The sequence below is a fragment of the Oscillibacter sp. PEA192 genome, from assembly GCF_003574015.1.
In the GTDB taxonomy this organism is placed as follows: Bacteria; Bacillota; Clostridia; order Oscillospirales; family Oscillospiraceae; genus Oscillibacter; species Oscillibacter welbionis.
The window spans coordinates 1925991-2156676 of the sequence record NZ_AP018532.1 but is presented as its reverse complement, the minus strand read 5'-3'; the positions used below and the strand labels follow the sequence as shown (position 1 = coordinate 2156676).

The window sequence follows — 230686 nt, the reverse complement described above, 5'->3', positions numbered from 1 at the left end:
TGGCGGATTATATCGAGCCCTCCCGGAATTTTCCGGGGGTAGACAAACTCCGCGCTGTGTGTTATAAAGACCTGGACGAGGGCCTGCTGATGGGCCTGGAGATGACCATCGAAGAGATGACCGAAATGGGAAACCCTGTGCACCACGCCACCATTGAGGCGCGGGACGCATTGAAAGGATAGAGAGACAGTGGATAGAGAAAACGGAAAGCATCCGGCGGGCGGGACGCCGAAAAAGAGCAGACCCAAGAAGCCGAAGAAACCGAGCCGCCTGACGCGGCAGCAGAAGCTGCTGATCGCGGTAGCCGTGGTACTGGCCATCGTGCTGATCGCGGTGGTGGCCTGCCAGAGCCTGTTCGTTCGCCCGGATCTGCCGGACAAGAACGCGGATGCGGACAGCGGGACCCAGGAAGAGGAGATCGACTGGGGCGAAGGGACCCGCCCCCGCAGCGACGGGGAACGGAAGAGTCAGGACTATTACACGGTCCTGATCCTGGGCCGGGACACGGGGGGCGGCGGCAACACGGACACGATGCTGCTGGCCAGCTACGACGTGACCAACCAGAAGGCCACGGTGATGTCTATTCCCCGGGATACCATGGTGAATGTCTCCTGGGATATCAAGCGCATCAACTCCGTGTATAACTACTATGGCGGCGGAGACCGGGGGATCCAGTATCTCTACAAGGAAATCGCCCAGCTGGTGGGCTTTGAGCCGGACTATCAGGTGGTTGTGGAGTGGGACGCCGTGGGCCAGATCGTGGACGCCATGGGCGGCGTCTGGTTCGACGTGCCACGGAACATGAACTACGACGATCCTTATCAGGACCTTCACATCCACCAGGAGAAGGGCTACCGCCTGCTCACGGGGGACGACGCCATGCAGGTGCTCCGCTACCGCCACGACAACGACATGCGCTACGGCTATCCGGACGGCGATCTGGGCCGCATCAAGACCCAGCAGGCGTTTCTGACCGCCATGGTGGACCAGCTGCTGCAGATCAAGAACGTCACAAAGATCAACCAGTTCATCCAGGTGTTCCAGAACAATGTGGAGACAGACCTGAGCTTCCAGAATATCCTATGGTTTGCCCAGCAGGCGATTCTGGGTGGGCTGAGCATGGAGAACGTGGAGTTTGTCACCATGCCCAACCGGACCGCATCCTGCTGGAGCCGCACCTATCACAACTATCAATCCTACGTGGTGCCCAGCGCGGATGAGCTGCTGGAGCTGGTGAACACCAAGCTGAGTCCTTATACGGAGGTATTCACCCTCAGCGACTTGGACATTATGTCCGTCAACTCTGACGGCAGCATCAGCTCGTCCACCGGCCATGTGGAAGACAGCCGGGCGGCCCGGCCGCCGGTGAAGCCCACCACGCCCAGCAAGCCGGAGGAGGAGACGCCCACGGTGGATGAGAACGGCAATCCCATCGATCCGGACACCGGCCTGCCGGTGACGCCGGATGGCGGAACCACGGACCCGGGGACGGGCGGGACCACAGACCCGGGCTCTGGCACGACGGATCCCGGAACAGGGACAACGCCCGACGGCGGGACAGATCCCGGCACCGGCGGCGGGACCACAGGACCTGACACCGGAGAAGGAACCACCGGCACCGGCACCGACGGGACCACCGATCCGGGTACGGGCACAAGCGGGACTCCGGACGGCGGCACGCCTGACGCAGGCGGAGGAACGACCGATTCGGGCACTGGAGACAGCCAGACCTCCGGCACCGGAGATGGAGGCGGCGATGCTGCCGCAGAAGAGGCTCCGGATGACGGCTTTATCATCGTGAGCTGAACGACGGAAAAGGGGTGGCACCATGGCGGACCAGATGGATGGAAAAGGACGTCCCCCAAAGAGACGGTCCGGACTGACCAGGGGGCAGAAGGGGCTGATCGCCGCAGCCGCAGTTCTGGCTGTGGCCCTGGCGGGGGTCCTGGCCTGGCAGAGCCTGTTCGTCCGGCCGGACCTCAACACCGGCAAGACAGAGCCCCAGGAGACGGAAGAACCCACCGATCCGGTGGGGGAGATCGACTGGGGCGAGGGGACCCGCCCCCGCAGCGACGGAGAGCGGAAGAGTCAGGACTACTACACGGTCCTGATCCTGGGCCGGGACACGGGGGGCGGCGGCAACACAGACACGATGCTGCTGGCCAGCTACGACGTGACCAACCAGAAGGCCACGGTGATGTCCATTCCCCGGGACACTATGGTGAATGTCTCCTGGGATATCAAGAAGATCAACTCTGTTTACAACTGGTACGGCGGCGGAGACCGGGGCATCCAGTATCTCTACAAGGAGATCGCCCAACTGGTGGGCTTTGAGCCGGACTATCAGGTGATTGTGGAGTGGGAGGCCGTGGGTGAAATCGTGGACGCCATGGGCGGCGTCTGGTTCGATGTGCCCCGGAATATGAACTATGATGATCCTCTTCAAAACCTCCATATCCATCAGGAGAAAGGCTATCGCCTGCTCACGGGCGAGGACGCCATGGAAGTCCTCCGTTACCGCCATGACAACCGCAAGAACGGCGTGACGCTGGGATACCCGGAGGGAGACGTGGGCCGCATCAAGACCCAGCAGGCGTTTTTGAAGGCGATGGTCGAGCAACTGCTGAAAGTGGAAAATGTGCCGAAAGTCCGGCAGTTCATTCAGGTATTTCAGGACAATGTGGAGACAAACCTGACGTTTCAAAACATCCTCTGGTTTGCGCAGGCCGCATTTTTAGGTGGCCTGAAGGCGGAGAACGTGGAATTCGTCACCATGCCGGGTAACAGCAGTGCTTATGCTTACAGCGCGTCTATCAGCAAGGCGAACGGCGAATACTCGGAGGCCTCTTATGTGACCCCCTATCCCAATGAACTGCTGGAGCTGGTGAACACCAAATTGAGCCCCTACGCCGAGGTATTTACCCGCAGCGATCTGGATATGATGACCGTGAACAGCGACGGCTCCGTCAGCTCCTCCACCGGTCATGTGGAAGACAGCAACGCCACCCATCCCCGGTCCTACTGGCAGGCCCAGTGGACGCCCCAGGAGCCGGAGGAGGAGACGCCCCCGGAGGGGGAGACCGGCACAGGGACCGGCCCTGATGCCGGAGCGCCGGAGACCGGCGGGGCGGCCGGGACGCCCGGCGACGGAGAGACCACGGATCCCGGCGGAGCCACGGAGCCCGGTACGGGGAGCATCGATCCGGACACGGGAGACCTGATCGACCCGGAGACCGGCGGCATCATCGATCCCGGCACCGGGCAGATCCTGGACCCCGGTACAGGACAGGTGATCGGCCAGCTCCCGGGCGGCAGCGGAGACCCGGCGGCAGGTGAGAGCGGCGGAACCGCCCCGGAGTCGCCGGATTCCCAGCCGTCTGATGGTGAGACGGCGCCTCCTGTAGACCCCGGTACGTCCGACGGCGGAACCGCGGCCCCGGATGACGGGTTTATTATTGTAACCTGAGCGGCAGGTGTGCCGCAGATTCAAACGATCAGAAAGGATGAGTCCATGACACCCAAAGAGATGGCCCTGACTGCGGCCAAAGCCCTGGACGAGAAAAAGGGCGGCGACATCGCCGCCATCGAGATCACGGAGCAGACCACCCTGGCGGACTATTTCGTCATTGCCACCGGCAATTCCAACACCCAGATCAACGCCCTGTGCGGCGCAGTGGAGAAGGCCATGAAGGAGCAGGCGGGGGAGGATCCTCTCCGCCGGGAGGGCTACCGGGACGGCACCTGGGTCCTGCTGGACTACGGCTGTGTGGTGGTCCACGTGTTCTCCGCCGAGGCCCGGGAGTTCTATTCGCTGGAGCGGCTTTGGCACGACGGCAAGCCGGTGGATCTCTCCGGTGTGCTGACGGAGAATTGATCGCCCTTCGCGCCAAGTGGCGTGTCCAAGCGTTTTGCCGCAGGCAAAAATATGAAATGGGCAGGCTCTGCCTGCCCATTTGAGTCCAATGTGGTGCCACGCAAAACGAAGATTTTGTGGGGCGCCGTGTCCGGTGAAAAGGGGAAACATCAGCTCCGACGGCGCTGACCGCCGGAGCTTTTTTCTGCTTATCAACCCAGAGTTGCGCGATAGCTGGTGGACGCAACCGCCCGCCCCGGGTATGCTGAGACCACCAAAACAAAAGGAGGCAACTGCAATGGCATTCAGTTCCATTATCATGCTCCCGCTGCTGCTCCTGTTTCTGGCCATCTGGGCAGGGCTCATTTATCTGCTGATCCTGCTGATCCGGGCCCTGCGGAAGTACCTGCGGGGCGGGGAGGCCCGCAGGGAAAAAGCGGAGACCCGCCGCACCTTGGGAGAGGTCCTCAAGGCCCACCGGATGCGCTGCCAGATGACCCAGGAGTTCGTGGCGGAGGCCCTGGGGGTCAGCCGGCAGGCGGTCAGCAAATGGGAGACCGGCACGGCGGACCCCAGCACCTCCAACCTGCTGGCCCTGGCGAAGCTCTTCGGTGTGCCAGCGGAGGAGCTGCTGCATCAGGCGACCGGCGGGGGAGTATGAAACAATCGGAATCAAGGGGCAGCGATATAAGTCAGGGGGCGAAAAGCCTTCCCTGCGAAGTGTGAGGGCGCATTGGGCGCGCCTGTATGAAAATGGGCCTGCTTCCTGTGAGGCAGGTCCATGCACCAAGCACTTCGGTTTTAACAAGTCCGGCTGCCTCGGCGCCCAACTTTTCTCCAATATCCATCTGTTCACACGTTCGGTTCTATAAAATGGGCAGCAGATTGGTCCCAATATTTTTTGTAAACCCGATCTGTATTCCCATCAAGATTCAGTTGGTACATCCGAAATGTAACCAGAAAATTCTTGGGCTGCCACTGTTCTTCGTAAGAATATTGGTACTTCATTCCAACGTTCCGCATAACGCCGCCGCTTCTTGGGTTGTTTCGGTCATGCGTTGCTGTGATATAAGGCAGGCCGTCCTTTTTCACTTGGGCGATCACCGCTTTGCCCGCTTCTGTGACAAGTCCCTGATGCCAGAATTCCCTGCGAAGCCCATATCCGAAATCGTGATGTTCCTCCATATCCACTTTTATGTAGCCGATGGGATGATCGTCCGTTTTCAAGCAGATCGCGTAAGCGTATGCCTGCGGCTGGACATATTTTGAAGCGTATCTTTCTTCATAGAATTTCTTGGCTTCTTCTATGCTGTCTATCGGATACCAGGGCAGGAATTGATTGACTTCCTTGTCATGGAGAATCAGAAACAGCCATTCCAGATCGCGCTCTGTGAATTTCCTCAAGATCAAACGCCCGGTTTCCAATGTGGGCGTGTTTATCAGGGTGCCCTTCACGGTTTCGCCTCCCCCCAAAATTGCCAGAGTTTTTTCTGCTGCCATACGTTGGATTTTCCCCATTATACAGAGCAGGACGGGCAAAAACAAGATGTCGACTGGATTGTAAAGCGCTTTTCCCGCTTACCTCTTGACAAAACGCGCAAAGCCACATAAAATAGACCCGTTAACGACATTGATGGGAAGAAAGGCGAAATGTCCCGCCTTCAGAGAGCCGGCGGTTGCTGCGAGCCGGTGGGGGACCTTCGCGGATGACTGTTCCCGGAGTCTCCCGCCTGAACGGACATAGTAGGGTGGGACGGCAGGCCCCGTTACTGGCCGAGGCCCTCCGGGCCGTTGAGCGCCATCCGGCAACGGCTGGCGAAACCAGGGTGGTACCGCGTAGCTTTTACGCCCCTGACCGTAAGGTCGGGGGCGCTTTTACAGCTTAAAGAGGGGATTGACATCTCCTTGCCCGCAGGGGGCACACCGCATCCGTCAGGCGGCAGAGCCGCCAACGGCTGCGCAGCAGAGTGCCTTCACCAGCGGCATCAGTCACTGGCGACACAACCCAAGGCGGTTGGGTCAAAGTATTTTTGCCACGTACAGAAGGTGAATTGCCCCGTAGAAGCAAGAGAGGCCGCCCGGGGGCGCGCCGCGGCAAAAATAAATCGAACAGAGAAATCCATTCACAGGAATGAGGAGAAGGATATGAAATACGATTTTGCCAGCATTGAGAAAAAGTGGCAGCAGAAGTGGCTGGAGGAGAAGCCCTTCACCGCCGTCACGGGGGACAAGACTCGGGAGAAGTTCTTCGGCCTGATCGAGTTCCCCTATCCCTCCGGCCAGGGGCTCCACGTGGGCCACGCACGGCCCTTCACCGCCATGGACATCATCTGCCGGAAGAAGCGGATGCAGGGCTACAACGTCCTGTTCCCCATCGGCTATGACGCCTTCGGCCTGCCCACAGAGAACTACGCCGTTCAGCACCACATCCACCCCGCCAAGGTGACCCACGACAACATCGAGAACTTCCGCAAGCAGCTCCACATGCTGGGCTACTCCTTCGACTGGGACCGGGAGGTGAACACCACCGACCCCAGCTACTACAAGTGGACCCAGTGGATCTTCCTGCAGATGTTCAAGAAGGGGCTGGCCTACAAGGCCTCCATGCCCGTCAACTGGTGCACCAGCTGCAAGATCGTCCTGGCCAATGAGGAGGTCGTGGACGGTGTGTGCGAACGCTGCGGCGGCCAGGTCATCCGCAAGGAGAAGAGCCAGTGGATGCTGGCCATCACCAAGTACGCCGACCGGCTCATCGACGACCTGGACGACCTGGACTTCATCGAGCGGGTGAAGATCCAGCAGAAGAATTGGATCGGCCGGTCCGAGGGCACGGAGGTGGACTTCACCGCCACCAACGGCGACAAGCTGACGGTCTACACTACCCGGTGCGACACGCTGTTCGGCGTGACCTATATGGTCATCTCCCCGGAGCATCCCTATCTCCAGCAGTGGAAGGACCAGATCCAGAACTGGGATGCTGTGGCCGCCTATATCGAGGAGGCCGCCCGCAAGTCCGACTTTGAGCGGGGCGAGCTGAACAAGGAGAAGACCGGCGTCCGGCTGGAGGGCATCGAGGCCGTCAACCCCGCCAGCGGCAAGCACGTGCCCCTGTTCGTCTCCGACTACGTGCTGATGGGCTACGGCACCGGCATCGTCATGGGCGTGCCGGGCCACGACCAGCGTGACTGGGAGTTCGCCACCAAGTTCGGCCTGCCCATCGTGGAGGTGGTCCAGGGCGGAGACATCACCAAGGAGGCCTTCACCCTGAAGGACGACACCGGCATCATGGTGAACTCCGGCTTCCTGGACGGCCTCACCGTGAAAGAGGCAATTCCCACCATGAAGAAGTGGGTGACGGAGCAGGGCATCGGCCGTCCCAAGACCAACTTCAAGCTCCGGGACTGGGTGTTCAGCCGCCAGCGTTATTGGGGCGAGCCCATCCCCCTGGTGAACTGCCCCAAGTGCGGCTGGGTCCCCCTGCCGGAGGAGCAGCTGCCCCTGCTGCTGCCGGAGGTGGACTCCTATGAGGTCACCGACACCGGCGAGAGCCCCCTCAGCAAGATGACTGACTGGGTGAACACCACCTGCCCCAAGTGCGGCGGCCCCGCCCAGCGGGAGACCGACACCATGCCCCAGTGGGCTGGCTCCAGCTGGTACTTCCTGCGGTATATGGATCCCCACAACGACAAGGCATTCGCCTCCAAGGAGGCCTTGGACTACTGGTCTCCCGTGGACTGGTACAACGGCGGCATGGAGCACACCACCCTGCATCTGCTGTACTCCCGGTTCTGGCACAAGTTCCTGTATGACATCGGCGCCGTGCCCACCAAGGAGCCCTATGCCAAGCGCACAAGCCACGGCATGATCCTGGGCGAGGGCGGCGAGAAGATGTCCAAGTCCCGGGGCAACGTGGTGAACCCCAACGACATCGTGGACCAGTACGGCGCCGACACCATGCGCCTCTATATCATGTTCATCGGCGACTTTGAGAAGGCCGCAACCTGGTCCAACGACGCGGTGAAGGGCTCCAAGCGGTTCCTGGACCGGGTGTGGAATCTGGCGGAGAGCGCCTCCGACAGCTATGATGTGACCCCCGCCAACGAGGCCGTCATCCACAAGACCATCAAGAAGGTCACAGAGGATGTGGACAGTCTGAAGATGAACACCGCCATCGCCGCCATGATGACCATGGTGAACGAGCTGAACGCCAACGGCTGCACCCGGGGCGACCTGAAGTATCTGCTCCTGCTGCTGAACCCCTTCGCCCCCCACATCACCGAGGAGCTGTGGGAGAACCTGGGCTTCGCCGCCCAGACGGGCAAGATGTGCTGCCAGGCGGAGTGGCCCGTGGCGGATGAGAGCAAGACCGTGGCCTCCACAGTGGAGCTGGCCGTCCAGGTAAACGGCAAGCTGAAGGGCACCATCTCCATGCCAACCGACAGTGAGGAGAAGGCCGTGGTGGATGCCGCCCTGGCGGTGGAGAAGGTCCGGAAGGCCACCGAAGGGATGCAGATCATCAAGACCATCCTGGTGAAGAACCGGCTGGTGAACCTGATCGTCAAGCCCGCGAAATAAGACTGCGCCCAGCGGTGCGTACAAGCGTTTTTGCCGGAGGCAACAACCTTGGGGCGGACGGCCTGTGCCTGTCCGGCTGCATTCCGATGCGGGAGCCCCGCTGGACCGGGAACCGGCCGATGCATCTGGTGGGAGCATCCCAGTTCATCCCAATCACACCAAAAGGCCGGACGGGAAATCCCGTCCGGCCTGCGCTTCAGGCCCTGCCTGAGAAAGGAGAACCTATGAGCCGTCTGGATGAATTCCTGCGCCTGCTGTGCGGCAGGTTTGACAATACCCGGCAGCTGGAGGAGCTGCGGCGGAGCGGCAGCCCCGCCCTGCCGCTGGCAGAGCATGTCAACACCGTGTGCAACGACAAGATTGACGGCCTCCCCGCGGATTTTGCGGGAGCATTTGTGCTGGAGGAGAGCTACTACACCACGGAGGGAAAGACCCACGCCTCACCCCATCTGTTCCTCTTTACGGAGGAGGGGGAGGCGGTGAAGCTGACATCCTATCAGCTGCCCAAGGCGGCGGACGGCGGCGCGGCCACCTATGAGACGCTGCCGCCCCTGAAATGGGAGGATCTGGAGATCTCCGAGAAATTCACGCCTGCCCTCTATACGCTGCACGACGGCGTGTGGGAGGGGGGCAGCGTCAGCATGTTCTCCCCGGTGCTGAAGTTCACCCTGTATGAGCGATTCTCTCAGGAGTCCCTGGAGGTGGCGGAGACCATGGAGGTGAACGGAAAGCGGACGTTCGGGTACGATGTGCCCATCGTGTACCGGAGAGCGGCGGACTGATCTCCCGGGAGAAATGCTGATTTTCCGGAAAATCTCTTGACAACGGCCCGGAAGGTTTGTATAATACTTATGTTAAAGCCATAGATTATGGCCCTTAAAGTATCCTGGATTAAGCCGGATACCTCGGAGGGAGGGAAATATAGATGTCTGAGATCCATGTGAAGGACGGCGAGTCCATCGACAGCGCGCTGAAGCGTTTCAAGCGCAGCTGCGCCAAGGCCGGCGTCATCGCGGAAGTGCGGAAGAGAGAGCATTATGAGAGCCCCAGCGTCAAGCGCCGCAAGAAGTCTGAGGCCGCTCGCAAGAACAAGAAGCGCTATTATTGATCTGTCAAGGAAAAGTGCTGTGCCGAAAGGTACAGCACTTTTTATGTCCTCCGCCCGGGAAACAGCTTGGGCAGCAGATCCTGCACCTCCGGATACATCAGGAAGGCGGCGGCGAAGCCCATGTTCCCGCCGGTCCGCAGCTTCTGGGAAAGGGTGTCCGCGTCGTCGAAGAGGACGAAATGCGTCTCGCCGTCCCGGGCATAGGTGAAATACCGGGCGCACAGGTCCTGGGAGAAGAAAACGGAGGGGGACTCCCGGTCCAGCAGGTCCTGGAGTTCCCGGCCGCTGAGAGGGCGGCCTTCGCCGCTTTGAGCCGGGAGGGTGAAGTCCATCCGCAGCCGCTGGACATCCAGGGCCAGACCGCCTGCCCTGTCCCGTCCGGCAGCGGCCTCCTGCAGGCGCTGGACAAAGTTCCCGCCGGAGATGGCGGTGCAGATCAGGGGAATGGCGCCTGACGCCGCGGCGTAGGACTCCGGCACATAAACGGGGCGGGGCGACAGGCGCCGGGCCAGCGTCTCCGCAAAGGCCAGCCGGTCCGGCGCAGGAGGCTGCTCGAAATCCAGCAGTACGCCGCCGTAGCTCCGCCGCCCGCACTCCCGCAGCGCGGCGGCCGACAGCCGCTCCGGGCTGGCGATAAAGGGCGCGCCCCGGTCTGTGACGGACAATAGCCCGCCCCGGGTCTGGAGCAGCAGGTTCTGCCGCAGGAGCGTGGAGTCCGGCCCGATACAGTAGGCCACATGGGCCAGGGAACAGCGGAAGCGGGAGGCCTCCTGGGCCTCGGCCGGCGTCACGGCCAGATAGATCTGCAAAATGAACTCCCCCTTGTGGAATCCCGTTGGGACTGGTATACTAAAAGGAGACTATGCAGAGAAGGAGCCGCTTATGCCGTTTTCCCTGACGCCCCGCTGGGTGTTCCAGCATTACAGCGAGATCACGCCGGACTGGCTGCGGCAGCAGGGGATCACCCTGCTGCTCAGCGACCTGGACTTCACCCTGGCCGCCAAGAAGACCCGTCGGCCGGATCAGTCCCTGCGGGACTGGATCGCCGCCCTCCGCAATGCGGGGATCGGTTTCATGATCGTCTCCAACAACCGCTCCGGCAGCCGGGTGACGGAGTTCTGCGCGGACCTGGGGGTGCCTTATCAGGGCCGTGCAGGAAAGCCCAGTCCCAGGGGCCTGGAGGCCGCCATGGCACGGGCTGGGGCGGACCGGGTCTGCACCGCCATGCTGGGGGACAAGCTGCTGACGGATATGCTGGCCGCCAACCGGGCCGGAGTCCTGCCTCTGATGGTGGAGCCGGTGGGCGGCGCCGTGACGGCATGGCAGAAGGTGCTCCACGCTCTCCAGGCCCCGTTTAAGGCTATCTGCCGCCGCAAAATGGAAAAAAAGTCCTGAAAAATACTTGCATTACCGGACAACATAGGATAAAATAGCAGAGGAATTTTTGTAGAGATAGAGAGGCGGCCGGCTGGTCAGCTTTTCTTGAGATTTCAGAGGAGGATCATTTATGCCAACGATTACTGCCGGCGATTTCCGCAATGGTGTCACTTTTGAGAAGGACGGGAGCGTTTGCACCGTGGTGGAGTTCCAGCACGTGAAGCCCGGCAAGGGCGCGGCTTTCGTGCGCACCAAGTACAAGAACGTGATGACCGGCGCCATCCGCGAGGAGTCCTTCAACCCCACCGCCAAGTTCGAGCAGGCCACTGTGGAGCGCAAGGATGCCGAGTATAGCTACAACGACGGCGACCTGTACTACTTTATGGATCCCGAGACCTACGACATGGTCCCGCTGAACCGGGACGTGCTGGGCGACGCCTTCCGCTTCGTGAAGGAGAACACCGTCTGCAAGCTGGTGAGCTACAAGGGCAGCGTGTTCACCGTGGAAGTGCCCAACTTCATGGACCTGGAGGTCACGGAGACCGAGCCCGGCCTGCGGGGCGACACCGCCACCAACGTGACCAAGCCCGCGACGCTGGAGACCGGTGCTGAGGTGAAGGTGCCTCTGTTCATCAACACGGGCGACAAGATCCAGATCGACACCCGCACCGGCGAGTATATCGGCCGCAGCAAGGAGTAAGTGAGGCAAAGGGGGGGAAGCGTATTCCCCCCTTTTGTTCCTGAGAATGACTGCAACGCTGTTTGTAAAGGAAAGGAGCTGCTGTTATGGAGATTACGGAGAAGGTCGCGTATCTGAAGGGCCTGGCTGAAGGCATGGAACTGGACACCGAGAAGAAGGAGGGCAAGCTGCTTGCCGCCATCATCGACGTGCTGGACGACATCGCCCTGGAGATCGCGGATATGAAGGCGGACCAGGAGGAGCTGTACGACGGCCTGGACGCTGTCAGCGATGACCTGGAGGATGTGGAGGACGCCGTCTTCGGCGAGGATGACGAGGACGAAGAGGATGTATACGAGTATGAGGAGCCGGAGGAGGACGAGGACTGCTACGCCACCACCTGCCCCACCTGCGAGGAGACCATCTACTTCGACGAGTCCGTCTTGGAGGACGGCGAGGTCATCTGCCCCAACTGCGGCGAGAAGCTGGAGTTCGATCTGAACGGCCTGGAGGACGAGGACAAGCCCCAGGACGAGGAATAATCCCTATATGTGAGCGCAGGAGCCCGGTGCACAGCACCGGGCTCCTGTTTGCATTTTCCGCTGCTACTCCACTGTAACGGCGAACCGGCAGCAGGTCCCGCCGCCCAGCACCGTCTCCACGGTCCGGACCGTGATGTGTCTTTCGGGCAGCAGCTGTTCCAGAATATACAGCACACTCTGCCGGGAACATTCGCAGTGGGCGGCGTCGGCCGTCTCTCCCCCCAGCACCTCAGGGCAGACGCATTTGGGATAACCCACCTCATAGAGGCGCCCGGGCTGGAGAACCTTGGCAAAAAAGCTCTCCGTGTCCCCGTATTTTCGGTACTGGGCGTCCAGGTCGCAGCCGCACGCCCGGAACTGCGCCGCCTGGACAGGCAGGACGGTCTCCCGCACACACCGGACGGCTTTTTCTCTGTAATCCATGTCTCTTTCTCCCAATCTTTCAATCATTCTCTCCGGCGGTTTCCTCCGGAACACCGATCCAGCAGGCAAAGTCCGTGGCCAGGAAGGCCTCCTGGGCCTGCCGCACCCCGGCGTCCAAGCGAGAGACGCGGCCAAGGCCTGCCACCAGCGGATCAATGTACCGCAGCTTGGCGGGAATCCGGAACCAGAGTCCGTTCTCCGGCCTTTCCGCGCTCCGCTCCACCCGGCAGAAGCGCCGGAACCGGCGCCACCGGCGGGCGCTGGCCGGATCTGCCTCCAGCTTTTGGATGACAAAAGACTCCGTCCGATACAGGTCATCCTCTGTCAAGACCTGCCGGTTCACGGCATCGCGCAGCAGGTCCGCCAGGGCCTGCATGGCGAAGCGGTCCTCGTCCGCCACATAGACCTGGGCGGTCTGGAGCGATGCCTCTGTGAAGGCGCAGGCGGTCTCCCGCGTGCGGAAGGCCAGCTCCGGCCGGCCGGACTCGTCCCGCCAGACGGTGAGATCTTCGTAGAATACACGGAGGGCGTCCGCCCCGGCGAAGCCGTAGCACCGCAGGTCCCCCAGCGTGTACTCCAGACGGTCGGCGGAGAGCTGAGGGGAGTCATTGTCCGCGATGGGATAGCGGTGGTAATCCGCCACGTCTTCCGTGGTGAGGCCGTATTCTTTCAGCAGCGCCTGAAGCTCCGGCGAGGTCTCGATGAGTTCCGCCGTCCGTGCCTCGGTGGACTCCTGATGCAGGTGGTCCCCGTGGAGAAAATCCACCACATGGGCAAAGGCGGGTGTGGCCGCATCGTGGAGCAGTCCCGCCGCGCTTTGGCGGAGATCGCCGGTGAAGTGCCACACGATCAGCCCCACGCCCACGCTGTGGTCAAACCGGGAGTAGGGGGCCCACCCGGCAAAGTGGGGGAAGGACGTGTACTCGCACCCGCAGTTCATGCCCACCTGCCGCAGCCGGGCCATGGGCGGCGTCTCTGCCAGACGGCGGAGAAATTCCGGGATCTCCGGATGATACAGGGACCAATTTTCCGTCATGGCACAATCAGGCCTCCGGCTTTTTCTGCAGGCTGTACAGTCCCGCGCCGATGGCGGTGGCAAACGTGGCGTTTTCGGGAATGATATAGTGGATGCCGTACAGCTTTTCAAACAGCTGGAAATTCGTGACCGCCTGGGGCAGGGTGGTCATGGACCCGGTCAGCACCACAGTCTTGGAGTCACAGCACTGGCAGGCCAGCACCGTCATGGTGCCGATGGCCTGGAGCACCAGATTGACCACGCCGGCCGCCAGGTCCGCAGGAGTGGCGTCCTCCGCCAGATCGCCGAAGTTGGCGGCAGTCATATCCGGGTCCAGAGTGGGAGCGGAGTGGACCGTGATGTCCTTCATGGTCAGGTCTACATGGTCCAGATTGCCGCTCTCCGCCAGCTTTTTGATCTGGCCGAAGCGCTCCATTCCCACCAGCTTGTGGCAGAGCCCGCCCAGAGTGCCGCCGCCGATGCCGCTGCCGCACAGGTGGCGGATGCCGTCGGGGGACGCCCAGAGGAAAGCGGTGCCGGTGCCCATGCTGACCACCACGGCGGAGGACTGGCCCGACAGGGCCAGGGCTCCGGTGCCGCTGGCGGAGAACTCGCCCACTTTACAGGTGGGCAGACCGTAGATGTCGCCCTCCACATAAGAGGCGCCCACGCCGGTGAGCACTACCCGCCGCACATCCCGCAGGGAGAGCCGGTTGCTGGTGAGATAGTTGCCAAGGGCGCCATACAGGCTGGTCACCTGATCCTCCGCCCGGACCCGCAGCATGGAGATCACACTGCCGTCCGTCCGCAGACCCACGATTTTGGTGGTGGAGCCGCCGATGTCAATGCCTAAGATCACATCCATTGTGATGACTTCCTTTCAGCGGCAGACGGCCGCTTGGTTTTCGGTGGGGGCGCTTACTGGATGGCGCCTCCGCTGAGGTCAAACGACTTGGTGATATCCCGCCCCTGGCTGTCATAAAAGACAATCTCCTCTATGCTGATAGGACCTGTGGAGACGGTATCATCCACTGAGGTGCTCACCAGAAAGACGGGAGAGGCCGGAATGTCCAGCGCATAAGGCCCACCGCCCTCCAGTGAAAAGACCGCCCGGGCGATGCGGCCGTCGCCGTTCCGCCCCTCGAAGAGCAGCATCTGCTCCCCGTCGGACTCCACCACTCCGTTGCGGAAGGAGCCGGTCCCGCGACCGGAGTGGTCGAATTTATACCGCCCGGTGAATCCTCTCGAGAGACACAGGTATCCCAACCGTCCATCCAGAACCAGAGGATAATAGGTGAGACGCCCCACGGTCACAGGCTGGTACAGCTCCAACTGGTCCGCCTCGCAGGGAACGGACCTGCCCCGGTTGAACCATTGGAGCGCAGCCGGTTCCAGCCCATTGAGGTCCGCGTCCAGAGGAAATGAGCGGTGGTATGCAGTGAGGCCGGTCAGGATGCACAGAACGGCCGCCGCGGAGAAGAAGAGAGCAAACTTTTTCACGAGAAAACCCTCCAGTCCGCTGTGTACCGGAAAATGTGCGGTTCAATCTTTCCCCATCATAGGGGAGGGCGGAGTTGTTGTCAAGACGATTGATAAAAGATTGACAACAAATTCGGAAAAAGCATTGCTTTTCCTGGGGGAACCGCTTATAATTCAAGGGAATAACAACCCCGGACAGACCGCCTCCAGCGGTGTGGGGGCCTGAAACTTCATGGAAGGATCTGTGCCGGCGGCACAGGGGAAACGGTTATGAAAACGGAAGAGAAACTCAATCTGACGATGCTCTGCGATTTTTATGAGCTGACTATGGGCAACGGCTATTTCCGGGCAGGGCTCCAGGATCGGATCACCTATTTCGATGTGTTTTTCCGCAACGTGCCGGACAACGGCGGGTTCGCGGTCTGCGCGGGTCTGGAACAGTTGGTCCAGTATATTCAGAACCTGCACTTCGACGAGGAGGACATCGCCTTCCTGCGGGACAAGCACCTGTTCTCCGAGGATTTCTTGAGCTACCTGCGGGACTTCCGTTTCACAGGCGACATCTGGGCGGTGCCGGAGGGGACGCCTATCTTCCCCCGGGAGCCGGTGGTGACGGTCCGGGCGCCGGCCATCCAGGCCCAGCTGATCGAGACCTTCACCCTGCTGACCATCAACCACCAGAGCCTGATCGCCACCAAGGCCAACCGGATCGTCCGGGCGGCCCAGGGGCGAACGGTGCTGGAGTTCGGCTCCCGCCGGGCCCAGGGCACGGACGGCGCCATCTCCGGAGCCCGGGCGGCTTATATCGGCGGCTGCGCAGGCACCGCCTGCACGATCTCCGACCAGCTGTACGGCGTACCTGCCGGCGGCACCATGGCCCATTCCTGGGTCCAGATGTTCGACAGCCAGTATGAGGCATTCAAGACCTACTGCCAGATCTATCCCCACAATGCCACGCTGTTGGTGGATACCTACAATGTGCTCAAGTCCGGTGTGCCGGATGCCATCCGGGCCTTTGATGAGGTGCTGAAGCCCCTGGGCATCCGCAAGTGCGGCATCCGTCTGGACTCCGGCGACATGGCCTATCTGACCCAGGAGGCCCGCCGCAAGCTGGACGCCGCCGGCTGGACCGAGTGCCAGATCTCCGCCTCCAACTCCCTGGACGAGTATATTATTCAGGACCTGCTGCTGCAGGGCGCCAAGATCGATGTGTTCGGTGTGGGTGAGCGGATGATCACTGCCCGCAGCGAGCCGGTGTTCGGCGGTGTGTACAAGCTGGCGGCTGTGGAAGATGGAGACGGGAAGATCATCCCCAAGATCAAGGTCAGCGAAAACCTGGACAAGATCACCATTCCCCACTTCAAGAAGACCTATCGGATCTTTGACAACGCCACCGGCAAGGCGGAGGCGGACTACATCACCGTCTGGGACGAGACGGTGGACGAGAGCGCCCCACTGGAGCTCTTCGATCCCAGGGCCACCTGGAAGCGCAAGACCTATACGAACTTTACCGCAAAGCCCCTTCAGGTCCCGGTCTTTCAGGGAGGAGAGCTGGTCTATCAGCTGCCCGCCCTGCCGGAGATCCAGGCCTACTGCCGTGCCCAGGTGGATACCCTGTGGGACACGGTGAAGCGGTTCGAGAACCCTCACACCTACTATGTGGATCTGAGTCAGAAGCTGTTCGACATCAAGCAGGATCTGCTCTGCCGGAGCAGATGACCCAACAGCCCCGCCCTCCGGCGGGGCTGTTTGTTCACAGAATATTGGTTGCGGAGTGCTGGGTATTTCGGTATAATAATAAGATAAGCGGTCGAAGCTGAGAGAGAAGGAGGTGGACCGCACCATGCGAAAAAGAAGTCTGCCCCAGCCGGAAGAGCGGACGGAACGGCGGATCTCCGCCGCCACCAGCCTGTCCATCTGCGCACTGACGGTGATTGCCCAGATCGTGCTGACGCTGGCGCTGACCCAGTTGCTGGCGGAAAAGATCAGCTACGTCTATTTCATTCTGGAGCTGGCTGGCGCCGTGGTGGCGATCTGGGTGTATCTGCGCCCCGGCAGCCCCTCCTATAAGCTGGTGTGGATGTGCCTGCTGCTGGCCCTGCCGGTGGCCGGTATGATTCTTTTCCTTCTGTGGGGCGGGAGCCATCAGGCCAAAAGCCTGAGTCTGCGGAAGGTCGCCCCTCCGGTGGAGCGGGAGAGCGCCCGCCAGGCCAGCGCCGCCAATGTGGCCCACCTGAGCCGCCGCTCCCCGGCCTGGGGACGGCTGGCCTCCTATTTGCAGTCGCGGGACTTCCTGCTGTACGGCGGCTCACAGGCCCGGTATTTCGCGGAGGGAGCCGATTTCTTCGATGACCTGGTGCTCCACCTCCAGAGAGCGGAGATCTACATCTTCCTGGAGTATTACATCCTGGCGGAGGGCCAGATCTGGGACCGGATCTTCCATGTGCTGCGGGAGCGGGCCGCCGCCGGTGTGGAGGTGCGGATCATCTTCGACGACTTCGGCAACCTCACCCGCTTTTCCGACGCCTCCCTCCAGGCCCTGCAGGACGCCGGCGTGGAGGTGGAGGTGTTCAATCCAGTCCACCGCTACGTGAATCGGATTTACTTCAACTACCGGGACCACCGGAAGATCGCCGTCATTGACGGGGTGCACGCCTACACCGGAGGCATCAATATTGCCGATGAATACGCCAACCTCTTTGTCCGGTTCGGCCACTGGAAGGATACCGGTGTCCGGATCGACGGTGCCGGGGCCTGGGGCTTTGCCTCCCAGTTCATTCAGATGTGGAAGATGATCGGCCGCTCCCTGCCCAATGAGGACGACTACTACCGTCCCCGGGTGGAGATCGAGGGCACCGGCTGGTGCCAGCCCTTCACGGACGGTCCGCTGAACAATCCGGACAATCCCATCGAGGACACCTACCTCCAGCTGATCGCCTCCGCCCAGAAGATGCTGTATATCACCACGCCCTATTACGCGGTGGAGGAGTCCATGCAGAAGGCCCTGTGCATCGCAGCCGACGCAGGGGTGGACGTGCGGCTGGTGGTACCCGCCATCCCGGACAAGAAATATGTCTACATGGTGGCGGAGACCTACTGGGGTGAGCTGCTGGCCCACGGCGTCAAGATTTACCGCTATACCCCCGGCTTCGTCCACGCCAAGAGCGTCATGGTAGACCGGGAGGTGGCCCTGGTGGGCAGCACCAACATGGACTACCGGACGTTCCAGCTGCACTACGAATGCGCCGTGCTCCTCTATCACATGCCCGCGGTGGAAGACCTGCTGGAGGATATGGACCGGATGGTGGCCCAGAGCGCGCCCTATACGCTGGCGGAGTGGAATCAGCGGTCTTGGCTGCGCAAAATGTGCGCCTCTCTGCTGCGGCTGGTGGCTATCTGGTTCTGACGCGGCCGCTCTCATTTTGCTTTAGGAGGTCCCCATGTCCCGCGAATTGACACCACAGGAGGCTGCGGAGCGCAGCCTCATCAAAAAATACCGCAAGGAGCTCTGGAACCCCTTCATTGCCGCCGTCAAGCGGTATGAGCTGATCGCTCCCGGAGACCGGATCGCCGTCTGTATCTCCGGGGGAAAGGACTCCATGGTGCTGGCCAAGCTGATGCAGGAGCTCCAGCGCCACACAGAACAGCCCTTTGAGCTGGTTTTTCTGGTGATGGATCCGGGCTACGCCCCGGCCAACCGGGCGCTGATCGAGGAGAACGCTGCCCGCCTGGGCATCCCCATCACCGTGTTCCGGAGCGATATTTTCGACGTTGCCTATCAGGTGGAGAAGAACCCCTGCTACTTATGCGCCCGGATGCGCCGGGGCTTTCTGTACAGCAAGGCTCAGGAGCTGGGCTGCAACAAGATCGCCCTGGGGCACCATCTCTCCGACGTGCTGGAGACCACGCTGCTGGGCCTGTTTTACGGTGCCCAGCTCCAGACCATGCCCCCCAAGCTCCGCAGCAGAAATTTCCCAGGCATGGAATTGATCCGTCCGCTGTATTGTGTCCATGAGGACGCCATCATTGCCTGGAAGAACTACAATGGGTTGCGGTTTCTCCAGTGCGCCTGCCGCTTCACAGAGGAGCGGGACGGTGCGGCCGACGGTGTGGGCGAGAGCAAGCGGCAGGAGATGAAGCTCCTGCTGCGGGAGCTGAAAAAGACCAATCCCAATATTGAGAAGAGCATGTTCCGGGCCATTCACGGCGTCCAGCTGGACACGTTCCCGGGCTTCAAATTCCGGGGCAGGGCGTTCGCGTTTCCGGAGGCCTACAACCTGCGGGGCGCCTCCTCTGCGGAGGATGAAGCGGCGCTTTGATACAGAGGAGGTGCGCAGATGAATTACTATCGCTGTGAGAACCCGGACTGCGGGTTTCTGGCAGAGGAGGAACCGGATGTCTGCCCCCAGTGCGGGGGCACCTTTTTCCTCTCTGTGGACGAAGAGGAGCTGACGGGGCCCGACTGGGTGCAGCTGGGCAACCGGGCCGTGGATGAGGAGCGGCCGACGGACGCGCTGGCCTGCTACCAACAGGCGGCGGCCCTGGATGATATGCTGGGTGTGACGAACCTGGGGTGGTGCCTGGAGGCGGGGATCGGCGTGCCTGCAGACCCCCGGCAGGCGGTGGTGCTGTACGCCCAGGCCGCCGCCCGGGACTATATGCCCGCCCTGACGAACCTGGGATACTGCTATGCCCATGGCATCGGTGTGGCGCGGGATGATTCCAAAGCGGTGGAGTGCTTCCGAAAGGGGGCGGAAAACGGCTTTCCCAGGGCCCAGTTCCTGCTGGGGGAGGCATATTCCCGCGGCCTGGGAGTGGAGCAGAGCGACGAGGAGGCCGCCCGCTGGTATCAGTCCGCCGCGTGGCTGGGTTATCCCGCGGCGCAGACAGAACTGGGGCGTTGCCTGGAGTTCGGCACCGGCCTGCCCCAGAGTATCGAGCAGGCGGTGAAATGGTACCGCGCTGCGGCGGAGAACGGCAACGCGCCGGGCCAATGCTGCCTGGGGTTCTTGTATGAGAGCGGCCAGGGCGTGGAGCAGAACTGGGAGGAGGCGGTGCGGTGGTACCGCGCTGCTGCGGAGCAGGACTATCCCCGGGCCTTGTGCAACCTGGCTTGGTGCTATGAGCATAGCAAGGGCGTGGAGCAGGACTACCCGGAGGCGGCCCGGCTGTATCTCCGCGCTGCGGAGCAGGACTATCCCCGGGGACAGCTGTGTATGGGCTTCTGCTGTGAGCGGGGCCGGGGTGTCCCGCTGGATCCGTCGGCTGCCGCGGATTGGTACCGGAAGGCGGCCGAGCAGGAGGACGAGGACGCCCAGTGCTGCCTGGGGTTTCTGTACGAGAGCGGCCAGGGGGTGGAGCAGAGCTGGGAGGAGGCGGTGCGGTGGTACCGTGCCGCCGCGGAACAGGGCCTGCCCCGTGCCCAGTGCAATCTGGCATGGTGCTATGAATACGGCAAGGGCGTCCCCCAGGATTTGGGAGAGAGCTACCGTCTGTACCGGAAAGCGGCCGAGCAGGGGGATGCCAGAGGACTTTTCTGCGTGGCCCGCTGCTTTGACTATGGCCGCGGTGTGACGCAGAACAGCACGGAGGCAGTGGCCTGGTATCAAAAAGCGGCGGACGCGGGCTCCGCGGCGGCCATGTGCGACCTGGGCGTGTGCTATGAACGCGGTGAGGGCGTGGAGCGGGACCTGAGCAGGGCTGTGAGCCTGTATCGCCAGGCAGCCGAGGCGGGCAATGCCGCCGGGCAGTGCAATCTGGGATTCCTGTATGAGAGCGGCGAGGGCGTGGAGCAGAGCTGGGAGGAGGCGGTGCGGTGGTACCGCGCTGCTGCGGAGCAGGGGATGCCCCGTGCCCAGTGCAACCTGGCCTGGTGCTATGAGTACGGCAAGGGCGTGGAGCAGAACTGGAAGCGGGCTGTCCACTGGTACCGACAGGCGGCGGACCAGGAGGACCCCCGGGGGATGTTCTGCATGGGCATCTGCTGCAAATACGGCCGCGGCGTGGAACAGAACTGGGAAGAGGCGGTCCACTGGTATCGCAGGGCGGTGGATGCCGGTTCCGCGGCGGCCATGTGCAACCTGGGCGTGTGCTACGAGCGGGGCGAAGGCGTGGAGCGGGATGCCGCGGAGGCAGCCCGGCTGTACCGACAGGCGGCGGAGCGGGAGGACGCGGCCGCCCAGTGCAACCTGGGATATCTGTATGAGACCGGAGAGGGTGTAGAACAGAACTGGCAAGAGGCTGTCCGCTGGTATCAGGCGGCGGCGGAGCAGGGCTACCCCCGTGCCCAGTGCAACCTGGGCGTCTGCTGGGAGTTCGGCCACGGCGTGGCGAAGGACCCGGCCAAGGCAGCCGATTTGTACCGGCAGGCTGCAGAGGGCGGCGACCGGGTGGCCGCCTGCAACCTGGGATATCTGTACGAGACCGGTGTCGGCGTGGCCCAGAGCTGGGCAGATGCGGTGAAGTGGTACCGCCAGGCAGTGGAGGAGTCCGAGCCCCGTGCCCAGTATAATCTGGCCTGGTGCTATGAGCACGGCAAAGGCGTGCCCCGGGATCTGAGGCAGGCGAGAGAACTCTATCAGGCCGCAGCGAAGCAAGGGTATGCGGGCGCCCAGGAGGCAGCGGACCGTATGGAGAAAGATGGGAGCAGGCGACGGGGCGGCGGATTCCTCCGGGGCTTTCTGGACGGCCTGCGGGGCCAGTGAACGGTCTTACATAGTGGCGGGCGCGGGATCGGGATTCCGCGCCCGCTTGAAAAAACATGTGGAAAAAAATAAAAAAGGGGGTTGACAAAATCACGCTTTTCTGTATAATAATATCTGTTCGCTGCGGAGTGAACACAACTTCATAGCGGGTTTGTGTAAGGGTAGCACAGCAGACTCTGACTCTGTATGTGAGGGTTCGAATCCTTCACCCGCTGCCAGATGAGAAAACCTCGGAACTGCAATGGTTCCGAGGTTTTCTTTGCTCTCTCAGCGTGTTTGCTGAATTTTAAGACATCTGTTTTGGGCGCCTATGAATGCTTTTCGCGCTGTGCGCAATGAAAGAACAAGGAAACTGTACCCACGCTGCCGCACATAAAGCCGCTCCTGCGGAAGGTCAGCCTTACTCCGCTGTGTTTTCAGCATCCGGAGATACCGAACCAGGTGTTTCGTCCGATTTTATGCTGCATATCGGCCTGTTGAGGCTGGTATGCGGCATTTCCTTTTATCAGGTCGATTAGCCTACGCTCCCGGAAGGAATGTCATGGAACGGGCTCCCGACATATAGAATGCCGAGGGGACGTTCCTCCAGAAGAAGATCGTCCTACAAAGGTGGCCAATATGGATCACATCGGCTGCGGCGGTTCCCTGAAGATTACGCTGGCCCTGACAGCCGCTCGGCAGCATGGTGGGGGCGATGTGCAACCAGCGCAATTTCAGGGCCCGCTTTATTACCCACAATATTGACACTGATTAGCGATGCTGTGAGTTCGCTGTGACGCCCTGAGCTCTCTGACCGCCGCTCACCTGGGCGGCAGTGCATAGCCGCAACCTGAAGCGGATCGCCCCAGGCGGCTGATACTGCGATGAATATGACGGCACAAGGCTTTCAACCGCGGAGGACTGAATTACAGCCCTTTTACAGGTAAAGATCTGGAAGTTATTGTACCACAGGCTTTTTGGTTTTCCGCTTCGTTGCCGCTGCCTCGGGCACCCGGGAAGAGAGATGTGGTATTTTCCGCCACGGCTGGCTACAGATAGTTCTGGTTTATACAGGAAACGTTTATGGAAAATATTGTAAAATACTAATGAGTGAATAAAGAAAAATGTACTTTTTACACAATAGGGCTTCCCAAGAATATGTTTTTTTGCTACAATCAAACTGGAAAGATCGCATGGGGCGGAACGGCCATCGAAAGATGCCGTCCGCCGGATACAGCGAAAGCGAGATTGCTGCGGAGGCCGGCAGAGGGCCGGCGGAGAGGGGGAGAAAAAAACGCAGCGGAACGTGAACGGCTGTTAGAGGTGGTATGAGGACAGACGCGGGAGCGGAGAGGTATTTCCGTTCCTGTCTGGTGATATGAACGGGCCTGTGTGCCCACGGCTTTCAAAATTTTGATTGGAGGAAAAAGCCATGAACGCATATCTCACCAGCGTGATCGAGAACGTGAAGAAGAAGCACAGCAACGAGCCGGAATTCGTGCAGACGGTGGAGGAGGTGTTCTCCTCTCTGGAGCCGGTGATTGAGAAGCACCCGGAGTATGAGAAGGTGGACCTGCTGAACCGGATGGTGGAGCCGGAGCGGATGTTCACCTTCCGGGTGTCCTGGGAGGATGACCGGGGCCAGTGGCACACGAACATCGGCTACCGGTGCCAGTTCAACGGCGCGCTGGGGCCCTACAAGGGCGGCCTGCGGTTCCAGGCCAACGTGTATCCCGGCATCATCAAATTCCTGGGCTTTGAGCAGATCTTCAAGAACTCCCTGACGGGCCTGCCCATCGGCGGCGGCAAGGGCGGCGCGGACTTCGACCCGGCGGGGAAGTCGGACGCGGAGATCATGCGGTTCTGCCAGGCGTACATGCAGGCGCTGTACCGGTACATCGGGCCGGATGTGGACGTGCCCGCCGGGGACATGGGCGTGGGCGGCCGGGAGATCGGGTATCTCTTCGGCGAGTACCGGCGGCTGAAGGGGGCCTGGGAGAACGGTGTGCTGACGGGCAAGGGGTTCTCTTACGGCGGCAGCCTGATCCGGCCGGAGGCCACGGGCTACGGCGCGGTATACTATCTCCAGAACGTGCTGGAGCACGAGGGAGAGCGGATCGCGGGCAAGACCATCGCCTGCGCGGGCTTCGGCAACGTGACCTGGGGCATCTGTAAGAAGGCCACGCAGCTGGGGGCCAAGGTGGTGACATTGTCCGGCCCGGACGGATATATCTATGATCCGGACGGCGTAGCCACGGAGGAGAAGATCGCGTATCTGGTGGAGATGCGCTCCAGCGGCCGCAACCGGGTACAGGACTATGCGGAGAAGTTCGGCGTGGAATTCTTCCCCGGTGAGAAGCCCTGGGGCGTGAAGGCGGATGTGGTGATGCCCTCGGCCATGCAGAACGACGTGCACATGGAGCAGGCGAAGCAGATCGCGGCCAACGGCGTGAAGTACTACATTGAGGTGGCGAACATGCCCACCACCAACGACGCGCTGCGGTTCTTGATGGAGCAGCCCGGGATGATCGTGGCGCCCAGCAAGGCGGTGAACGCAGGCGGCGTGGCCACCAGCGCACTGGAGATGGCGCAGAACAGTGAGCGGCTGGTGTGGACGGCGGAAGAGGTGGACGCGCAGCTGCACCGGATCATGAACACCATCTACCAGATGAGCGTGGACGCGGCCGCGGAGTACGGCTTGGGCTACAACCTGGTGGCAGGCGCCAACATCGCCGGCTTCAAGCGGGTGGCTGAGGCCATGATGGAGCAGGGCGTATTCTGATACAGACGCATAAGCACATATCGGAAACAGAGCACACAAGCGCGGGATCCGCCGGCAAGTGCGGATCCCGCGTGTTTTTTATCATCCGAATCAATGAGGGGAGAATTTATGGAGCAGAATCTGGACCGGGCGGAGGCGATCATCGACGCCTACGGCTGCGATCAGTCGAACCTGATCGCGATCATGCAGGAGATCCAAGGGGAGTATAAGTACCTGAGCGAGGGAGCGCTGACCCTGATCGCGGAAAAGCTGGGCATCAGCACGGCAAAGGTGTACAGCGTGGCCACTTTCTATGAGAATTTCTCGTTGGAGGCCAAGGGCCGGCACATCATCAAGGTATGCACCGGCACGGCCTGCCACGTGCGCAAATCCGGACCCATTTATGACAGCCTGCGGGACGCTTTGGGTCTGACCGGAAAGCGGAAGACCTCCGCGGACGGCCTGTTTACCCTGGAGACCGTGGCCTGCTTGGGCGCTTGCGGACTGGCACCGGTCATGACCATTGACGGAGAGGTCCACGCCAAGATGACGCCGGAAGATGCGCTGGCGCTGGTGGAGGATATCCGCAGAAAGGAGGCGGCCACCGCATGAGACAGGTAAAGATGACGCGGGACAGCTTCCACGTGTTCCAGGCTAACGCCCGCAACGCCCTGAAGCAGAGCGAGCAGGTGCCCTCTATCCTGATCTGCGCCGGCACCGGCTGCATCGCCGGCGGCGCCATGAAGATCTATGACAATTTGAAGACGGAGTGTGAAAAACGGGGTCTGCCGGTCTACGTGGGCCTCAAACACGACACGGACGCGGAGAAGAGCCTCCATGTAAAGATGAGCGGCTGCCACGGCTTCTGCGAGATGGGGCCTCTGGTCCACATCGAGCCTATGGGCGTCATGTACATCCATGTGAAGCCGGAGGACTGCCATGAGATTCTGGAGAAGACCGTGCTGGGCGGCGAGATCATCGACCGGCTGGTGTATCACCTGGACGGCGTAGCCTACCCCCGGCAGGAGGACATCCCCTTCTACAAGAAGCAGCATCGGGTGGTGCTGGAGAACTGCGGCAGCAGCGATGCCGAGGACATTGAGGAGTACATCGCCAAGGGCGGTTACGCCGGTTTTGAAAAGGCCCTCTTTGAGATGACGGATGAGGAGATCTGCCGGTCCATCATCGACTCCGGCCTCCGGGGCCGCGGAGGTGGAGGCTTCCCCGCGGGCCAGAAGTGGGACGGTGCCCGGAAACAGAAGTCAGAGAAAAAATACATCGTCTGCAACGGCGACGAGGGCGATCCCGGTGCGTTCATGGACCGCTCCATTATGGAGGGTAACCCCCACAGCGTGCTGGAGGGCATGATGATCGCCGGCCGCGCCGTGGGCAGCGACGAGGGGTATATTTATGTCCGGGCGGAGTATCCGCTGGCCGTGAGCCGGCTGAAAGCGGCCATCGCCAAGGCGGAGGAGTACGGTCTTCTGGGCGATCACGTCATGGGCACAGACTTCTCCTTCCGGATCCATGTAAACATGGGCGCCGGCGCCTTCGTCTGCGGCGAGGGCAGTGCCCTGACAGCTTCCATCGAGGGCAACCGGGGCATGCCTCGGGTCAAGCCGCCCCGGACCATCGAGCACGGTCTCTGGGCCGAGCCCACGGTGCTGAACAATGTGGAGACTTTTGCCAACGTGCCCCTCATCATCCGCAAGGGCGTGGACTGGTACCGCTCCATCGGCACCAAGACCAGCCCCGGCACCAAGGCCTTCGCGCTGACAGGCAACGTGGTGAATACCGGCCTCATTGAGGTACCCATGGGAACCACTATCCGGGAGGTGGTGTTTGACATCGGCGGCGGCATCCGGGGCGGCAAGAAGTTCAAGGCCGTTCAGATCGGCGGCCCCTCCGGCGGCGCCACCACCGCCAGCCGCGAGCACCTGGACCTGCCCCTGGACTTCGACAGTCTGAAGAGCATCGGCGCCATGATCGGCTCCGGCGGCTTGGTGGTCATGGACGAGGACACCTGCATGGTGGAGACGGCCCGGTTCTTCATGGAGTTTACACAGAAGGAGTCCTGCGGCAAGTGCGTCCCCTGCCGGGAGGGCACCAAGCGGATGCTGGAGATCCTGGACCGGATCATCGACAACAAGGGCACACTGGAGGATCTGGACCTGCTGGAGGAGCTGGCGGACACCATCAGTAAGACAGCCCTGTGCGGCCTGGGGCAGAGCGCCTGCAAGCCCGTCCAGAGCACGCTGAAGTATTTCCGGGATGAATATCTGGCCCATGTAGTGGACCACCACTGTCCCATCTGCAACAAGGAAAAACCCCACCCCACCATCGACCCGGAGAAATGCAAGGGCTGCGGCAAGTGCCGGAAGAACTGCCCCATGGAGGCCATCACCGGCGCGGCCAAGCAGGTCCACGTCATCGATCCGGAGAAGTGCATCAACTGCGGCGCCTGTGTGACCAATTGTCCCTTCGGCGCCATCGCGGCCAGTAAGTGAGGAGGGGAGTACCATGGCAAAGGGAATTATGTACATTGACGGCCAGCGGGTGCCCTTCGACGGGGAGAAAAACGTCCTGGCTGTGATCCGGAAGGCCGGCATCGATATGCCCACCTTCTGCTATTATTCGGAACTGTCTGTTTACGGCGCCTGCCGGATGTGCGTGGTGGAGGACGAGCGGGGCAAGATCGACGCCTCCTGCTCCATGGAGCCCCGGGATGGCATGGTGATCCGCACCAATACCGCCCGGCTCTTAAAGCACCGGCGGATGATCCTGGAGCTGATGCTGTCCTCTCACTGCCGGGACTGCACCACCTGCGAAAAGAATGGCAGCTGCCGCCTGCAGGAGCTGGCCCTGCGCTTCGGCGTGCGGCACGTCCGCTTCAAGGACACCCGGCCCCACTATGAGATCGACACCTCCTCTCCGGCCATCGTCCGGGATCCCAACAAGTGCATCCTCTGCGGCGACTGCATCCGGGTGTGCGAGGAGATGCAGGGCATGGGTATCCTGAACTTCGCCCACCGGGGCAGCGACCTGGTGGTGTGCCCGGCCTTTGACCGCAAGCTCGGAGAGACCAACTGCATCAGCTGCGGCCAGTGCGCAGCCGCCTGCCCCACCGGCGCCATCACCATCTTTAACGAGATCGGCCGGGGGTGGCGGGCCCTCCACGACCCGAAGAAGCGGGTGGTGTTCCAGATCGCCCCGGCGGTCCGGGTGGCGGTGGGCGAGGCCTTCGGCCTGGAGCCCGGCGTCAATGCCATCAACAAGCTGGTGTCCGCCCTGAAGATGATGGGCGCCGACGAGGTGTACGACACCACCTTTGGCGCAGACCTGACCGTCATGGAGGAGGCGGACGAGTTCCTGGAGCGGCTGAAAAAAGGCGGCCCCTTCCCCATGTTCACCAGCTGCTGCCCGGCATGGGTGAAGTATGTGGAGGAGGAGCGGCCCCACTTCCTGAAGAACATCTCCACCTGCAAGTCTCCCATGGAGATGTTCGCGGCGGTGCTGAAGGATCAGTACGCCAGGAAGGACGAAGAGGACGGCCGCACCACCTACCACATCGCCATCATGCCCTGTACCGCCAAGAAAATGGAGGCCAAGCGGCCGGAGTTCCAGCATGACGGAAAACCGGATGTGGATCTGGTGCTGACTACGCAGGAGATCATCATGATGATCAAGGAGTCCGGCATCCGTTTCGCAGAGCTGGAGGGGGAGTCCCCGGACCTGCCCTTCGGCATGGGCACCGGGGCGGCTACCATCTTCGGCACCACCGGCGGCGTGGCGGAGGCCGTGGCCCGGCGGGTAGTGGAGGACAAGTCCAAGAACACCCTGCAGGCCATCCAGTTCTCCGGCATCCGGGGCAGCGAGACCATCCGGGCGGTGACGCTGCCGGTGGGGGACCGGGCGCTGCGGATCGCGGTGGTCCACGGCCTGGTGAACGCACAGAAGCTGCTGGACGATATCGAGAGCGGTCAGGAGTACTTCGACCTGGTGGAAGTCATGACCTGCAAGACCGGCTGCGTAGGCGGCGCTGGCCAGCCCTACGGGCTGATCCCGGTGAAGCAGCAGCGGGCAGAGGGCCTCTATGAGGCGGACCGCACCGCCCTCATCAAGCGGTCTGAGCGGAACCCCATCGTTACAAAGCTCCTGGAGGGAGCGATGAAGGGCCGCACCCATCAGCTGCTCCATGTGGAGTACAAGCGTCCGGACAAGGCGTAAGGATATCTTCCAAAGGGAAGCCCCTCCCAGGCGGGAGGGGCTTCCGCCCGGTACGGCGGCTTCCCCCGGCGGAAGCCGAAAAATTTTCCTTGCGTTTCGAGCGGAATTTGGGTATCGTAGAGAAAGAGCGCGAAGGGAGGATGCAGCATGATCCTGATGGCCTGTGTGGACGGCCGGAACGGCATGGCCTTCAACTGCCGCCGGCAGAGCCGGGACCGGGCGGTGCGGGCGGACCTGCTGGCAGAGGTCGGGGAGGCCTGCCTCTGGGTGAGTGGGGCCACGGCTCGCCAGTTCCCGGCGGAGGAGCAGAGCCGCCTTTGTGTGGACGAGTCGTTTTTGGAAAAGGCGGGGCCAGGGGAGCCCTGCTTTGTGGAGGACCGCTCTGTGGCGCCCTTTGCCGGGCGTGTGGAGCGGGTGGTGCTGTACCGCTGGGACCGGGCCTATCCGGCGGACCTTTACTGGGACCTGTCCCTGGAGGGCTGGACTCTGGCCCGGCGGGAGGAGTTCCCCGGCTTCTCCCACGAGATCATTACAAAGGAAGTCTATATCCCATGAATCGAACCCGCATTTCCCTGACGGCGGCGCTGCTGTCCTTGTGCCTGCTCCTCTCCGGCTGCATGATGCCCCCGGCGGAGGGCACCGTCACCTCCTTTTCTCTGGAGGATATTCCCGCCTGGTCCGGGGAGCCCTACGTGGCCGTCGATGGCAACCAGCCGGATTTTCCGGAGGAGGACATGACCTCTGTGTCCTTTGAGACGTACAGTGAGTTGGACACTCTGGGCCGCTGCGGCGTAGCCTATGCCAACGTGGGACAGGATCTGATGCCCACAGAGGACCGGGAGAGCATCAGTTCCGTCACACCCTCCGGCTGGATCAACCGGGAGTACGACGGGGAGTACCTGTACAACCGCTGTCACCTGATCGGCTTTCAGCTCACCGGAGAGAACGCCAACGAGGAAAATCTCATCACCGGCACCCGCTATATGAATGTGGACGGGATGCTGCCCTTTGAAAATCTGGTGGCGGACTATGTAAAGGAGACGGACAACCACGTCCTCTACCGGGTGACCCCGGTGTTCGAGGGTCAGAACCTGGTAGCCAGCGGTGTCCAGATGGAGGCTTGGTCTGTGGAGGACGAGGGGGAAGGCGTCTGCTTCAATGTCTATGTGTACAACGTCCAGCCCGGCATCACCATCGACTACGCCACCGGCGAGAGCTGGCAGGAGGGAGCGGAGCCGCAAAGCGGCGAGACCACGTACATCCTCAATACCAACAGCCACAAATTTCACGACCCGGACTGTTCCAGCGTGTCCGGCATGAGCACCGCCAACCGGCAGGAGTATACCGGCAGCCGGGAGGATCTGATCGCCCAGGGCTATACGCCCTGCGGCCAATGCAACCCATAAGCCGAAGCCGCCCGGGGATTCGCCCCCGGGCGGCTTTTTCAAATGTTCAACAGCAGCAGTTCACCGGCCGGACACAGTCGGCGGTGATCTGGGGCGGACAGCTCCGGGTCATGGCGCCGCTGAACTCGATGCAGACCTGCTGGCCCACCCGGAAGCAGCAGGCGTTGTCTGTATGGACCAGGACCTGCTGGCAGTTCTCGTGGTCGCAGACGCACAGTTCGCAGGGGCAGACCCGCAGGACGGTGGCGCACATGGTGACTGCGCTGGAAGTGCTTTCCATTTCAATTGCCTCCTCGACTCGTGATACACTTCATTCTATTCCCGGCGGAGGAAAGGGTGCCGGGGCAGGGAGCCGCCGGGGTTGTGCTTTCCTGCCGGACGTGGTAGAATAGCCGCAGAGCGGCGATTTCGCATTTCACCTGCGCCGGGTTCCCCACACCTGTGAGAGACCTGCAAAGCAAACGGACCCGGACCGCGACCCCAGCCTGAAAAGGAGCTGTGTCATGTACGACGAACTGACGGAAGTGGACATCAAAAAGATGCAGGAGGAGATCAACTACCGGACCCGGGTCCTGCGTCCTCAGCTGATCGAGGAGGTGCAGACGGCCCGGGCCTTCGGCGACCTCAGCGAGAACTACGAGTACAAGTGCGCCAAGCAGGCCAAGAACCGCAACGACAGCCGCATCCGCTACCTGGAGCGGATGATCCGCACTGCCAAGGTCATCGAGGTGAAGGACCAGGGTGACCGAGCGGGATTGTTCGACAAGGTCACGATCTACAACGAGCTGGCGAAGCAGGAGATGACGCTGCAGATCGTCACCACCTTGCGGCAGGATGCCTTAAAGGGCCTCATCAGCAAGGAGTCCCCTGTGGGAAAGGCTCTGCTGGGCCGTCAGGTGGGAGACCGGATCCAGGTGGAGGTGAGTCCGGAGGTGAAATACTGGGTGGAGATCCGGGCCATCGAGAAGGGCCGGGACGACGAGAGCCTGGAGATCAGCAGCTACTGAGCAGACAGATCAAAAGAAGGAGAGAGCATCATGTTGTTTTTGTGGTACCCCAAGTGCACCACCTGCCAGAAGGCGAAAGCCTTTCTGGACGAGCGGGGCGTCTCTTACGAGGCCCGGGATATTAAGCTGGAAAATCCTACGGCGGAGGAGCTGCGGGGCTGGTGGGAGAAGAGCGGAATGCCCCTGAAGAAGTTCTTCAACACCAGCGGCCTCCAGTACAAGGCTCTGGGCCTGAAGGACAAGCTGCCGGAGATGAGCGAGGAGGAGCAGCTGGCCCTGCTGGCCACCGACGGGATGCTGGTAAAGCGGCCCATTCTGGTGGGGGAGGACTTCGTCCGCACCGGCTTCCGCCAGGCGGAGTGGGAGACGGCACTGGGATGATCCAGCGGTACGACTTCGCCCCGCTGGATGGTATCACCAAGGTGGTGTTCCGGCAGGTGTACCACCGGATGTTCGGCGGGGCGGACCGGTATTTCATCCCGTTTTTCTCCCCTACGGATCAGCATATCCTGACCAAGCGGGATCAACGGGAGCTGGACCCGGCGGCCAACGCAGGGCTTCCTGTGGTGCCCCAGGTGATGACCTGCCGGGCACCGGACTTTCTGTGGGCGGCGGAGATCGTGGCAGACATGGGCTATACGGAGGTGAATCTGAACCTGGGCTGTCCCTCTGGCACCGTCACCGCCAAGGGCAAGGGTGCGGGCTTTCTGGCAAAGCCGGAGGAGCTGGAGCGGTTCTTTGACGAGGTATTCGCCGCCGTGAAGCTGCCGGTGTCCGTCAAGACCCGGCTGGGGGTGAAGGAGCCGGAGGAGTTCGAGCGGCTGCTGGACATTTACAACCGTTATCCCATCGCCTGCCTCACCATCCACCCCCGGGTGCAGAAGCAGTTCTACAAGGGGACCGTGCACCGGGACTGGTTCGCCTGGGCGGCGGAGCGCAGCCGGAATCCCCTGTGCTACAACGGGGATCTGGTGACCGTGGAGGACTGCACAGTCTTTGCGGTGGACTTTCCTGCCATCGACGCGGTGATGATCGGCCGAGGGGCCATCGCGGACCCGGCCCTGCTGCGGAAGCTCCGGGGCGGCGTCCCCACCACCCGGCAGGAGCTCCAGACCTTCACCCGGACGCTGTATCAGTCCTACCAGGACTTCTATGGCCAGGTGGGCCCGGCGGCCCAGCGGATGAAGGAGGTCTGGTTCTTCCTGATCCACCTGTTCGAGGGCGGCGAACGCCATGACAAGAAAATGCGCCGCCTTCGGACGCCGGGGGAGTACGAGGCGGTGGAGGCATCCATTTTCCAGGAGCTGCCTCTGCGGGACCACGCGGCAGGGGCCTTCGGGTGAGGACAGCGTCCCCCAAAAGCGGAAAAGAGGCTGAGGAATACTCCTCAGCCTCTTTTCCGCGGATTTCAGAAGGAGATCAGATTCAGTCCCACCTCGTCGCTGAATACCCGGTTCGTCTCTCCGGGCAGGCAGGTGACCACTAGCTCGCAGGTGGCGCTGATGACGGCCTCGTTCAGATGCCCGCCGAAAGCGTGGCCCTCCTGGTCGGCGGCGCACATGTGGAGATGGCAGTAAAACGCGTCGTTCATCGTGTTGATGGTCCCCACCAGAGAGACGATCTCATAGACCCCCTGGAAGCGGTTGGACTTGTAAGCCTTGGCGCTGGAGTCGAACACTCCTACGGTGAAGTCCTTCACAGCCCCCAGGCCGGTGACAGAGGCCAGTTTGACCTGTTCCTTTTCTGCGAAGATCTTCAGCTGGGCCAGGATCTCCTCGTCCCGGTCCAGGCGGACGATGTAGGCGTCCCCAAATTTCCGGTATTCCATGACAGTTCCTCCTGTTTTTGATCTCGGATATCCTAACGATACCATATCCCGCGGTCCGCCGCAAGCCCTTGCAGGGCGCGCAACACTTTGTTGCGTGACAAAGCGCCGGGACTGTGGTACGCTGGCAGCAGGAGGCGAGGTTGTGAACGCGGTGGGAAAAAATCTGAAGCAGCTGCGCCAGCGGGAGAAGCTGACCCAGGACGCCCTGGCGGAGCGGCTCCATGTGACCCGGCAGGCGGTGTCCTCCTGGGAGACCGGAAAGACCCAGCCGGATATCGAGACCCTGACCACCTTGGCGGAGGCGCTGAACGCCGACGTCCGGGAGCTGATCTACGGCCCGGGGCGAGAGGAAAGTTATCGACGCGGTCAACGGAAGTATGCAGCTTTGGCAGCCATCTGTGTAGCGGTGTTATTCATATTCTGCGTGCTGGAAACAGTATTAAGGCCCTTTGTGCAGCAGATTTGCTGGGAAACATATGACCTTATGCCGTGGGTATGGTACGCTTTGACTGTGCCGTCAGCTGCTGCTCTGGCGGCTGGAGGCCTTTTGATGTCCGGTACGGCATTGGTTGTCGACCTCCGCCTGCCATCCAAGCGGCTTCGGATGATGGCTTTGATATTTGGCGCTGTTGCCATTGGGTATTATCTAATATTTGTGATTTATTGTTTTGGGCATAGATTCATTTTTTTAGCAAATATTCCTGGGTTTGTTGATTGGATCAAAAATATGAACTACTATACACTTATGCGATACAGCCCGTGGTTCTTGACTGGCTGTCTCGTGTTCCTTGGCCTGAACAAATAAAATTACCCGGACCGCATCGCGGTCCGGGCATTTTACCTACTGCGGCAGGGTCAGATCCCCCGGCTTGATCCAGCCGATCTTCCGGAAGAACAGCCCGAAGGCCCAGGTGAGGACAGCGGGGAGGACGAAGGAGATCAGGATCAGTCCCACCCAGTCAAAGGCGGTGGGGGCCATGGCGGCGGCCCCATTGGCCAGAGCCGCGTCACTGGGATTGACCCAGCCGGTCCAGACCCCCAGCTGGCCGCACAGGCCGCAGGTGCCCATGCCGGAGTTGATGGGGTCTCCGTTCATCTCCAGCTTGAAAAAGCAGGTGGCCAGGGGTCCGGTGACAGCGGAGGTGAGGATGGCAGGGAGCCAGATGCGGGGGTTCTTCACGATGTTGGGCATCTGCAGCATGGAGGTGCCGATGCCCTGGCTCACCAGTCCGCCCCAGCGGTTTTCCCGGAAGGAGAGGACGGCGAACCCCACCATGTTGGCGCAGCAGCCCGCTACGGCGGCGCCGCCTGCCAGTCCGGTCAGTCCCAGCACGGAGCAGATGGCGGCGGAGGAGATGGGCAGCGTCAGGGCGATGCCCACCAGCACGGACACCAGAACGCCCATGAAGAAGGGCTGCAGCTCCGTGGTCCGCATAATCAGCTGGCCAAAGGCGCTGGCTGCTCCGCCGATGGGGGGCGCAATGATCCAGGCCGCTCCCACGCCCACAAGGATGGTGACGATGGGCGTCACCAGGATGTCCACCTTCGTCTCCTTGCTGATGGCCTTGCCCACCTCAGCGGCGATGATAGCCACGAACAGCACGGCCAGCGGTCCGCCCGCCCCGCCCAGGGCGTTGCAGGCATAGCCCACCGTCACCAGGGAGAACAGCACCATAGGCGGCGCCTGGAGAGCGTAGCCGATGGCCACCGCCATAGCGGACCCGCTCATGAACGACGCCAGTCCACCGATGGTATACCCCACGCCATTGATGGTGATGACCTGGGCGGTGAGAAAGCCAATGTGGAACTGGGTGCCGATGGTGTTGAGGATCGTGCCGATCAGCAGGGAACAGAAGAGTCCCTGAGCCATGGCGCCCAGGGCGTCAATGCCGTACCGCTTGGCGGAGATCACAATGTTTTTGCGCTTCAGAAAGCCTTTGACCTGTTCCATGGGAGACACCTGCTTTATGTAGAATCAAAAAATACGGTTTACAGGTGTCTTGACACCTGTAAACCGTATCATACACAAAATCCCGGTTCCTGTCAACTGCTTTTTTACATGTTCAACCTTCCAGCAAGACGCCCAGCCGCCGCAGCTCCCGGCACACCCGGCCGAATGCCGCCTCATCCGGACAGGAGAGAGTGTGGAGATGGATCCCCTCCGTCAGTTCCGACAGCGGGCGGGCGTCGGACTGCGCACAGCGGGAGAGGAACTGCCCCACATCATAGCGGTTGGAGAGCTGCAGAGGGCCGGTCAGCTGCCCGTAAATGGGGTGGTCCACAATGACATCCAGTACCGTGCAGCCCTGGTCCACCATAGCGTTTAGCTCCTCTCCCATACCAGCGGCATCGTGCTGGACGGCCACCTGCCGCACCAGACCTCCCGTCTCTCGCAGGATCACGTAGCCCCGGGGCGTAGCGGAGATGTCTGCTCCAGCCGCCCGCAGCAGGGCAATATCCCCCACGATGATCTGTCGGCTGACGGAGAATTGAGCCGCCAGGGCCGTTGCGCTGACAGGCTGCTTTGCCCGCTGCAGAAGCTCCCGAATGGCCTGCCGCCGTTCTTCCGCGCGCATGGGATCCCTCCTTTCCGTCATGACAGCAGTATACCACATGCCCGGCAGATTGCAAAGAAAAAAGGAGAGCACACGCTCTCCTTTTTCTGAGACTTCAGCCGCCCAGATAGGCTTTTTTGATTTCCGGGGAGGCCAACAGCTCCGTTCCGGTGCCGGAGGTGACGATTTTTCCGGTCTCCAGCACATAGCCACGGTCGGCGATACTCAGGGCTGCCTGGGCATTCTGCTCCACCAGCAGAATGGTGGTGCCCGCCTCATGGAGGGTTTGGATGATCTTGAAGATCTGCTCAACCAGAATGGGTGCCAGGCCCATGGAGGGCTCATCCAGCATCAGCAGCTTGGGACGGCTCATCAGCGCCCGGCCCATGGCCAGCATCTGCTGTTCGCCGCCGGAGAGGGTGCCAGCGATCTGCCGCCGCCGCTCCATCAGCCGGGGGAAATAGGCGTAGACCTTTTCCAGATCCGCGTCGATGTCGCCGCCGGACCGGGTATAGGCGCCCATTTCCAGATTCTCCTCTACGGTCATCTGCAGGAAGACCCGCCGCCCCTCCGGCACCTGGGCGAGTCCCTTGGCCACGACCTTGTGGGCTGGGACGCCCATCAGGTTCTCCCCCAGAAATTCGATGGAGCCGGTGCGGGAGTGGAGCAGGCCGGAGACAGTCTGCAGCGTGGTGGATTTGCCGGCGCCGTTGGCGCCGATCAGGGTGACGACCTCTCCGGGATTTACCTCGAAAGAGACGCCCTTGATGGCGTGTATGGCGCCGTAGTAGACGTTGATGTCGCTGACTTTCAGAATCGGTTCCATGGTCACGCCTCCTTCTGTTTACCGAGATATGCCTCAATGACGGCGGGGTTGGATTGAATCTCTTCGGCGGTGCCCTTGGCGATGACCTGCCCGAAGTTCAGGACGCAGATGCCCTCGCAGATGCTCATGACCAACTTCATGTCGTGCTCGATCAGCATGACGGCGATCTGGAACGTGTCCCGGATCTTGACGATATTCTCCATCAGCTCCGCCGTCTCAGAGGGATTCATGCCCGCGGCGGGCTCATCCAGCAATAGAAGAGAGGGATTGGTGGCCAGGGCCCGGACAATCTCCAGCCGGCGCTGGGCGCCGTAGGGAAGGGAACCGGCCTGATGGTCCGCCAAGTCCGCCATCCCGAAGAGGGACAGCAGTTCCAGTGCCCGCTCATGAGCGGCCTTTTCCCGGCTCCAGTACCAGGGCAGGCGCAGAACGCCGGTGATGGCGGAGTAGCGCTCCTGATTGTGGAGACCGATCTTCACATTGTCCTCCACGGAGAGGTTGTTGAACAGGCGGATGTTCTGGAAGGTCCGGGCAATGCCCATGCGGTTGATCTGAGCTGTGGTCTTGCCGGAGGTATCCAGTCCATCCAGCAGGATGGTGCCCCGGGTGGGCTGATAGACCTTGGTCAGCAGGTTGAAGATGGTGGTTTTGCCGGCGCCGTTGGGGCCGATGAGGCCGGCGATCTCCGTCCGGCCGATGGTGAGGTTGAAGTCATTCACCGCCCGCAGGCCGCCGAAGTCGATGCCCAGGTGGCTGCACTCCAGAATGGGGGATTTGTCGATGTCCCGCTCCGGAATGATGGCATGGCTGGGAACAGGGACCATCTTGCCCTTTTCAAATTTCTTACTCATCGAGGGCTGCCCCCTTTCTTCTGGGAATGATCCGGCTAATCAGCGTCCGCACCTGCGGGTTGTTGGTGGCCAGCATCACCAGAATCAGCACAATGGCGTACACCAGCATCCGATAGTCAGAGAACTGCCGCAGGGCCTCCGGCAGCACATACAGGACAACTGTTGCCACGATGGAGCCCCAGATGTTGCCCAGACCGCCCAGCACCACATACACCAGCACCAGAATGGAGGTGTTGAAGTCGAACTGTACGGCAGTGACATTGGAGTAGTTCAGGCCGAACAGGGCACCGGCGGCACCTGCCAGGGAGGCAGAGGTGACGAAGGCAATCAGCTTGTACTTGGTGACGTTGATGCCTACGCTCTCGGCGGCGATCCGGTTGTCCCGGATGGCCATGATAGCCCGGCCGGTCCGGCTGCGGACCAGATTCAGCACCACCACCAGGGTAATCATCACCAGTGCAAAGCCCATAGCAAAGGTGGCGATGCGGGCGTTGCCCGTGGCGCCCTGGGCGCCCTTGATGATTTCGATGCCGTTTTCGCTGAGGCCGAGAGAGGACATGCTCTTGGTGCCGTCCACGTTCAGGGCGATGTGCAGGCCGTTCTCATCCCAGCCCACCAGAAGGCAGTTGATCAGATCCTTGATGATCTCGCCGAAGGCCAGGGTGACAATGGCCAGGTAGTCCCCCCGGAGCCGCAGCACCGGAATCCCGACGATGAAGCCCACGATGGCGGCAAAGAAGGCGCCCACCACCAGGGCGACGATCATCCGCACCAGATCATTTGGGACAGCAGATTGCAGGCTCATGGCGGCAATGATGCCGGAGAAGGCGCCCACGCTCATGAAGCCGGCATGGCCCAGAGACAGCTCTCCCAGAATGCCGACGGTCAGGTTCAGGGAGATGGACATGCACACGTAGCAGCAGATGGGAACCAGCATACCGCCCAGAGAACGGTTCACCAGTCCCTGGGCCTGGCAGACCGACACCACAATAAAGGCTAGGATCACGCCCAGATAGGTGGCGAAGTCCACCTTGGTGATGGTTTTCATGTTTTTGAAATAGCCTTTCATACCGCCACCTCACACTTTCTCAGGCACATACTTGCCCAGCAGGCCGGACGGTTTGACCAGCAGCACCACGATCAGCACGGCGAACAGGATCGTGTTGGACAACTGCGTGGAGATATAGGCCTGCGCCATGGCCTCAATGACGCCCAGCAGCAGTCCGCCCAGGAAGGCGCCGGGGATGGAGCCGATACCGCCGAACACCGCAGCGGTGAAGGCTTTGATGCCGGGCATGGAGCCGGTGGTGGGCTGGAGCACCGGAGAGTAAGAGCACAGCAATACCCCGGCGATGGCCGCCAGGGCGGAACCGATGGCAAAGGTCATAGAGATGGTGGCGTTGACGTTGATGCCCATCAGCTGGGCTGCGCCCCGGTCCTCCGAGCAGGCCCGCATGGCCTTGCCCATCTTGCTCTTTCCAGTGAAGGCGGTCAGCCCCAGCATGATGACCACGCAGGCCGTGATGGTCAGCAGCGCCACATAGGAGATCCGAAGCTGTCCGTCAAACAGCGTCAGCTGGCCGCTGACCACGGGGGTGAAGTTCTTGGGATTCGCGCCGAACAGCAGCTGCGCTGCGTTCTGCAGGAAGTAGCTGACGCCGATGGCGGTGATCAGCACCGCCAGGCTGCCGGCCTGGCGCAGGGGGCGGTAAGCCAGCCCCTCGATGACCACGCCCAGAACCGTGCAGACCACCATAGCCAGCAGCACGGACACCAGAGCCACAGCGCCGGTGGTCAGTGCGGAGGGATCCTCTCCCAGCAGGTTGCTGCCTGCAAACATGGTCACGTAAAAGGACACATAGGCGCCAACCATGATAACGTCGCCGTGGGCGAAATTCAGCATCTTGGCAATGCCGTATACCATGGTGTAGCCCAGGGCGATGATGGCGTAGATGCTTCCCAGACTGATGCCCGTGATCAGGTAGGATAGAAATTCCATAAGTATTTTCCTCTCTTTCCCCTTCTATGGCAGAAACCGGGGCGGTGACAGCTCCCCGCGTCGGTTTCCACCATAGAAGTCCAGGGAGGGCTGCCGGAGTTCCGGCAGCCGATCCCTGTCCTCTATTACAGTGGAGTGTGTGTTCCGCTGTCAGGGAGTGACATAGGTACCGTTTTCGATAATGACTGCGGTGGGGTCCTTGGACACAGCACCGTTTTCGTCCCAGGTCATCTCGGAGCCGGCGCTGGTCAGGCCGGTGACGGCCAGGGTGGGCATGACCTCGATCAGAGCATCGCAGATCTCCTCATTGGACATGTCGGCGGTGGCGCCGGCGGCCTGGATGGCTTGATACAGGGTGTAGATGGCGTCATACGCATCGGCACCGAACTGATTGGGGATCTCGCCGAACCGGTCCTGATACTCCGCCACGAAGTTCTGGGTCATCTCGTCCTCAGAGTCGGCGGAGAAGGGAGTCAGCAGGTAGACGCCTTCAGCCAGAGAGGCATCGAAGTTCTCGGCGGTCAGGATGCCGTCCATGCCGTCCACGCCGAAGAAGGTGGGGGCGTAGCCCATGGCGTTGGCCTGGGTCAGAATGACAGAGGCGGGGGTATAGTAGATCGGCAGGAACAGCAGATCGGCGCCGGCGGACTGGGCACCAGCCAGCTGGACGTTGAAGTCGGTCTGGCTGGCCTCGGTGAAGGTGCCCTCATAGACGATGTCCATACCGCGGGAATCGGCCTCTGCCTTGAAGTTGTCCCGGATACCGATGGAGTATTGGTCATCGTTTTTGTAGATGATGGCGATCTTCGGACTGTCGAAGTTCTCATCGATGTACTGGGCGGAACGGGAGCCCTGGTTGGAGTCGGTGAAGCAGATCTGGAACACGTTGTCATTGTCGTTGATGGAAATGACATCGTCGCCGGAGGCGGAGGGGGTCAGGGTGAACACCCGGTCCTCATAGGACAGCGGGACCACGGAAAGGGCCGGCTGGGTAGTGACGGTGCCCACCAGGATCTGCATGCCGTCGTCCATCAGGGCGTTGTAGGCGTTGACGGAGGTCTCAGCGTCGTTGACGTCGTCCTCAGTCATCAGCTCAAACTGGATGTCGCCGCCCAGGGCATTGATTTCGTCCACCGCGATCTGGGCGGAATTGGCCACGCAGGTGCCGTAGATGGCGGCGCCGCCGGTCAGGGGGCCAATGACGCCGACTTTGAAGGCACTGCTGCCGGAGCTCTCCCCGCCGGCAGAATCGCCGGAGTTGGAGTCGGCTTCATCCGAGCCGCCGCAGGCGGCCAGGCTGAGGACCATAACCATGGCCATCATGAGGGCAAAGAACTTCTTTTTCATCTTGCAATCTCCTTTTCTTGGTTCAGATTATACAAAAAAGCGGCCCCGCCAGATGCGGAGCCGCTTTACTGTATCAAACAGTTATGCACCTCGTCGCGATCTCGGCGTATGATGATACTCTGCTGCCAACAATACCAGTACCAGAACAAACAGGGCCACTGCCAGTACGGATACCAGAATGGCAAGGGGAATCAGGGCGCAAATAATAATGGACGCCAGCAGAATGGCGTCCAGAATCAGAGCAATATTCATCATGGAAGCACGGGACATCTCCGTGGAATAGGCGCAGGAAGCAGACGCCGCCTGGCGAGCGGACGCACCATTCATCATCATGGACTGGGAAGACGTCGTGTAAAATGCCATGGTGTTCCACTCCTTTCAAAACAGACAACCCGTTGATGTTGTTTCCAATTGTAGCGGCTCTCTTTCGGAAAGTCAATCCTCAATCTCAAAAAGAACGCCCATAAAATGTTTTTGATTTCATTATATTTTTGTGTGTACTGTACAAAAATGCAAAGAAAGGTGCGGTGTATAGAGGAAAGAAACCGCGTGGCGAAAGGAAAAAAGGAGAGACGGCAGCCGCCGTCTCTCCCTTCGTTGTCTGGAAAAATTTTAATAGCACTTGCGGTAGATGGCCTCTTCGGACTCCAGGTCGAAGGGGTAGTAGGCGTTGGTCATGAGGCGCTGCTGGTTGGCCTCGACGGACAGGGGGAAGGCCTTGAAGTCCGCCTCAGTGAAGCCGCAGTCCCGCAGGGGCCGCAGGGGCAGGATGCGCTGCAGCAGGGCGTTCATCTCGGGGATGGCGTCCTTGACCTCGCAGCCCAGGATGCTGGACACCAGCTCCTTGAACTTCATGATCTCACCGTCGGGCTTGTGCTCGTCATAGTAGTCCATGATGGCGCCGAAGAGCATATAGTTGCTCTCGCCGTGGGGCACGTGATAGGTGCCGCCCAGGGGGAAGCTCATGCCGTGGACCGGGCCGCAGCCGGCCTTCAGGAAGGCAATGCCGGCGTAGAAGCTGGCGGTCACGAACTGATCCATATACTCGAACCGGGCGTCCTGGCCCTTTTCGTCGATCAGCTTGAAGCCTTTCAGAATCACATCCATAGCCTTCTCGCTGAAGAGCTCGGAGGTCATGGTCTTGCGGTGGGGGCTCAGGAAGGACTCGGTGGCGTGGACCAGGGCGTCGATGGCGGAGCAGGCGAAGGGCTTGTAGGGCAGGGTCTTGAGGAGCTCCGGGATCAGGCACACCTTGTTGGGGATGATGTCGTCGGACACCAGGCCCAGCTTGGTCTCGCCGCCGGTGAGCACACCGTCCTTCTCGTCCTTGACGATAGCCACAGAGATGTTGGTGCACTCAGAGCCGGTGCCGCAGGTGGTGGGGATGGCGATGACGTCCTTCTCGTGCACCACGGGGAATCGCTTGAAGTACAGGTTGTGGACGGTATCGGGGCGCTTGCAGCCCAGCAGCTTGCACAGGTCCATAATGGCGCCGCCGCCCACGGCGATGACGCGGTCGTAGCTGTCGTAGGGGATGGCGTCGTACATGACCTGGATCATTTCCTCGCTGGGTTCGCCAGCGCCGAACTTCTCCTGGAACACATAATGGCACTTGAGGCCCAGATCCTTCATGAAGGGGGTGTAGATGAACTCGTTGGTCAGCACCACGTCCCGCTCGTTCAGCTTGAACTCCTCCGCCATCTGGGCGAAGGTCTGGAACTTGTACACTGTGGGAGCGAAAATAATCTCCCGCTTGTCAGCCATCAGGGAAGCGGAAAAAGCATCCATGATTCTTGTCTCCTTTTCAAAATGATATATGGCGATACAGGCAGGGCCCCTGAGGGACCCCGCCGGGTATCTGAACTTATTTGCGGGCGATGGCCTTCTTGACGGCGGCCACGATGTTGGCGGCGCGGAGGCCGTACTCGTCCATCAGGAAGTCCTGGGGACCCACCTGACCGAACTGGTCCTGCACGCCCACAAATTCCTGTACGGTGGGGGCGTTCCTGGACAGGCAGTTGGCCACAACAGAACCCAGGCCGCAGGTGACGTTGTGGTTCTCGGCGGTGACGATGGCACCGGTCTCCTTGGCGGCCTTGACCACCAGCTCCTCGTCCAGGGGCTTCCAGGTGAACATGTCGATGACCCGGACAGAGATGCCCTCTGCCTGCAGAGCCTCATAGGCCTTCAGGGACTCGTCCACCATGATGCCGGAGGTGATGATGGTGGCCTGATCCTTGTCGGACTCATGCAGCACCACACCCTTGCCGATCTCGAACTCGCTTCCCTCGCCGTACACCTGGATGATGCCCTTGCGGACGAACCGGGTGTAGGTGACGCCCTTGTCGATGTTCACCAGTTGGCGGGTGATACTGGCAAGCTGGTCATAGTCGGCGGGGTCCAGCACTGTGGTTTCGGGGATGGAGAGGTACATGGCTGCATCCTCCAGCGGCATGTGGGTGCCGCCGTTGAACGCGGCGGTGACGCCGGCGTCGGAACCCAGAACATGGACCGTCAGCCCGGCATAGGCAGCTGACATATAGATCTGGTCATAGCACCGGCGGGAGGAGAAGGTACCGAAGGAGTGGAAGAAAACCTTCTTGCCGGTGGCGGCGAGACCCGCAGACACACCGGCGGCGTTGCCCTCGGCGATGCCGGCCTCAAAGGCCCGGTCGGGATAGTGCTCCCGCAGCCGCTTGGTGTTGATGCAGCCCATCAGGTCGCAGTCCACATAGCAGATGGACTTGTCCTGCGCCATCATCTCGTCCAGGGTCAGGGCGAGACCGTCCCGGCAGGCCCGGGAGTCCTTTTCATGCTTACCGATCAGTTTCACGTTCATTGCTCTCACCCTCCTCAAGCGTTCTTGGCGTCTTCCAGAGCCTTTTCCGCGGCGGCCAGCGCCTCGGCCCACTGCTCCTCATTGGGCTGGGAGGAGTGGTCGTGCTTGGGCTCAGCGAAAGTGGCGCCCTTGCCCTTGCAGGTGTCCAGCACGATGCAGCTGGGCACGCCCTTCTTGGCGTAAGCGTTCTGGATGGCGTCGTAGATAGCCTTCACATCATGGCCGTCGATCTCCTGGGTATACAGGCCGAAGGATTCCGCCTTCTTGGCAATGTTGCCGTGGTCCAGGATGTCGGCGGTGGGGCCGTCCAGCTGATAGCCGTTGTTGTCGATGAAGTAGATGATGTTGTCCAGCTTGTGGGCGTATGCGAAGTGGAATGCCTCCCAGACTTGGCCCTCGTCGGCCTCGCCGTCGCCGATGACGCAGAACACGTGGCTGTCACGGCCATCGATCTTGTTGCCCAGAGCGGCGCCGGTGGCGGTGGAGGCGCCCTGGCCCAGAGAGCCGGTGGTCAGATCCACGCCGGGGGTCAGCTTCCGGTCGGTGTGGCTGGGGAACTTGGTGTGAGGATGGTTGAGGGTATAAGCTTCCTCCATGGGATAGTAGCCCATCAGGCCAAAAGTGGCGTAAGCCACGGGGCCCGCGTGGCCCTTGGACAGGACCAGCCAATCCCGATCCTCCCACCGGGGGTTCTTCGGGTCAAACTTCATAACCTCTCCGTACAGGACGGCCATCAGGTCCGCCAGGTCCATGGAGCCGCCCACGTGGCCGAAGCCCCGGGAGTGGATGACCTTCAGCGTTTCCAGCCGGATCTCAGCCGCCAGAACTTTGCACTTTTTTTCGTTCATGGGGTGTTTCTTCCTTTCCTTCACTTAAATTGCACGCCGCGCGGAAACCTGCGCCGCATAGGTTCGACAGGGGGACAGGTCGCTGAGAAGTGAGAATGCAATGTGTGTGCGCCAACAGAAAAAGCAAAACGATTACTTCGCTTTCAGAATACCACAAATTCCAAAACATGAAAAGGGGGGTTATCAAAGGTTTTTGAAAATTCGTCCCGCCGGTGGTGCCGTGGGGCGAACCTGAAGAAGCGTGTATCGGCGGATTTCCCAATGTCTGCACAAAAATATGGTGGTTTTGACCAAAAATCAACCCTGACATTTTCTATATTTTACCCCATCCTCCTATACGGAGTCAATATGAGTTTGAATTTTCACAAGAATAACTTCCGGAGATAGGAAGGTACACAGGCGCAGGGGGGAGTGACTCTCCAGAGAAAGGAAAACCATGGAAAGCAGCACTTCAAGGTTTTCCTCGATTTTCCAGAAACACCTACGGGCGGCAAGGCTTGCGGCGGAAGGCCCTGCATCGTTCTGTAATTGACAAGCCCCGGCAAATTCGCTATTCTATATGGGACGGCATACGCCTCCGGCCGGCTTTGGCGGGTGGGGAAAGCGTTTGCGCAGAATGCGCCGCACCGGCGGCGGGAAAGGCAGAGTCAGATGAAGAACGTCACGCTGAAGGACGTGGCCCGAGCGGCGGGCGTCTCTTATTCCACAGTCTCTCGCTCTCTGTCAGGCAGCCCACAGATCGGGCGGGAGACCCGGGAGCGGATCCTGCGCCTGTGCGACGAGATGGGCTACACCAAAAACTATGTGGCCCGCTCCATGGTCATGCGGAGGACGGACGAATGAGATATAATAGGGCAAAGTCGGAAGCCACCATGAACGGCTGTTGTTTCGCTGATTTTGTCCAAATTTCAGAACATATTCGCCATATTTGTTGGCTCCGACATTTCGATACTCCATAAAAAAGGGGGGCAGTCATGTCGGAGCGAGCTGGAAACGCTCACTCCAGGCATAACGCCGAGGGTGGGCGTTTCCTATTCCGGGTTTAATTCTCACGAAAGAAAGAGGGTACATAGAATGGCGATTATTTTGGCGATCACAAACTCCAAAGGTGGTGTCGGTAAAACCACAACTTGCGCTAACCTTGGGGCCGCCTTGTCCGCAGCAGGAAAGTCCGTTCTTCTGGTAGACAATGATCCCCAGGGCGATCTGACAAAAGTAATGCGCTCTGACCCTAAATCATTGAAATACACGCTTGCAAATCTGATGAATGCAGTGCTGGATGATACCGAGCCTGAACTCTTTGTAAATAGGGCGGTCATTGAGGGGGCGGGCGTTCATTACATCCCGGCAAATTCCAAACTGGCTGGTGTGTCCAGCCGGCTGGTCGCTCTGCAAATGAGCAGCCGTTACCGCGGCGGAGAGACCGGCGGTACTCCCTGTGAGTTGGTTATGGCTCGCGTCCTGGAGCTTTTCCAGCAACAGTATGACTACATCTTAATCGACTGTGGTCACAGTATGGATCTGCTGACCATCAATGCGCTGGCTGCGGCCCATCAAGCCATTGTTCCCGTGCAGGCCCACTACTTGGCTATGGAAGACATGGCTGATACCTTGGAGGTCATTCAGACAATCCGACAGGGGATTAACCCCCAATTAGCTGTCGGTGGTATTTTGCTGACGATGTACCAAGGGCGTACCAATTTGTGCCGGGGCATACAGGACGAGATCCAAGCCGACTACGGCAACGCATTTACCGTATTTTCCTCCCCCATTGATTTCTCAATCCGTGTTGCAGAACATCCCATTGGGGCGGCCAGTATCTTTGAATACGAGCCGAACAACCCCGCTGCAAAGGCTTACTCCGCCGTCGCACAAGAGGTGCTATCCTATGGCCAGAAATAAAGTGCAGGACGCACTCCGGCAACGGAAACGAAGTGAAGCGGAGGCGGCGATGGCAAATGGCTCGCCGGAGGAGGGAGCCTACCAATGCTTTTTCAATCGCGATGATCTCCCCTCTCCTATGGAGAGTGGAACGCTTTGTGATTTTCCGCTGGCCCAGTTGAGCGGTTTTCCCGACCACGAGGAGCATTTCCCTCTCTATACCGGAGCGCGGCTGGAGGACATGGTGGAGAGCATCAAGCGGCATGGAGTTCAGTCTCCCATTCTGGTCTGGAAAACTGCTGAGGGCACCTATATTATAATTAGCGGCCACAATCGGGTCAATGCCTCAAAGATTGCTGGATTGACTACAATCCCGGCCGTTATCCGGACAGACTTAACTCAGGAAACCGCGGAAGACCTGTTCTACGAGATGAACTTCCGGCAGCGGTCCCTCGCGGATATGCTGTTTTCTCAGAGAGTCCTTTGCATTGCGGCCCACTACAATATGCTCAAGCGCCAGGGGCGCCGCACGGATCTCCAGACTTCTGAAACAACTTCTCCTGACACTCAGGAAAAGTCCCATACGGATGTAAAAATCGCACAGGAGTATGAACTGACCAGGGATAAGGTATCCAAGTATTGCCGCTATGCTACATTATACCGTCCTCTGCTTCTGCTGATGAATAGCGGAAAACGACTGGGACAACTGGCTGCGTATGAAATCAGCTTCGTGGAGGACCATAGCCTTCAGGAGTGCATCTATCAGTTTATTTCGGAAGGGAGTGCCTCTATTTCCACGGCAAAAGGGAAAAAGCTCCGCGCCGCTTTTGAAGACGGCAAACTGGATGCCTCCCAGATCAAATCCATATTGAGCGGAGGCGGCTTGTCTACCTCAAAGCAACCGGGGCGGCGCGTTTCTGTCACGCTCCCTCCGGCCTTTGCACCGTACTTCCCGCCCAAGGCCACCACAAAGCAAATCGAAGAAACCATACAAAAAGCCCTGGCTCTGTATTTCAAGACCATGGGAAATGCTTCATAATCCAGTAAGGCAAATAGGCTCGGCACCCCCTATCGACCGGGAGTGCCGGGTCTTTCTTTTTACTTTTTACAGGAGGCGGTTGCCAATGTCAAAGAATCTTTATCTCTGTGTCCCCGACCCATTTGATAGCTCGACCAGTGCGCGGCTGGAGCGTATGGGAATTCTGCGCCCGGATGGCGAGGTAAATGTTGAAGTAATGCGGGCTTTTGTGCAGATCTTCGGCGGCTTGTTTTTTGATGATCTGTGCGACTTCTACTCCGATCAAGGAGAGGTGTCCGCTGTGACGGCAGCTTTTTCAGAGCTGGCCGCCCGCAAAGATTGTCAGAACATTTATCTGCTGATCTCCCTTCAGTATGATACCATTCGGAAACCGCTCCCTGATCCCATTTGGTGGCTGGCCGGCTGCGCACCGGCCCTGTCACTGTTTTGTCTGGGCTTTGTAGAACGGCTTCTGGATTTATCGGAAAATCAGGCCAGTAACGGGAAGGAGATGGTTGCCAATGAAACTGCTGATTGCTGTACCGGCTGAGGGAAGTGCCCCCCTTTTGGATTTCTTTGGGGCGCTGGATGAAAAGCAACGGCAAAAGCTGCTTTCGCTTTTTGCCCTTCTCCTACAATCTCCAGCGGCAGTCATGCGTGAGCCCTATGTCAAGCACTTCTGCATCGAGCGTTACCAAGCACTCTATGAACTGCGAGCCAAGAGCAAAAACCTGGTCCGCATCATTTTCACACTCACGGATGACGGGGACATCCTGTTTCTCACGCCGTTTATCAAGCGTCATAAGCGGAACACCATGCAGGCGCTGGACCGCTCTCTGGACTGTTTGACGCACATCCGAGATGGATCATGCTCTACGCAAGAGCTGTCCATAAAATTCTTTCTCAACGGAGGTATCACAGTATGACGAAACACAAATTCATTTGGGCTGGGCTTGTTATCGGAGTCCCTGCACTGGTCCTGGCGCTCTGGAAAGGCTGGTGGTGTAAGGTATGAAAAAGGCGGCAATCCTGCTGGCGCTTTTTTGTATGCTGACGGTCACTGCCTCCGCCGCCTATATTCCCGAGGATGTAATATCCGAAAATCGGGATGGCCGACAGCTCATCATCAAAACCTATATGCTTCCCCCTGATGCAGACCCCAGCGGTCTGGTAGAGGAGCCTTTCGAGGTGGAGGGCTATTCCTACCATCATCTTGAAACGGTCAAAGAGGAACAGACATTCGAGGATTCTAAAATCCAAACGGAGGTCGTCACGCTGGAAACAGATGTAGATGATCTTGCGGCTATTCTGGAACAGCTGGATGCCAGCATGGAGTACAACAAGGATGGCTATTCCGGAGTGCTGACTCTGGACCACACTACAATCCAAACCGAAGCCGCAGACTATACCACTAAATACTATACGATTACCGATACCAAGCAGTTTACAGGTCTGGATCGAAACGATCCCTCCTATGTCCCCACCACTACCGTCAAAAACGGAAGCACCCTAAAGCTGAGCGACATTTCCTGGACCGTGACAGGGACTGGCCTGGCCGATGATACGCTGGTCCCCACTTCATACACGGCTACGGCAACTTATACCGCTACGGGAAGCAGAAGTGTAGCCACCGGATATGTGACAACGGCCAGCTATACCGGCGAAATAAAGGCGGAAGGTATTGAAGCGGTCAAGTACACCGTGACCTATCTTGGAAGTCCTGTGGGATTTCTGGCCGACTTCAATCCCATGTGGTTCCTCGCCGGGGGCGGACTTTTGCTGCTTATAGGTACCATGGGCATTATTTATCTCATGAAACGGCCCCGCGCAGTAATTTATGCTATGAACGCCCGAGGCGTCGCCTATAAGAAATTGGGGAAACAGAAGATCTCCACCCGAACCCCCAAGCTGGATCTGACGAAGCTCCGGGAATACCCGGCTGGGGACGCAAGCGTAGAGCTTCCCAGCAAGCTGGCTCATAAGCTCGCCGGCAGGATCATCACCATCCAGATGTACGGCGGGAGCCGCACCCATCTGGTGGAGGCCTATGACGGGCAGGACAGTTACTGGTTTGCCATCAAGGAAGATGCGGAAGAAAAGGAGGACGGTGAATCGTGAAAAGACTCAAGGGGCTTTGGCTTTCCCTGGCGGGGCTCATGCTGATGACTACGCCAGCCCTTGCTGCGGACTACAACTTTGAAACACTGGCGCCCAAGGACTTCTATGGGAGCACTTCCTACGAAGAGGTCTACGGGGCTCAGTATAACTACGGTGGCACAAACGCAGTAGATTTCCTTGATCCCCTGGCCGACAGTGCCCCCGGGATCTCCATCAACAGCGGCTCTTCACTGGAATACGGGATCAACTCAGGGAGCGGGAGCATTTACCCTGACAGTTCCGGAGGCAACTACCCCATCCAGTGGGGAGATGTTCCCACGTTTCCAGCGCCCCAGTTCACAGCGGTGAGCGAAGTAGAGCGGAGCGATGGCAGCATTGGTACTCTGGTAATCCCCAGCCTGGGAATTCGCTATAAGGCTTATGAAGGTACTGATTCTTCTTCCATGCGCAAAGGTGTGGGCCACTTCCCCAGCACAAGCGCCTGGGAGGGAAACATCGGTCTGTGCGGACACAACCGGGGCTCCAGCCACAACATCGGCGCAATCAAGGATCTGGAAATTGGCGATACCATTCGGTATCAGACCAGCCTGGGGACAAGGACCTATGCAGTGAGTTCGGTCAAGATCATAGACTGGACCGACTGGAGCTATTTGAACAGCACCTCAGACAACCGGATCACGATTATCACCTGCTTGGCCAATCAGCCTACCAAACGGGTTTGTGTTCAGGGGATCGAAATAAGTTCATAAAATTTTTATCGAATATTTTCTGGGTGCTTTTATTGAGAATTATGTGAAAATAGCAAGATCACAGTACATATTTATCGACTTTCGTTTTATCGGTAAAGGCGTTTCAAAAAAACCTTTGACAAGTCCCGATTTTCGCCTTATTTTGGTCTTGTAAGGACGCTCCAACGAGAAAAGGGGGATTGTCATGGTAAAGGAGTTTCCGAAAGGAAAAGAGCGGCTGCTGGACAATTCCGCGCTCCGGGTCAGTCTGGACATGACCTTTGATGTCCCTGAAGAGATTGCGGAGCAGTTAGAATTGTGGGGTCTTAATATCTTTGAAACTTGCGAATATGATCCCACATGCCGGCGGCTAAAAATGAGCGCCAGCACGACGCTATATCGAAAGGGGGCATAATAAAATGAAACAAAAACGCCTTTTACCGTTGTTCCTTTGTTTGTGCCTGCTGTTTGTACTGCCGGTTAAGGTAAGCGCCGCAGGCAACAGTGAGCAGGAGACCGCCGCAGCCTATCTCCGTGAGCAGGGGATTATGGTCGGCGGCGGCAATGGCGAGATGAACCTGGACTCTGGACTGACCCGGGCGCAACTGGCCACAGTTCTGACCCGCCTACATGGAAACCCGGAGCATGTGCAGGCCGATCAGGCATTCTATACTGGGCAGTGTAATTTCCAGGATGTACCGGAGTGGGCCAGGCTCTATGTCGGCTACTGCTATGCCAACGGCCTGATGGTCGGCTATGATACCGGGGCCTTTGGCGCCGATGATGGAGTGGCACCTGCGGCCGCCTGCACTGTTGTCCTGCGGTGTCTGGATCTGCCCGAGGTTGAATGGGAGTATTCCACCGCCTGCCAGACGGCACTTGACCTGGGGCTGACCACAGCGGAGGCCGTAGAGAAAAGCGAGATCACCCGCGGAGATTTGGCCGTCATGCTCTACCGGGCATTGGGTAATACCGATGCCTCCTGCGAACATCAGAGTGAAACCCTGAGCAGGAATGCAGACGGCTCCATCAACCTGCCCGCCGACGGCTCTCAGTATATCCCTCAAGTAGGCGATGTGATCCGCTGCGACGACGGCACCAACTATACCATCACCGATGTAAGCCGGTGGGACAAAAATATGTTTGCCTCCGGCCCAATCGGCCCCTTGCCGGAGCCAACCTGTGACTGGAGCTTGCTCCCGCAACCGGAACTTCCAAAAATGGAGGTGCGGCACTGGCAAAATGAAACCGGCGATCATCTTCGTGTCCGCAATCTCTATGAGACACGGAGAATGCTCTACACCCTCTACAACGCCATTGGCGATAACCCGGCAACTTGGGAGAACGGGGCTCCTAAGCCGAACGCCAAAGGAATCTTCCCCGTTTATATTAAACTGAGCATTCCAGATGATCTCTCCTATCAAATGTTCTGGCCCTGGAGAGCGAGTGAAATCGTCAATCTGTTCAATTCCGTGCCACCGGGAACTTACTCCATGCAAGCCTGGGATGTTTACAAGGATGGTGTATATCTTCACACTGAATATCAAATTCATGTAATCTGATTTTGGGTAATTTATAAGAGAGGCAGCGTGCCGCACGGCACACTGTCTTTCTTTTTGCCCATTTTGCATTCCCTACAATTCAATCAAGCCCAATCAAGGGGGGATGCAACTATGGGTAGGGGCGTCCTCCCGATTTTTATGGAGGTCGCTCATGAAAAAAAGACTGATTTCGATGCTCCTGGCTCTCCTTGCGGTCATGGGGCTCCTACCAACCGCTGCTTTTGCCGCGTCCACCCCAGAGGAAGCCTTGGGGGAAGTTCAGATTTACAATGGCGGGGTTGAAATGTCTTATCTGTCCATCAATGGGCGGATCAGATCCCAAATTTACACCTATTACAATTATGATAACGGGAGCGGAAGCACTCGGGAGATCCCCGCTTACTGTGTCAATCCGAACACGCTGGGAGTCCCTCAGACCGTGGGAGTCGGTGAGAGTATCGAATATCTCGCCGATGAAAAAGCCAGCGATCCCAAGGTTGTCGGTATCGTGGCCAACGGCTACCCCACGCGAAGCCTGGCCGAGCTGGGACTGGAAAACAAATATCAGGGCTACTATGCAACTAAAATGGCCCTGTGGTGTTATCTTCTCAGCAACTGGGACATCAACAATCTCAAGGTCAATCCCAACCTGACTGGTGTAGAACTCCAAAGAGCGCAGAAGATTTTGGCTGCGGCAAAGGACATTTATGCCCGTGGTACGGCCTGGAATGAAATGCTCTCCCCCGAAGTGACCTGCACTCCAGACCGGGATACCGCCTATGAGGTCACCATTGACGGAAAACAGTACAAGCAGCAGGTTTATACCATCTGGTCTAAAACTTGGGTATGTGATTATGCGGTAAATGTGTCCTTTTCTGATCCATCTCTCGTCCCGGAGGGCACGCGCATTGTGGACATGAACAATCAGGACATTACCACGATCACTACCGAGGGTACGGGCGACGGCTACGCCGGCAAGTTCAAGGTCTTATACCCGCTGGAAAGCGTACAGGGAGAAACCGGCAGTGTTCAGCTGTCTTTCAGCACCAATGTCTATAAATACGCCGTGTTTTATGCGATTTGCCAAGAGAAAGATCAGTACGGTGAACTCCAGAATTATGTAGTAGATACTGACCCTACCGTGACAATGCGACTGTCCGCATACAGTAACTACTCGGACGATACGACCATCGAGTATGAAACCGGATTGCGCATCATCAAGTATGAAACCGGCACCGAGATTCCAATTAGCGGGGCACTGTTCGAGGTCATCGGCCCGGACGGCGACTCCATCGGTACTTTTGCCACCAATGGGGACGGCCGCATCGAAATTCCGCTTAAAAAGAGCGGGAATTATACCGTAATTGAACGGGAAGCTCCTTCCCATTATATCATCAGTGAAGAGCCAGCCCAGAATGTCACTGTCATCTACGATGAAGTAGCCGAGGTGACATTTTTCAATGACCCCTACGGTACTCTGCGCATTGAGAAAAAGTCCAACACCGGCATGAATTTACAGGGTGCGGTCATCACCATTGAGCACATCGAAAGCGGTCAGACCTGGACAGCGACGACGACCAGCGCGGGGGTCGCCGTTTTCGATGAGATTCCCCTGGGGGCATACCGTATCCAGGAAATCACCGCGCCGGTAGGATGGAAACTGGATGATACCGTCTATACCGCCACGGTGGTGGCCGGTGAAACCACCACGATCCCTATCATTAACGAGGAGTTACCGGGATTGCGGATCATCAAGTATGATCGGAAAAATATGGTCGCCATGCCCAATGTCACCTTCGCCGTTTATCGGGACGGCGAATTTTTAGGCAATTTCAAGACGGATCAATTTGGTGAAATCTTGATTGCCGATGCAGAGCCAGGTACTTACCGGGCGTTTGAGGTAGATACCGGCGATGAGGGGCACATTCTGGACACCACCCCCCAGGAGGTAGAACTCCACGCCGGAGACGGCATTAAAGAGCTGATGTTTTTCAACGACATGAAGCCGGGATTAAAGCTCATCAAGGTGGATTCCGACGATCCCTCCAAGGTCATCCCCAACGCTGTATTCGAGATCAAATCGGTGGAGGGGACCTATGGCCCCCAGGAGTTCCGAACGGACGAAAATGGAGAGATTGACCTTTCCATGCTCCCCGCTGGCTCCTATGTGGTAACTGAAAAATCCTGCGATGGCTACATCATCGATGAGGCCCAGCGCATCATTGAGCTGAAGCCAAATGAAGACGCCCAATTCGTTTTTACCAACCATGTCAAGCCCTCCCTCCAGCTTATCAAACTGAGCAGCGACGGCTCCCGGCTGGCCGGGGTGACTTTCCGCATCGCCAGGATTGAGGACGGCAGCCACTACCTGGACCGCACCACCAATTCCAATGGCGAGATCCTGATCTCCGATTTGGAGCCCGGCGTTTATTCCGTGCGTGAATTGTCCTCTGTGCAGGATCACATCCCGGACGATACCGAGCACCATGTAGAGCTGTTCCCGGGCCAGACCAGCACAATCACTCTGACTAACGACAAGCGCCCCAACCTCTATATCCATAAAACCGACGCCGACACCGGGGAGCCGATTGAGCACACAGTCTATCTGGTGAAGGGCGCGGACGGCCACTCCATTGCGGAAGTGGAGACGGACGAAAACGGCGTTGCTGTAGTGGAGAACTTGCTGCCCGGCGTTGTGGAGGTCATCGAAAAGTCAGTCCCGGAGCCCTACCTGCTGGCCGATGATTCTCAGATGGTGACACTGTTCCCCAACCGGGATCGGGATGTCTATTTCCAAAATTATAAGCGCCCCACCATCGAGATCATCAAGGAAAATTCTATCACGCATGATCCTATCGAAAATGTACCATTCCAGGTCTGGTACGCAAGCAACAGTACGGACACGGGTGAATATAACGACCTGGGCGTGTTCTACACCGATGAAGAGGGCCGTATCGTGCTCTCCGACCCGGACCTCTCCCTCCGTGATGGTTGGTTTCGGGTAAAGGAGCTGGAGCCGGCGCCGGGCTTTGCTCTGGCGGACCCGGATACGCAGGAGGCGTTTATCGCCGCAGGCGAGGGGCACACATTCCGCTTCAGCAACCGGCCTCTCTCGGCCATTTCCGTATGGAAATATGACAGTGAGAGCGGGGCCGCTATTGAGGGGGCTGTGTTCCAGGTCCGGTATCTCTCCGGCAACACCTCCGGCACTGGCGGCACGGTCATCGGCACTTACCGGACTTCGGTGAACGGCTCTTTCACCGTCACGGGCTGCAAGGCCGGCACTTACATCATCGAAGAGCTCTCCAGTGATGGCGCTCATGTGATTGACACCCCACCTCAAACAGTCTATCTCTCCGGAAAGGATCAGGAGGTTGTTCAGGTCTATTTTGGCAACAGCCCCAAGGGATCGCTGCTTATCAAGAAGGTGTCCAGCGCCGATAACTCTCCCATTTCTGATGTTCAGTTCTTTGTGACCGAGAGCGATGGGACCGTGGCGGGTGACGGCAATGGCTACTTCACCACCGATTCCGCGGGGACCATCCTCATTGAGGGCATCGACCCCGGCACTACACTCGTGGTCAAAGAAACCCAGGCAAAAGATGGATTCCTTCTGGATGACACACCCCAGACGGCCCAAATCAAAGCCGGGCAAACGGTTACCCTTGAATTTCGCAATCAACCCACAGGCCAGCTCATTATCCACAAACTCTCGGGCGACGACAAGATAACACCGCTTGAAGGGGTACAGTTCAAAATCACATACTCCGACGGAAGTTTTGTGGATGCCGACAATGGGCAGCTCTCCAGCAACGGCCTGTACTGGACCAACTCGGAAGGTCAGATTATTCTTTCCGGCCTCACAGGCACAGTGGTGGTAACGGAAGTGGAGAGCATCCCGGGCTATACGATTGACCCCAATACGCAGTCCCAAACCGTGGTGATCAATCCCAATGACACGCAGGAGCTGTATTTTTACAACAATCCCATAGGCGGAATTGAAATTATCAAGGTCAACGCGAGCAAGACCTCCGAAAGGATTCCCGATACCACCTTTGAGATCCGCCGCATGGATGACGCCCTGGTAGACACCATCACCACCGATAAAAACGGCAGGGCCTATCTTCCCCTGGAGGACGGCTCTTATTACGCGATTGAGGTCGAGGCCAACCCGGATTTCGTGCTGAACGACACCCCGCATTATTTCGAGGTCAAGGACGGAGAAGTGACCACCCTACGGATTAAGAATGAGGCCAATTCCGGTATTTTGATCCATAAGGTGGATACCAGTGGCGAGGGGATCTATGGCGTCAAGTTCTTACTCTACGATGAGGACCGCAACCCCATCGGTGAGTTCACCAGCGACGATGACGGCTATGTTTATATCACCGCTGATGATCTCCCGGATGGCGCCAATACCAGCGGACGCTTTTATCTGAGAGAGCTGGAGGCGGCCGAGGGCTACATCTTGGATAAGGAATATAAGACCGTCTATGTGAGTCCGGGCCGCACGGCGGAAATTGAGTGGGTCAACGAGGCAATCACAGGTCAAATTCAGATCTACAAATACGCCGCCGAAGCCAACCCCGTCACGGGCGTTCCGGCTGGGACGCCCCTCCAGGGAGCAGTCTATGAAATCATCAATGAGCGCAGCGGCCGTGTGGTGGATTACATTACCACGGATGCCCGGGGCGTCGCAGCCTCCAAGCCTCTACCTTTGACGCGCTATAAAATCCGGGAAGTCACCGCGCCTGCCTATTTCCAGCTTGATCCAACCATCCACGATGTCACACTGGAGTATGCGGGGCAGATCATCAAAATCGCGGCCTATGACAAGCCGGCCAATCTGAAGGTCACTGTCACCAAGACCGGCAACAAGCAACTCCTGGCCGGGGACTCTATGCGCTATGACCTCACGGTGGCCAACAACTCCAATGTGGCGCTGGAAAACTTCTACCTCCACGACCGCTTCCCCACCGACTGCGCCACAGCCAAGACCATCACAACCGGCACCTATAACACCCGTCTCAACTACCAGATCACCTATAAGACCAATTACAATGACTACCGGGTGCTGGCCACCAACCTGCTCAGCACCAACAATTATGCCTTTGACCTTTCCGCTATCCCTCTGATGCAGGGCGAGGTAGTCACGGATGTGCGTTTGGAGTTTGGCAAGGTACCTGCCGGCTTTGCCTCCATGGTAAAGCCCACCATTACCATCCAGACCAGCGCCAGCCTCGCCAATGGCTATCAAGTGGTCAACCGGGCCGACGCGGGCGGCCAATATATGAGCCAGTGGGAGACCGGGCGCGCCGCATGGATTACCCTAATCGTCAAGCTCAATCAGCCCAATCTCCCCAAGACAGGTTATTAACAGGACAGGCAGGGGCGGTATCCTGTATGCCGCCCCTGCCCTCAAAAATGGAGGCAACGGATGATGACCTATTCTTCTTATCTGAATGATACAGAGCTCCACACAGCTGCGGAGCGTTATATAGAGATGTATGGCGGCAAATTTGAATGTGCCGATACGGGAGATGTCCTCCTTTATCGGGAGAGCGAAGGAAATACTTACATTTCGGTGAAGTCTGATTACGCAATCCCGCTTTTTACCAAGCGGCTTCAGCAGGCTGTCATGCACAGATACAGGGTGAATTTGCTGACCCTCTGGTGGGTCCCCATTGATGAAGCGGACCTGCAAGATATTCCCGGCTTCTATCGGAGGCTGTTCCAGGAGAGCGAGTGCAGCCCGGACGCGGGCTTCGCAATGGAATCTCCCATAAGCCGGACGCCTAAATAATCAAAAATAACCGTCAATCATGGACTGTGTGAGCAATTACCTCGGGAACGGGGGTGCTTACACAGTCCCTTTTTATGCTCCGAGGAGGGATGCCCTATGAAAAATCTTCTGGTCCGTCTCGGGCCTAAAGCCCCCCGCTATTATGTTCAGATAATGGCGCTTATTTTGATTGTGACCTATATGGTTACGCCAGCTCTGGCCGTAGAGGATATGTGGACGGCCGCAAACCGCATCATTGTAGATGTCTATAACAAAATCGCCGGGATCAGCACCGTGCTGGCCGGCCTGATGTCCGCCGTTGCTGTGATCGGGGCTAAAGTTTCCAATAATCAGCATAAAACCGATCAGGCATGGGATTGGCTCAAACGAATTTGGATTGCCTGGGCTATTATCAATGGAATGGGCGCCTTCCTGGCCTATGTCCGGCCTCTTTTTGACGGCCTGGCCACCATTCAGTAAACCTCTCAGCCACACGCCGGTTGGGAGGTGGTTTTTATTCTTGAAGGAATTTTTAAGGGCTTTGTTCAGTGGATTTACAGCCTGTGCCTTGAGATGGTCCAGTATATCGCAAATTCTCTCCTGGAAGTTTTCCAGATGGACCTCAGTTATTTCCGAATGGTAGCGCCAGTCACAAATGACATCCTGAGCATTGTAATTGCCGCCGGGTGGGCGCTGCTCCTGGGCAATCTGGTCTTTCAGGCCACGAAGAGCATGGTCACTGGTCTGGGCTTTGAGGGGGAAGATCCCAAACTGCTGTTTACCCGGACCTTTGTATTCGCCTTTTTGCTCCTGGCAAGCCAGCAGATCTGCGAGATCGGCCTCGGGATTTCCGCCCATGTGATTGGCCTGCTTCAAATCCCCACCAGCATCACCATCACCATTCCGGACGAAAGCAACTTCAACATTGGCGCCTCCTGGCTTTTAATTATCATTGTGGGTCTTGTCGTGATGTGGCAGTTTGTGAAGCTGTGCTTTGAGGTGGCCGAGCGGTATGTAGTGACGGCCATCCTTGTCCTTATGGCTCCGCTTGCCTTTGGAATGGGCGGCTCCAAAAATACAGAGGACATTTTCAAGGGCTGGTGCCGGATGTTCGGCTCCATGTGCGTGATGATGATTATGAATGTCATATTCCTGAAGCTGCTGATTTCGGCTTTGGGGTATGTGCCAAGCGGGGTCGCCGTCCTGCCCTGGATGCTTCTGATCGTCGGCATTGCCAGAGTTGCCCGCAAGATAGACGGAATTATCGCCCGAATGGGCTTAAATCCTGCCATTACCGGCGACGGACTCGGCCGCGGGCTGCCCGGCATGGTGGCTTATGCGGTCGTCAAGGGCATTGGGAGCTCTATCGCAAAGGCCGCAGGAAACTCTGTCGGAGCTAAAAGCAGACAGGGAGGCAGTTCCGGTGGAAGCCCTTCGGAGCCGCGCACCAATCCACGCACACCCCCGCCGCCTCCCTCTGGCGGCGGTCCCGGCGGCGCTGGAGCCTCTTCTGGATTTGCCAGCAGCGGTCAACAGGCAGGAACACAGGCGGACCCCCGTTCTTCTTCTGCTGCTCAAGGCGGAGTATATGCTTCCAAACAGACTGTGCAGGGCGCCGCCTCCAATGTGGATGAAGCCCCGCCGGACAGCGGACATATACCCGGAGCGGAGCAAGCGGCCGCTGACCGCAAGGGCAGTAAAGAGCCGACAGTCCATACGCACGGGGCACGGCGCAGTTCTGTTCCCCCGGAGGCAAGGGGGACCCGCACCTCCAGGCCTTATACTGCCGCCTTTATTCGGACAGACAGTGTGAATGGCATCTCCTCCCAGGGGACGCCGGGCCGTACTACCGGACCGCAGGATGGGACCCTCCGGCCGCCTGTTGCCCCCTCGCATGGGCAGGCAGACGGCAAACAGCCTGACAGAGCAGGCGTAACCCGCAGGTCGGCCGTAACGCCTGGGACCGCCGCCGTGGGCGGCCCTGAACGCACGGCACACACCTCCAGCACTCGTGAAACCATACGGGAGCGTCCACCGCTCCAGCAGGACCGGACTCCGAAGATTCCGACGCCTCCTGGTGTCGCTGGAGGTGAAAAATCAGAGCCCCGTCCGCCGGTTGCTCCGGCAGGAACTGCTTCTCGCGGTGCAGATACCGTGTCTCGTGTAGGCAGCAGCGCATCTGCTGCAACGGAGAAATCCACAGCCCGTCCCCCGGTTGGGAGCCAGAGGCCGCCTGAGGGCGGCGCTTCCACCCCCGGAACGGCAGGAACACGGCCGCCTGCTGGTGGTCGTCAATCTCACGGCGGTGAAGCATCTTCCTCCGGTATGGCAGGAACAGGTACCCCCGCCGGGAGCAGTACCGCATCTGGAGCGGCATCCCCCTTCGCCGGTATGGCAGGAAGATATACCGCCTCCCCCAAGCCCCACACCTCCCCGGGCGGAGCAAGTGTTTTGCCGGATATGGCAGGAAGTCCCCGCCCCACAGCAGGCAGTTCCCGGATCAGCCATGCCGCGCCCCCGCCCGGAACAGCAGGAACAGCATCCGCTGCCGGCCATGAGGCGCATTCCGTTACAAGCAGTACTTCTCCGTCCGGAACGGCAGGAACGCGCAGGCCCGGCGGGACTGGGAGGGCTCCGGCAAAGGCGCAGACGCCTTCCGCCGCAGCGGCAGGGACGGTTCCGCAAGGAGTCGTCACCCCTCCAGGTGTAAACCGCGGCACCATGCGTATGAAAGGCGCTATGCCGCCAACGCCGGGTGGAGCGGGAAAGTCGCCAAAATCAAGGAAGAAAAGGAGTGAGCCATGAGCAATCAATCTTCGGCGGGCCAGAAAGCGGCCCGGGCGGCTTCCGCCGCTGTAAACATTGCGCGAGGAGCGGCCGCGGGCGGCGTCTATGGCGCGGCTGTTGAGGCCGCCAAATCGTTTTTGCCGGAGTTGATCCGGCTTTTTGTCATTCTCCTGTGCGTCGTAATCCTGGTCCCTATGCTCGTTTTCACGGCGCTTCCCAATATTCTCTTCGGCTACTCCAGCTCTACCGATCAGGAGATCATCGACTTCACTGCATCCGCTCAGGAGCTTGACGGGATCTATCAAAATCTGGACAGTTACCAGCAGCCTGCAGTTTTTCGCCTGGTGGACAGCATTCTTCCGCGCTTCTGGTCCGATGGAAAGCCCTTGTATGATGACTATGGTGTGGACCAGGACCTGGGGTACATGAACAAATACTGGCTGATGGCGATTGGTTCGGTCCGGTATAAACAGGACCTTTACACCATGGATGAAAGTGCCATTGAAGACATGATGTATGACCGTCTGACCTACTCTACTTCTTTGATCGACCGCATCCTGAATATCTTTGTCCGTGATTTGACACCCGATGAGTACATGGACAAGCTGAACTTTACCCAGGAGGAACGGGACTGGGCTGCGCTGCTTTATTCCACGCTGGCAGAAGATCAAAGTCTGTCCTACGGAGACAGCGATGGTGACGGCTACTACAACACGGACTACGGCGACATCACCTTTTCTGACGCAGAAACGCCGGTCATCTACTATAATCAGACGGATTCCCGCTGGGGAAATAAGATGTACGGCAAGTCCGGCACCATCGGGGAGGCCGGTTGCGGCCCCACCGCCCTGGCCATTGCCGTGGCCTCGCTGACAAGCAATCAGGTGACGCCCTACGATGTGGCCCAGTGGTCTGTGGAAAACGGGTACCGCTGTGAGGGAAACGGAAGCTACCATAGCCTGATCCCCAATGGTGGCGCTCATTATGGGCTGACCGTCACAGGGATCGGGAACGACAGCAAAAAGCTGGTGGACGCGCTCAAGAATGGCAAGCTCGTGATCGCCATTATGTCCAAGGGCCATTTCACCAGCTCCGGCCATTTTATCGTTCTCCGGGGCATGACCGAGGACGGAAAGATCCTGGTGGCAGATCCGGCCAGCGTGAAACGAAGCAATCAGGAATGGGAGCTGGGGATCATCCTCAATGAAGCGTCCCGCCGCGCCGGCTCGGGCGGCCCCTTCTGGGTCATGTCCGCTTAGGTGGCTCCCATGGCGGAACAGAAAATGTGTCGAATGACGCAGCTCCGTCTGCGCTACGGTATTTCTCAAGCAGAGCTGGCAAATGCGGCCGGCGTTTCCAGGCAACTGATCAGCCTGATTGAACTTGACACGGCCAGTCAGAGCATAGGCCATGAGGCACTGATCCGGCGTGCTTTTTCCGCTGTTATCGCTACCCGGCGAGCGGCGCTTGTCGGGCTGGCGCACGAATTGGACTCTGTCCCGTGGCTATTTTCGATGTCCAAGGAGGACGACGAGCATGGATTCTGAAACTTATTATATCCCAGTCAACTATACCGATGCGGGAAAGCTGTTCGGGCTCTTCGAGATCCGAAACGCAATCGAGGCGGTTGTCCTGGGCCTGCCGGTCCTGGGGCTTTGCGCCACTCTATTGCCCCTTACAATCACATGGAAGATCATTGTGACGCTGTGCCTGCTGGTACCGACCGTGGGCTTTGCGCTGATTGGCCTGAAAGACGACAGCTTGACCCGCTATTTGAAAACCTGGTGGACCTGGCGCCGGCGGCGCCGGGTCCTGACCTATCGTGGAGAGGTGAACGCTCATGAATTTGAAAGACGCTATCTTCGGTGGTTCCGTCACCGGGATCAGTGACCGCAGCGGAGCCTATGACGGGAGCATACAGGCGTGGCTTCCCATCAAGGATATTGTCCAGGGGGTAGTCATCACCCGGGACAAACGCTTTGTCAAGATATTAGAGCTGCTTCCCGTCAACTTTTACACCATGTCCAGCATGGACAAGAGCGCCGCCATAGAGGACTTCGCCGCTTATCTGAAAATCGCGCCGGCCAATCTTCAAATCAATGTCCTGACCCAGCCCTTTGATCTGGACGGCTACCTGAAGCTGCTCAGGGGCTACCTGGAGCGGGAGACCAATGAACAGTGCCGCTTGATGCTGGAGGAAAGCATGGACTATGTACCTCGACTGGTGGAGCGGGAAGCTCTCACCCACCGCTTTTTCCTGTCCTTTTCCTATGACCCGTCCATGAAAGCTCCGGATCACACCCCGGAGGCCATTGCCGCGGTGCTCAACGAAAAGGCGGAGGTGGCCCGGAGATATTTGGACCGATGCGGCGTGACTGTTGTAGAGCCGGAATATGCAGACAATTTCATTTTAGATCTGTTCTACAAGCTCATCAATAAGCACACCTCTCAGCATCTTCGTCTCCCGGACGGGGTATTCGATATGCTGGGAATGGTGCATGGCGTCTATGATGAAGAAACGCTGAAGGCGCTGGACACGGTGGACGCGGAAAACTCTGGGAAAAAGAAACGGAAATGGTTTTCCCGAAAGGAGGCGTCCCCGCTCTCCCGTCTGGAGGCCGGAGCCACTACCATTCCTGATCTGATTGCGCCGCCCGACATAGATACCCACCATGTCAACTATCTGCTGATTGACGGGGTATGCCACGCCTATCTCTACATCAGCGGCTATGGCTACTCGACAGTTGTAGGCAAAGGCTGGCTCACACCCCTGATCGAAGCTGAGGAAGGAGTCAGCCTGAGTTTTCATCTGGTCAAACAGCCCCGTGAAAAAACGGTCAGCGCCATCGGCCAGACGACCATGATCAACCGCTCCCGGATGCGGGATGTGGGCGATACCCGTCAGGACTTTGAGGAGCTGGGGGACGCAATCGGCGCCGGACTGTACCTGAAGGAGGGGATGAACCGGGAGGGCCAGGATTTTTATTATATGCACACCTTGATCGAGGTCGTTGCCGACGATCCGGAAACTCTGGAACAGCGGGTGACGGCGGTAGAGACCTTGTGCGTGGCCTCTGATATGCTGGCCAAACGGTGTGAGTATAAGCATGAGGCGGCCTTTTTGTCGTTCCTGCCGCTTCTGATCTCAGACCCGGACATCGAGCGGAAAAGCCGCCGGAACGCCCTGACCTCCGGCGTGGCTGCTTCGTTTCCCTTTGCCTCCTTTGAGCTGAGCGATCAAAAGGGTATCTTTCTGGGCCTGAATCTTTACAACCGATCCCCGGTATTCATCGACCTGTATGATGACTACAAGTACACCAATGGCAATTTTGCCGCGTTCGGCAACAGCGGCGCAGGCAAGTCCACCCTGCTTCAGAGCATCGGCAAGCGGCTTCGGGAGCAGCAACGGAAGGTGATTTACATTGTCCCTGAAAAGGGCCATGAGTACCGTCCCCTGTGCGAGGCGGTGGGAGGCCAGTTTATCAAGCTGGGGCCGTCCTCCCCGGATTGTCTCGGCCTGATGGACATTCGCCGTCTGAAAGCCTCCCCCTACGCGGCGCAGAACGGCGGTGCCCAGCGCCGGGAGTCTCTTCTGGCGGAGAAAGTTTCATGGCTCTCCGTGTGGTACGCCCTCCAGAAGCGCAATTTGTCGGAGGAGGACATGAACTATATCGACGCCTCCCTGATCGAGTGCTACGGCCGCCGGGGGATTACCTTTGACAATGCCAGCTTGTTTGAGGAGGACGGCGTAACCATCAAGGAGATGCCCGTTATCCAGGAATGGTACGACATCCTGCGGGAGAAGCCGGAAACCACGCACTTGTCGGTGATCCTGACCCGCTATGTATCCGGGTCGGCCGCCTCCATGGGCGGGCATACCAATGTGGACACAGAAAACCCCTACATTGTGATCGACCTGACTGATATTCCTGACGACCTTCAGCTGGCGACTGTGTACGCGGCCACCGGCTTTGCCACTGACATCACCGTGCAGAACGGGGATATAGGAACGGCCCTGCTCTCCGACGAGCTGTGGAAGCTCCTGGGGGCGAACTCCAATCCCCTGGCCGCCGACTACACCATGCGCATGGTAAAGCTGATCCGCTCTCAGGGCGGTATTGCCGGCGTCACCTCCCAGGGCATGGCCGATATGATGGCACTGGACGGCGGCAAGTACGGAAAAGGTATTTTGGACAGCTGCCGCATTAAAATCATCATGCAGATGGAGGAACAGGAGGCACGGCTGATCCAGGGGGTTCTCAACCTGACTGAAGAGGAGACCAAGATGATCACCCGCTTCCGCCGGGGCGAGGGATTGCTCTGCATCGGCCACAACCATGTCCCCATCGCCGTCCATGTGTCCCCCAGGGAGTATGAGGCCATCACCACCTCGCCTACTGACCTGCGGGCCAGAAATGTGGTGAAATAGCGAAAAGGAGCGGGAACTAAGCTCCCGCTCCTTGCTGTTGCAAAATATTTTCAATGGATTTCTTGAACTCTGGAAGGACCTCAAACAGTATCGTACAGATCAGGCTCCAGTTGGTGTCGTCATAGTTGTGGACCAATCTGTGGCGCAGGCCGGAAATTTTGACCCAGGGGATCTCAGGGTACTTCTCTTTGAACTCGTTTGAGAGATTATATGCGTGCTCTCCGATATTATAGAGCGGCGTGGTGATTGCCCAGCGAATGGGCTCCTGCTCCAGGACCATCTGGGCCGTAATGCCGGCATCGTCCAGATACGCCAAAAGTTTCCCAGCCGTAATGTTGATTTTTTCAACCCGCTGTATATCGCTGTATTTCATGCGATTTTGACCCCCTCCGAGAAAATGGTACGGAAGAAGTCGGTGCCGGCATTGACTTCCCGCAGCTCATAGACATCTACCGGCTTTCCCGTGGCGCGATGCAGTTCCTCCCCAATGCAGAACACATCAGTCGGGTCAAAATTGGCTCCGCCGATCACAAGCAGGTCTATATCAGATTGTGCATCTGCCTCCTGACGGGCATAGGAGCCAAAGAGGATCGCCTGTTCCGCTTTGTATTTCCGCAGGATCGGCGTAATCATGGCTATCATCTCTTCCAGAGAATACACATGTCCATTCATGCCAACACCTCCAATCCAAATGTATGATTCCCCGCCTTTATTGTAAGCGATTTTCTCAAAAAAAACAAGCGAAGGAGTAAAAATCATGTCCGAACAGAAAGAGCATGTCCAGCGGATACAGGAAATCACCTTTGAGGCGTACAAATCCAGCGGCCGGATCGCTGCGCTTCTGGATCAGAATACAGGCCCTTCAAGGCAGCTCTCTGAGGAACTGGAACGGGTGGCGGCTCAGATCGAGCAGGGAGCGGTAGAGCTCCGCAACCTTTGCGCCCGTTATCAGACGCCGCTTCCACCGATAGGGCATAAACCCGCACTGGAGCCGCTGCACATCGCCGGCCGTGCGGAGTGCAATGAATTTGGCTGGCTTCATATCCAACTGAACGCGCTGCTTCCCAACTGCCGCTTTGCAAGTCCCCTGTGGATCACAGACACCATAACCAGACTCCTGGACCGGCTGGAACGGCGAAACGGCAAGCTGCCTCTTTTGGAGGAGGCCCTGCTGGTGATCGACGAACACTGCGACATCGCCGCCCGGCAGGTCTACGACCAGGACAATAAAGCGTGGAAGGCGATCTCAAACGCGCTCAAGGGTCGGGTCGTCGCTGACGATGACCAGTACAGCCTGGGGGTATGCCTGCTGTCCAGACGCTCGTCGGAAGCGGAGTGCCACATCTATGTGCTCCCTGTCCAGGATGCGGGGGACTTTTTCTTCATACGCTCCGACCAATATCCCCTTTCCCGTTGACCTCCGGCTACACCGGATCGCCAGGCGGGGGTACAACATCGGTTACAGCAGCAGGCAGATCCCAGTTTTTATCCGTTACATGCAGCATACTATTTCAGGCCGGACCACCGGGGCATCCCGCAGCGGGATATAACCGATGGTCCGGGCGCTTTTTTGCTGTCTGCACTTGTTTTTATGCGACAGGTCATCCGTTACATTAAAAATTTGTAGATGTCCTATGCCACCTACCGATACAAACAGACTACAAATTTGAGAGGAGGGCTACCATGCTCTATGACCGCAGGGATTTTGGCCTGCTCCGTCTGGCTGGGGCCTATCAATGGCTTCCCCTGGCTCCGCTGCGGGCTCTTTCCTCCCTGAAACACCTTTACCGTGAGGCGGAGCTTCTGTCCACGCTGGGGCTGCTGAGCTTTTCCCGCAGTAATCAATATTTGATGCCCTCCCCGGAGGGCTATCAATTCCTGGCGTCTATGGAGATTGACTGCCGCGTACCCACTAAACGCCCCTATGCGCAAAGCCCCGCCCTGCGCCGAAGATTAGAAGTGGGGACTGTCCTGCTCACCTGCCTGGGGGCAGGAATTGAGCCGGCCTATGACAAGGTAGAGCGATTAAAGCGCCAGCCGGTTTTTCTCCCCGCTTTCGCCCTGCGCGGCGGGGACGGCAATCTGATGAACGCCGCCAGTTGTGTCGGCTTTGGTCACTGGGGAGACCACGCTTATCTCCTCCAATATGTCAGCCGGCAAACTCCCGGCTTTTTTATGAACAACGAGTTGTCCCATCTTTATAACCTGGCAAGCGTGTTCAGCGAGCGACTGGACACACCCCAGGTTCTTCTTTTGAGTGGAGAGAGCTATCGCTCTATTTATGAAATACTCTTCAGTCAGACGCCTTCGGTACGGAACGGAAAAAAAGGTTTTGCCGATTACAGCCAGGCTTATCCACGGCTTGGCATTCCGGTGTCCCTGGTTTCCTGTGACGATACCGGGGCCATGCAGCTGGCGATCATGCGTCAGGCAGACTATCGCACTCGTATCGCACAGGCCGCCTTTGGAGCCCGATGGAAACCGGAGGATGACCGTCTCCCGGAAGCGGACGGCCATGTGGACGGCAATCCTCTGGTAATCGCGGTGGATATGGACCTGCGCCGCTTGGAGCGGATCTGCCGCGACGCCTGCCAACAGAGACGGCGTGAAATTCTCGTGGCCGCCCTGGAGGGCCAGATGTCCGGCCTGCTCTTGGACCAGTTCCCCCGCGGGGCACCGGTCCGGGCCCTGCGTATCAATACACAGGTGCTTACGGCGGCTTTTGGAGAAAACTTCTCCACGGGTGACCCCTGGCCGGACGAGCCCCTTCGGTGGAAAGGCGGGATGATTCATGTTTAGACTGTCGGAAAAGCTGGCTCGCCTGGAGGATCGCATTTCGGGGCGATGGGGGAAGAAGCTGGAGCGTTTTTTTGACCGACGCAAGGGAAAGTGGAAGTTTTATATCCCCTTGGGGCTGTTTTGCTGGTACTTTTACGGAATGCTCATCAACTCCGTCCACCTTGGGATCAAATCCACCTTCAACGCGACCGGCGAGCCGGTGGGCTCCATTTGGGTCGTCAACCCATTCCGCAATCTGCTGGCCGTCTTTACTCCCACGGGGCTGGGAGTCACGGCAATCTGCTTCATTCTTTTTTGCCTCATCACCAAAAAGGGCTACATCTGGTTTTCCGGCTACAAGTTTGTCCGGGACAAGCGCGGTTTTGACATCCTTCCCGATGGTACGCATGGGACCTCTGGCTTTATGTCCAAGAAGGAGCAGGAGAAAATCCTCTTGACGGGTCCGATTAAAGAGTTGTCCGGAACACTTCTCGGCAAGCTGAAGGATGATCCGGACGATGATGACAAGTACGCTGAGTATGTGACTCTGCGCCCCAATAACGGCCTGACGGAGCACATCATGGTATATGGCGCCACCGGTGCGGGCAAGACCCGCGGCTTCGTGAAGCCCTTTATCCTCCAATGCGCTGACAAGCGGAGCACCCAGGAGAGCCTGATTTGTGTTGATCCGAAGGGAGAGGTCTACGAGAGTATGTCCTCTTTTCTCCGGGAACAGGGCTATGAGGTCCGGATGTTCAACCTTCTGGACATGGAAAACAGCGATGCCTGGAACTGCCTGAGCGGGATTGAAAAGGACAAAGACCTGGTGCAGTCCATTGCGGAGGTCATCATCAAGAATACCTCCAACGCCAACGAGCGGCAGGACTTTTGGGAAAAGGCGGAACTCAATCTGCTCATGGCCCTGATGCACTATGTCGCGACCCAGACCATTCCCGGCACCACGGAGCTGCTTCCCATCCAGCAGCGGTCTCTCGGGGCCATTTACCGGATGCTCTCAAACGAGTCCTTTGGAGATCTGGAACGGCGCTTTGAGGCGTTGCCCAAAGGCCATCCGGCGCTGGCGCCCTACGGCATTTTCAAGCTGGCCAACCGGCAGATCTGGGGCAACATCGCCATTGGACTGGGCAACCGACTGTCTGTATTCCAAAACCCTTTGGTAGACAAAATCACTTCCTACAACGAGATCGACCTGACGCTTCCCGGTCAAAAGCCCTGCGCCTACTTCTGCTGCATCTCCGCGCAGGACTCCTCGCTGGAGTTCCTGAGTTCCCTGTTCTTCTCTCAGCTTTTCGCCCGTCTTATTGAATACGGCCGGCGTCACGGCAAGCATGGGCGGCTGCCCATGACCGTCAATGTGTGCCTGGAGGAGTTCTGCAATATCGGGAAACTCCCAGATTTCAAGCGGGTGCTCAACTTCTGCCGCGGCTCTGGGATCTTCTGTCAGCTCATCGTGCAGTCTATCCCCCAGCTTCAGGACCGCTATCCCAAAACAGAGTGGGAGGAGCTGATCGGCTGTACGGATATTCAAATCTGCCTTGGATGCAACGATGTGGACACGGCGACCTACATCTCAAAAAAGTGCGGCATGGTCACCATCAAGGTGGAGAACAACCAAATGCCGCTTTTGCCGTTGTTTTCTCCGGTTTACAGCTCCACCCGGCCATACAGCCAGACCAAAAGCAATACCCAGCGGGCCCTCATGCTTCCGGATGAAATCATGCGCATGGACAATCAGGAGAGTTTGGTGCTTCTCCGAGGGCAAAAGCCTCTGAAGCTCTACAAGATCACGCCGGATGAACACCCGCGATTCCAATGTCTGCATGATGTGCGGGTGTCGGACTACATACCACAGTGGCGCCGGTGGGAGGAAGCGCCCAAGCCCCCCGCAGAGACTCGCGGCAGGAATGAAAAGCCTGTGCCGCCTCCAGCCACACCGGGGGTTGCTTCACATGAGGGGCCGCCGCTGTCCCCGCCCTCCGATGTCCCGAAGCCGTCTCCGCAGCAGCCAGCTGTGGAACAAAAAGCGCCGGCTCAGCCGAAGGCCGGGCGCGGCCCCGTACAGGAGTATGACTACGGCCTTTTGGACATGGAGCCCGAAGACCGCTCCACGCAGCTCTCGGCCACCGATGCCCCCTATGGAGCGTTTGACCTGATTGAAACGCCGCCCGATGAAGTAGGCGGCCCATAACCGGGAGGGGACGCGCTGCTCAGCGCCCCCTCCTCCTTTATTAGAGGAAACTACCAACAGCAAACAGATTTCCGAGATCAAAGGAGTGAGTCATCATGAAGGCAGCACCAATGACGAAAAAGCCGTCTTTCCCGCTGATGAAGCAGGGGGACATACAAAACATTTACCACCTCCAGATGCCGCGCTGGCTGTTTACCGAGCCCCGATACATGGGGCTCTCCCTGGAGGCCAAGGTGGCCTACACCTTTTTACTCAACCGCTTCCAGCTCTCCCGGCTCAACGGCTGGATCAACGACGACGGCGAGGTGTTCATCGTCTACACCCGCCGCTCCCTGGCCAGCGAAATGCAGGTGAGCTATCACAAAATCATTGAGGCGATGAAAGAACTGTCCTCCGCCGGCCTGATCTGGGAGCGCAGGTGTGGCCGCGGAGACGCCAATCAGATCTACCTTGCCCTGGTGGAACACCGGGAGACGGTGGGCGGCAGCGCCCCCTTTGTGCCCCCGGAACATGAGGCCGCCGGAGGGGAACAGCCGGTGCCCACTGGTGGGCCGGCTTTGGAGACAGGGCCAGATGGCCAGGATCGTACTCCACCGGAGCCACACGAGGCACAGGTCCCTCCTGCCTCCCCAAGAAGTGCAGGACCGGAACTTCTTGTCCCCTCTCAGCCGGAGCAGCGGGGCACTGCGGCCGGCTTAGAAGTCCCAGGCCCGGACCTCTTGAAGTCCCAATCTGGAACTTCAAGAGATTTGGGAACGAAACTTCCAGAAGTTGACCAGCGGGACTCCAGTTATATTGACTTAAATCATACTGATGGGATTCATACTGAATTCAGTCAGTCTTGTCCGTCCGGCGCTGGAGACCGGATGGACGGACTGGGGCCGTGGTGGAGAAATCTTTCTGAGCAGGAACAGCTCACGCAGATCCTGGAGAACTGTTCCCTTTGGGTCTTTGACCCGGAAACGGCAAAGGTGTTTGAAAACGCCATTGAACGGCTGTTCTACACGCGTGAATACCGGATTGGGGACGCCATCCTGCCCCAGGCCAATGTGCGCTCCCGGCTGTGGGATTTGGACAGCACCATCCTCCAGTCCGTGGAAGGAAAACTCCGGCAAAACCAGCGCAATGTCAAAAATTCGACCGCCTATACCATGGCGGTCATTTTTAACGCCATCTGCGAATCGCAAAGCGATCTTCTGCTTGACCCTTATCTCAACAGCATAGGCGGAGCCTCCGGCGAGGAGTGAGAAAGGTGGTGAAGTCCAATGCTTCTGACGAGTGACCAGCAGTTTCTACTCAGTATCCTGCGCGAGGTCCGATATATGCGCCTGGATCAGATCCTTCCGCTTATGCGCCTCTACGATCCGTCCAAAGCCAAGCACCACTGTGAGGCGATGCTGCGCTATCTGCGCTATGCGGGAGAGCTGATCCCTGTTGGAGACAACCTCGTGTGCCTGGCGGAGTTCCGGGGACAGGAGGCGGACCCTGAGATGCTGTGTGCGCTGGACATTCTGCTGTCTATCGCAGTCAGCCCGCCGCTTCAGCTCACCAGCCGGAGGCCGCCATACAAGCTCTGTTTCCTGTTGGAGCGGGAGATTGGGAAAATCGACGCATTCGCGGTCCTGCCGGTGGAGCCGGGGCGGGAACAGCTTGTCAGCATCCTTTTGGCACAGCAGTCTCAGGATGTGACCGTACTTCTCTTCCTGTCCGATTTGGGGCAGCATCGGCTTTTACATATCCAGCAGCGGCACTACTTTGTCATTCAGAAGGAGGGCCGCCTGCGGTTCTTTAAGGGAGGTGAGGCCAGCCAATGACACCACAGTAAGTGAACAACTAATCCAAATCAGAAAGGAGCCAGACTATGAGCTACACAGAGCATGATGAAACCATGGACCGCCTTGGCTTAGACGGTATCACAGCTTCCGGTGCTGCGGAATCTTCGCCCGCGGGCGCTTCCCAGGAAGCGTCCGGTGTGGAAGGGGTCGATCCCGCCGGAGACAGGGTGGAAGGCATAGCCCCCGTCCTGGAGGCCGGCGTCGGGGATGAGATGACCGCCCCCGCAGCTCAGGCAGAGGGCGGCGGACTGGACCCGCCTGAAGCCCCCCCTCCTTCCGGCGAAAGTGAGCAGACCGGCGAGGCAGACCCGGAGCCACCGGCCGAGGAAAAGCCGAAACGCAAGCGGGTTTCCCGCAAAAAGGCAGCAGAGTCTTCCGCGGAGGATACATCCGGTGGCGAGGCTTCCGGGGAAGACGCTCAGGTTTCCGGGGAGGAAGACGCTTCCAGCGACGATTCAGATGATTTGAGCGTCCAGGGCGCCGATACGCCGGAGCATGACGATGACCAGGATCTGGAGACGGATGCCTTTGTCCTGAGTGAGGGCGGAGAAGAGATGCCGCCCGCCCCATCGGAGGATGCGGATGGTGATACGGCAGACGCCACAATGGAAGGTATGGAGCCCGCGCCACCTCCCAAAGTGCGGACGGCACAGCGTACAGCGCCGGCGGCAAAAACGGCAAACAGACCTAAACAGGAGTTTACCAGCAAGCCGCTGGAGAACAAGCCGACGATCCTATCTCTGGATCTGAACAAGCTGGATCAGGACCTGTCTGAAGAGGAGCGGAACGAGTGGAATGCCATCTACGCCTCCTACCGTTCCAAGTCCATTCTGACCGGGCGGATCATGGGTATCGACACTCATTCCTTTACTGTCCGCAACCGGGAGACAAGGCAGACCGAGCGGCGCAAGATGCTGTGCGCCGTCATCATCAGCTATCGGGTTAAGGTACTGATCCCGGAAACTGAAGTGTGGTACCCAGGCCAGGAGCGGCCGCCCTATGTGCTTCGCAACATGAGCGGCGCGGAGATCGACTATACCATTCTGGATGTAGACCGCGAGGGCGGTGTGGCCATTGGTTCCCGCCGAATGGCATTGGCGGCGCAGAGGCACTTTTTCGATACCATCAAGGGAGGTCGCAGCATTGGCGACAGGCTGACCTGCCGCGTGCTGGCCGTGGGCCCCAGGCGGTGTCTGGTGGAGTGTGGAGGCAGGGATATGAGCCTGAGCCAGAAGGACCTCACTTATACCGCCACACCCGATCTTCGGACGCGGTATCACCCCGGACAGACTTTGAACTGTGTTCTGAAGGAGTACGACCGCCAGGAGGGACAGTTCTGGGTTTCGGTAAAAGAAACAGTAGACAATCCCTTTTTCGGCGCGCTCCGAAGGCACCCCATTGGAAGCCGCCGGCAGGCGGTCATCTCCGGCAAATACGGCGGCGGCGTGTTCTGCACGCTTCCAGATGAAACAGTGTGCCTTTGCCTCTACTCCACCCGGCACTCTGACTTGGATTTCCATGTGGGGGACACGGTCATTCTGGCAATCAAGCAGTTTGACTATGACCGCTGCCTGATCTATGGCCGCATCCTCTCCAAGTGGTGAGCGGAATGGCGGATGAAAAGCGGCTCCTGGAAGATCTCCAGGAGCTTGTGGGCTGTCTCTATCTCTCGGACCTGAGACTGCTGTGTAGCCGTGAGCGTGTTCGTCAGGCTCTGAAGCAGCTCAAGGCAGAGGATTATTCCCCGGCTCAGTGGCAGGATGCGGCCCATTATCTGATGTTCTAAGGCGTAGTCCAGCCGCCCTGCCGTCTTGCCCGCTAAATGCCCGCAGACCCTCTTTGGGAGGTGTCCTGCGGGCATTCCGCTTGCAATATTGATAAAGTAAAATAGTAAATTTCGTTTCAGACCCCACATTGTCCACCTGGTATTGATTGTTTCTTTATCCTTCAACCAACATGGGCGCTTGTCAAGGGGGATCGAAAAAAATCCCGGTGCCCATGCGCCGGGATTTTTCAGAGGATGCTATTCCGCTTTTGGCAGGGGTAGGGCGCTCATACTGTGAAGGCTCACGCCGAGGGTGGACAGATTGTGGAGCATGGCGGAGGTGGCAGGAGGCAACACGCCCGCCGCACCCAGGCCGATGAGCGCTCCGTTGAAGCCGATGACGAAGCGGTAGTTGTTCTGGACGCGGCGCATCAGGGCCATGGCCAGCTGCCGCAGGCGCACCAACTCCCACAGGCTGTCGGCGGCGATGGTGATGTCGGAAATCTCCCGGGCGATGGCCGCCCCATCGCTGATGGCGATGCCGGCGTCCGCCTCGGAGAGAGCCGGGGAGTCATTGATGCCGTCCCCCACCATGAGGACGGTATGGCCTTCCTTCCGCAAAGCGGCCACATACTTCGCCTTGTCCGCCGGCAGCACCCCGGCCCGGAAGTCATCCATCCCAAGCTGTTCCGCAATGGCAGCGGCGGTGCGGGGGCTGTCCCCGGTGAGCATGACGGCATTCCGCACGCCCAAGGCCCGCAGGGCGGAGAGTACCTCCCGCGCCTCCTCCCGCAGGGGATCAGAGATGCAGATCACAGCGGAGAGCACTCCGTCGATGGCAAGATACAGTTGGGAATACTCCGGGGGCAAGGCGTCAAACTTGGCCCGCTCCTCGGCGGGAACTACGCACTTCTCGTCCTCGAAGATGAAGTGGGCACTGCCGATGCGCACCTGCTCCCCGTCCACGGAGCTGGCGATGCCATGGGCCACCAGATACTCCACCTTAGCATGGCGTTCCTCATGGCGCAAGCCCCGGCGTTTGGCCTCCTCCACCACGGCGTTGGCCATGGAGTGAGGGAAGTGCTCCTCCAAGCAGGCGGCCAGACGGAGCATCTCCGCCTCCTCCTTGCCGTGGAAGGGGATGATCTTTGCCACCCGGGGGCAGGCGTGGGTGAGGGTGCCCGTCTTGTCAAAAACGATGGTGTCCGCCTTGGCAGCCGCCTCCAGGAACTTGCCGCCTTTCACGGTGATGTGCTGTTTTCCCGCCTCCCGCATGGCGGACAGTACCGCCAGGGGCATAGCCAGCTTCAGGGCACAGGAGAAGTCCACCATGAGCACCGACAGGGCCCGTGTCACATTCCGGGTGAGGGCCAGGCTTATGAGACTCCCGGCGAAAGTGTAGGGCACCAGCTTGTCGGCCAGGCTGGACGCCTTGGCCTCGGCGGCGGACTTCAGCTGCTCGGACCGCTGAATCATCTCCACGATCTGGTCGTACCGGCCCTGGCCGGAGACCTGTTTCACCTCCAGGACGCACTCTCCCTCCTCCACTACGGTGCCGGCGTAGACCGCGCCGCCGGACCGCTTGGCCACAGGGACGGACTCACCGGTGAGGGATGCCTGGTTGACGGTGACCTCGCCCTCCGCCACCACGCCGTCCAGGGGGATGATACCTCCCGCCCGGGCCACCACCTGGTCGCCGGGCTGGATCTGGCCGATGGGGGTGAGCACCTCCCCGGCCGGTGTCTTCAGCCATACCCGGTCCACATGGAGGGACAGGCTCTCTGCCAGGTCAGCCACGGATTTCTTCCGCGTCCAGTCCTCCAGCAGTTCTCCGATCTCCAGCAGGAACATTACCATGCCGGCGGTACCGAAGTCCCGGCGGCAGGCGGAGATGCCGATGGACAGGGCGTCCAGCAGTTCCACTTTGATCTGTCTCCGCCATAAACAGCGAAGCCCTTTCCCCAGAAAGGGAATCATGTGCCAGACCACCCGGGCGATCCGCAGCGGGGCGGGCAGGAACAGGGCGGCGGCCGCCTTCATGGTCACCTTGCTTACCAGTTTTTCCTGGAACGCCCGGTTCAACTCCCTGGTGCTGTGGCTGGGGAGCGTGATCCGCTCCTCCGCGCCGGCCCAGGTAAACCCGGCGAGGCTGGAGAGCACCGTCTCCCGCTTCCCTGCATAGGTCAGGATGACGCAGCCGGTGCGCTCATGGACCACGGCCTCACGGGTCCAGGGTTGACTCCTCAGCCAGGCTTCCAGCAGATCCGCCTGGCGGAGGGTCATGGTTTTCTGCTTGAGCCGCAGGCGCATCCGGCCCCGGCTCTCATGTACGATGGTCGCTTTCATCAAAAATCTCTCCTCATGAAAAAAGGGAGCCGTTCTCCGGCTCCCTTCCGCAGTTTTCAGGCATCCTGGCCTTCCACCTGGGCCTCGGCCTCCTTGGCGGCCCGGGCCTCGTTGATGTCTTTCGCGGAGGCCAGGATGTCGGCGGCGTTCTCCTGCACACAGGTCACAGTCTCCATCACGCTGTCCTTCATCCGCAGGCCGGCGGCGGTGATATGGGTATAGGCCTTCTTGGCGTCCTTGCTGGTAAGCAGCTTCACACCGGCGGAGCCGAACAGGGCGCCGCCTACGAAGCAGGCCAGTCTGACATAGTGCTTCATCATGGGGTTCTTCCTTTCTATGTACTTATTTGCGTTTGTAGCCTGTGATCATCACCATGACCATACAGATCACGGCGCCCCAAGCCCAGAATCGATGTTGTTTCACTGAGTATCCTCCTGTCTGGAAACGAACTCGTTTCTTTGCGTATTAAAAAATTATAGCAGAGAAAGAACTCCATGTATCACCCAAGTGGACAAGGTTATGCCTTTTCAGGCATTTTTTCGGTATTGGGCCGGCGTTAGTCCATACTGCCGCCGAAAGGCAGCGCTGAACTGGCTGACACTGCCGTATCCCACCGCCTGGGCTACCCCCAGTACACTGAGGGAGGAGTCTTGCAGCAGCTTCGCCGCCCGTTCCATCCGTCGCTGCCGCAGCCATGTGTGGACAGGTAGGCCGTACATGCGGTGAAACCCTTTCTTGAAGGTCGTGGCAGAGAGCAGGGCACGGCGGCTGAGAGTTGGGATGGTGAGGTGCTCGTCCAGATGCTCCTCCATATACCGGCGGGTCTCATCCAAGACCAAGGCAGTCTTCCGGTCAAGCGCCGGGGATGGAGGCGCATCCGGCGTCTCTTCCTCCTGGGCAGAGAGCAGATACAACAGCTCTACCGACTTCCACACGCACCACCGCGCCTGCTCGCTCCGGGGCAGGCGGTCCAGGTCGGCAAAGGCCGCCCGGCTCCAGTGGGTAGGGCCCTCCACGGCGCAGCCCTCCCGTCTGGCCATCCACCGGCGGACCTGTCCGGTGTCCAGGTTCAGACCGCCCAACAGATCGCAGATGGTATCCAGGCTCCCTCGGGCGCCCCGTGCGTCCACCGCCACTAAGATGCCAGCAAGCGGAGTATCGACTCTGGCGCCGGCCAGGCCGGAGAGGTCTGTGAGGAGCAGCACCTGACGGGCGCCTAAGCGCAGGGCCGAGCCGTCCCGCCGAGTCAGGGCCATCGTTCCGGACTGGCAGAACAAGGTCTCAAAATGCAGGTGATCCAGATGGAGAGGCAGATGGAGGGGAAAGGGGCTTTCTTCCAAAGAGAACAGACAGGCCCGTGCGCCAGGCATCACCTGTACCCACTCTCCCCGGTCAGCCAGAACTTCCGCCAGCATCTGCCCGCCTCCTCTCCATCACGCCGCATTTCCGCGTCTTACCGGCTGAACAGCCCTTTTTTCTCCCAAGGCTCCTGCCGGATCTCTCCCGCTTCATAGCCGGTGGCGGAGATGGCCGAGCGCAGGGCCTCCTCGTCCAATTCCGTCTCCGAGAGCACCACGGTCTCCCGCTTGCTCCGGGACGAGGTGACCTTTTTTACCGGAAAGGCTTTCCGTACTGCGTCGTTCACATGGCTCTCGCACATACCGCACATCATGCCTTCTACATGGACCGTGTACTTCCACATCGTCTATCCCTCCACTGTTCTTAAAGTTCAGTTTGCTGTTTCCGGCATATACAGCGCGCCTCAACGACTTTCGCATCGCCGCCGGCATCCTGCTGAAAGATGCGTCAGGGAATGCGGTGCCATATCCATCACTTTCGCCCAACCAGCATCCGGGACTCTCCCAGCATCATCATGGCCGCGCGCCGGCGGGAACCAAATACCTCCGTGGCGGTATCCACCAGCCGCACCTCCTGAAAGCCGGCCTCCCGCAGCTCCTGGGCAAAGGCCTCCATGTCTCCGTACATCCGGGGCTTCATATCGTCATTCAGGGCAAATACCCCGCCGGGCTTCAATACCCGCAGGGTCTCCCGCAGCAGGGTATGCTTATCCGCGCCGGTAATATTGTGATAGACATAGTTGCTTACGACCGCGTCAAAGGTATCATCGGGGAAGTCCAGCTGATGGGCGTCCCCGTGCTGAAACCGGCACCGGGTTGCTACCCCCTCACTGGCGGCGTTCTTCTCGCACATGGCCTGGCCGTAGCCGTATGCCGCGCCCCAATAGTCGATACCGGTGACCTGCGCTTCCGGCCAGGTGAGGGCCGCCCGGATGGACAGGGCGCCGGAGCCGCAGCCCACATCCAGCAGCGTCCCCCTGCCGTCAAAGCCCAGATGGGCAAGCAGGCACTGGTGGGTCCGCTCCATCATCCCGCCGCCGCCGAAGGCGTATTGTTTTCGTATCCAGCCGCACCAACAGAGCAGGGCCAGAAATGCTGCGGCAACCACCGAAAAAACCGCTCCCAGCCATAGCAGCCGGAACACCACAAAGGACAGCATCGCCAGCACCACTGACAGGGCCAGCAGTCCGCCCACCATGTAAAAGACCGGGTTGGACATCCAACTTCCATAGTCCTCGCCGTGAGCACCAAGGTGGATCTCCTCATGTCGGGATTTTTCATGTTTCATCCGCCCGTCTCCTCGTATCATAATTTTTGAAATAACAGTCCCAATCCCGCCTGAGCCGCCGCCAGCAGCGGGCACAGCAAGAGCGGCCACTGGAGCAGATGCTCCGGTAGCGCATAATCCTTCATCCATGCCTTGAACTCATAGCCGGGATGGCCCTCTGTGCCGGGGATCACAAAACGGTTTTTCGCCTTTTTCTGGATCAGCCACACATCAAGAAAAAACAGATCGCCTATGTTGACCATCATCCACTGGATGTAGCCCGTCAACGCCAGGTACCAAAAACCATGTGTCCCGCCCGCCACTGCGCTGAGGGCGCCGTAAAGCAACAGCGGGAGCAATTCCCCAAAGATAATCCACCGCCAATATCCGGCAGCTTCCCGCTTTGTAGGCGGCTCCTTGGCCGCCTTGATGATGGCGGGCGGATAGCAGGGAAACATCAGCCGGGGCTTACACAGCGCAGCCGCTGCGGCGAACAGGTTAAAATAGGCAGCCATAGCGAGCCCGTCCAAGATGCTGCGCGTCCAGTTCATAGAAATCCTCCCGCATTTTTCATAAGGAACCTCTCTGTGTTATTTATTGCCTAAATGCCCCGCATCATCCCGAATCGCCAGCACACAGAGCCAGTGCCTTTTCGCATCCCGCTTCACGATGACCTTAGAAAAACCAGCCTCGGTGAGAAAGGTGACAAACTGGCTCCGGTTGAATATCTTCATCCCATCCATGACAGAAAGCCACCTGCTGTCTCGGGGATTTTCTCCGTCCACCTCATTGACGATCAGAAAGACGCCGCCCGGCCGCAAGGTGCGGTACACCTCCCGGAAACTCTCCGTGGGGCCGGGCCAAAAATATACCGTTTCAAAGGCAGTCGCCAAATCAAACACCCCATCCTCAAAGGGAAGGTGCGACACATCCCCTTGTATGACACGGCAGCGGCCGACCTGCAGTTCTTCCTGATTGATATTTCTGGCCTTTTCCACGGATATTTCCGAATAGTCCAGGGCGGTGACAGTTGCGGCAGGGTATTTTCGCAGAAGGGCCCGGATGTTTCGGCCGCCGCCGCAGCCCAGTTCCGCAATCCTGACGGGACCTGTTTTCGGCAAATAGCCCAGTCCCCAGTCTGCCAGGGCGGCATGGGCATGATTCATGCTGGCTACCATGCACTTGCCCAGAAAGCCTTCCGGCTTGCGTGTATTGCGAAGAAAAGATCGCAAAAGTCCCATAAGCACCCTCACCCCCTAAAAACAGTTAGCACAAACTAACCAATGAGCAGTATACACCTGTTTAACGCAAAAATCAAGCCCGCCGACTTATATAGAAGCGGTTTTATTGAGTCGAGCGATACATATTCAGAGCCGTCAGTACTCCCTCTTGACAAGAAGATAGAATACCCTTTATAATTCTTTATGTAGTTAGTTATTGCTAACCGCAAGAAATATGAATGGAGGTTGAACCACCCATGTCCCTGATTCAGAAAGAAATTGCCGATTTCACCGTACAGTGCTACCAGAACAACGCTTTCCGGGCTGTCTCCAAGGCGGACATCCTGGGCAAGTGGAGCGTGTTCTTCTTCTATCCTGCCGATTTTACCTTCGTGTGCCCCACAGAATTGGAGGATCTGGCCAATCTCTATGAGAAATTCCAGGCCATCGGCTGCGAAATCTACTCTGTTTCCTGCGATACCCACTTCGTCCATAAGGCGTGGCATGACGCCTCCGAGCGCATCCAGAAGATCCAGTATCCCATGCTGGCCGACCCCACCCATTGTCTGGCCAAAGATTTTGAGGTCTATATTGAGGCGGACGGCGTGGCCGAACGGGGCAGCTTCATCGTGAACCCCGAAGGGAAAATCGTGGCCTATGAGGTCAACGCCGGCAATGTGGGCCGGAATGCCGATGAACTTCTGCGGAAGGTGCAAGCCTGCCAGTTCGTGGCGGAGCATGGAGACGAGGTGTGCCCGGCGAAGTGGCAGCCCGGCGCCGAGACCCTGAAGCCCAGCCTGGATCTGGTGGGGCAGTTGTAAGCCATGGAGCGGATGGAAAATTTCTACGATGTCGTGGTCATCGGAGGAGGGCCGGCGGGACTCACCGCCGCCCTCTACCTGGCCCGTGCCCGCTACCGGGTCGTGGTCGTGGAGAAGGACCACTTCGGCGGGCAGATCACCATTACCTCGGAAGTGGTGAATTATCCCGGCGTGGGCAGGACCAGCGGGACGGAGCTTACCGAGACCATGCGGAAGCAGGCGGAGGGCTTCGGCGCTGAGTTTTTGCTGGCCGAGGTCACTGGGCTGGAACTCTCCGGCGATGTAAAGACCGTCCGCACCGGCCGGGGAGATTTGAAGTGTTTCGGCGTCCTGCTGGCCACCGGCGCCCATCCCCGCATGGTGGGCTTCCAGGGGGAGGAACAGTTTCGAGGCCGGGGCGTGGCCTACTGCGCCACCTGCGACGGAGAGTTCTTCACCGGGAAGGATGTATTTGTGGTGGGCGGCGGCTTTGCTGCGGCGGAGGAGAGCGTGTTCCTTACCAAGTACGCCCGTCAGGTGACCATTCTCATCCGGGGGGACGACTTCACCTGCGCCCAGGCCACAGCGGACGCGGCCAGGAGCCACGAGAAGATCACCGTCCTCACCAACACAGAGGTGGAGGAGGTGTCCGGCGACACTGCGCTCCGCTATCTCCGGTACCGGAATACCAAAACCGGGCGGGTGACCAAGTACCACGCAGCGGACGGCGAAACCTTCGGCGTGTTTGTCTTTGCCGGCTATGAGCCGGCTACGGAGCTGGTACGAGATCTGGCGGAACTGGACCAGCAGGGCTACATCCTCACAGACCGGAGCCAAAAGACAACTGCGGACGGCCTGTACGCTGCGGGCGATGTATGCGTCAAGCCTCTGCGGCAGGTGGTCACTGCCGTGGGAGACGGCGCCCTTGCCGCCACGGAGCTGGAACGCCTGTGCGCCACTATGCAGGCCAAGACCGGCCTTCACCCCAAGGCCCCAGTGAGCCGGGCAGAAGAAACGACGGCGTCCACCGAAACAAACAGCACGCTTTTTACGGGGGATATGCTGGCCCAGCTCCACACGGTGTTCTCCAGAATGGCATCTCCGCTGGTTCTGCGGCTGTATCTGGACGAAACGCCCCTTTCTGCCGAGTTGCGGCAATATATGGAGGAGCTGGCGGCCCAGAGCAGTAAACTGTCGGTGGAGATCAGCGGCGTAGCCGATACGGATCACATTCCCTGCGTCCGTGTATGCCGGCCGGATGGAAGCTGGACGGGGCTCGCCTTCCACGGCGTTCCCGGTGGGCATGAGTTCACCTCTTTCGTTCTGGGCCTCTACAACGCCGCCGGGCCGGGGCAAGCTCTGGACGAAGATACAAGAGCAGCGATCCAGTCGATCCAGAAGCCTATCAAATTAGAGATCTTGGTTTCTCTCTCCTGTACCATGTGCCCGGATCTGGTGACGGCGGCCCAGCGGATCGCCGCGGAAAATCCCCGCATCACCGCCCAGGTCTATGACCTGAATCACTTCCCGGACCTGCGGGAGAAGCATCAGGTGATGAGCGTTCCCTGCCTGGTTATCAATGATGGGGAGCAGGTATCGTTCGGAAAGAAAAACATACGGCAGTTGTTAGAACTCTTAACATAGCAAGGAAGCCGCGTTGCGGGCCGTTTGGTCTGCAACGCGGCTTCCCTCTGCAAAAAAGACTTGTAGCGCGGAGTCTTTTGGAGTATTCTTTAGTTATCAATGACTAACTCCGAAAGAGGCATATTGCTATGAGGAAATCAGATCTGGACTTCTGGCAGGGAATGGCCGCGTATTACAGCAAATTCATGCGGCGCTCCGCACCGGTATATGCGGAAATCTGCAATCACATTCGTCCGCATCTCACCCGGGACATGAATGTATTGGAATTGGCCTGCGGCACAGGCCAGCTATCCTTTCCCCTGTCTCCGTATGTCCGGCTGTGGGAGGCCACCGACGCCTCTTCCAAGATGATCACGGAGGCGAAGAAACAGGCCGGATCTTCCAGGCTTCATTTCTCGGTGCAGGATGCTTCCCGGCTGCCATATTCCACAGAAACCTTTGACGCGGTGGTGATCGCCAATGCCCTGCATATCTTACCGGAGTCGGAAAAGGTTTTGCGAGAGGCTCGGAGAGTCCTAAAGCCGGGCGGGTGGCTATTCGCTCCTACCTTTGTCCACGCCGGGGGGAAACTGGCCAGCCTGCGGACCTGGTGTATGGAACGGACCGGCTTTCGTGTCTACCACATATGGAACGCCGGAGAATTCATTGCTTATCTTTCGTCTCACGATTTCTGGGTGACGGAACACACTCTGCTCGGGGGGCGTGTACTTCCTGTGTGCTATGTGGCGGGCAGGAAGTAACTGCCCAGAATGGGTCGAAGGCGGGCCATCGGCGCTGTATGACGGTGGCCCGTCTTCTGACAATCAATGAATGCGGACTGTTTGTGTAGTCGTTTGGAGCTATAAATTTTCACTCCAAACTTCATGTTGACATATTTCCAGACGGCCATTATATAAAATAGTAGTAGGGATAATCTGAATGAGGTCCGCAAACTCCATCCAAGGGAGCGGCAGCGCCGCTACGGCCGGTCTACTCTGCCATACTTTGAGAGTTTTCTACGAAGTGCAAGCGCCAGCGAATGAAAACCGCCCCTCTGAGCGAGTGCTCGGAGGGGCGTCTTTGTGTCTTAAATTTTTATTCAGATTGATATTGTGCTGTGGCGTCCGCTTTTTTATTTAATTGCGTCCTTCAATGCCTTTCCTGCCTTAAAGGCCGGCATCTTCCCGGCTGGGATCACAATGGGTTCCTTGGTCTTGGGATTCCGGCCAGTGCGCTCAGCGCGCTCTTTCACTTCAAAACTGCCGAAGCCAGTGAGCTGGACCTTATCTCCCGCACACAACGCTTTCTCGACCTGGGAGAGAAATGCGTTCAAGACTTTCTCTGCATCCGCTTTGGAGACCCCGCTCTCCTCGGCCATACCAGCAATCAGTTCTCCTTTGTTCATAAAGCAAATTCCTTTCTTTTTCTAATGATTGGGACAAGCACTCTCTACATGACAGCCGCATCAGCGGCTTACCACAGGGATGAAGCCCAAGGCATAACGGCTGAGGGCGTTCCTCCCTCAGCCGCAGCCGCGGTCAGCACATATCCCGTGCCCACTCCCGGACATCTTCCAAAGTCAGCTCAAAGCGGCCGCCTGCCGCAACCGTATTCCTGGACATATCCACGATCATGTAGCCGCCAAGGTTGTCCGCACTGATGGGCGCATGGGATTTCCGCATCATGTAGCCAGCCGCCTTCAGTACACGGCGGAGCGATTGCTCCAGGGAATCCTCTGTACGCATCGAAATACCTCCAATTTGATATTCCGAGCCAAACCACGCCGCGCTCCAGCCGTTTTCCTGTTGGTATTATAACAGGGAACTCACGGAAAATGCAACTGTGCGGTCTGGTTTGGATGCTTTTTCCTTGCGTTTCCAATGCAGGCACTCAAAATTAGCGCAAAGGGCCTCGGACATCGAAGGAAACATATAGCACTCACCATCGAAAAGGCCCCATCGCGCCGGCATCCTAAAAATATGAATATTCTGTAATCAGGCAGCCGCGGTGCAGGTAATAGAATACCCACACCGCGGCGTTGCCTTTTTCAATCAAAGTGTCCAGCGGCTGGACTCCGTCCGTTCGGAGACGAAATCCCGGTAGATGCCCGCCTGCTGGATCAGTTCGTCGTGGGTACCCTTTTGGACGATGCGCCCCTGGTCCACCACCAGGATCTGGTCCGCGCCCCGCACCGTCTTGAGCCGGTGGGCGATCATCAGCACGGTCTTCTCCCGGGTCAGGGCTTCCATAGCCCTTTGGAGCTGGTCCTCATTCTCGGGGTCTACATTGGCCGTGGCCTCATCGAAGATGACGATGGGCGCGTCCTTTAAGAGACACCGGGCGATGGAGATGCGCTGCTTCTCTCCGCCGGAGAGCGTGGCTCCTCCCTCGCCAATTACCGTGTCGTATCCATCCGGCAGGGCAGAGATGAAGTCGTGGCAGCACGCCTTTTTTGCGGCCTCCACCACCTGTTCATGGGTAGCGCCCGGGCAGCCGAACTTGATGTTGTTCTCCACGGTGTCGGCAAAGAGATACACCCGTTGGAACACCATGCTCACCTGCTCCATAAGGGACTCCAGCGTGTACTCCCGCACATCCCGGCCGCCGATGGTCACACGGCCGCCGTCCACATCCCAAAACCGGGCGATCAGGTTGCAGAGGGTGGTCTTGCCGGAGCCGGAGGGCCCCACAATGGCGGTGGTGGTCCGGTCCGGAATGGTCAGGGACACATCCTTGAGGATGGGACGGCTTCCATAGGAGAAGTTCACATGGTCGAATACAATCTCGTGGCTCTCCGGGCGGATGGCCGTGCCGCTCTGATCCATCTCCGGGATGTCGTCCACCTGGTTGGCGTGGTCAATGGAGCTGCCCACCAGACGCAGGGCGGACACGCCGCTGCCCGCGGACTGGATCTGGGAAAAAATCAGGAAAGAGACGATGACCGCCATCAGCGCATTGGCGAGGGACATGGCTCCCGTCAGGCACAGCCCCACCGACGCGGCCAGGATCAGAACGCTGAACAGGTGGAGGACCATCTCCTGGCCCCAGATATAGGGAGTGAACAGCTTCTCCACCGCCAGATTGTTCGCCCTGCTGTCCTCCAGCGCCTGCCGCACCCGCTTGTCACCCTTTCCCGTCAGGTTAAAGGACTTGATGACGCTCATGCCCTGAAGCTGCTCCAGTACCGCCTCCACCAGCCGGGCCTCGTCCCGCTGGCGCTTGGGGGCAATCTTGGCGGACTGCTTCTCCATTCCGGAGAGGAGGGCCAGATACACCAGCATCCCCGCCAGGGCCAGCAAGCCGATCCGCCAGTCCCAGAACAGGACGCACAGCAGCATGACGGCGGAGTTGATCAGGCCGCCCAGAATACTAACCAGCACCATGGGGCCGGTGCTCTCCACCTCGTCCAGAACGGTGGTGGTGATGCCGGTGAGTTCTCCCAAGCTCTGGTCATTGAAATAGCCCATGGGGACCCGCTTGAGCTTGTCACCGATGGAAATGCGCTTGTTCGCCACCATGAAATAGCCGGCGTGGGTCTGCTGGAGCTGGCTGAAGCGGTTGAGGATCGCTCGGCCCAGAATGCTGGCCAGCAGAAGCCCCAGCGCCTGCCATGCCGGGGCGGAGTCTGTGGAGCCGCCCACAAGGGCCAGCACCACCACATAGATGGCCGCGATCTGGAACATGTGGAACACCGCGTAAAAGAAGCCTAAAATCATGGACTTTCGGATATTGCCCTGCTCCTCTCCGGCAAAGTCCCAGATTTTTTTCAAAACACCGATCATGCCTACTCTCCCTCCTTTACGCCCATATGCGCCCGCCACATCTCCTGATACAGCGGGCAGTTCTTCAAAAGTTCCCCGTGGGTGCCCACATCCTGGATGCGGCCGCCATTGACTACCACGATCTGATCCGCGCCGGTGATGGTGCTGAGGCGGTGGGCGATGACCAGCACGGTCTTTCCCGCCACCAGCCTGCCCACGGCCTGCTGGACCACGGCCTCGTTCTCGGGATCTATGTAGGCGGTCGCCTCGTCCAGCACCACAATGGGCGCGTCCTTGAGCATGGCCCGGGCGATGGCGATGCGCTGACGCTCACCGCCAGACAGATGGGCGCCGCCTCCGCCCACCACCGTGTCATAGCCGTGTTCCAGACTGCGGATAAAGGCGTCACACCCGGCGGCTTTTGCCACGGCCTCCACCTCGGCGTCGGTGGCCGCCGGGCGGCCCATGCGGATGTTCTCCCGAATGCTCTCGTCAAAGAGGTAGTTGTCCTGGGAGACAAAGGCCACCTGGTCGTAGAGCTGCTTCAGCGGGACCCGCTTCAAGTCCTGTCCGCCCAGAGTGATGGAGCCGGAGGTTACATCCCAGAAGCCGGCGATCAGCTTGGCGATGGTGGACTTGCCGGAGCCGGAGGGCCCTACAAAGGCGGTCATGGTCCCGGCGGGGATGGTGAGAGATACATCGTGGAGCACTTCCTTGTCCGCGTGGTAGCCGAAGGACACATGGGAGAGCTGGATGTCCCGCCCCTGGAATTCCGCCGGCGTTTCCCCGTGGTCCTGCTCCGCTCCGTTCAAAATGGCGTCCACCGAGCCCACGATGGTGCCTACCTTGGCGAGACTGTCCACAAAGTCCATGGCGGCCAGCAGGGGCCCGGCAATGCCCAGGGACAGGACGATGGTGGTGATAAAGGTCTCGATGGGCAGACTCCCTCCGGTATAGAGGAGCCAGCCCACCGGCAGAATGGTGATCATGGTGGTGGGCGAGATGGCACGGGCCAAAGAGACCGGCATCTGGCAGCTCTTCATCCAATGGTAGAAGTAGGAGGCGTTGGCCTTTACGCTGTTGGAGAAGCGGGCATAGGACTGCCTGCCCTGGTTAAACGCCTTGATGACCTCAATGCCGCCGATGTACTCCACAATGGCGCTGTTCATGGCCTGAGTGGTCTTGACCGAGCCCTCGTACTGCTTGCCGTAGCCGGCCATCACCGCCATCATGAAAGCCATGCCCACCGGGATGGACACCAGGCTCAAAAGGGCCATCCGCCAGTCCAGCACAAACAGGTAGATCAGGATGCACACCGGCCCCAGCACATTGGCGGTCATCTCCGGCAGAAGATGGGCCAGAGGCCGCTCCATGCTCTCCACCTGATCCACGATGACCTGCTTCATCTGGCCGCTGGAGGTGTCCAGAATCGTACCCAGAGGCATCTTTGGCAGTTTCTCCAGCACTTTCTCCCGGATAGATTTCAGGATAGCAAAGGTGGCCTTGTGGGATTGGGACAGAGCCAGGGAATATAGGGTGGCCCGGAACAAAAAGCCCACAAGCGCCACTGCACACCATATCAGGTAGTATTGTATGCTCTCCTCCCCTTTCAGCAGGCCCAGGATGATCTGCGCCGCGGCGAAGTAGGGGAGCATCCCGAACAGTACCCCCACCACAGCGGAGAGTATTGCCCGTTTCAAGCCTCCGTGCTGTTCTTCTCCCAGCTCCCACAGACGGAGCATGGGACTTTGCTGTTTCATGATAAATTCCTCCTTTTGGTTAGTAAATGCTAACTTTTGTGCAAATGAGAGGGCTGCACCCAAAGGCACAGCCTCTTGTCAGGGCTGAGGATCGAACACGGTGGAAAATCCCGCCATGTGATAGCGGTTGAGCATCTTGACATAGCGGTGGGCGGCGGCGCGGTCCATGTTGTGCCGCACCACCTCAAACATACCGTTGAAGTAGGCGGTGACGATGATGTGGATGAACTCCTCCGTCACCAGGCCGGACTTGACGCTTTCGCAGCCGATGACTTCCATGTAACGATAGGTGTAGTCCACCTCGATGTCCACCAGCTCATCCAGGAAGCAGGAAAACCGGGTGCCGTGGGCCCCGTCCAGCAGCAGGCGGAATACATCAAAGTGGTCGTAGATGTAGTCCAGCAGCTCCTCCTGGTGGAGGGCGGTGTACTGGCCCATCTCCGCACGCTGGGCCTCCTCTGGGAACTGGTGAAAATCCTCCTGAATCTGGCGGAACATGGTCTTAAACTCATTCATGCAGGGCTCCACGATGGACTGAAACAGTCCCTCCTTATCCCCAAACCGGGTATAGATGGAGCCGGTGCTGGTCCCAGCCTCCTGGGCAATGGTACGCAGGGATGCTTCCAGAAATCCCTTGGACAAAAACTCTAACTTAGCGTACTCCAACACTTTATCAGCTACGCCGGGTCTCTGCTTTGCCATAGGATCGCCTCCTTTTGAAGAATTCAAAACGGTGTTTTGTAACGATGTTTTGAATATAACACTGCGCTCTTGAATTGTCAAGAAGGAAAACAACCGCGTATCGTATCCATGTTCCCATGTACTTAGCACCCTTACATGGCATCATTTTTGATTTCACGAATAAATCTAAAAATCCCCGCAGATTTTACAAAACCTGCGGGGGATTTTCTAATTTCCGGCCAGAAGGCAGTTCAAATTTATAGCCGCTGTGGGGGACGGTGCGGATGGGGTTGCCCGGGCCCATCTTCCGGCGGAGCTGGCTGATAATATTGACCACGGCCGCCCCGCAGTCCTCCGGAAACTCCTGCCACACTGCCTCGTAGATCTGTTCCTGCGTGAAGACCCAGCCGGGACGCCGGGCCAGATACGCCAGCGTAAAGAACTCCAGGTGCGTAAGATGGAGGGGCTGTCCCCGCCACTTTACCGTCTGCTTGCGCAGGTGCAGCTCCAGGCCGGGAAAAGTGAGGATATGCTTTTCGGTGGGCGGCTCCACGACCTCGATTCCAGGCTCTTCCGCCAGGAAGTCCTTGAGCTTGTCCAGGATCTGTTCTTCGCCATCGGTGATGGATAAAATCAGCAGCTTCCCCATGCGGGGACCACCTCTTCTTCTGATTTTTCACCGTTCATTCCGGCTCCACCGCCTCTTTCAGTAATTCAAAGGATCGCTGGCTGATGGTGTGCTCCATCTGGCAGGCCTCCCGTTCCGCAGTCTGAGGATCGACGCCAGCCGCGATAAGCCGGCGTGTGAAGAAGCAGTGCTTCTCATAGGTCTGCTCCGCCACCTCCCGGCCTATATCGGTCAAGCGCAGGGAAAAGTCCTCGTCCATGGTGAGAAATCCACCGTCCTTTAGTGTTGCCACCGCATGGCACACGCTGGGCTTGGACACCTCCATGTGCCGGGCCACATCCACGGAGCGCACCATGCCCTTTTCCTTTTGGAGCACCAGCACGGCCTCCAGGTAGTCCTCGCCCGACGCATGAAGTTTCATTTTGCCTCCTATCCCATCTCGTTCAGGAAAAAGCGCAGCAGGCGTTCCCTGCCCTCCGGCTCGCAGAGGGAGTAGCGTTCCTGAATCTCACCGTGCTCCATGTGGATAACAAAGTTACAGCACCGCAAAATAAATTCCGGGTCGTGCGTCACCACGACCGCAGTTCTTCCTTGCTCTGTAATTCTGTTCACCACCTCCGCCACCTGCCACATGTGAAACAGGTCCAGTCCGCTGGTGGGCTCATCAAATACGATCAGCGGCCGTTCCGACGCAATCGCGGAGGCAACGGCCACCCGCTGCTTTTGTCCTCCAGACAGCCCCATGGGGTGACACTCCCGGTATGGAAGCAGATCCATCTCTTCCAGCACGAGCTCCGCCTTTTTCCGGTCCTCCGCCCCCATGCTCAGAAACACTTCATCCAGCACGCTTTCCGTGAAAAGCTGGTGGTTCACATCCTGCATCACCATATAGCAGAGCTTCAGCCGCTCTTTTCTGGAATAGGTCCTGCCCTGGCCCTGCACCGTGCCGCCGCACCGCTTTTCAAGTCCGCACAGGCAGCGGGACAGGGTGGATTTGCCCGCCCCATTGTGCCCGATAATCGCGGTTGCTCCGCCGGCGGGAAATGCCGCCTCCTCGATGCGCAGGAGTTCCGGCTGATGCTTATAGGCAAAGGAGAACTGCCGGATTTTCCACACGCCGTCCCCGCTCCGGCCATGAGGCAGCGCTATCCCGTTCAGGTCGTTCAAGTCCAGCGGGCGCAAGCCCATTTGCTCCCGCCGCTCTGCGGGCAGGCTTTGGAATTCTGCGGCGGTATAGTCGCCTCGGATCTCTCCATCTTTCATATAGAGGACACGGTCGGCCAGATCGCACAGGTAGTAGAGCCTGTGTTCCGAAATAACGATGGTTTTTCCCTGGGCCTTTAGGCGCATGAGCAGTTTTCGGAAATCCGCAATCGCGTAGGCGTCCAGATTGGAGGATGGCTCATCCAGGACATAAATATCCGGGTCGATGGCAGCCGCCGACCCACAGGCGATTTTCTGCTTCTCCCCGCCGGAGAGGGAGAAGATGCTCCTGTCAAGCAGAGATTCCAGCTTCAGCTGCTCCGCCACCAGGCGGACCCGCTCACGGACGGTTTCCTCGGGCATTCCGTGATTTTCCGGGCCGAAGGCCAGCTCGCTGGTCGTATCCACATTGAAAAACTGGGAGCGTGGGTTTTGGAACACAGAGCCTACCATTTGGGAAATCTCAAAGAGCGACAGATCGCGGGTATCTTTCCCGCCCAGATAGACCGAGCCTGTAAAAGTCCCCTCGTGGTAATGGGGGATCAGTCCGTTCAGCAGACGGGTCAAGGTCGTCTTGCCGCAGCCGGAGGCCCCGCAGAGAAGAACAAAGGAGCCGTCCTCAATCGTACAGGTGATATGCTTCAGCGCCCCTTCCGTTAGGCGCTCCCCATCCACAGGGCCGTTTGCCGGATAGGAAAACGACACATCTCTGCACGAAATCATGGCATTCACCCCCTTGCAGCCCACACATAGACTTGTGCGGCAAATGCCCCAAGGCAGATCAGGAGCAACACAATGTCCTGTGCGCGAAACCCGATTTTACAGATGTTGGTCCGCTTGACCGGTCCGCCCAGGCCGCGGGTCAGTGCCGCCGCACTCAACTCTTCTCCAATCTTGACGGAACAGATCATCATGGGAACCACGCGGTATTCCAGGATAGCCCCGGCCTTTCCACCGCCAAAGCGGACGCCGCGCATCCGCATGGCGTCCCCAATGGCGCTCCATTCTTCTGCAACCGTCGGGAAAAAGCGGAACATGACCGACATGGGGATCGTGATCTGCTGCGGCAAGTGAAGCCGCTCCATGGCGGCCACAAATTCGCTGACAGTTGTGGTCGTGACCACGAAGTACCCCATGACGATTCCCGGCGTAAACCGGAGGAACAGCCCCACAATGGCAACCGCGATAAAATTTGCAATCCCGGTCAGATAGGATAGTCCGAACATTTCCAGGCAGAGGCTTCCGCCAAAGATCAGGAGATAGAGGACAGCGCCTTTCCATTTTCCCGCCGAGAGCAGAAGCAGCAGGGGGATCGCCGCCAGCACGATGATGTAATACTGCATGACGCCTTCATACGAGCCGCCTAAAATGAAAACAGCTATGGTGACCAGCAGCGCCAATTTTGTGCGGGGGTCTAAAACAATTCCGCTATTATCTTTCTGGCTGGCGAGAAGTTCGCGGTTCATTATACGATTCCCGCCCGTTCAAAGTGCTTTTTGAAAATTTTGCGCCCAATCAGGCCGCCTACCAGCCCGCTGACAAAGGCCGCCGCCAGAAGCACCGGCAAAATCCAGTCCGGCATATAGGCCATGAGCGTATCGGCGTATTCCTGCCCATAGCCGGGGAGCAGGTTTTGGTAATAGTCGTCCCGCGTCACGACGATAGGAATAAAGGCGCCGATCACCCACATGGAGAAAACGCCGTGGATCAGGACTTCACGCTTGGCATTTTTGTAGCCGCAGCCCTTCATCATGAAGTCGGAAATCAAGCCAAAGATCAGGCCGGTGGGGATGCACCAGTAGCCCATGCCGGTGAGCAACATAATGATACCAAGCAGCAGGCCGCATATGGTCAGCATACCAAATTTTTTGATTTTGGAGAAAAACAGCATCATGGGGATGCCCCCGACCAGCGGAACGATCACACTGATGAGCGGGATGAAAATGGGGATAAATCCGATGGACGCCGCGGCGAAGATCACGATAAAGTAGATCGCCGTAAAAATGCCGATGTTGATTAAGTCTTTCCCTTGAAGCCTGTTCATTGAGAATCCTCCTACACATGATTGTTTTTCGGATTAGACAACGCTAACCGCCGTAATAGTAGCACAGATTAAATCGCGCTTCTATGCACATACCGGCAGTTTAGGCCCGAATAGCAAGGAGTTTTCTCTTTCCTGTTGTTTGATGATTGACCCCTAAAAGGGGACAGCCTATAATAAACTCAATCATTTTGCCGCGAAAGGGGGAAAATTTGTTGCGCGACATGATGGAAAGTATCCTGAAAAACAGTGATACCGTTTTGGGTGTTGAATGGAAAAGCGGCCCAAACAGCAGCGAACTTCTTTTGGAGCAGGAGGACGGCTGCGGAAGGATGGTCTTCCACCCGCTCTTTCCCGGTGTGACCCTGGCGTTTATTCAGGTAAATGCGTCAAACTGGCCGGAGTCCGAGGCCAATGCCGAGCTTCGGCCTCTGCTGATCAATTACTGCGTTTCAGGAAGAAGTGAGCTTCTTCTGGATGACGGAGCCTACATATACCTGAAGGAAAATGATTTTGCCGTCAGTGAGCAGACGGCCCAGGACGGCTACATTTTCCCAACAAGGCTCTATCAGGGCATTAAAATCTATTTTGATATAGAGCAGCTCTCTCAGAACGCCCAGGAACTGATATCCGCTTTTGAGCTGGATTTTACTCTGCTGCGTGAGAACTATTGCCGCAGACAAAAGACCTATATCAACGAGGCGGACAGCACACTTACCGCCATTTTCCACAAACTCTGGGCACTGTCGGAGCAGCCGTCTCTCTTTTATCTGCGCATCTATACGCTGGAACTGATTTACGAACTGCTCCATACAGAGCCGCGCCCTTCAAAAACCTGCGGCTTTTATACGGAACTTCAGGTGGGGATCGCCAAAAAAGCAGAACAAATCCTCACCGCAGATCTCCGGAAACATATCCCCCTGCGTCTGCTGGCGGAAAAATTCTCCGTTGGAGAAACCAGCTTGAAAAACTACTTCCGTGGGGTGTACGGCCAGAACATCTCCACCTATCTGCGGGAGGCCCGTATGAAAGCCGCCGCTGAATTTTTAGCGGACACCAGCCGCCCCATTGCGGAAATCGCGGAGCAGGTTGGCTATTCCAATCAGGGAAAGTTTGCAGCGGTATTCAAGAAGCAATTCGGCATGTCCCCGTTGGAGTACCGGCGCGCACAGAAGCTGGCCACACTTTAGGCGCCGCTTCCCATAAAATAAGCACAGACCCTTGAAAGGCCGCCCGCATCCATAGGGTATTGGCCAGCAATGTTTCCCTGGGCGAAATGGATGATGTCCGTGCAGCAGTCCAGCAGCAGTTCCAGATCGTGTGTGATCACATAAACAGTGACACCTTCCGTGCTGAGCTGCCGCAAAACAGCGGCGACCTCTTTCATGTGCCGGTAATCAAGGCCGCTGGTGGGTTCGTCAAAGAAGAGAATAGACCGCTTTGATGCAATGGCAGATGCGATGGCCACCCTCTGTTTCTGCCCGCCGGAAAGCGACATAGGGTGCCTGTCTCTGAACAGGAGGAGATCCAGCCGGGTCAGGATTTCCTCTGCCTGTTTTGTATCCGGCTCCTCCATGCTGATCAACACTTCGTCCAGGACTGTTTCTGTAAAGAGCTGATGGTTTACCTCCTGCATGACCATATAGCAGGTGTTCAGCCGATCTTTCGAACGGTATCGCCTGCCGTTCCAGATTACCTCGCCGCATCGCTTCTCCAGCCCACAGAAGCACCGTGAAAAGGTGGACTTGCCAGCCCCGTTATTGCCAATGATGCCTACAATGCGGCCGGCCGGAATAGTACAATCCTGTATGTGCAGGATTGACGATCCGTGGGGATACGCAAAGCGGAACTGCTTCAGCTCCAGTTCCGTCCCTGTGCATTGCGGTGTTTGCGGCGGTTGTAATTGTTCCAGGGCGAAAGTGCGCAGCCCAATTTCCGTCCGGGCTTGCTCCGACAGGCCATTAAATTCCTCCGCAGTATATTCCCGTGTGATTTTGCCGCCCTTCATATAAATAAAACGATCCGCCAGACCACGGAGATAATAGAGCCTGTGTTCCGATACGATGATGGTTTTCCCTTGGCTTTTCCAGAAAGCCAGGGTTTTCCGCAGGTCGGAAATGGATGCCGCATCCAGATTGGAGGATGGCTCATCCAGTACCAGTACCTCCGGCTCCATGATCGACACGCCGGCGCAGGCAACTTTTTGTTTCTCTCCTCCGGAGAGGTGGAAGATATTCCGGTCCATCAGCTTTTCCAATCGGAAATCACAGACCGTCCTCTCCAGCCGCGCCCGGATTGTTTCTGCAGGCTGGCCCAGATTTTCACAGCCAAAGGTGATCTCGCTGGTTGTATCTACATTAAAAAACTGGGAACGCGGGTTTTGGAACACGCTGCCCACGATTTTCGCCGTATCATAGAGCGGTTGTTTTGACACTTCAGCCCCGTTGACCCACACGCCGCCGCTCATCTTCCCTTCGTAATAATGGGGGATCAGGCCGTTGATCAGGCGTGTGATCGTGGTTTTTCCGCAGCCGCTCTCGCCGCAGAGCACAGCAAACTCACCGCGCTTGATCTGAAGCTCAATGTCCCGAACACCACCGGTATGCTCCGTTTCTTCTCCATAAGAGAAGGTCACATGGTCAATCTGAATCATCCTCTGACACCTCCCCAAAAAGCGATCTGCGGCTGGAGCAGAAACAGAGCGAAGCAGGCGACGCAGAACAGCGCTGCCATAAGATCCTGTGCATGAAACCCAATCCGGCACAAATTGGTACGCCTTCCCGGAGCTCCAAGGCCCCGCGTTAAGGCGGCAGCGGAAAGTTCATCCCCGATTTTGACCACGGATACAATAAGCGGTACCAGCCGGTACTCGACCATCAGGAACGGGTTCTTTCCTCCGAAGCGTATCCCGCGCATCTTCATAGCGTCCCGGATGGCCTGATACTCCTCGCTGACGGTAGGAAAGAAGCGGAAAATCACCGACAGCGGGATCACGATCTTCTCCGTCAGGTGCATCCGCTCCATGGCGCCAATGAATTCGCTCACCGATGTGGACGCAATCAGATAGGCACCCATCATGATACCGGGTGCAAAGCGGGTCATGATGGATGTGACCGCCAACAGAACAAAGGAGGGGAGCCCGCTTGCCCAAATCAGCGCCACCCGCTCCAGCGCAAAGCAGGCCGCGTACAAAATCAGGTACTTTGCCGCCGTCTGAAAGCGTCGCTCGGAGAGGATCAGGATAAATGGGACAAGGCTCAAAAGCGGCTTTACCAAGTTCATGATCCCTTCATTGCTGGTACTGAACATCAGGGTGGTGATGGTCAGCAGGAGAAGCAGCTTGGTGCGCGGGTCCAGCTGGATGCCTTTCTTGCTTCCTGTTACTATGGGGTATGACGCGCTGCTCATTACGCAATGCCCGCCTTGGCAAAGTGCTTTTTCAAGAGGGCCTTGCCCAGCAGTCCACCGGAAATGGCGAACACAAAGATTCCTGCAATTACCAGGATTATGCTCCACATCGGCATGACAGCCATTACCTGATCCGCATATTCCTCTCCGAAGCTGGCCGCAAAACTCGCCCAGGAGTCTTCCACCATAAAGTACATGGGGATATAGGTACCCACCATCCAGAGGCTGAACACCGCATACCCCAGCAGGCTCTTCTTGGCGCTCTTATAGCCGCCGGATTTCAAAATCAAATCACCCAGCAGTCCAAAAACAGCCCCCAGGGGGACGCCCCAGAAGCCCATGCCGGTCAACCCCATCAGCAGGCCGCTCAAAATGCCCATAATGGTGACCATCCCGAACTTTTTCACCCTTGTCAGGAACAGCATAAATGGGATGCCGGTGATCAGCGCCCAAAGCGCCCCCAGGACGGGAAGGAAAATTGGTACAAACCCGATGGGAATTGCGACACAGCAGCCGATGACAAAATACAGTACTGTGAACAGCCCAAGGTTGATCAAATCTTTTGCCTGAATCTTGTTGTTCATAAGAAACACCTCCGCATTCATTGGTTAGCTCATTCTAACCCCGTCATAGAATACCATACCCGGACTGGCGTTTCTACAACTGAACAGCTTTTTAGCTCCAATCAACATCGAGTTTTAAATTGACGAGCCAGACTCTTCACGCCTATAATATAGCAAAAAGCAATTCTTTTCTTGCGGAGCCAAGAGGAGGACTCACCCATGAACATTGATGAGATTATCCGAAAATGCGTCGAAGTTCCCGGAATATCTATCGAACGGGGAGAATACAGCGCGGGGCTTTTTCTAAATGAGAAGGACGGAAAAGGCTTTGTAACATTTTTTCCGCTATTCCCGGGACTGACACTGGCTTATATTTCAGTAAACGCTCCGCTCTGGACAGCACCGGATTTGCGAGGAGAGGGCTCTGATGAAAAAGGCCCGCTGCTTCTGAACTACTGCGTAACTGGGCGCTGTGAGATCATTCTGAATAACGGAAATTTTGTGTATGTGACGGATGGGGATCTGTCTCTGACAGAACATTTTGCTCAAAGGCAGTATGTCTATCCACGCCGCATCTACGAGGGGCTGGAGTTCTTCGCAGAGCTTGATACGCTTGCGGCGCAGAGCGTATGGCTTCTGGAGGAATTCGGGCTTGACTTTCACTGCGTTGTGGAGCGGTACTGCCGGAATGGAAGCACCTACATCTCCAAGGCTGTCCCCGACGCGGAAGAATTGCTGAAAAAACTATGGTCACTGTATCATGAGCCTATGCCCTTTGCTGTAATGCAGATGAAGATCTATTCCCTGGCGCTGTTTTCTCTGCTGATGGAGCAGAAAGAAATCCCTCCGTCCCAGGTCTGCGCCTATTTTACGGAAACGCAGGTGAGCATCGCAAAACAGGTCGAACAGATCATCACAGCCGACCTGCGGCAGCATCATCCGGCATGGGAACTGGCCGCGAGGTTTTCTATCAGCGAGACCAGTATGAAGAATTATTTTCGCGGCGTCTTCGGGCAAAACATATCGGCGTATCTCCGGGAGATCCGAATGAGAAAAGCCGCGGAATTGCTGACGGGCAGCCGGCTTTCGGTATCTGAGGTGGCGGAACAAGTCGGATACATCAACCAGAGCAAATTCGCGTCGGTTTTCAAGAAGCAGTTTGACATGTCCCCGTTGGAGTACCGGCGCCGGAGGCACTTGGAACGCCTTAGCCAGGGGAAACCCTGATGGACAGAACACACAAATATCGCAAGATTTTATATCATCCAATTTGCCCTGCTCCAAAAATCAATGTTACAATATCCGGGAGGTGGTGTCTGTGGGATTGAACTTTGAAGGCGTAGTTGTCGGCGTGATGTCCCTTGTGATCATTGGGGCGTTCCATCCCCTGGTGATCTGGTTTGAGTATCACTTCACGCAGAGAGGCTGGCCGGTATTTTTGATCGCTGGCTTGCTCTGCCTGATCGCCGCGCTTTTCATCCAAGGCCTTTTCTCTATTCTTCTGGGGCTGCTGGGCGTTGTCTGCATATGGAGCATCCGGGAACTGAAGGAGCAGTCCCGCAGGGTGGAGTGAGGCTGGTTCCCCAAAAATCCAAAACGGAAATAGGCAGGGGACACCTGCCTATTTCCATCCCCTTGACAGAGTGCGTATTGGTTTATATAATTGCCATATAGTTAGTAATAACTAACCGCAGGGCGCACTATACTATGTGCAAAACTATGATAGAAAAGAGGACAGATTATGTTCAATCACCTGGAATCCCTGGGAACGCAGGAAAACCCCGTCAAAGTCGATCTTCTGCACCTGGACCCCACAGACCCGGACGGCGGATGCTGCTGCGGGAAAGACAACAGCGGGCACTGCTGTGGGCGGCATAGCCACACGCAAGAAGAGCAGACGGAACTTTAAGGCCGGTCTGACCCTATGGAAGCACCGGTTATCTATGGCCTGCTGATCCCCTTTGCGGGCACCTCGCTGGGGGCGGCCTGTGTCTTTTTTCTGAAGAAGGACTTGGGAGATCAAGTGCAGCGGGGACTGACCGGCTTTGCCTCCGGTGTCATGGTGGCCGCGTCTATCTGGAGCCTGCTGATCCCCGCCATGGAGCAGTCCACTGAGGCGGGGACTTTTGCCTTTCTGCCGGCGGTGATTGGCTTTTGGGCCGGCATCCTCTTCCTGCTGGGATTGGATCACCTGATCCCGCATCTCCACCAAAAAAGTCAGCAGGCAGAAGGACCCCATACGCAGTTGGGTCGTTCCGCCATGATGGTGCTGGCTGTCACGCTGCACAACATCCCGGAGGGTATGGCGGTTGGCGTGGTCTATGCGGGCTATCTGGCTGGCGATGGGCAGATCACCGTAATGAGTGCTCTGGCCCTATCGCTGGGTATCGCCATCCAGAACTTCCCCGAGGGTGCCATCATCTCCATGCCCCTGCAGGCGGAGGGAATGAGCAAAACCCGGGCATTTGCTGGAGGCGTGCTCTCTGGTGCTGTGGAGCCTGTGGGCGCAATGCTCACCATCCTGGCCGCCGGGCTGGTGATCCCTGCCCTGCCCTATCTGCTGAGTTTCGCCGCCGGCGCTATGCTCTATGTGGTGGTGGAAGAATTGATTCCTGAGATGTCCCAGGGAGAGCACTCAGATGTTGGTACGCTGACCTTCGCCCTGGGCTTCACCCTGATGATGGCCCTTGATGTGGCGCTGGGGTAGAGATAAAAGACGGAAGCGGAAGGGGGTATCCCCTTCCGCTTCCGTCTTTTCCTCAGTATATTAAGTCAATGGGCGTCCCTTTATCTTCTGAACAGGGTCTATCGCTGCCGGAAACTTCTCGCAGTACAGGCCGTAGAAATCGTCCCGGGCGAGGGTGTCCAGCCACGCCGCGGAGGGGCAGCAGATACGCGCCCCCTCTTGGCCGCTGCGCAACTGGGTGCAGGCAGGAAAGAGGATCAGATCCCCGTTGGTCACATAGAAATCGCACAATTCCCGGCATAAGATTCCCTCCGCTACCCGCCGGGCCGCCCATTCTGGGGCGGAGGTCCGCGCGCACAGATAGGACGGGATCAGCACTGGTCCCTCTTGGGGCGTGCGGAGGAAGGCGCTCTGCCCGTCCGCCCGCAGCGCATAGAGAGAGGGCACCAGGGCAGTGCGGGCCTGCTCCTGGCGCACCGCCTGAAAGGCCCCGATTGGCATATCCGTTACAAGGCTGCGGTCCAACAGGTCGGAGGCGGCCTCCCGGCCCCACTTTTCCCAGACGGCCTTCACCACCGTCTTGACAGCGGAGTTGTTGATCCCGCCGAAGGCCAGCCCTGCCCAGTCCGGTAGCCGCATTTGCTCGCACACCTCCGGCTCACGGGTGTAGTAGACCAGAGGGATGGCCGCCGCGGGCAGGAGCTTGTCGCCCCGTCGCACGGCGTCCAGGGCGGGACTTTCCCGCAGGGGGACCCAATCCGCTGCCGGATACAGTTCCGGCTCCAGTTTAGAAAAAATGGCCCGGTCCTCGAACACCTCCAGATCCGCCGAAACGATGAGGTCCGGGAGCACCGCGTCCGGCCGGGCCAGATACTCCGACATGTGCTCCGGGTATCCCAGACCGAAAAAACGGACCTCCAGTTCAATCCCTTCCCGGCGCAGCCGCCCGGCCAGCTCCTGCAAAAACGCCTTTTCCTGGCGGTGCAGGACGCAGATGTGGTTCCAATAAAGCAGGATGTGTGTCATGTCAGATAATCTCCTCTCCGAAGCAATGCCTGATATGTCTGCTGCTGGTGGTACAGCTCACCCAATTCCGCATAGAGATCGGCCTCCCGTGGGCTGCGCTCCACCACAGCGGCTACCGCGCCGCCGCCCATGACGATGCGCCGCCGGGACATCAGGGCGGTGTGCGGGTCATGGGTGACCACCAGTACCAGCTTGTCCCGGCGCTGAAGCAGGCCCAGCGCCCGCTCTTTGTCGATGCCGGCGTTCTCAATCTCGTCAATGAGGACGATGGGACTGTCGCAGAGCAGGGCGATGTCGGCAATCATCAGCGCCCGTGACTGCCCCCCGCTGAGCTGATTCAGGCTCTGGTCCAGGGCAATGGGCTCCGGGGTGATCTCATTGGCCAGGGCCAGCACCTCCTCCGGCCGGGTGTCTTTCTCACGGCACCGGGCATGGAGGGCGAGAAACTCCTCCACCGAGGCGTCCAGCACGAAGCGCATATTCTGCCCCAGGTGGGCCACCATCTGGGAGGACAGGGACTGGCGGCACTCCGCCGGGACCTCCGCGCCGTCCAGGAGCACCCGGCGGCGGGTGACCGAGTCCCCGCGGGCCAGCTGCTCCACATCCTTGATGAGCCGGGACTTCCCGGAGCCTGTATTGCCCACGATGGTACACAGCTCGCCCCGTTCCAGGGTGATGTTCTGGAAGGGTTCCGGATTCCCGGCCTTGTCCCGGCCGGGGAGGATCGTCACAGACTGCATCTTTCCGCCTCCCCAAAGTTGATCTTGCCCACCACGCCCTGCTGGAAGGCACTGCCCACCCGCTGTTCTCCCACACAGTAGGAGCAGACCCCGCTGGGCATGGTGTGCCGCAGGATGTCCCCCTCAAGGCTGCCGCACGCAGGCCGGTCCAGCAGCCACCGGGCCAGAAGGTCGGTCCCATAGCCCGCCAGACCGTCCACCGGAAAAAGCGCCGCTCCTGGGTTGAGCTGCCGGATCTGCCAAGAGATGATCTCCAACTCCGCCTGGGAGACCATATCGATTTTAGTGAGCACCACAAAGTCCGCCTGGGTGAGCATGGGGCCGAGCTGCCCCGGCGCCCGGCAGCTGGCGGTGCAGTCCAGCACACATCCGGCTGTCATGTGTTCCGTAGCCGGGGAACAGCGGTGGCAGAGTCCGGCGGTTTCAATAACCAGCGTGTCCCGCCCCAGCCGGTCCACCCACTCCCAGAGTTCCGGCAGGTTGGAGACCAGAAAATGATCCGGGCAGATGTCTCCGCTCAGGCCCATCACGCAGGGCAGCCCCATGCGCTGAAAGAGCGCCCCGTCCCCGGTCTTCAGGCAGTCGATCTTGCAGACACAGGGCGCGGCCCCGCCCTCTTCCAGCAGGGGGAGCAGGGCCTTCAGCGCCGAGGTCTTCCCCACGGCGGAAGCCCCGGAAAACAGATAGACATGGCGCGGCACGGCAATTCCTCCTCATATTGAAATCGGTTAGCCATAACTTACCACAGGAAACACAAGTTTGTCAGTACCAAGTGAGACTCCGTCAGTCTCGATTGATACTTGACGGACGCCTCCGGACCCGGTAAAATATACGCCAGAGGTTAGCAATAACTAACCAGAGAGGAGGGGCATTTTGGAGCAGGCGGAACTGGAACGGAGGCTGGCGCAGTCGCCTCTTCTGGCCGGGGTCTCCCTGCCGGCGGAGCAGACGCGCGTCCAGTCATTCCCGGCGGGCCATATCCTCAGCGACCGGCCCGGCGGCGTGTCCTCCGTGGGGATGATCCTGTCCGGGCGGGTAGAGGTCTACTCCGTGGCCCTGGATGGCAAAGATGTTCAGCTCAGCACGCTTCCCGCCGGGGAATGCTTCGGTGTCTGTAATCTGCTGGCCGACGCTGAACTGGAAACGGTCCTGCGCTGCGGGGAAGAAACCGAGGTCCTTTATATCCCCAAGGCCGTGCTGCTGGCGTGCATGGAGCGGGATGCCGGGTTGTCCCTGCGTTACGCAGAGCTGTGCAACCAAAAGCTCCAGTTTCTGCTCCGGCGCATCGAACTGCTCACCATGCAGTCCTGCCGGGGACGGGTCATTGCCCATCTGCTGGCCAGCCAGGACCGGAATGGGAGCGTGAGGCTCACCGGCTCCCGGGAGGACCTTGCCCGCCGGCTGGGCGTCAGCCGGGCGGCGCTATTCCGGGAATTGGCGGCCCTTCAGTCCATGGGCGTCCTGCGGTCAGAGGGAAACCTCCTCACCGTGCTGGACGCACCCGCGTTGGAAAAACTGCTCTACCACCCCTCCCACACGAAATGACCAGGAAAGGAAGAACATGTACCGATGAAAAAACTGCTCTCTCTGTTTTGCGCGCTGTCCCTGTCTGCCGCACTTCTGGCCGGATGCTCCGGCGGGAACGGCGACGCCAATGCAACGGCGGATGGCGCGGAGTCTACTTCTCCGACCGTAACGGAGCCGGAAACCACAACCCCGGAGGAAACATCCGCTCCAGTGGATGTGAATGTGATGGCCCTCAAGGGCCCCACTGCCATGGGCATGGTGGAATTCATGAGCCAGGCGGACGCGGGCGAACTCACCGACAACAACTACCACTTCAGCATCACCGCGGTCACCGATGAGGTCTCCACCGCTCTGGCCCAGGGGACCACGGATCTTGCCGCCGTACCGGCCAATCTGGCCTCCGTCCTCTACAACAATACCGAGGGCGGCGTGCGGGTGCTGGCCATCAATACCCTGGGTGTGCTTTACATCGTGGAAAGCGGCGACACCGTCCGCTCTGTGGAGGATCTGCGGGGCAAGACCATCTACGCCAGCGGAAAAGGCAATACGCCGGAATACGCCCTCAACTATGTGCTGACCCAGAACGGCATTGACCCGGCCTCCGATGTGACCATCGAATGGAAGAGCGAGCAGGCCGAGTGCCTGTCCGCCCTCATGGCGGAGGAGAACGCCATTGCCATGCTGCCTCAGCCCTTTGTCACCACCGCTCAGACCAAGAGCGAAAACATCCGTGTGGCGCTGGATCTCACCGAGGAGTGGGACGCGATCCAGGCGGAGAGCGATACCCCCTCCACGCTGGTCACCGGTGTGGTGGTCGGCCGCACGGAGTTTGTAGAGGAACACCCTGAAGCGGTCTCCGCCTTCCTTGACCACTACCAGGCGTCGGTGGAGTATGTGAATGCCAATGTGGACGAAGCCGCGCAACTCGTGGGGCAGTATGAGATTGTCACCGCCGAAGTGGCGCAGAAGGCCCTGCCGGAGTGCAACATTGTCTTTATCGAGGGTGCGGAGATGAAAGACAGCCTCTCCGGGTATCTTTCCGTCCTGTTTGAGCAGAATCCCAAGTCTGTGGGCGGCGCCCTGCCCGACGACGCGTTCTATTACAGCCGCTAAGATTTTATGAGACGGCCTCGAACCATACGCGCCTGGGCGGTGATCGTCTGGCTTGCTCTCTGGCAACTGGGCGCTATGGTGATCGACCAGCAGATCATCCTGGTTTCGCCGCTGCGGGTGCTGTTTCGGCTCTGGGAACTGATCCCCACACCGGATTTCTGGGGGAGCATCGTCTACTCCCTGGCGCGGATTACCGCGGGCTTCCTTCTGGGCGTTGCGGCGGGCACGGTGCTGGCGGCCCTCTCCGCGCGGTTTCGCCGGGTGGAGGAACTGCTGGCCCCCGTGATGCTGGCCGTCAAGTCCATCCCGGTGGCCTCGTTCATCATCCTGGCCCTGATCCTGTTTTCCTCCCGGAATCTGGCGGTGCCCATTTCATTCCTGATCGTCCTGCCTGTGCTCTATTCCAATGTCCTGGGCGGTATCCGGGCCGCTGACCCGCAACTGATGGAAATGGCCCGCGTGTTCCGCATCCCGGCGGGGCGGAGCATCCGCTATGTGTATCTGCCCCAGGTGATGCCCTACTTCCTGTCGGCCTGCGGCTCCGCCCTGGGCCTGTGCTGGAAGTCAGGGATCGCCGCGGAGGTCATCGGTATGCCGGAGGGCTCCATCGGCGAGCAGCTCCAGCAGGCCAAGGTCTATCTGGATACCCCGGATTTGTTTGCCTGGACGCTGGTGATCGTGCTGGTGAGCCTGGCCTTTGAGCGGGCCTTTCTTGCCCTGCTGCGGCGGGGCGCCAAAGCGATGGAGAGGATGTGAGCCATGGAGGACATTGTGATCCGAAACTTGTGCAAGTCCTTTGACAGCAAACCGGTGCTGCGTGATTTCTCCGCCGTGCTCCCGGCCGGACAGGTGACCGGCCTCATGGCCCCGTCCGGGGCGGGCAAGACCACTTTGCTGCGTATCCTGATGGGGCTGGAGCGGCCGGACAGCGGCGCCATAGACGGCCTTGCCGGCCTGCGGCTCAGCGCGGTCTTTCAGGAGGACCGGCTCTGCGACAATCTGGACCCGTCCGCAAATATCTGTCTGGTCAATCCGTCCCTTGGGCGGAGCGAAACGGAGAAAGCCTTGGCGGCGGTGGGGCTGGCGGGCTGTCTGCGGCAGCCGGCCCGGGAACTCTCCGGCGGAATGCGCCGCCGGGTGGCGATCCTGCGGGCGCTGCTGGCGGAATACGACCTGCTCTTCCTGGACGAGCCGTTCAAGGGCCTGGACCGGGAGACCAAAGAAACCGTGATGGCGGACACACGCCGGCGCTGCGCTGGGCGGACAGTGCTCCTGGTCACCCATGATGCCGCGGAGCTGGATGCCATGGGCGCGGTTGTACGGCTTGATTTGAACACATGATCTATCGGGCAAACAAACAGAGAGGCCCTGCACCTCAAGGTGCGGGGCCTCCCTGTTCATTTATTATCAAGACTGATAACTAATAATAACATAAGTTCCGATATTCTACAAGTCCTTTGGTAGAAGAAGCAATCACAAGTGTTCGTTGCAGGCAATCCCTCCTGGCAAAAAGCGCAACTGTTCAAGAGGAGAAAAGGGTGGTATGCTCTACTTGTATTTAGGTCAGATTTTGTAGGTCAGATTTTTACCCGGGAGGGGTCAATGCGCCCCGAGCGGAGACTTGCCAGAACCTAAATACCGGACCGACCACGCACAAAAACCGCAGTTACCCCATTCAGGGGTGGCTGCGGCTTTTTTTGTGCATCAAACACAGAAAGGAGACAGACCATGAATGAGCACAAGCAAACTGATGAAGGTCACCTACTACGACCCCAAAAGCCAGATCCGCCTCATCTGCTACGCCGACACCGTGGTGTGGGACACCAAACCCACGCCGACTCTTACCGCTTTGCGGTTTGGCGGCTACCCGGAACGCGTGCAGGGACTCGCAGACGCAATTTATGGCGGAGCTACCATCGAAATCGAGGATGGTAAGGACACCCACACCTTGAAAACCCTCACCAGGCAGTACCGCCGGGAACTCAGCCATGACGGAGTGTACGCAGAAGCCACCTTGATCGCGGAGGATGACGGTCAATCCTCCAAGCAGAATTCCGGCGAAAAGGACGACCAGAAACCGGTCAAAGGCAAGAACGACGAGAACGACGATCAAATCCAGCAGGATCTCCCGCCGCGCAATACCTACATTTTCTGCACACCGGGGGAACACCGGGAGCTGTTCGACGCGGTGGACCAAAAGACCGCCGTTCCCATGATCCCGGAGTACCAGGATTATGTCCTCACAGAACTGCAAAAGCGGAATATCCTGCGGCCGCTTCAGGTCAAGTCCCTGTCCCGCAAACTGGAGGCGTGGCTTCTGCGCTGCGAGGAGAAGGACAAAAACATCGTCGCGGTCATGGAGGATGGGCTCAAAAGCGGAGCGATCTCCATTCCGGGCGCGACCGTCGGCCTAAACCCGCTGGACGAAATCAACTCCATCACGGAATATCTCAATACCTTTGGCGTTACCGTGGCGGAGCGGATCAAGAAGCTGTTTGTACCGCTCTTTGACCCTGCTAAGGAGGCGCTGTCCCCGGAGGTGCTGGCAATCAACCAGTACATTGAAGAGCACGCCGGCTACCCCCTCTACGACGCCCAGCTTGCGGTGGCGGAGGCCATCAAGCGCCAGCTGGAGCGGGGCAAGGTAGGGCTCATTGTGGCGGAATGCGGTGTTGGCAAGAGCAAGATTGGGGCATTATCCATTGCCGCAACAGCCGCGGGACTTCTTGCCAAACAGATGTCCGTCAAGGGGAGCAAGACTTTTAACCTGATCCTGTGCCCCTCCCATGTGACCGACAAATGGGTGCGTGAGCTGGAGGAGACCGTGCCGAATGCCTTCGCCGCCGTAGTCCATACTCCTACGGAGTTGGATCACCTGTACCAGATGTTTGAGCGCGGAACAAAGTCCTGTTTTGCCATCCTCTCGAAAGAGAAAGCCCGGGACGGCTATATGAGGGCCCCGGCAGTCATTTACCGGCCGTGGAATTGCGAGGCGCTTCCCATTGAGCGTACTCCTCCGCTCCATGATGGGGCGGACATAGACGGCAACCCGCGCAAGCCGGTGTTCTGCTGTCCGGAGTGCGGCGCTGTGGTCATGGCCGAGTTTACAAAGGACGGCGTATCCTATCGGGTCCCGGCCAAGTCCTACTATTTTCGGCGGGAGCACAGCGGCAATCACAAATGCGCCGCCTGCGGCGCTCCTCTGTGGTCAGCTCTGAATCCGGACGCCTGGCGCAGGCAGAAAAAGTGGGCCAAGATTGGTGATTACGGCTTTGTTTACCGCCCGCTGGTCCATGAGCACTTCAAAAAAGCCGGCGGAGAGGGCCAGCTCCAGAAGCTCTATGAGATTCAAGAGCACCCGGATACCTGCTTCCCGGCCAGAGGCGCTTACCGCTCTTATGCGCTGAGCTCCTACATCAAACGCAAGTACAAAGGTAAAATCTATGGCCTGATCGTGGATGAACTTCACGAATACTCCAATAAGTCGGGCCAGGGAGAAGCCATGGCCGAGCTCTATGGCACGGCAAAAAAGGTGGTGGGTATGACCGCCACCCTGATCAACGGGTACAGCTCAGGGATATTTCATCTCCTCTACCGGCTCTGCTCCGCACAGATGCGAAAGGACAACAAAAGGTATGAAAACCCTTCTAAATTCGATGCGGAGTATGGCGTGATCCAGAATGTCTATGTGGAACAGGAGCCGGAATACAACTCCAACCGCCGTACCGTGCAAAGCAAGAAGAACTCCCGGCTTCTGCCGGGCGTCTCGCCGCTGGTCTATTCCCGCTTCCTGCTGGACAAGGCCGCGTTTCTTTCCCTGACCGACATGGGCAAGGACCTGCCGGAGTACGAGGAGATCCCTGTTGCGCTGAAGATGCCCGCAGCGGTGGAAGCAGAGTACAAGGAGATTGAGAAAGAGCTCAAATTTGTTCTGAAAAATGACAAAAAGGCCGCAAAGAAAATTTTGTCCGCCTATCTCAATCTTCTGACCGCCTACCCGGATCAGCCCTATGAGCAAAAGCCCGTTTATCATCCACTGGATGGACACCCGATTGTGACACCGGGAGACACGGTGGCCCCCGGTACGATCCTCCCAAAGGATGAAGAAGTGCTGAAGCTCGTGGAGCGGAAGATTGCCGCAGGGGAAAAGGTGCTCATCTACACCAACTGGACGCGGCTGGATACCCAGCAGCGGCTCCAGAAGCTGCTCTCCGGCCACGGCTGGAACACGGTTACTATGCCGGCCAAGGTCAAACCGGTAAAGCGGGAGCAATGGGTAGCGGACCGGCTCAGCGCCGGCCTCCAGGTCCTGATCGCAAATCCGACTCTTGTGCAGACGGGCCTTGACCTGAATGCTTTTACCACGCTGATCTTCTATGACACTGGCTATAAGCTGTTCACACTGAGGCAGGCCAGCCGACGGAGCTGGCGGATCAACCAGACCGCCCCGCGGGTAGAGGTGTATATGTTTTACTACCAGGACACCATGCAGCACAAGGCGATCAAGCTCATGGCCTCCAAGCTGGCTGTGGCGGGAATTATCGAGGGCTCGTTCTCGGAAGAGGGCCTTGCCGCCATGTCCGAGTGCGAGGATATGACCACCCTGATGGCCAAGGAGCTGATGCTGGGCATCAAGGACAGCGTGGAGGATGTTTCCACCATGTTCAAGCGCATGGCAAATCTCAAGCCGCAGTCCGCCGCATGGTCTATTTTCGCGGAGGCCCCCACCGCCCAGGATGAAACGGTACTGGTAAAGAAAACAGCCAATGAGCCAATCGTGGAATTCACCTTTGGAAATCCAGTCCCGGCTCAGACACCAAAGCCGGCTATCACCTCGACACCTGTTTCGGCATCCACGCCGAAGGCCGCAGTCAATCCCCCCGCAAAGCGCAAATCGGCCAAGGCTGTGATCAGCGAGGATCAGACCCTGCTGTTCAAAATTGCATAAAGGAGAACGACCTATGAATGACAATCCTTTTGAAATCAAGGAGGAAGCGTGTGCTTCCACCCCGGACCGCCGCTACCGCCTGCTGATCCAGGCCATAGACACGGAGACCGGGGAAATCATTTGGGCTGTGGGCGACGACCAGATATGCGCCGTCACGCGTGCCGATTTTATCCGGACGCCTGAAATCCGGTACAACGATGTTCTCATCCGGGAGTTTTCCTACAAGGAGAACACACCGGAGAGCGTCGGCCGCTGGCGTCCTCTGATTGAGGAGCTGGTAAAGCTCACCCTGACAAAGTACCGGGCACTGGACAGCCTTGCCCGTGCATACCCCCAATGGGTCCCGGAAGAAACGGTTTTACCGTTCCCTCGGCAGGCTCTTGAGCGCGCCGAGTACATCATCTTCCACGGCAACGGGAACTGCGAGGTGATTCCGCGTGCGGGCAGTTCCAAGGCAGATAGCGTCCCGCCCGCCGTTACTGATTGTGGGGAGGGGTGCTGAAATGCTCGTTCATGTCAAACGCGATGAACTCCTTGCCATCGCTGCCCAGACCGCAAAGGCGGCGCCCAAAACCGCAACCTCAGAGGCGGTCCTGGGCATTCATGTAGAGGCGGACAGCCGAAGATCCATGCTCACGCTGACCGCGACCAACTATGAAATCGTGATCCGTGCCTCCATGGGCGCCTCTGTGGAACAGTCTGGAAGCGTTGTCATCAGTGCCGCTTTATTCCCCGCGGCCATAGACAGCCTTCCTGAACAGGATGTGGACCTGGAGACGGAACATCCCGGCCAGTTGACCATTCGATCCGGGCACGCACGATTTCGCCTGTCCGTGCTCTCCGGGGACAAATACCCCATGCCGGAGCTCCCCTTCCCGGACGACACTCTGCCTGTCAGCGGGCTTCGCTCGCTGGCGCGCAATACGCTGTTCGCCGTTGCGGAAGATGGAATACCTTCTCCGCCCATGAAATGCGTCCGGCTCCATATTGGGCCGGACGGACTGAAAGCGTCCGCCTCAAATGGGTTTTGCATCATGGAGGCAGACGGCGATAAGCAGTGTAAAGGGCAGATTGAACTGCTGCTTCCCGCCCGGTCTCTCAAAGTCCTGGCTTCCCTCTCAAATGACAGCGATGTTTATGAGATGGGGGTGACTGGGAAAAGTCTGGTATTCTGGAGCGGCACGCTACTCTTTTCCGCACGGCTGGTGGAAGGAAAATTCCCGAATACCAGCGGCGTTTTTGAGCAGTTCAAGTGCCAATACTCCGTCCATCTGGATGCCGCCGAGTTCATCCGTGCCCTTGAGGTCGCGGAGTCCGTTTCGGAAAGCAATCATCGGGTCGAGCTCGCCTTTGGTGAGCATGAGATTACGGTAAGCGCCGAAAGTGCCTGCGGCAGATCTTCCGCGCCGGTCAAAGCCCTGGTGCTCAATGCACCCAACCAGCCATTTTACTATAATTCCAGGAAATTGCTGGAGTATTTGCGCCTGGAGAAGGAGAAGATCACGCTGGAATTTGACAAATCCGGCCTTCTCGCGATCCGTTCCGGCTCCACCCGATATGTGCAGTCTCCCATGAGGGCGCCTGTTCAGGCGGCTGAAACCGGCAAGGCGGCGTAAGAAACGGAGGCGATCCATGCCTATATGAAAATTCCCACGATCTGCCGCTACTGCGGCGGAAAAATCATCAAGTCCACGACCCGGGCGCTCTACCCCAAAGGCAGCGAGCCGATTTATCTGTGCGTCAACTGCAATGCCTATGTGGGCTGCTACCCGGATGGGAGCCCCATGGGGAAGGTTGCAAACACCGTTTTGCGGCTGAAGCGTCAGGAGACGCATCGGATCTTCGACCGCTTTTGGCGGGAGCAGGGCTGGACGCGGAGCGCGGCCTACCGCTGGCTGGCGCAAAATCTTCACCTGAAAGAACACGAAACCCACATCGGCATGATGGAAATGGACGAGTGTGAACAGGTAATCCGACTATGCCGGAAATACGGCAAACATAAAAAGGAGGCGGCATAATGCCAACTTGTCAAAAGCAGGACCAACTCTGCCGGTGCATCGACTGGCACGATGAAGATTTCGATGTGGAAATCGACCACTTCATCCAAAACTTTGAATTTCTCCGTGTGGAACTGGAGTACGCTTCCCTGGATACAAGGGAGCCTGTCCGTGTATGCAGAATCGGCCGGTGCCGTGTGTGCGGAGGCCGTATGTGCAGCGGCTCAACCCTGCCCTCTGAAAAAACGGCCAGAGGACTGATGCCAACGATTTTCCTTTTTGCCGGTCTCGCGTTCCGGCAGTTTGGGTATTCTCTTCCGGCCGGAACGGACAGCTTTCAGGCGTTGTTTCCGACGCTGTTTCACAAGGAGGATCAGGCCTTTGCAAAGCAATGGCTCTCAGAGCCGGAAGGCCAAAAACTCATTGAACTGTTCCGTGACGATGAAAGTGAGGCGCAGTGAGATGAAGGACAAGAAAATCACCTTTTCTGAGCCCAGCTGCCGCTTCGGCTGCCCGCATTTCAAGGTCGTCGGATCTATGCTGAGCGAAACCTGCTACTGCATGAAAAAAGGCAAAAATGGCAGGCGTTTTAAGAAGAAAGACATGAAGCGCAGGCCGCCCGAGTGGTGCCCACGCCGCCTGAAAACACCCGTCTGCCGTATCTATGGATTTAAGGACGAAATGCAGGAGGCCCTGGAGCGGGACAACCGGCTCGGCTTTGAGCCGGACAAACATGATTGGTATTTTCCATTGGCCCACCGCTACCAGTTCCGAAGTGAGTTTCCACTGGGCATGAACGCAGAGCAGTTTTACAACGCGCTCCAGGATGAGCCGCTGGAGAGTGTGCTCAACGGTACGCCGCTGAAAAACGGCGAATTGATCGAAATTGACGACGGTTTGGCTTCTCATTTCTTCTACTGTTACAGCCAGGGTACCGTCCTGCCGGCAAAAGTGCTCGGCCTCAAACACGAGGGAGGCGCGCACCATGCCTGAGCACACCGACGCTCCAAGTAAGCGGACTGCCCCCATGCGGCTTGCCAAAATCCTGAACAGCTTTATCCCGGGGATGTACGACACCCCCTGCAGAATAGCCATCTTTACCGATGGCTACAAAATCAAAGTATTTGAAAAGGTCTATTTCCGCAAGCCTGCTTTCGATCCCCCACTCCCGCAGACCTGGGAACGAAACTACTGGCTGGAGCGGTATCAGACTCCGCAGGCGGTGGAAAACCATCTGCAAAAAAATGGATTGTTAAAGGAGAATAGCCATGAATGAGCATCGAACCTGCACTTGTCCTGCCTCAAAGAGCGAGAGTTTCCAGATCGCCACAGACCATTACGGCCGCAACTTCATCCCTACGGGCTGGAAGCTGGAGTACACCTCTCTTGAGCAGCACGAGCCGCAGCGGTTTCTGTATATGACCGGCTGGTGTCTGCGCTGTGGTGGGCAGGACCTGCAATGCGGCGTATCTATCCCGGATGAGCTTTCCGGTGACACTCTCCTGGAGTGTATCTATCGGGAGATGGAACGCTACCGCCCCTTTGAACACCGGCGCAGTGACGGCACATACAATCGCAGCCTGTTAGGACGCGCAGCGTGGTACATGGAACAGGACGATCTCACGCTGGGCGAAAAAAACGCCCAGTTCCTCAAGCTGTTCCACGAGGAGGATCAGCGCGCAGTAGAGGACTGGATCTGCCGCAACCGGGCTGAGGAGTCCTATACCGTTCCCCGGCGGGACCGGAAAAGCACGCTGCTGTATGCCGTGCTGGACCGGGCCAGGGCCAACGGCGATCTGAGGGAAATCGAGCCCATTTTGGACTACTATCTCCCCAACAAAAATGAGCCGCTGTTTCCGGATAAGGACTCCTATCTGACAAACTACGCCTTTTCCGCAGTATCTACCATAGACTTTGGCTGCGAGGGGATCTATGTGGAGCTGTTCCTTGAGGGACAGTTTGACGAGTCCGGAAATGACCGCTGCTCCATCGGCACATTCAAGACGCTTCGGGACGATGCCGAGGCCTGTCGGCTGATGGGTCAGCTGTGCGGGGTGTTGATGTACCATACAGCGAAATATGTCAACGAAAACCTGCACCGCTATACGCCAAAGCGGGAGCTGGAAGCGGATCTGCAAAGAAAATCCGCCGTGACGGAAAGTGTCAGCGAGGACAGCCGCCATGCCTGAGCTTTCGAGCAGTCAATCCGGGGTGGAGCAGGAACTCCCCCAGTACATTGAATGCCTGTTGAGTGTCAGCGGGGACGCGGCGTTTCTCAACGCCTTCGACAAGGCTTTTCGGAGCGGGTACGGCCCTCAGTGGGCCGACCGTCCTCCCAACACCAAGCCCAGGTATTCGTTCCACGCGCTGTTTCCAGTACCGGAAGAGGTCCAGCGCCGCGGCTTTCTCAGAGCTGGTCGCCTGTGGTGCGCGGCATATTGGGAAACAGGCGGAGACCTGTGTGAAATGCAGGTCAAACGGGTGCTTGGAGAGCGGCGTTACCGCTTTTTTGTGTGGGACACGATCCCCAAAAACATGTTCCGCGTCGTCTCCCGGGATTATCCTACCCTGAAATTCTGCCTGATCGCGCTTATCAAGGAAGACCATTCCGTACTATGGGACAACGAAATGACCTTGCGCGAGTACATGATCGAAAATGGACAGTACATGGGAAGCTACCGCCGGAACGAAAACGATGCTTTCGCCCAAATAAGAGAAGGGATGGGTTATCTGCCATGACCTTTTTAGAGTGCTGCCAAACTGTACGCAAGCATGGGCTGCGTATGATCCGCCCGCGGGAGCATACCCCCGGACTGTATGACATGCGCGAGCCCTTTGAAGCGGGGGCCGGCTGGGTCTGGCTGGACGCAACCACTGCAAATGTCGTCTGCCAGATCTTCGACGCCCTCTCACCGGATCGGCAAGAGACCTTCAAGACCCTGCCGGCGTCCGTGATCCTGAAATTCTGCTGGAGGATTGCAAATGGCATATAGCCTTTATCTGATCCGCAACACCAGAGACACCGATCTATACTATGCCGAGCACGGCGAAATAGGCGGGGTCCCGGATGCCGTCGGCTATGACGAGCCGCTTCACGCCATGAAATTCCGCACTTATGAGGAAGCCCAGGCGTACATCGACGCCCAGCTCCCGGAGTGGGCAAAAGACTGCCATCGTCCGGCGGAGCTTACCGCCTCACATTTCACCTGGCTTGGCTGTGGGATCACGGCCATGCTTCGCAACCGCCAACCAATTCCGGATCGCCTGCTGGCGCCGACGCCCGGCCGGCTTCGTCTCTGGATACGCTAAAGGAGGAAAACACATGAATCAAACACTGAGAAACAAGATGCTCGCCCGGATGGATGAAGTCCGGGCGCAGGTGGCCGAGCGTGATGAGCTCATTGAGATCATCGCCATCGCTCTGCTCACCCGCAAGAATGTCTTTATCCTGGGCGATACCGGCCAGGCCAAGAGCGCCGTCATCAACCTGTTCCGCGCCGGCATAACCGGCGCCAACCAGTTTGAGCGGCTGATGTCCAAGCAGACCGATGAAGAAGCCTTGTTCGGGCGTTTGGACCTCTCCAGCCTTATCCCCGGCGGCGTGCCGGAGGAGGTCCTGGAGCAGGACCAACACTATCAGGAACTGCGCCGGAAATTGGAAGCAGAGCTTCAGGCAGGCGGGCCGAACTGCGCAAGTCGGCTCACAGACCTGACTGCGGAGATGGAGCAGTATCGTAAGGCGCTCGCTGAGCTGCACAGCGGCGAGCCCCGGATCATTACCAAAGGGAAGCTGCCGGACAGCCATATTGTCTTTTTAGACGAGATTTTTAAGGCGTCCGACGGTATCCTCAACGCCCTCCTGACCGCACTCAACGAGCGCCGGTACACCAACGAGGGCAAAACCATCCACATCCCTGCGATCTCTTTCTTTTCCGCCTCCAATGAGATTCCGAATTTCGCAAACCCGGAGGAAAAGATCCTCAAGCCGCTCTATGACCGGTTTGAGCTGAAGGTGGTCACTGAGTATGTGGAAGACAGGGACGCCCGCCTGGGGATTTTGAAGCAGAAGCAGGCGGCACAGGGAGCTGCGCAAAATCCGTCGGCCGTCATTTCTCTGGCGGAGCTGCAGGCCATGCAGGACGAAGTGCTTCAGGTCTGCGTCCCGGACCAGGTGAATGAGTTGATGGACGATGTGCTGTGTGAGCTGCGCGGCAAGGGCATCCATATCTCTGACCGGAAATATTTTAACTACGCCCCTATCGCACAGGCAAAATCCTGGCTCAGCGGCAGGGACACCGTGGAGCCGTCTGATCTGACCACGCTCTGCGCCTACCTGTGGACCGCTCCGGAAGAGCGGACCATCATCCAAGCCACCTTGGAGCGGATGTGCAATGATCCCCTCAAGGACCGGCTGGACACCATTCTGGCGGAAGCCGTGGAGGGGTATCAGGAATTTACCGATACGGCCGACGCTCCTGCGGCCCGCCGGATTGGGAAACTGCGGGATGAATTTATATCCCTCTATGTAACGCTCAGCCAGATGCTCTCCAATGCTCAGAGCGACGCGGAGCGGGAAAAGATCAACGCCTGCCTGGAAGAACTGGAGCGGTACAGCAAGGAGGCCCATGCGTCGGTCCAATACTCTTATGCTCCGCTTCGGGAGCTCTATGACCTGAAGGCCAGTTGACAGCATCCAATGATAAAGAAAGAGGTGCCAATCATGTTAAATTACAATCTGCCGCTGACTGAGGCTGAAGCAGAATTTGCCGCCGAACATCACTCCGTTATCTATGGGTATCTGCGCAAGGCGGGCCTACCGGAGGATGACTTTTACGATGTTGTGGTCTTTGGGTATCTGCGGGCGGTCCGCAAATACCTGGCCCGGCCTGAACTTCGCAAGTACAGCTTTTCCACCATTGCCTACCGGGCCATGAGCTGCGATGTCCACCACTCCAAGGAGTATTGGATGCGCAAGAAGCGTCATGCCCTGGTAGAGCCCCTGGACGAAGATCTTCATACCCGGGATCTGCTGGACCCCGTATCGACGGCCTATGAAAATGTGCTGTCTTTTCAGGAACTCTCCGGCAAGCTGACGCAGAAGCAGCGGCAGATCGCCGCATTGCGCTCCCAGGGCTACCGCGACCTGGAGATTGCCCGCATGTTCCGGGTCAAGCCCGGCGAAATCAAGCTGGAGATGGACCAGGCGCGCTCGAAGGTCGTGCCGTTCCCCACGGAAACCGCTGCACTTGCGGCTTAAATACAGGAGGTATGTCCATGCCAATGGGCTGGAAACCCTGGCGCTGACAATCTGCGCCGGCGGTCTGAAAAGCGCGGTCAAGCGGGTGCGTGAGCACCCTTTGATCCGACTGCCAAATGGGACTTACTACATTTTTGAAGCAGGCAATTATAGGGATGGCCTGCAAATCACATTATCATGATCAAAAGGAGGATACCCTTATGTTAAACCGTATCACCATGACCGGCCGCCTGGTCGCAGACCCTGAGCTGCGCCGTACCCAAAGCGGCGTCTCCGTCACCTCTTTCCGGATTGCCAATGACCGGGATTACAGCAAGGGCGAGGAGAAAGAGACGGACTTTTTCGATGTCGTGGCCTGGCGATCCACCGCCGAGTTTATCTGCAAGTATTTCAGCAAGGGGCGCATGATCTCAGTGGACGGCCGGCTTCAGACAAGAGGCTGGAAAGACCGGGAAGGCAACAACCGTGTCAGCACGGAGATCCTTGTGGACAACGCCTACTTTGCCGACAGCAAGAAAGACGATGCCGGCGGCGATTTCCCCGCCGACGACCAGTTTGCGGGCTACGGCGCCTATCAGGGCTCTGTGCCGGGCAGCGGCGGCGACTTTGCACCGGATTTCTGATTCCGGCAAAACAACACGCGGGGGAGGCTTCGGCCTCTCCCGCGCTGTATTCCTTCCCTGCAAAAGCAAATATACCAAGATACAGGAGACGATGATATATGAGCTTTTCGGAACAGGAGCGCGCAGCACAGATATTGGAGAAAGAGTTCGGCCCCCGGTGGAAACAGATCGTCCAGGAGCTGGGGACCAGAGAGCTTCGCCAGCGTGTGGGTAAGGAGCTCACTTCTTTTATGGCTTTCCCGGAACGCGGCAGCGGCGGGAACAACAAGTGGCGTGGAAACTGCTCTCTGGAAGTCGTGCGGGCGATTCTCCGCTATGTGCTTGATTGCAAGCACTACTACGGGAAGCAGACACAGGACTTTACACTCCTTGATCCTATGTCCGGCTCTGGGACAAGCCAGGCGGCGGCGCAGAGCCTTGGTGTGCGCTCGCTTCTATATGACCTCAATCCCACCCCTGCCTGCGGCATTGGCGGATGGGACGCGCTGCGGGACGAAGTGGACGATTCGGCAGATCTGATTTTTCTCCACCCGCCCTACCATAACCTGATCCCTTACTCCGGAAATATGTGGGGCGCGCCGCATAAGGATGACCTTTCCAGGTGCTCCAGCTATCCCGAGTTTGTGGATAAACTGAATTACATTGTCCAGAAGCTCTTTATGGCCCTGCGCAGGGACGGCCGGCTTGCTGTCCTGGTTGGGGACATCCGCACCAAAGGGAGCTTCTACTCCATGCAGCATGACCTTATCCGTGTGGGAGCGATGGAGGCGTTCATCGTAAAAGGGCAATACAACTGCGTCAGTGATACGCGCACCTATAAAAAACCCTTTATCCCCGTTGTAACGGAATATCTGCTCCTCTTTCACAAGAATGATTCCCTGCTGATTCCGCTTGCTGCGCGCCGGGCATCGGTGGTGGACTTGCGAAGCGAGGACTCGCCCGCGCTGACCTGGCACCACCTGATCCGGCTGACCATGGAGGAACTGGGCGGCCGCGCCAAGCTGTCCGACCTGGGAGACCGCCTGACCTCTCACCCAAAGGCAAAGAAAAACCCGCATTTTCGGGATCGCATACGGGCCACCGTCTACGAGCACCCGGGACAGTATATTTCCTGCGGAAACGGATTCTATGCCCTGAATTATGCTGTGGCTTAAATCAAAACAGGAGGCAGAGATCTCAATGAAGATTACAAAAGAAGACAAGATGTATCTTGAACGCTGCAGATTTGGCAGAAAAGACCTCGCCCAGATCCAAGAAGCCACCAGAAGAGACAAAACAACCTACGAGATGGACGGCGCCCCTATTACCAGAGAGGAGGCCATCGCCCGTTTGGGCCGTCTGGACTACCTATCCGGTATCGCCAGGAGCGCGTTTCACTTCACGGCCATGCGTACCGCAGCGGACGGGAAAGTGATCCTGTTTGACTCGTCCAGGCTGTTTGGAAAGGAATAGTACAATGGACAATCCATACTTAAAAGCGCAATGCCAGAACATGGCTTCCGTTCTCGCCGCTTTCTCCACGGCTTGCGAGCTGGCAGTTTATGAAGATGACGGGGCCCTTTCCAAAGAGGAGCTTCGTCAACTGCGGAAAATCCACGCGGCTGCCGCCCGTTTTCAAGCGGAGCTTCAGCGAGCGATGGAAAAGCGCCGTGTCCCCACCGCCAATCGCCTCTCCGCTGGGTGCAGGTCACAGAAGGGCGGTGAATACGATGCTCTTATCTGAGCCCGGAAAAGTCGTCCGCTGCGCCGATCACTTTCAGGTTCTACTGGCGCTGCCTGCGGAGACAGCAGATTTGATTCTGGCCACTCCAGGCAAACAGGTGTTCTTTCAAAAAGGCCGGCCATCCGATTACCTGTTTCGGAGGACTGCGGTTGAGCTCTTACGGGTTTTGAAGCCGGGCGGAGTGCTGGTCTGGCATGTTCCCAATGAGCGCGGGGAAGCCACCTTTTCCACCGTGCAATTCCGTCAAGTAGTTTACTTCCAATCAATCCAGCTGAGACTGATCGACACCATTCTTGTGGAAAAGGCAAGGAACACGCCACCCACCCCTGTCCGATATGGAGACGCTTTTGAGTCCATGTATATCCTCGCAAAGGGCAGGCCCAAAACCGTTCATATTTTGAAAGACAAACCCAATAAGTGGGCAGGTACAAAGACCTGGGGTGGCCTCACCAGGCGTGAAGTAGACGGTACGCTCACTCCAAAAGGCCGAAAGACGATACAGAAATTCGGCGCCCGCACAAATGTCTGGCACTACGGCACTGTTTTACCGATGGAAAGTGAACTGTTCGGCGGCAAAACCGTGAGCTTGTCGGAGCGGCTGGCTGAGGATCACATCCGGACCTGGAGCAACGAAGGTGACTTGGTACTCGCTCCATTTGACAAGGATGGAGCCGTTGCTAAAATAGCGCCGCTGTTGGCGCGGCACTGGCTGTCGGTCCAAAATACGGCAGACTGCGATGGCCTGAGAGACAACGCGGGGTAAGATTGATCCCGAAGTGGATTTCGGTCCTAACAGGACTTTGAAAACGACAAAGGAAGGAAAGTAATATGCGTACTTATTTTCGCTCTTTAAGCGATGTGCTGGGCTCTCCCCTGGCTCAGACCGCTCAGGCATTCTCCCCCCGGCACGCCGGCGGGCATCGGGTGCTGAAGTCCACCAAACTGGAGGACGCGGCATATCGGGACCTGCGGCGGGATGATGAAGAGCTGGATGCGCTGGAAAAAGCCTGCGGCGAAAAGCTATCCACCTTTCCCGCCCTGAGCCGGGACATCTATCAGAGCTTTTATTCCCTGAATGTGCGGCGGCAGCCGGAAAACGCCATTTCCGAACAGGCCCGCCGCTTCAACGCACCGATTCTAAATGAAGTGATGGACGGCGAGGACTATCCCGCCATCAAAGCCGCCTGTGAGGGGCGGCAGCTCCCCGCCTATGAGGCGGCTTCGGAATTTATCAGTCAGGTTGCCGGAAACCTGGATGAGCTGCTGGCAAAAGCCAGCGGGAAAAAAGGGGCGCTGAATACCCTGGAGCGCCTGGAACGAAAAAGAGACATAAGCATGGAGGAGCTTCAAAAGCTGATGAAGCAAATCGCACAGGCCGGTCCCGAGCAGCTTCCCGAACTGGAGAAGCAAGCCGTCAAAGCCGCCAATCAGGCCCAGAGCCAGATCAACCAGACAGAAGCCGTGGGCCGCATGATCCGCGACCAGATGATCCAAAATAAAGAGGCCGTTTCCGGTTATATCGCACAGGCGGTACGGGCGGCGGCACAGAAAGCCGAAAGCGTTTCATCGGCGCTTCTGTCCTGGGGTTACGGCCCTGACAACAACGATCCGGAGCGGAGAGCGGCGGACCTGGAGCTGGCCGCCCGCGTCGGCAAAAGCCCCACGCTCATGGAGGTGGCCCGCTATCTGGGACGGCTGAAGGAGTTGATGGACGGCAAGCGCAAAAACGGATATGCCTACGGCCGCGGCGAGAAGTACAGCCTGGAGTTGGGCGGCGACATCAACAGGGCCATTGCCTCGGAGTTCGCCATGCTCGCCGCACCGGAGACGCTGCCGCTTTTCCTGCGCAAGCTCCAGCGCAAGGCACTCAAGCAGTACCAGCGCCGGGAGCCCATCTGCAAGGGGAGCGGCGACATCATCTGTATGCTGGACGAATCCAGTTCCGCGGAGAGGCAAGCACCCTGGTGCAAAGCGGTGGCCCTGGCCCTGCTGGACATTGCCATGCGGGACCAGCGCCGGTTTGCCGTGATCCACTTTGCCGGGGTTGGAGATGTCCAGACAGATCTCTTCCTGCCTGGGCAGTACGACCGGGAGGATGTTCTGCGCTGCGCTGAGACCTCCCTAAACGGTAACACCGACTATGAGACACCGCTGCGGGAGGCCCTGCGCCTCATGGAGCAGGAGGGCTTTGAAAATGCCGACATGGTGTTCGTCACGGACGGCGAGTGTGTTTTGCCGGACAGCTTCCTGGAGCAGCTGACGATGGAGCAGTCCGTCAAGGGCTTCCAGATTACCGGCATCCTGCTGGACCAGGAGGACGCCGGGTTTGAGTTCAGCCTCCGGGAGTTCTGCACCAATATCTACCGTACCAGTCAGCTCTCCCGCGATCAGATTGCGGAACAGTTGGTAGTGAGCCGGGTGGCTTAGCGGTGGAAGGGGCCCCATGAGGCCCCGCTGCATACACAACAGCAAGTTGCAAGTTCCTTTTTTTCTTGTTATAATCAAGCAGAAAGAGGTGAAAACAAAATGGCAGACAGTCGCTATATTCTTATGCACAAAAATACGCCTGTGGCCGACCTCCAGTTAGATACGGACACCGGCGTGATCCGGTCTGTCGGCCATGTTTATAATGCGCTCCATGTTCCGGTAGGTATCCCTGTGAAAAAGGGAGTCATCGACAGGAGCGCCCTCAACACATGGTGGACCGGCCGAGCAATCCCGGCCAGCCGTGACCGTATCCGGGATGCCCTGCAAGAGCTGGAGCTGTCCTCCACACAACTGCTCCTGGACAAATGCCTGGGGTTAAGCCTGTCCGACCAATATTGGATCTGCCCGGCATCCAGCGGCGTGCGCTGGGAGGAGGTAAACTTCTTTCAAAACGCCTTTTCCGATGATGTGGGCAATATCCTGTTCGGCCGCGGCTCATCCAGCGGCCGGGTAAGCCTGATGTCCCCGGACAACACCTCGGACGGTTGGCTGAAGAAAAAGTGGGCCATTCTGGATGGGCGCCGGTGCCTGATGAAGGCCGGAAGCGGCGCCATCCAGCAGGAGCCTTACAATGAGGTGCTGGCCAGTGCCGTGATGGAGCGTCTGGGCATCCCCCATGTAACCTATACGCTGACGGTCCAGGAGGACTACCCGTACAGCGTGTGCGAAGACTTTATCACCCCGGAAACCGAGTTGATCCCGGCGTGGTATGTCATGCAGACGGCAAAACGGCCCAATCATGTCTCGGTCTATCAGCACTACCTGGATTGCTGTGAGGCCCTTGGCGTTCCCGGTATCCGGGAGGCTGTGGACCGGATGATCGTGCTGGATTACCTGATCGTCAACGAGGACCGGCACCAAAATAACTTCGGCGTGGTACGAAACGCTGAAACGCTGAAGTATTTGGGCGCCGCTCCAATCTATGACAGCGGCACCGCATTGTGGTTTGACAAGCCCACCGGCATGGTGGGGAGCGGGCGGGTTGCTTGCAAGCCGTTCAAGGACCGCCATGAGGAACAGATCAAGCTGGTATCTTCCTTTGACTGGCTGGAGCTGTCCAAGCTGGACGATATTGAGGAGGAGTGGATGGAACTGACCAAGGGCTCCCTGTTCCTGGATGAAGCCCGCCGCGTCGCTGTGGCCCGTGCCCTGCGTGGGCGCATTGAAACGCTCAAGGAGATCTCCCGCTGCGGTGCCCATGCCGTTTCGGGGACAGACCATGATGTGACGGAGGATATTCGTTACAGCGGCTCTCGTTGATTTTCAAAACAATATGATCCCAATATTAAGCAGACCGTGGAAAATCCACGGTCTGCTTTTTTCTGTTCAGCGGCTGTATGCCCGCCGTTAAACAAGTTATTCTGGCGCCATGCTTGAAAATGTGGAGTCTGGGCCCGCATACTCTGGGAAACGAAGGCGCACAGCCTCAAAGAAATAGGGCTGAAATCCGCAGCAAAATATCTCATCCGGCAGGAACGCCGCAGAGATCCGTTCGTCATCCGGCTGTTCCTGCCCGCAGCCGTTCCACAGGTTAAATGCCAGCCTGGTGATCCTTTTGCTCGTGCCGGTCTGCCAGCCGTCGGCCAGTGCCTCCGGGCAGATGCACCACTCCCGCCAATCAAACAGGCTGGGGAAGTGGCACCGGGTCTCTGCGCACAGCCCACACAGGTAGAGCAAAGAACGAAAATAGCTGTCTGGAGTGCGTCCGGATGCCGCAGCCAGCTTCAATTTCTCACAGAAAAACGCCTCATGCGCGTCATCATAAAAATGTATCGTCATGTGTTTCCGCGTCCTCCTTTTACCTGTCCTAAGTAGGAATAGATGGACACAAGCGCATCCAGGCCGTCATCCCTGCGCTTGAGTAGTGTCCGCGGCGACAGGTGCATTTCCCGTTGTAATTCTCCCCAGGTTTTCCCTTCAAAATAATATTTCCGAATTACTTCCGCTTGTTTTTCTTCCAGCTGGGAAACATAGAACTCCAGTTTGGAAAGCTGCCGCTCCACGGAATGAAGCTCCCGTGCGATTTCCATAATGGTTTCCTGGTTCAGACGGTCTTTTCGGTCTCGGAACTGGGTGGCAATGCGCATGGTCTTGTCTGAGATAAAACCTGCTGGCCGTATGCCGTCGCTCACAGGCCGCGAGAGAGCCATGCTGTCGATCACCTCGCCATCTGAGATCCTGGCGGGGTGATCCTGCTCATAGCGAAGCAAGATGACTTTTTTCTTCAGCTCCGGATACTGCTTCAAGTCATCAATTACCTGTTCCCTTATTTTCGTTTGCTCCATGATGATCCTCCCGCCTTTCTCTCTGAAATAAAGTTTTTCAGCACAAGGAGGCATCATGCGGGAAATTTTTATCCAAGGCAAGAAAATTGGCACCGGAGAATAGGATAGCAGTAGACCAAGCTGTTGCCCTGCCATGGTGGAAAAGTGGAGGCGCAGACCTATTCATATTCCCCCATCTCATTCCGCGGTTTGAAAGCAAATCCCGTCGCGATGTGGGTCCTTGTGCCGTTATCCACAGAATAAGGGAGCATTGTGGTGGTAATGCCTTTTATAAGCCTGATTTAAGCAATAATTATCGCATAATTTGATTTTTTTCGACATCATGGAGCAAAGCAATACCCCGTGCCCTTTAAGGTTTTGATGTATTCACTGTCACCAGGAGGGAGATTCAGCTTTTTTCGTATGGAGCTGATCAGATTCGTCACACTTTTAGTTCCGTAGATGCTTCCCTCCCGCCAGACACGCTCGTAGATCAGTTCCTTAGAAAAAACAATGGAGGGATTGCTGGCCAGGAAATAAAGCAGTTTGAATTCCAGGGCTGTAAAAACAATCTGGGCGTCGCGCATCGTAACTCTTTGGCGCAGAGGGTCCATCACCAAGTCTTTATAAATAATACGCCCCGGCGGCGTAGCCTCCGTGGGGTATTCATTGGCAGACGGGCGGCGAAGCAGGGCACAGACCGCGGCAGAGCATTCCTTTGGGCTGTTTTCTGCAAGGCACATATCAAACCCACGGCTCATAAAAGCCGCCCGAACATCAGAATCACCGATTGGGAACAGAAGTAGAAGCGTATTCTTTGCGTGCCGGAGATCCAGCAGCAAACTAATCAGCCGGGCAGCATCCTCGGTTTCCGTGTCCAAGGCTACTACATCAAAGGTGCGGGTCATCATCTGACTGACCGCGTTTTGGATTGTCGAAGCGATACAAGGCTCAATCCCGTTTTTCCTCAATAACGCTCGGATCATCTCCGCCTGCGCTTGACTTTCCTCAATTAGTAGAACACGCTTTCCTGAAATGACGCTGCTCGTAATTTCATCTCCTTTTTATGGAAAATGGATGTATTATACTCTCCTGAATTATGTTTAATTTCTGGTAGATTTCTGTACTTGCGTCACAGGCAAAATGCCGGGAACGACGCCAGATTATGATTGAACAGTTTCCATCAGCAAACACCCCCTGCCAAAGCAGGGGGTGTTCCCTTTCCAGCTTCTTTTATTAAGTGTGTTTATTCAGAGGACGAAAGAATGGGGCGTTGAGCCTGCCTCATACCTTTGGCCGCCTCCTTCAGCCGCTCAAAAGACTCCGCGCTGATGATGTGTTCGATCCGGCAGGCGTCGGCTTCCGCCACTTTGGGGTCAACCCCTGCGGCAATCAGCTGTTCCGTAAAAAAACAATGGCGCTCGTAGATGTCCTCCGCTACCTCCCGGCCCACATCCGTCAGGCGCAGGGAGAAATCCTCATCCATGGTGAGAAAACCGCCGTCCTTCAGCAGAGCCACCGCATGGCAGACACTTGGTTTGGAAACGCCCAGGTGCCGGGCCACATCTACGGAGCGTACCATTCCTTTTTCTTTTTGGAGTACCAAGACGGCCTCCAGATAGTCCTCGCCTGAAGCGCGCAGGGGTGCGGGATGCTGTCGCTTGCTGTTCTTCCTCATGCCAATCTCCAGCCCTCGGCCTGTTCCCGGATTTCAATGAATCGCCGGTAAAGCCCGCCCTGGGCCATGAGCTCGGCGTGGGTACCCCGTTGAACGATGCGGCCGTCCTCCACTACCAGGATCTGGTCCGCGCTCTGGATGGTGGCCAGCCGATGGGCGATGGTCAGGATAGTTTTTCCCTTTGTCAAAGCGGACAGAGCCTGCTGAATCAGGTGTTCATTCTCCGGGTCTACACTGGCGGTCGCTTCATCAAGGATGACGATAGGGGCGTCCTTCAAAATGGCGCGAGCAATGGAAATGCGCTGCTTTTCCCCGCCGGAGAGGGTGGAACCACCCTCTCCAATCGTGGTATCATAGCCGTTCGGCAGGGCAGAGATGAAATCGTGGCAGCAGGCGGCCTTTGCAGCGGCCACCACCTGTTCATGGGTGGCGTCCGGGCAGCCGAACTTGATGTTGTTCTCCACCGTGTCATGGAACAGATACACCGTCTGGAACACCATGGAGATGTTTCTCAGCAAGCTCTCGCAGGTAAACTCCCGCACATCGTGTCCGCCCACGGAAACAGAGCCAGCATTCACATCATAAAACCGGGCCACCAGATTGCATATAGTGCTCTTGCCGGAGCCAGACGGCCCAACAATCGCGGTGGTGGTCCCCTGGGGCGCGGTAAAGGACACATCGTGGAGCACCTCGCGGCCGCCGTAGCCGAAGGACACATGGCTCAGTGTCACATCGAACCGCTCCGGTGTGACCTCTTTCCCGCCCTTGTCAATGAAATCGGTTTGCTCCAGCTCCTCCAGCCGGTCCAGCACCGAGTCCGTCACCGACAGGATGTGGGCCGCGTCATTGATGGCCTCCACACTGCCAAAGATGGTGAAGGAGAACAGGGCGATCATCAGGAAATACTGGAGGGGAAGGGTGCCGGCCAGGGCCTGCCAGCCGGCGGTGAGCACCAACCCCACGGAAGCCGCCCGCAGAGCAAACAGGTGCAGGCAGTTCCAGGGGACAAAGCCGAACTCATTTTTGATGCGGATGGCCTTGTTTGCCCGGCAGGCCTCCCGAAACCGCTGGACAGAAACGCCATCCTGGCCGAAGGACTTGACCACCGGCAGACCGTGAATGTACTCAATGGCCGCCCCGGACAGCGCCTCCTGAGCCCGGTGGCTCACCGGGGCAGTGCGGGCACTCTGGCGGCCGATCCCCCGCAGGGCAAAGGCGGACACCAGCACACCGATCAGCGCCACCAACGCGGCAGGCGGGCAGAAAAACGCCACACACAGCAGGATTACGGCCACTTGGATGTAGCCGTTCACCACCGCATCCACCATTTTCATGCTCTGGAGCTCCAGGGTACTCAGCTCGGTGGTGAGGGCGGCCAGAATGTCTCCCAGGTCGTTTTTGGCGAAGTACCCCAGGGACACCCGCTTGAGCACATTCCCCAGCTCCATCCGCTGCTCTGCCGCCCGTTCCGTGCCGATACTCTCCTGAAGCCGGTTTTTCCAGTAAGTGAAGAAAAACCGCAGAAGAATCAGCACCACGATCCCGCCCAGGCACAGCCAGGGAAGGCGCGGGGACAGACTCTCCTCTCCCCAAGCATCCACAATCAGCTGTCCCAGCGCCCAAGCCGCCAGCATCACCGGCCCGGCGGTGCACCAGGTGGCGAAGAAGGAGCACACGAAGCCCAGCACCATTCGTTTCCGGTAGGCTCCGGCCCACCGCATGATCCGTCCTACACTGTGAAACATCTCACTGTCCCTCCTTTGCGCCCGATGTAACTGCCCAGCCTTGGGCTCCGATGTGGGCCTGCCACAGCTTCTGGTAGAGCGGGCAGCGGCGGAGCAGCTCCGCCTGGGTGCCCTGGTCCACGATATGCCCCTTTTCCAGCACCACGATCTGATCCGCGTTCTGGATGGTGCTCAGGCGGTGGGCGATGACCAGCAGGGTCTTCCCTTTGGAGAGGGCCATGATCGAGCTCTGGATTTTGTCCTCATTCTCTGGATCGGTAAACGCGGTGGCCTCGTCCAAAATCACAATGGGGGCGTCCTTCAAAATGGCGCGGGCGATGGCGATGCGCTGGCGCTCCCCGCCGGAGAGCTGTTTGCCCGCCTCTCCCGCCGGGGTGTCCCAGCCCCGGTCCAGTCGGGCCAGAAACTCCTCACACTGGGCCGCCCTGGCCGCCGCCAGCACCTCCTCGTCCGAGGCGTCCGGCTTTCCCAGGCGGATATTCTCCTTGAGAGAGCAGTCAAAGAGGAAATTGTCCTGGGTGACGAAGCTGATGGCCTGGGAGAGCTGTTTCAGAGGCATTTCCCGGATGTCCCGCCCGCCCAGGGTGATGGAGCCGGCCGTCACATCCCAGAAGCGGGCAGCCAGCCGGGCGATGGTGGACTTGCCGCCTCCTGAGGGCCCCACCAGGGCGGTGAAGCTCCCTTGGGGGATGTGCAGCTCCAGGTCATGGAGCACCTCCGCGCCCCCCGTCCCGCCATAGGAAAAGGACACATTCCGAAACCGGATGCCGCTGCCGTCCAGATCCGCCTCCTGCTTCGCCTGAGAGAGCTGGGGCAGGTCCAGCAGCTCCCGGGTGTCCTTCACCGCAAACTGCATACTCTTCATGGAGTTGATGAATGCGGTGGCGCTCATGAGCGGGGAGACGATACCCAGGGCCATCATCAGGCACAGCGTCACCTGAGCTGGGTCCAGCACTCCGGTCTGGTAAAGATAGACGCCCACCGGGAGGGTCCCCAGCAGGGTGGTGGGCAGGATGGACAGGCACAGGTTCATGGAGGCCCAGGTACAGCGGAACCAGTTCAGGGTAAAGTCCCGGAAGGAGCTCACAGCTTGGGCGAACTTGGCATAGGACCGCTCCCCCTGGCTGAAGGCCTTGACCACCTGGATGCCCTCCACATATTCCACGATGACGCTGTTGACATGGTTGTTGGCCGCCATATAGGCGGCATAGTTCTTGTTGTAGGACCGCATCCCCGCCGCCATGGGGACCAGGGCCACCGGGATGGTCACCAGCAGGGCCAGTCCCATCCGCCAGTCGATGGCGAACATGGCGATGACGACCGCCAGGGGTAGAAGCAGGTTGGAGCTCAGCTCCGGGATCATGTGGGCCAGGGGCGGCTCCACATCCTCGATACGGTCCACGACGGTGCTCTTCATGGCCCCGATGGGCCGGGACTCCACCTCGCCCAGGGGCGCCCCCATGAGCCGGTCCGCCACCTGGAGGCGAAGGCCCTCCAGAATGGTGTAGGCGGACACATGGGCCAGCATGGTGGACAGGGCATAGCCTGCCACCTTGACGGTGTAGCCTGCCAGGCACACCCCACACCACAGCAGGATGCCCTCCAGGCCCGCCCGGCGCTCCACAAACAGCCGCAGGATTTGATAGACTCCCAGATACGGCACAAAGCCTCCTGCCACGCTGACCACCGCCAGGGCCACCGAGGCGGCCATTTTGCCCCGGCAGGGTCCGGCATAGGAGAGCAGGATGCTCAGCCAGGTCCGTTCTTTCATCGGCAAGACTCCTCTCAAAAGAAATGACTGCGATTTGCTTTCGCTAACCGCAGCCATTGTAACCGATAAAAAAGCTCTTTTCCGCTCCGCTCCGCCGATCCTGTCCCGTTTGGACAGAAGAATTTATTGTCCCTCCCGGCGGTATTCCAGGGGCGTTTTACCCTTTACCGCCTTGAACGCGGCGGCAAATTTGCTGGCGCTGTCATACCCTACCCGGCCGGCGATCTCCGCCACGCCGGCATGGGGCTCCTGCCGGAGCAGGAGGGCCGCCCGGTCCATGCGCAGGCACCGCATATAGGTGTTGATGGGCTGGCCGTAGACCGATTTGAAGCACTCTTTCAAGGCCGTGGTCGGGATGGAAAAGCGCCGGGACAGCTCGGTGATGGTGTAGTGACGCTCCAGATCCCCGGTCAGCAGGCGGTGAATCGCTTTCATTTTCTCCACCTGCGTCTTGTAGAAGTAGGGCTTCTCCGACTCTGCGGGCAGTTCCAGGGCATCCAGATAGAGGAGCAGCTCCAGCGTCTTGATGCGGAAATAGGGGAGCTTGATCTGTTCCGGTACGGCATAGAGCTCCTGGAAGATATGATCCAGCGAAGGGGCCCCGTGGAGTACCTTGGGGTGGGGGCCGGAGCAGTATTTGTCTCGGAGGCGGTACAGGTCCACCGGAAAGTCCCGCACCCATTCGGCCAGGGCCTGGGCTGCCCGAGGCAACTCCAGCCCCACCGTGATCCCGTGATAGTGGGAGAGGGGAAAAACAAAGTGCCCCCGGTGCTCCAGCCGCCGGTCCAGCTTCAGGTCCCCCGCTTCCACATAGGAATAAGCATCCGGCCCCGCCGGGTACTCCATCCGTCCCTGGCGGCAATAGTCGATGCACAGCAGATCTCCGGTAATGGTCAGGTCGGAGTCGTAGTCCTCCATGTGGAAGTCGTTATACATCAAAGTGATCCCGGGGTACAGGTCGTACTGGGTCATGCTCCCATCCCCGGTGCCGCCCATCATCTGAAAGACCCGGCAATGATCATTTTCCACCACCACTTTTGGAAAGCCATTTCCCGCTATCATCTGCTCCAGCATAGTTCCCCTCCTTACAGATGCAGGACCCGGTCACAAGCCTGCTGCAAAAACTCCTGGTCATGTGTTACCACCAGCACGATGCGGCCCTGCCGGGCCAGATCCCGGATCACGCCGGACACCTCCACCATCCGGGCATAATCCAGGCCGCTGGTGGGCTCGTCAAAAATCAGCATCGGCTTTTCCGACAGCAGCGCGGTGGCCACCGCCAGCCGCTGTTTCTGTCCGCCGGAGAGCGCCATGGGGTGCCGCTCCCGAAAGGACAGCAGTTGAAGGCGATCCAGCACCTCGGCGATTTTTTCGTCCGGTGCATCCGGGGCGGATATTCGACACTCACCCCACACGCTGTCCGAAAAAAGCTGGTGGTTTACATCCTGCATCACGCAGAAGGCCGCCCGCTGCCGCTCCTTGCGTCCCAGGGGGCGACCGTGGAGCCGGACAGCCCCCGCCTGCTCCCGCAGCAGCCCGCACAGACAGCGGGAGAGAGTGGTCTTGCCCACGCCGTTGGGCCCGGTGACAGCCACTACCTCACCCGGCCGGACGGAAAAGGACAGCTCACGGAACACCGCCTCTCTTTTCTGAAAGGCGCAGGTCAGCCCCTCCACAGAGAGGCCTTCCCCGGACCCGGCCGGTTCCGCCGGCGGCAGGGTGCAGGGGGCCGATGACAGCGTGCGCAGGCCCAGCCTCTCCCGTTCCTCATCAGTCAGCCGCTGAAACTCCTCACGGGTGAAGCGCCGGGACAGAACTCCCTGTTTAATATACCACGCCTGGTCAATGAGGTCGGTGAGGAAGTAGAGCCGGTGTTCGGCAATGACCACCGTGCGCCCCTGCCGCTTCAGGCCGGCAATCTCGTCGTGGAGGCGGGCGATGGCCTCCTGATCCAGATTGGCGGTGGGCTCGTCCAGCACGAAGATGTCCGGGCCCATGGCGTAGACCGAGCCAAAGGCCAGCAGCTGCTTCTGCCCACCGGAGAGGGAGAAAATGCTCTGCCCGCAGAGGCTCTCCAGCCCCAGGGCCTTCACGGTCTCCGCAACCCGGGCGCGGATCTCTTCCGGCGGGCATCCCGCGTTCTCCAGCCCAAAGGCCAGCTCGCTGTCCGTGTCCAGATTGAAAAACTGGGACTTGGGATTCTGGAATACCGATCCCACCTTTCGGGCCAGCTGGTGCATGGGCGTCTTGGCGGGGTCCAGGCCGCCCACCTCCACCCGTCCCTCCAGGCGGCAGCCGGGGGTAAAGGCCGGGATCAGGCCGTTGACGAGCTTGGTCACCGTAGTCTTTCCACAGCCGGAGGCACCGCACAGCAAGACACATTCGCCCGGACGGATAGCGGCGTTCAGGCCGGCCAGGGTCTCCCGGGAGCCGTCATAACCAAAGGAAACATGCTCAAATGAGATCATTCCGGCGATCCTCCTTATTGTACCACAAATGACAGCGCCAGCAACACAAGGCCCGCCGCCATCCCGACCAGGTCCACCGGGGACAGCCGCAGGGAGACGGCGCTTGTCTTGGGCGCGGGGTCCTCAATTCCCCGGGTCACCGCCGCTGCGGAGAGCTCCTCCGCCGTCTCGGTGGCGGACACCATCAGAGGCATCACCGTGCCCTCCAGCCGGGCCAGCCCCTGAACGCCCCGCAGCTTCATGGCGTCCCGGATGTAGCCCATTTCTTCCCGAATAGCTGGGAAGTACCGCAGGGTCACCGAGACGGCCACGATCAGCCGCTGGGGAACACGGAGCTGGCGCAGCCCCACGATGAAATACCGCAAAGGCGTGCATTTCAGCATCAGCGATCCGGTCATCAGGCACGGAAACATCCGGCGGGCGTAGGTGGCAAAAATGGTAAAGCTGGTGGCGATGATCTTGGGAGAGGCGGGCAGGATGTACTGCTGAAAGAGCAGCAGGGCACAATAGCCCGCCGCCCATTTGACCGCCATGGAAAACTTCCCGTGGGCGGCCATCAGGAGCAGCAGCAGGCCGACCAGCGCCAGCTCCAGCCACAGGGTATGGGGGCGGAAGGCGATGATATTGGCGGCCACAAGAAGCCACAGGCCGGCCCGTGGGTCAAAGATGCGCCGCTCCATCTCAGACAAGACCTGCCTTTTCAAAGTGCTTGCGGAACATGGTCCGGGCGATGAAGCCTCCGATGACGGCGCCCACAACAGGGGCCAGGAACAGCACCACCAACATGGAGCTGGACGACAGTGCCGCCAGGGTGTTCACATAGTCTGCGGGCATCCCCTGTTCTGTGATCTGCCGCAGGAAGTCCTCCCGCATCAGCCAGATGGGCAGCGGAGAGCCCACCATGCCCAGGGAGAACAGGACGAAGGACACAAGGTTTCCCCGGATGCTGGTATAATGGGTACAGCCACGGACCAGTTCCCCCAAGCCGCAGGCAATGACAAAGGAGACCAGGATCACCGGGGTGAACTGGCCGGTGACGAAGTAGATCAGCCCGGTGATAAGGCCCATCAACAGGACCGAGCCCACCTTCTGCACCTTGGCGCACATCATCAGGTATGGGATACCGGTGAACAGGGCGATAAAGCCCGGCATCAAGATCCACAGCAGCGGGTGCAGCCCGCCCAGGAGCATAAAGGCAAAGTTGATGACAAAGTAGATGGCGGAGAAGATTCCCACGGTGATAACATCTTTGCCGCCCATTCCGCGGCGGCTGTTTGGTCCAGACATAGCACACACTCCTTCTTGGTTAGATAATGCTAACCATTTGAATAAAGAATTGGACGCCATGCGTCCCTCAACACTGCATTATTTTAGCGAAAAGAAATCGTTCTGTCCGCTCCATATAGACGATTATGCTCTGTTTGGACAGACTTTTGTGAAAGCGGCGGGCTATTGTGATCTTGACTCAGATAGAAAAATGCAGTTACCCATAGAGGATAACTGCATTTTTTCGGAAAAGGTTTTTCAGGTTATGGGAGGCAGCTCAAACTTATAGCCGCTGTGAGGGACGGTGCGGATGGGGCTGCCCGGTCCCATCTTCCGGCGGAGCTGGCTGATGATATTGACCACGGCCGCGCCGCAGTCCTCCGGAAACTCGTGCCATACAGCCTCGTAGATCTGTTCCTGCGTGAAAATCCAGCCGGGGTGCCGGGCCAGGTAGGCCAGCGTGAAGAACTCCAGGTGCGTAAGGTGGAGGGGCTGGCCCTGCCACTTTGCCGTCTGCTTGCGCAGGTGCAGCTCCAGGCATGGAAAGGTGAGGGTGTGCTTTGCAGCGGGCGGTTCCACAATTTCAATTCCAGGCTCTTCCGCCAGGAAGTCCTTGATCCTATCCAGAATTTGTTCCTCGCCATTGGTGACGGATAAAATCAGTAATTTCCCCACGCGGGGTCCTCCCTTTCTTCTGACTGCTTACCGGTCATTCCGGCTCCACCGCCCCTTTTAACAATTCAAAGGACCGCTGGCTGATGGTGTGCTCCATCCGGCAGGCCTCCCGTTCCGCGGTCTGGGGATCGACCCCGGCCGCGACAAGCTGGCGGGTAAAGAAGCAGTGCTTCTCATAGGTCTGCTCGGCTACCTCCCGGCCCACATCCGTCAGGAATAAGAAAGAATTTTCGTCCATAATGAGAAACCCACCCTCTTTCAAAGTAGAGACCGCATGACACACGCTGGGTTTCGATACATCAAGGTGCCGGGCCACATCTACGGACCGCACCATGCCTTTCTTTTTCTGGATCACCAGTACAGCTTCCAGATAGTCTTCGCCAGATGCGTGTAATTGTTTCATGGGGAGCTCCTCTCCATCAAGACAGGCTCCAACCGGCAGAGTTCATGCGGATACGGACGAAATCCTGATAAATACCGGGTTGTTCCATCAATTCCTCATGGGTGCCATGCTGCGAGATCCGTCCGTCGCTGATGACCAAAATCTGGTCGGCGTTCTGGATGGTGTTCAAACGGTGGGCGATGACCAGCAGGGTCTTACCTTTTACCAGCTCGGAAATGGCCTCCTGAATGTAGCTCTCATTGTCGGTGTCCACACTGGCGGTCGCCTCGTCCAAAATGACAATGGGAGCGTCTTTCAGAATGCAGCGGGCGATAGAGATGCGCTGTTTCTCACCGCCGGAGAGGGTTGCGCCGCCCTCTCCCACCACAGTCTGAAACCCATCGGGCAGGGCCATGATGAAATCGTAGCAGCGGGCTTTTCTTGCCGCCTCATAGACTTCTTCTTCCGTGGCATCCGGTTTTCCCATACTGATGTTGTTGTAGATCGTGTCCTGGAAGAGATACACACGCTGGAAGACCATGCTGATGTGATCCATCAGCTCCGCGAGGGGGACTTGCCGGGTGTCCACACCACGGATGGCAACACTGCCGCTTTTCACATCCCACAGCCGGGCCAGCAGATTGGCGATGGTGGACTTGCCGCCGCCGGAGGGACCCACAAGAGCGGTCATGGTATGGGGCGACATAGAGAAACTGATGTGGTGCAGCACCTCCTTGTCTTGGTAGGCAAAGGCCACATCATGAAACCGCACCTCCGGCTGGCCGGGCTGTGCCTGAGCCGGAATATGCTGTTTCCCTGTGTCCGGAAGCTCCGGCTCCTCCAATACAGCTTCAATGCGGTCCAGGGCAGCGTTCATCACGGTCAGGCGGGACGCCTCGCCATAGAGCGCCTTGAGCGGCCCGAACAGGTCAAAGACGAACAGGAGAACGCCCAGCACATAGGCCAGAGAAAGGACGCCGCTCCGCTCCAGAAAGACCGACAGGCCAAAAATCGCGGCAATCCCGATTCCATAAAGGGCATTCAGCCCCATGGTCCACGGGGTCATCTTCCGTTCAAAGGCGAGGGATGTATTTCTGGACCGCTTGAAATTGCCGGTCAATTCTTCCGACTTCTCTCCCAGCAGGTTATAGCTCTTGATGACCCCGATGCCCTCCACAAAGGACAGCACCGCGTCCGTCAGCCGTTCACTCTGCTCCTGGCGGCCAGCGGCTTCCCGCAGGGAAACCTTGTTCATCCCTCTGGAAACCAGCCACGCCAGAATGGTCACAAGGGCCGCGATCAGGCCCAGCTGCCAATTCAAATAGAACATGAACGCCAGCAGGACCAGGGAGGACAGCAGATAGCTCATCATGTTGCCCAGCGTGCTCATGGCGACTTCTTCAATAAACACCATATCGGTGCTGAGTACAGAACTGATTTTGCCGATATTGCCGGAGGTGAAGTAGCCCATGGGCAGTTTCCGCAGGTGTCCGCCCAGCTCCATGCGCTTCTCGGCAAACATCAGGTAGCCCGCCGCACTCTGGAGGCTGTCGCTGAGATAGTGGACCAGCATCTGCACCAGCACGGCCGCCGCGAGGCCAAGGCCCACATAGAGGCAGGTCTGCCCGGTCAGTGTTCCGGCGGCAAAGCCGCTCAACACCACAAAGGCCAGGAAGATCGGCATTTTAGACAGGATCGACTCCACAAACGCGCAGGCAAACGCGCCCTGAATACGCCCTTTATATGGACCGGCAAGTTTCAAAATCCTTGAAAACAGTGCAAACATTTAGTTTCCCTCCTTTGCGGTATGTACTTTCCATTCGGCGCTGTCCTGGGCCGCCTTCCACAGCTTTTGATATTCCGGGCAGGACTGGATCAGATCCTGATGCTTTCCTGCCGCAACCAGTTTGCCGTGGTCTACGACGCAGATTTGATCGGCGTTCATAATCGCGGGCAGCTTATGGGCGATGACCACCAGAGTCTTGCCCTTCACCAGTTCCGCAATCACCGCCTCCATCTTTTCCTCGTTCTCGGGATCGGCGTAGGCGGTGGCCTCGTCAAGCACCACAATAGGGGCGTCCTTTAGGATGGCACGGGCCAGAGATATGCGCTGGCGCTGACCGCCGGAGAGCATCTTGCCCGCATCGCCCGCCATGGAATGGATACCTTGGGGCAACTTCTCCAGAAACTCCATGCACTGGGCCTTGCGCGCTGCCTCCAGGACCTCCTCATCGGTAGCGTTCAACCGTCCGATGCGGATATTTTCCAGCAGAGAGGTGTTGAACAGGTATTGATCCTGCGCCACATAGGAAATACGGCTGTTCAGGGCTTCCAGGCTCATGTCGCACAGTTTCTGCCCGCCGATGGAGATGCTGCCTTTCTGCGGGTCATAGTAGTGGATCAGCAGTTTTGCCAGAGTGCTCTTGCCCGAGCCGGACTCTCCCACCAGGGCCGTTTTCTGTCCGGCCTTGGCCGTAAAGCTGATGTCGTGGAGTACCTCATCCTCCACCACCATGGGCTTTCCGTCCGGGCCGGGCTGTGTCTTGGTGTAGCCAAAGGAAACATGGTCATAAACGATGGTATCATCCTTGCCGTGGAAGCTGTCCAGCGTCTGCTGAAGCTCCGGCGCATCCAAAACCTGTTCCAGCGCAGAAATTTTGTAGTTGAGCTGGGGCATGGTGGGCAGGAAACCCAAGGATTTGAGGAGCGGCATCCCGATGCTCAGGGAGAGGCACAGCACCAAAATCAGGTCCGGCAGAGCTGACCAGCCGGAGAGGACAAACCACGCCCCCAGCGGAAGGGTCAAAATCACAGTACACGGAAGGAGGCTGCTGTAAATTGCCATCCAGGGCCATGCCGCCTTGTACCAAGCCAGAGTATAATCCCGGTAATCCGAAACATCCTTGCGAAACCGCTCATAGGAGTCCGCGTCCTTGTTGAATACCTTGACAACCTCCATGCCGTTGATGTACTCAATGATAGTGTTGTTCATCTTCTGGCCGGCCATATAGTAGGGGCCCATTTTCTTCATGCCAACCGAGTACATGGTCATCATGGCGATCAGGCTGATGGGGATGGAAGCCAGGGACAGCAGCGCCAGCTTCCAGTCCACGAAAAACATAGCCACATAGACCGCAATGGGGACCATCAGGTTTGCGATCCCCTCCGGCATGGAGTGGGCCAGCAGGACCTCCAGACTGTCCACATCATCGACAAACAGCTTTTTGACTGTGCCGGTGCCCTTGTCCTGGATTACGCCCAGAGGCAGCTTCTCAAACCGCTTTTGCAGGGCGGTCCGCAGCCGGAGCAGCGTGTCATAGGCGGCCTTGTGCGAAAGATTGAGCCCCCAGCCATAGAGAAGAGCCTGCAAGACCAGGCACACCAACACCAAAACCACCCGCAGGATGAGAAACGAAGCCTCAATTTCCGCTCCCATCACCAGCGGAGCAATTACCTGGTAGGCCAGCACAAAGGGCAGGACGCCCATCAAAACGCTGACCAGCACTACCGCTGTGGCCGCGTAGAGGCCCTTTTTATGCGGCCCCGCGTATTCAAATACCTTTTGAAACATGATTTACAACCTCCCATCAATGAAAATACTGTTCCGACAGAGCTTTCAATATCTGCGGCGTGAGCCGGTGATTTTGAACAGCCCCCTGGTCGTCCAGCTGGACCACCTCCGTACAGGTCCGGACGATAAACTCGAAGTCGTGGGAAACCACAAACACGATCACGCCGGAAGCGGACAACTGTTCAATCAGCCGGCTGACCCGCACCATGGAGTCATAGTCCAGACCGCTGGTGGGCTCGTCAAAATAGATCACCGGGCTGTCCTTGACGATGGCCGCGCCAATGGTGACCCGCTGCTTCTGCCCGCCGGAGAGGGCCGCCGGGTGCTGCTCCCGGTATTTGGACAGCTCCAGCGCCTCCAGTGCAGCGTCCACCTTCTCTTTGCAGTCCTCCCGAATCCCCAGGGAGAGTTCTTCCTCCACACTGCTGGCAAAGAGCTGGTAATCCGTGTCCTGCATAACCAGATAGGACAGCGCCCGGCGCTGGCGTGGAGTGAGCTTCCTGCCGTCAAAGGCGATCTCGCCGTTCCGCTGCTTCAAGAGGCCGGTCAGGATGGACAAGAGGGTGGTCTTGCCCGCTCCGTTGTGGCCCAGGATGCCGATCACATCCCCGGCGTGGGCTTCAAAGCTGACATTCCGAAAGACCTCCTGCTCTTTGGGATAGGCAAAGGAAAGGCCCTGCACACTCAGCAGGTGTTTCCCCATTGGGCGGCATTCTTTTTCCTGATAATGCTCCGCATCCCGCTCCGGATATGCAGTCCGCAGCCCATAGGATATGCGCGTTTCCTCCGGTAAGGAGCAAAACTGCTCCCTTGTAAATTCCTGTTCGATTTTCCCGTTTTGTATGAGAAATACCCGGTCAATGAGATCACGCAGATAGTAAAAGCGGTGCTCCACCACAAAGATGGTGTATCCGTTCCGCTTCAATTTTCCCATGATCTCCGCAAGCCGCTTGGTGGCCGCATAATCCAGGTTTGCGGAGGGCTCGTCGAAGATATAGACCTTTGGTGAAAGCGCGTAGACCGAGCCCACGGCGATCTGCTGCTTCTCTCCGCTGGACAGGGCAAAGATGCTCCGGTTTAGGTAGTCCGCCAGTTCCAGATCCTTTGCGGCTTTTGCGATGCGGTCAATGGTTTCCTCACGGGGGAGGCCCATATTTTCGCAGCCAAAGGCCAGTTCCCGCGTGGTGTCCGTCATGAAGAACTGGGAGCGCGGGTCCTGAAATACCGTCCCCACCTGTCCGGCCAGCTGCGCGGGCTTCATTTCCAGCAGGGAGCGCCCGTCCATCACAAGGTCTCCCTGTATCTCACCGGGATAAAAGTGCGGGATCAGGCCGTTGAGGGAGCGGATCAGCGTGGTCTTGCCACAGCCGCTTCGCCCGGTCAGGAGGACAAATTCGCCGGTCTGCACCGTCATATCAATGCCACGGAGGGTAAAGTCCTTGCTCTCCTCATAGCGAAAGCTGAAATTCTGAAACGAGATCATGTCACACCCTCCACAAGATGATTTCCCCGATTCGGGTCTGGTCCAGGACCAGCAGCGCCGCCAAGAAAAGGATGCCCAGCAGGGACACCAGGATCTCCGGCCAGGAGAAGCGGATGGGGCGCAGGGCGTACCGTCTGCACTCCAGCTCCAGCCCCCGGGTGGTGCCGGAGGCCGCCAGCTCGTCCGTGACCTTCAGGCACCGCATCAGCAGGGGAATTAAAATATACTCAATGGTGGCAAGAGGATGGGATACCCGTTTCCACAAGGTATCGCTGATCCCCCGGATGTCCATGGTGCTGCGGATCTGCCGGTATTCGATCCGCAGGGTGGGGATATAGCGGAACATGACCACCAGCGGGATCGTCACCGCCTGGGGCAGCCGCATCCGCTGGAGCGCCACCATCAGGTCGTCCATGTAGGTAGTCCGCAAAATCCAAAGGCCCATCATCACAATGGGGATCAGCTTCAAAAGCGTCACGCCGAACACGCTCATAATCACGCTCAATACCGGCACCTGCACATAACGGAGCAGGGCGTTGAGATAGGCGATGATGATGTAGACCGCAATCATCTTCAAGGCCCATTTTCCACCGTTCCCCACGGCAATAAACAGGCCATACATTAGCATGAGCGCAAGGCTGACCACCTCCCCGGCCAAAAAGTAACTGACAAACCCGATACAGACCAAAAGTAAAATCTTGCAGCGGGGATCTAACAGTGCCGATCCATGAAGGGGCTGCTGTTCAATGATTTGTTTGATTTGTGATTCTTCCATTCCAATGCCTCCCTATCAAAATCAAAGCGCGGGGCCATTTTCAGCCCCGCGCCCTGAGATCAGGCAGCCCGCTTGCCTGCGTTTGTCTGATTGACTGCCGAGGGGCTGTGCCTTGTTATTTGACTGAAACGAGTCCGGCTTTGATAAAGTGCTTTTTCAAAGCCTTCTGCCCAATCACGGCGCCGATCAGTCCACCCACCAGGCCGGCCGCAACGATGACTACCAGCATGGGGACGGAGGTGATGTTCAGCATCCCGTCTATGTACTCCTGGGCAATGTTGTTCTTCTCCATGGCGCCCACAAAGGCGCTCTGGAGGAACTTGATGGGGCAGATGGCGCTGAAGGCGAAAATGGCGCTGAACAGGGCGTAGGCCACGGCCATGGACTTCATGGTGATTTCCTTTCGGCCCATGACCAGAAAATCGCAGATCACGCCGCCGACCACCAAGCCGATGGGGATAAACCAGAAAGCGCCCACCAGCAGGAACAGGATAGCTTGGATTGCGGAGCAGATGGTGAACACGCCCTTTTTCGGCACCTTAGCCAGTAAGAGCATCATCACGATGCCATTGGGGATCGCAACAACCGCCGGGTAAAACACATTGGTCACTGGGCCGGCCACACTCATAATGGTGCTGATAATCATGCAGATGATCCACATGAGGGCGGTCAGGACGCCGATTAGGATAAAATCTTTCGCATTCAACTTCTGTTTCATGCTTTGCCTCCTCTATACAACAATATGCGTTGAGGTTAGCGCTTACTAACCTCAACGCATATTGTATCAGTTATGCTTTTCTAATTCGACCCAAAACCTGCCCATTTTCACCCAAAAGCAGTTAAAGGTCACTGCTTTGTGTGGTTGAAGCGTGTCTCTCTGTAATGTTTGGGTGCAACACCGTATTTTTTCTTGAAGGCCGCCGCAAAGTTGCTCGGTTTTCCATAACCTACAATAGAGGCAACTTCCGTCACATTCCAATCCCCCTCCAAAAGTAGCTGCGCTGCTTGTACCAATCGCTGCTCGATAACATATTGATGAATTGATCTGCCATAAAAAGCTAAAAAACCGCGGGTTAATTTCGTGAGGCTCAGATGTACTTGGCGGGATAATTCTTCACAGGATGGCGCAAAGGCTAACTGGCTGTCGATGATCCGCTTCGCCTCCATGATGGCGGTCCGCTCTGTCCGGGACATGGAAATATTTTTGCCCATCAGAATGTCCAATTCCAAAACTTCCCCCAGATAGATGGACAGCAACTCCAACAGCTTGCCATCCAAATAGAGGTAGCCCAATCCTCCGCGATATTGAGAAAATTTGCTTGTTTCCGATAATATCTGCTCCATCATGGGGGTAACGGGAACTTTCGAGATCCCGTCCAAGAGTTTCCGTTCATAAGCGGCAGTCTCCTGTCCGTCAAAATACTCTGAGAGCAGTTGTGTAAAATAGGAAATGGGGATTTTGATGCTCTTGAATGAGAAATGACTGTCCTTCGTATAACAGATATGCTCCGTACCACCGTGTCCGGCATAAATACAGGACTCGTTTTTCTGAATGGTAACAGAGCGGTGCTCATTCATGATTCCCCAGGAGATACCGTCATTCAGGCAGAATACGATCTGTATGTATTCCCTGCTGACAGGCCCGTGCACATTCATATCGGAGCGATAATTCATCTGCCAGTCCGAAAGAATGACGCCGTGTTTAATGGTCGTTTGCGAAATCTGCCCACTTCCAAGCTCTGCCGGAATACTCATAGTAACAATCTGAGGAGAATTTGTGATTAAATCATGATAGAGCTTGCCCAGATAAAAACTTCCGCACATCATAGTTGAATTTCACTCCTGGAGCGGATTGGTTAGTTATAGCTAATTAAAATAATACTCTATTCAATAAACTGCGTCAAGATAAATTCAACGATGACCCCTATCCCACAACAAGGGATGAAAGATTTAACATCCGGAATTATTTATCTCGTAGAGCCCCAGCCGCAAAAATTCCATCACCTTAGGCGGTTGGTCTGGAATAATACCAATGGTTTCATCCATGAAACTGTCCGGCGCCATACGGAAGGCATGGGCAATCTCACGCCGCACGCACGCCAGCACATTTTCCCGCTTTTGTCCAAAGTGGATCGCCGTTAGCTCCCAGATTGAGTTTTGAAATGGGGTCCCACATTGTAACTGAGTCAAAGCAAAGAGCAGATATTGATAAGCCTTGCTGGAGGCCCGTATTCCCATTGCCTTCAGGTACGAAGCGGCCCGGTCCGCCGCAGTCTCAGAACGCTGCTTCATGGTCATACACCCTTTCTATTCCCTCCGGCAGTACCAGTCCTACCGATTACAGCGGAATGATATAAATAAAATTATACAAGTATAAGCGGTAAATAACAAGTGACAGCGGCTTAATATCAAAATATAATCACGCTGTCGGCGAACATCATTTTTGAATAATCGGGTATCATCAAAGCAAAGAGGTGATACTTGGTGGACGAGAGCTATATTGCAAAGCGTATTACTCAGCTCCGAATGGCCCGGAATATTTCAGAATATCAGATGTCGCTGGAGCTGGGACACAGCAAAAGCTACATCCAGAGCATCACCTCCGGGAAGTCCATGCCATCGACACAGGAGCTATTTAATATCGCGGATTATTTTGATATGAGCCTGTCCGAATTTTTTGACGAGGAGCGTTCCCTTTCTCCGACTGTGCAAAAGGCCATTGACGCTATCCGAGAGCTGAGTGAACAGGATGCGGCCCTGGTGCTGGCCATGATCCAGCGCCTTTCCCTTCCCCTGCGGGAGGGTGGAGCGGAGCAGTAAGCCGTCTCTCAATAAAAGTGCCCGAGGGGATACGCCATGCGGCGTATCCCCTCGGGTTTTTCATTGGCCGCGCCTGCGGCCGGAGCGTTGATTGGCTCTTTACTTAATTTGGTGTGTTACATATAGGGTGGCGGCGTCCCGCGCTCTACGGTTTCGCCCGAAAAACAATGTCCACAATACTCCCAGATGCCGGAGACATCCAGGCAACGCTTGAATGTGGCGTAGGTGGATCTCCATGCCCCGGTTGTAGGGTCCTGGCGCATACCATAGGGGTCCCCCATTTGCGAACAGGAACTGCTCATGCAGATAGGCGGCAGGCAGTTCATGGCCGCATCCACCACAGCCTCCTCTACATAGTCTCCAGGCTTTGCGGCGGCATAGTCGAAATTGTCCAAGGTAAAAACTTCTTTCCCTTGGTAGGTCATATCAAGGCGCTCCTCTCCGGTTTGTTTTTTATGCAGTGCCCCGAACTTGTTTCGTCAGAAAAGCGGGGGCGCGGTTTATCAGGTTTCCTCATAGGGCGGACGGCGGTAGATCGCCATGTTGCGTGCTTCGATGTTATACACAAAATTGACTTCACGCCATCGCCCCTGAAAGAAAGGGATGCCCTCCCAACGCCCGCTACTGTCCACGGCAATGATACCCCAGCAGCTGTATTCTGGTCCGCACTCCCACCAGGCGGGAGTACCGTCCATCTCCTGAAGCTGCGCCAGGGAGAGCGGCAGGTTTACACGGCTTTCGTCCTCATCGGGATCATAGTCTGTCCAGAGACAGCAGTGGGCACAGGCTTTCATCCCCCATCCCAGGCAGAGCGGATAGGGATTGCGTGTTTCCGAACGGTAGCACGGCGGGCGTTTATCTGGATGCTTGACTGCTTGGGGGGCTTCGATGCTCGGCCCATCCTTCTTTTCCTTGTTCACCTTGCTCCTCCATTCCAGGTATTTCAAGCGGCCTTTTGATGGACGCGGAGCCCCGCCGCTCTGATCCGAAGCTCGTCCGACAGATAGCGGAGAGAGGTAAATTCCTCGTCCAGGTCGGTAAGTTCGCGCTTTAGAATATTCTCATAATTCCGCTTCTTCTCCTCCAGGCCCTGGATGCGCATGACCCAGCGATCCATGATCTTGGGACTCTGGCTTCCGCTCTGGATCAGGTGGGTGACGCGCTCCTCATACTCGGCAATCTCCCTGCGGACAGACCGATAGAAAGCGGCGGTCATCTTCTTGCGCTGTTTGGCGTCGTCCACAACATAAATGCTGTTGACCTCCAGCGGATCACGGTCGGGGCGCTTGAGCTGGTTATGCTCCTCCAGCATCTCCACAAAGTCCTCAAACACCTGCAATCTGGCGGCAAAGTCCCGGGGAACGAAAAAGAAATGTCCCCGGCCTATTTTGACGGCCTGCATGGAGTCCACATAGTTCTCCAGCAGGGTTTCAATCTGCCGCCGGCCGGCGCAGTTCTGGTAGAGTTCAAAAAGCCTCTGCGCCTCCATGCAGTACGGAAGCGGGTCGATGAACGGATCGGAGACAAGATTATCATAGGAAAACAGCTTGCTGGTCTTATTGAAAGTGATGTTGGCCAGCTTGCGGTATTCATTGGTGTCCTCATGCACGGTCTCCTTGACCAGCTCACGGGAGATCACAGAGGCGTTTCCCCCCTTGTTATCCCGGCAGTACACCTTGAAGATCTGTGGGCCGCTGTCGGTTTTCACTACCCGGCGCTCGTAAATATCGCCGGTGGCGGAACGAAAAGCGTCCCCCATGGCAGTCCGATTGCTCCTGCCCTTGGGAAATCCTACGGCGTCACACAGGCTTTCCAACTCGTCCCGGTCGATCAGGATGCTGGAAAGTGAATAGTACAGCACCTTTCCCAAAACATCTCCGCCGTCCTGAGAAACGGCGGCAAAGTCTTCAAAGCGGATGGTTTTCTCATTGTTCAACATGGTTTTTTACCTCCGAAATCAAATCTTTGGTTGCCTTTTGATGGCAGGCCGCACATTCAAAGTATCGGCTTGCCTGTTCGTATTCCGTGTCCACATAAATCGTCCGGTATGTGGAAAACTCTGCCGGAGCTCCACACCAGCAGCATAAACGGTTGGTTGGCAAAGCGTTCTCCTTTCGCTGGCGGGCCCTATGCCGCTGTGGGCATGGCCCACGGCTTGTTCTGATAGACCGTCACCGTCTGATACCCCATCTGCTGATAGGCCCAGAATCGGTGCAGGCCGTCAATCACCACGCCGTTGACGCTGACAAGGGGCGGAAAGTCCACTTTCCCTGCCCACAGGAGCTTCAGATAGTATTGCGCTTTCTTCATGTCCGCAGGTTTCCCGGCAGTCAGCTGGTCTATCGGAACTGTTAATTCCTCCCACTCGCAGGTGTGGATAAAGCCGCGGTCCTGCTCGGGATATTCCTGTTTCCACAGGCTTTCCAGGCGCGTGGTGATAAAGTTTGAAGTCATATCCAAAATGTTCACACCCTTTGAGGCCGCTTCATTGCGGGCCTTGTAGAAGTCGTCCACGCCCTTGAAGGTCATGTTCCAGTTCATCAGGCGTACCCGGAGATTGGGTATGCTCTGTACCGTTTCCATGATTTTTCCCAGGGCGTTTCGCACCCGCCAGTTGACCAGCTTATCCATGTCCAGGGCAACCACGACCTCTTCCAGATTCTCCATGGACTGGAGCGCATCCTTGAGGCCGGCGATGGCCGTCACGCCAGCAAAGCAGAGAAAGAGCGCGTCGTGATCCAGGAAGCTGGCCACATCGCCTTTTAAGCCTCCCTCTGTGAGATAGGCGGTCCTGGCATGGATATTCCCGGTGACATGGATATAGGAGTAGCTGCGGGTCCCATGAGCCTTGCCGCGGCTGGAGAGCCACCGGTATTTTCGATCCGGCTTGGTCTCATCATCCAGCCGGATCTGGAGACCCTGGATATAGCCGTTCCTGTCGCGGCACGGCACCAGAAGCCCCGAATGGCCGAGAATGTTCCAGTATCCCCGGTCAACATAGAAGCCCGGGACGCCCTCCAGATTGTGAAAGTCGGAAAGGATGCCCGCCAGAAAACGCCGGGCGGAGCTGGACATGGGCAGAGTGCGGTACATGTTTTGCTCAATACGCTCCTCACTCAATCCCCGAGCCAAAAGATCGGCTTTGTGCTTGGGGGAGAGCTCCAGGTGCATGAGCATATCATAGTAGACATTGTGCCGGACGGCCAGGGAGCTGGGCTCCCGTTCCGCCGGTTTTTGTGACAGGGGCTGTTGGGGAAATCGGTAAAGAACGCTGTCCTCCGATAACGCCCGAAACGCCTGCCGGTTTGAAAGGCCCTCCATCTTGGCGTAGAGGGACACGCTGTTGCCCTTTTCTCCGCAGAGCACACAGCGGAAGACATTTCTGGTGGTATTGAGAAAGAGATGGTGCTTTCCTGGCCCATGGTCGCCGCAGAATGGGCAGGAGGCTTCCACCTCCTCCCATTCCAGCGTGCGGTCATTCAGGACAAGCCCACATCTTCTCGCCACATTCAGGATCGGAAATTCCTGATAAGAATGGCCGGAGCGATGCTTGCCCATAGGCGCTCACCGTTTTATGCGGCTTTCGGGACACCCGTATTGTCGGCCACCTGGACCTGCAGCGCGGCGCCCTTGATCACTTTGGCGATGAACACCTGCCCGGTGGGGCGCACATTGTCGATGACGGGAACGGACTCCACATCGTCGATAAAGGTCGGGTACACGACGCCCAGCAGGCGCTTGATCAGCTCCGCAACTTCCAGTCCAGCTCGAATTCGCTCGGAGTGAGACAGGCAAATGTAGTCGCGTCCCCCATAAACGAAGCGGAATACATCCTTGACTTCGCCGGTGCTCTTCACCACATCATAGAGGGTGATCGACACCCGGTTCATCTTCAGCTTAGAGAAGTTGAGCTCTACCCGCTTTGAGATATAGAAGGCCAGGGCGGAAAGAAGCTCCTTTTTTTGCTGGATGGACGCCTGCATCTGTTTGATGCCCTGCTCCTGCTTTTCAGCGGCCTCCGGAGACGCCTGGACCAGCTCCGACAACACTCCGATCTTGGCATTGAGCTCGGTAAACTCCGTGCGGGCCCTGTTCAGTTCTTCGATTTCCTCCTGGCTGAGCATACCGCACTCCCGGTCCAGCTCAGTGCTCTGGATTTCGCTGTGCAGGCGCTCAAGCTCCTGCTGGCGGAGATTTCGCTGTTTCTCGGCCTGTTCCACTGCTTGTGTGCGTCGGCCACTGAGCTCCTTCAGCTTGGCTTCACCGGCGGCAATGTCGTCCTCCCGGTACTGCTCAAAAACGGCCCGCGCCTTGGCGTCCAGCTCCTGGACCTCCTTGAATTGGGCGGTGAGCTGGCAGCCTTCGGCCTGGATGCGGCGCAGGGAAGCAGTAAATTCCCCCTTCACCTGCGGCAGGGTCTGCTCTGTGATGGTCTGGCGGCACATAGGGCACTTCACCCCTGCTTTCAAGCCGTCGTGGATGTGCTTGGTTTGCTTGAGTTCCACACTGAGCTTGTGGATGCGTGCCTGCGCCTGGGCCAGCGCGTCGGCATACTTGCTCTGGTAGGTGTCTGCCTTGCGGCCGGCCACCTTCTCAGCCACGGCCCGAATTTGGGCATCCAGGCTTTCCGTGTCGGCAATCTCCGGTTTTTCCCGCTGTAATTCTTCATAACGGGCGTACAGGTCGGCCAGCCGGTCATTCAAACTGTTCCCGTCAAAACCTGTGGTGCGCTTACACTCCAGTTCACTGATTCGCTCCTGAAGCTGTGTATGCCTTACCTGAGCTTCCATGAGCTCCTGTGCCTGCTCCTTCTGTTGGGAGGCGTGCAGGTCAATCTGCCCCTGGATGTAGACCATATCCTTTTCTATGTCGGTCACTTGTTCGCGCAGCTGCTTGGAGTAAGCCTCCGCGGATAGAAACTCCTGCTTTTCCAGCAGTGCCCGCGTCTGGTCGCTGAGCTGAGCGAGAACTTCCGCCTTGGGTACCTCCGGCAGATACCGCTCCAAAAGGTTGCGGCCCTTACTGCCCAAAACATTGATAAAGTATTGCGGATTGAACATGGACAGGAAAAGATCGCGCTCCCCAAACATGGTGGTGAGATCCCCCTGGCCGATGCGGATGCCATCCAGTGTGATGTCCATTTTGTCATCCTTACGATGGCGGGCGAGTGTCCGAACTTTGCCGGACTCATCCTCAAACTCCAGCTCTACCAGCAAATCACGGGTATCCTGATGATAGAGGTAGTCAATCTTCGCGCCGGCATAGAAGCCCACGCCGGTGATGGCAAAGGCGATGGCATCGGCAATGCTGCTTTTCCCCACGCCCATATGGCCGGAGATCACATTCATGCCGCCAAACTGAAAGGTCTTCTGGTCCGCATATCCCTTAAACCCGCTGATTGTAAGCCGGGTCACACAGAATTGCTTGATCGGTTGGATCATTTGATTGCCTCCTTACTTATGCGGCCTGTTCTGAGCCCAGGTCGAGGATCTGATATGCCTCCAAAATATAGAAGGTGACGCCGTTGCTGTGTTGCGTGGAAAAATTCGCGTTTGTCAGGATCAGTCCCGGCGCAAGCCGGCTGTCGGCTCCCCGAGTATATGCCTGAAAGACCTGTCCTGCGCTGTCCATGACCTGGACGCTGGTGCGGCTGTTTCCGCTCATCGTCGGCTTGAGGACAGCGCCGGTCACCAGATAGCACCCGGCCGGGATGCCGGAAGCGGAGGTCTGGCCTTGGGAAGGCTGTCCCTGCATCTGAGGGGCTTGCTGGGGCGGGCGCCCGGGCTGTGCCTGCGGCGGCTGCGGCGGAGGGGTTGCGCCCTGCCTCTGAGGGGCAGGCTGTCCGCCCTGCTGGCGGGGACCGCCATTGGAATTGGTAGACTGGCTCCGGGTGTGATGGCCCTGTTTGTCCTGTTCGCCGGGGTGGTCCTTTTTCTGCTGGAGTGACTGCACCCACTGATCATGGACGGCGTCCAAGGTGGGGCGTTCGTCGTTGCAGATCACATACCCTTTTCCCCTCTGCTCAATGGAGACCCATTTTTGCGTCATGCCGTAGAGATACCGGCCGATGCCCCACTCAACCGCGGCCCGCTTCATACTGTCGCTGAGGCCGCCCTTGACCGATTCAATATCGCTGTCATCGGCCCCGTCCCATTTGGTGATCCACGCCTCCTGGGACGGAAAATAGATGGAAATGCCGCACAGCTGGGCGCTCTCGCCTTTCCACGGCACAAAATCATTGTGCCAGCCGTCGATGCCCACTGTGCTGTCCAGCCGGGTTTGGATGGCCCGGTTGGTCACATAGGGCACTGCCAGGCCGCTGGTCTTTGCTGAATTGGTCGCGGAGATCCGCCACTCAATGTCGGCGCTCTGAAAGGGGGCGGAAAGGGCCGCCCGAAGTTCTTCCGCTGATTTGTTCCACATGATATTCGCTCCTTTAGGCCCGTTGAATAAACTCGCCGAGCGTTTCCTTTTTGGGGATGAGAATGTCCGAATAGTAGTATTCGGGGTCTTTGTCCTTCAGATGCTCCATGAGTTCCCGATATTCCAGTCCTAACTTGTTGTTGGAGCTGCTGTAATAGTGCATGTTGTTCGGAATACTCAGGAGAAACGCTGGAAGGTTGTGTGCCTTGTGCGGCTTTTTATAGATTGGCAGCGTGTTGGCTCCCACGCAAAGGCTCCCGCTTTCGCGGCTCACATTGGAAAATGGATAGTAGTACATGGGTGTCTCCGGGGTCGGGATTTCATCCGCCACCACCCCAATCCGGCAATGGGATGCTTTCCCCTCTTGATTGAGCGAAAAGCCAAATACCAGACGAGGGATCGGGAAGTGGGGATAGGGCGTATCGTAGACCGAAACATCGGCGTACAGCCTGGGGTGCCAGAGAACGAAGCGTTTTACCGTCTCGCTTTGATAGAGCGAGATAGTATTCAGCGGCAGGAAACCGCTGTGATAGCCCTCGTCTGCTGTCCGCAGGCTGTCTTTGAAGCACCGAAGCAGATCTTCCTCGGTGATGCTTTTCCGGGAGAAGACACCTTGCGCGTCCTCTTCCACGGTGATTTTGCCCTCATTGGGCGAAATGCGGATCATAATGTCGTTGCTGGCCTCCATTTATGCCGCCTCCTTTTGCTTCAGCGCAGGCTGAGAAGGCAGGGCAATTACTTTGCCCGCCGGCTTCTTCAGCTCCTGTTCTAATTCCCTGATTCCGCTCTGGCAGGCGTCCAGGATGTCGCACAGAGCCTTCGGAATCTCATCAAAGGAGTAGAACTCCTCGAACAGAAAGAGCAGGAGTTTGGGGCTTTTCCGCGCCTCCGAGCCGTCTACCCAAAGGTAATCAAAGTTATAGTTGCTGAGGCGCATAGCACTGTGGACCGCGTCCTCCAGCTCCCGCGCATAGGGGTTTTCAATTCGGGTTATCCCTCTTCGGGATTCATATTCCCGGCACAAAGCATGAAACCTGTCCAGCAGCGGGTCGCGCAGAACATAGACCTCACGATCCGGTTCATACGCATGATGGGAGACCTGCTTTCCGCACTGCTCATAGCACTTGGTATTCTGAAATACGCTCTCACAGGCAAACCGTTCCACCATGCACTGATTATCCCAGGTGATCTCCGTGCAATCTCCAAGCATATCCATGAGCCTGTTCAATTTCCCGTGGCTCTCCAGCACTTTTGCCATGTTTAAGATCCTCATGGCTGCGTTCAAAGTATCTTCGTCCATGTCCGGCCTCCTATAAAAACGCTCTGGTTTTCACACAAGACGGCAAAATGTCGGAAATCCGCCTGTTGATGTGGCGCATCGTATTACAAAGATTTTCCCGCCAGTAATAATAGTCGAGGATTGTGAACGGGTCCTCTTCGTCGAACTGATCAAAGTCGATTTGCTCCAGCCGGATGGGCTCCTCACCCTCCAGTTGCGGAAGAACTGTGTCCAGCAGGTAGGGGTTTAGCTCCTCGTCGAAGTGCGGCTCATGTTCCTCCGTCTGTCTGAGCTGTTTATGGAGTTCGCCAAGGTCTAACACTTTCCTCATCGCGCTGCTTCCTCCACTGGCTGAAGCTCAGCCACACAGAGAGCATAAGCCTCCGGATTGGAGAGGATCTGCCGCTCCTGCTGCTCATTGATGTAGTTGGAGCCAAAGCCTAAATAGTACAGACCCGCAGCGGCGGTAATATCGTCGGAAAAGAAACGCTGGGCAACATCCATCTGCTTATGCAGTTCAGGATCAGAAGAACGAAACGCCATGACGGTCAAAGTCGTTTCTTCATCAGGATGGAACTGACCAACTTTTCTGCCCAGAGCTCGAATGGCCTGAGTGCGGCTCCTGATCTCCTCCTCTTGATTTTCCCTGGCATGGAAATAGCAGAGCAGAAACTGTTCGGCTTCTGCACCGCCCAAAGCGACGCCGAAGGGCAGGTGAAGCGGCTCTCCATAGGGGGCTACCGCGGGAGAGAAACGGGAGCAGACACCTCCCAGAAGCGGCTTCATGCGTTCCGCCGCCTGCGACCAAACCGCCGCCCGCAGCGGGACGGCTGATGGGTTGCCTTGCACGATTTTCTGTGCATCAGGGGAAAGAGGCACAACAATGGTAAAATAGTTTTTTTCGTTCATATCACTTTCTCCTTTAAGTCAGCGAGCGGAAACCGCTCGGCGTCAGGATATTGAAGATCATCCGGTTGGAAATCGTCTCCCGTATCTCGGTGGAAATCAGGCGCCCATGGGGCCCCCTGTTTTCATCCGTGACGGTGTGCTTCTCTTTGATGATCCGGCCCTTGACGATATGCGGATAGTCGCACTCCATCAGTCCGTTGATCAGGCCGGAGCCGCCGATCAGCCCCACCTGTCCGATAGACAGGGGCAGGGGCGGACGCTTGATCTCGCTGTCCAGCCGGCTTTTGGCAAACAGCCGGTCAAAGCCGGTGGAGTTTGCCAGCTGGCGGGCCAGCTCGTCTTCATTGAACACAGCCCCCCGGAATGTCTCCACCTTTTTGGAGACTGCCGGGAGCTCATAGCAGGCCTTGGGCAGAAGGTCGGCGGTAGGTAAGGTCTCCGGGTGCTCCGCGGCGGAGCACAGCGCCTCCGCATCCTGTTCCGCCTCCGTCCGTCTGCGGCGCACGCCTGTGACGACCACCTGCTTAAACTGCTTGAACTCCCTGTCCAGGAAGCGGTGAATACGCACCTGTTCAAAGTTGTCACAGATGATGCCGCACAGATCTGCCGTCAGGCGGTAATAGGGGACAATGTAGATCAGAAGCCCGCCCATCATAAGAAGGGGGATGCTCTCAATCAGAAACCGCTTTTCGTCTCTGCTCCGTCCTCCATTCTCAGACAGGACAGACAGATAGGGCGGATTCAGGAAAACGGCATGAAAAGCTCCTGGGCTGATATTGGAGCCGAAGAAGCTGCCGAAGCCGACACGGTACAACTGCTGCTGTGCCTGTTCCGCCCGGTGGTCATCCAGTTCAATGCCGTAGCATTGGCTGTCCGTCCCCAGGGCGAGCCGGAGCAGGGCGTCCCCTGTTCCACAGCATGGGTCAATCAGGTTGGCCGTGTTCTCTGCGGGAAAGACAATGCTGTTGGCGATATACCCCACATGCGTGAGGTCCGTGGGGTAATGCCCCAGCCGGACATTGTTCATCAGGCGCCCGATGATTGAGGCGTCTGTGGTCTGATGGTCTGGAAGCGCGTCCGCAAACCGCTTCAGCACTTCGGTCAGTTTGGAGTAGTCCGCGGTCATCAGCGGAAAGGCTGCCAGTTGCTCCGCCAGCTTTTGCGCGGCAGGGGCCAGCGGATTCTCCAGCTCCATCAGGAAAGGCCGGGTCGCACGGATCTGTTCGACCAGATAAGTGCGCTGCCGCTCCAGCAGGCGGTACAGTTCAAATGCCTCCGCCTTTTTCTGGCCGGCCAAAAGCCCGGCAACCTGAGCCCGATAGGCTTGCAGGCCCTCCGAAATCAAAGTAATGGTACCGGCAAGCTCGCCAAGCTGTTCCAGGGCATAAAACCGCTGGGAAGGGGGCTGGCTTTGAGGCTGTGCCTCGTTTACCTGCTCCATGTTTGATCACCTCCGTGATTTAGCCAGAGGGGGACCGCGCTCCGCACAGTCCCCCTCTGCTTTCAGTGCCTACGCGGCACGGTTTGTAATAACAGGGTTTGCCGTTTTGCACGGCTCTTTCGGCCCATATCGGCCGACACAGCGTTTCAGGCGAAAAACGCCTGACTGGTCTATGTAGCCTTGGGCGCACAGCTCCCGGACCCGGGTTATCCCCATGGCGGTCACCTCCCGGCGCTGCCGGATGATGATGTCCTCCATAGGTCACGCAGCCCTGGGGAGGGTAGACGCACTATCCTCCCGCGGAGTCAGCACGGGCTCCTCCTGCTTTGTGATACGCAGGGTGTATCCGCAGTCTTTCAGGAGACGGTACATGGCCTTGAGCCGCTTGAACTCGAAATCCTCTTCCAGGTCCAGATCCATTGGCTGGGTAACGGGCTGAGACTGAGAATCGCCGGCCCGCTCCGGCTTTGGCTGTTCCTGCTCCGTATCGGTGCTTTCCGGTGCCGGAGTTGCAACCTGGACATACGGGGCGTCTACCGGAATACGGTGGATCACGGACAGCCACAAGCGGCGAAAAAAGCCTGCCGCCAGGGTGCCGACGATCCCGCGCTTTTTCTCCGGAAGCGTGATAACATCATCGGCCTTGAGGGTACCGATGTTGTGCTTTGCCATGGTTAGCTTGGGGACCTCTACATACTCCGCCTCCAGATAGCAGGACACAGTTGCGGAGCCGGACAGGACGATCTCAGCGGCGCACACACGCTCAGCGGCCATGGTTTCTCCATTCATCGTGGCGCACTCAATATCCATCTCCGCCACATGGCGGGCGGAAACTGTGCCGGCTTTCAAAATGCCCTTGCCGGAAATGCTCCGGGCGTGCAGCGTTCCGTCCACGATCAGCGTGCCGTCATTGACGATGTTCTGGCAGTACAGGATCTCGTAATGCAGGGTTTTCCCCTTGGGAATATACAGGTTTTTCATTGTGAGCACTCCTTTTTTATTATGCTACTTCTTTCAGACGGACCGGCAGGACCATGGCCAGGTCGTCTTTACCATCCGTCAGGATCATGGGAGAGTGCGGGTGTCCCATTTTCATGGTGACCGTATGCACTTTCTTTGCCTTGAACTGCTCCAGCCCCTCCAGCAGGTATTTCGGGTTGAAGCCCCGCGCCTCAACGGGCGGCAGGCCGACCTTGGAGAGATAGGTGCCTCCTGGTGTTTCAAGAGAGAGTGTGCCCCCGTCAAACCGAATCGGCTTTCGGGTTTTTGCGGTGATAAAGCCGTTGAGATACTTGACTTCATCCAAAAGGCGGTCTACATCAACGGGATATTCCGTACTGAACGATGTGGGAATCGCCCTTTCGACATCGAAGCCGTCATAGCCGGGTGTCCGGGTGAGCACACGCAGCGTTTCGCTTTCAACCGCAGCCCACTCCTCTCCAACGGAGATCGTGCAGTCCTGCTCCTTGAACATCGTAAGCTCTGCCATGACCTCCGGCGGAATGTAAAAAGGTTTTTCCACATTGACGGCGGGATCGGTGCTCATTGCCAAACGGTAGCCGTCCACAGCGATGATCTTGTCTTTCAGAAATTCAATACAGCACTGATTGGGTCTGGCGTCATTCGAGGAAACGGCGTATTTCACCCGCTTGAACCGCTCCAGCAGTCTTTTCGGATTGACAGGGTAATGACGATCCAAAGGCTTCTCCTTGAGCTCGGGGAAATCGGAAGTGCGCTCCGTACTGCGTTTCAGGCTCCGTTTCCCGTCGCTGATAGAAATTTGGCCCTCCGGATCAGGGACTGTCTCAGTGGGCTCAATCGTGTAAGTGAACTCCAGTTCTCCAGAAAAGTATTTGCAGGCGGAGAGAATTTTCCGGGTCCCCGCAAACACAAAGGAGAAAGAATCCCCGACTGAGGGAATCGTACTCATACACCACTGGTCTAAATTGGTGCAGGTCAGGACACAGTGCCCATCCTCAAAGCGGACCTGCGCTTCCTCCAAAATAGGAAGCCGGGAACGCTTGGCGGCAAAGCGCAGCACATTGCCCAATGCTTCGTGGAAGTGTGCGGCGTCAACATAGGCATGGAAGATACTCATGCGGCTTTCCTCCTCGTTGGCTGTTTTTGAAAAGATCGGATGTTCACCGATTTGGTAGAGAAGGTGGTCTGCTGTACGGTGTTGCAACCGATGACCAGAATGTTGTAGATCATAGTGACCACGGCAGTGGCGGCCATCAGGTTTGCCACGATAGTCTGCGGGGCGGAGACCGACGCTTCCGCACAGGAGACCTCCGTGGGGAACAGATCTTCCGGGGTGTTTACCTCCGGGTAAAGCATCCCCACAGGCTTGTAGACGGTTTTGCCGGCTCTGCGGATGCCGCAGACAATTTGGCCGGTGTATTCTCCATTCCCGGAGTCAATGTAGATCAGGTCCCGCGCTCTGAGGAATACCTCGTGACAAAGTTTACGAGACTTGTTGTTATCCACGGCTCCGATCAAAATGACCAGTTCCGAGTTGGTGACCCATCTGCCCGTGTTTGGCTCAGACCCGTACACATAGTGCCGAAATACTTCGGGTCTGAGCAGTTCTTCCAGTTGTCCGGCATCCTCGATAAAACGGGGAATATACGAGGTTTCAAGGCCGAACACATCGGAATATCGCTCTGCGATTACCCTGGCCTTGTTTTCGCCAAGGTCAGCCTCAGTGAAATTCTGGCGCACCAGATTTTTAGGCTCCACTTTATCACCATCGCAGATGATAAATTTCACCGGACGCTCCAACGCATATAAGAGCCGGTAAAGGTGCGGCGCAATGTGGGCTCCGGTCCCGCCGGCGCCCAGCATAATAATCTTTACAGGCCGTTTTTTTGAGAAGTTCATGCGGCCACCCCAAAAGCGCCTTCTGCATCCGTGCAGATCTGTGTCAGCCACTCCGGGGGAAAGTGCCCTACCGGAGGCATCTCCAGGACCTGCTCGGGGGCAATCTCCAGGAAGCGCCCACCGTTGCTGATGCGCACTGTGATCTCCGGGAAATAACGGTCCAGCCGGCCGACTACCATATAGACCCGGGTTGCCCTTTCGTCATGGTCATCCGTCTTGGAAAATACTGCGGGCATCCGGTTGTGGGAGTGCAGGTCAGCGTAGTGGATATAGCGGTCGCTGGTCATCAGCTCTTCATCGTCCAGAAGGGCGTCAACAGAAACTCCGCTCACGATCTGCTTCGGGACGCGAATAAAGTACCGCTGCTCCTGCTTATCCCAGTAGAAATGCACCAGGGCCTCCGCCGGTTGCCGCCCCTTTCCCTTGCGCATCATCGTGCGGAACAGGCCTATGGCCTGCTCCATCAGCGAATAGGGAATGCGGGGCAGGAACGGGTGGAAACCCGGCCGAATCTCATCCAGCACGGTGATGTTTTCAGCGGGGGTGACAAACTCCCCCGCGCCTGTGATACGGCGCTCATAGACCTTTCCATCCCGTCCGGGGATAAAGGTGATGGTTTTAGGCGAGGCCTGGGCCTCCGACAGATGCAAAAAAGCGCCCTTATATGCACTGGCATCTCCCTTTTTCTGCATACTGATTGAGGGTTTGACCAGGCACTTGGGGTGCTTGTCGGTTGCCTTCTTCAAAGCGTTGATAAATTCCTTGGAGGTTTCGATCTCGCGCTTGATTTGGCCGATTTTGGTTTTCTTGGGGAGAGCAATCTCCTTGACGATCTTGCCGTAAACGACTTTCCAGCTCAGGCTCTGCGCTTCATCAAACTCCGGAAAGTCCGTCAGCTTGGAGAGGCGGAGTTCATCGAATGTCTGCTCAGTGTCTTCGATGGGCGCTTCCGATCCATTGTAGGAGAACACCGGAAGCTGGGCGAAGATGGGTTCGGCCGCTTTTTGGGCGTTCTTTTCTTCTTGACGCTCCATAGCGGCAAGAAGGGGATTGTCCTCCGTCTCCTCCGGCCTATCAGAGGCATGGTCCTCCTCAGCTTTCGGCGCAGGAGGTGATTTTGGCTGTGGATCTTGAGGGGCCGGAGATTTGGAAATCTCATGGGACTCATCCTCTTCCACGGTCTCGTGATGCTGTGCGGTCTCGTCTTTTTCTTCCGGGATCGGGTCATCTGCCTGCGCAGCGCCGGCGCCTTCTGCCGCTTCTCCGCCCGCGAGCAGATCAGCAAATGGGTTTTGGGTGTCGTTGCCGGTCAATTCAGTGAAACCACGCAGGTCGAATGGATTGTCACCGCTCTCCTCGGCTGTCCCTCCAGGGAATGTAAACAGGTTTTCATTCATGGTCGTGTGCTCCTTTCTGTGTTTGATGCACAAAAAAGCCGCAGCCACCCCTGAATGGAGTAACTGCGGTTTTTGTGCGTGGTCGGTCCGGTATTTAGGTTCTGGCAAGTCTCCGCTCGGGGCGCATTGGCCCCTCACGGGTAAAAATCTGACCTACAAAATCTGACCTAAATACAAGTAGAGCATACCACCTTTTTCGCCTCTTGAACAGTTGCGCTTTTTGCCAAATTGAAACATGAGATATAGCAGGAATAGAAAAGAAGCCAGCATTATTGATAGGTATATGTCGATACTTCACTTCCTCACACTATCCATTTTTTATAATAGGGGCTTGACAAATACAGATGCTCGTTTTAAGATAATATCGTTATTAAATAATATAGTTATCGAAAGAGGTGAAGAACATGCGCCCTGTAAACGAAAAGCTGCGGGCGGATCTGCTGGAGGCTGGGAAGCGGGAATTTATGGAAAACGGCTTCCGGGGAGCATCCTTAAAAAGCATCGCGGCTTCTCTTGGAGTAACGACTGGGGCTATTTACCGCTACTATACGGACAAGGAGGCATTGTTTGACGGACTGGTGAGAGAGCCTGCCCATGAGCTGGTAGAGCGGTATCGGACCCTTCAACAGACCTTTGCTGGAAGAAACTTGGAGGAGCAACTTCAAAAGCTCCCGGAGGTGCCGGACAAGGAAGCCTCCTGGATGATGGACTTTCTTTACGACCACTTTGACGCATTCAAGCTCATCGCCTGCTGTTCCTCTGGGACAAAATATGAGCATTATCTGGATACCCTGGCGGCAATCGAGGACCACTCCGGACGGCTGTTGGTGGATCGAATGGTGGACGCCGGCTATCCCATCCGGCGTCTGGATGATGAGCTGATCCACATCATGTCCACCGCGCTTTTCAATGGGATGTTTGAGACGATCCGCCATGATATGCCGCGGGAAAAAGCGATGGTTTATATGGATGATCTGCGGAATTTTTACTCCGCGGGCTGGTTCCGTCTCCTTGGAATTCCCTTTGAATAAAGGGTTTTCTTTTTGATTCTAAGTTAGCGTTTACTAACCAAAAGAAAGGGGTTTTAGGTTATGGATCACAAGAAAGCGCCCTCACCCTTTGCCGTGCTGTGGGGCTGGGCAAGTGGTGAGCACGGTGGATTTTATGCTTCGGTAGCCCTGGCGGTGCTGGGGGTGGCCTGCGGTATGGTGCCCTACTTCTGCGTAGCCGCTATGATTGGGCTGCTGCTGGAAGGGGGCGGCCTTGCGGATTGTTTGCCCTGGTGTGGCCTTGCTCTGGCGGGCTATGGGGGAAAGGCGCTGTTTTCCACATGGTCTACCAGCCTGTCCCACACGGCCACCTATCACACGCTGCGCCGGGTGCGGCAAAATCTGCTCTCCAAACTGAGCCGGGTACCCATGGGGACGATCCTGGACACGCCCTCCGGCCAGTACAAAACCACCATTGTGGACCGGGTGGAAGGGATGGAGCCCACCCTGGCTCATCTGCTGCCGGAGATGACCTCCAATCTGCTGGTGCCGGTGAGCATCGCGGTCTATATCTTCGTCCTGGATTGGCGAATGGGGCTCGCCTCCCTGGTGACCACGGTGATTGGGATCGTGGTGGCTTCCCAGAGCAGCAAGACTTACGCCGTCCGCTGGCAGGGCGCCGTGGAGGTGGGCCGCCGCATGGCAAATGCCATCGTGGAGTATGTGGGAGGCATCCAGGTGGTCAAGGCGTTCAGCCAGTCCGCCGGGTCCTACAAGCGGTACTCCGATGCCGTGACGGAAAACGCCCAATACTATGTGGACTGGATGGCGGATAACCAGAAGTATATGGCGGTCATGCAGGCGGTCATCCCCTCGGTGCTGCTGCCCGTCCTGCCGGTGGGTCTGCTGCTGTGGGGCGGTGGAAGCCTGAGCACAGCTGTATTCCTCACCATCGTCGTGCTGTCCCTGGGGCTTACCGGACCGCTGGTATCGGCTATGACCTTTGTGGATGAACTGGCGGTGGTGGGCACCAATGTGGGTGAGATCTCCGCCATTCTGGACGCCCCGGAGCTGAAGCGCCCTGCGATAGAGACGAAGCTGAATGGGCTGGGTATCCGGCTGGATCATGTGTCCTTTGCCTACAAGCAGGAGGACGGCGAAGTGCTCCACGATGTAAACCTGGACATCCGACCGGGGACAGTGACCGCTCTTGTGGGTCCCTCCGGCTCCGGTAAGAGTACCATTGCCAAGCTCATCGCCGGCTTCTGGGATGTGACGGGCGGCTCTGTCGCCTTGGGCGGTGTGGACCTGCGGAAAATCCCGCTGGAACAGCTCAACCGCCAGATCGCCTATGTATCTCAGGACAACTACCTCTTTGACCGCACGGTGCGGGACAACATCCGCATGGGCCGTCTGAACGCCACCGATGCGGAAGTCGAGGCGGTAGCCAGGGCTGCCGGGTGCGATGATTTCATCCGCCAGCTGGATCAGGGCTACGACACCATCTGCGGCGGGGGCGGCGGCCACCTGTCCGGGGGTGAAAAGCAGCGTATCTCCATCGCCCGCGCCATGCTGAAGGATGTGCCCATCGTCATTCTCGACGAGGCTACCGCAAGCATCGACCCGGAGAATGAAGCGGTCATCCAGCAGGCCATCTCCCGTCTGACGAAGGGCAAGACCCTGATCGTCATTGCCCACCGGCTGGGCACGGTAGCCGACGCGGACAACATCGTTGTAGTGGAAGGCGGCCGGATCGCCGCCCAGGGGAAGCAGGAGGAGCTGCTGGCCTCCTGCCCGCTGTACCGGCAGATGTGGCAGTCCTATCTGGGTGTTCGGGACGGAGAGGAGGAATAAGAGATGTTCAGTGTACTTCGGAAAATTTCCGCCTTTGCGGGCAACCGCAGGGGGCTTTTGAAAAAATCCATGCTGGTGGCGTTCCTGGGGGCTGTGTTCACCGCATTCCAGTTTTGGGCCCTGATGCTGACCTTGGAGATTCTGGTGGGCGGCGCGAACTTGAGCATATGGCCCGTGATCGGCATCATGCTGGTTTCCGTGGCGGGGCGGACCGCCTGCTCGTACTGGTCCACCAACGCGGAGACGGAGACGGGCTATTTCATGGTGGCGGAAAAGCGGGTCCATATCGGGGACCGGCTGCGCTACATCCCCATGGGCTACTTCAACGACAACTCCTTGGGCAACATTACCGCCGTAGTTACCACCACACTGGGGGATGTGGAGAACAACGCCGCCCGCTGCCTGGTCAGCGTCATCGGCGGTTTCCTCAACACCCTGGCTATGTGTCTGGCGATCCTGCTTGTGGACTGGAGGCTCGGTCTGCTGGCTATCGCGGGCATCCTGGCCTATCTGCTGGTTACGGAGTTGAGCCAGCGGTCCCTGCTCAAGACCGGCCCTGCCCGCCAGCACGCCCAGATGAAGCTGGTGGAGGCAGTGCTGGAGTACATCCAGGGTATGAGCGTGGTCAAGGCCTATGGACTGGACAAGGACAGCGGCCAGGCCGTGCAGAAAACTGTGGATGAAAGCTGTGAAAAGGCCCTGGGGCTGGAGCACTCCGTAGCCCCCTGGATGGGCCTGCGGCAGATTACGGTGCGGTTGTTCGCCGTGGCGCTGGCCGTGTGCGCTCTGGCGCTCTATTCCGGTGGGAGCCTGCCCCTGACCCGGTGCCTGCTGATGCTCGTTGCCTCTTTTATGCTCTATGCGGAACTGGAGAGCGCCGGCAATATGGCGGACAATCTCCAGATGTTGGGCGCCTCCATGGATAAGGCCAACTCCATCGACGATACGCCGGTGATGGATATTGACGGAGCGGAACTTCAACCGGAGGATGCCTCTGTCCGGTTTGAGGATGTCTCTTTCGCCTATGGGGAGCGGACCATTCTGGAGCATGTGAGCCTTACCGTCCCCGCCGGCAGCACCACCGCCGTGGTGGGGCCCTCCGGCGGCGGAAAGACCACTCTGTGCAATCTCATCGCCCGCTTCTGGGATGTTCAGGGCGGCAGGATCACCGTGGGCGGCCATGATGTGCGGGAGTATAAGCTGGACAGCCTGATGAAGAACATCTCCATGGTGTTCCAGTCGGTGTATCTCTTCAACGACACGGTGGAGAACAACATCAAGTTCGGCCGCCCGGACGCCACCCATGAGCAGGTGGTGGCTGCCGCCAAAGCCGCCTGCTGTCACGATTTCATTACAGTCCTGCCGGACGGCTACGACACGGTTTTGGGAGAGGGCGGCGGCTCCCTCTCCGGGGGCGAGAAGCAGCGCCTCTCCATCGCCCGGGCCATGCTCAAAGACGCGCCCATCGTGATTTTGGACGAGGCAACGGCCAGCGTGGACCCGGAAAACGAGGCGGAACTCCAGGCCGCGATTTCCTCTCTGACAAAGGGAAAAACTCTGATCCTGATTGCCCACCGGCTGAAAACGGTGCGCAATGCCGACCAGATCCTGGTCCTGAACGGCGGGCACATTGTCCAGCGGGGCACTCATGAGGAACTGATTGCCCAGCCGGGCCTGTATGCTGACTTCGTTCATGTCCGGGCCCAGGCCAACAGCTGGAAGCTGGAGGCTTGATACAGCGGCTTGTCCGCCTGCCGGACTCCGTTGTATCATGGGCTGGGGAGGGACTTCTATGGAATTGAATTTGGAAGGGATTGCAGTTGGAGGGGCCTCTCTGCTGGTGATTGGGGCCTTTCATCCGCTGGTAATCTGGTGTGAATACCACTTTTCTCAAAAGATTTGGCCGCTGTTTCTCCTGTGCGGGCTGATCTGCCTGGGCTTGGCGCTGTTTGTGCAGGGACTGCTCTCTATCCTTTTGGGACTTGTGGGCGTGGCCTTCCTCTGGAGCATCCGGGAGCTGAAAGAACAGGCGCGGCGGGTAGAGCGGGGATGGTTTCCCAAAAAACCCAAGCGAACTTAACCCAGGAGCACCGAGGCATATTTTCGCAGCGCGTTAGAGGAGGTGGTGTGGTTGATTGAGTACAACAGCCAAGAGAAACAAGACAGCTTGAGTCATGTCCGCTTTGCGGACGAGGAGCTGATTAAAACCCAGGTCCTGCAGGGGGAGGCGGCTCAGACTATCATTCAGGGGAAGAATTGTTCTGTCTACAAGATGGAAAACGAGACCGGAGAGGGCGTCATCACCCGATACCCAGTGTTCCCAGGGATTGAACTGCTCTATGACGATATTCATATGTCCTGCGGGGTGGCGCACCGGGAGGACCCCCGGGCCGACCTGCTGGAGATCAATCACTGCCGGCTTGGCCGGTTTGAGTGCGAATTTTCAGACGGGAGCGCGGTCTATCTGGGAGAGGGTGATCTGGCCGTCAATGTCATGACCAACCGGACCCGTGAGACCTGGTTTCCCCTGTCCCACTACCACGGCATCACCATCGCGGTGGATATTCCGGTGGCGGACAGGGTGCTGCGTCAGGTATCGGAGGCGCTGGGAGAAGGGCTGTACTGTGACCTCTTTGCTATGCGGGACCGTCTGTGTGCCTGTGACTCCTGCTTCATCATGCGGGCCACTGAGTCCATCCAGCACATCTTCTCCGAGCTTTACCATGCGCCGGAGGATCTGCGGGCAGGTTATTTCAAACTCAAGGTGATGGAGCTGTTCCTCTTCCTCGGCTCCCCGGAGATCACGGCACACGGAGAAGAACGCCCGTATGTAGACCGGGCCCAGGTAGAACAAATCAAATCAGTCCGGCAGTATCTGGTAGAGCACCTGGATCGCCGCATTACCCTGCAAGCACTCTCCCAGACCTTTTCCTTTCCGTTAACCTCCATGAAAAAGTGCTTCAAGGAGGTATATGGCACCACCATCAATGCCTACCTGCAGTCATACCGCATCCACACAGCAGCGGGGCTTCTGCGGGAGACGAAACTGGATGTGACGGAGATTGCCGGCCGGGTGGGATACCAGAACGCCAGCAAGTTTTCCGAGGTGTTCCGACAGCACACAGGACACACCCCCACGGAGTACCGCAAAAGTTTTTGTCTTATAGGAGCAGACAGCGTCCTGCGGGAGTGGTGAAACAACTGAAAATCGGCTATGATACCCTTGTACGCGGGGGCATCTGCCAGAAAGCGCATCGAGTTCGGTGCGCTTTTCCTTTGATAGCAGATTAGCAGCGACTAACTTTTGGAGGTGGTTTTATGGCGCAGCGGACCAGGCGCTATCTCATTCGGAGGGTTGTTGTTGTCCTGCTGACTTTGTTTGTAGTCACGCTTCTTTCTTTCCTGCTGATGCGCCTCTCTCCCATTGATCCGGCCACAGCGTATGTGAAGCGCAACTCCGCCATTGTGACCCAGGAACAGATCGATGAGGCCCGCGTCATGCTGGGTCTGGACAAGCCGTTGCCGGTACAGTATTTCGATTGGGTAGTGGATGCGCTCCACATGGACTTCGGGATTTCTCTGGGGACGGGAAACCCGGTGACGGAGGAATTGGCGAAAACGGTGCCGGTTACCCTAACGGTGGTGGCGTATTCCGCCGTAATCATGTCCCTTGGGGTCCTGGGGGTGGGGATGCTGGGGTATCTCTGGCGGCAGAAGGCCGGAGGCATGATTCTCTCATTTCTGACCATGATCGGCATTTCCGTTCCCGGTTTCTACCTGGGCACCGCCTTTATTGACCTGTTTGCGGTGCGGCTGGGCTGGATCAGTGTCTCGGGGAACAGCGGCTTTACCCGCTACTTTCCGGTGGCGCTCTGCCTGTCGGTCCTGGGGATCTGCTTCTATGGGCAGATGCTGGCGGCCTCTTTGGAACGAGAAATGGAGCAGGACTATGCCATGTACTTGCGGTGCCGCGGGTTGCGAGAGGGCCGCATCCTTCTGTTCCATGCCTTTCCCCACGCCGTGGTGGACCTTTTACCCAGCTTCGCCCAGATGCTGGGGCTGTGCCTTGCCAATGCGGCCATTGTGGAGCGGGTGTTCTCCCTGTCCGGCTTGGGCTATCTGATCATTGACGCAGTGGTAAAGCGGGACTCGCCGGTGATCCATGCCGCAGTTCTGGTGCTGGCGCTGACACTGGTGCTTTTGGACACAGCGGCGGAGCTTTTACAATATGGCCTGAGAAGCGATATGCGGGCCGTGGGAGGCCGGGCATGAGAAAGTATCCTTTTCTATCAAAAATGGGACTGATTCTGCCACTCCTGGTCCTTTGTGTCTGTGCCTTTGGATTTCTGCTTGCTCCCAATGATCCTGATTTGGTGGACCTGACCAAGAAATTTCTATCCCCCTGTTCGGAGTTTCCCCTCGGTACGGACAACCTGGGACGCTGCGTGCTGTCCCGCCTGCTTTATGGCGGACGGACCACACTGGGGATCGTCCTGGTGGGCTCCGTCACGGTTTCCGTGTTGGGAACGCTGGTCGGCCTGCTCATGGGCGGCGGAAAGAACGGCAAAAACCTGATTTTGGAGGGAGTGTTGAACGCGGTCACCGCCATCCCCCCTATCGCCTACCTGATTATCTTCATTGCTGCCTGGGGCAACAGCGTGTTCACTATGGTAGTGGCGGTGTCGGCCTCCCTGCTGCTGCGGGTCATCAAGCTGGTTCAGACACGGACTGAGATCGAACAAGGGAAAGCCTATGTGATGTGCGCGGTGGCCTCCGGTGCGAGGCCGCGCCGCATCCTGTTTGTCCATATCCTCCCCAATCTGGTCTGGGATGTCCTCCACTTTATCTGCCTCTCCTGCGCGGATATGACGCTGTCCATCGTCAGCTTTTCCTTCATCGGCCTGGGCATGGGCGACAATGTAGTAGACTGGGGCAGCATGGTATCGGAGACGCACCACTATCTGCTCTCTTATCCCGGCCTTACGCTGTACCCGGTTTTGATGATTGTGGTGTGTACCATGGCATTCCATACGCTGGGACGCTGGATTGAAAGGAGGGTGTCCGCTCATGCTTGAGGTACAAAACTTATCTGTGACAGCCCGGAACGGCGCCCAGCTTTTGAAGCAGATCTCTTTTCAGATTGAGACTGGAGCGGCGATGGGTCTGACCGGGCAGAGCGGAGCGGGCAAGACCACGCTGCTCAAAGCCCTGCTTGGCATTTTAAGCGGCGGCTGTCAGGTCAGCGGCGGCACGATCCAGGTGGATGGGCAATCTCTGTGGGCCCTGTCCCCTCGGAAGCGCCGGGAACTGTGCGGAACGACCCTGGGCTTTATCCCACAAAATCCAATGACTGCCTTTGACCCCAGGCTCAAGATGGGGCGTCAAATGGAAGAAACTCTGCGGCTAAGGACAGGCGTTTCCGGAAAAGAGGCGGTGGAGCAGGCAGAGGCGCTTCTGGCGGAACTGGGCCTGTCCCAGCCCCGGCGGGTGCTGGACAGCTATCCCGCCCAGCTCTCCGGCGGGATGCTTCAGCGGGCGGCGGCTGCTTTGCTGCTGGCCCTGCACCCCAGATACATTTTAGCCGATGAGCCCACCTCCGCGTTGGACGCGGAAAATCGAACACTTTTGCTGGAGCTTCTGGAGAAGCAGCGGGAAACCGCCGGCATCCTGTTTATCTCCCACGATGTTGCCGCACTCCGCGCCCTCTGCGGGACGGTCTATGTGATGGAGCATGGAATGCTGACCGAACAGGGGACGATGCAGGAACTTCTGGAACACCCAAAACAGGCGTGGACCAAGGAATATGCTGCGGCAAACCGCCCGGTGAACAGGGAGGGATGGACATGGACGGACTGATTGCCGAACATATTAGCAAAACTTACGCTGGCGCACATGGGCTCTCTTTTGCCGCACTCCGGGATGTGTCCATTCACCTGGAGCCCGGCTCCTTCACCTCCCTGGTGGGGGAGTCCGGCTCCGGGAAAAGCACCCTGGCCCGCCTGTTGGTCGGCCTGGAGCCCCCAGACCAGGGGACGCTCTCTCTGGATGGAGAGGAAACCTCCGGCTGGAGCACCGAGGACTGGCGAAAACGGCGTACAAAACTCCAGGCGGTCTTTCAGGACGCCAGCGGGACGCTGAATCCTATGCGTTCTGTCCGCAGCAATGTGGAGGAGGCGATGGTCAACCTGACCTCCCTCTCAAAGCGGCAGCGCCGGGAGCGCATTGGCGAGCTCATGGAGTTGACCCACATGGAGGAGCGGCTTTTGGAAGTTCCCGCCCGGCAACTATCCGGAGGGGAGCAACGGCGGCTCTCTCTGGTGCGGGCCATGTCCATCCGCCCCAAGTACCTTATTCTGGATGAAGTGCTCAGTGGGTTGGACTTGATCTCCGCCGATGCCGTCATGCGTGTCCTGGAACAATACCACCAGGAGTTCGACTGTGCTTTTCTGCTTATCACTCACGATATGGACAGCGCCTACCGCCTGTCCGACACCATTCTCACGATGCAAGCCGGGCAGATTGTCCGTGTTGGCATAAAACAGTAAATGAAAGGAAGAAACCCATGAAAAAGAGACTGCTTTCTCTTGCTCTGTGCGGTGCATTGCTCTGCGGTGCACTGGCAGGCTGCGGTGGAAATGAAACGCCCTCCACCTCGCAGGAACCCTCCTCCAGCCAGACGGCGGAGGAACCCAAGATCCTGACCACGGCGGTCAGCGCGGAACTAAACACCCTCTACCCCCTCAACATGGATGTGCAGAACAATATCGGCACAAAGCTGTGCTATGAGGGCCTTGTTAACTATGAAAATGGGGAGATCGTCCCCTGCCTGGCGGAGAGCTGGGAGTTTTCCGATGGCGGAAAGGCCCTGACTTTCCATCTGAAGGAGGGAGTCACTTTCCACGATGGGACGCCGTTCAATGCGGAGGCGGTCAAGACAGACTTTGAATTTGCGCACCCCAATCCTAATTTCAGCAATATCTCCGCTGCGGCCAAGCTGGAGAGCATTGAAGTCGTGGACGAGTACACAGTGACATTCCACTATCCCAATCCCTACTTTGCCTATCTGATGGACTTCTGCTATCCGGAAACCATGGTCCTGGTATCTCCCGCCGTGCTGGAGGAAGGGAACTACCAGTCCATGAATGGCGTGGTAGGTACCGGCCCCTATGTGTATGAGGAGATCGTGGACGGCGACTATGTCCGCTTTGTCCGCAACGAAAACTACTGGGGAGAACAGCCCTATTATGATGAAGTCATTGTCAAGTACATTCCCGACGCCTCCGCACGGCTTCAGGCGCTCCAGAGCGGTGAGATCGACCTGATCTACGGCAGCGCGCTTCTGACCTGGGACGACTACCAGCAGGCTACCTCCCTCCCCAATATCGCTGGTGCGGTGGCGGAGAGCGACTCCAAGACCCGCAATCTGGTACTCAACGCCTCTGGCGTTCTGTCCGACTTGAAGGTGCGCGAGGCCGTGGCCTACGCCATCGACAAGGAGACCCTCTCCGAAGGGCTGACCTACGGTGAGGAAACTCCCGCCGACCACCTGTTCCCCGACGGCATCCCCTATACGGATGTGGAACTGAATGTGGTCCGTACCTATGACCCTGAAAAAGCCAATGCGCTCTTGGATGAAGCCGGGTGGGTACTGAATGAGTCCACCGGCATCCGGGAAAAGGATGGGCAGGCGCTGTCCCTGAAATACACCTATGACTCCGGGGACGCTCTGAACAAGTCTCTGGCCACAGCAGTCAAGAGCCAACTGGCGGCGGTAGGTATCAATGTGGAGACGGAAGGCCAGGAGATGATGACTTGGTGGCAGGAGGGTGTTGCCGGCAACTACGACCTCATCATGTGGAACACCGAGCAGCCCTATACCAGCCCCCACAACTACTTCATTCCCATGCTGTCCCGTTCTCCCCATGTGCCCAGCCTCCCCGCTGTGGAAGGCAGCGACGAGTTCCTGGCTCTGATTGAGGAGTTCCAGACTACGGATGACAGCGCCAGGGTCCAGGAGATTTTCGATGAACTGCTAAACTTCGACAACGACAATGTGCTGGATCTGCCCCTGCTGTTCGTCAAGGATATGATTGTCTACAATACGGACAAAATCGCAGGCTATGATTTCTCCAGCACGCCCATGTTCTTTGATGCGCGGCTGATCCAGCCCGCAGAGTAACGGATTGCGGCATCCATTATTGGGGTAACTGAATATACAACAAGGAGCCGGCCTGCTAAGACCGGCTCCTTGTCAAAGGAAGTGTTTCCCAAAGAAAGGGGGCGGATTATTTGGCATTGCACCAGTCCGGCGAGGACTACCTGGAGGCTGTACTGATGCTCCAGAAAAAGAAAGGGATGGTGCGCTCCGTGGATGTAGCCCAGCATATGGGGGTGTCCAAGCCCAGCGTTTGTCATGCGGTGACGACCCTGAAAAAAGGCGGCTTCCTGACGATGGATGAAGACTTCTCCCTGCACTTGACCGATATAGGCCGGGAGGTAGCCGAGCAGACCTACGAGAAACACTGCTTCTTCACCCGCCAGCTTGTCGCGGCCGGGGTCGATCCCCAGACCGCGGAACGGGAGGCCTGCCGGATGGAGCACACCATCAGCCAGCGGTCCTTTGAATTGTTAAAAGGGGCGGTGGAGCCGGAATGACCGGTAAGCAGTCAGAAGAAAGTCCAATGGTATGAAGTCAAGTAGGTGATGCAAGAAAATTTTAAGCGAAACAGAGTAAAAAGCACTGTGTAGACAGCAAAAAGGCAACACCAACCAAAGCCCTGTCCCTGAGAAATTTTGAAACAGGGCCTATGAGTCAGAGTGGCAAGCTGCGCTCTCAGCCCTCCGGCGGGATATACAGGCGGTTGTCCTTTAGCAGCCGAAAGACCAACCGGACCAGTTTTCTGGCAGTTAAAGCGAGTGCGCGTTTATGCTGGTACTTGTTGACCTCTTTGAATTTGAGGTCATAGTAACGCCGGAACTCGGAGTCGCATCTTCTCACGGAGTTGGCGGCTTCCAGCAGGTAGTAGCGGAGATAGCGGTTGCCGGATTTAATCATTCTGGAGTGTTCGGCCTCGAAGTCGCCAGACTGGCTCCTGTTCCAGACAAGGCCGGCGTATTTGGCAACCGAGGCTTGGGAATCAAAACGGTGGATATCACCAATCTCAGCAATGATACCGGCGGAGTAGACCTTGCCAATACCGGGGATGGAGGTCAAAGTGTTCGGAATGATTTCAAACTGCTGTTCAATGGCCTTATCTAATACTTTGACCTGCCCTTTCAAGGCGCGCATGGAGGCAATAGAAACAGCCATTGCTTGGTTTACAGTGTCGTTTACTGTTTTGGGCAGCCGATAGGAGCCTTTGGCTGCAGCCCGAACTGCCTTGGCGGTAGCATCCGGGTCAGCAAATTTGCCACGGCCTGTTTCAGTAATAAAGGCAGTCAGTTCCTCCAGGTCGGCATTCGCCAAGTCATCCACGGTTTCAAAGTGTTCCATGAGTGCGATGGTGGTGGCGCTGGTGTTCTGAATGTCTTTGTCCTGGGCCATGCCGGAGCATTTGAGGAATAAGTAGTTGGCGAACCGCTGCTTCTCCCGGGTCAAGTTTTGGATGACATCAAATCTGGCTCTGGTAAGGGTTTGCAGGGCTTTGTAGCGGTAATCGTCCATGTAGACCTCCCTGTTGATTCTGCCGAAACGGAGATGGTCGGCAATCACAAAGGCGTCCACCCAGTCGTTCTTTGGCAGGTCAGAATAGGCTTCCTTGAATTTCCGCACCTGCTTTGGATTTAGAACATGGATTTTCCTCTGAAACCGCCCCAAGCGGCCATCCTCACGAAGAGCATAGACTAGGCTGTCCCCGTAGATGGAGGTGGCCTCCAGGCCAATCACCACACGCTCAAGCTGCATGGAGCCAAGTGCCGATACGATTCTCTCTGATAACAGTTTAGCACCGCCAAGGTTATTCTGCACGGAGAAGCTGGAGTGTTTGCTGCCGTCCGGTTTCATCAGGTAGGCCACATTGTTCTTGCTGCTCACATCAATGCCAACGAATAGTGGATTCACAATTTTCACCTCCCCGCATGGAGATTTCAGGCCAGCAGGCTTTGAGATACCCATGATAACCGGAGCATCTGGCACCCTCGCTTATCAGAATCATTCCTGGGCAGACCAATGCGATAGCCCTCACTGCTGAAAGGGCGGTCTTGTCCCAGGCAAACAGCCAATGAGTTTGCAGCTAACTTCCGGTTCAGGGGAACAGACTTTCAGTGAAGTAGCCTTACGGCTCAACCGGAGGACTCAGAACTTGACCCTGCTGTCCTACAGCTATTGTATCACGGGCACCTCAAAGCCTGCTGATACCTGAAACTATTAACTTTGAAACTTATTATACGAGGGAGGACCCCGCGTGGGGAAATTACTGATTTTATCCGTTACCAATGGCGAGGAACAAATTCTGGATAGGATCAAGGACTTCCTGGCGGAAGAGCCTGGAATCGAGGTCGTGGAGCCGCCCACCACAAAGCATATCCTCACCTTTCCCGGCCTGGAGCTGCACCTGCGCAGGCAGACGGTAAAGTGGCGGGGAGACCCCCTCAATCTTACGCATCTGGAGTTCTTTACGCTGGCGTATCTGGCCCGGCACCCTGGCTGGGTCTTCACGCAGGAACAGATCTACGAAGCCGTATGGCACGAGTTCCCGGAGCATTGCGGCGCGGCCGTGGCCAACATCATCAGCCAGCTTCGCCGGAAGATGGGGCCGGGAAACCCCATCCGCACCGTACCACACAGCGGCTACAAGTTCGAGCCGCCTTCTGCGGATTAGGTGCGCGGGAAAGAGGAAGTTCAACAATCCATGCAGATTGATTGCCATTTACCTGAAAGAAAATGAGCAGAGGGTATGGGCTTGTAAGTATCATTTATTTCTGTTATCATGTCAGTGTGAACAAATAGGGATCGCCGTAATTGCGGCGATCCCTATTCCTATGTCCACGGGCTATTGTTTCGTTAGAATAATTGCCCAAAACTTGGAAATAATGATTGCAAGGCGGTGAGGTCATGGCAGAAAAACATCAGGTTGATAAAAGCATCGACGAACTGGTTGATATTCGTGATGTAAAGCTGGATAGCAGCTTGGGACAAGCGGAGCGCATTCAGTCATTTCTTCAGCAAATCAAAAATCCCTATTGCTTCAGAGTGGGAGATGTTGTTGTCAATGTGGCCTATACAGAGGGTGGTCCAACCCTAAACGACTGCTTTGCTGATATGCTGTCGCTCCTGTGAGGATTTACCTGAAAATGCGGCTGGACTTTTTTGACCCGCTGTGGTAAACTGAGCATGGACAAAATCAGTGAAACTCCAGTCGTCATGATGGCCTGGCCGTCAATATCTCGACAGGAGCGGTAGCTATGCTAAATGCAGATATGATTTATGAAGCCGCCGACTACCTTAGACTTTCTAAGGAAGATGGCGACTTTTCTTTATCCAATGATAAGCTGGAGAGCGACAGTATCTCCAGCCAACGGGCTATAATTGAACGATTTGTCGCTCAAAATCCGAATATCAAGCTGGTAGCGGAGTTTTGTGATGACGGTTATACCGGAACAAATTTTGATCGTCCGGACTTCCAGAAAATGATGGAAGCTGTTAAGGCCGGTAAAATCAACTGTGTTATCGTGAAAGACCTTTCTCGGTTTGGTCGTGACTACATTGACGCAGGAAAATACATTGAGAAAATTTTTCCCCAGCTCGGTGTACGCTTTATCGCAGTCAACGACAACTACGACAGCTTAAATCATTCCACCGGGGACAGCCTTGTTCTGCCCGTAAAAAATTTCCTGAATGACTCATACAGCAGAGACATCTCCATCAAGGTGCGGAGTAGTTTTGAAAGCCGTCGCCAAGACGGCGAGTTCATTGCCAATTATACAGCTTACGGTTATCTGCGCGACCCGGAAAATAAAAATAAGCTGGTTATAGACGAGGTGGCCGGTGAATATGTGCGCGAGATCTTTCAGTGGAAGATTGAGGGCATGAGCCCTGTCACCATTGCTGAGAAGCTGAACGGCCGCGGGGTCCTGCCACCGTCAGAGTATAAACGCTCCATTGGGATCAAATACAAAACCGCCTTTCAGACCAGTAGCCGGAGCAAATGGAGTCCGAAAGCGGTGATCCGTATTTTGACCAACGAGCTCTACACGGGTGTTCTGATCCAAGGCCGCCGCACAACTCCAAACTATAAAGTAAAAAAAGTTATCATCAAGGACAAGAGTGAGTGGAGCCGTATCGAGAACGCTCATGAGGCAATTATCCCAGCCCGGGAGTTCCAATTAGTACAGCGATTGATGCAGGAGGATGGCCGTCGGGCACCAGGCTCCGATACGGTATATCCTCTGTCCGGGCGTGTCTTCTGCGGGACTTGCGGCGCACTGGCAAAGCGGAAATCCGTCTCTTATAACGGGAAAAAATATGCCTACTACGCCTGTCCCACAGCGAAAAAAGTAGGAGGATGTGAGGGGCGGAACATTTCGGAGCGAGAGCTGGAAGCGGCTGTCCTTACTACACTTCAATCTGAGATCAAACTGATTTTGGATGTAGACCGGGCGCTGGGACAGGTTGAAGCATTGGCCTGGGAGCGTCGGGAGATTATGCGTCTGGAAGTGGCTATTTCTGCACAGGAAGCTGAAATTGCCAAATATAGAACGCTGAAAACCAGCGTTTACGAGGATCTTCGAGACGGGCTGATCACCCAAGATGAGTTTCTGCACATGAAGCAGGACTTTTCTGAAAGGATTTCTTTCATCGAAGATGATATTTCTGGTTTGAAAACAGAACTGGATGCCGTCCGAGCTGGTCTTGTCAACCAGACGGGATGGCTGGCTCAATTCCGTCAATATCGAAATCTTGCCAAGCTCACTCGCACGGTGGTCGTCAATCTGATTGACAAAATTCACATTTACCCCGATAAAAAGATTACCGTCACCTTGCTTTACAAGGACCAACTGACCGATGTGATTGCGTTCCTGCGGGAACAGGTGCAGACACGGCACGCCGCTGAAAAGGAGGCGGGTTGAGCATGGCCAGGAAGAAAAGAGTCCACGCATCCCCCATGTTCCCGGAGGTCCAAGGGGCCTTATGGGACGCCGGACTTTATGGCCGACTATCCGTGCTGGACAACGGCAAAGCGGATGGGGAGCCGATTGAAAGCCAAATCGCCATCATAGAGCAGTATGTCGCCGGTCATCCGGAATTGAAGATCGTAGAGCGGTATATCGACAACGGTTATACTGGGACAAACTTTGATCGTCCGAACTGGGAGCGAATGATGGCGGATGTTAAGTCCGGGCGGATTAACTGCATTATCGTCAAGGACCTCTCCCGCTTGGGCCGCAACTATATTGAAACGGGCCGTTTCCTGGAGCGGATTTGTCCCAAACTGGGCATTCGCTTCATCTCGGTCAACGACAACTATGATACGGCTGTGGTCAAGACCCAGGACGAATTTTCCGTTTCTCTAAAAAATATTGTAAATGACTACTACGCAAAGGATATTTCCTTAAAATCTGGCAGCACCTTAAAGGCCAAGAGACAAAATGGAGAGTATATTGGCAGTTATGCCCCGCACGGCTATATGAAGGACCCTGCCAACAAAAACCACCTGATTATAAACCCCGAAACCGCACCGATCATCCAACAGATATTTCAATGGCGCGCCGAAGGGCTCGGATACGGGGCGATTACACGGCGCCTCAATGAGCAGGATATTCCATCGCCGGGCCGCTATCGGTTTGAGCACGGGATCATCACCAACAATAACAAGAAAGGCAGTTCTCTCCTCTGGAATCGCCATGTGCTTATCGATATTCTCCGCAATATCGTCTATATTGGGCATCTGGCCCAAGGAAAGTGTACGGCAAGCCTGGTGCATGGCATACCCGCTCATCGCACCCCGGAGTCTGAGTGGGATATTTCTTACCATACGCATGATCCGATTATTTCTGAAGACCTATTCCATCAGGTGCAGGAAATCAATCGTTCGCGGGCAGAGGCGTATAACGCCAGCTATGGAGCCTGCAGCCACCTTCCCAAGGGCAATAACCCCTATCGGGAAAGGCTGGTCTGTGCAGACTGTGGAACGCAAATGAAGCTATATCGCAATCTGAGCAAAAACCACAAAAAGGCGTACTTCTCTTATATCTGCCCCACCTATGAGGAACACCGGGAACTGCGATGCACCAAAAAAGCGATACGCAGCAGTGATTTAGATACTGCGGTATTAAAAACTCTGAAAATACAGATGGACCTCTTTTGTGATGCGCAGCAGGTACTGGAGAGGCTATCGAAGCAACAAGCGAAGCTACCTGTCCATGCCGAAGAAAATGAATTGCAACAGCTCGAACAGCAGATTAAGCGGAAGCAGGGGTATGCGACATCGCTTTATAGCGATTACCGGACGGGACTCTTGACGCGGGAGGAATACACATTTGCCCGCGGCAAATACCAGGAGGAAGTGGCTTCCTTACAGGATCGGATCAGTCAACTCCGAGAGCGGCTTACCCTTACAAGCCAAGTGTCGGATTGCGCTAAAAACTGGATGACTCTGATTGAACAATACAAAAATGTGGAAACTGTGTCCAGAGAATTGGTCACGGCATTTATCGGAGAGATCCGGCTGTCTGCCGACGGCTCCATCAAAGTCTCGTTCTTGTTCCAGGATGAATTATCCCGCATCCGGGCGCACTGCAAGGCTTTGGAAAGCGAGGTGGCATAGCATGACGGATATGCCCGCCGCTTACCTGCGGACTTCCCTGGAGGACTTTAACCGTGCTCATGGCCTTGCCGATCAAAGCCAGTCTATTGGCAACCAGCGGAAGGTAATTTTAGAATATGTTCAGGATAATCCAGAGTTTTCTGGAGTTCAAATCAGGGAGTTCATCGACGATGGGCTGACAGGTACCAGCACAGACCGGCCGCAGTTTCAGTCGATGATCGAAGCTGCCCGGCGTGGAGAGGTCAAGTGTATCATCGTCAAAGACCTTTCCCGGTTTGGCAGAAACTATCTGGATGTGGGCGACTATCTGGAGCATATCTTCCCCTTTTTGGGGGTCAGGGTCATCGCAATCAACGATGGCTACGACAGCAAGCAGTATGAGGGGAAAACCGGCGGGATGGATATTGCTTTTCGCAATTTCATGTATGAAAATTACAGCCGGGATCTCTCCATCAAGGTCCGTTCTGCAATGCGCTCCCGCATGAAAAATGGCCGGTTTATCAATCATGTTCCCTACGGTTATCAAAAAGCCCCAGGTGACAAGCATTTGATGGTGCCTGATCCAAACACGGCACCTATTGTCCGAGAGATTTTCCAATCAATCATCGGGGGCAAAAGCACCTCTCAAATCGCAAAGGAATTGAACACCCGTGGGGTGCTTACGCCGTTGGCCTATAAACAGCACCGCTTGAGGCCAGCGTGCCAGGATCGGGAGCTGATGTGGTCGCATGTCACTGTGCTGAACATCCTAAAAAATGATAAGTACACCGGGGTGATGACCAATCACACACGCGAGAACCGGTATATGCGCGACAAAAACCAGCGCCGGGTCCCCCGAGAAGAATGGATCGTCACCGAAAATGCGCACGAGGCCCTTGTAACAAAAGAAGAATTTGACGCCGCCCACGCCATGATAAGGGCGGTTAAAAAGCCTGAACGAAAATCTCCTCCCTCTTGCGATACAGTGTTCTATTGCGGGCATTGCGGCAGAAAATTGAGAAAGTCTTACGGCCTTGATACCTATTTCGCGTGTGATACCCAGTTATACCAGGAAAACGCCGCCTGCTCGAATATCCGATGGAGCAAAACAGATTTAGAGGCCGTCATGCTGCCGGTCTATAAGGCCCAGTTATATTTGCTCGGAGAGCGGGCAAAAGAGCTGGCGCTTCAAGGCGACGGCCACCCAGCCGAAAACTGGACAGAGATGATGGGAAAAATTGATCGCGAGATTGCCGCTTGCCAAGCGCAAAAAGTCCAATACTACGAAGCATACCGCAACGGTGACTTAGATCGAGGGACTTTTGTAGAACAAAAGGCTGCCCTGGCCATAAGAATTGAACACCTCCAAGACAAGCGCAAAGAAATTGAGCTGAAGCGCCAGGAGCAACGGACACAGATTGAGGAGCGAGAGTCTGCCAAACAGGAGTTGTCCCAATACCTTTATGCCACGCATCTGGACGGGGCGCTTCTGGTGGAGAGCATGTATCAAGCGATTGCCCGCGTGAAAATTTTTTGTAACGAGCATATTGAAATCCAATGGAAGTTTGAGGACCTGTTTACCGGACAAGGTTACGGAGAAAGGAAAGCTGTATGAAGGTCGCATTATATATACGAATTGCAAACGACGACGCCGGGAATGCGATTTCCTATCAAGAGCAGGAATTAAGGCGCTGGTCAAACGAGCACGGGCATGAGGTTGTAGATGTTTTCAAAGATAATGCCCCGGGAGTCCTTGCGGAATGTTTTGAACTCCAGAGGCTGCTCGCCCAGTTGTCCGCCCGCACCTTTGATGGCGTTGTCGTTCGTAGATTGGATAGACTGTCGAGGAACTATTACGATCTTCCGCATCTTGCTGATAAGTTTCAGAAAGCCGGAGTTAAAATCATCGTCCCCGATGATACCGACGATGCCTTTGCGGAGTGTGAGATGGGTTTTCATATTTTGAATGCGCTAAAATCAACCTGGGAGCCCGCATGAAAGTAGCGGTGCAGCGCACTTAAAAATTTTATGTTTTACTTGACACATTAGGAGCTGATCGGTCTGGTAGTGCCTTCTATTGACAATCAGTTCATGGCAGAGCTGGCGTACCACGCGGAGATGAGCGCCCGGGCGCGGGGCTACAATCTCATGCTGTGCAACTCCGGGCCGGATCTGCGGCAGGAGAAGGCGGTGGTAAAGCTGCTGGTGGGCCGCCAGGTGGACGGGATGCTGATCGTCCCCCAGGAGCACCGGAGCTGTGAGGAGCTCCGGGTCTACACGGAGCAGGTGCCCACGGTCTTCCTCAGCGAGGATCTGCGGGACGAACCCCTCAGCTGTGTGACCACGGACAATACCGGGGCCACCTACCTGGCCATGGAATACCTGCGGAGCCTGGGGCACCGGGAGATCCTGTACTTCGGCCGCAGGCACACCGTCACCCACCAGCTGCGGGCAGAGGGCTACCTGCGGGCCTGCCGGGACATGGGGCTGACACCGCGGATTGTGGACAGCAGCTTTCCCCGCTCCTCAGTGGCCGGCGGCTATGAGCTGGCCCGGGAGCTGTTTACCAAGCCCCTGGACTATACGGCCATCCTGGCCTCCACGGACTCCAACGCCCTGGGGATTCTGCGGGCGGCGGACGAGCTTGGGATCAGGGTGCCGGAGCAGCTGAGTCTGATGGGATTTGACAACATCGCATCTGCCGCCATGCCGCGGATCGACCTGACTACGGTGGAGCAGTCCAAGCGGGAGATGGCCCTTCAGGCGGTGGAGATTCTGTTGGATAAGATCGAGCGGGGCACCCAGGGCTACGTCCATCAGATCCTGATGCCCAGTCTGGTGAAGCGCAGCTCCTGCAGGGCGTTGACATGAGAGACGTCTGCCGTTCTGCGGCGCGGCGCACTGCTTGACGGATAAGAAGAGGCGATCAGCTATGAAAGAGTATCTCTACGACCCCCACACCCACACGGCGGAGACCAGCAAATGCGGCCATCTGCCGGCGGCGGAGGTGGTGGATCGCTATGCCGGGCACGGATTTTCCGGCCTGGTGGTGACAGATCACCTCCACCCGGAGTACTTGTCCCGGATTGACACGGACCACAACTGGGACCATGTGATCGACCACTATCTTGCCGGCTACCGGGCCTCCAAGGCCCGGGGAGACGAACTGGGGCTGGATGTGATCCTGGGGGCGGAGCTGCGCTTCCCGGAGAACGACAACGACTATCTGGTCTATGGCATTGACGAGACGTGGCTGCGGGCGAACCCATATCTGTGCTGCATGAGCGCCCGGGAGTTCTACCGGAAATTCCACGACCAAGTACTGATCGTCCACGCCCACCCTTACCGCGACGGCAATACCACGGTATTTGAAGATGCTGTCCACGGCACGGAGATCCTCAACGCCCATCCCCGCCATGAAAACCATAACGACCGGGCCCTGGAGCTGGCGAAGCGCCACCCGGAGTATCTGCGCTTGGCAGGGTCTGACACCCACGAGGATGGTGACGAGTGCCGGGCTGGCGTCCTCCTGCCGGAGCGGGTGCGGGATTCCTTTGCCTACCGGCGCATGATCGAAGGGCGGTGCTTCCGCCTCTGGTCGCCCGTCTTTCCGGAGCTGGCGGCGGCGGATGAGGCTCTGCGCCGGGCAGAACCTGCGGAATAACAGCTTGTCCGCGCCGCGGAGCCGAACAGAAAAGCGCTGCCTTTGGCGGCGCTTTCTTGCTTGACAGCGGGGAGCGGAGCCGGATATAATGGAAAAAACAGGAGGTGATGGGATGCGAAAGAGCATTGTGGTGCTGATCGTTGCGGTGCTGGCAGTGGCGGCCGGAGCGGTGGTGCTGTCCCTGTCGGCTCCCGTGTTGGACGAGGAGGTGGAGTACCGGCTCACCTCGCTCTATTACCGGGGACAGGAGATCTCGTCCCAGGTGGACGGGGACGAGGTGCTGGATCTGCTGGAGGGCGCCTCCCGCGGTCTGATTTCCCGGGGCGGACTCCCGGCGCATTCCTTCCGGGATATGGTGGAGGTGAACGTCGTCGGCGGAGAGGAGGCCCTGCACGTGGTACTCTCCATGGAGGACGGGCTCTTCGCCGTCTATCAGGATCCGGATTGGAGTTATGCCATTCGGGAGGGTGAGGCGCTGGCCGCCGCGGTGGAGGCGCTGCTGCCCGCATGAGAGGACCGTAAGACAACCTGAAAGCACCCCGCGGCCGTCGGCCGCAGGGTGCTTTTTCCTGTTTCGGGTTCAAACCTTGGCGGGCTGCATCTGTGACATCTGGCGCAGTACATACAGTTGAATGGGGACAGCCGCCGCCAGAGTGAGAAGATCGGAGACGGACTGGGCCATCTGGACGCCCAGAAGTCCCAACGGGGACAGGGAGAGAAGCCACACCAGGGGAATGAAGAAAATGCCCTGCCGGGCCATGGCGACAAAGGTGGCGGGAACGGTCCGCCCAATGGTCTGGAGCATCATGTTGCTCATGGTGATCCACGCCTGGAAGAAGAAAGTCACGCACTGGAACCGCAGGGCTACCGTGCCGATGGCGATGACCCCCGGGTCATCCCGGAACAGGGCGATGAGCTGCGGTGCAAAGGCGAACCCCAGTGCCCCGATCACCAGCAGAAAGACGGCGGCCACCTTCACGCAGAACCAGAAGCCCTCCTTCACCCGGTGATACAGCCGGGCACCGTAGTTGAAGCCGCACACCGGCTGGAAGCCCTGGCCGAATCCGATCATGGCGGAGGCGCCGAAGGTGGTGATCCGCTGGACCACGCCCATGGCGGCGATGGCCGCGTCTCCGTAAGGCATGGCGGCGTGGTTGAGGCAGATGGTGGCCACGCTGGCCAAGCTCTGCCGGGCCAGGGAAGGCAGCCCGCCCTGGATGATGAGCTTGAAGTAGGACCATTTCAGCTGGACGCGGGAGATGTGGATGTGAAGGGTGGCGCCCCGGGTGCAGCCCGCCAGCAACAGACAGAACCCGGCGAACTGGCTGATGATGGTGGCCCAGGCGGCGCCCGCCACTCCCAGGTCAAAGACGAAGATCAGCAGGGGATCCAGCCCGATGTTCAGCACGGCGCCGCTGGCGATGCCGATGGTGCCGTAGATGGCGTTGCCCTGGAAGCGCAGCTGGTTGTTCAGTACCAGGGAGGCGGTCATCCACGGCGCGCCGATGAGAATGACGCGCAGGTAGTCCTTGGCATAGGGCAGAATGGTGGGGGAGGAGCCCAGGAACGCGGCCAGGGGCGTCAGGAAGATCTCGCCGAAAACGCAGATGAGGAGTCCGGTGAACAGGGCGGAGAAAAAGCCGGTGGCCGCCATGTTGGAGGCCGAATCCGTATTGCGCCGCCCCAGCTCCCGGGAGATGAAGTTGCCGCTGCCGTGGCCGAAGAAAAAGCCCACAGCCTGGATCACCGCCATCATGGAAAACACCACGCCCACAGCGCCAGTGGCAGCGTTGCTGCGCAGCATCCCCACAAAAAAGGTGTCCGCCATGTTGTAAAAAGCGGTCACCAGCATACTGATGATGCAGGGAACGGCCAGATGGGAGATCACCCGGCTCACCGGTTCTTCTGTGAGCTGGTGGAATTTCTGTTCCTGTTCTTCACCCATGGAGAGCCCTCCTCCTGAAATATTTACATGATCCTAACAGAATTATAGCACGGCTCTGACAAAAGGGAAGGGTATTTTCCGGGGATTGGCACATCGGCGCCGGTATGGTATAATGGAAAACAGCGGATCCGGAGGTTCCCTCCGGTGCCCTACATTCATTATAGAAAAAACAACCAGAGGAGCAAACGCAATGGAACATCTGACTGCCTTTTTGACGCGCATGCCCAAGGTGGAGCTCCATGTCCATCTGGAGTCCACCATGCCGGGGGAGATGCTGGCGCGGTTCGCGGCCCGGCAGGGGCGGGAGCTGCCCCGCCCGGCGGAGCGGCTGTACGACTGCTCTGCTGAGGACCTGAGCGACTTCCTCGCCTTTCTGGACAACATCTGCTCCTTTGTGGGCACGCCGGAGGAGCTGGCGGAGGCGGCGGAGCACGCTGCGCTGGAGAGTGGACGGGAGCATATCCTGTACAGCGAGATGATCCTGAACCCCACCCACTGGCCCCAGTTCTCGGTACCGGAGATCATCGCCGCGGTGACCGCTGGGTTTGACCGGGCTGCGGCACAGGGCGGCGCAGACTGCCGATTCACGCTGTCTCTCTCCCGCACCCAGACGGGGGCGGAGGCCATGGCCCTGGTGGAGGATATGAAAGCCCACCGGACCCACCGGCTGGCGGGCCTCTCCATTGACGGGAACGAGGCCCTGGCGGGCCGAACGGGAGAGCGGTTCCGTCCGGCGTTCCTGGCGGCGGGTGCGGCGGGCTTCGGCCGCACCGCCCACGCCGGGGAGAGCAGCGGGCCGGATGGCGTGCGGGACGCCCTGGATCTCCTGGAGGCGGACCGGCTGGACCACGGCGTCCGGGCGGCAGAGGACGCGGATTTGACGGCCCGGCTGGTGCGGGAGCGGGTGCCGCTGAACATCTGCCTGACCTCCAACCTGACACTGCTGTACCGGCGGCGGGAGGATCATCCCCTGCGGCGTCTGCTGGATGCAGGGGCGGTGGTGACCCTGAGCCGGGACGATCCTACCTTCCTGGGCGGGCTGACCCTGACGGAGGAGCTGCGCCGGGCCGCAGAATTCGCCTATATGAGCCGTGAGGAACTGCTGGCCTGCCAGGAGGCGGCGGTGGACGCCGCCTTCTGCGGACCGGAGACCAAGAACTTCCTGCGGCGGGCCCTTGCAGAATTTCAGCAGAGCTGACAGGCGCAGTCAGGCGTTGCCGCGCATAAGATGGGTTGTATCCAGGGCGGAAACGCCGGATATAATTTCCATGAAACGAGGGAATTCCTTTGCGTATCAATGAAGCCTATGAGCATGAGCCCATTTTACCATATCAGTCCGAAGAATCCTGCCCCCTGAACGGCTGCAACAAGGTCAGTACCCAGTGTGTGGATGTGACTGCCTCCGTGATCCTGTCCCCCACCGCAGTCATGGGCAGCCCCACCGTCACCTGTCAGGGCAATCCCACCATCACCTGCGCCACCAATGCAGACGGAACCATGTGCACCGTGACTATGACCCAGAAGGTCTGTGTCTCCATCCCGGTCCGCTACGGCACGACCATTTCTACCTGCGACCCCACCATCACCTGCGCAGAGAGCTGCATCGGCTGCGGCGGCTGCTGAGGAAAGCGGAACAGGGTCCCCGCCCATTTCGGCGGGGCCCTTTTCGTGTTTGCGCCCAGGAGAAATGGGGTTGCAAGTTTGTTGAAAAAACGATATACTGAATTGGATTTGTAAAGATTTTTCAACAGAAAGGAAGCGCTGTAATGACTGCTTATCCCAAGATGACCGCCGAGGAGCGGAAGGCGGAATACGCCGAGGTGACCCGGGAGTACGAGGAGCTGAAGGCCCGGGGACTGAATCTGAACATGGCCCGGGGCAAGCCCGGTAAGGCGCAGCTGGATCTGGTCAGCGATATTTTCAGCCTGATGCAGAAGCCGGAAGACTACGTGTCCGACGGCGTCGACGTGCGTAACTACGGCGAACTCAGTGGCCTGCCCGCCGCCAAGCGGCTGTTCGCGGAGATCCTGGGCTGCCGGCCGGAGCAGGTGTTCGTGGGCGGCAACGCCAGCCTGCAGCTGATGTACGATACCATCTCCAAGGCCTATACCCATGGCCTGCTCCACAGCGAGCGCCCCTGGTGCAGGGAGCCCGTGGTGAAGTTCCTGTGCCCCGCCCCCGGCTATGACCGGCATTTCAAGGTGACGGAGTCCTTTGGCTTTGAGCTCGTCACCATCCCCATGACGGACGAGGGACCGGACATGGACGCGGTGGAGAAGGCCATCCAGGACCCGGCGGTCAAGGGCATGTGGAACGTGCCCAAGTACTCCAACCCCGACGGCATCATCTACTCCGCCGAGACCATCCGGCGCATCGCCTCTATGAAGCCCGCCGCCCCGGACTTCCTGCTGATGTGGGACAATGCCTACTGTATCCATGAGTTCGAGGGGGACTATGTGGAGTTCCCGGACATCCTGGCGGAGTGTGAAAAATACGGCAACGCCGACATGGTGTTCGAGTTCGCCTCCACCTCCAAGGTGACCCTGCCCGGCGCCGGCATCTCCTGCTTTGCCTGCTCCGAGGCCAACATGGCTTACATGGAAAAGCTCCTCACCGTTCAGGTCATCAGCTTCGACAAGGTGAACCAGCAGCGCCATGTGCTCTATCTCAAGGACAAGGCCCACACCCTGGAGCTGATGAAGAAGCACGCCGCCATCATGGGCCCCAAGTTCCGCTGTGTGGTGGACGCGCTGGACCGGGAGATCGCGCCGCTGGAGATCGCCTCCTGGCGGCGGCCCAAGGGCGGCTACTTCGTCTCTCTGAACGCCATGCCCGGCACCGCCAAGCGGACGCTGGCCCTGTGCAAGGAGGCGGGCGTCACCATGACCGGCGCAGGCGCCACCTTCCCCTATGGCAAGGATCCCCAGGACAGCAATATCCGCATCGCGCCTTCCCTGCCCCCTGTTGAGGAGCTGGAGCAGGCCATCGCCGTGCTGTGCGTCTGCCTGAAGATGGCGGCCCTGGAGAAGCTGGGCGTATGAGATACAAGGGAAGCGTTTACCGTCCGCCCTCTGAGGCGTACAGCCTCATCGTCCAGGTGACCTACGGGTGCAGCCACAACACCTGCGCCTTCTGCAGCATGTATAAGGAGAAGCACTTCGCCATTCGTCCCCTGGAGGAGGTGCTGGAGGACTTCCGCATCGCCCGGGGCGTGTACCGCCGGGTGGACCGGGTGTTTCTGGCAGATGGCGACGCATTAGTCCGGAAAGCGAATGAGCTTTACACCATCCTGGACACCATTCGGGAGCTGTTCCCAGAGTGTGAGCGGGTCACCAGCTACGCGTCCCCTGCCTCCATCCGTATCCGGACGGAGGAGGAGCTGCGGACGCTGCGGGACAAGGGCCTGACCATGGTCTACATGGGACTGGAGTCCGGGTGCGACGACGTTTTGAAGCGGATGCGCAAGGGCCACATGTCCGCCGAGATCGTGGAGATGGGCCGGAAGGTCCGCCGGTGCGGCATGGCGCTGTCCGTCACCGCCATCACGGGCCTGGGCGGCCCAGAGCTGCTGGAGCGCCACGCCATCGAGACGGCAGAGGCCTTCAACGCCATGAACCCGGAGTATATCGGGATGCTGACGCTGATGGTGGAGCCGGAGACGCCCCTTTACGACTGGGTGCGGGACGGCAGCTTCCAACTGCTGACCCAGCCCCAGGTGCTGGAGGAAACCCGGCTGCTGATGGAGCATCTGGACAGCCCCGGCAGCGTGTTCCGGATGAATCACGCCAGCAACTACCTGGTGCTGAAGGGCACGCTGAACCGGGACAAGGAGGCCATGCTCCGCACCATCGATGCGGCGGAGCACGACCTGAGCCGCCTCCGGCCGGAGGAGTGGCGGGGCCTGTAAAACCAAATGAAACAGCCGCAGAGCAACGCTCTGCGGCTGCTTTTTTGCCCGGGACCGCAGGCTTGACAGCCCCTGCCGGAGATGATACCATAGGGCCGATTTCCAAGCGGGGTGGGATGTCGGTTCTGTGCGCAAGACCAACTACTGGGCTGAAAAGGAGGCGGCATCCCCCTGTTTGGTGTTGCCCGGCCCCCCTTGAAAGTCCAACGTGATATGTGCAGCGGCGCAGCGTGAGCGGACATTCCGGGGCATGGAAACCTCAAAAAAGGATAAAAAACCCAGTTGGCAACCGTTGGTTGCTGGAAAGTAAGCCGCGCGCGGTTTACTTTCATTTCTTGCTGGGATAGATTTGGAGATGTAAACAATGACCTTAGATAAAAAATTGGCTCGCTTGCGAAAAAGAGAAGGGCTGTCCCAAGCAGAGGTATCGGAAGAGCTGGATGTGTCCCGGCAGGCCGTAACAAAATGGGAAACAGGGACGTCCAGGCCATCAATAGAAAATCTGCAATCTCTGAGCAGGCTCTATAACGTCCCGCTGGAGTATCTGCTGGATGAAAGCGGGGACGAACTTCCTGCCCCGGCTCCGGCGGCCCCGGCTGCAGAGAGGGCGCCGGAGCAGAAGGTACAGAAAAAAGAAAAGCAGTGGATGAGGCTGCTTGTGATCGGCGCCGTTGTTTTGGCCCTGCTGGTATGCTTCCTTTTCTGGTATGGAAGAGGGCAGAAGGAAAATGGCTTGGATTTACATTCAATCCAGGGGGAAGAAAGTACGTTGTTGGAAGAGCCGGATTTTAACTTGAATTGGGAGTAACAGGAAGGAGGTGAGACCAATGGGGATGAAAAGAGGCTTTTGTTTGTTGTTCGCCTGTATTGCAATTTTTAGCTGTATTTCCGCTCAGGCCGCTGCAGCTGATATTGGAGAACAGGCAGCAGAGATCGCGGAACCAAGAGCCACAGGCGAGTTTGATTTTGAGATTTCTGCGAAGAGCATGAGAAAAGCAAGCACCAGCTTTCCGATGGAATATGGGGAAACCGTTACCATTACGGCATCCTATTCTCCGGCGTCAGCGAGCGTCGACTTCGGACTGATCGACTCCGACGGGCTATTTTACCCTGTGCGAGGAAGCAACGGGAGCATTAACCAGACGATCAGGATCGATCTCAGAGGGACCTATACATTTGCGGTAAGGAATAATTCTAACTATACTGTCTCCGTTTCCGGCTTTGTGAATTATTGATTTCACGACTTTTGAAAAAATTAAAGGAGGAAGAACTATGAAAACGATGCGTAGATATTTTGCAATGCTGCTTACTTTGATTATGAGCTTTTCGCTGGTGACGTCTGCTGCAGCTGCAGAGACCAAAACAGTTGTTGTTGGTGATGTCTCGATTGACTTTGGAGTAGAGGAAACCACGGTCATGCCCCGCGGCGTTTGGGCATTTTGGGATGAATGTAACGGAAAAAATAATTATAATAACAGCTTTACTTGTTATCCTGGAAACGGGAATAACTTGGAGCTAACAGTAGTTAATAGCGGAAATAATGATGTTATTGTAAATTTGGACGTTGATGGAACAGCTGTCCCGGCTTGGAAAATTCCTGCTGGAGAAACAGATTCCGCAGAAATTAGAAGTACTGATCAGTCTGAGGGATTGACTTGTGACGTTAGCATTAATATTACAACAACAAATGGCGCAAATATGAATGTTCAGATTAAAGCGTGGCAGTACCAGGTCAATCCCTAAAAGAGCAAGTAAGCAATCGAGATATGAAGAGAACAAAGATTGATGTTGGCATATGCACTTTAGCGGTCATATGCTTACTTGGAACAACGGTTTTTGCTGTCTCTGAACAGTTTTCTACTGGAAACGCAGGAATTCGTATGTTCGGAAAGACGGAATTAGAAGCTGGGGAAACAATTGCAGCACCAAATGGCCAGGAAATTCCTGGGGTTATCACTTACACAGATGAAGCTGGTGGGATGACAAATTACCTTTCTATCAGGAAAATTGCAGAGTTATTTGATGCTACAATATCTTGGGACAGTAGCAACGATTGCATTGTTATTGGAAGTGAGAACAAAGGCGCATCTGTAAGTGTTGGAAGTGCTGAAAATGTGACCATAGGAGAGACACCAGAATTTGGGGCTACGGCAGGCCCTTTTACAGAGATAAAGCCAGATAAGATTAATTCCAATAAGGGCATGACGATTTGGCTGAATGATGCTTGTATTCAGTCGGATACTGGAATCACACAGAGACTCAATTGTGCAGCCGGAGGGATTGTCTTAATAACGGTGACGAATAATGGAGAGACTGACCAGTTTTTCAATGTCTATCGCCCAGTTACAGTAAGCGATGGGGAGAAGGAAATATTTCAATCTATAAAGATTGCTTCTGGAAAAACAGCGGTGAGAGCTTTCCGAGTAAATGAAGATGCCGGAGTATTGACGTCCGTGCTTGAATTTAGCATAGATGGTGGAAGTGAATCTGGAATGTCGGATCTCAAAGTGAGCGCAATGGAATATTACGGATAAGTTTGAGTAAAAACTGAGGGCACAAATAAGCAACCAAAAATGAACGGCCGCTTTTTTAGCGGCCGTTCATTTTTAGCTCTGCTTGAGGAGTTCATTATATCCCGTAATAACGGATTTATGTTGACTGCCCCGGAGAACTATGGTATAGTGACAGCGGCAGGAAAGAATTTGCTGCCGCTGAAAAAGAGCTGGCTGGAGAGGCCGGGGAAATGAGGGACATATTTGCGATTGAATAACTTTGTTTCGGCGTTTGACGTATAGCAGAGGCTATCGCGTCAAACAAAGAGATTTGGCATATAGCCTCTGCTCATTCCAAATCACAAGAGCTTTGGAGGAGCATCATGCGCTATATGAAAGCAGCCGACGTGCTGCCGCCGGACCTGCTGGCCCAGGTCCAGGCGTATATCGACGGGGAGTATCTGTACATCCCCCGGCGGGAGACCAACCGCAAGACCTGGGGCGCGGCCAACGGCCGCAAGGCGGAGACCCTGGCCCGAAATCAGGAGATCTATCGGCGCTATCGGGAGGGGACCTCTGTGGACCAGCTGGCGGAAGCCTACTTTCTGGCGCCGAAGAGCATTTGGAAGATCATCGCCCGCCTGAGAAATGAATAAGAACACAAGCGCCATGCGGACTCCCGCATGGCGCTTTCTTATTTCTGAACCGAGTTGACGGTTGCGGGACCGGCCTGCGGCAGGGTATGCTGAGGGCAGTAAGACAACACCAAGGAGGAATTTCCAATGTCCCAGCGAATCCCGCAAAAACCGAAACGGCGCCGCCTGGACTACCGGCAGGATCCCTGCCGGGATGTATTCACCTGCCGGGTCTGCGGCTGGCCGGTAGGACCTCAGGCTGCCGGAACCCAGCACCGCAACCACTGCCCCAACTGCCTTGCCAGCGTCCACCTGGATGACGAGCCGGGGGACCGGGCCGCCGACTGCGGCGGCACCATGGAGCCGGTGGCCGTCTGGGTCCGCAAGGGCGGCGAGTGGGCCATCATCCACCGCTGCAAGATCTGCGGCGTGCTCCATTCCAACCGGGTGGCGGCGGATGATAACCCCATGCTGCTGATGAGCTTGGCGGTGAAGCCTCTGGCCGCACCGCCGTTCCCCTTGGACCGGCTGGAGCGGGCGGCGGAGTAAAAACCTGAAAAATCGGCGGAGGCTGTACGGCCTCCGCCGGTTTTTCTATGCCACGTGTTTGAAATTCCCCCAGGTCTCATTGACACTGGAGACGCAGGCGAAGGTATCCGGGAAGCGGGCCAGAATCTCCTGGAACCGAACCACCTGATGGCGGTTCACCACGCAGATCAGCAGGGAACGGGGAGTCTCCGAGTACATTCCCTCCGCCTGGAGCACAGTGACACCGTGGCGCAGCTGCTGCATGAGCTGCCGGGAGAGCTCCTCCGGCTGCCGGGTGACCACCTCGAATTTCATGGCGGATTTGCCGCCCTTCAAAATGGTGTCGCTGATGCTGGAGCTGAGATAGCAGTAGATCAGGCACAGGATCACCGGCTCGAACTGGCAGCCGTAGACGAAGAAGGACAACACCGCCACCGCGGCATTGAGGCTGAAGATCAGCCAGACCAGGCTGGCCTCCGGGTGCTTTTTCCGCACCCAGGCGGCTACGATGTCCGTTCCGCCGGTGGAGCCGTTCTGCCGGATCACCCAGCCGTATATGGCGCCGCTGATGACTCCGGCGGCCACTGGCCCCAGAATGGCGGAGGAGCCGGAGTCATAGGCGATGGCGCTTAGGTCCATCTGGCCCAGCACCAGCGTGACGGCGGAGAACATCAGCACGAACACCAGCGTTTTGCGGGCGAAGTCCCGGTCGACTTTTTTCCAGGCCAGCAGGACCAGCGGCAGGTTGATGAGCAGGGAGAGGTAGCCGATGTTGATGTGCAGCAGGTATTGCAGCATGGTGGCTAGGCCGTTGATGCCCGCCGGGGCGAAGGCGTTGGGAAAGACGAACAGCTCATAGCTGACGCCCATCAGGCAGGCCAGACCGGCTGTGATCGCGTAGCTGCGCAGAGCGGTCCAAGAGGGATGATGCTTCATAGGAGTGCCTCCGTTTTCTGAAATCCGGGCCGCAGTATACGCCATTTTCCTCCAAAACGCAACAGAAATTGCAAAAAAAATTCTGCATTGCAGGAAAACTTTCCTGCAATGCAGAATCCGTATATACGGCCCTGCCGGAGGGGAAAAAACTGGATGTCCACGCAGTCTGAACGGGCAGTGCCGTCACGGGGAATCAGAACTTCTTGTCCTTTGCGGTCTCACAGTAGGCGCAGCGATAGGTGTGAGTGGCGGGATCGCTCAGCAGGAATATGGCGTCCAGCTGGGGCTCTGCTACGGTGATGCAGCGGGGGTTTTTGCAGTGGATGACATTCACCAGCTTTTTCGGAAGCTCCAGATGCTTCTTTTCCACCCGCACGCCGTTGCGGATGATGTTGACGGTGATGTTGGGGTCGATATAGCCCAGCACATCCAGATCTACCTCCATAGGGGAGTCGATCTTGATGATGTCCTTCTTACCCATCCGGCCGCTGCGGACATTCTTGATGATGGCCACGGAGCAGTCCAGCTGGTCCAGATGGAGGTAGCGGTAGATGTCCATGCTCTTGCCAGCCTGGATGTGGTCCAGGACCACGCCGTTTTGGATGCTGTCGATGTTCATAGCGTCAATGCCTCCTTCTCACACCTGAATGCCCAGCAGCTTCAGGATCAGTGCCATGCGGATGTACTTGCCGTTCTTCACCTGTCTCCAGTAGGCGGCCCGGGGATCCTTGTCCACCGCCACAGTGATCTCGTTGACACGGGGCAGGGGGTGGAGGATGGACAGGTCCGCCTTGGCGTTCTCCAGCTTCTCCGGTGTCAGGATGTAGCTGTCCTTCAAGCGCAGGTAGTCCTCCTCATTGAAGAACCGCTCCTTCTGGACACGGGTCATGTAGAGAATGTCCAGCTGGGGGATGACGGACTCCAGATCCGTGGTCTGGGTGTAGGGGATGCCCTTCTTCTTCAGAGCCTCCTCCTTCACATACCGGGGCAGCTTCAGCTCGGTGGGGGAGATCAGCACGAAGTTGATGTGATCGTACCGGCTCAGGGCGTTCACCAGGGAGTGGACGGTGCGGCCGAATTTCAGGTCGCCGCAGAAGCCGATGGTGAAGTTGTTCAGCCGCCCCTTCTCCCGGTGGATGGTCAGCAGGTCGGTGAGCGTCTGGGTGGGATGGTTGTGGCCGCCGTCGCCGGCATTGATGATAGGTACCTCACTGAACTGGGAGGCGGCGTAGGGAGCACCCTCCTTGGGATGGCGCATGGCGATGATGTCGGCGTAGCAGCTGACAGTGTGGATGGTGTCGCCCACGGTCTCGCCCTTGGCGGTGGAGCTGGAGCTGGCCTCAGAAAAGCCCAGGGTGCTGCCGCCCAGGGCCAGCATGGCGGACTCAAAGGAGAGCCGGGTCCGGGTGGAGGGCTCGAAGAAGAGCGTTGCCAGCTGCTTGTGGGCACAGGCGTCCTGGTACTTGACCGGGTTGGCGATAATGTCCTCCGCGGTGGCGATCAGCTGATTGATCTCCTCCACGGAGAGGTCGGTGATGTCGATAAGATTTCTGGGCATGATGAACTCCTTTCAGGGGTGTGGTGGGAGGGAGCCGCTCCTCGGGCGGCAGGGAATAGCTCCCGGCAAAGCCGGAAGCGGAATGAGCGGAATTTATTTCGACGTGATCCAGGATTCGTCGGAGGGGTTGGCCCGGAACCTCTTCAGCCGCTCAATGTCCTCCGGCTTGATCTTCCCCTCCTCAGCGGCCGCCTCGCAGACGGCATCGAAGTTGGAGAGGGAGTGGTTGACGACATTCGCGGCGGCCAGCCGGTCCAGGCCCTTTTGGAGCCCGTAAGTGAAGATGGATGCGACGCCGAGAACCTCGGCACCCGCCTCCCGCAGCGCCTCCACAACTTCAATGCAGCTGCCGGCGGTGGAGATCAGGTCCTCCACCACAACGACCTTCTGGCCCTTCTCCAGCCTGCCCTCGATGCGGTTCTGGCGGCCGTGGTCCTTGTTGCCGGAGCGGACGTAGCCCATGGGCAGGTCCATCAGGTGGCCCACGATGGCCGCGTGAGCGATGCCGGCGGTGGACGTGCCCATCAGCACCTCCACATCCGGATAATGGGTGCGGATCAGCTCCACCAAGCCCTTCTCCACGGCCGTGCGGACGGCGGGAGCGGTGAGGGTCAGGCGGTTGTCGCAGTAGATGGGGCTCTTGATGCCGCTGGCCCAGGTGAAGGGCTCGTCCGGCCGCAGGAACACCGCGCCGATGCTCAGCAGATCGTGGGCGATTTCACGTTCTAGGTTCATGGAAAAATCCTCCTTATCCAAATGTGCGAAGATAGTCAGTGCTTTCGGCCGACCCAGAAAGCACTTGCGGCCACAATGGCTGCAAGGTACAATAGCGCCGACTCGGTATAACCGAATGGCAGGGCTTTGATCCAGATTGTTCCGAATGCCAGTACCATGAAAAAGACAGCAATGACAAGGGCAAGTTCCATCAAATCAAATTTCATGCAGACGTGCCCCCGTTCCGCTCAGCCCCAAAAGTCCTTGACCGCTCTCCGATAAGCGGACACCGGGTCCTCCGCCTGGGTGATGGGACGGCCCACCACGATGTAGTCGCAGCCAGACTTGCCCGCCTTCTCCGGAGTCATGATCCGCTTCTGGTCGCCGGCGGCACTGTCCGCGAACCGGATGCCGGGGGTGACGGTCAGGAAGTCCGCGCCGCACCGCTCCTTCACCAGAGCCGCCTCCAAAGGAGAGCAGACCACGCCGTCCAGGCCGCTGGCGGCGGCGTTCTTGGCGTAGGAGAGCACCGTCTCTGCCATGGGGGTGTCGATCAGCAGCTCGTTTTTCAGGGCGGCGGCGTCGGTGGAGGTCAGCTGGGTGACGGCAATCAGCAGGGGGCGAGTGCCGTCGGGACGAGTCAGGCCCTCCAGGGCGGCCCGCATCATCTCAGAGGTCCCGGCGGCGTGGAGGTTCACCATATCCACATCCAGTCGGGAGAGGACCGCCATGGCCCGCTTCACGGTGTTGGGGATGTCGTGGAGCTTCAGGTCCAGGAAGATCTTGTGGCCCCGGGCCTTGATGTCCCGGACCACCTGGGGGCCCTCGGCATAGAACAGCTCCATGCCGATCTTCACAAAGGGCTTCTCCCCGGCGGGGAACTGGTCCAGGAAGGAGAGGGTCTCCTCACGGGTGGGGAAGTCCAGGGCGATGATGACGTCTTTTGCGCTCATATTCAAACAGTCCTTTCTGTAAATTTCTCGGTGACAGCGTTCAGCCGTGCGCCGCGCCGGTCAGGTCCGCGATACGCTCCACGCCCAGCCTTTCGCACACGCCCGGCAGGGCTTCGATGATCTTCTTGCAGGCATAGGGGTCCCGCAGGTTGGCGGCGCCGATCTCCACGGCGCTGGCCCCCGCCAGCATCATCTCACACACGTCCTCCGCAGAGGAGACGCCGCCGCAGCCGATGATGGGCAGCTGCACCGCCTCGTACACGTCCCACACCATCCGCACCGCCACCGGGAACACCGCGGGGCCGGACAGTCCGCCGGTGCGGTTGGCGATGAGGGGCTTTTTCGTTTTCAGGTCGATCCGCATCCCCAACAGGGTGTTGATGAGGCAGATGCCGTCGGCTCCCGCGTCAGCGCAGGCCCTTGCGATCTCCGCGATGTCCGTGACGTTGGGGGAGAGCTTCATGAAGACCCGCTTTTTCGTCACCGCCTTCACTGTCCGGGTGACTTCCGCGGCGGCCCTGGGGTCGGAGCCGAAGTTTTTCCCTCCAGCGTGGACATTGGGACAGGAGATGTTCACTTCCAGAATGGACACCTGCTCCACGTCGTTGAGCTTGGCGCAGTTCTCAGCGTACTCCTGGAGAGAGAAGCCCCCCACGTTGGCGATCACCGGCCCATGAAAGATCTTTGCAATGTTGGGCACCTCCTCCGCGATCACCGCGTCGATGCCGGGGTTCTGGAGGCCCACGGCGTTCAGCATCCCGGAGGCGGTCTCCGCGATCCGGGGCTGAGGGTTGCCCGGACGGCTCTGTGCGGTAGTGCCCTTCCAGGAGAAGCTGCCCAGAAGGTCCAGGTCGTACAGCTCTGCGTACTCCCGGCCATAGCCGAAGGTGCCGGAGGCGGGGATTACGGGATTTTTCAGCTCCACCCCTGCAAGGCGGACAGACAGGCTTACCATACGATTTCCTCCTTGTACAGAATGGGACCGTCCTTGCACACCCGCTTGTAGCCGTTTCCCGTGGGCACGGAGCAGCCCATGCAGGCGCCGAAGCCGCAGCCCATCCGGGCCTCGAAGCTGAACTGCCCGCCGGTGAGCTGGGGCAGGCCGTGGACGGCCTTCAGCATGGGGGTGGGGCCGCAGACGAAGGCGTAGCCGCACTCCGGCACGTGACGGGCCAGATCCGTAACAAATCCCTTTGTGCCCAAGCTGCCGTCCTCCGTGGCCACCATCAGGCGGCAGCCCAGCTTGCCGAATTCCTCCAGGTAAAAGGCGTCTCCGCCGGAGCGGAATCCCAGTCCCACTGTGGGGGCGATGCCCGCCTCCAGCATCCGCTGGGCCAGGCCGTACAGGGGCGCGATGCCGATGCCGCCGCCCAGCAGGATGGGGTGGGCCCCGCCCTTTGCCAGATCAAAGCCGTTGCCGAGACCCGACAGCACATCCAGCTCTGTGCCGGGGACGCACCGCACTAAGTCATGGGTGCCTTCGCCCACCACCCGGACCAGGAGCAGCAGGGCGTCCTTCGTCCAGTTGCAGATGGAGATAGGCCGCCGGAGGAATTTGCCGGGCAGCTGGATGTTCACGAACTGCCCCGGCGCCGTGATGGCGGAGGTGTCGCCGGACAGCACCAGCTCATAGGTGTCGGCGGTCAGCTGCCGGGCGTGTTCCATGGTAAAGAGGGATTGTTTCATAGGTAGTCCTCCTGACAGGGGGGAATGGGGGTCTTATTGATGTTGCGGGAGCTGGCGGTGTACACCAGATTCCCGTTGCAGATGGTCTTGTCCACTCCGGCGGTGACGGTCCAGCCGTCAAAGGGCGTGGAGCGGCCCCGGGAGAAGAAGGCACCGCTGTTGATGGCATGGGGCCGGTTCAGATCCAGCACGGTCAGATCCGCGATCTCTCCCGCCTCGATCTTTCCGCCGGGCAGGCGGAACAGCCGCCGGGGATTGACGCACAGGGCGTTCAGCAGCGTGGCGAAGGGGACGATGCCCGGCTCCACCAGCTCCGTATACAGCACCGGGAAGGCACACTCCAACCCCACGATGCCGTTGAGGCTGCGGAGTCCCCTAGACTTCTCCTCCGCGCTGTGGGGGGCGTGGTCCGTGGCGATGCAGTCGATGGTGCCGTCCAGCAGCCCTTCGATCAAAGCATCCCGGTCCGCGGCGGAGCGGATGGGGGGATTCATCTTGAACCGGCCGTCATCCATCAGGTCCTCGTCGCAGAGGATCAGGTAGTGGGGCCCGGTCTCGCAGGATACCGGCAGCCCCTCCGCCTTGGCCTTGCGGATGAGGGCCACGCTCTCCTTGGTGGAGACATGGCACACGTGGTACCGGCAGCCGGTCTCCCGCACCAGCTCCAGATCCCGCTCCACCTGTTTCCACTCGCTCTCAGGGGCGTTGCCGGGGAAGCCGTTCCGCTTCGCCCACTCCCCGTCGTGGATGCACCAGCCGGGAGTCAGCAGGGACTCGTCCTCACAGTGGGCAGTGATGGGCTTGTCCAGCTGTTTTGCGAGTTCCATGGCATCGCGCATCTGGTCGGCGGACTGGACGCCTTTCCCGTCGTCGGAGAAGCCGCAGACAAAGGGCTCCATAGCCGGCATGTCCGCCAGCTCCGCGCCTTTTTCGCCCCGGGTGATGGCCCCATAGGGATACACCCGCACCCGGCCGTCCCGGGCGATGGCGTCCAGCTCCGGCCACAGGTGCTCCAGGGAGTCCGGCACCGGATTCAGGTTGGGCATGGCGCACACCGCCGTGTAGCCTCCTGCGGCGGCCGCCGCCGTGCCGGAGGCGATGGTTTCCTTATAAGAAAATCCAGGCTCCCGAAGATGAACATGTACATCAACGAAACCTGGAACAATGACTTGATCCTGACATTCAATTACGGAAAAACCTTCCTGGGAAAGGGAGGGAGAAACGGAAACAATACGGCCTTTGGAAATGGCAACATCCACATTCTGGAAAGTTCCATCCCGGAAAACAGCCCCGCCGGTCAGCAAGAAATTCATGGGTACGCTCCTTCCTCTGCGTCTTCATTCGACATATTATCATAACGGAAAAGGAAGCAGTTGTCAACGCCTATTTTCTGGAGTTTTCCAAAAGCGGCGGCGATTGCCGCCGCCTCTGGAATCTTCCATCAGGGCCGGGGCGGACGGCAGGCCAGGCAGCCGGTATAGAGCCGGGAGACCTCAGGCCAGTCCACCAGTCGCCACCAGGCTTCGAAGTAGTCCGCCCGGCGATTCTGGTATTGGAGATAGTAGGCGTGCTCCCATACGTCGCAACACAGCAAGGGGATCAGGGGCAGCGGTGTGTCCTGGTTTGCGGTCTTTTGGACAGCCAGGTGCCCCTCGCCGTCTGCGGATAGCCAGGCCCAGCCGGAGCCGAATTGCCCCAGGGCCGCCTTGCGCATGGCCTCCTTCAAACCTGCCATGCCGCCGAAGTCCCGTACCACAGCGCCCTCCAGCGCCATGTCCGGGGCGGAGACCGGCAGGGGGTGGAGGGTGCGGAAATACAGGTCATGATTAAAGACGCCTCCGGCGTTGTTCCGAACGCCCTGTCGCAGGCCATCCGGCAGTTCCTCCCAGTTTAGGCACAGCTTCCAAAGCGGCCAGGACTGATAGGCGGGCGTCCGCTCCAGCAGCTGGTTCAGAGCGTCCACATAGGCGGCGAAGTGCTTGTCGTGATGGAAATACAGCACTTTTTCGATCAGCTCCGGCGCCAGCGCGTCATAGCCGTAGGGCAGGGGCGGCAGGGTGAAGGGATAATGCTGTTCCATGTATTGCTCCAAGGGGATCATCCTTTCCGGCGAAGTGTCAAAGTCCGCTGTTCCCATCCTATGCAGAAAGGGAATCCCATATTTCCAAAAGGTGCTGCACAAAAACCGGGAGGGCGTTTCGCCCTCCCGGTCCGGTCTCAGCAGTGGCCGCAGGTATGGCCGCTCTCGTGGTGGCCGCAGCCGTGGTCGCCGCAGGTGTGCTCCTCACCGTGGTGATGGTCGCAGGTGGCTGCATCGGCGCTGACCAGCGTGCCTGCCAGCAGTTCTGCCACCCGGGTGTCCGCGTCGCCCTGGCAGCCGGCGTACAGCCGGATACCTGCCTCCGCCAACGCCATCTGGGCCCCACCGCCGATGCCGCCGCAGATCAGGGCATCCACCTGATGGTCCTTCAAAAAGCCAGCCAGGGCCCCGTGTCCGCTGCCATTGGTATCCACCACCTGGGAGGAGGCTACGGTGCCGTTCTCCACATCATAGAGCTTGAACTGTGCCGTGTGGCCAAAGTGCTGGAACACCTGGCCGTTTTCATAGGTGACTGCGATTTTCATGAGGACGCTTCCTTTCCGTCTTGGGAGGCACACCGGCCGCAGGGCCTGCTGAAGCCCCGGCAACTTTCCTGGGGACAGAGGGCGTAGCTGCCGCCGCCGATCTGCAGCGGACGGCCTTCCACCAGAAAGACCGCCAGCTTCTGTCGGGCCTGGGCATAGATCCGCTGAACGGTAGTCCGGGCCACCCCCATCTGGGCGGAGGCCTCCTCCTGGTTCAGGCCCAGGTAATCCATCAGACGCACCGCCTCATACTCCTCCACTGTCAGCTCCACGGCCTCCCCGTGGGCGGGCTGTTCCGGAGCAAAGCGGCAGTGGGCCGGCATCTGGCAGACCCGGCGGCATTTGGCGCTGCGCGGCATGGGTGTTCCTCCCTTGTTTTGAACATATGCCCATTATATATGATTTTGAACATATGTCAAGAATAACGTTGGAAAAATCTGCGTTCCGCCTTGACAGGCCCAGGGCGGTCCCTTTATGATGGAGCCAGAGAGGGGGCGGTTCTCTTGAAAAAGAAGTGGAAAATCCTGCTGGCGTGCGTCGTGGCAGTGACGGCAGCATGTGCTGCGGCGTGGTATCTCCTTCCCCGCCCCGCGGTAGGGGAGGACTACGAAGTCCAGTATATCAATGTGGGAGAGACGCTGGAGAATATTACCGGTCAGATAGACCAGAATACCTGTAACGCCCTCAATGACCTGCTTCGGCAAGCAGAGAGAAGGGGGTACCGCAGAAACGTCTTTCCAAGGCAGCTGCGGGAGGACACGGTGCAGATCATAGGCGTCGACAGCCATGGACCCTGGTTCTTTGAGCTGGACGGCGAAGCTTGCGTACTCTGCGACGGACAAAGGGGCGGCTACCCCATTATTGACGGCGAAGGGCTGCTGAAACAGGTCTGGGCCCTGCTGCCGGAGCCGTGACAGGGGAGGGATGCGCCTGTGAAAAGAAAATGGAAAATTTTGCTGGCGTGCGTTGTGGTAGTGGCAGCGGTGGCGGCCATGACTGTGGGAATCTGCGCACGGTATGTCCTGCACTACCCTGCGGTGGGAGGGGACTTTGAAATCAGCTTCATCAGAGCAGGGGAGACACTAGAGGACATCACGGAACAGATCGATCAGGATACTTTAGACGCCATCAAGGGACTGGTGCTGGGCGCGGAAAGAGGGGGTACCGTGTTGGCTGCTCTCCATGGCTCTCGGAGAGCAGTGTGGAGATCAACGGGAGAGACAGTGAGGGGCTATGGCATATCTATCTGGACGAGGACACCGCCGTAATTTATGATGGTGACAGACGGTATCCCCTCATCAATGGCGAAGAACTCCTGGAACAGCTTTGGGCCCTGTTGCCGGAGCAGTGACAAAGAAGGGGCGCATATGAAAAGAACATGGAAAGTTCTGCTGGTATGTGTTGTGGCCGTGGCAGCCCTGGCTGGCTATTTCTTCCTGCTACCCGCCCCGGCAGGGGGAGAGGACTTCCAGCTGCTGGAGGTCCGGCAGGACGGACGGGATTTGACGGCGTCGCTCCGGCCGGAGCAGCTGGCGGACCTGGAGGCTACAATGCGGGGGGCCTCTAGGTTCCGCTGGAAGAATCCCGTTGGGGTATATCCTCTGGAAGCGGATACCGTCATGCTCCTGGGTGCCAATGGGGAATCCGTCATCCTGGTGGGCAGTCAGGGGCGCTTTGCGGTGGACGGCTATCCCCTGCACGACGGGGAGACCCTGCTGGCGGAGGTTCAGAACATCCTCGCATCCTAATTCATTTTGCTTATAGATAAGAGCAGATACAGCGGAAAGGAGCAATCAGATGGAACAGCGGGAAGCGGCCATCTGCCAATGGTTCGACATGTGGCTCACCAAGCGGGACACCGGCATCCGGGACCTTTTCGCCCCGGACGCGGTGTACATCGAGAGCTGGGGCCCGGAGTACCACGGCGCGGACAAGATCGCCTGGTGGTTCACCGAGTGGAATCGCCGGGGCACGGTGGAGCGGTGGGATATCCGCCAGTTCTTCCACAAGGGGGACCAGACGGTGGTGGAGTGGACCTTCGCCAACCGGATGGACGACGGCCGCCGGGAGGTGTTCGAGGGTATGACCCTGGTCCGCTGGACGGCAACGGGGCAGATCGCCCGTCTCCAGGAGTTCGGCTGCAACCTGGGCCGTTACGACCCCTACGCCCACGGCCCGGAGCCCCGGTTCCGGGAGCAGCAGGCGGCCTGGTTCTGAAAACCCAAAAAGCGGCGCCCGTTCCGAAAGGAACGGGCGCCGTTGTTTGGATACTAAGAAGGGACGTCTTATTTTTGCAGCGTCTTGACCCACTGGCCGTACTTCTCCAGATTGGCGTCACAGGCGGCAGAATCCGCGCCCTGGGTCAGAATATACACCTTGATCTTGGGCTCCGTGCCGGAGGGTCGCACCAGAATGGTGGTGCCGTCCGCCAGCTCGAACCGCAGCACGTTGGAGCCGGAGAGCTCCATGGCGCTCTTCGCACCGGTGGCGCAGTCCACCACGGACCCGTCGGTGTAGTCCTTCCGGGTGACGACTTTCACGCCGGAGATCTCCGCCGGGGGATTCTCCCGGAGATTCTTCATCAGCTGCGCCATATCCTTCAGACCGTCCAGGCCGGGCATCACCAGGTTGTAGGTCTTTTCGGCGTAGTGACCATACTTCTCGTATAGCTTCTCCAGGGCGTCGAACAGCGTCATGCCCTGGGCGGCGTACCAGGCGGCCATCTCCGTCAGCAGCATGGAGGCGGTGACGGCGTCCTTGTCCCGGACGTAGTCGCCCAGCATGTAGCCGTAGCTCTCCTCATAGGAGAAGATGACCTTTCCTTCGCCGGCGGCCTCCAGGGCGTTCTTCTTCTCCGCCATGAACTTGAAGCCAGTGAAGGTGTCGTAGCAGGTGACGCCGTTGGACTCAGCCACCTTCCGGGCCATCTCCGTGGTGACGATGGTCTTGAGGGCCACGGGCTTCTCCGGCATTTTGCCGGAGCGGCGCATGGCGCCGATGAGGTAGTCCAGCAGCAACACGCCGGTCTGATTTCCGGTGACGGGGCGGTACTCGCCGCTGTGGTTCCGGATCATGATGCCCACCCGGTCGCTGTCCGGGTCAGTGCCCAGGATGAAGTCCACGTCATTCTCCCGGGCCAGGTCGATGGCCAGATAGAAGCCCTCCGGGTTCTCCGGGTTGGGGGAGACCACGGTGGGGAAGTCGCCGTCGATCACCATCTGCTTGGGCTCACAGATCAGGTGCTTGATGCCCAGGGTCCGCAATGCCTCCGGCACCAGCTTGTAGCCGCAGCCGTGGAAGGGAGTGTACACCAGCTTGAAGGTGTCCGCCACCTTGGCCACGGTTTCCTTGTCGTTAATCATGGCAGTGACGTTGGCCATAAACTTCCGGTCCGTCTCCTCCCCCATAGTCTCAATGAGGCCGGCCTTCACCGCCTCGTCGAAGTCCATGCGCCGGATGCCATTGAAGACGTCGATCTGTTCCAGAGCAGCGGCGATGGCGTCGGCGTGGTGAGGGGGCAGCTGGGCGCCGTCCTCCCAGTAGACCTTGTAGCCATTGTACTCCTTCGGATTGTGGCTGGCGGTGACATTGATGCCCGCCTGGCAGCGGTACTCCCGCACGGCGAAGCTCAGCTCCGGCGTGGGGCGGAGGGACTCGAAGATCCGCACATGGATACCGTTGGCGGCGCAGACCTCCGCCGCCGCCCGGGCGAACTCCATGGAGTGGTTCCGGCAGTCCATACAGATGGCCACGCCCCGGCGCTTGCCCTCCTCGCCCTCGGCGCAGATGACCTGGGCAAAGCCCTGGGTGGCCCAGCGGATCACATGGATGTTCATGTTGTGCAGGCCCACGGCCATGATGCCCCGCAGGCCGGCGGTGCCGAACTCCAGCGGGCCGTAGAACCGGCTCTCAATCTCCTTGGGGTCATTTCGGATGCTCTCCAGCTCCGCACGCTCCGCGTCGGACAGGGCAGGACTCGCCAGCCACTTTTCATATTCCTTCATAAAATCCATGCGAGAGATACCTCCTGTTGTGTAAATTGAGAACGGAGGCGGGACATTAGTCCTGCTCCGGGATTTCCGCGGGGGTGTTCAGCAGCGCCTGGGCCTCCTCCAGTTGGGAGGCGGGGACCCAAATCTCTACTCCCTGGGAGGCGAAGCCTCCCAGCACCTTGCCCAGGGACCCATTCTGGAAGGCGGGGATGCCGCAGCTTTCCAAAAACGACACAGTGATGTCCGCCTGGCTGTCTAGCTCCCACTGGATGTCCAGCTTGGCGGCGGGTTCCGGTGCGCCTGCCTCGTCTTTCGGCCAGCGGTCCAGCAGGTCCCGGTCCGCCCGGGCCCAGAAGTCCTTTGCCGGTTCTGTCATAGTTCCACGTCCTTTACTTGTGATATTTGGTGCCTGCGTTGATCTGATACGCCCGGTAGATCTGTTCCAGCACCATCACCCGGGCCAGATGGTGGGGGAAGGTCATGGGAGACATGGAGAGCCGCAGCCTGGCCTCTGCTTTGATGGAGGGGTGCAGGCCAAAGGACCCGCCGATGAGAAACACCAGATGTCCCACGCCCTGGCTGGCCCAGGCAGCCATCTGCCGGGCCAGCGCCTCGCTGGACCGCGGCTCTCCCTCCACGCACAGAGCGATCAGGGCGGCGCCGGATGGGAGCTTGGCCCGGATGGCAGCAGCCTCCTTCAAAAGGGCCGCCTCGATCTGGGCGGGGGAGGGGTCCTCCGGCAGCCGCTCCTCCGGCAGTTCTACCAGCTCCAGCTTACAGAAGCGGGACAGCCGCTTGACGTACTCCGCCGCGGCGTCTATATAAAATTTCTCCTTCAGCTTTCCGACACACAGGATCGTCACCTTCTGCATACGGACCTCCTGCTCACGGTGTGGGCTGGGCCCAGGCAGTCCCTGGGAGCCACAGACAGCAGAGGCGAGACACCTGCGGCGGAGAGAGCCCGTTCTACGGCAGTTTGCGCCATGGCGGGCGTATTATTCTCCCGGCTCAGATGGGCCAGGATGATCTCTGATGTGCCGCTCTGCGCCAGAACGGCGGCAAAACGGGCGGCATCCTCATTGCTGAGATGGCCTTGTGCGCCCAGAATCCGCTGTTTCAAATAGTAGGGGTAGGGCCCGCTGCGGAGGGTCTCGATGTCGTGGTTGGCCTCCAGCACCGCCAGATCCACGCCCTCCAGAATGTCGGCAGCCTCGTCGGTGACGTAGCCGGTATCCGTCAGGACACCGACGGCGCCGCCGGCGGCGTCCAGCCGGAAACCACAGGAACCGGGAGCGTCATGGGATGTGGGAAATGCCGTCACGGCAAACTCTCCGATAGACTGGGGGATGCCGAAGTCCAGCGCGTCCAGCCGTGTCTCTGCGCCGGGCAGCCGCCAGGATAGCTCCCGGGCGGCCCGCTCGGTGGTAAAAACCGGGGCGGCGCAGCGCTTGAGCAGCGTCTGCAGGCCGGAGATGTGGTCCGCGTGGGTGTGCGTGATGAGAATGGCCGTGAGGCTTCCGAGCTCCAGGCCCAGCTCCCGCAAAGCGGCAGTGATGCGGCGGCAGGAAATGCCCGCATCCAGCAGAATATAGCTCTCCCCGCAGGAGAGCAGCAGCGCGTTCCCGGAGGAACCGCTTGCCAGCGTATGTACGGTGGTCAAAAAACATACCTCTTCCGGTGAAAAGTAAGACGTCCACAAGGGAGGCCGTCGACGAAAGTCGCCATCCTCCATCGCGGACGTAAAATCGCTCGATCTATGGAAATGTCTTGATTGTATAACCCCGCGGCAGCGGGGGAAACCTAGAGAAGCCTGTACCCCGTTTCAGCCAATGTGAGCCTCCAGCTCCTCGGACTCACCGGGGACCTCCACGGTACGGATGGAAGCGCCAAGGCCCTGGAGCTTGGTGACGATATCCTCATAGCCCCGCTCGATATACTGTACGCAGCTGATCTCGCTCTCGCCCTTGGCAGCCAGGGCAGCGATCACCAATGCCGCGCCGGCCCGCAGATCGCAGGCCTGGATGGGCGCACCGGTGAGATGGTCCACGCCCTCCACCACAGCGGTCTTGTCGTCTACCTGGATGCTGGCGCCCATGCGCTTGAGCTCATCCACATAGCGGTAGCGGTTGTTCCAGACGCTCTCCGTCACCAGGGAAGTGCCCTCCGCCAGGCAGAGGACGGTGGTGATCTGGGGCTGCATATCTGTGGGGAAGCCCGGATAGGGCATGGTTTTCACATTGGCCTTCTGCAAGGGGCCGCTGCGGCGGACCAGAAGGGTGTCCTCCCGCTCCTCTACCTCCACGCCCATCTCCACCAGCTTGGCGGTGATGCAATCCATGTGCTTGGGGATGATATTCTTCACCAGGATCTGGCCGCCGGTGGCAGCCACGGCGGCCATATAGGTGCCTGCCTCAATCTGGTCGGGAATGATGGCGTAGCTGCCGCCCCGCAGGCGGTCCACGCCCTGAATTTTAATGGTGTCCGTGCCGGCACCCCGGATGTTGGCGCCCATCGAGTTGAGGAAGTTGGCCAGGTCCACGATATGAGGCTCCTTGGCAGCGTTCTCGATGACGGTGTTGCCTTCCGCCCGGACGGCGGCCATCATGATATTCATGGTAGCGCCCACGGAGACCACATCCAAATAGATGTTGGCGCCCTTGAGGCGGCCGGTCTCCGTGGAAGCGTTGATGAAGCCGCCCTCCACCATGACCTTGGCGCCAAGCGCGGTAAAGCCCTTCACGTGCTGGTCGATGGGGCGCACCCCGAAGTTGCAGCCGCCGGGCATGGCGACCTCCGCCTGGCCGAAGCGGCCCAGGAGAGAACCAATCAGATAATAGGAGGCCCGCATCTTCCGGGCCAACTCATAGGAGGTTCGGGTGGAGCGGATGCGGCTGGCGTCGATCTCCACTGTATGGCGGTTGATGACGCGGATGCCGGCACCCAAATGCTCCAGAATCTTCAGGGACAGCGTCACATCGGAGATCTGGGGGATATTTTCGATCCGGCAGACCCCGTCCACCAGCAGAGCGGCGGGAATGATGGCAACGGCGGCGTTTTTGGCGCCGCTGATCTCTACTTCACCAAACAGGGGATGACCACCCTGTACAATATACTTTGTCAAAGTCGATACCCTCTCTTCAAAAGGCGCTTTCTTTTGTGGCGGCACCTGTAATTTCTATGAAACAGTGTGCCCGGCCCGTGCCGCTTCATACCCGCTAAAGACCTGCGAAACCGGAGAAATTTTCCGGATGGGGAAGCTCACACACCCAAACTATACCATATCCCCGCGCAAAATGCAAACCCTTCCTGCGAGCCGGACGGGTTCCGCGTCAAAATTCGTCAAAATTCCAAAGCCGCCGACGGCTGAAAACAGCCGCTTCAGGCCGAATCGCGGCGCACAGGCGGAGAAATTTGGAAACAAATTATCTGCCCGGCAGGGCTCCAGTTACTCAGCCGGAGGAGACCGCGCCGGTGTAGCAGTTGACATAATAATCAGCCGTATCCGTAGAAACGCACCAGGCGGGCACCAGGGCCATAGGAGTGGCTGTGGTGCTCTGCAGCTCATAACAGAGGTACAGGTCCGTCACGGCAGTGACCACCGCGCCGCTCTGAACGGTGCCGAGGAAGGCATTGAGGGCATCCAGAGCGGACAGGGCACCGTTCCCATTGGCGGTCTGTCCCGCCTGGGGCAGGTGGGTACCGCTGACGGAGGCCACCCGCCCGCCGGAGATGGAGAAGGAGACGGTGCAGTTGACCACCGGGGCCCCGTCGTAGGTCTGGACCGCGGAGGCGCTGCCGTCCTCCCCATCCAGGGAGAAGGCGAGGGCTTCGTAGTGGAACGCACGGCAGAAGGCCCGGCACAGGGCGTCCGCTGTCTCGCCGCTCTGTTCGATCACCACGTCAAAGGTGCCGTCGGACCGGAAGACGGCGCTGCCGTTTTCGCTTTGATAGGTGGTGACGCCGCCGCCACCATCAGACATGACCAGCTCATCTCCCAGGAGAAAGCCGGCCAGCTTCTCATCCTCGTCCGGGTCCCTGGACAAGGTCAGGCCGGCGGGCGGTGTGGCGCCGGGGATAATGCCGTCATCCAGAGAGACACCCTCCGCCGCGAACAGCTGCACCATCTGCTGACGGGCCTCTGCCTGGGCGGAATAGCCGGTGGTCAGCCGTACTCCCAGCAGGCCCAGGAGGCAGAGATTCATCAGAGCCAGGATCAGAATGATGATGTTTTTCAGACGGAAGCTCTCCATCCGTCGGACCTCCTTTCCACCGCCGGAGCGGCTTGTATCCGCTGCACTCAGTCCGCCAGCCAGCTGGCGGATACCGAGTCTCCGCCGCCGTCGGCATAGCCCACAGACAGCTCTGTGCCGGGATGCTCCGCTGCAATGGCCAGCGTCTGCCGCAGCGGCAGCAGGAGCGACGTCTCCCCGGCGGTGCTGTACTGCCGGAACCGCAGGGTGAGGCGGGTGACGCTGGTGCCGGAGAGCGTGATCTCGGCGGCGTGTCCGCCGTCGGAGAAGCGAATGGGGACACCATCGATCTGATATCCGAACAGAAGCTGGGTGGTGTCTCCGCCCTGACTGACGGACTCCAGATACAGCCTTGCCTCGCCGGAGCGGTCCTCTGTCAGCTGTTCCAGCAGGATACTGGCACCCAGCACGGCTTCCGCCGCAGTGGGGACCTCCTCCTGTGCGGAGATCTCCAGCGTAGCATCTGTTCCGCTGCGGTAGGTGATCTCCCCGGAGGGACGGATGTGAAGGGAGCGATCGGCTTCGACCTCGGTGATGACCTCCGTGCCGTCGGCCTCCGCATAGCGCTCCCGCGTGTTGATGTTGAAGCCGAAAGCCGCCAGCAGCCAGTCCGTGCCGGAGATGGATGAAGCGGCAGAGAGGACCGGCAGCTGCGGTAACTCCGTCGGCAGGATGGAGAGGGGAAACAGCTTGCCGTATAGCGGCTCCATCTCCACAACCTCAAAGGCGAAGGAGACGCTTCCCATGCCGGACTGGCTCACTGCCTCTGTAAGAGAATCTATGGAGAGGGCGGTGGAGGCGACGGTGCCGGTGAGGACGGTATCAGCACCGTCCCATACATAGAGATGGACGGAGCCGTCCGCCCCTGCGGCCAGCAGCAGACAGCGGGCATTTCCCTCCAACGCGGTGCCCTCTGCACCGGTGAGCTCGGCAAGCACCTGGAGGGGCAGGGGATTCAAAAAATCAAAATAGATGGAAGGGCCCGAGAGGGCACCCCGAAAGGCATCCGTTGCAGAAGGAGCAAGGTGCTGGACGGAGCCCAGAGCCTCCCGCAGGCCCAGGGCGGAGAAGCCGTCACTGTTGGTAGTGAAGCCCAGGCTGCCATACCGGCCGTAGGAGTCCGTGAGGACCACCCGTACCGGAGCGGGAAACTCCCGCAGCCGGGAGGGTGAGCCCTCGCCGGTCAGCCGCTCCAGATAGAGCGGGTCCTCCGACGTGCCCAGATTGTACAGCTGCAGCTGGGCGAACAGGAGCACCGCCGAGACGGACAGAAGCGCGATGGCGATGTTCTGGATGAGGTTGCGGCGCCTGCGCCGGGCCGTTTGATCCATGGGCAGCCTCCTTTCAGCGGTTTTGCGGATGTGACTTTCTCAGATGGGGTTGGAGGGCCCGCCGATGGGCAGCGTCAGCCGGATGGTGGTGCCGGGGCCCTCGTGGGGCGCCAGGGCGATGGTGCCGTGGTGGCGCTGGACGATCTCCCTGGCGATGGAGAGACCCAGGCCCGTGCCGCCGGACTCCCGGGAACGGGCCTTGTCCACCCGATAAAAGCGGTCGAAGATCCGGTCCCGATCCTTCTCTGGGATGCCGATGCCGTCATCGCAGACCTCCATCCAGACCTCCGCCTCTGTGGAGCCGGCGGTGATGGTGATGTGTCCGCCGTCGGGCGTATATTTGACGGCATTGCCGATGACGTTCATCATCACCTGCTCCAGCCGGCTCCGGTCCCCCACGATCAAGGGCAGGCTCTCCGGCGGAGTATAGGTCAGCGTGTGCCCGTGCTGCTTGGCGGCCAGGGCATTGGCACGGGTGACGCTCTCAATGGCGTCCCCGAAAGGAAAGCGGGAGAGCACCAGCTCCGCATTGCCCGCATCCAGGCGGCTGAGGGTCAGCAGATCCTGAACAATGTGGGTCATGCGGTCCGTCTCCGTGATGATGATGTCCAGAAAGCTGTTGGAGGTCTCCACAGGGATGTCTCCCTCCGCGTCCCGCAGGGTCTCGGCATAGCTGCGGACGTTGGTGAGGGGGGTGCGCAGCTCGTGGGAGACATTGGCCACGAACTCCTTGCGCCGCTCCTCGTTGCGGTGCTGCTCCGTCACGTCATGAAGCACCACCAGCACGCCGCCGCTGGCCTGGTCGGAAAACGGCGCCAGAAACAGCTCCAGCGTCCGGTCCCCCACCTCCATCTCCGCCTCGGCGTAGTTGGGTCTTTGGAGGGCCAGGGTCTCCTGGAAGGGATAGACCTGACCGAAGAGGGTATCGTAGGTAGTGCCCTCCGGCACACTGCGATGGAGCATATTGGTGGCGGCGGGATTGCAGTGGATAAGGAGGCTGTCGTGGTCAAAGGCCACCACGCCGTCGGTCATGTGGAGGAACAGGGTGTCCAGCTTGTTCCGCTCGTTCTCCACGGCGGCCAGCGTGGCTTGAAGGACATCGGCCATCTCGTTGAAGGTGCCCGTGAGGATGCCGATCTCGTCAGTGGACTCCACGGGGAGCTGGCTGTCAAAGTCTCCCGCGGCCACCCGCTCTGCCCCGGCGGTGAGCTTTTCGATGGGGCCCACCATGGTCTTGGACAGCAGGAAGCTCAACAGGACAGAGATCAGCAGGCCGATCACCAGCGCCTGCATGATGATGAGGAAGAGCTGGGAGTTCAGGTCCGTCACTGTGTCCTTGTTGTCCAGGATGTAAATGATGTAGGCGTTTCCGCCCCCCATGATGGGGATGGCTGCGTCCATATAGTCGGCGGTGATGTCGCTGCGGTCTCCCACCAGGGTGCTGTCGCCCTGAGCCACGGCATTCCGGGCGGTCAGCAGGTTGGCGGTCTGCTCCCGGGGGAGCTCTGACGCCTCTGCAGACCCGTCCAGGTAGGTGCCGCTCTGCCCATCCAGGATGAAGTAGTTCCGGGTGCGGTAGTCGATGCCCAGGGAGCCGGCCCGGCCCTCCAGCATCTCCTTGATGCCGGCGGCGCCGTCCGGTTCGGCCGCCCGGGCCCGGAGGGTGGAGACATAGCCGTCGCTGTCGTCGCTGAACACGGCGCTGATCTGCTCGTAAAAGGTGTCGATATAGAAGCTGGAGACGCTGGTGGTCAGGAATGCACCTACCACCGCCATCAGCGAGGTGATGAGCAGCAGCAGAATCAGCATCAGCTTCATGTGCAGGCTGCGGAACACGGCGAACACCTTCTTTCCTTAGAGAATGGGGGGCGGAGTCATTTCACGGAGAAGTAGTAGCCGGCGCCCCGGCGGGTGAGGATGAAGACAGGATTGGCGGGGTCGGCCTCGATCTTCTCCCGCAGGCGCCGGACCGTCACGTCCACGGTCCGCACGTCGTCGCCCACATAGCCGTAGTTCCACACCTGCTCCATCAGGTCGATGCGGGAGTAGACCTTGTTGGGATGGCTGGCCAGAAAGGTCAGCAGCTCATACTCCCGCTGGGTCAGGTCGATGGCCTTACCGGCCCGGAAGACCTGGTGGCTGTCGGTATTGATAGACAAATCCCCGGACACGGGCATGGCGGAGGCCGCGGCAGAGGCGGCAGCCGGCGGCGTCATGGTGGTCCGCCGGATGTTGGCTCCTACCCGGGCCACCAGCTCCCGCATAGAGAAGGGCTTGGTGATATAGTCGTCGGCACCGATCTCCAGCCCCAGGACCTTGTCCGCCTCCTCCTCCCGGGCGGTGAGGATGATGACGGGAACGCTGCTGCCCTGATCCCGCAGGGCGCGGCACACGTCAAAGCCGTTTTTCTTGGGCAGCATTACATCCAGCAGGATCAGGTCCGGATTGGCGGATACCGCCTGAGCCAGGCCGTCCTCTCCGTCATAGGCCTCCAGCGTCTGATAGCCCGCCCGCTGGAGATTGAACCGCAGGATGTCCACGATATTCTTCTCGTCCTCCACGATCAGGACGGTTTTCGGATCGCTCATGGCAGAGTCTCCTCTCAAAGATTCAGAAGCACTTTTGCCTTCAGCACGGCGGCGATGGTCTTGCTGTCCTCGATCTCCCCGTCCATGACGCGGTGGACCATCTCATTGAAGGGAATGCGCTCCACATTCAAGAATTCATCCTCGTCCAACTGCTGGGACTCCATGTGCAGGCCCTTTGCCAGGAAGAGGTACAGCCGCTCACTGAGACAGCCGGGGGAGGGCAGGGTCACGCCCATGGGCAGGAAGGTGTCCGGCACGGCACCGGTCTCCTCCTTCAGCTCCCGCAGGGCACCGGCCACCGGGTCCTCGCCCGGCTCCAGCTTTCCGGCGGGGATCTCCAGCAGCGTCTTTCCGATCACATAGCGGTACTGGGTGACGGTGAGCACATTGTTCCGGTCGTCCAGGGCCAGAATGGCCACGCCGTCCACATGCTCTACTACCTCGCGGAAAGAGGTCCTGCCGTTCGGCAGCTGCACCTGGTCCACGTGCAGGCTCAGGAAGCTTCCCTGGTACTTTTCCTCCCGGCTGAGGGTCTTCTCCGTCAGATCCGCAGTCTGATTCATATAGCATTCCACCTTGTGTCTATTTTTTGTATATTCAGGACATACTCAATCACTTTATTATAGCATATCCTCCAGAAAAAGCCAACTGTGACTTTCTCTTGAAGATGCGGGGAAAATATGGTATTATAATAAAACCTTCCAGGAAAGAGGTGAGCCCCACGGAGAAGAAGGGAATCAAGATCGCGGCCCAGAACCGCAAGGCCTTCCACGACTACTTCGTGGAGGACCGGTACGAGGCGGGCATCGAGCTTGCGGGCACGGAGGTCAAGTCCATCCGGGCCGGAACGCTGAATTTGAAGGACGCCTACTGTACGGTAAAGGATGGGGAGCTGTTCGTCCATGGGATGCACATCTCCCCCTATGAGAAGGGCAACATCTTCAACCGGGACCCGGTGCGCTCCCGGCGGCTGCTGATGCACAAACGAGAGATCCGCAAGCTCCATGCCCTGGTGAAGCAGGACGGCTATGCCCTGGTGCCCCTGTCCGTCTATTTTAAGGATTCCCGGGTGAAGCTGGAGATCGGCCTGTGCCGGGGCAAGAAGAACTATGACAAGCGGGCGGCTGCCTCCCAGCGGGACGCCAAGCGGGAGATTGACCGCACCCTAAAAGAAAGGAATCGATGATATGTCTGACATGACGAACCCTATTGTCACCATCACCATGGAAAACGGCGCTGTGATGACCGGCGAGCTATACCCCGCCAAGGCTCCCAACACGGTGGCCAACTTCATCTCCCTGGCCAACAAGGGCTTTTATGACGGCCTGATCTTCCACCGGGTCATCCCCGGCTTCATGATCCAGGGCGGCTGCCCCGACGGCAACGGCATGGGCGGCCCCGGCTATGACATCCGGGGCGAGTTCTCCGGCAACGGCTTTGTCCAGAACGACCTGAAGCACACCACCGGCGTGCTGTCCATGGCCCGGGCCATGCATCCGGACTCCGCCGGCAGCCAGTTCTTCATCATGGTGGCCCCGGCGCCCCATCTGGACGGGCAGTACGCCGCCTTCGGCCAGGTGACCGGAAACGTGGAGGAGGCCATCCGCATCTCGGAGGTCCCCACCGACTGGAACGACAAGCCCAAGACACCGGTGGTCATTCAGAGCATTCGGGTGGACACCCAGGGCGTGGACTATCCGGAGCCTGAAAAGCGCTGAGAGGGGGAGAGCCCAATGAAGACGGCCATCATCACCGGCGCGTCCTCCGGTCTGGGACGGGAGTTTGCCCGCCAGCTGACGGACATATTCCCGGAGATTGAGTGCTGCTGGCTCATTGCCCGCCGGGAGGACCGGCTGGAGGAGATCGCCCGGGAGATGGTGGGGGTGGAGACGGTCTGCCTTCCCTTGGACCTGTGCGATTCCATGTCCTTTACCACCCTGCAGGAAAAACTGGCGGCGGAGAAACCGGAGGTGGCGATCCTCATCAACAACGCCGGCTGCGGTTACCTGGGCCGGATGGGGGAGACGGAGACCGCTGTCCAGACCCGGATGGTAGATCTGAACGTCCGGGCCATGACGGCGATGACGAACCTGGTCATTCCCTATATGCCGGCGGGGGGACGCATCCTCAACACGTCTTCCATCGCATCCTTCTGCCCCACGCCCCGGATGACGGTGTACGGCGCTAGCAAGGCGTATGTGTCCTCCTTCACTGTGGGCCTCAGTGAAGAGCTGAAGCGAAGGGACATTACCGTTACGGCGGTGTGCCCCGGCCCCATGAAAACGGAGTTCTTGGACGTGGGCAGCATCACTGGCCGTTCCCCGGCCTTTGAGTACCTGCCTTACTGCGACCAGGTGCGGGTAGCGGCGGGCGCGCTGCGGGCCGCCAAGGCGGGCAGGACTATGTACACGCCGCGGCTGTTCTACAAATTCTACCGGCTGCTGGCCAAAGTCGCGCCGGTGAAGCTGATGGTAAAATTTACTAAAACCTGAAATGTCATGGAATTGTAACACATTCCGACAGCGGGATGTGTTACAATCTCCATTGGTATCCTGCCAGATATCCCAGAAAGGCCCCCGGCATGGAGATGCGAATCGCAGGCTCCCATCACAAACCAGCGAAGCGTTTGTGATGGGAAGTGGAGGGACAACGGAGCATTGCGAGCTCTCGGCGCAGCCGGGAGCGGGTAGAGCACAGTCTGTCCCGACGACAGGGGGGTGTACCGGTTTCGACGGGGGTATGGAGGCGGGACCAGCGGGCGGCGGCGCCTGACCGCCATAAAACGGGCAATTTATAAATCAAATAACAACAGACAAGTTGCTATTGCTGCCTAATTAAAGGCGGCCGTCTGAACCGGAGTGGCCACAGGCCGGGGAAGGCGTCGTTGATGTGGCGTCCGTGCGGCGGGTAAGAGTTGCCCCGCCCACGCATGATGACTCTCACCTGACCGGACGGCGTGACGGCTTGCCGTCCGGAAGGGGAACAGGGAGAAAGACTCCCGCAATAACCGTCTGCGCCCGGAGAAAGTCCCGTTAAAGTGCTTTCGGACAGGGGTTCAACTCCCCTCACCTCCACCAAATGAATGACCCTATCCGATCTGAACAAATGCATGTCATTGTTTGGATTGGGTAGGGTCAATTTATGCCTGAACTTTTTGCACTGCAAGGAGGTCAGGATTTCCTATAGTTCTTGCCTTGTGTCATCTGCAAAATACAGATAGGACAAAATCAAAATACAAAACATGTAATCGGCCGGATACGAACCCCTGATATGTCAGCAAACCGCTCCCCCTGACTTGCTGTTCATGAATGCCTCTTCCACCCGACAGGGTATGCGGTTTTTCAACGTGCGATGCGGCCGCTGTGTGTTGTAAAGCTCGATGTACTCGATGCAGGAGGCAAGACATTGTTTGAAGTCTGCCTCGGAGGTATAATCCTTCCGGTAAAGCTCTTCCTGTTTTAGTGTGGCGGAGAATGGCTCGGCGACAGCGTTGTCATGGGGACGCCATGAATTGGAGAAGGATTGTACTACAGTGTGCGCATGAAACAGCTGTCTGAACCGACGAGATGTGCTCCTGCCAGTTGATGTCACCCCCATGCAGATCGCGCAGTAGCCGCCCTGCCGCATCCCGGTGGCGATGATGAGCTTGAGGTAGGTCTCGTACTTGAGTTTTCTTCCTCCAGCGCAGAACTGCGTCCTGCCAAGGAGACAGGAGGAAGAGGGAAGTAAAAAAGAGGGGATGTCAACAGGCATCCTCTCCTGCGTGAAAGAAAAGGGGATACAAAATAGAACCCGTGTGTTTCATGGGCCTAAAGCCAAAAGTTAAGACAGCAAATTATAAACGGCATCTAAAAAGATGTTCCAATGCCAATTGTCCGGCAGTGCACTTCTCGGCAATGGATAAAACGAATGAGTAGTTACAAGAAAAATGGGGTATTACGGCACACCGCAAAAGGCTTCCGGATTTGTCATGTGCTTCTCCAATGATTCAGCAGGTCCATCCGGCAGAGGGATGCTGTGTTTTAACAGGGCGGTATTGAAGTGGGATGCATTGCTGCCTTCTTCCATTTCTGTAAAGGCGGCAATGCGGCAATTAAGTATATTACGGCTTAGAGAACTCCATATTTTATTTATGCATACGGAGGAAAGGGAACGAAGTCCCTTTCCTCCGTACTGTTCAGTATGCTTACCAGAGCTGTGTCCAGTCTTCGCTGCCGCTGGTGCGGTCGTAGTCGTGGGCATTGGTGGCCTCTGCGACCTCGTAGTAAGCCCAGTGAGTGTCCGGCACATCGGTGAACTGTTCCAGTTCATCTGCGTGGCGGTCCACATAGGCTTCATCCGCACTGCGGTCCAGCATCCGGTTGACGATGGTGGTCACCTGGGCGCGGGTGATGGTGTCGTAAGGACCGAAGCGGCCATCGGAGTAGCCGGTGATCCAGCCATACTTGATCGCGCCTACCACATAGTCATAGAACCAGTCGTTCTCGGATACATCCGTAAAGATGTTCTCCCCACTGGTGTCCAGTTCTGCAAAGCGCATAGCGATCACGGTGAACTCCGCACGGGTGATCGCCCGGTCGGGGGCAAATTGCCCGTTGCCGATACCGGCGACGATGCCCAGACTGCCCAAGGTATTGACCGCCTCGGCATACCATGCGTCCGGGGCCACGTCGGAGAAGCTGACCGTGATGGGCACATTCTTATTGAGCAGGAGGTTATAGAACATCTGCGCCACCTGGGCGCGGGTCATGTTATCGTCAGGCCCAAACCACCCGCCGCCATAACCGCCGAGATAGGCACTGTGGTCCTTGGTGTTCAGCCAGCCAGATACGCCGGTGTCGTCCGGGTCTGCCACACCGCCGTTCTGCTCGGCAAAGACCGCCTCGATGGTGTGCTTTTCACGCACATTCTCAAAGGTGTACTTATCCACAGCGCCGACGCTCTCGCCGTCCACCAGCACATCCTCGATCACATAGCCCGCATCCGGGGTAATGGTAAAGGTTTTGCTGCTGCCACGGACCACGCGAACGCTTCCGTCAGGGCTGATCTCTCCGCCCTTACCGGCGCTGGCCGTGATGGTGTAGCGGGTGGTGTGACTTCCGCCGCCGCTGCTGTCGCGGGCGAAGCTGGCCGTGATGGTCATGTTCTCGGAGATGCTTATCATCTCATAGCTGCTGACCGCGCCCACGCTTACGCCGTTTACTGCCACATCGGAGATATGGTAGTCGGAGCTTGCAGTGATGCTGAAGCTCTGACTCTCGCCTCGCTTCACCAGCAAGGTGCCGCTGGGGCTGATGGAGCCGTTTTCACCGGCCCGCGCCGTGACGGTCAGGTAGGTCGGCGCATCGGGAACGTCGTCGCCGTTCTGATCCTCGCCAAAGTAGGCCACAACTTCGCTGTTTGCCTGCACGTTCTTGAGCGTCCAGGTATCCTTGAATGGATTTTCTGCATCATTGTTGGAGTAGACCACCTTGCCGTCCACAGTGATGTAGTCTAGTGCGTAACCTCCATAGGCGGTAATGGTGAATACAACATCATCGCCCGCGTCAACGGTCTTGCTGACGGGAGTAATGGTGCCGTTACCGTCGTTTACTCTGGCGGTGACAGTGTATCTCTCGCTTGGCGCGGGATCGTACTTGTCGGGAACGCCGTCGCTGTCCGCATCGGCGGAGAAGGTCACGACGATGCTGCGGTCGGCCTGCACATTGGTGAAGGTGTAGGTCTTGCTGTCCGCATCATAGCCGGCCAGATTGAGGTTGCCGTCGTTCAGATACGTGTCACCGTCAATGACGATCTTATCCACCGCATAGCCGGAGTCGGGAATAAAGGTAAAGCCTTGGTCGCCGCCCTCTGCAACGGTGGTGTCTCCGCTCGGATCGATGCTGCCGTTGGGACCGGCATAGGAGCGAATCACATAATTCTCGCCCAGCACGTCGGCTGTGCCATCGTTGTCGGAATCATAGCCCCAGACAGCGTACACGGTGATGTCTTCATCGTCGAAGGTCACGGCGGGAACGATTTGTACATACTTGAAAGCTTCGGTATCGGTTCCCTTGAAAATCTGTCTGTGCTGGTTGAGGGACCAACCGATGAACACCACGCTGTCGCCACTGCCATCGCCCGCACTGCGGTAGGAGAGGCGCGTCATGCCGATGGAGGCTAACTCGGGCACATGCGCGGGAGTGGTTTCTACGGGGGGGGCGCTCTCCTCGGTAGGGATGGATTCCTCAACAGGATCGGTTGCGGCAGGTTCGCTCTCTGTGGGCTCTTCCTCACCTGCGGACTCTCCACTGGGGAGCGTCTCTGTCTCCGGCTCGTCTGTGGGGCTGGGAATCACAGCGGAGTCATCCGTGGCTGGCGCCAAGGTGTAGGTGGGTTCTTCGGTGTCCAGAACTGCGACCTGCCCGGAAACATACTTGATTTCTCCGCCGTCGGGGACGCCAGCGACTTGATCACCGTCGTTGATGGCATTGCCGTCATAGGCCAGGGTGTACTTGCCGTCTTCCTCCACGTCGGGCGTGCCGTTCTCGTTGGCGTCATAGCCCCAGACGGCATAAACTTCATCGTTGGCAGTCAGGGTGAGCTTGTCAATGGTATTCGGGCCGTCCTTATCGGAAGCGCCGTAGATTTTAGTGTCCTGCTCAGCGCTCCAGCCGATGAAGATGATCATGGTGCCATCTTCAGCCGTCTTGTGAGTCGGTTTGTCGGTGGTGTTCAGTTGATAGTTTTCCGCTTCATCCGCGCTTACTTTCTCCTGCCCCGGCCCGCCGAAACCGCCGTTGGCATCGTAGGTCAGGGTGTAGGACTCAGAAGGATCGGGGCCGGGTTCCACATCCTTGGCATTCACGGTGATGCTGATGGTGGTCATCAAGGGAATGCTGTTCGTGTTCGTGACGCCCTCCGGCAGCGTGAGCGTGCCGTTCAGGGTGAAGGTCTGCGCCTCTGCCTTGCTGGGATCATAGCTTGTGTTTTGAGTATCCCACGTAACATTAGCCTGCATATCGCCCTTCGTGGTCTGAATCGTCACCTGCGTTGGAAGCCCCATCTCCTCAATGGCGGTGCCGTTTTCCACGGTGATTGCCGCAGGCGGTACGACATTGATCAGGTTGGGCTTTTCCGTGGGTTCCGTCACATCCGGCTTCTGGTTGCCATCAGTATCATAGCCCCATACGGCGTAGATCGTCAAAGCCGTGCTGTCGATGTAAACCCTGCCAGGCAACAACGCGATCTTCTCAAACGCTTCCTGATCCTCCTCGCCATAGATTTGGCCGGTTTTCGTTCTGGACCAGCCGATGAATACAACGGATGTTTCGTTGACGGGGGTGTGGGTTGGCGTTTGGCCGCTTAGCTCCACGGTGGTTCCTTCCCAAACGGTCTGCTCATCCGGCAGGTCGAAAACCTCTCCGCCGCTCTGTGCGTTGCCGCCATAGGTCAGCGTGCCTTGCCCGCGATAAGTCGCCGTGTACATTTGGCTTTCCTGTACAGTCGCTTCTATTGTTCCGCTCTTATCGTATTCCGGACTCCAGCCCGCAAACTGCCAGCCCGTGCTTGCTGTCACGGCAGGGGCCTCCGGATAAGAGCTGTAGCCCGGCAGCAGCTTATCATAAGTCACTGTCTTTTCGCTATCGGCAAACGTCCCGTGCTCCCCAGCCCGGAAGGTGATCGTAATGTACTGCTCGTCGTCGGGCTTTTCGTCGTTGTTCTTATCCTCGTTGTAGACCGACGTGTAGCTCTTGTTGGCGTCTTCCGCCCCCACGGAACTTCCAACGGTGATGCCGTCGCCCTCCGTGCCGGAGCCATAGGCGTGCTTGCTGTCATCCTGCCAGGAGTCAAACAGGTAGGTATCTTCGGGAATTACTTTGGGGGCCTCGGGATAGGTCTCCGCCTCAAAGCCTGCTTCGTTTGCTTTTACAAGGAATACTTTCAGAGCACGGGAGTCCGTGTCATAGATGTAATCCTTTCCTGCCTCCATCTGCTCCCACATGGTGTCCTCAATATCCCAACTGCCATAGCCGGTGCCCCGGAAGGTCAGCGTCACCGTGTAGGTATCCGGCTTGTCGTTGTTGTCCGTGTCAAGATAATAATAGACATCGGCGGTATTTGGTCCATCCTCGGTCACGGTCAGGCTGCCGGATGTCCCCTCATTGGAAGTCACATAGCCGTTACGGGCAGGGCGGCCGTATGTAACAGTTTCGCCGGGTTTCCGGTAACTGGTAAGGGTACGGGCGAGGCCAAACTCTCCGCTCTCCTGCTCGGTGTAATAGCGGATGGCAACTTCTTTATGGCCTTCGGCAGCGTCGTAATGCGCATCAAAGGTGAGATCTGCCGCGTCCGCACCGACGGGTTGGTTCGCATAGTCGGCGTAGCGGCTGGATTCATTTTTATTGTTGAACCAGCCCGTCCAGACCATACTGTCCGCCGTTGCGTTGACCTGCGGGATCTGCGGATACTTGTCGCCCTCCAGTTCGCCTTCCACTGGTTTTACCAGCTTGTAGGTCAGGGTCTTTTGATCCTCTGACAGTGCTCCGCCGGATGTCAGATTATTAGGATCAATGATTCCGTTTTCACCGGCATTAAACGTCAGGGTGATGGTGTGGTTGTCCGGCTTATTGTCATTGTCCGCATCCTTGTACAGGTAAACGGTTTTCTCCACACCCGCTTCGATCATCGTCCCCGCAACGGTTGTCGTAGAAGCAGTATAGCCCTCCGGTATGGACTCACTCACATCCACAGAAAATGCCTGCTTGATGGCAATTTGCTCTGTGATATTCTCTGGCAGAGCAGGCACCGCGGTGTCGGGCTGCTCACCCGCACCCCACTGGAATTTCACCGTCAGGTTGCCCTTTTTCACATCAAAGTGGAAATCTAAGGAGCTAACCGATTCCTTAACGACTTGGATCTCTCCACCCTCTCGCAGCACAAAGTCCTCATCGTTATAAGTGTCTTTCCACGGCTCATCAGAGCTGCTAATATACTCTCGGATATGCTCCCGGCCACGTTCCTCGTTCGGTCTGAACAGGGCGTCGCCCTCCGCCACCGTGCGCAGGTAGTTCGCCGCCGGAATGTCACTGCCGTTGATGTCGGTCGGGTCTTCGATGTACAGGTTGATGGTGATATTCCGCTCGTTCACTTCATTCACAGGAACCCAGTGTGGTACAAAGATGATGGTGGTCCCAGCGGCATCGGCGGCTACATCTTTTACATCTACAATATCGCCGGCGTGATACACTGGGGCACTGGTTCCTCTTACAACGTAGCCATCCGGCGAATACCCCTTTACCGTCTCATAAGGTGTCCGGCTGGTGATGGTGATGGTATCCTTGTTGCCCTCCACCACTGTGAAGCCCGTCTCTGGTTCGCCAATCAGGTCGTTGTTATTCCTATCATTCCGGTATTCCACCGAATAGGTGATGGGAGTCGCGGTCAGGAAAAGCTCTATGTTGTCTCCCAAGCCATTGGGAAGATCAAAGCGGTACTGATATTGCTCCTGCGTATAGCTCGGTTCTCTCCCGTCGTGCAGATTTCCGATATTCTTTTCAAAATTCATCTCCGCTTCGCTTACCTGACCGTTGACCTTGACGGTAAGCTGCGGTTTTTCATAGCCTGGCTTGAGATTGAAGTAGAACTCGTTGCCGGTTCTGCCCGTCTGGAGATACACATGGTTTACGCTTCCCGGAACATATTCCTCAGCGCCATCGTCCCAGCCCACAATATTTCCTATGCCGGACAGTTCCTTGATGATGACCTCGTTTCTGTCTGTGCGCTTAAAATTACCTTCGCTGATATAGAGGTCAGTGTACACATCGGATATCGTAACCTCATAATCATTCTGATAATGAATTGGAGCTGCTGTAGTGTCCTCCTGCACCAGAGTTATCCGTACTGTTTCGCCGCTTGGAAGGGTAGACTCTACATAAGCACCCTCGCCGGTCTCTGTGCCAGGAGTCTGAACCTCGTGGCCGTTGATGACCAGCATATTCAATGTGTACCGATTTAACAGGCTGCCCGCTGTTGACTCAATTCTAAAAGTGATCGTTCCGCCCGGCGTTATGCTCTGATTATTGTTACCGCTGGTAATGCGGCCATTGCGGAATGCGCCGTCAGTTGTATTATATGAAAAGGTATATGATGTTGCAGCTGTCTCGGTGATCGTAATAGTCAGTTCGTTCTGTACGTTATCCACCGTAAAGAGCATTTCACCGGTGTCCTGGCCAAAGACTGTACCGGTGTTGGAAATGTCAGTATCTCCTGCCTTTACGACCAGTCGTTGTCCCTTGGCCGACGGCATTGCCCGAAAGGTCAGGGAGTCACCCTTCTTCACCAGATCGTCCCCGGCGGTCTTCTCCGCGCCGGTCACATGATACGTTACCGGATACTTGGAGACATAGTAAAGGTCAATGGTTTCGCTCTCGCCCAGAATGGACAGTGCCCCGCTGATGGAGCCGTAGTAGGTGATATCCTGCCCCGTCAGAGTGCCCGCTTCATACACGCGCTTCCCGTTCACCTCGGCGTGATCGAAGTAAAGGTTTTCCCCGGTCAGATCGGGCGCGGTTTCGCTCAACTGACCAGCCTGCACATTTTCTTTAGGGGAGTCGCCTTTCACGCCATCCTTGTAGATGGTAAACTTGGCCGCAGACACCGCCCCTTCCTCTCTCTGGCCCAGATCCTGATACGGGGCACCGCCAGAAGGCCCCCCGCTGCCCGCCGCCAGCGCAGCCGTGGGGAGCAGCCCCATCAGCATAGCCAGCGAAAGGACCATTGCCAACAGTCGCCTTTTCATGGTATCTTCCTCCTTGCACAGACCTGGATTTGGCACACAGCCGCGGTCTGCAAAAATCGGTGTTTTTCCTATGGAGCTTCAATTCCCTCCATAATGCCTCTATCCGGCCTCCGGCGGCTGCCTGGCCAGGCATTGAAACGCCCCCGCCAAAGGAATTCCACCGTTCATAACTCCTCACCTCCCTTGTAGCAGTCGCTCCAACCTGCAGTCAAAGACTCCTTTTCCAGCAGGCGGTCATACGTCTGCTCGGCCAGCAGCTCCAGATTGGCCCGGATGCTCTCTTGCGTGGCAGTACATAATTTTCGCAGGCACCGGGGGTTACATTTTTCCGCCGATACCCGCGCGTCGCGGGCCAGCGATTGGATGCGGACGTTAATATTTCCACGGTCCATCAGCTTACCGTACCGGGTGCAGAACACCGGGCCGCTCCCGATCCCCCGCTCCCCGGCATAGGCCAGCAGCTCCGCGCGCAGGCAGGGCGGGACACGCAACCGCCGTGGAGCAAACACCCATCCTTCCTGTACGGCCTCCACAGTCACACGGGACAGGGAGCGAAGCGGCAGGTCCATTGTGCCAAACAGCAGCACCAGCAGATAAGTCTGGCGTTTCTTCAGGAGTTTCGCCGCCTGGAGCAACCGGAGATATTCATTCCGGGTCAGCTCCGGCGAAGACACTTCCCCGTTTATAGGGATCTGACCCGCCTGGAGATCCCGCCGTCCGGCAAACTCCAAAAGACCGTTGACTGTGGCCGTGCAGCTATTTACGGTGCCGGGGGAATAGCCCTGCTCCAACAGTTCCGACTGCCAGCTGGAGAGAAAGGCGGGGTCCAGATTGCTGTCCTCCGGCAGGTATTTCCGCAGCTTGGAGAGGTTGCGGCGGTAGGTGCTGATTGTCCCCTTTGTCCGCCCATGCTCCCGCAGGTTTTCCAGAAAACGCAGTTCCAGCTCGTCTGTCAGGCGCAGTCCCGGCCTGCTGAGGCGTTCCGTATTCTCGGAAAGGCTCGGCCTTTCCTGGCTCTTTTCCAATGGCACATCTATCACCTCGCAGCGTCAGAATTAACATTCCGCCCCAAACAAAACGGTTTTTCTACCTGCGGGACTATATACATAAAGAAATTATACCATTTCTATTCTCGAAAAGCAAGGAACTTCCTAACTTCCGGGCATGGAAAAGCAAGCCGCAAAAGGAGATTTTTTGCGGCTTGGTTTTGTGCGCCTCCTGCTCTCCTTTTATTGGGAGCAGGGGGCTTTATTTTTTGTGCTTGGTCCTTCTGCTGGGCACTTGTGCGCTAAAACTGTGGTCAGAATGTTAATTCAGTTTTCGCCGGGTATATCCCGGCGTTTGTGCTATCTGTGCGGAATGTTAACTCCGCCTATGACACCAGCCCCAGACGGTCGAGCTGCCGCTGGTGCTCTGCCCCGGAGGTTAGGAGATAGATGCGGGTTGTTTCGATGGAACTATGCCCCAGTACGTCCGCCAGTTTTGCGATATCCCGGTAGGCCCGGTAGTAGGCCGTGGCAAAACAATGGCGCAGGTTGTGAGGGAACACCTTGGAGGGTTCCACGCCCGCATGGACGCACAGCCGCTTCATTTCTGCCCATATCTGCCGCCTTGAAAGGCTTTTGCCGTTTCCTGTGAGAAAGATCTCGCCGGAAACGGTTTTATTTTTCTTGGCGTACTTCAAGAGTTTCCGGGCCAGCTTGGTGGGAATAAGAATGGTACGGACTTTCCCTTTCAGAGAAATTTCCGCCCGGCCCCGCTGAACGGCTTCCACGGTGAGATAGCGGATCTCGCTTACCCGGACGCCGGTGGAGCAAATGGCTTCCATCACCAGCGCCAGCCGGTCCCTGCCCAATTCCCGCGCTGCGGCGATCAGCCGGTCATAGTCCGGGCGGGTCAGTTCACGGGCCGGGTCCCGAAACAGCCGCCGCTGCACCCTGACAAACCGCGTCCGGCAGTCCTCCCAGCCAAGAAAACGGAACAGGCCGTTGAGGGCGGACAAGGCCGCGTTTACTGTGGAAGGCGCCCGGTGCTCGGCCAGCAGCCGCTCCTTCCAGCTAGTCACAGCCTCTTTGGTCACGGCGGCTCCATTCAGCCAGCAGACAAAAGCCTGCACATCCCGCAGATACTTCTCCCGGGTGCCAGCGGCCCGCTCTTCTATGCGCAGATAAGTGTCATAAGCGGTGATCTGTTCTGTACTCAAAATTCGGATATTCATATTAAAATCCCTCCATTCAGATAGTGTGTTCAGTTTACCTGATTGCCGCGGAGGTATCTTTACAATTCCCGAATCTTTCTTAAACACCAATTCACTTTTCTTCTGGAACAAAAATGGTTTGACTGAGTGCAGGTTTTTTTGAAAAGAGACAAGCAAGATGGCCTCCGGTTTAAGGAGGCCATCTTGCTTGTCTCTTAGGTAGGTGTTCTGAATTTGACAACCGGCCAGGTTCATCTAATTGCTCTGGTTCGCCATCTCCTGTGTCCCGGCCCAAGCTGTCTCTATCTTCTTTTGATGAGCAGGATAGCCGTTGCGCTGGTCAAAGCGGTATGCGATGTCCGGTGCCTGCTGGTGGAACCAGTCCGCCAGCTCTGTGGGGTCGTACGCCCCATCCGACCGGTAGAGCGGGAACTGCTCGGATAGGACAAGTCAGACCGTTTCCTGTGCCCCGGCGACTTGGGTGAGCAGGAGCCAGGCATCACAAAAGTAGCCCATCCTGGTATCCTGCGACCAGCTTTGGGGATACTCTCAAGCGTCTTTTCCAGCGTCCGGAGCTTGCGGGGCAGGCCGAACAGAGCATAATAGGGCAGCAGGTCCTCCTCCGTTCCACATTCATTCCTCTTCATTGGAGCGCTCGAACGCCTCCCGGCTAGCCCGGATTCTGACCGGGCCGTGGGGTATGGCATCATAAGCTTTTGGTTTTAGTAATTCCCAGCCTTTGTGGTATTTAAGTTGAATGATATTTATTAAGACCAATCTGCCGATGAAGCCTGGTCAACCATTCCAGCAGGAAGGGAATGCTTTTTCCGTTGGCACCAATTCCCGGCTTGGAAAGTGCGGCAACGATCCGCTGGATATGTACCATCTCCTGCGGAGAAAAATTCGCAAAGTTCGGTGGCGACGGAACATCAATAGAAAGAAAATCAAATTGTGAAATGGTAGTTAAAAAGGTATATGTGCTGTAGGAAAATAGGCAAGAAAGAAGTGTGAGCGGAACGGACTGCGAGGGTTTAATACTGTAAAAGTGGTGAACAAACAAAAGGCAGCAACTCCCGGCCTCCAGGGAATAGGCATCCCCATTGACTATGAGGCACCCGCCTCCATGGTCTACCAAAATAAACTGACAGCCTTCCTGATAATGATAGCCAGTGGCATTGTATACAACCTGGCGGCGCATTTGAACATTGCCGGGAAGCATGTCCTGATGCAGCCAATTCCGGCTCAAGCCACTGTGATTGTATATATTCCCGCCTTCCAGAATCATGCGTAATCCCTCTTCTTTCTCTCCCGATATTGCGCAGGAGTCTCACCACACTCCAACTTAAATAAGCGAATGAATGTATGCACAGAGTTGAATCCGGATTCCATAGCAACATCACATATCGGCAAGTCGCTGGAAGCTAGTAGCCCCGTTGCAAACTGCAGACGAATACGGTTGACATATTTATGGAATGTAATATCCGGGCCATATTTTTCGCTCAATAGGCGGTTGATGATACTCTTGGTCAGGAATAATTTCTGCGCACAGGCATCACATGTGACCGAAGATCGAAAATTCTCCATCACATAGACTTGGATCTCTGAGAGCTGGTCATTGATCAGCCCCTGGGCCTGGGTTCTATTCAGCAGCATTTTTTCACGGTACTGCTGCGGAGTTGCTCCCCGCAACCTCAAAAAGTCCCGATATAGTGCACTTTCACTCTTGAACCCTGCAAATTTTGCCATCATGGTTCCAGTAACATTGCTGCGCAGCAGGCAAGCGCATGCATTGCATACCTGTGCATGACGCAGCACAGCGTTAAACCCCTCCAGACAAACCCGGCGCAATTCTCGGTTCAGCTGGAGTGTGGAAATGTGAAAAGACTCTGCCACAGAGGCAGGCGTCAGTGCCTTCAGGCTGTGCTGCCCTATATAAAGGAAAATCTGACCACACAGGGGCATTGGGAAAAGCGGAGCCACGGAGACAGCAGTTCCATACAGAAGCCGCAGCTGATCTGAGATGCATAGCCGGATCAGCCGACTGTCCTCGTCTGCGCACTGGGCTTCCTCTCGATAGAGGCTTAAAAGTTGCTCGACTAGCTCACGATCCACCTGACAGGCAGGCAGAACCACTGTAGATTCCCCAAAAGCCAAATCATCTTCGGCAAAGCTTGTGACAAAGTAGGCCATCTCCGGGTAGGGATAGATGAGCACTTCCATGCACAGAGGCTCCTCTGAAGACGCTTCAAACCGGAACACATGAAATTGGTGCATACTGCAAAAACAGCCTTGGCTTAATGGGTATAAGGTCTGGTTCACTCGTAGAAAGCCTGAACCAGAGCGAACGTAGAACATCACACACTCGTCTTCCCAAAAGAACGGTGTTATTTCTGAGACGGTATAGGTCTGAACCACACCGTACCAAGAGGCGTGGGCTGTAAAATACCGCTGCGGCTTCTCCAGCATTCTCACGATCTGTTCCATCGGCATCCTCCGTTCTTCCTTTTTGAGAAGATTATACAGCTTACCTACTCCGAGCTCAATACATATATTCTTTTTGTAAAAAAGCGGGAGCATTTCGGATTTTTTTGCACACAGACCTTGAAGTATATTTTGGAAATACGCCAGGAAGAACAGAGCAAATCTACAAGAACCGTTCCGATTCTCCTGTGAGGAATCTGTTTTTTTAAAAGGATCGCTGCAAGTAACTTGTGATTTCTTTCAAATCTTTGCAGCCTCTTTTGCTGTTATAATAAATATACAGACAAGATAAAATTTGAGTTCACTTATGATAATTGCACAGAATATATCCCTTTGTCTCCCACAGAGCAGAGACGGTAGACAGAGCGGATCTAGTATGCGCAATTGTCAGGAACAGCTGTTGAGGAGGCAGAAAAATGTCATTCGAGAAACTATTTTCTCCCATCAAGATCCGGGAGTTGGAGCTGCGCAACCGGGTGGTGATGTCCGCCATGGGCACCCATGAGAGTGCGGCCAGCGAAGACGGGCGCATGGTGACAGACAAACTGATTGCCTACCATGTGGCCCGAGCCAAGGGCGGCTGTGGGCTGAATACCATTGAGGTTTGCTCTGTGGATGCCGCAAGCGCCCCTACTGGCTTCCTCTCCATCGCCGATGATCGATATATTCCCGGAATGAAAAAGCTGTGCAGCGCAGTTCACGCTGCTGGCGGTCGTGTCGCTGTTCAGCTGTGGCAAGGCGGCCTCGCCGTAGCAAGCGACCCACAGGCGCAGATTTTGCTTCCCTCAGATATGCCGCTCTCTCCGGAATATACAGTTCCCGGCATTACAGAGGAGCGCATTCAATCCGTTATTGAAGCGTTCGGCCAAGCGGCCCGCCGCGTCGTAGAAGCCGGGATCGACGTCATTGAGTTCCATTGTGCACACAACTATCTGCCGCATTCTTTCCTTTCTGGCGGGATCAACCGGCGCACAGACGGATGGGGTGGCAGCTTTGAAAACCGCAAAAAGTTTCCTTTGGCCTGTATTCAGGCGATTCGGGCCAATATGCCGGAGGGGATGCCCCTGTTCATGCGGATAGACTGCCAGGATGATATGCTGGAAGGCGGCCTGACCATTGAAGAGGTCATTGATTTCTGCAAGTGCGCCGGAGACGCTGGTGTGGATGTGCTGAATATCTCCCGGGGCAACATTCTGACTGCAGCTACCGTATATGAAGTTGCACCTGTGGACATTCCCCACGGCTTCAACGTGGAGCCTGCCGCACGTATCCGCCGGGAGACCGGTCTGCTGACGATGCCCTGCGGGAGGATTAACACGCCGGAGATGGCCGAGGATATCCTGATGCAGGACAAGGCGGACCTTGTGGTCATGGCCCGCGCCCAGTTGGCGGATCCCGAATTCTGCAACAAGGCTAAGGCCGGAAAGCTGAACTCTATCAAATACTGCATCGGCTGCGACCAGGGCTGCTATGACTATTTCTGCCGCTGCCTGGAAGATCCCTCGCTGGAACACATTACCTGCCTGCGCAATCCCGCTGTTCTGGAGGAAGAGACCATGGCTCTGCGTCCGGCCCCTCAGGCCAAGAAAGTCCTAATCGCCGGAGGCGGCATCGCGGGGATTGAGGCTGCAGATGCCCTATACAAGCGCGGACATCATCCAATCCTCTGCGAAGCCGGAGACACTCTGGGCGGACAATTTGTGCTGGCCGGTGCCGCGCCCCGGAAAGGCGATTTCCAACGGGCGGCGTACATGGCGGCAGAAAACATCCGTGACTTGGGCGTGGAGATCCGAACCAACACGCCGGTGACACCCGCACTCATTGCGGCAGAAAAACCGGACGCCGTCATCATTGCCATCGGCTCCAAGCCGATTATCCCCAATATCCCGGGTGCTGACAGCGGTTGTGTCGTGGAGTCTCATAAACTTCTGGCCCAGAAAGATGTGTCCGCGGGCAAGGCCGTGGTGATCGGCGGCGGACTGGTTGGCATGGAAGTGGCTGAATTTCTGGCTGGGAAGGGTTCCAGCGTGACGGTCGTAGAGATGAAAGACTCAGTTTTGGGTGAGCTGGGACAATTGCGGAAAATCGGCACACATATGGCAATGGCGCAGGAAGATATCCAGGTCCTGGTAAATACCACCTGCAAAGAAATCCGGGCGGACGAAGTTATCGTGGAGCAGGATGGGAAGGAACGGATGCTTGCGGCAGATCTTGTGGTCATGGCGATTGGGTCCAAGCCGGTTCCCTCTCAGGATCTACAGGATACCTGCGCTGAAGCAGGGATTCCCTGCTATGTGGTGGGCGACGCACTGGCGGCGCCGCGGCTGGCTCTAAACGCTATCCATGAAGCCTATCGGGCCGCCCTCTCTATTTGATTTGTTTTCCCCTTCGCATTCTGAAGGTGCGAAGTGATAAAAATGAAGGAGGTCTCATCAATATGGGAATTTACGCAATCACCGGAGCATCATCCGGCATCGGCGCGGCAATCGGCAGACAGCTGAAGGCTCAGGGACACTATGTCATCAACATTTCCAGAAGGGCCGCTGCTGAAGACGCTGCGGACGTCAACATCTCCGCAGATCTGGCGATGAAAGCAGAGCGGGGACGGGTACTGGAGGCGCTGTATGCTGCGGCGCCAGATGGACTGGATGGCTTCGTGTCCTGCTCCGGCGTTGGCCCCACCCAGCCTGCGGATGTCATCGTCAGCATTAACTATTTTGCTGCCAGAGAAATGACAGAAGGCGCCTATCCGCTGGTGGAGAAAAAGAAGGGCGTCATCTTGGTGGTGTCCTCAAACTCCGCCACGCTGCCCCAGCTGAACACCGAACTGGTGGACATCATGTTGAACCAAAACGATGAGGACGCAGCGGTTGCCTATGGTAAAACACTGGAGGGACCTGCCAAATATCAGGCGTATCAGGCATCCAAGAATGCTATCGCCCGCTGGGTACGCCGCTGGTCCGGTTCTTGGGCAGCTCGCGGCGTCCGCATGAACACCATCGCTCCCGGCGCTACGCAGACTGAGCTGATGGATCAGGGTGTGGCTGACCCGGATTTCTCTGCCAACATGATTAACTACCCTATCCCCATGCTGTATAACACCGGCAAGTTCCTGCCTGCTGATGATATTGCCAAGGTTGCTCTGTTTCTGCTGAGTCCAGAGTCTGTGGCGATATGCGGTGCTATCATTTTTGCCGACGGCGGAACGGACGGCTTCCTGCGCACCGAGGGATTGTGATAAAAATTGAAGGAGGAATCCAACTATGAATCCACTGACCAATTATGCGGAAGTCTTCAATAAAAACGACTCCAAACTGTTTGCTGAACTGTTCGCTGACGATTGCATCTTCTATGACACCGCTCCTACCTGTGCAGGCATGGACCCTATGTTTGTCAGAGGAAAAGAGGGCGTGGACATGATTTTCAATATGTATTTCCACTCAATGCCCATGAGTGCCAAGCCGGTCTCGCTCAACGGCAATGTTCTGGATTACATCATCTGCTACCCCGGTATTGAGATACCCTGCCGCGGCGAGCTGCTGGAAGAAAAAGATGGCAAAATTGCCCGGTACCATGTGTGTTATCGCGCAGAGTAAACATGACAATATCCTCCTTTCAAAAATTGAAAGGAGGATATTGTCAAAAAGGGCAGTAAGTAAGGTAAGGAGGCTGAACAAGCATGTTAAGTAAAAAAATCATATTTCTTACTGGTGCCACTGGCACCATGGGAGAGGAGGGCCTCAAGCAGATCCTATCCCGGTCCGACCGCTTCAACCTTCGCGTTTTGGTCCGGCCTTCCGCTAAGAACAAAGCATTTATGTCCCGCTATGAACATGACGCTGCGTTGGAGATTGTCTGGGGGGACCTCTGCTGCTACGACGATATCCTGCGCTGTGTGACAGGCGCGGATTATGTGTTGCATGTGGGGGCGTTCGTTTCTCCCGAAGCCGATAAACTGCCGCAGCGCAGTCTTGAGGTCAACCTTGGATCGACTATGAATATCATCCGGGCGATCAAGGCACAACCAGATCCGGATGCGATCAAACTGGTCTATATCGGAACAGTGGCAGAGACCGGCTGCCGTCTGCCCCCTATCCACTGGGGGCGTTGCGGAGATCCCATCAAGGGATCTGCATTTGACTATTACGCAGTCTCTAAAATCGCCGCCGAGAGAGCGGTCATTGAGTCCGGGCTCAAGCATTGGGTGAGTCTGCGTCAAACAGGAATTATGCCCTCCAAGGAGTCGGCAGCCCGGGAACCGATCATTTTCCATCAGCCGCCGCAGAATCTTTTGGAATGGGTGACTTCCATCGAGTCTGGGCTCCTCCTGGCAAACGTATGTGAGGATTGGGTCCCGGAGAAGTTCTGGCGGGGCATTTACAACATTGGCGGCGGCGAGAGCTTTCGGCTGAACTATATACAATACTTTGATGATATGCTGAAACCCTTTGGCTTTGGATTCAAGGATGTATTTGAGCCCCGATGGTTTGCCCGATTCAATTTCCATGGCCAGTGGTATACGGACTCAGACGCACTCAATGATATCCTGAGGTTCCGTGTGATGACCTATCAGCAGTATATCGCTGGCGCGTGGCAGGCCATGGAGACGATGATTGCAAACGGGGATGCTGCGGCCCTGCCTACAAAGGAGCGGATGAAGGCCATGCACGAGCAGATTGCCCATCAGGAGATGGGAACGCTGTGGATGCTGGAAGAGGGACACGATGACTGGGTGCGCGCCTTTTTTGGAAGCCGGGCGGCAGCCTTGGCACAGCCAAAAAGCTGGGATGAGGTGGAATTCCCCGAGCCCAGCCGCACACCGGTCTATCTGAACCACGGCTATGATGAGAGCAAGCCACTGGAGCAGCTGGGGCTGAACGACATGAAGGAAGCCGCGGAGTTCCGTGGCGGTGCCTGCCTCGATTATACCGCCGGTGATTTCTACAGGCCCGTGCGCTGGCGTTGCGCGTTCGGACACGAATTTGAGGCCAGTCCGAACCTGATATTAAAGGGAGGGCACTGGTGCCCGGAGTGCGAGCGCAATGCTTGGAATTATGGAGCCGTCGCCGCCCGCAGCCCCTTCTTCAACCAAGTGTGGGCTCCGTTGCACGACATCTCTGAATCCTTTTCCATCCCTAAAAAGGTAAACGATCTGGGCTATCAGGGCAAGTAAGGAGGCTTGTTGCCATGAAACGTCTGTTTAAGACATTTAGTATATTCTGTCTGGCCTGTGTGCTGCTGTCCGCCTGTTCCCAGCAGCCCCCCGACACAGCTCCTGTGCAGGAGCCCGTTCAGGATGGGGCTGTGGAAGAGGCGCCGGTATACGTCTATCTCACCCGTCACGGGCAGACTTTGACGAATCAGACCGGCCGCTTTGTCAGCGGCCGCGGCAACACGCCGCTTACAGAGGAAGGTCGCAAGGTAGCATATGCCGTGGGCCTGGGGCTCTCCGGCGTCAAGTTTGAAGCCGCCTATGCCAGTACGCTGGGCCGCACCCAGGAAACTGCGCGCATCATCCTCTCCCAGAGTCAGACATCCAGAGATCTGGAGATCATACCTGTCGAAGACCTGAAAGAGGTCGATGGCGGCTCCTATGAGCCGATGAGTTATGCCGAACTGATGACGGACGAGGGTATGCAGTTCAGCGGTGTGACAACTGAGGAATTCACAAACCAGTTCCATGAAAAGGATCCGGAGGGACTGGCCGAGAGTTATGAGCAGATGAAAGACCGGGCCTTTGAAAGTTTCCAGAGGATCTGTGAGGAAAGGGCCCAAAACGGCGGCGGAAATATCTTGATGGTGGCCCACGGTGGAATCAACAGCATGATCGCAGCAGAGATTATGCAGGAGCAGGAACTGGAGCCGCTGGACAACTCCAGTATTGTCCTGATTGAGTACAAAGACCATACATACACCGTTTTGGATTTTAATGATCTGAGCTATGCACAGAAAGCCCAGGAAAAAATGGAATCTCCTGATCCGGTGGAGATTTATCTAACCGTTCATGCCGAAACCGCGGCAGATGCCGCTATGCGTTTGAATGGGCAGCTGGATACTGCACTGACAGAGAACGGTCAGGCACAGGCTGCGGAACTTGGAAAGGCACTGGGGAATCTGGAGTTTGCGGCCGTGTATGCCAGCGATCAATTCAAGGATATCCATACCGCACGGATCATCGTGGAAAACAGCGCGGTAAATCCCGATCTCATGGTCAATCAGAACATGGATCTGCGTGGGGTGGGCTGCGGCTATTTTGACGGAGAATTGCGTGCGGTTGCGGATGCTTTGGCAGGGGAAGAGCCCACTGCCCATGCCCGTCTCGCCGCATATGCAGCCGCAGACAAGACCGGTATGACAGAAAACTATGAAAGCGCCCGCCAGCGTCTCACGGGCGCCCTCCAGACAATCTGTGAGGAAACTTACAGCCACGGCGGCGGCAATGTTCTGGTAGTGTCTTCGGAATTGGCCGTCCAACTGCTTGCAGAAGCCCTCGGTTCCTCTGAGAAAGCGGTCGCTCTGAAAAATGCGGATGTTGTACATATTACATTTGACGGAGATGTATTCACAGTACATCCGCAATAAAATTCATATAGATATACTTCTTTTCCTCCAAATTTCCTGAAAAAGGGGAACGGGCCATCCGCAAGGTTGGCCCGTTCCCCTTTTTGGGCATGGACTGGGTATCGCCGCGTGTCAGTTCGGGCCGCAGAGCCCTCGTATCAATGATGCCGACGTCCAGATGCCTGCCATGGTGGACAGATCATTTCCCTCCGCATCGTACATCACGGTATAGGTGATGTAACTGTCAAAGGTAGGGACGGATAAGGCGAAGTAGAACTCCCATTGCTGCCTGAGCGGGAGAGAGGGGGTGGAGTGGTTGCAAGCATCCGGAACGGAAAAGGGAAAGCAGGCATCTATTCAGGTGCGGACACGGCTGCAGTGTGGACGATTTGCCAGGTACTGAAATCATGCTGCGTAACTTCACCAGAGCAGACAAGGTATATATCTCGCCTGCAGCTATACGGATCTGCGGAAAGGAATCGATGGGGTGGCGGCCATGGTGCAGCAACGGTTTAAACCGGACCCGTTCACCAATACGCTGTTTCTGCTCTGCGGCAGACGGCTGGACTGCATCAGGGAGTTCTGCAGGGACCGGGATGGATGCATCCTGCTGTATAAGCTATAAGCGGCTGGAACAGGCGCATACCAACGGCCGCAAAACGAAAAGGAGGTACGGCGGTTGACGCCGCAGCGATACCGCTGGCTGATGGAGGGGTTGAAAATGGAGCGGTCAAAGGTTCGCCGCCCGGGGAGTGGCCTACATATAATTGGGGTAGGAAACGGCTGAAAGCACTGGAGGTTTTGAACGCTTTGGCCCCAATATAGCATAATTCACCCATGAAAAACGGAAGAAATCACGGGACAAGCACCCCTGGAGATGGTAACCATTTCACGGGCGGAATATGAGTGTCTGAAAGCGGAAAGAGACGAGTTGAACCAGAAACTGGACTGGCTTCTGGAACAGGCACATCTGAGCAGGAAGAAACTCTGTGGGGCGTTCTCGGAGCGGCTGGGAGAGGAACTGATGAACCGGTTGAGACGCATGTTTGATGAGACAGAGGCATGGCTGTCCAAGCGGAGAGATAAGCGGACAAAGGCGGCCGCCCATACCCGGCGCTCCTTGAATACCCCCACCCAAACTGAACGGTGACAGATATCTGTTCAGTTTGGGCGGGGGTATTCATAACGGGTAGAGGCCAGCGCACTGCGCAGCATTTCACATTCCCGTTTGCCCATGTCAACACCTTCACGCAAAGGCATCTGGCTGTGGTATTACGGAAAAGGTTACTCTTTCCTCTCTTAGAAATTCTGCGATTGCATTCACGGCTTATCCTTCTTTTCCGTGATTGCCTTCATAACTTCAAAGATCCGGACCGTACTGTGTTGGGCTTCTACAAGGAGGTCGGGCATGATTTTAGCTGTGGGGAATCTTTTGCGAAGCGTGTGGATGATTTTATCATCCACAGCATCTTTGCCGCCTGCTTCGTATTCCTGAAGCAGTTTGCTGAACTGTGGACAAGCATAGGCACAGCGAATGATCCGACAGATCTTACCTTTTCCGTCGCTCAGGAAAGGTTTTTGACCGATATCTCAACAATGGCGGAAGCTCCGGTTTTAGCATGGTCCCTGAGGTAGAGATTCCCATTTTTTCATCTTTGTGTTTATCACCGATTTCTGCTGCCGATTATTAATCATTGCTTCCCATTTTGAACAGCGATAAAATGATTCACCGCTCGGTTTTATCGATTGCTTTGTAAATGTACGCGGTAAAATTGTTTGCTCTAGCTGCAGTTCCGCGACTGATGGCCCTATTCCTTGATTCGGCCTAGCATCTCCTGAGCCGCTTTCTGCCGGTATATTTCGGAGCATATCAAGCAAACTAAGAATTACCACGAAAAAGGAGCGGTAGATATGTTTAAGCATGAAAAGCAGTTATTCCATCCGGTGGCCGTGGAGCGGCCGAATCCCCAGTATGCAGCATTGCTGCAGGAGCAGCTGGGAGGCGGCAACGGTGAGCTGAAAGCGGCTATGCAGTATCTGTCCCAGAGCTTCCGCATCAAGGACCAGAAGATCAAGGACCTGTTTCTGGATATCGCAGCAGAGGAACTGGGACACATGGAAATGGTGGCCCAGACCATTAATCTGCTCAACGGCCACGATGTAG

At 57.9% G+C, this 230686-nt stretch carries 235 protein-coding genes, 1 tRNA gene, 1 other RNA gene and 1 other annotated feature (2 of these 238 only partly in view); of the genes, 127 read left to right on the top strand and 110 right to left on the bottom strand.

The features are described from left to right. The 5 genes from yqeK to DN611_RS10650 form a co-directional block, all read left to right on the top strand. A protein-coding gene (yqeK, locus tag DN611_RS10670; RefSeq protein ID WP_119311324.1) for a bis(5'-nucleosyl)-tetraphosphatase (symmetrical) YqeK crosses the window boundary here: on the top strand, positions 1-182 show its 3' end. The gene continues 1009 nt to the left of window position 1, outside the view; 182 of the gene's 1191 nt are visible here — the last part of the coding sequence; the start codon falls outside the window, past its left edge; the stop codon is at positions 180-182. A 7-nt stretch (positions 183-189) separates the two neighbouring features. After that, positions 190-1806, top strand: a complete 1617-nt coding sequence (locus tag DN611_RS10665) for an LCP family protein (RefSeq protein ID WP_119311323.1) — start codon at positions 190-192, stop codon at positions 1804-1806. Positions 1807-1828: 22 nt separating this feature from the next. Beyond that, complete coding sequence (locus DN611_RS16705) at positions 1829-3466, top strand: LCP family protein (RefSeq protein ID WP_160117428.1); 1638 nt, start codon at positions 1829-1831, stop codon at positions 3464-3466. A gap of 45 nt (positions 3467-3511) precedes the next feature. Further along, a complete protein-coding gene (gene rsfS / locus DN611_RS10655) occupies positions 3512-3874 on the top strand; it encodes a ribosome silencing factor (protein ID WP_025544856.1) in 363 nt (120 codons plus the stop codon). Between the two features lie 277 nt (positions 3875-4151). Further along, positions 4152-4514: a helix-turn-helix transcriptional regulator gene (locus DN611_RS10650; RefSeq protein ID WP_025544857.1), complete on the top strand. Its 363-nt coding sequence runs from the start codon at positions 4152-4154 to the stop codon at positions 4512-4514. A gap of 191 nt (positions 4515-4705) precedes the next feature. Here the strand turns inward: DN611_RS10650 and DN611_RS10645 are convergent, their stop codons facing one another. Next, positions 4706-5293, bottom strand: coding sequence for a GNAT family N-acetyltransferase (locus tag DN611_RS10645; RefSeq protein WP_119311926.1), 588 nt, complete (start codon positions 5291-5293; stop codon positions 4706-4708). A gap of 181 nt (positions 5294-5474) precedes the next feature. Next, positions 5475-5709 (top strand) — a binding site (T-box leader). A gap of 289 nt (positions 5710-5998) precedes the next feature. Here DN611_RS10645 and leuS point away from each other — a divergent pair. From leuS to rpsU, 3 genes are all read left to right on the top strand, one after another. Next, positions 5999-8428 carry a leucine--tRNA ligase gene (gene leuS / locus DN611_RS10640; RefSeq protein ID WP_025544859.1) on the top strand — a complete coding sequence of 810 codons (2430 nt, stop codon included), beginning with the start codon at positions 5999-6001 and terminating at the stop codon, positions 8426-8428. A 224-nt stretch (positions 8429-8652) separates the two neighbouring features. Next, complete coding sequence (locus DN611_RS10635) at positions 8653-9210, top strand: hypothetical protein (RefSeq protein ID WP_119311322.1); 558 nt, start codon at positions 8653-8655, stop codon at positions 9208-9210. A gap of 143 nt (positions 9211-9353) precedes the next feature. Then, the gene (rpsU, locus tag DN611_RS10630; RefSeq protein WP_021750944.1) at positions 9354-9536 is read left to right on the top strand and encodes a 30S ribosomal protein S21; all 183 of its coding nucleotides are present in this window, start codon (positions 9354-9356) and stop codon (positions 9534-9536) included. A 41-nt stretch (positions 9537-9577) separates the two neighbouring features. Here the strand turns inward: rpsU and DN611_RS10625 are convergent, their stop codons facing one another. Next, positions 9578-10345, bottom strand: coding sequence for a hypothetical protein (locus DN611_RS10625; protein WP_021750943.1), 768 nt, complete (start codon positions 10343-10345; stop codon positions 9578-9580). 73 nt (positions 10346-10418) lie between these two features. Between DN611_RS10625 and DN611_RS10620 the strand changes: the two genes are divergently transcribed. The 3 genes from DN611_RS10620 (at position 10419) to DN611_RS10610 (ending at position 12134) form a co-directional block, all read left to right on the top strand. Further along, positions 10419-10931: a YqeG family HAD IIIA-type phosphatase gene (locus DN611_RS10620; protein ID WP_119311321.1), complete on the top strand. Its 513-nt coding sequence runs from the start codon at positions 10419-10421 to the stop codon at positions 10929-10931. A 112-nt stretch (positions 10932-11043) separates the two neighbouring features. Continuing rightward, positions 11044-11613: an elongation factor P gene (efp, locus tag DN611_RS10615; protein ID WP_021750941.1), complete on the top strand. Its 570-nt coding sequence runs from the start codon at positions 11044-11046 to the stop codon at positions 11611-11613. Positions 11614-11699: 86 nt separating this feature from the next. After that, positions 11700-12134: a CD1247 N-terminal domain-containing protein gene (locus DN611_RS10610; protein WP_021750940.1), complete on the top strand. Its 435-nt coding sequence runs from the start codon at positions 11700-11702 to the stop codon at positions 12132-12134. Positions 12135-12197: 63 nt separating this feature from the next. Here DN611_RS10610 and DN611_RS10605 read toward each other — a convergent pair whose 3' ends face one another. The 4 genes from DN611_RS10605 to DN611_RS10590 are packed head-to-tail and all read right to left on the bottom strand — an operon-like array spanning position 12198 to position 15072. Next, positions 12198-12557, bottom strand: a complete 360-nt coding sequence (locus DN611_RS10605; RefSeq protein WP_119311320.1) for a hypothetical protein — start codon at positions 12555-12557, stop codon at positions 12198-12200. Positions 12558-12576: 19 nt separating this feature from the next. Next, positions 12577-13593, bottom strand: coding sequence for a hypothetical protein (locus tag DN611_RS10600; RefSeq protein ID WP_119311319.1), 1017 nt, complete (start codon positions 13591-13593; stop codon positions 12577-12579). Between the two features lie 7 nt (positions 13594-13600). Beyond that, positions 13601-14437 carry a BadF/BadG/BcrA/BcrD ATPase family protein gene (locus DN611_RS10595; protein ID WP_119311318.1) on the bottom strand — a complete coding sequence of 279 codons (837 nt, stop codon included), beginning with the start codon at positions 14435-14437 and terminating at the stop codon, positions 13601-13603. Between the two features lie 53 nt (positions 14438-14490). Further along, a complete protein-coding gene (locus tag DN611_RS10590; RefSeq protein ID WP_119311317.1) occupies positions 14491-15072 on the bottom strand; it encodes a hypothetical protein in 582 nt (193 codons plus the stop codon). Between the two features lie 249 nt (positions 15073-15321). On the opposite strand from DN611_RS10590, the gene DN611_RS10585 reads away from it, so the two are divergent. The 11 genes from DN611_RS10585 to DN611_RS10535 all read left to right on the top strand — a co-directional run bounded on the left by DN611_RS10585 (position 15322) and on the right by DN611_RS10535 (position 30128). Next, entirely contained in the window at positions 15322-16770 is a 1449-nt protein-coding gene (locus DN611_RS10585) for a nicotinate phosphoribosyltransferase (protein ID WP_021750935.1), read from the top strand. Between the two features lie 124 nt (positions 16771-16894). Next, complete coding sequence (gene cls / locus DN611_RS10580; RefSeq protein WP_119311316.1) at positions 16895-18457, top strand: cardiolipin synthase; 1563 nt, start codon at positions 16895-16897, stop codon at positions 18455-18457. A gap of 34 nt (positions 18458-18491) precedes the next feature. Beyond that, positions 18492-19370, top strand: coding sequence for a tRNA lysidine(34) synthetase (locus tag DN611_RS10575; protein ID WP_021750933.1), 879 nt, complete (start codon positions 18492-18494; stop codon positions 19368-19370). Between the two features lie 18 nt (positions 19371-19388). Next, positions 19389-21755, top strand: a complete 2367-nt coding sequence (locus tag DN611_RS10570) for an SEL1-like repeat protein (RefSeq protein ID WP_119311315.1) — start codon at positions 19389-19391, stop codon at positions 21753-21755. A gap of 144 nt (positions 21756-21899) precedes the next feature. Beyond that, positions 21900-21973: transfer RNA gene (locus DN611_RS10565), tRNA-Gln, on the top strand. Positions 21974-23166: 1193 nt separating this feature from the next. Further along, the gene (gene gdhA, locus DN611_RS10560; RefSeq protein WP_119311314.1) at positions 23167-24516 is read left to right on the top strand and encodes an NADP-specific glutamate dehydrogenase; all 1350 of its coding nucleotides are present in this window, start codon (positions 23167-23169) and stop codon (positions 24514-24516) included. 108 nt (positions 24517-24624) lie between these two features. Then, positions 24625-25107, top strand: a complete 483-nt coding sequence (locus DN611_RS10555) for an NADH-quinone oxidoreductase subunit NuoE family protein (RefSeq protein WP_025545751.1) — start codon at positions 24625-24627, stop codon at positions 25105-25107. An 11-nt stretch (positions 25108-25118) separates the two neighbouring features. After that, positions 25119-27002, top strand: coding sequence for a (2Fe-2S) ferredoxin domain-containing protein (locus DN611_RS10550; protein ID WP_119311925.1), 1884 nt, complete (start codon positions 25119-25121; stop codon positions 27000-27002). A gap of 13 nt (positions 27003-27015) precedes the next feature. Then, entirely contained in the window at positions 27016-28722 is a 1707-nt protein-coding gene (locus DN611_RS10545; RefSeq protein WP_119311313.1) for a [FeFe] hydrogenase, group A, read from the top strand. 147 nt (positions 28723-28869) lie between these two features. Continuing rightward, complete coding sequence (locus DN611_RS10540) at positions 28870-29277, top strand: ribonuclease Z (protein WP_119311312.1); 408 nt, start codon at positions 28870-28872, stop codon at positions 29275-29277. Next, on the top strand, positions 29274-30128 hold the full coding sequence (locus DN611_RS10535; RefSeq protein WP_021750920.1) for a DNA/RNA non-specific endonuclease: 855 nt from the start codon (positions 29274-29276) through the stop codon (positions 30126-30128). Before DN611_RS10540 ends, DN611_RS10535 begins: the two co-directional genes overlap by 4 nt. 46 nt (positions 30129-30174) lie before the next feature. Here the strand turns inward: DN611_RS10535 and DN611_RS10530 are convergent, their stop codons facing one another. Then, positions 30175-30408: a hypothetical protein gene (locus tag DN611_RS10530; protein ID WP_021750919.1), complete on the bottom strand. Its 234-nt coding sequence runs from the start codon at positions 30406-30408 to the stop codon at positions 30175-30177. 223 nt (positions 30409-30631) lie between these two features. Here DN611_RS10530 and DN611_RS10525 point away from each other — a divergent pair, with 223 nt between their 5' ends. Genes DN611_RS10525 through DN611_RS10515 form a run of 3 tightly spaced genes read left to right on the top strand, consistent with a single transcriptional unit; the run spans position 30632 to position 32478 of the window. Then, positions 30632-31135, top strand: a complete 504-nt coding sequence (locus DN611_RS10525; protein ID WP_025544457.1) for a GreA/GreB family elongation factor — start codon at positions 30632-30634, stop codon at positions 31133-31135. Between the two features lie 30 nt (positions 31136-31165). After that, the gene (locus DN611_RS10520; protein ID WP_021750916.1) at positions 31166-31516 is read left to right on the top strand and encodes an arsenate reductase family protein; all 351 of its coding nucleotides are present in this window, start codon (positions 31166-31168) and stop codon (positions 31514-31516) included. Continuing rightward, on the top strand, positions 31513-32478 hold the full coding sequence (locus DN611_RS10515) for a tRNA dihydrouridine synthase (RefSeq protein ID WP_119311311.1): 966 nt from the start codon (positions 31513-31515) through the stop codon (positions 32476-32478). The genes DN611_RS10520 and DN611_RS10515 overlap by 4 nt, the downstream gene beginning before the upstream one ends. Positions 32479-32543: 65 nt before the next feature. On the opposite strand, the gene DN611_RS10510 is transcribed toward DN611_RS10515, so the two are convergent. Further along, on the bottom strand, positions 32544-32963 hold the full coding sequence (locus DN611_RS10510; RefSeq protein WP_119311310.1) for a PPC domain-containing DNA-binding protein: 420 nt from the start codon (positions 32961-32963) through the stop codon (positions 32544-32546). A gap of 142 nt (positions 32964-33105) precedes the next feature. Between DN611_RS10510 and DN611_RS10505 the strand changes: the two genes are divergently transcribed. Further along, positions 33106-33768 (top strand): helix-turn-helix domain-containing protein, encoded by a 663-nt coding sequence (locus DN611_RS10505; protein ID WP_021750913.1) that lies wholly within the window; start codon positions 33106-33108, stop codon positions 33766-33768. 36 nt (positions 33769-33804) lie between these two features. On the opposite strand, the gene DN611_RS10500 is transcribed toward DN611_RS10505, so the two are convergent. The 11 genes from DN611_RS10500 to DN611_RS10450 all read right to left on the bottom strand — a co-directional run bounded on the left by DN611_RS10500 (position 33805) and on the right by DN611_RS10450 (position 44228). Then, complete coding sequence (locus DN611_RS10500; protein ID WP_021750912.1) at positions 33805-34914, bottom strand: PTS transporter subunit IIC; 1110 nt, start codon at positions 34912-34914, stop codon at positions 33805-33807. Positions 34915-35026: 112 nt separating this feature from the next. Next, a complete protein-coding gene (locus tag DN611_RS10495) occupies positions 35027-35539 on the bottom strand; it encodes a transcription repressor NadR (RefSeq protein ID WP_036631139.1) in 513 nt (170 codons plus the stop codon). A gap of 94 nt (positions 35540-35633) precedes the next feature. After that, positions 35634-36335, bottom strand: coding sequence for an ABC transporter ATP-binding protein (locus DN611_RS10490; RefSeq protein WP_036631146.1), 702 nt, complete (start codon positions 36333-36335; stop codon positions 35634-35636). An 11-nt stretch (positions 36336-36346) separates the two neighbouring features. Beyond that, on the bottom strand, positions 36347-37168 hold the full coding sequence (locus DN611_RS10485) for an ABC transporter ATP-binding protein (RefSeq protein ID WP_249390888.1): 822 nt from the start codon (positions 37166-37168) through the stop codon (positions 36347-36349). A 19-nt stretch (positions 37169-37187) separates the two neighbouring features. After that, positions 37188-38264 (bottom strand): branched-chain amino acid ABC transporter permease, encoded by a 1077-nt coding sequence (locus DN611_RS10480; protein ID WP_119311309.1) that lies wholly within the window; start codon positions 38262-38264, stop codon positions 37188-37190. A gap of 9 nt (positions 38265-38273) precedes the next feature. Further along, a complete protein-coding gene (locus DN611_RS10475; RefSeq protein WP_021750907.1) occupies positions 38274-39194 on the bottom strand; it encodes a branched-chain amino acid ABC transporter permease in 921 nt (306 codons plus the stop codon). 150 nt (positions 39195-39344) lie between these two features. Further along, positions 39345-40541, bottom strand: a complete 1197-nt coding sequence (locus DN611_RS10470; protein ID WP_119311308.1) for an ABC transporter substrate-binding protein — start codon at positions 40539-40541, stop codon at positions 39345-39347. Between the two features lie 81 nt (positions 40542-40622). Further along, on the bottom strand, positions 40623-40904 hold the full coding sequence (locus DN611_RS10465) for a hypothetical protein (protein WP_119311307.1): 282 nt from the start codon (positions 40902-40904) through the stop codon (positions 40623-40625). A 249-nt stretch (positions 40905-41153) separates the two neighbouring features. Then, a complete protein-coding gene (locus tag DN611_RS10460) occupies positions 41154-42329 on the bottom strand; it encodes a 4-hydroxybutyrate dehydrogenase (protein WP_025544450.1) in 1176 nt (391 codons plus the stop codon). 76 nt (positions 42330-42405) lie between these two features. Continuing rightward, positions 42406-43380: a transketolase family protein gene (locus tag DN611_RS10455; RefSeq protein ID WP_021750902.1), complete on the bottom strand. Its 975-nt coding sequence runs from the start codon at positions 43378-43380 to the stop codon at positions 42406-42408. Positions 43381-43394: 14 nt separating this feature from the next. Further along, positions 43395-44228: a transketolase gene (locus DN611_RS10450; protein WP_021750901.1), complete on the bottom strand. Its 834-nt coding sequence runs from the start codon at positions 44226-44228 to the stop codon at positions 43395-43397. Between the two features lie 651 nt (positions 44229-44879). Between DN611_RS10450 and DN611_RS10445 the strand changes: the two genes are divergently transcribed. The 11 genes from DN611_RS10445 to DN611_RS10395 all read left to right on the top strand — a co-directional run bounded on the left by DN611_RS10445 (position 44880) and on the right by DN611_RS10395 (position 57317). Then, positions 44880-45071, top strand: coding sequence for a LacI family DNA-binding transcriptional regulator (locus DN611_RS10445; RefSeq protein ID WP_119311306.1), 192 nt, complete (start codon positions 44880-44882; stop codon positions 45069-45071). Between the two features lie 231 nt (positions 45072-45302). Beyond that, positions 45303-46130, top strand: coding sequence for a ParA family protein (locus DN611_RS10440; protein WP_119311305.1), 828 nt, complete (start codon positions 45303-45305; stop codon positions 46128-46130). After that, positions 46117-47148, top strand: a complete 1032-nt coding sequence (locus tag DN611_RS10435; protein ID WP_119311304.1) for a ParB N-terminal domain-containing protein — start codon at positions 46117-46119, stop codon at positions 47146-47148. Before DN611_RS10440 ends, DN611_RS10435 begins: the two co-directional genes overlap by 14 nt. Positions 47149-47233: 85 nt before the next feature. Next, positions 47234-47677 carry a hypothetical protein gene (locus DN611_RS10430; protein WP_119311303.1) on the top strand — a complete coding sequence of 148 codons (444 nt, stop codon included), beginning with the start codon at positions 47234-47236 and terminating at the stop codon, positions 47675-47677. Next, entirely contained in the window at positions 47649-48053 is a 405-nt protein-coding gene (locus DN611_RS10425) for a type II toxin-antitoxin system RelE/ParE family toxin (protein ID WP_119311302.1), read from the top strand. Before DN611_RS10430 ends, DN611_RS10425 begins: the two co-directional genes overlap by 29 nt. 85 nt (positions 48054-48138) lie before the next feature. Continuing rightward, entirely contained in the window at positions 48139-49245 is a 1107-nt protein-coding gene (locus DN611_RS10420; RefSeq protein ID WP_119311301.1) for a hypothetical protein, read from the top strand. Continuing rightward, the gene (locus DN611_RS10415; RefSeq protein WP_119311300.1) at positions 49242-49994 is read left to right on the top strand and encodes a class D sortase; all 753 of its coding nucleotides are present in this window, start codon (positions 49242-49244) and stop codon (positions 49992-49994) included. Before DN611_RS10420 ends, DN611_RS10415 begins: the two co-directional genes overlap by 4 nt. A 184-nt stretch (positions 49995-50178) precedes the next feature. After that, complete coding sequence (locus DN611_RS10410) at positions 50179-50388, top strand: hypothetical protein (RefSeq protein WP_119311299.1); 210 nt, start codon at positions 50179-50181, stop codon at positions 50386-50388. Positions 50389-50392: 4 nt separating this feature from the next. Next, positions 50393-51535 (top strand): S-layer homology domain-containing protein, encoded by a 1143-nt coding sequence (locus tag DN611_RS10405; protein WP_119311298.1) that lies wholly within the window; start codon positions 50393-50395, stop codon positions 51533-51535. A gap of 151 nt (positions 51536-51686) precedes the next feature. After that, positions 51687-56891, top strand: a complete 5205-nt coding sequence (locus tag DN611_RS10400) for a SpaA isopeptide-forming pilin-related protein (RefSeq protein ID WP_119311297.1) — start codon at positions 51687-51689, stop codon at positions 56889-56891. 60 nt (positions 56892-56951) lie between these two features. Next, complete coding sequence (locus DN611_RS10395; protein ID WP_119311296.1) at positions 56952-57317, top strand: hypothetical protein; 366 nt, start codon at positions 56952-56954, stop codon at positions 57315-57317. Between the two features lie 72 nt (positions 57318-57389). Here the strand turns inward: DN611_RS10395 and DN611_RS16700 are convergent, their stop codons facing one another. Together DN611_RS16700 and DN611_RS10385 are read right to left on the bottom strand one after the other, a co-directional pair. Further along, positions 57390-58172, bottom strand: a complete 783-nt coding sequence (locus tag DN611_RS16700; RefSeq protein ID WP_160117427.1) for a hypothetical protein — start codon at positions 58170-58172, stop codon at positions 57390-57392. Then, positions 58169-58528, bottom strand: coding sequence for a hypothetical protein (locus tag DN611_RS10385; RefSeq protein ID WP_119311294.1), 360 nt, complete (start codon positions 58526-58528; stop codon positions 58169-58171). The genes DN611_RS16700 and DN611_RS10385 overlap by 4 nt, the downstream gene beginning before the upstream one ends. A 1569-nt stretch (positions 58529-60097) precedes the next feature. Here DN611_RS10385 and DN611_RS10375 point away from each other — a divergent pair. Genes DN611_RS10375 through DN611_RS10355 form a run of 4 tightly spaced genes read left to right on the top strand, consistent with a single transcriptional unit; the run spans position 60098 to position 64512 of the window. After that, positions 60098-61342, top strand: a complete 1245-nt coding sequence (locus DN611_RS10375; RefSeq protein WP_333637338.1) for a C39 family peptidase — start codon at positions 60098-60100, stop codon at positions 61340-61342. Positions 61343-61351: 9 nt separating this feature from the next. Beyond that, positions 61352-61630 (top strand): helix-turn-helix transcriptional regulator, encoded by a 279-nt coding sequence (locus tag DN611_RS10370; protein ID WP_333637337.1) that lies wholly within the window; start codon positions 61352-61354, stop codon positions 61628-61630. Next, on the top strand, positions 61620-61973 hold the full coding sequence (locus DN611_RS10365; RefSeq protein ID WP_119311292.1) for a hypothetical protein: 354 nt from the start codon (positions 61620-61622) through the stop codon (positions 61971-61973). The genes DN611_RS10370 and DN611_RS10365 overlap by 11 nt, the downstream gene beginning before the upstream one ends. Further along, complete coding sequence (locus DN611_RS10355; RefSeq protein WP_333637336.1) at positions 61924-64512, top strand: VirB4 family type IV secretion system protein; 2589 nt, start codon at positions 61924-61926, stop codon at positions 64510-64512. The genes DN611_RS10365 and DN611_RS10355 overlap by 50 nt, the downstream gene beginning before the upstream one ends. 16 nt (positions 64513-64528) lie before the next feature. Here DN611_RS10355 and DN611_RS10350 read toward each other — a convergent pair whose 3' ends face one another. Both DN611_RS10350 and DN611_RS10345 read right to left on the bottom strand, forming a co-directional pair. Then, on the bottom strand, positions 64529-64885 hold the full coding sequence (locus DN611_RS10350; protein WP_119311291.1) for a HepT-like ribonuclease domain-containing protein: 357 nt from the start codon (positions 64883-64885) through the stop codon (positions 64529-64531). Next, the gene (locus tag DN611_RS10345; protein WP_333637335.1) at positions 64882-65145 is read right to left on the bottom strand and encodes a nucleotidyltransferase family protein; all 264 of its coding nucleotides are present in this window, start codon (positions 65143-65145) and stop codon (positions 64882-64884) included. The genes DN611_RS10350 and DN611_RS10345 overlap by 4 nt, the downstream gene beginning before the upstream one ends. A 124-nt stretch (positions 65146-65269) precedes the next feature. On the opposite strand from DN611_RS10345, the gene DN611_RS10340 reads away from it, so the two are divergent. The 7 genes from DN611_RS10340 (at position 65270) to DN611_RS16695 (ending at position 73120) form a co-directional block, all read left to right on the top strand. Continuing rightward, positions 65270-65929 carry a hypothetical protein gene (locus DN611_RS10340; protein ID WP_119311290.1) on the top strand — a complete coding sequence of 220 codons (660 nt, stop codon included), beginning with the start codon at positions 65270-65272 and terminating at the stop codon, positions 65927-65929. A gap of 266 nt (positions 65930-66195) precedes the next feature. Then, positions 66196-67311, top strand: a complete 1116-nt coding sequence (locus DN611_RS10335; RefSeq protein ID WP_119311289.1) for a hypothetical protein — start codon at positions 66196-66198, stop codon at positions 67309-67311. Then, a complete protein-coding gene (locus tag DN611_RS10330; RefSeq protein ID WP_119311288.1) occupies positions 67304-69499 on the top strand; it encodes a VirD4-like conjugal transfer protein, CD1115 family in 2196 nt (731 codons plus the stop codon). The genes DN611_RS10335 and DN611_RS10330 overlap by 8 nt, the downstream gene beginning before the upstream one ends. 95 nt (positions 69500-69594) lie before the next feature. Continuing rightward, a complete protein-coding gene (locus DN611_RS10325) occupies positions 69595-70746 on the top strand; it encodes a replication initiator protein A (RefSeq protein WP_119311287.1) in 1152 nt (383 codons plus the stop codon). Positions 70747-70764: 18 nt separating this feature from the next. Next, positions 70765-71313, top strand: a complete 549-nt coding sequence (locus DN611_RS10320; RefSeq protein WP_119311286.1) for a DUF5697 family protein — start codon at positions 70765-70767, stop codon at positions 71311-71313. A 47-nt stretch (positions 71314-71360) separates the two neighbouring features. Next, complete coding sequence (locus DN611_RS10315) at positions 71361-72938, top strand: hypothetical protein (RefSeq protein WP_119311285.1); 1578 nt, start codon at positions 71361-71363, stop codon at positions 72936-72938. 5 nt (positions 72939-72943) lie between these two features. Further along, positions 72944-73120: a hypothetical protein gene (locus tag DN611_RS16695; RefSeq protein WP_160117426.1), complete on the top strand. Its 177-nt coding sequence runs from the start codon at positions 72944-72946 to the stop codon at positions 73118-73120. 237 nt (positions 73121-73357) lie between these two features. On the opposite strand, the gene DN611_RS10310 is transcribed toward DN611_RS16695, so the two are convergent. The 7 genes from DN611_RS10310 to DN611_RS10280 all read right to left on the bottom strand — a co-directional run bounded on the left by DN611_RS10310 (position 73358) and on the right by DN611_RS10280 (position 79311). Continuing rightward, positions 73358-75445 carry a heavy metal translocating P-type ATPase gene (locus DN611_RS10310; protein ID WP_119311284.1) on the bottom strand — a complete coding sequence of 696 codons (2088 nt, stop codon included), beginning with the start codon at positions 75443-75445 and terminating at the stop codon, positions 73358-73360. Between the two features lie 56 nt (positions 75446-75501). Beyond that, positions 75502-75762 carry a DUF6110 family protein gene (locus tag DN611_RS10305; RefSeq protein ID WP_119311920.1) on the bottom strand — a complete coding sequence of 87 codons (261 nt, stop codon included), beginning with the start codon at positions 75760-75762 and terminating at the stop codon, positions 75502-75504. Positions 75763-75972: 210 nt separating this feature from the next. Next, positions 75973-76860, bottom strand: coding sequence for a helix-turn-helix transcriptional regulator (locus DN611_RS10300; RefSeq protein WP_119311283.1), 888 nt, complete (start codon positions 76858-76860; stop codon positions 75973-75975). Between the two features lie 38 nt (positions 76861-76898). Further along, positions 76899-77147, bottom strand: a complete 249-nt coding sequence (locus DN611_RS10295) for a heavy-metal-associated domain-containing protein (protein WP_119311282.1) — start codon at positions 77145-77147, stop codon at positions 76899-76901. A 128-nt stretch (positions 77148-77275) separates the two neighbouring features. Then, positions 77276-78091 (bottom strand): class I SAM-dependent methyltransferase, encoded by an 816-nt coding sequence (locus DN611_RS10290; RefSeq protein WP_119311281.1) that lies wholly within the window; start codon positions 78089-78091, stop codon positions 77276-77278. A 17-nt stretch (positions 78092-78108) separates the two neighbouring features. Beyond that, a complete protein-coding gene (locus DN611_RS10285; RefSeq protein WP_119311280.1) occupies positions 78109-78621 on the bottom strand; it encodes a hypothetical protein in 513 nt (170 codons plus the stop codon). A gap of 39 nt (positions 78622-78660) precedes the next feature. Continuing rightward, complete coding sequence (locus tag DN611_RS10280; RefSeq protein WP_119311279.1) at positions 78661-79311, bottom strand: class I SAM-dependent methyltransferase; 651 nt, start codon at positions 79309-79311, stop codon at positions 78661-78663. Between the two features lie 236 nt (positions 79312-79547). Between DN611_RS10280 and ahpC the strand changes: the two genes are divergently transcribed. From ahpC to DN611_RS10265, 3 genes are all read left to right on the top strand, one after another. Then, positions 79548-80111, top strand: a complete 564-nt coding sequence (gene ahpC, locus DN611_RS10275; RefSeq protein ID WP_058116757.1) for an alkyl hydroperoxide reductase subunit C — start codon at positions 79548-79550, stop codon at positions 80109-80111. A 3-nt stretch (positions 80112-80114) separates the two neighbouring features. Continuing rightward, positions 80115-81734 (top strand): FAD-dependent oxidoreductase, encoded by a 1620-nt coding sequence (locus DN611_RS10270; RefSeq protein WP_119311278.1) that lies wholly within the window; start codon positions 80115-80117, stop codon positions 81732-81734. Positions 81735-81862: 128 nt separating this feature from the next. Then, on the top strand, positions 81863-82474 hold the full coding sequence (locus DN611_RS10265; protein ID WP_119311277.1) for a class I SAM-dependent methyltransferase: 612 nt from the start codon (positions 81863-81865) through the stop codon (positions 82472-82474). A gap of 371 nt (positions 82475-82845) precedes the next feature. Here DN611_RS10265 and DN611_RS10260 read toward each other — a convergent pair whose 3' ends face one another. The 10 genes from DN611_RS10260 to DN611_RS10215 all read right to left on the bottom strand — a co-directional run bounded on the left by DN611_RS10260 (position 82846) and on the right by DN611_RS10215 (position 91790). Further along, positions 82846-83118: an HU family DNA-binding protein gene (locus tag DN611_RS10260; protein ID WP_119311276.1), complete on the bottom strand. Its 273-nt coding sequence runs from the start codon at positions 83116-83118 to the stop codon at positions 82846-82848. Positions 83119-83251: 133 nt separating this feature from the next. After that, on the bottom strand, positions 83252-83458 hold the full coding sequence (locus DN611_RS10255; RefSeq protein ID WP_055179918.1) for a hypothetical protein: 207 nt from the start codon (positions 83456-83458) through the stop codon (positions 83252-83254). A 306-nt stretch (positions 83459-83764) separates the two neighbouring features. Further along, entirely contained in the window at positions 83765-85495 is a 1731-nt protein-coding gene (locus DN611_RS10250; protein ID WP_119311275.1) for an ABC transporter ATP-binding protein, read from the bottom strand. Between the two features lie 2 nt (positions 85496-85497). Further along, positions 85498-87234: an ABC transporter ATP-binding protein gene (locus tag DN611_RS10245; RefSeq protein ID WP_119311274.1), complete on the bottom strand. Its 1737-nt coding sequence runs from the start codon at positions 87232-87234 to the stop codon at positions 85498-85500. A 78-nt stretch (positions 87235-87312) separates the two neighbouring features. Then, positions 87313-87936 (bottom strand): TetR/AcrR family transcriptional regulator, encoded by a 624-nt coding sequence (locus DN611_RS10240; protein WP_119311273.1) that lies wholly within the window; start codon positions 87934-87936, stop codon positions 87313-87315. A gap of 184 nt (positions 87937-88120) precedes the next feature. Further along, a complete protein-coding gene (locus tag DN611_RS10235; protein ID WP_119311272.1) occupies positions 88121-88564 on the bottom strand; it encodes a winged helix-turn-helix domain-containing protein in 444 nt (147 codons plus the stop codon). Positions 88565-88598: 34 nt separating this feature from the next. After that, positions 88599-88964 (bottom strand): metal-dependent transcriptional regulator, encoded by a 366-nt coding sequence (locus DN611_RS10230; protein WP_119311271.1) that lies wholly within the window; start codon positions 88962-88964, stop codon positions 88599-88601. 8 nt (positions 88965-88972) lie between these two features. Beyond that, on the bottom strand, positions 88973-90469 hold the full coding sequence (locus DN611_RS10225) for an ABC transporter ATP-binding protein (protein WP_119311270.1): 1497 nt from the start codon (positions 90467-90469) through the stop codon (positions 88973-88975). Positions 90470-90474: 5 nt separating this feature from the next. Beyond that, positions 90475-91212 carry an energy-coupling factor transporter transmembrane component T gene (locus DN611_RS10220; RefSeq protein ID WP_119311269.1) on the bottom strand — a complete coding sequence of 246 codons (738 nt, stop codon included), beginning with the start codon at positions 91210-91212 and terminating at the stop codon, positions 90475-90477. Beyond that, positions 91212-91790, bottom strand: coding sequence for an MptD family putative ECF transporter S component (locus tag DN611_RS10215; RefSeq protein ID WP_119311268.1), 579 nt, complete (start codon positions 91788-91790; stop codon positions 91212-91214). Before DN611_RS10215 ends, DN611_RS10220 begins: the two co-directional genes overlap by 1 nt. A gap of 146 nt (positions 91791-91936) precedes the next feature. On the opposite strand from DN611_RS10215, the gene DN611_RS10210 reads away from it, so the two are divergent. Further along, on the top strand, positions 91937-92977 hold the full coding sequence (locus tag DN611_RS10210) for a helix-turn-helix domain-containing protein (protein ID WP_333637334.1): 1041 nt from the start codon (positions 91937-91939) through the stop codon (positions 92975-92977). Here DN611_RS10210 and DN611_RS10205 read toward each other — a convergent pair. From DN611_RS10205 to DN611_RS10195, 3 genes are read right to left on the bottom strand one after another with little or no spacing between them, the layout of a single operon-like run. Beyond that, positions 92974-94440 carry an ABC transporter ATP-binding protein gene (locus DN611_RS10205; RefSeq protein WP_009259391.1) on the bottom strand — a complete coding sequence of 489 codons (1467 nt, stop codon included), beginning with the start codon at positions 94438-94440 and terminating at the stop codon, positions 92974-92976. The two genes, DN611_RS10210 and DN611_RS10205, sit on opposite strands and share 4 nt — an antisense overlap. Further along, positions 94437-95195 (bottom strand): energy-coupling factor transporter transmembrane component T, encoded by a 759-nt coding sequence (locus DN611_RS10200; protein WP_009259392.1) that lies wholly within the window; start codon positions 95193-95195, stop codon positions 94437-94439. The genes DN611_RS10205 and DN611_RS10200 overlap by 4 nt, the downstream gene beginning before the upstream one ends. Then, on the bottom strand, positions 95195-95779 hold the full coding sequence (locus tag DN611_RS10195; protein ID WP_009259393.1) for an MptD family putative ECF transporter S component: 585 nt from the start codon (positions 95777-95779) through the stop codon (positions 95195-95197). The genes DN611_RS10200 and DN611_RS10195 overlap by 1 nt, the downstream gene beginning before the upstream one ends. Positions 95780-95977: 198 nt before the next feature. Between DN611_RS10195 and DN611_RS10190 the strand changes: the two genes are divergently transcribed. From DN611_RS10190 to DN611_RS10180, 4 genes are all read left to right on the top strand, one after another. Then, on the top strand, positions 95978-96985 hold the full coding sequence (locus tag DN611_RS10190; RefSeq protein WP_119311267.1) for a helix-turn-helix domain-containing protein: 1008 nt from the start codon (positions 95978-95980) through the stop codon (positions 96983-96985). A gap of 91 nt (positions 96986-97076) precedes the next feature. Then, positions 97077-97331 (top strand): DUF4491 family protein, encoded by a 255-nt coding sequence (locus tag DN611_RS10185; RefSeq protein ID WP_333637333.1) that lies wholly within the window; start codon positions 97077-97079, stop codon positions 97329-97331. A 168-nt stretch (positions 97332-97499) separates the two neighbouring features. Further along, positions 97500-97667: a hypothetical protein gene (locus DN611_RS16690; protein WP_160117425.1), complete on the top strand. Its 168-nt coding sequence runs from the start codon at positions 97500-97502 to the stop codon at positions 97665-97667. Positions 97668-97682: 15 nt separating this feature from the next. Continuing rightward, complete coding sequence (locus DN611_RS10180; RefSeq protein ID WP_119311265.1) at positions 97683-98465, top strand: ZIP family metal transporter; 783 nt, start codon at positions 97683-97685, stop codon at positions 98463-98465. 60 nt (positions 98466-98525) lie between these two features. Here the strand turns inward: DN611_RS10180 and DN611_RS10175 are convergent, their stop codons facing one another. Genes DN611_RS10175 through DN611_RS10165 form a run of 3 tightly spaced genes read right to left on the bottom strand, consistent with a single transcriptional unit; the run spans position 98526 to position 100911 of the window. Continuing rightward, on the bottom strand, positions 98526-99470 hold the full coding sequence (locus tag DN611_RS10175) for a hypothetical protein (RefSeq protein WP_119311264.1): 945 nt from the start codon (positions 99468-99470) through the stop codon (positions 98526-98528). Next, positions 99467-100210: an ATP-binding cassette domain-containing protein gene (locus DN611_RS10170; RefSeq protein ID WP_119311263.1), complete on the bottom strand. Its 744-nt coding sequence runs from the start codon at positions 100208-100210 to the stop codon at positions 99467-99469. Before DN611_RS10170 ends, DN611_RS10175 begins: the two co-directional genes overlap by 4 nt. Continuing rightward, a complete protein-coding gene (locus tag DN611_RS10165) occupies positions 100198-100911 on the bottom strand; it encodes a GTP-binding protein (RefSeq protein ID WP_119311262.1) in 714 nt (237 codons plus the stop codon). Before DN611_RS10165 ends, DN611_RS10170 begins: the two co-directional genes overlap by 13 nt. Positions 100912-101083: 172 nt before the next feature. Here DN611_RS10165 and DN611_RS10160 point away from each other — a divergent pair, with 172 nt between their 5' ends. From DN611_RS10160 to DN611_RS10050, 24 genes are all read left to right on the top strand, one after another. Further along, positions 101084-101755, top strand: a complete 672-nt coding sequence (locus DN611_RS10160) for a Crp/Fnr family transcriptional regulator (RefSeq protein WP_119311261.1) — start codon at positions 101084-101086, stop codon at positions 101753-101755. 24 nt (positions 101756-101779) lie between these two features. Next, positions 101780-102850: an ABC transporter substrate-binding protein gene (locus tag DN611_RS10155; RefSeq protein ID WP_119311260.1), complete on the top strand. Its 1071-nt coding sequence runs from the start codon at positions 101780-101782 to the stop codon at positions 102848-102850. A gap of 6 nt (positions 102851-102856) precedes the next feature. After that, positions 102857-103606, top strand: coding sequence for an ABC transporter permease (locus tag DN611_RS10150; protein WP_119311259.1), 750 nt, complete (start codon positions 102857-102859; stop codon positions 103604-103606). A 3-nt stretch (positions 103607-103609) separates the two neighbouring features. Next, complete coding sequence (locus tag DN611_RS10145) at positions 103610-104191, top strand: ATP-binding cassette domain-containing protein (protein WP_119311258.1); 582 nt, start codon at positions 103610-103612, stop codon at positions 104189-104191. Between the two features lie 391 nt (positions 104192-104582). Continuing rightward, positions 104583-107798: a helicase-related protein gene (locus DN611_RS10140; protein WP_119311257.1), complete on the top strand. Its 3216-nt coding sequence runs from the start codon at positions 104583-104585 to the stop codon at positions 107796-107798. 13 nt (positions 107799-107811) lie between these two features. After that, positions 107812-108300, top strand: coding sequence for a hypothetical protein (locus tag DN611_RS10135; RefSeq protein WP_119311256.1), 489 nt, complete (start codon positions 107812-107814; stop codon positions 108298-108300). Next, positions 108236-109414 carry a DNA polymerase III subunit beta gene (locus DN611_RS10130; protein WP_145985097.1) on the top strand — a complete coding sequence of 393 codons (1179 nt, stop codon included), beginning with the start codon at positions 108236-108238 and terminating at the stop codon, positions 109412-109414. Before DN611_RS10135 ends, DN611_RS10130 begins: the two co-directional genes overlap by 65 nt. 24 nt (positions 109415-109438) lie before the next feature. Next, on the top strand, positions 109439-109816 hold the full coding sequence (locus tag DN611_RS10125) for a zinc-finger-containing protein (protein ID WP_009259419.1): 378 nt from the start codon (positions 109439-109441) through the stop codon (positions 109814-109816). 65 nt (positions 109817-109881) lie between these two features. Further along, a complete protein-coding gene (locus DN611_RS10120) occupies positions 109882-110256 on the top strand; it encodes a hypothetical protein (protein ID WP_145985096.1) in 375 nt (124 codons plus the stop codon). A 1-nt stretch (position 110257) separates the two neighbouring features. Continuing rightward, on the top strand, positions 110258-110788 hold the full coding sequence (locus tag DN611_RS10115; protein WP_119311253.1) for a hypothetical protein: 531 nt from the start codon (positions 110258-110260) through the stop codon (positions 110786-110788). After that, entirely contained in the window at positions 110781-111071 is a 291-nt protein-coding gene (locus tag DN611_RS10110; protein ID WP_119311252.1) for a hypothetical protein, read from the top strand. The genes DN611_RS10115 and DN611_RS10110 overlap by 8 nt, the downstream gene beginning before the upstream one ends. Then, positions 111064-111984, top strand: a complete 921-nt coding sequence (locus DN611_RS10105; protein ID WP_119311251.1) for a hypothetical protein — start codon at positions 111064-111066, stop codon at positions 111982-111984. The genes DN611_RS10110 and DN611_RS10105 overlap by 8 nt, the downstream gene beginning before the upstream one ends. After that, the gene (locus DN611_RS10100; protein WP_119311250.1) at positions 111977-112534 is read left to right on the top strand and encodes a hypothetical protein; all 558 of its coding nucleotides are present in this window, start codon (positions 111977-111979) and stop codon (positions 112532-112534) included. Before DN611_RS10105 ends, DN611_RS10100 begins: the two co-directional genes overlap by 8 nt. Further along, positions 112531-112788, top strand: coding sequence for a hypothetical protein (locus tag DN611_RS10095; protein WP_119311249.1), 258 nt, complete (start codon positions 112531-112533; stop codon positions 112786-112788). The genes DN611_RS10100 and DN611_RS10095 overlap by 4 nt, the downstream gene beginning before the upstream one ends. Then, entirely contained in the window at positions 112778-113104 is a 327-nt protein-coding gene (locus DN611_RS10090) for a hypothetical protein (RefSeq protein ID WP_119311248.1), read from the top strand. The genes DN611_RS10095 and DN611_RS10090 overlap by 11 nt, the downstream gene beginning before the upstream one ends. Before the next feature lie 13 nt (positions 113105-113117). Then, entirely contained in the window at positions 113118-114482 is a 1365-nt protein-coding gene (locus DN611_RS10085; RefSeq protein ID WP_119311247.1) for an AAA family ATPase, read from the top strand. Positions 114483-114515: 33 nt separating this feature from the next. Further along, positions 114516-115052, top strand: a complete 537-nt coding sequence (locus DN611_RS10080; RefSeq protein ID WP_119311246.1) for a sigma-70 family RNA polymerase sigma factor — start codon at positions 114516-114518, stop codon at positions 115050-115052. 200 nt (positions 115053-115252) lie between these two features. Beyond that, entirely contained in the window at positions 115253-115675 is a 423-nt protein-coding gene (locus DN611_RS10075) for a single-stranded DNA-binding protein (RefSeq protein ID WP_119311245.1), read from the top strand. A 98-nt stretch (positions 115676-115773) separates the two neighbouring features. Further along, complete coding sequence (locus DN611_RS10070) at positions 115774-116829, top strand: SAM-dependent methyltransferase (RefSeq protein ID WP_119311244.1); 1056 nt, start codon at positions 115774-115776, stop codon at positions 116827-116829. Positions 116830-116854: 25 nt separating this feature from the next. Beyond that, a complete protein-coding gene (locus tag DN611_RS10065) occupies positions 116855-117127 on the top strand; it encodes a hypothetical protein (protein ID WP_119311243.1) in 273 nt (90 codons plus the stop codon). A 4-nt stretch (positions 117128-117131) separates the two neighbouring features. Next, positions 117132-117398: a hypothetical protein gene (locus DN611_RS16685; protein WP_160117424.1), complete on the top strand. Its 267-nt coding sequence runs from the start codon at positions 117132-117134 to the stop codon at positions 117396-117398. After that, positions 117385-118161 (top strand): DNA methyltransferase, encoded by a 777-nt coding sequence (locus tag DN611_RS10060; protein ID WP_160117423.1) that lies wholly within the window; start codon positions 117385-117387, stop codon positions 118159-118161. The genes DN611_RS16685 and DN611_RS10060 overlap by 14 nt, the downstream gene beginning before the upstream one ends. A 65-nt stretch (positions 118162-118226) precedes the next feature. Then, positions 118227-119825: a hypothetical protein gene (locus tag DN611_RS10055; RefSeq protein ID WP_119311241.1), complete on the top strand. Its 1599-nt coding sequence runs from the start codon at positions 118227-118229 to the stop codon at positions 119823-119825. 99 nt (positions 119826-119924) lie between these two features. Continuing rightward, on the top strand, positions 119925-121145 hold the full coding sequence (locus DN611_RS10050) for an excisionase (protein WP_119311240.1): 1221 nt from the start codon (positions 119925-119927) through the stop codon (positions 121143-121145). A gap of 96 nt (positions 121146-121241) precedes the next feature. Here the strand turns inward: DN611_RS10050 and DN611_RS10045 are convergent, their stop codons facing one another. The 19 genes from DN611_RS10045 to DN611_RS09955 form a co-directional block, all read right to left on the bottom strand. Next, positions 121242-121664 carry a DUF6075 family protein gene (locus DN611_RS10045; RefSeq protein WP_119311239.1) on the bottom strand — a complete coding sequence of 141 codons (423 nt, stop codon included), beginning with the start codon at positions 121662-121664 and terminating at the stop codon, positions 121242-121244. Further along, positions 121661-122170: a sigma-70 family RNA polymerase sigma factor gene (locus DN611_RS10040; RefSeq protein ID WP_119311238.1), complete on the bottom strand. Its 510-nt coding sequence runs from the start codon at positions 122168-122170 to the stop codon at positions 121661-121663. Before DN611_RS10040 ends, DN611_RS10045 begins: the two co-directional genes overlap by 4 nt. Positions 122171-122490: 320 nt before the next feature. Then, positions 122491-123135: a winged helix-turn-helix transcriptional regulator gene (locus tag DN611_RS10035; protein WP_119311237.1), complete on the bottom strand. Its 645-nt coding sequence runs from the start codon at positions 123133-123135 to the stop codon at positions 122491-122493. A gap of 260 nt (positions 123136-123395) precedes the next feature. Further along, positions 123396-123827: a metal-dependent transcriptional regulator gene (locus DN611_RS10030; protein ID WP_119311236.1), complete on the bottom strand. Its 432-nt coding sequence runs from the start codon at positions 123825-123827 to the stop codon at positions 123396-123398. After that, positions 123824-125572, bottom strand: a complete 1749-nt coding sequence (locus DN611_RS10025) for an ABC transporter ATP-binding protein (RefSeq protein ID WP_119311235.1) — start codon at positions 125570-125572, stop codon at positions 123824-123826. The genes DN611_RS10030 and DN611_RS10025 overlap by 4 nt, the downstream gene beginning before the upstream one ends. Before the next feature lies 1 nt (position 125573). After that, positions 125574-127343: an ABC transporter ATP-binding protein gene (locus DN611_RS10020; RefSeq protein ID WP_119311234.1), complete on the bottom strand. Its 1770-nt coding sequence runs from the start codon at positions 127341-127343 to the stop codon at positions 125574-125576. 123 nt (positions 127344-127466) lie between these two features. Then, complete coding sequence (locus tag DN611_RS10015; RefSeq protein WP_009259448.1) at positions 127467-128417, bottom strand: AraC family transcriptional regulator; 951 nt, start codon at positions 128415-128417, stop codon at positions 127467-127469. A gap of 11 nt (positions 128418-128428) precedes the next feature. Further along, positions 128429-129811 (bottom strand): ABC transporter ATP-binding protein, encoded by a 1383-nt coding sequence (locus DN611_RS10010; RefSeq protein ID WP_119311233.1) that lies wholly within the window; start codon positions 129809-129811, stop codon positions 128429-128431. 14 nt (positions 129812-129825) lie between these two features. Then, positions 129826-130491 (bottom strand): energy-coupling factor transporter transmembrane component T, encoded by a 666-nt coding sequence (locus tag DN611_RS10005; protein ID WP_119311918.1) that lies wholly within the window; start codon positions 130489-130491, stop codon positions 129826-129828. 1 nt (position 130492) lies between these two features. Next, positions 130493-131098 (bottom strand): MptD family putative ECF transporter S component, encoded by a 606-nt coding sequence (locus DN611_RS10000; RefSeq protein ID WP_119311232.1) that lies wholly within the window; start codon positions 131096-131098, stop codon positions 130493-130495. A gap of 237 nt (positions 131099-131335) precedes the next feature. After that, on the bottom strand, positions 131336-131752 hold the full coding sequence (locus tag DN611_RS09995) for a winged helix-turn-helix domain-containing protein (RefSeq protein ID WP_119311231.1): 417 nt from the start codon (positions 131750-131752) through the stop codon (positions 131336-131338). Positions 131753-131786: 34 nt separating this feature from the next. Then, positions 131787-132155, bottom strand: a complete 369-nt coding sequence (locus DN611_RS09990; RefSeq protein ID WP_119311230.1) for a metal-dependent transcriptional regulator — start codon at positions 132153-132155, stop codon at positions 131787-131789. Between the two features lie 16 nt (positions 132156-132171). Continuing rightward, positions 132172-133920, bottom strand: coding sequence for an ABC transporter ATP-binding protein (locus tag DN611_RS09985; protein WP_119311229.1), 1749 nt, complete (start codon positions 133918-133920; stop codon positions 132172-132174). Then, the gene (locus tag DN611_RS09980) at positions 133921-135705 is read right to left on the bottom strand and encodes an ABC transporter ATP-binding protein (protein ID WP_119311228.1); all 1785 of its coding nucleotides are present in this window, start codon (positions 135703-135705) and stop codon (positions 133921-133923) included. A 16-nt stretch (positions 135706-135721) separates the two neighbouring features. After that, positions 135722-137188 carry an ABC transporter ATP-binding protein gene (locus DN611_RS09975; RefSeq protein ID WP_119311227.1) on the bottom strand — a complete coding sequence of 489 codons (1467 nt, stop codon included), beginning with the start codon at positions 137186-137188 and terminating at the stop codon, positions 135722-135724. A gap of 1 nt (position 137189) precedes the next feature. Beyond that, positions 137190-137963 (bottom strand): energy-coupling factor transporter transmembrane component T family protein, encoded by a 774-nt coding sequence (locus DN611_RS09970; RefSeq protein ID WP_119311226.1) that lies wholly within the window; start codon positions 137961-137963, stop codon positions 137190-137192. A gap of 115 nt (positions 137964-138078) precedes the next feature. Further along, positions 138079-138681: an MptD family putative ECF transporter S component gene (locus DN611_RS09965; protein WP_119311225.1), complete on the bottom strand. Its 603-nt coding sequence runs from the start codon at positions 138679-138681 to the stop codon at positions 138079-138081. A 128-nt stretch (positions 138682-138809) separates the two neighbouring features. Further along, positions 138810-139790: a helix-turn-helix transcriptional regulator gene (locus DN611_RS09960; RefSeq protein ID WP_119311224.1), complete on the bottom strand. Its 981-nt coding sequence runs from the start codon at positions 139788-139790 to the stop codon at positions 138810-138812. A gap of 123 nt (positions 139791-139913) precedes the next feature. Next, positions 139914-140261: a hypothetical protein gene (locus DN611_RS09955; protein WP_119311223.1), complete on the bottom strand. Its 348-nt coding sequence runs from the start codon at positions 140259-140261 to the stop codon at positions 139914-139916. A 186-nt stretch (positions 140262-140447) separates the two neighbouring features. Between DN611_RS09955 and DN611_RS09950 the strand changes: the two genes are divergently transcribed. Next, the gene (locus DN611_RS09950; protein WP_119311917.1) at positions 140448-140783 is read left to right on the top strand and encodes a helix-turn-helix domain-containing protein; all 336 of its coding nucleotides are present in this window, start codon (positions 140448-140450) and stop codon (positions 140781-140783) included. Positions 140784-140899: 116 nt separating this feature from the next. On the opposite strand, the gene DN611_RS09945 is transcribed toward DN611_RS09950, so the two are convergent. The 15 genes from DN611_RS09945 to DN611_RS09875 form a co-directional block, all read right to left on the bottom strand. Continuing rightward, positions 140900-141208 carry a hypothetical protein gene (locus DN611_RS09945; protein ID WP_119311222.1) on the bottom strand — a complete coding sequence of 103 codons (309 nt, stop codon included), beginning with the start codon at positions 141206-141208 and terminating at the stop codon, positions 140900-140902. Between the two features lie 78 nt (positions 141209-141286). Continuing rightward, positions 141287-141703: a hypothetical protein gene (locus DN611_RS09940; protein WP_119311221.1), complete on the bottom strand. Its 417-nt coding sequence runs from the start codon at positions 141701-141703 to the stop codon at positions 141287-141289. A gap of 23 nt (positions 141704-141726) precedes the next feature. Further along, a complete protein-coding gene (locus DN611_RS09935) occupies positions 141727-142722 on the bottom strand; it encodes a DUF6744 family protein (protein ID WP_009259465.1) in 996 nt (331 codons plus the stop codon). A 188-nt stretch (positions 142723-142910) separates the two neighbouring features. Further along, positions 142911-144341, bottom strand: a complete 1431-nt coding sequence (locus tag DN611_RS09930) for a hypothetical protein (RefSeq protein WP_119311220.1) — start codon at positions 144339-144341, stop codon at positions 142911-142913. Positions 144342-144355: 14 nt separating this feature from the next. Then, a complete protein-coding gene (locus DN611_RS09925; protein ID WP_119311219.1) occupies positions 144356-146224 on the bottom strand; it encodes an AAA family ATPase in 1869 nt (622 codons plus the stop codon). A 16-nt stretch (positions 146225-146240) separates the two neighbouring features. Then, complete coding sequence (locus DN611_RS09920) at positions 146241-147206, bottom strand: Rad52/Rad22 family DNA repair protein (RefSeq protein WP_119311218.1); 966 nt, start codon at positions 147204-147206, stop codon at positions 146241-146243. Positions 147207-147219: 13 nt separating this feature from the next. Further along, positions 147220-147894 carry a hypothetical protein gene (locus DN611_RS09915; RefSeq protein WP_009259469.1) on the bottom strand — a complete coding sequence of 225 codons (675 nt, stop codon included), beginning with the start codon at positions 147892-147894 and terminating at the stop codon, positions 147220-147222. Continuing rightward, positions 147895-148506: a hypothetical protein gene (locus DN611_RS09910; RefSeq protein ID WP_009259470.1), complete on the bottom strand. Its 612-nt coding sequence runs from the start codon at positions 148504-148506 to the stop codon at positions 147895-147897. Positions 148507-148516: 10 nt separating this feature from the next. Further along, the gene (locus DN611_RS09905; RefSeq protein ID WP_009259471.1) at positions 148517-148816 is read right to left on the bottom strand and encodes a hypothetical protein; all 300 of its coding nucleotides are present in this window, start codon (positions 148814-148816) and stop codon (positions 148517-148519) included. Then, on the bottom strand, positions 148813-149394 hold the full coding sequence (locus DN611_RS09900) for a hypothetical protein (RefSeq protein WP_009259472.1): 582 nt from the start codon (positions 149392-149394) through the stop codon (positions 148813-148815). Before DN611_RS09900 ends, DN611_RS09905 begins: the two co-directional genes overlap by 4 nt. 13 nt (positions 149395-149407) lie before the next feature. Beyond that, complete coding sequence (locus tag DN611_RS09895) at positions 149408-150835, bottom strand: DUF6094 domain-containing protein (RefSeq protein WP_009259473.1); 1428 nt, start codon at positions 150833-150835, stop codon at positions 149408-149410. Between the two features lie 261 nt (positions 150836-151096). Continuing rightward, positions 151097-151816, bottom strand: coding sequence for a hypothetical protein (locus DN611_RS09890; RefSeq protein WP_119311217.1), 720 nt, complete (start codon positions 151814-151816; stop codon positions 151097-151099). A gap of 19 nt (positions 151817-151835) precedes the next feature. Continuing rightward, positions 151836-153020 carry a DNA polymerase III subunit beta gene (locus tag DN611_RS09885; RefSeq protein WP_145985092.1) on the bottom strand — a complete coding sequence of 395 codons (1185 nt, stop codon included), beginning with the start codon at positions 153018-153020 and terminating at the stop codon, positions 151836-151838. Beyond that, positions 152930-153679, bottom strand: coding sequence for a ThiF family adenylyltransferase (locus DN611_RS09880; RefSeq protein WP_333637359.1), 750 nt, complete (start codon positions 153677-153679; stop codon positions 152930-152932). The genes DN611_RS09885 and DN611_RS09880 overlap by 91 nt, the downstream gene beginning before the upstream one ends. A 32-nt stretch (positions 153680-153711) precedes the next feature. Then, on the bottom strand, positions 153712-155112 hold the full coding sequence (locus tag DN611_RS09875) for a Mov34/MPN/PAD-1 family protein (protein WP_119311214.1): 1401 nt from the start codon (positions 155110-155112) through the stop codon (positions 153712-153714). 404 nt (positions 155113-155516) lie between these two features. On the opposite strand from DN611_RS09875, the gene DN611_RS09870 reads away from it, so the two are divergent. From DN611_RS09870 to DN611_RS09820, 11 genes are all read left to right on the top strand, one after another. Then, complete coding sequence (locus DN611_RS09870; RefSeq protein ID WP_119311213.1) at positions 155517-156143, top strand: TetR/AcrR family transcriptional regulator; 627 nt, start codon at positions 155517-155519, stop codon at positions 156141-156143. 60 nt (positions 156144-156203) lie between these two features. Further along, complete coding sequence (locus DN611_RS09865; RefSeq protein ID WP_119311212.1) at positions 156204-157955, top strand: ABC transporter ATP-binding protein; 1752 nt, start codon at positions 156204-156206, stop codon at positions 157953-157955. Between the two features lie 3 nt (positions 157956-157958). After that, a complete protein-coding gene (locus DN611_RS09860; protein WP_119311211.1) occupies positions 157959-159689 on the top strand; it encodes an ABC transporter ATP-binding protein in 1731 nt (576 codons plus the stop codon). A gap of 58 nt (positions 159690-159747) precedes the next feature. Beyond that, on the top strand, positions 159748-160035 hold the full coding sequence (locus DN611_RS09855; protein ID WP_119311210.1) for a DUF4491 family protein: 288 nt from the start codon (positions 159748-159750) through the stop codon (positions 160033-160035). A 51-nt stretch (positions 160036-160086) separates the two neighbouring features. Continuing rightward, the gene (locus DN611_RS09850; protein ID WP_333637332.1) at positions 160087-161151 is read left to right on the top strand and encodes a helix-turn-helix domain-containing protein; all 1065 of its coding nucleotides are present in this window, start codon (positions 160087-160089) and stop codon (positions 161149-161151) included. 122 nt (positions 161152-161273) lie between these two features. After that, positions 161274-162227 carry an ABC transporter permease gene (locus DN611_RS09845; RefSeq protein ID WP_119311209.1) on the top strand — a complete coding sequence of 318 codons (954 nt, stop codon included), beginning with the start codon at positions 161274-161276 and terminating at the stop codon, positions 162225-162227. Beyond that, on the top strand, positions 162224-163030 hold the full coding sequence (locus tag DN611_RS09840) for an ABC transporter permease (RefSeq protein WP_119311208.1): 807 nt from the start codon (positions 162224-162226) through the stop codon (positions 163028-163030). Before DN611_RS09845 ends, DN611_RS09840 begins: the two co-directional genes overlap by 4 nt. Beyond that, positions 163023-163811 carry an ATP-binding cassette domain-containing protein gene (locus tag DN611_RS09835; RefSeq protein WP_055269816.1) on the top strand — a complete coding sequence of 263 codons (789 nt, stop codon included), beginning with the start codon at positions 163023-163025 and terminating at the stop codon, positions 163809-163811. The genes DN611_RS09840 and DN611_RS09835 overlap by 8 nt, the downstream gene beginning before the upstream one ends. Next, positions 163799-164500: a dipeptide/oligopeptide/nickel ABC transporter ATP-binding protein gene (locus DN611_RS09830; protein ID WP_333637331.1), complete on the top strand. Its 702-nt coding sequence runs from the start codon at positions 163799-163801 to the stop codon at positions 164498-164500. Before DN611_RS09835 ends, DN611_RS09830 begins: the two co-directional genes overlap by 13 nt. A 17-nt stretch (positions 164501-164517) precedes the next feature. Beyond that, the gene (locus DN611_RS09825) at positions 164518-166134 is read left to right on the top strand and encodes a nickel ABC transporter substrate-binding protein (RefSeq protein ID WP_119311206.1); all 1617 of its coding nucleotides are present in this window, start codon (positions 164518-164520) and stop codon (positions 166132-166134) included. A 110-nt stretch (positions 166135-166244) separates the two neighbouring features. Next, complete coding sequence (locus DN611_RS09820) at positions 166245-166610, top strand: metal-dependent transcriptional regulator (protein WP_119311205.1); 366 nt, start codon at positions 166245-166247, stop codon at positions 166608-166610. Between the two features lie 178 nt (positions 166611-166788). Here the strand turns inward: DN611_RS09820 and DN611_RS09815 are convergent, their stop codons facing one another. Next, positions 166789-168015 (bottom strand): IS110 family transposase, encoded by a 1227-nt coding sequence (locus tag DN611_RS09815; RefSeq protein ID WP_009261591.1) that lies wholly within the window; start codon positions 168013-168015, stop codon positions 166789-166791. Positions 168016-168358: 343 nt separating this feature from the next. Here DN611_RS09815 and DN611_RS09810 point away from each other — a divergent pair, with 343 nt between their 5' ends. The 9 genes from DN611_RS09810 to DN611_RS09770 all read left to right on the top strand — a co-directional run bounded on the left by DN611_RS09810 (position 168359) and on the right by DN611_RS09770 (position 176874). After that, a complete protein-coding gene (locus tag DN611_RS09810) occupies positions 168359-168775 on the top strand; it encodes a winged helix-turn-helix domain-containing protein (protein ID WP_119311204.1) in 417 nt (138 codons plus the stop codon). 233 nt (positions 168776-169008) lie between these two features. Continuing rightward, complete coding sequence (locus DN611_RS09805) at positions 169009-169233, top strand: DUF6870 family protein (RefSeq protein ID WP_009259486.1); 225 nt, start codon at positions 169009-169011, stop codon at positions 169231-169233. A gap of 125 nt (positions 169234-169358) precedes the next feature. After that, positions 169359-171023, top strand: coding sequence for a recombinase family protein (locus DN611_RS09800; RefSeq protein WP_119311203.1), 1665 nt, complete (start codon positions 169359-169361; stop codon positions 171021-171023). Between the two features lie 2 nt (positions 171024-171025). Beyond that, positions 171026-172720 (top strand): recombinase family protein, encoded by a 1695-nt coding sequence (locus tag DN611_RS09795; protein WP_119311202.1) that lies wholly within the window; start codon positions 171026-171028, stop codon positions 172718-172720. Position 172721: 1 nt separating this feature from the next. Then, complete coding sequence (locus DN611_RS09790) at positions 172722-174314, top strand: recombinase family protein (RefSeq protein ID WP_160117422.1); 1593 nt, start codon at positions 172722-172724, stop codon at positions 174312-174314. Beyond that, positions 174311-174697, top strand: a complete 387-nt coding sequence (locus tag DN611_RS09785) for a recombinase family protein (protein WP_119311200.1) — start codon at positions 174311-174313, stop codon at positions 174695-174697. Before DN611_RS09790 ends, DN611_RS09785 begins: the two co-directional genes overlap by 4 nt. Positions 174698-174766: 69 nt before the next feature. Then, a complete protein-coding gene (locus DN611_RS09780; protein WP_333637330.1) occupies positions 174767-175570 on the top strand; it encodes a substrate-binding domain-containing protein in 804 nt (267 codons plus the stop codon). A 61-nt stretch (positions 175571-175631) separates the two neighbouring features. Then, a complete protein-coding gene (locus DN611_RS09775; RefSeq protein WP_119311199.1) occupies positions 175632-176363 on the top strand; it encodes a PHP domain-containing protein in 732 nt (243 codons plus the stop codon). Between the two features lie 112 nt (positions 176364-176475). Beyond that, positions 176476-176874, top strand: a complete 399-nt coding sequence (locus tag DN611_RS09770; RefSeq protein WP_025544447.1) for a hypothetical protein — start codon at positions 176476-176478, stop codon at positions 176872-176874. Between the two features lie 69 nt (positions 176875-176943). On the opposite strand, the gene DN611_RS09765 is transcribed toward DN611_RS09770, so the two are convergent. Next, a complete protein-coding gene (locus DN611_RS09765; protein ID WP_021750896.1) occupies positions 176944-178308 on the bottom strand; it encodes an MATE family efflux transporter in 1365 nt (454 codons plus the stop codon). A gap of 190 nt (positions 178309-178498) precedes the next feature. On the opposite strand from DN611_RS09765, the gene DN611_RS09760 reads away from it, so the two are divergent. From DN611_RS09760 to DN611_RS09715, 10 genes are all read left to right on the top strand, one after another. After that, positions 178499-179506, top strand: coding sequence for an adenosine deaminase family protein (locus DN611_RS09760; protein WP_158629679.1), 1008 nt, complete (start codon positions 178499-178501; stop codon positions 179504-179506). A gap of 89 nt (positions 179507-179595) precedes the next feature. Then, positions 179596-179931 (top strand): hypothetical protein, encoded by a 336-nt coding sequence (locus DN611_RS09755; protein WP_021751899.1) that lies wholly within the window; start codon positions 179596-179598, stop codon positions 179929-179931. Between the two features lie 143 nt (positions 179932-180074). Then, positions 180075-181349 carry an aminotransferase class I/II-fold pyridoxal phosphate-dependent enzyme gene (locus DN611_RS09750; protein ID WP_021748374.1) on the top strand — a complete coding sequence of 425 codons (1275 nt, stop codon included), beginning with the start codon at positions 180075-180077 and terminating at the stop codon, positions 181347-181349. Continuing rightward, entirely contained in the window at positions 181346-182215 is an 870-nt protein-coding gene (locus DN611_RS09745) for a radical SAM protein (RefSeq protein ID WP_025544024.1), read from the top strand. Before DN611_RS09750 ends, DN611_RS09745 begins: the two co-directional genes overlap by 4 nt. A gap of 364 nt (positions 182216-182579) precedes the next feature. Next, the gene (locus DN611_RS09740; RefSeq protein ID WP_119311197.1) at positions 182580-183023 is read left to right on the top strand and encodes a helix-turn-helix domain-containing protein; all 444 of its coding nucleotides are present in this window, start codon (positions 182580-182582) and stop codon (positions 183021-183023) included. 19 nt (positions 183024-183042) lie between these two features. Then, a complete protein-coding gene (locus tag DN611_RS09735) occupies positions 183043-183450 on the top strand; it encodes a hypothetical protein (protein WP_119311196.1) in 408 nt (135 codons plus the stop codon). Positions 183451-183487: 37 nt separating this feature from the next. After that, the gene (locus tag DN611_RS09730) at positions 183488-183958 is read left to right on the top strand and encodes a hypothetical protein (protein WP_025544027.1); all 471 of its coding nucleotides are present in this window, start codon (positions 183488-183490) and stop codon (positions 183956-183958) included. A 23-nt stretch (positions 183959-183981) separates the two neighbouring features. Beyond that, positions 183982-184749 carry a hypothetical protein gene (locus tag DN611_RS09725; RefSeq protein ID WP_145985090.1) on the top strand — a complete coding sequence of 256 codons (768 nt, stop codon included), beginning with the start codon at positions 183982-183984 and terminating at the stop codon, positions 184747-184749. Between the two features lie 341 nt (positions 184750-185090). Beyond that, complete coding sequence (locus DN611_RS09720) at positions 185091-185363, top strand: CD3324 family protein (RefSeq protein WP_119311195.1); 273 nt, start codon at positions 185091-185093, stop codon at positions 185361-185363. A 126-nt stretch (positions 185364-185489) separates the two neighbouring features. Next, positions 185490-185891, top strand: a complete 402-nt coding sequence (locus DN611_RS09715; protein WP_081692079.1) for an RNHCP domain-containing protein — start codon at positions 185490-185492, stop codon at positions 185889-185891. Between the two features lie 45 nt (positions 185892-185936). Here the strand turns inward: DN611_RS09715 and DN611_RS09710 are convergent, their stop codons facing one another. From DN611_RS09710 to DN611_RS17010, 12 genes are all read right to left on the bottom strand, one after another. Beyond that, positions 185937-186806: a YitT family protein gene (locus DN611_RS09710; protein WP_160117421.1), complete on the bottom strand. Its 870-nt coding sequence runs from the start codon at positions 186804-186806 to the stop codon at positions 185937-185939. A gap of 193 nt (positions 186807-186999) precedes the next feature. After that, entirely contained in the window at positions 187000-187425 is a 426-nt protein-coding gene (locus DN611_RS09705) for an aspartate carbamoyltransferase regulatory subunit (RefSeq protein WP_025544033.1), read from the bottom strand. 18 nt (positions 187426-187443) lie between these two features. Then, complete coding sequence (pyrB, locus tag DN611_RS09700) at positions 187444-188364, bottom strand: aspartate carbamoyltransferase (protein WP_025544034.1); 921 nt, start codon at positions 188362-188364, stop codon at positions 187444-187446. Between the two features lie 93 nt (positions 188365-188457). After that, a complete protein-coding gene (gene pyrE / locus DN611_RS09695; protein ID WP_119311193.1) occupies positions 188458-189099 on the bottom strand; it encodes an orotate phosphoribosyltransferase in 642 nt (213 codons plus the stop codon). A gap of 35 nt (positions 189100-189134) precedes the next feature. After that, on the bottom strand, positions 189135-189305 hold the full coding sequence (locus DN611_RS16680) for a hypothetical protein (RefSeq protein WP_160117420.1): 171 nt from the start codon (positions 189303-189305) through the stop codon (positions 189135-189137). A 21-nt stretch (positions 189306-189326) separates the two neighbouring features. Then, on the bottom strand, positions 189327-190031 hold the full coding sequence (gene pyrF, locus DN611_RS09690) for an orotidine-5'-phosphate decarboxylase (protein WP_021748388.1): 705 nt from the start codon (positions 190029-190031) through the stop codon (positions 189327-189329). A 40-nt stretch (positions 190032-190071) separates the two neighbouring features. After that, positions 190072-190986, bottom strand: a complete 915-nt coding sequence (locus DN611_RS09685) for a dihydroorotate dehydrogenase (RefSeq protein ID WP_119311192.1) — start codon at positions 190984-190986, stop codon at positions 190072-190074. After that, entirely contained in the window at positions 190980-191717 is a 738-nt protein-coding gene (locus DN611_RS09680) for a dihydroorotate dehydrogenase electron transfer subunit (protein ID WP_021748390.1), read from the bottom strand. Before DN611_RS09680 ends, DN611_RS09685 begins: the two co-directional genes overlap by 7 nt. Beyond that, complete coding sequence (locus DN611_RS09675) at positions 191714-193030, bottom strand: dihydroorotase (RefSeq protein ID WP_119311191.1); 1317 nt, start codon at positions 193028-193030, stop codon at positions 191714-191716. The genes DN611_RS09680 and DN611_RS09675 overlap by 4 nt, the downstream gene beginning before the upstream one ends. A gap of 128 nt (positions 193031-193158) precedes the next feature. After that, positions 193159-193797 (bottom strand): superoxide dismutase, encoded by a 639-nt coding sequence (locus DN611_RS09670; RefSeq protein ID WP_119311914.1) that lies wholly within the window; start codon positions 193795-193797, stop codon positions 193159-193161. A gap of 137 nt (positions 193798-193934) precedes the next feature. Next, entirely contained in the window at positions 193935-194342 is a 408-nt protein-coding gene (locus DN611_RS17015; protein ID WP_249390777.1) for a NifB/NifX family molybdenum-iron cluster-binding protein, read from the bottom strand. Next, positions 194339-194701 carry a DUF134 domain-containing protein gene (locus tag DN611_RS17010; RefSeq protein ID WP_249390776.1) on the bottom strand — a complete coding sequence of 121 codons (363 nt, stop codon included), beginning with the start codon at positions 194699-194701 and terminating at the stop codon, positions 194339-194341. Before DN611_RS17010 ends, DN611_RS17015 begins: the two co-directional genes overlap by 4 nt. A gap of 144 nt (positions 194702-194845) precedes the next feature. On the opposite strand from DN611_RS17010, the gene DN611_RS09660 reads away from it, so the two are divergent. The 4 genes from DN611_RS09660 to DN611_RS09645 all read left to right on the top strand — a co-directional run bounded on the left by DN611_RS09660 (position 194846) and on the right by DN611_RS09645 (position 196559). After that, entirely contained in the window at positions 194846-195256 is a 411-nt protein-coding gene (locus DN611_RS09660; RefSeq protein ID WP_119311190.1) for a hypothetical protein, read from the top strand. 18 nt (positions 195257-195274) lie between these two features. Continuing rightward, complete coding sequence (locus DN611_RS09655) at positions 195275-195610, top strand: hypothetical protein (RefSeq protein ID WP_119311189.1); 336 nt, start codon at positions 195275-195277, stop codon at positions 195608-195610. Positions 195611-195709: 99 nt separating this feature from the next. Further along, positions 195710-196090 (top strand): hypothetical protein, encoded by a 381-nt coding sequence (locus DN611_RS09650; protein WP_119311188.1) that lies wholly within the window; start codon positions 195710-195712, stop codon positions 196088-196090. A gap of 49 nt (positions 196091-196139) precedes the next feature. Then, entirely contained in the window at positions 196140-196559 is a 420-nt protein-coding gene (locus DN611_RS09645; RefSeq protein WP_119311187.1) for a nuclear transport factor 2 family protein, read from the top strand. A 68-nt stretch (positions 196560-196627) separates the two neighbouring features. Here DN611_RS09645 and DN611_RS09640 read toward each other — a convergent pair whose 3' ends face one another. The 10 genes from DN611_RS09640 to DN611_RS09595 form a co-directional block, all read right to left on the bottom strand. Further along, positions 196628-198355, bottom strand: a complete 1728-nt coding sequence (locus tag DN611_RS09640; RefSeq protein ID WP_119311186.1) for a phospho-sugar mutase — start codon at positions 198353-198355, stop codon at positions 196628-196630. A 46-nt stretch (positions 198356-198401) separates the two neighbouring features. After that, positions 198402-198710 carry a putative signal transducing protein gene (locus DN611_RS09635; RefSeq protein ID WP_119311185.1) on the bottom strand — a complete coding sequence of 103 codons (309 nt, stop codon included), beginning with the start codon at positions 198708-198710 and terminating at the stop codon, positions 198402-198404. Positions 198711-198723: 13 nt separating this feature from the next. Further along, positions 198724-199206 (bottom strand): 23S rRNA (pseudouridine(1915)-N(3))-methyltransferase RlmH, encoded by a 483-nt coding sequence (gene rlmH / locus DN611_RS09630; protein ID WP_021748402.1) that lies wholly within the window; start codon positions 199204-199206, stop codon positions 198724-198726. Further along, complete coding sequence (locus DN611_RS09625) at positions 199194-199994, bottom strand: MBL fold metallo-hydrolase (RefSeq protein ID WP_025544043.1); 801 nt, start codon at positions 199992-199994, stop codon at positions 199194-199196. Before DN611_RS09625 ends, rlmH begins: the two co-directional genes overlap by 13 nt. 162 nt (positions 199995-200156) lie before the next feature. After that, positions 200157-201455, bottom strand: a complete 1299-nt coding sequence (locus tag DN611_RS09620) for a UDP-N-acetylglucosamine 1-carboxyvinyltransferase (RefSeq protein ID WP_036629797.1) — start codon at positions 201453-201455, stop codon at positions 200157-200159. 328 nt (positions 201456-201783) lie between these two features. Then, positions 201784-202584, bottom strand: a complete 801-nt coding sequence (locus DN611_RS09615; RefSeq protein WP_021748406.1) for a hypothetical protein — start codon at positions 202582-202584, stop codon at positions 201784-201786. 47 nt (positions 202585-202631) lie between these two features. Beyond that, positions 202632-203915, bottom strand: coding sequence for a hypothetical protein (locus DN611_RS09610; protein WP_119311184.1), 1284 nt, complete (start codon positions 203913-203915; stop codon positions 202632-202634). Between the two features lie 39 nt (positions 203916-203954). Further along, positions 203955-205751, bottom strand: a complete 1797-nt coding sequence (locus DN611_RS09605) for an ATP-binding protein (RefSeq protein WP_119311183.1) — start codon at positions 205749-205751, stop codon at positions 203955-203957. A gap of 38 nt (positions 205752-205789) precedes the next feature. Continuing rightward, a complete protein-coding gene (locus DN611_RS09600) occupies positions 205790-206503 on the bottom strand; it encodes a response regulator (RefSeq protein WP_021748409.1) in 714 nt (237 codons plus the stop codon). A gap of 14 nt (positions 206504-206517) precedes the next feature. Next, on the bottom strand, positions 206518-207066 hold the full coding sequence (locus DN611_RS09595; protein ID WP_021748410.1) for an NUDIX domain-containing protein: 549 nt from the start codon (positions 207064-207066) through the stop codon (positions 206518-206520). Positions 207067-207170: 104 nt separating this feature from the next. Here DN611_RS09595 and smpB point away from each other — a divergent pair, with 104 nt between their 5' ends. From smpB to ssrA, 4 genes are all read left to right on the top strand, one after another. Beyond that, complete coding sequence (gene smpB / locus DN611_RS09590; RefSeq protein ID WP_081692081.1) at positions 207171-207689, top strand: SsrA-binding protein SmpB; 519 nt, start codon at positions 207171-207173, stop codon at positions 207687-207689. 10 nt (positions 207690-207699) lie between these two features. Further along, positions 207700-208221 carry a peptidylprolyl isomerase gene (locus tag DN611_RS09585; protein WP_119311913.1) on the top strand — a complete coding sequence of 174 codons (522 nt, stop codon included), beginning with the start codon at positions 207700-207702 and terminating at the stop codon, positions 208219-208221. Positions 208222-208236: 15 nt separating this feature from the next. After that, positions 208237-208995 (top strand): SDR family NAD(P)-dependent oxidoreductase, encoded by a 759-nt coding sequence (locus DN611_RS09580; protein ID WP_119311182.1) that lies wholly within the window; start codon positions 208237-208239, stop codon positions 208993-208995. Positions 208996-209216: 221 nt separating this feature from the next. Then, positions 209217-209580: a transfer-messenger RNA gene (gene ssrA, locus DN611_RS09575) on the top strand. Positions 209581-209776: 196 nt separating this feature from the next. Here ssrA and DN611_RS09570 read toward each other — a convergent pair. From DN611_RS09570 to DN611_RS09550, 6 genes are all read right to left on the bottom strand, one after another. Further along, positions 209777-210256 (bottom strand): integrase core domain-containing protein, encoded by a 480-nt coding sequence (locus DN611_RS09570; protein ID WP_025544048.1) that lies wholly within the window; start codon positions 210254-210256, stop codon positions 209777-209779. 433 nt (positions 210257-210689) lie between these two features. Continuing rightward, positions 210690-217283, bottom strand: a complete 6594-nt coding sequence (locus DN611_RS09565; RefSeq protein ID WP_119311181.1) for an S-layer homology domain-containing protein — start codon at positions 217281-217283, stop codon at positions 210690-210692. 164 nt (positions 217284-217447) lie between these two features. After that, positions 217448-218314: a tyrosine-type recombinase/integrase gene (locus DN611_RS09560; protein ID WP_158629675.1), complete on the bottom strand. Its 867-nt coding sequence runs from the start codon at positions 218312-218314 to the stop codon at positions 217448-217450. Between the two features lie 341 nt (positions 218315-218655). Continuing rightward, entirely contained in the window at positions 218656-219501 is an 846-nt protein-coding gene (locus tag DN611_RS09555) for a tyrosine-type recombinase/integrase (protein ID WP_119311179.1), read from the bottom strand. A gap of 727 nt (positions 219502-220228) precedes the next feature. Beyond that, positions 220229-220765, bottom strand: coding sequence for a hypothetical protein (locus tag DN611_RS16495; protein ID WP_136890752.1), 537 nt, complete (start codon positions 220763-220765; stop codon positions 220229-220231). Beyond that, the gene (locus DN611_RS09550; RefSeq protein ID WP_158629674.1) at positions 220762-221964 is read right to left on the bottom strand and encodes a helix-turn-helix domain-containing protein; all 1203 of its coding nucleotides are present in this window, start codon (positions 221962-221964) and stop codon (positions 220762-220764) included. The genes DN611_RS16495 and DN611_RS09550 overlap by 4 nt, the downstream gene beginning before the upstream one ends. Before the next feature lie 413 nt (positions 221965-222377). Between DN611_RS09550 and baiCD the strand changes: the two genes are divergently transcribed. From baiCD to DN611_RS09505, 8 genes are all read left to right on the top strand, one after another. Continuing rightward, the gene (gene baiCD, locus DN611_RS09545) at positions 222378-224336 is read left to right on the top strand and encodes a bile acid Fe-S flavoenzyme BaiCD (protein WP_119311177.1); all 1959 of its coding nucleotides are present in this window, start codon (positions 222378-222380) and stop codon (positions 224334-224336) included. 62 nt (positions 224337-224398) lie between these two features. Continuing rightward, positions 224399-225199, top strand: coding sequence for an SDR family oxidoreductase (locus DN611_RS09540; RefSeq protein ID WP_119311176.1), 801 nt, complete (start codon positions 224399-224401; stop codon positions 225197-225199). Between the two features lie 25 nt (positions 225200-225224). Continuing rightward, a complete protein-coding gene (locus DN611_RS09535) occupies positions 225225-225557 on the top strand; it encodes a nuclear transport factor 2 family protein (RefSeq protein ID WP_025543945.1) in 333 nt (110 codons plus the stop codon). Positions 225558-225640: 83 nt separating this feature from the next. Further along, a complete protein-coding gene (locus DN611_RS09530; RefSeq protein ID WP_119311175.1) occupies positions 225641-227134 on the top strand; it encodes an NAD-dependent epimerase/dehydratase family protein in 1494 nt (497 codons plus the stop codon). A gap of 131 nt (positions 227135-227265) precedes the next feature. After that, complete coding sequence (locus DN611_RS09525) at positions 227266-228543, top strand: 2-carboxy-D-arabinitol-1-phosphatase (protein ID WP_160117419.1); 1278 nt, start codon at positions 227266-227268, stop codon at positions 228541-228543. A 418-nt stretch (positions 228544-228961) separates the two neighbouring features. Further along, positions 228962-229147 (top strand): IS66 family insertion sequence element accessory protein TnpB, encoded by a 186-nt coding sequence (gene tnpB, locus DN611_RS09520; protein WP_119311173.1) that lies wholly within the window; start codon positions 228962-228964, stop codon positions 229145-229147. Positions 229148-229453: 306 nt separating this feature from the next. Next, positions 229454-229672: a hypothetical protein gene (locus tag DN611_RS09515; protein ID WP_136890750.1), complete on the top strand. Its 219-nt coding sequence runs from the start codon at positions 229454-229456 to the stop codon at positions 229670-229672. A 761-nt stretch (positions 229673-230433) separates the two neighbouring features. Next, a protein-coding gene (locus DN611_RS09505) for a manganese catalase family protein (RefSeq protein WP_021748435.1) crosses the window boundary here: on the top strand, positions 230434-230686 show its start. 410 nt of this gene lie beyond the right edge of the window; the window shows 253 of its 663 coding nt (coding positions 1-253); it begins with the start codon at positions 230434-230436; its stop codon lies beyond the right edge, outside the window.

Coding starts and splice junctions, on each gene's coding strand:
- rsfS (WP_025544856.1), top strand. CDS start 3,512: ATGACACCCAAAGAGATGGCCCTGACTGCGGCCAAAGCCCTGGACGAG.
- DN611_RS09875 (WP_119311214.1), bottom strand. CDS start 155,112: ATGAATGAAAACCTGTTTACATTCCCTGGAGGGACAGCCGAGGAGAGC.
- DN611_RS10385 (WP_119311294.1), bottom strand. CDS start 58,528: ATGCCGACGATCAGAAGCATCCAGGGCAGGACGGCGACCCCGCTTGGC.
- DN611_RS09860 (WP_119311211.1), top strand. CDS start 157,959: ATGTTCAGTGTACTTCGGAAAATTTCCGCCTTTGCGGGCAACCGCAGG.
- DN611_RS10115 (WP_119311253.1), top strand. CDS start 110,258: ATGAAGGACAAGAAAATCACCTTTTCTGAGCCCAGCTGCCGCTTCGGC.
- DN611_RS10065 (WP_119311243.1), top strand. CDS start 116,855: ATGAAGATTACAAAAGAAGACAAGATGTATCTTGAACGCTGCAGATTT.
- DN611_RS10325 (WP_119311287.1), top strand. CDS start 69,595: ATGAAGGCAGCACCAATGACGAAAAAGCCGTCTTTCCCGCTGATGAAG.
- DN611_RS10040 (WP_119311238.1), bottom strand. CDS start 122,170: ATGGAGCAAACGAAAATAAGGGAACAGGTAATTGATGACTTGAAGCAG.
- DN611_RS09725 (WP_145985090.1), top strand. CDS start 183,982: ATGAAGAGAACAAAGATTGATGTTGGCATATGCACTTTAGCGGTCATA.
- DN611_RS09905 (WP_009259471.1), bottom strand. CDS start 148,816: ATGAGGAAAGTGTTAGACCTTGGCGAACTCCATAAACAGCTCAGACAG.
- DN611_RS09985 (WP_119311229.1), bottom strand. CDS start 133,920: ATGTTTGCACTGTTTTCAAGGATTTTGAAACTTGCCGGTCCATATAAA.
- DN611_RS10435 (WP_119311304.1), top strand. CDS start 46,117: ATGGCCAGAAATAAAGTGCAGGACGCACTCCGGCAACGGAAACGAAGT.
- smpB (WP_081692081.1), top strand. CDS start 207,171: ATGCGGGGAAAATATGGTATTATAATAAAACCTTCCAGGAAAGAGGTG.
- DN611_RS10080 (WP_119311246.1), top strand. CDS start 114,516: ATGTTAAATTACAATCTGCCGCTGACTGAGGCTGAAGCAGAATTTGCC.
- DN611_RS09565 (WP_119311181.1), bottom strand. CDS start 217,283: ATGAAAAGGCGACTGTTGGCAATGGTCCTTTCGCTGGCTATGCTGATG.
- DN611_RS10330 (WP_119311288.1), top strand. CDS start 67,304: ATGTTTAGACTGTCGGAAAAGCTGGCTCGCCTGGAGGATCGCATTTCG.
- DN611_RS09965 (WP_119311225.1), bottom strand. CDS start 138,681: ATGAAACAGAAGTTGAATGCGAAAGATTTTATCCTAATCGGCGTCCTG.
- DN611_RS16685 (WP_160117424.1), top strand. CDS start 117,132: ATGGACAATCCATACTTAAAAGCGCAATGCCAGAACATGGCTTCCGTT.
- DN611_RS09980 (WP_119311228.1), bottom strand. CDS start 135,705: ATGTTTCAAAAGGTATTTGAATACGCGGGGCCGCATAAAAAGGGCCTC.
- DN611_RS09845 (WP_119311209.1), top strand. CDS start 161,274: ATGGCGCAGCGGACCAGGCGCTATCTCATTCGGAGGGTTGTTGTTGTC.
- DN611_RS09675 (WP_119311191.1), bottom strand. CDS start 193,030: ATGAATTTCTTGCTGACCGGCGGGGCTGTTTTCCGGGATGGAACTTTC.
- DN611_RS10310 (WP_119311284.1), bottom strand. CDS start 75,445: ATGAAAGCGACCATCGTACATGAGAGCCGGGGCCGGATGCGCCTGCGG.
- rpsU (WP_021750944.1), top strand. CDS start 9,354: ATGTCTGAGATCCATGTGAAGGACGGCGAGTCCATCGACAGCGCGCTG.
- DN611_RS09960 (WP_119311224.1), bottom strand. CDS start 139,790: ATGATGTGCGGAAGTTTTTATCTGGGCAAGCTCTATCATGATTTAATC.
- DN611_RS09880 (WP_333637359.1), bottom strand. CDS start 153,679: ATGCTGGGCGCCGGCGGGACCGGAGCCCACATTGCGCCGCACCTTTAC.
- DN611_RS10410 (WP_119311299.1), top strand. CDS start 50,179: ATGGTAAAGGAGTTTCCGAAAGGAAAAGAGCGGCTGCTGGACAATTCC.
- DN611_RS10190 (WP_119311267.1), top strand. CDS start 95,978: ATGAACATTGATGAGATTATCCGAAAATGCGTCGAAGTTCCCGGAATA.
- DN611_RS10575 (WP_021750933.1), top strand. CDS start 18,492: ATGTCCCGCGAATTGACACCACAGGAGGCTGCGGAGCGCAGCCTCATC.
- DN611_RS09555 (WP_119311179.1), bottom strand. CDS start 219,501: ATGAATATCCGAATTTTGAGTACAGAACAGATCACCGCTTATGACACT.
- DN611_RS10600 (WP_119311319.1), bottom strand. CDS start 13,593: ATGACGGAAAATTGGTCCCTGTATCATCCGGAGATCCCGGAATTTCTC.
- DN611_RS10345 (WP_333637335.1), bottom strand. CDS start 65,145: ATGATTACGCCGATCCTGCGGAAATACAAAGCGGAACAGGCGATCCTC.
- DN611_RS09750 (WP_021748374.1), top strand. CDS start 180,075: ATGACTGCTTATCCCAAGATGACCGCCGAGGAGCGGAAGGCGGAATAC.
- DN611_RS10465 (WP_119311307.1), bottom strand. CDS start 40,904: ATGGCATTTTACACGACGTCTTCCCAGTCCATGATGATGAATGGTGCG.
- DN611_RS09945 (WP_119311222.1), bottom strand. CDS start 141,208: ATGACCTACCAAGGGAAAGAAGTTTTTACCTTGGACAATTTCGACTAT.
- DN611_RS09680 (WP_021748390.1), bottom strand. CDS start 191,717: ATGAAACAATCCCTCTTTACCATGGAACACGCCCGGCAGCTGACCGCC.
- DN611_RS10205 (WP_009259391.1), bottom strand. CDS start 94,440: ATGATTCAGATTGACCATGTGACCTTCTCTTATGGAGAAGAAACGGAG.
- DN611_RS09910 (WP_009259470.1), bottom strand. CDS start 148,506: ATGGACGAAGATACTTTGAACGCAGCCATGAGGATCTTAAACATGGCA.
- DN611_RS10260 (WP_119311276.1), bottom strand. CDS start 83,118: ATGAACAAAGGAGAACTGATTGCTGGTATGGCCGAGGAGAGCGGGGTC.
- DN611_RS10245 (WP_119311274.1), bottom strand. CDS start 87,234: ATGAAACAGCAAAGTCCCATGCTCCGTCTGTGGGAGCTGGGAGAAGAA.
- DN611_RS10535 (WP_021750920.1), top strand. CDS start 29,274: ATGAATCGAACCCGCATTTCCCTGACGGCGGCGCTGCTGTCCTTGTGC.
- DN611_RS10000 (WP_119311232.1), bottom strand. CDS start 131,098: ATGTCTGGACCAAACAGCCGCCGCGGAATGGGCGGCAAAGATGTTATC.
- DN611_RS10295 (WP_119311282.1), bottom strand. CDS start 77,147: ATGTGGAAGTACACGGTCCATGTAGAAGGCATGATGTGCGGTATGTGC.
- DN611_RS09705 (WP_025544033.1), bottom strand. CDS start 187,425: ATGAACATCGACAGCATCCAAAACGGCGTGGTCCTGGACCACATCCAG.
- DN611_RS09805 (WP_009259486.1), top strand. CDS start 169,009: ATGGCAGAAAAACATCAGGTTGATAAAAGCATCGACGAACTGGTTGAT.
- DN611_RS10215 (WP_119311268.1), bottom strand. CDS start 91,790: ATGAACAGGCTTCAAGGGAAAGACTTAATCAACATCGGCATTTTTACG.
- DN611_RS10500 (WP_021750912.1), bottom strand. CDS start 34,914: ATGGAACAGGTCAAAGGCTTTCTGAAGCGCAAAAACATTGTGATCTCC.
- DN611_RS09930 (WP_119311220.1), bottom strand. CDS start 144,341: ATGGGCAAGCATCGCTCCGGCCATTCTTATCAGGAATTTCCGATCCTG.
- DN611_RS09730 (WP_025544027.1), top strand. CDS start 183,488: ATGAAAACGATGCGTAGATATTTTGCAATGCTGCTTACTTTGATTATG.
- DN611_RS09935 (WP_009259465.1), bottom strand. CDS start 142,722: ATGTTGAACAATGAGAAAACCATCCGCTTTGAAGACTTTGCCGCCGTT.
- DN611_RS09595 (WP_021748410.1), bottom strand. CDS start 207,066: ATGAATCAGACTGCGGATCTGACGGAGAAGACCCTCAGCCGGGAGGAA.
- DN611_RS10105 (WP_119311251.1), top strand. CDS start 111,064: ATGAATGAGCATCGAACCTGCACTTGTCCTGCCTCAAAGAGCGAGAGT.
- DN611_RS10020 (WP_119311234.1), bottom strand. CDS start 127,343: ATGAAAGAACGGACCTGGCTGAGCATCCTGCTCTCCTATGCCGGACCC.
- DN611_RS09835 (WP_055269816.1), top strand. CDS start 163,023: ATGCTTGAGGTACAAAACTTATCTGTGACAGCCCGGAACGGCGCCCAG.
- DN611_RS09650 (WP_119311188.1), top strand. CDS start 195,710: ATGAAAAGAACATGGAAAGTTCTGCTGGTATGTGTTGTGGCCGTGGCA.
- DN611_RS09610 (WP_119311184.1), bottom strand. CDS start 203,915: ATGGATCAAACGGCCCGGCGCAGGCGCCGCAACCTCATCCAGAACATC.
- DN611_RS16705 (WP_160117428.1), top strand. CDS start 1,829: ATGGCGGACCAGATGGATGGAAAAGGACGTCCCCCAAAGAGACGGTCC.
- DN611_RS09710 (WP_160117421.1), bottom strand. CDS start 186,806: ATGAAGCATCATCCCTCTTGGACCGCTCTGCGCAGCTACGCGATCACA.
- DN611_RS16695 (WP_160117426.1), top strand. CDS start 72,944: ATGGCGGATGAAAAGCGGCTCCTGGAAGATCTCCAGGAGCTTGTGGGC.
- DN611_RS09585 (WP_119311913.1), top strand. CDS start 207,700: ATGACGAACCCTATTGTCACCATCACCATGGAAAACGGCGCTGTGATG.
- DN611_RS09825 (WP_119311206.1), top strand. CDS start 164,518: ATGAAAAAGAGACTGCTTTCTCTTGCTCTGTGCGGTGCATTGCTCTGC.
- efp (WP_021750941.1), top strand. CDS start 11,044: ATGCCAACGATTACTGCCGGCGATTTCCGCAATGGTGTCACTTTTGAG.
- DN611_RS10095 (WP_119311249.1), top strand. CDS start 112,531: ATGACCTTTTTAGAGTGCTGCCAAACTGTACGCAAGCATGGGCTGCGT.
- DN611_RS10005 (WP_119311918.1), bottom strand. CDS start 130,491: ATGGAGCGGCGCATCTTTGACCCACGGGCCGGCCTGTGGCTTCTTGTG.
- DN611_RS10320 (WP_119311286.1), top strand. CDS start 70,765: ATGCTTCTGACGAGTGACCAGCAGTTTCTACTCAGTATCCTGCGCGAG.
- DN611_RS10470 (WP_119311308.1), bottom strand. CDS start 40,541: ATGAAAAAGAAGTTCTTTGCCCTCATGATGGCCATGGTTATGGTCCTC.
- DN611_RS10300 (WP_119311283.1), bottom strand. CDS start 76,860: ATGCTGGCGGAAGTTCTGGCTGACCGGGGAGAGTGGGTACAGGTGATG.
- DN611_RS09745 (WP_025544024.1), top strand. CDS start 181,346: ATGAGATACAAGGGAAGCGTTTACCGTCCGCCCTCTGAGGCGTACAGC.
- DN611_RS10550 (WP_119311925.1), top strand. CDS start 25,119: ATGACGCGGGACAGCTTCCACGTGTTCCAGGCTAACGCCCGCAACGCC.
- DN611_RS09760 (WP_158629679.1), top strand. CDS start 178,499: ATGGAACATCTGACTGCCTTTTTGACGCGCATGCCCAAGGTGGAGCTC.
- DN611_RS10605 (WP_119311320.1), bottom strand. CDS start 12,557: ATGGATTACAGAGAAAAAGCCGTCCGGTGTGTGCGGGAGACCGTCCTG.
- DN611_RS10225 (WP_119311270.1), bottom strand. CDS start 90,469: ATGATTTCGTGCAGAGATGTGTCGTTTTCCTATCCGGCAAACGGCCCT.
- DN611_RS09720 (WP_119311195.1), top strand. CDS start 185,091: ATGCGCTATATGAAAGCAGCCGACGTGCTGCCGCCGGACCTGCTGGCC.
- DN611_RS09870 (WP_119311213.1), top strand. CDS start 155,517: ATGCGCCCTGTAAACGAAAAGCTGCGGGCGGATCTGCTGGAGGCTGGG.
- DN611_RS10100 (WP_119311250.1), top strand. CDS start 111,977: ATGCCTGAGCTTTCGAGCAGTCAATCCGGGGTGGAGCAGGAACTCCCC.
- DN611_RS16680 (WP_160117420.1), bottom strand. CDS start 189,305: ATGAAATTTGATTTGATGGAACTTGCCCTTGTCATTGCTGTCTTTTTC.
- DN611_RS10060 (WP_160117423.1), top strand. CDS start 117,385: ATGCTCTTATCTGAGCCCGGAAAAGTCGTCCGCTGCGCCGATCACTTT.
- DN611_RS10170 (WP_119311263.1), bottom strand. CDS start 100,210: ATGCAGTCTGTGACGATCCTCCCCGGCCGGGACAAGGCCGGGAATCCG.
- cls (WP_119311316.1), top strand. CDS start 16,895: ATGCGAAAAAGAAGTCTGCCCCAGCCGGAAGAGCGGACGGAACGGCGG.
- DN611_RS10530 (WP_021750919.1), bottom strand. CDS start 30,408: ATGGAAAGCACTTCCAGCGCAGTCACCATGTGCGCCACCGTCCTGCGG.
- DN611_RS10140 (WP_119311257.1), top strand. CDS start 104,583: ATGAGCACAAGCAAACTGATGAAGGTCACCTACTACGACCCCAAAAGC.
- DN611_RS10375 (WP_333637338.1), top strand. CDS start 60,098: ATGAGCAATCAATCTTCGGCGGGCCAGAAAGCGGCCCGGGCGGCTTCC.
- DN611_RS09735 (WP_119311196.1), top strand. CDS start 183,043: ATGGGGATGAAAAGAGGCTTTTGTTTGTTGTTCGCCTGTATTGCAATT.
- DN611_RS10340 (WP_119311290.1), top strand. CDS start 65,270: ATGTCCGAACAGAAAGAGCATGTCCAGCGGATACAGGAAATCACCTTT.
- DN611_RS10200 (WP_009259392.1), bottom strand. CDS start 95,195: ATGAGCAGCGCGTCATACCCCATAGTAACAGGAAGCAAGAAAGGCATC.
- DN611_RS10155 (WP_119311260.1), top strand. CDS start 101,780: ATGAAAAAACTGCTCTCTCTGTTTTGCGCGCTGTCCCTGTCTGCCGCA.
- DN611_RS09740 (WP_119311197.1), top strand. CDS start 182,580: ATGACCTTAGATAAAAAATTGGCTCGCTTGCGAAAAAGAGAAGGGCTG.
- DN611_RS10195 (WP_009259393.1), bottom strand. CDS start 95,779: ATGAACAACAAGATTCAGGCAAAAGATTTGATCAACCTTGGGCTGTTC.
- DN611_RS10025 (WP_119311235.1), bottom strand. CDS start 125,572: ATGTTTCACAGTGTAGGACGGATCATGCGGTGGGCCGGAGCCTACCGG.
- DN611_RS09640 (WP_119311186.1), bottom strand. CDS start 198,355: ATGGATTTTATGAAGGAATATGAAAAGTGGCTGGCGAGTCCTGCCCTG.
- DN611_RS10135 (WP_119311256.1), top strand. CDS start 107,812: ATGAATGACAATCCTTTTGAAATCAAGGAGGAAGCGTGTGCTTCCACC.
- leuS (WP_025544859.1), top strand. CDS start 5,999: ATGAAATACGATTTTGCCAGCATTGAGAAAAAGTGGCAGCAGAAGTGG.
- DN611_RS10285 (WP_119311280.1), bottom strand. CDS start 78,621: ATGAACTGGACGCGCAGCATCTTGGACGGGCTCGCTATGGCTGCCTAT.
- DN611_RS10090 (WP_119311248.1), top strand. CDS start 112,778: ATGGCATATAGCCTTTATCTGATCCGCAACACCAGAGACACCGATCTA.
- DN611_RS09975 (WP_119311227.1), bottom strand. CDS start 137,188: ATGATCTCGTTTCAGAATTTCAGCTTTCGCTATGAGGAGAGCAAGGAC.
- DN611_RS10220 (WP_119311269.1), bottom strand. CDS start 91,212: ATGAACCGCGAACTTCTCGCCAGCCAGAAAGATAATAGCGGAATTGTT.
- DN611_RS09920 (WP_119311218.1), bottom strand. CDS start 147,206: ATGTGGAACAAATCAGCGGAAGAACTTCGGGCGGCCCTTTCCGCCCCC.
- gdhA (WP_119311314.1), top strand. CDS start 23,167: ATGAACGCATATCTCACCAGCGTGATCGAGAACGTGAAGAAGAAGCAC.
- DN611_RS10235 (WP_119311272.1), bottom strand. CDS start 88,564: ATGGGGAAGCTGCTGATTTTATCCATCACCGATGGCGAAGAACAGATC.
- DN611_RS10125 (WP_009259419.1), top strand. CDS start 109,439: ATGAAAATTCCCACGATCTGCCGCTACTGCGGCGGAAAAATCATCAAG.
- DN611_RS09540 (WP_119311176.1), top strand. CDS start 224,399: ATGGGAATTTACGCAATCACCGGAGCATCATCCGGCATCGGCGCGGCA.
- DN611_RS09925 (WP_119311219.1), bottom strand. CDS start 146,224: ATGATCCAACCGATCAAGCAATTCTGTGTGACCCGGCTTACAATCAGC.
- DN611_RS10510 (WP_119311310.1), bottom strand. CDS start 32,963: ATGGAATACCGGAAATTTGGGGACGCCTACATCGTCCGCCTGGACCGG.
- DN611_RS09670 (WP_119311914.1), bottom strand. CDS start 193,797: ATGGAACAGCATTATCCCTTCACCCTGCCGCCCCTGCCCTACGGCTAT.
- DN611_RS10585 (WP_021750935.1), top strand. CDS start 15,322: ATGAAAACGGAAGAGAAACTCAATCTGACGATGCTCTGCGATTTTTAT.
- DN611_RS10180 (WP_119311265.1), top strand. CDS start 97,683: ATGGAAGCACCGGTTATCTATGGCCTGCTGATCCCCTTTGCGGGCACC.
- DN611_RS10495 (WP_036631139.1), bottom strand. CDS start 35,539: ATGCGCGCGGAAGAACGGCGGCAGGCCATTCGGGAGCTTCTGCAGCGG.
- DN611_RS09955 (WP_119311223.1), bottom strand. CDS start 140,261: ATGACCATGAAGCAGCGTTCTGAGACTGCGGCGGACCGGGCCGCTTCG.
- DN611_RS09635 (WP_119311185.1), bottom strand. CDS start 198,710: ATGACAGAACCGGCAAAGGACTTCTGGGCCCGGGCGGACCGGGACCTG.
- DN611_RS10425 (WP_119311302.1), top strand. CDS start 47,649: ATGAAACTGCTGATTGCTGTACCGGCTGAGGGAAGTGCCCCCCTTTTG.
- DN611_RS10075 (WP_119311245.1), top strand. CDS start 115,253: ATGTTAAACCGTATCACCATGACCGGCCGCCTGGTCGCAGACCCTGAG.
- DN611_RS10485 (WP_249390888.1), bottom strand. CDS start 37,168: ATGGTCCCTGTTCCCAGCCATGCCATCATTCCGGAGCGGGACATCGAC.
- DN611_RS10240 (WP_119311273.1), bottom strand. CDS start 87,936: ATGGCAAAGCAGAGACCCGGCGTAGCTGATAAAGTGTTGGAGTACGCT.
- DN611_RS09770 (WP_025544447.1), top strand. CDS start 176,476: ATGCGAAAGAGCATTGTGGTGCTGATCGTTGCGGTGCTGGCAGTGGCG.
- DN611_RS10540 (WP_119311312.1), top strand. CDS start 28,870: ATGATCCTGATGGCCTGTGTGGACGGCCGGAACGGCATGGCCTTCAAC.
- DN611_RS09830 (WP_333637331.1), top strand. CDS start 163,799: ATGGACGGACTGATTGCCGAACATATTAGCAAAACTTACGCTGGCGCA.
- DN611_RS09895 (WP_009259473.1), bottom strand. CDS start 150,835: ATGGAGCAGGTAAACGAGGCACAGCCTCAAAGCCAGCCCCCTTCCCAG.
- DN611_RS17010 (WP_249390776.1), bottom strand. CDS start 194,701: ATGCCGCGCAGCGCCAAATGCCGCCGGGTCTGCCAGATGCCGGCCCAC.
- DN611_RS10355 (WP_333637336.1), top strand. CDS start 61,924: ATGAATTTGAAAGACGCTATCTTCGGTGGTTCCGTCACCGGGATCAGT.
- DN611_RS10070 (WP_119311244.1), top strand. CDS start 115,774: ATGAGCTTTTCGGAACAGGAGCGCGCAGCACAGATATTGGAGAAAGAG.
- DN611_RS10255 (WP_055179918.1), bottom strand. CDS start 83,458: ATGCGTACAGAGGATTCCCTGGAGCAATCGCTCCGCCGTGTACTGAAG.
- DN611_RS09645 (WP_119311187.1), top strand. CDS start 196,140: ATGGAACAGCGGGAAGCGGCCATCTGCCAATGGTTCGACATGTGGCTC.
- DN611_RS10620 (WP_119311321.1), top strand. CDS start 10,419: ATGCCGTTTTCCCTGACGCCCCGCTGGGTGTTCCAGCATTACAGCGAG.
- DN611_RS09535 (WP_025543945.1), top strand. CDS start 225,225: ATGAATCCACTGACCAATTATGCGGAAGTCTTCAATAAAAACGACTCC.
- DN611_RS10455 (WP_021750902.1), bottom strand. CDS start 43,380: ATGAACGTGAAACTGATCGGTAAGCATGAAAAGGACTCCCGGGCCTGC.
- DN611_RS10270 (WP_119311278.1), top strand. CDS start 80,115: ATGGAGCGGATGGAAAATTTCTACGATGTCGTGGTCATCGGAGGAGGG.
- DN611_RS10305 (WP_119311920.1), bottom strand. CDS start 75,762: ATGAAGCACTATGTCAGACTGGCCTGCTTCGTAGGCGGCGCCCTGTTC.
- DN611_RS10035 (WP_119311237.1), bottom strand. CDS start 123,135: ATGATCCGAGCGTTATTGAGGAAAAACGGGATTGAGCCTTGTATCGCT.
- DN611_RS17015 (WP_249390777.1), bottom strand. CDS start 194,342: ATGAAAATCGCAGTCACCTATGAAAACGGCCAGGTGTTCCAGCACTTT.
- DN611_RS09715 (WP_081692079.1), top strand. CDS start 185,490: ATGTCCCAGCGAATCCCGCAAAAACCGAAACGGCGCCGCCTGGACTAC.
- DN611_RS10430 (WP_119311303.1), top strand. CDS start 47,234: ATGTCAAAGAATCTTTATCTCTGTGTCCCCGACCCATTTGATAGCTCG.
- DN611_RS10050 (WP_119311240.1), top strand. CDS start 119,925: ATGGCAGACAGTCGCTATATTCTTATGCACAAAAATACGCCTGTGGCC.
- DN611_RS10145 (WP_119311258.1), top strand. CDS start 103,610: ATGGAGGACATTGTGATCCGAAACTTGTGCAAGTCCTTTGACAGCAAA.
- DN611_RS10350 (WP_119311291.1), bottom strand. CDS start 64,885: ATGAAATACAGCGATATACAGCGGGTTGAAAAAATCAACATTACGGCT.
- DN611_RS10395 (WP_119311296.1), top strand. CDS start 56,952: ATGATGACCTATTCTTCTTATCTGAATGATACAGAGCTCCACACAGCT.
- DN611_RS09795 (WP_119311202.1), top strand. CDS start 171,026: ATGGCCAGGAAGAAAAGAGTCCACGCATCCCCCATGTTCCCGGAGGTC.
- pyrF (WP_021748388.1), bottom strand. CDS start 190,031: ATGAGCGCAAAAGACGTCATCATCGCCCTGGACTTCCCCACCCGTGAG.
- DN611_RS10480 (WP_119311309.1), bottom strand. CDS start 38,264: ATGAAAGGCTATTTCAAAAACATGAAAACCATCACCAAGGTGGACTTC.
- DN611_RS09970 (WP_119311226.1), bottom strand. CDS start 137,963: ATGGAAGAATCACAAATCAAACAAATCATTGAACAGCAGCCCCTTCAT.
- DN611_RS09890 (WP_119311217.1), bottom strand. CDS start 151,816: ATGAAAAACCTGTATATTCCCAAGGGGAAAACCCTGCATTACGAGATC.
- DN611_RS10595 (WP_119311318.1), bottom strand. CDS start 14,437: ATGGATGTGATCTTAGGCATTGACATCGGCGGCTCCACCACCAAAATC.
- DN611_RS10175 (WP_119311264.1), bottom strand. CDS start 99,470: ATGACACACATCCTGCTTTATTGGAACCACATCTGCGTCCTGCACCGC.
- DN611_RS09775 (WP_119311199.1), top strand. CDS start 175,632: ATGAAAGAGTATCTCTACGACCCCCACACCCACACGGCGGAGACCAGC.
- DN611_RS10250 (WP_119311275.1), bottom strand. CDS start 85,495: ATGATCGGTGTTTTGAAAAAAATCTGGGACTTTGCCGGAGAGGAGCAG.
- DN611_RS10400 (WP_119311297.1), top strand. CDS start 51,687: ATGAAAAAAAGACTGATTTCGATGCTCCTGGCTCTCCTTGCGGTCATG.
- DN611_RS09855 (WP_119311210.1), top strand. CDS start 159,748: ATGGAATTGAATTTGGAAGGGATTGCAGTTGGAGGGGCCTCTCTGCTG.
- DN611_RS09865 (WP_119311212.1), top strand. CDS start 156,204: ATGGATCACAAGAAAGCGCCCTCACCCTTTGCCGTGCTGTGGGGCTGG.
- DN611_RS09685 (WP_119311192.1), bottom strand. CDS start 190,986: ATGGTAAGCCTGTCTGTCCGCCTTGCAGGGGTGGAGCTGAAAAATCCC.
- DN611_RS10475 (WP_021750907.1), bottom strand. CDS start 39,194: ATGGAATTTCTATCCTACCTGATCACGGGCATCAGTCTGGGAAGCATC.
- DN611_RS09600 (WP_021748409.1), bottom strand. CDS start 206,503: ATGAGCGATCCGAAAACCGTCCTGATCGTGGAGGACGAGAAGAATATC.
- pyrB (WP_025544034.1), bottom strand. CDS start 188,364: ATGCCCAGAAATCTTATCGACATCACCGACCTCTCCGTGGAGGAGATC.
- pyrE (WP_119311193.1), bottom strand. CDS start 189,099: ATGAACCTAGAACGTGAAATCGCCCACGATCTGCTGAGCATCGGCGCG.
- rlmH (WP_021748402.1), bottom strand. CDS start 199,206: ATGCAGAAGGTGACGATCCTGTGTGTCGGAAAGCTGAAGGAGAAATTT.
- DN611_RS10520 (WP_021750916.1), top strand. CDS start 31,166: ATGTTGTTTTTGTGGTACCCCAAGTGCACCACCTGCCAGAAGGCGAAA.
- DN611_RS10570 (WP_119311315.1), top strand. CDS start 19,389: ATGAATTACTATCGCTGTGAGAACCCGGACTGCGGGTTTCTGGCAGAG.
- DN611_RS10335 (WP_119311289.1), top strand. CDS start 66,196: ATGCTCTATGACCGCAGGGATTTTGGCCTGCTCCGTCTGGCTGGGGCC.
- DN611_RS10030 (WP_119311236.1), bottom strand. CDS start 123,827: ATGAGGAAGAACAGCAAGCGACAGCATCCCGCACCCCTGCGCGCTTCA.
- DN611_RS10460 (WP_025544450.1), bottom strand. CDS start 42,329: ATGGATGCTTTTTCCGCTTCCCTGATGGCTGACAAGCGGGAGATTATT.
- ahpC (WP_058116757.1), top strand. CDS start 79,548: ATGTCCCTGATTCAGAAAGAAATTGCCGATTTCACCGTACAGTGCTAC.
- DN611_RS10525 (WP_025544457.1), top strand. CDS start 30,632: ATGTACGACGAACTGACGGAAGTGGACATCAAAAAGATGCAGGAGGAG.
- DN611_RS10055 (WP_119311241.1), top strand. CDS start 118,227: ATGCGTACTTATTTTCGCTCTTTAAGCGATGTGCTGGGCTCTCCCCTG.
- DN611_RS09530 (WP_119311175.1), top strand. CDS start 225,641: ATGTTAAGTAAAAAAATCATATTTCTTACTGGTGCCACTGGCACCATG.
- baiCD (WP_119311177.1), top strand. CDS start 222,378: ATGTCATTCGAGAAACTATTTTCTCCCATCAAGATCCGGGAGTTGGAG.
- DN611_RS10290 (WP_119311281.1), bottom strand. CDS start 78,091: ATGAAACATGAAAAATCCCGACATGAGGAGATCCACCTTGGTGCTCAC.
- DN611_RS10635 (WP_119311322.1), top strand. CDS start 8,653: ATGAGCCGTCTGGATGAATTCCTGCGCCTGCTGTGCGGCAGGTTTGAC.
- DN611_RS10610 (WP_021750940.1), top strand. CDS start 11,700: ATGGAGATTACGGAGAAGGTCGCGTATCTGAAGGGCCTGGCTGAAGGC.
- DN611_RS10315 (WP_119311285.1), top strand. CDS start 71,361: ATGAGCTACACAGAGCATGATGAAACCATGGACCGCCTTGGCTTAGAC.
- DN611_RS09570 (WP_025544048.1), bottom strand. CDS start 210,256: ATGCCTGTTGACATCCCCTCTTTTTTACTTCCCTCTTCCTCCTGTCTC.
- DN611_RS09785 (WP_119311200.1), top strand. CDS start 174,311: ATGAAGGTCGCATTATATATACGAATTGCAAACGACGACGCCGGGAAT.
- DN611_RS10545 (WP_119311313.1), top strand. CDS start 27,016: ATGGCAAAGGGAATTATGTACATTGACGGCCAGCGGGTGCCCTTCGAC.
- DN611_RS09990 (WP_119311230.1), bottom strand. CDS start 132,155: ATGAAACAATTACACGCATCTGGCGAAGACTATCTGGAAGCTGTACTG.
- DN611_RS10555 (WP_025545751.1), top strand. CDS start 24,625: ATGGAGCAGAATCTGGACCGGGCGGAGGCGATCATCGACGCCTACGGC.
- DN611_RS10265 (WP_119311277.1), top strand. CDS start 81,863: ATGAGGAAATCAGATCTGGACTTCTGGCAGGGAATGGCCGCGTATTAC.
- DN611_RS10515 (WP_119311311.1), top strand. CDS start 31,513: ATGATCCAGCGGTACGACTTCGCCCCGCTGGATGGTATCACCAAGGTG.
- DN611_RS09915 (WP_009259469.1), bottom strand. CDS start 147,894: ATGGAGGCCAGCAACGACATTATGATCCGCATTTCGCCCAATGAGGGC.
- DN611_RS10230 (WP_119311271.1), bottom strand. CDS start 88,964: ATGAAACTTCATGCGTCGGGCGAGGACTACCTGGAGGCCGTGCTGGTG.
- DN611_RS10280 (WP_119311279.1), bottom strand. CDS start 79,311: ATGGGACTTTTGCGATCTTTTCTTCGCAATACACGCAAGCCGGAAGGC.
- DN611_RS10405 (WP_119311298.1), top strand. CDS start 50,393: ATGAAACAAAAACGCCTTTTACCGTTGTTCCTTTGTTTGTGCCTGCTG.
- DN611_RS16495 (WP_136890752.1), bottom strand. CDS start 220,765: ATGATTCTGGAAGGCGGGAATATATACAATCACAGTGGCTTGAGCCGG.
- DN611_RS10650 (WP_025544857.1), top strand. CDS start 4,152: ATGGCATTCAGTTCCATTATCATGCTCCCGCTGCTGCTCCTGTTTCTG.
- DN611_RS10015 (WP_009259448.1), bottom strand. CDS start 128,417: ATGCTGGAGCAGATGATAGCGGGAAATGGCTTTCCAAAAGTGGTGGTG.
- DN611_RS10365 (WP_119311292.1), top strand. CDS start 61,620: ATGGATTCTGAAACTTATTATATCCCAGTCAACTATACCGATGCGGGA.
- DN611_RS10450 (WP_021750901.1), bottom strand. CDS start 44,228: ATGAACGAAAAAAAGTGCAAAGTTCTGGCGGCTGAGATCCGGCTGGAA.
- DN611_RS10045 (WP_119311239.1), bottom strand. CDS start 121,664: ATGACGATACATTTTTATGATGACGCGCATGAGGCGTTTTTCTGTGAG.
- DN611_RS09550 (WP_158629674.1), bottom strand. CDS start 221,964: ATGGAACAGATCGTGAGAATGCTGGAGAAGCCGCAGCGGTATTTTACA.
- DN611_RS10150 (WP_119311259.1), top strand. CDS start 102,857: ATGAGACGGCCTCGAACCATACGCGCCTGGGCGGTGATCGTCTGGCTT.
- DN611_RS10420 (WP_119311301.1), top strand. CDS start 48,139: ATGAAAAAGGCGGCAATCCTGCTGGCGCTTTTTTGTATGCTGACGGTC.
- DN611_RS16690 (WP_160117425.1), top strand. CDS start 97,500: ATGTTCAATCACCTGGAATCCCTGGGAACGCAGGAAAACCCCGTCAAA.
- DN611_RS10010 (WP_119311233.1), bottom strand. CDS start 129,811: ATGATCTCATTTGAGCATGTTTCCTTTGGTTATGACGGCTCCCGGGAG.
- DN611_RS10370 (WP_333637337.1), top strand. CDS start 61,352: ATGGCGGAACAGAAAATGTGTCGAATGACGCAGCTCCGTCTGCGCTAC.
- DN611_RS09800 (WP_119311203.1), top strand. CDS start 169,359: ATGCTAAATGCAGATATGATTTATGAAGCCGCCGACTACCTTAGACTT.
- DN611_RS10085 (WP_119311247.1), top strand. CDS start 113,118: ATGAATCAAACACTGAGAAACAAGATGCTCGCCCGGATGGATGAAGTC.
- DN611_RS09580 (WP_119311182.1), top strand. CDS start 208,237: ATGAAGACGGCCATCATCACCGGCGCGTCCTCCGGTCTGGGACGGGAG.
- DN611_RS10110 (WP_119311252.1), top strand. CDS start 110,781: ATGCCTGAGCACACCGACGCTCCAAGTAAGCGGACTGCCCCCATGCGG.
- DN611_RS09615 (WP_021748406.1), bottom strand. CDS start 202,584: ATGGAGAGCTTCCGTCTGAAAAACATCATCATTCTGATCCTGGCTCTG.
- DN611_RS09900 (WP_009259472.1), bottom strand. CDS start 149,394: ATGAACGAAAAAAACTATTTTACCATTGTTGTGCCTCTTTCCCCTGAT.
- DN611_RS10445 (WP_119311306.1), top strand. CDS start 44,880: ATGAAGAACGTCACGCTGAAGGACGTGGCCCGAGCGGCGGGCGTCTCT.
- DN611_RS09765 (WP_021750896.1), bottom strand. CDS start 178,308: ATGGGTGAAGAACAGGAACAGAAATTCCACCAGCTCACAGAAGAACCG.
- DN611_RS10440 (WP_119311305.1), top strand. CDS start 45,303: ATGGCGATTATTTTGGCGATCACAAACTCCAAAGGTGGTGTCGGTAAA.
- DN611_RS09790 (WP_160117422.1), top strand. CDS start 172,722: ATGACGGATATGCCCGCCGCTTACCTGCGGACTTCCCTGGAGGACTTT.
- DN611_RS09840 (WP_119311208.1), top strand. CDS start 162,224: ATGAGAAAGTATCCTTTTCTATCAAAAATGGGACTGATTCTGCCACTC.